General features: G+C 57.1%; 207 protein-coding genes, 4 tRNA genes, 1 other RNA gene, 5 pseudogenes and 1 CRISPR repeat array. Of the genes and pseudogenes, 89 read left to right on the top strand and 128 right to left on the bottom strand.

Features of this window, described 5'->3' with window-relative positions:
• Window positions 1-174 precede the first annotated feature (174 nt).
• Together GJV78_RS03870 and GJV78_RS03865 are read right to left on the bottom strand one after the other, a co-directional pair.
• Window positions 175-1,494 carry a PBSX family phage terminase large subunit gene (locus GJV78_RS03870; protein ID WP_155107079.1) on the bottom strand — a complete coding sequence of 440 codons (1,320 nt, stop codon included), beginning with the start codon at window positions 1,492-1,494 and terminating at the stop codon, window positions 175-177.
• Window positions 1,478-1,909, bottom strand: a complete 432-nt coding sequence (locus tag GJV78_RS03865) for a terminase small subunit (RefSeq protein ID WP_155107078.1) — start codon at window positions 1,907-1,909, stop codon at window positions 1,478-1,480. The genes GJV78_RS03870 and GJV78_RS03865 overlap by 17 nt, the downstream gene beginning before the upstream one ends.
• 398 nt (window positions 1,910-2,307) lie before the next feature.
• Here GJV78_RS03865 and GJV78_RS03860 point away from each other — a divergent pair, with 398 nt between their 5' ends.
• Genes GJV78_RS03860 through GJV78_RS03845 form a run of 4 tightly spaced genes read left to right on the top strand, consistent with a single transcriptional unit; the run spans window position 2,308 to window position 3,654 of the window.
• Complete coding sequence (locus GJV78_RS03860; RefSeq protein WP_155107077.1) at window positions 2,308-2,679, top strand: hypothetical protein; 372 nt, start codon at window positions 2,308-2,310, stop codon at window positions 2,677-2,679.
• 12 nt (window positions 2,680-2,691) lie between these two features.
• A complete protein-coding gene (locus tag GJV78_RS03855; RefSeq protein ID WP_155107076.1) occupies window positions 2,692-3,102 on the top strand; it encodes a helix-turn-helix domain-containing protein in 411 nt (136 codons plus the stop codon).
• A gap of 25 nt (window positions 3,103-3,127) precedes the next feature.
• Entirely contained in the window at window positions 3,128-3,352 is a 225-nt protein-coding gene (locus GJV78_RS03850; RefSeq protein ID WP_155107075.1) for a hypothetical protein, read from the top strand.
• Between the two features lie 26 nt (window positions 3,353-3,378).
• Complete coding sequence (locus GJV78_RS03845; protein WP_155107074.1) at window positions 3,379-3,654, top strand: DUF1456 family protein; 276 nt, start codon at window positions 3,379-3,381, stop codon at window positions 3,652-3,654.
• A gap of 165 nt (window positions 3,655-3,819) precedes the next feature.
• Here GJV78_RS03845 and GJV78_RS03840 read toward each other — a convergent pair whose 3' ends face one another.
• Window positions 3,820-4,359, bottom strand: a complete 540-nt coding sequence (locus GJV78_RS03840; protein ID WP_155107073.1) for a Rha family transcriptional regulator — start codon at window positions 4,357-4,359, stop codon at window positions 3,820-3,822.
• Between the two features lie 225 nt (window positions 4,360-4,584).
• Between GJV78_RS03840 and GJV78_RS03835 the strand changes: the two genes are divergently transcribed.
• Window positions 4,585-4,794 carry a hypothetical protein gene (locus tag GJV78_RS03835; RefSeq protein WP_155107072.1) on the top strand — a complete coding sequence of 70 codons (210 nt, stop codon included), beginning with the start codon at window positions 4,585-4,587 and terminating at the stop codon, window positions 4,792-4,794.
• Between the two features lie 156 nt (window positions 4,795-4,950).
• Here GJV78_RS03835 and GJV78_RS03830 read toward each other — a convergent pair whose 3' ends face one another.
• The 16 genes from GJV78_RS03830 to GJV78_RS03765 all read right to left on the bottom strand — a co-directional run bounded on the left by GJV78_RS03830 (window position 4,951) and on the right by GJV78_RS03765 (window position 13,757).
• The gene (locus GJV78_RS03830) at window positions 4,951-5,418 is read right to left on the bottom strand and encodes a lysis protein (RefSeq protein ID WP_155107071.1); all 468 of its coding nucleotides are present in this window, start codon (window positions 5,416-5,418) and stop codon (window positions 4,951-4,953) included.
• The gene (locus tag GJV78_RS03825; RefSeq protein WP_155107070.1) at window positions 5,415-5,891 is read right to left on the bottom strand and encodes a glycoside hydrolase family 24 protein; all 477 of its coding nucleotides are present in this window, start codon (window positions 5,889-5,891) and stop codon (window positions 5,415-5,417) included. Before GJV78_RS03825 ends, GJV78_RS03830 begins: the two co-directional genes overlap by 4 nt.
• Complete coding sequence (locus GJV78_RS03820) at window positions 5,878-6,198, bottom strand: phage holin, lambda family (protein WP_155107069.1); 321 nt, start codon at window positions 6,196-6,198, stop codon at window positions 5,878-5,880. The genes GJV78_RS03825 and GJV78_RS03820 overlap by 14 nt, the downstream gene beginning before the upstream one ends.
• 429 nt (window positions 6,199-6,627) lie before the next feature.
• Window positions 6,628-7,242, bottom strand: coding sequence for a hypothetical protein (locus GJV78_RS03815; protein WP_155107068.1), 615 nt, complete (start codon window positions 7,240-7,242; stop codon window positions 6,628-6,630).
• A 301-nt stretch (window positions 7,243-7,543) separates the two neighbouring features.
• Window positions 7,544-7,726: a hypothetical protein gene (locus GJV78_RS03810; RefSeq protein WP_155107067.1), complete on the bottom strand. Its 183-nt coding sequence runs from the start codon at window positions 7,724-7,726 to the stop codon at window positions 7,544-7,546.
• Window positions 7,723-8,085: a RusA family crossover junction endodeoxyribonuclease gene (locus GJV78_RS03805; RefSeq protein WP_155107066.1), complete on the bottom strand. Its 363-nt coding sequence runs from the start codon at window positions 8,083-8,085 to the stop codon at window positions 7,723-7,725. Before GJV78_RS03805 ends, GJV78_RS03810 begins: the two co-directional genes overlap by 4 nt.
• A complete protein-coding gene (locus GJV78_RS23455; protein ID WP_230979053.1) occupies window positions 8,082-8,363 on the bottom strand; it encodes a hypothetical protein in 282 nt (93 codons plus the stop codon). The genes GJV78_RS03805 and GJV78_RS23455 overlap by 4 nt, the downstream gene beginning before the upstream one ends.
• Window positions 8,341-8,541, bottom strand: a complete 201-nt coding sequence (gene ninD / locus GJV78_RS22905) for a protein NinD (RefSeq protein WP_167519359.1) — start codon at window positions 8,539-8,541, stop codon at window positions 8,341-8,343. Before ninD ends, GJV78_RS23455 begins: the two co-directional genes overlap by 23 nt.
• Window positions 8,538-8,984 (bottom strand): recombination protein NinB, encoded by a 447-nt coding sequence (locus tag GJV78_RS03800; protein WP_155107065.1) that lies wholly within the window; start codon window positions 8,982-8,984, stop codon window positions 8,538-8,540. The genes ninD and GJV78_RS03800 overlap by 4 nt, the downstream gene beginning before the upstream one ends.
• Window positions 8,941-9,177, bottom strand: coding sequence for a Lar family restriction alleviation protein (locus GJV78_RS03795; protein WP_001281772.1), 237 nt, complete (start codon window positions 9,175-9,177; stop codon window positions 8,941-8,943). The genes GJV78_RS03800 and GJV78_RS03795 overlap by 44 nt, the downstream gene beginning before the upstream one ends.
• Before the next feature lie 239 nt (window positions 9,178-9,416).
• Window positions 9,417-9,692 carry a hypothetical protein gene (locus GJV78_RS03790; RefSeq protein ID WP_155107064.1) on the bottom strand — a complete coding sequence of 92 codons (276 nt, stop codon included), beginning with the start codon at window positions 9,690-9,692 and terminating at the stop codon, window positions 9,417-9,419.
• On the bottom strand, window positions 9,689-10,144 hold the full coding sequence (locus GJV78_RS03785; RefSeq protein ID WP_155107063.1) for a helix-turn-helix domain-containing protein: 456 nt from the start codon (window positions 10,142-10,144) through the stop codon (window positions 9,689-9,691). The genes GJV78_RS03790 and GJV78_RS03785 overlap by 4 nt, the downstream gene beginning before the upstream one ends.
• Complete coding sequence (locus tag GJV78_RS03780) at window positions 10,145-12,025, bottom strand: toprim domain-containing protein (protein WP_155107062.1); 1,881 nt, start codon at window positions 12,023-12,025, stop codon at window positions 10,145-10,147.
• Between the two features lie 111 nt (window positions 12,026-12,136).
• Window positions 12,137-12,988 (bottom strand): replication protein, encoded by an 852-nt coding sequence (locus tag GJV78_RS03775; protein WP_155107061.1) that lies wholly within the window; start codon window positions 12,986-12,988, stop codon window positions 12,137-12,139.
• 178 nt (window positions 12,989-13,166) lie between these two features.
• Window positions 13,167-13,445, bottom strand: a complete 279-nt coding sequence (locus GJV78_RS03770; protein WP_155107060.1) for a lambda phage CII family protein — start codon at window positions 13,443-13,445, stop codon at window positions 13,167-13,169.
• A 111-nt stretch (window positions 13,446-13,556) separates the two neighbouring features.
• Entirely contained in the window at window positions 13,557-13,757 is a 201-nt protein-coding gene (locus GJV78_RS03765; RefSeq protein ID WP_155107059.1) for a Cro/CI family transcriptional regulator, read from the bottom strand.
• A gap of 100 nt (window positions 13,758-13,857) precedes the next feature.
• Between GJV78_RS03765 and GJV78_RS03760 the strand changes: the two genes are divergently transcribed.
• Together GJV78_RS03760 and GJV78_RS03755 are read left to right on the top strand one after the other, a co-directional pair.
• Window positions 13,858-14,568 (top strand): LexA family protein, encoded by a 711-nt coding sequence (locus GJV78_RS03760; RefSeq protein WP_155107058.1) that lies wholly within the window; start codon window positions 13,858-13,860, stop codon window positions 14,566-14,568.
• Window positions 14,569-14,631: 63 nt separating this feature from the next.
• Window positions 14,632-15,327: a BRO-N domain-containing protein gene (locus GJV78_RS03755; protein WP_155107057.1), complete on the top strand. Its 696-nt coding sequence runs from the start codon at window positions 14,632-14,634 to the stop codon at window positions 15,325-15,327.
• Between the two features lie 41 nt (window positions 15,328-15,368).
• On the opposite strand, the gene fumD is transcribed toward GJV78_RS03755, so the two are convergent.
• Window positions 15,369-15,578, bottom strand: coding sequence for a fumarate hydratase FumD (gene fumD / locus GJV78_RS03750; RefSeq protein ID WP_155107095.1), 210 nt, complete (start codon window positions 15,576-15,578; stop codon window positions 15,369-15,371).
• 447 nt (window positions 15,579-16,025) lie between these two features.
• Here fumD and GJV78_RS03745 point away from each other — a divergent pair, with 447 nt between their 5' ends.
• The 25 genes and pseudogenes from GJV78_RS03745 to GJV78_RS03635 all read left to right on the top strand — a co-directional run bounded on the left by GJV78_RS03745 (window position 16,026) and on the right by GJV78_RS03635 (window position 25,796).
• A complete protein-coding gene (locus GJV78_RS03745) occupies window positions 16,026-16,304 on the top strand; it encodes a hypothetical protein (RefSeq protein WP_155107056.1) in 279 nt (92 codons plus the stop codon).
• A gap of 7 nt (window positions 16,305-16,311) precedes the next feature.
• Entirely contained in the window at window positions 16,312-16,899 is a 588-nt protein-coding gene (locus GJV78_RS03740) for a hypothetical protein (protein ID WP_155107055.1), read from the top strand.
• A 76-nt stretch (window positions 16,900-16,975) separates the two neighbouring features.
• Window positions 16,976-18,130, top strand: a complete 1,155-nt coding sequence (locus GJV78_RS03735) for a pentapeptide repeat-containing protein (protein ID WP_155107054.1) — start codon at window positions 16,976-16,978, stop codon at window positions 18,128-18,130.
• 73 nt (window positions 18,131-18,203) lie between these two features.
• The gene (locus GJV78_RS03730) at window positions 18,204-18,380 is read left to right on the top strand and encodes a hypothetical protein (RefSeq protein ID WP_155107053.1); all 177 of its coding nucleotides are present in this window, start codon (window positions 18,204-18,206) and stop codon (window positions 18,378-18,380) included.
• A gap of 46 nt (window positions 18,381-18,426) precedes the next feature.
• Window positions 18,427-18,708: a hypothetical protein gene (locus GJV78_RS03725; RefSeq protein WP_155107094.1), complete on the top strand. Its 282-nt coding sequence runs from the start codon at window positions 18,427-18,429 to the stop codon at window positions 18,706-18,708.
• Window positions 18,708-18,881 carry a DUF7167 family protein gene (locus GJV78_RS22900; RefSeq protein WP_167519358.1) on the top strand — a complete coding sequence of 58 codons (174 nt, stop codon included), beginning with the start codon at window positions 18,708-18,710 and terminating at the stop codon, window positions 18,879-18,881. The genes GJV78_RS03725 and GJV78_RS22900 overlap by 1 nt, the downstream gene beginning before the upstream one ends.
• A gap of 145 nt (window positions 18,882-19,026) precedes the next feature.
• Entirely contained in the window at window positions 19,027-19,254 is a 228-nt protein-coding gene (locus tag GJV78_RS03720) for a hypothetical protein (RefSeq protein WP_155107052.1), read from the top strand.
• Between the two features lie 76 nt (window positions 19,255-19,330).
• Complete coding sequence (locus tag GJV78_RS03715) at window positions 19,331-19,486, top strand: protease FtsH-inhibitory lysogeny factor CIII (protein WP_155107051.1); 156 nt, start codon at window positions 19,331-19,333, stop codon at window positions 19,484-19,486.
• Window positions 19,467-19,655: a DUF5444 family protein gene (locus GJV78_RS03710; RefSeq protein ID WP_155107050.1), complete on the top strand. Its 189-nt coding sequence runs from the start codon at window positions 19,467-19,469 to the stop codon at window positions 19,653-19,655. Before GJV78_RS03715 ends, GJV78_RS03710 begins: the two co-directional genes overlap by 20 nt.
• Entirely contained in the window at window positions 19,645-19,782 is a 138-nt protein-coding gene (locus GJV78_RS22895) for a hypothetical protein (protein ID WP_167519357.1), read from the top strand. The genes GJV78_RS03710 and GJV78_RS22895 overlap by 11 nt, the downstream gene beginning before the upstream one ends.
• The gene (locus GJV78_RS03705) at window positions 19,779-20,396 is read left to right on the top strand and encodes an ERF family protein (RefSeq protein WP_155107049.1); all 618 of its coding nucleotides are present in this window, start codon (window positions 19,779-19,781) and stop codon (window positions 20,394-20,396) included. Before GJV78_RS22895 ends, GJV78_RS03705 begins: the two co-directional genes overlap by 4 nt.
• Window positions 20,396-20,773, top strand: coding sequence for a hypothetical protein (locus GJV78_RS03700; protein ID WP_155107048.1), 378 nt, complete (start codon window positions 20,396-20,398; stop codon window positions 20,771-20,773). Before GJV78_RS03705 ends, GJV78_RS03700 begins: the two co-directional genes overlap by 1 nt.
• Before the next feature lie 23 nt (window positions 20,774-20,796).
• Window positions 20,797-21,093, top strand: a complete 297-nt coding sequence (locus tag GJV78_RS03695; protein WP_155107047.1) for a phage anti-RecBCD protein — start codon at window positions 20,797-20,799, stop codon at window positions 21,091-21,093.
• 10 nt (window positions 21,094-21,103) lie between these two features.
• Complete coding sequence (locus GJV78_RS03690; protein WP_155107046.1) at window positions 21,104-21,280, top strand: DUF2737 family protein; 177 nt, start codon at window positions 21,104-21,106, stop codon at window positions 21,278-21,280.
• Window positions 21,277-21,471 carry a hypothetical protein gene (locus GJV78_RS03685; protein WP_155107045.1) on the top strand — a complete coding sequence of 65 codons (195 nt, stop codon included), beginning with the start codon at window positions 21,277-21,279 and terminating at the stop codon, window positions 21,469-21,471. Before GJV78_RS03690 ends, GJV78_RS03685 begins: the two co-directional genes overlap by 4 nt.
• A complete protein-coding gene (locus tag GJV78_RS03680) occupies window positions 21,468-21,929 on the top strand; it encodes a hypothetical protein (protein ID WP_155107044.1) in 462 nt (153 codons plus the stop codon). Before GJV78_RS03685 ends, GJV78_RS03680 begins: the two co-directional genes overlap by 4 nt.
• The gene (locus tag GJV78_RS03675; protein WP_155107043.1) at window positions 21,926-22,114 is read left to right on the top strand and encodes a hypothetical protein; all 189 of its coding nucleotides are present in this window, start codon (window positions 21,926-21,928) and stop codon (window positions 22,112-22,114) included. The genes GJV78_RS03680 and GJV78_RS03675 overlap by 4 nt, the downstream gene beginning before the upstream one ends.
• On the top strand, window positions 22,111-22,734 hold the full coding sequence (locus GJV78_RS03670; protein ID WP_155107042.1) for an ead/Ea22-like family protein: 624 nt from the start codon (window positions 22,111-22,113) through the stop codon (window positions 22,732-22,734). Before GJV78_RS03675 ends, GJV78_RS03670 begins: the two co-directional genes overlap by 4 nt.
• Window positions 22,734-23,198, top strand: a complete 465-nt coding sequence (locus GJV78_RS03665) for an XF1762 family protein (protein ID WP_155107041.1) — start codon at window positions 22,734-22,736, stop codon at window positions 23,196-23,198. The genes GJV78_RS03670 and GJV78_RS03665 overlap by 1 nt, the downstream gene beginning before the upstream one ends.
• Window positions 23,195-23,515, top strand: a complete 321-nt coding sequence (locus GJV78_RS23450) for a hypothetical protein (RefSeq protein ID WP_230979051.1) — start codon at window positions 23,195-23,197, stop codon at window positions 23,513-23,515. The genes GJV78_RS03665 and GJV78_RS23450 overlap by 4 nt, the downstream gene beginning before the upstream one ends.
• Window positions 23,512-23,826, top strand: coding sequence for a hypothetical protein (locus tag GJV78_RS03655; RefSeq protein ID WP_155107040.1), 315 nt, complete (start codon window positions 23,512-23,514; stop codon window positions 23,824-23,826). Before GJV78_RS23450 ends, GJV78_RS03655 begins: the two co-directional genes overlap by 4 nt.
• Window positions 23,819-24,616: a DUF550 domain-containing protein gene (locus GJV78_RS23445; RefSeq protein WP_230979050.1), complete on the top strand. Its 798-nt coding sequence runs from the start codon at window positions 23,819-23,821 to the stop codon at window positions 24,614-24,616. Before GJV78_RS03655 ends, GJV78_RS23445 begins: the two co-directional genes overlap by 8 nt.
• Before the next feature lie 103 nt (window positions 24,617-24,719).
• Window positions 24,720-24,989, top strand: a pseudogene (locus GJV78_RS03645) (hypothetical protein); the annotation flags it as partial.
• On the top strand, window positions 24,986-25,573 hold the full coding sequence (locus GJV78_RS03640; RefSeq protein ID WP_155107039.1) for a hypothetical protein: 588 nt from the start codon (window positions 24,986-24,988) through the stop codon (window positions 25,571-25,573). The pseudogene GJV78_RS03645 and the gene GJV78_RS03640, both read left to right, overlap by 4 nt.
• Window positions 25,574-25,610: 37 nt before the next feature.
• Window positions 25,611-25,796: a helix-turn-helix transcriptional regulator gene (locus GJV78_RS03635; protein ID WP_155107038.1), complete on the top strand. Its 186-nt coding sequence runs from the start codon at window positions 25,611-25,613 to the stop codon at window positions 25,794-25,796.
• Here GJV78_RS03635 and GJV78_RS23990 read toward each other — a convergent pair.
• The 9 genes from GJV78_RS23990 to cysD all read right to left on the bottom strand — a co-directional run bounded on the left by GJV78_RS23990 (window position 25,765) and on the right by cysD (window position 33,298).
• The gene (locus tag GJV78_RS23990; RefSeq protein ID WP_167519356.1) at window positions 25,765-26,967 is read right to left on the bottom strand and encodes a tyrosine-type recombinase/integrase; all 1,203 of its coding nucleotides are present in this window, start codon (window positions 26,965-26,967) and stop codon (window positions 25,765-25,767) included. The two genes, GJV78_RS03635 and GJV78_RS23990, sit on opposite strands and share 32 nt — an antisense overlap.
• A gap of 164 nt (window positions 26,968-27,131) precedes the next feature.
• Window positions 27,132-28,181 carry a tRNA pseudouridine(13) synthase TruD gene (gene truD, locus GJV78_RS03625; protein WP_167519355.1) on the bottom strand — a complete coding sequence of 350 codons (1,050 nt, stop codon included), beginning with the start codon at window positions 28,179-28,181 and terminating at the stop codon, window positions 27,132-27,134.
• On the bottom strand, window positions 28,178-28,657 hold the full coding sequence (gene ispF / locus GJV78_RS03620) for a 2-C-methyl-D-erythritol 2,4-cyclodiphosphate synthase (protein ID WP_155107037.1): 480 nt from the start codon (window positions 28,655-28,657) through the stop codon (window positions 28,178-28,180). Before ispF ends, truD begins: the two co-directional genes overlap by 4 nt.
• The gene (gene ispD, locus GJV78_RS03615; protein ID WP_155107036.1) at window positions 28,657-29,367 is read right to left on the bottom strand and encodes a 2-C-methyl-D-erythritol 4-phosphate cytidylyltransferase; all 711 of its coding nucleotides are present in this window, start codon (window positions 29,365-29,367) and stop codon (window positions 28,657-28,659) included. Before ispD ends, ispF begins: the two co-directional genes overlap by 1 nt.
• Before the next feature lie 23 nt (window positions 29,368-29,390).
• Complete coding sequence (gene ftsB / locus GJV78_RS03610) at window positions 29,391-29,702, bottom strand: cell division protein FtsB (RefSeq protein WP_155107035.1); 312 nt, start codon at window positions 29,700-29,702, stop codon at window positions 29,391-29,393.
• Between the two features lie 275 nt (window positions 29,703-29,977).
• Window positions 29,978-30,301 carry a DUF3561 family protein gene (locus GJV78_RS03605; RefSeq protein WP_155107034.1) on the bottom strand — a complete coding sequence of 108 codons (324 nt, stop codon included), beginning with the start codon at window positions 30,299-30,301 and terminating at the stop codon, window positions 29,978-29,980.
• A 49-nt stretch (window positions 30,302-30,350) separates the two neighbouring features.
• Window positions 30,351-30,956, bottom strand: a complete 606-nt coding sequence (cysC, locus tag GJV78_RS03600; RefSeq protein WP_155107033.1) for an adenylyl-sulfate kinase — start codon at window positions 30,954-30,956, stop codon at window positions 30,351-30,353.
• On the bottom strand, window positions 30,956-32,380 hold the full coding sequence (gene cysN / locus GJV78_RS03595) for a sulfate adenylyltransferase subunit CysN (protein ID WP_155107032.1): 1,425 nt from the start codon (window positions 32,378-32,380) through the stop codon (window positions 30,956-30,958). The genes cysC and cysN overlap by 1 nt, the downstream gene beginning before the upstream one ends.
• Before the next feature lie 9 nt (window positions 32,381-32,389).
• Window positions 32,390-33,298 (bottom strand): sulfate adenylyltransferase subunit CysD, encoded by a 909-nt coding sequence (cysD, locus tag GJV78_RS03590; protein ID WP_155107031.1) that lies wholly within the window; start codon window positions 33,296-33,298, stop codon window positions 32,390-32,392.
• Between the two features lie 472 nt (window positions 33,299-33,770).
• Between cysD and GJV78_RS03585 the strand changes: the two genes are divergently transcribed.
• A complete protein-coding gene (locus tag GJV78_RS03585) occupies window positions 33,771-34,808 on the top strand; it encodes an aminopeptidase (protein ID WP_155107030.1) in 1,038 nt (345 codons plus the stop codon).
• Window positions 34,809-35,650: 842 nt separating this feature from the next.
• On the opposite strand, the gene GJV78_RS03580 is transcribed toward GJV78_RS03585, so the two are convergent.
• The 12 genes from GJV78_RS03580 to cysJ all read right to left on the bottom strand — a co-directional run bounded on the left by GJV78_RS03580 (window position 35,651) and on the right by cysJ (window position 50,007).
• Complete coding sequence (locus GJV78_RS03580; protein WP_155107029.1) at window positions 35,651-35,932, bottom strand: DUF5339 domain-containing protein; 282 nt, start codon at window positions 35,930-35,932, stop codon at window positions 35,651-35,653.
• A gap of 311 nt (window positions 35,933-36,243) precedes the next feature.
• Window positions 36,244-36,577: a CRISPR direct-repeat array (repeat unit 29 nt; unit sequence CGGTTCATCCCCGCTGGCGCGGGGAACAC).
• 96 nt (window positions 36,578-36,673) lie between these two features.
• Entirely contained in the window at window positions 36,674-36,967 is a 294-nt protein-coding gene (cas2e, locus tag GJV78_RS03575; protein ID WP_155107028.1) for a type I-E CRISPR-associated endoribonuclease Cas2e, read from the bottom strand.
• Window positions 36,964-37,887, bottom strand: a complete 924-nt coding sequence (cas1e, locus tag GJV78_RS03570) for a type I-E CRISPR-associated endonuclease Cas1e (protein WP_167519354.1) — start codon at window positions 37,885-37,887, stop codon at window positions 36,964-36,966. Before cas1e ends, cas2e begins: the two co-directional genes overlap by 4 nt.
• The gene (gene cas6e / locus GJV78_RS03565) at window positions 37,884-38,534 is read right to left on the bottom strand and encodes a type I-E CRISPR-associated protein Cas6/Cse3/CasE (RefSeq protein ID WP_167519353.1); all 651 of its coding nucleotides are present in this window, start codon (window positions 38,532-38,534) and stop codon (window positions 37,884-37,886) included. Before cas6e ends, cas1e begins: the two co-directional genes overlap by 4 nt.
• On the bottom strand, window positions 38,516-39,262 hold the full coding sequence (cas5e, locus tag GJV78_RS03560; protein ID WP_155107027.1) for a type I-E CRISPR-associated protein Cas5/CasD: 747 nt from the start codon (window positions 39,260-39,262) through the stop codon (window positions 38,516-38,518). Before cas5e ends, cas6e begins: the two co-directional genes overlap by 19 nt.
• Window positions 39,263-39,271: 9 nt before the next feature.
• Window positions 39,272-40,327, bottom strand: a complete 1,056-nt coding sequence (gene cas7e, locus GJV78_RS03555) for a type I-E CRISPR-associated protein Cas7/Cse4/CasC (RefSeq protein ID WP_155107026.1) — start codon at window positions 40,325-40,327, stop codon at window positions 39,272-39,274.
• Between the two features lie 13 nt (window positions 40,328-40,340).
• Window positions 40,341-40,895 (bottom strand): type I-E CRISPR-associated protein Cse2/CasB, encoded by a 555-nt coding sequence (gene casB / locus GJV78_RS03550; RefSeq protein ID WP_155107025.1) that lies wholly within the window; start codon window positions 40,893-40,895, stop codon window positions 40,341-40,343.
• A complete protein-coding gene (gene casA, locus GJV78_RS03545) occupies window positions 40,892-42,445 on the bottom strand; it encodes a type I-E CRISPR-associated protein Cse1/CasA (protein WP_155107024.1) in 1,554 nt (517 codons plus the stop codon). Before casA ends, casB begins: the two co-directional genes overlap by 4 nt.
• A 176-nt stretch (window positions 42,446-42,621) precedes the next feature.
• Window positions 42,622-45,282: a CRISPR-associated helicase Cas3' gene (gene cas3, locus GJV78_RS03540; RefSeq protein ID WP_167519352.1), complete on the bottom strand. Its 2,661-nt coding sequence runs from the start codon at window positions 45,280-45,282 to the stop codon at window positions 42,622-42,624.
• 380 nt (window positions 45,283-45,662) lie between these two features.
• The gene (cysH, locus tag GJV78_RS03535) at window positions 45,663-46,397 is read right to left on the bottom strand and encodes a phosphoadenosine phosphosulfate reductase (protein ID WP_155107023.1); all 735 of its coding nucleotides are present in this window, start codon (window positions 46,395-46,397) and stop codon (window positions 45,663-45,665) included.
• 101 nt (window positions 46,398-46,498) lie between these two features.
• Window positions 46,499-48,211, bottom strand: coding sequence for an assimilatory sulfite reductase (NADPH) hemoprotein subunit (gene cysI / locus GJV78_RS03530; RefSeq protein ID WP_155107022.1), 1,713 nt, complete (start codon window positions 48,209-48,211; stop codon window positions 46,499-46,501).
• Entirely contained in the window at window positions 48,211-50,007 is a 1,797-nt protein-coding gene (gene cysJ / locus GJV78_RS03525; RefSeq protein ID WP_155107021.1) for an NADPH-dependent assimilatory sulfite reductase flavoprotein subunit, read from the bottom strand. The genes cysI and cysJ overlap by 1 nt, the downstream gene beginning before the upstream one ends.
• A 481-nt stretch (window positions 50,008-50,488) precedes the next feature.
• On the opposite strand from cysJ, the gene queD reads away from it, so the two are divergent.
• Window positions 50,489-50,851 (top strand): 6-carboxytetrahydropterin synthase QueD, encoded by a 363-nt coding sequence (queD, locus tag GJV78_RS03520; protein WP_155107020.1) that lies wholly within the window; start codon window positions 50,489-50,491, stop codon window positions 50,849-50,851.
• 59 nt (window positions 50,852-50,910) lie between these two features.
• On the opposite strand, the gene queE is transcribed toward queD, so the two are convergent.
• The gene (gene queE / locus GJV78_RS03515; RefSeq protein ID WP_155107019.1) at window positions 50,911-51,582 is read right to left on the bottom strand and encodes a 7-carboxy-7-deazaguanine synthase QueE; all 672 of its coding nucleotides are present in this window, start codon (window positions 51,580-51,582) and stop codon (window positions 50,911-50,913) included.
• A gap of 316 nt (window positions 51,583-51,898) precedes the next feature.
• Here queE and GJV78_RS03510 point away from each other — a divergent pair, with 316 nt between their 5' ends.
• Window positions 51,899-53,227 (top strand): gluconate:H+ symporter, encoded by a 1,329-nt coding sequence (locus GJV78_RS03510; RefSeq protein ID WP_330998778.1) that lies wholly within the window; start codon window positions 51,899-51,901, stop codon window positions 53,225-53,227.
• A 227-nt stretch (window positions 53,228-53,454) separates the two neighbouring features.
• On the opposite strand, the gene eno is transcribed toward GJV78_RS03510, so the two are convergent.
• From eno to rlmD, 5 genes are all read right to left on the bottom strand, one after another.
• Entirely contained in the window at window positions 53,455-54,753 is a 1,299-nt protein-coding gene (eno, locus tag GJV78_RS03505; RefSeq protein WP_155107017.1) for a phosphopyruvate hydratase, read from the bottom strand.
• A 262-nt stretch (window positions 54,754-55,015) separates the two neighbouring features.
• Window positions 55,016-56,653: a glutamine hydrolyzing CTP synthase gene (gene pyrG, locus GJV78_RS03500; RefSeq protein ID WP_155107016.1), complete on the bottom strand. Its 1,638-nt coding sequence runs from the start codon at window positions 56,651-56,653 to the stop codon at window positions 55,016-55,018.
• Window positions 56,654-56,879: 226 nt separating this feature from the next.
• On the bottom strand, window positions 56,880-57,671 hold the full coding sequence (gene mazG, locus GJV78_RS03495) for a nucleoside triphosphate pyrophosphohydrolase (protein WP_155107015.1): 792 nt from the start codon (window positions 57,669-57,671) through the stop codon (window positions 56,880-56,882).
• Between the two features lie 292 nt (window positions 57,672-57,963).
• Complete coding sequence (relA, locus tag GJV78_RS03490) at window positions 57,964-60,198, bottom strand: GTP diphosphokinase (protein WP_155107014.1); 2,235 nt, start codon at window positions 60,196-60,198, stop codon at window positions 57,964-57,966.
• Between the two features lie 49 nt (window positions 60,199-60,247).
• Window positions 60,248-61,549, bottom strand: a complete 1,302-nt coding sequence (gene rlmD / locus GJV78_RS03485; protein ID WP_155107013.1) for a 23S rRNA (uracil(1939)-C(5))-methyltransferase RlmD — start codon at window positions 61,547-61,549, stop codon at window positions 60,248-60,250.
• A 57-nt stretch (window positions 61,550-61,606) separates the two neighbouring features.
• Here rlmD and barA point away from each other — a divergent pair, with 57 nt between their 5' ends.
• Complete coding sequence (gene barA / locus GJV78_RS03480; protein WP_155107012.1) at window positions 61,607-64,363, top strand: two-component sensor histidine kinase BarA; 2,757 nt, start codon at window positions 61,607-61,609, stop codon at window positions 64,361-64,363.
• 433 nt (window positions 64,364-64,796) lie between these two features.
• On the opposite strand, the gene GJV78_RS03475 is transcribed toward barA, so the two are convergent.
• The 9 genes from GJV78_RS03475 to syd form a co-directional block, all read right to left on the bottom strand.
• A complete protein-coding gene (locus tag GJV78_RS03475) occupies window positions 64,797-65,534 on the bottom strand; it encodes an ETEC_3214 family protein (RefSeq protein WP_167519360.1) in 738 nt (245 codons plus the stop codon).
• A 476-nt stretch (window positions 65,535-66,010) separates the two neighbouring features.
• On the bottom strand, window positions 66,011-67,351 hold the full coding sequence (gudD, locus tag GJV78_RS03470; protein WP_155107011.1) for a glucarate dehydratase: 1,341 nt from the start codon (window positions 67,349-67,351) through the stop codon (window positions 66,011-66,013).
• 21 nt (window positions 67,352-67,372) lie between these two features.
• A complete protein-coding gene (locus tag GJV78_RS03465; RefSeq protein ID WP_155107010.1) occupies window positions 67,373-68,713 on the bottom strand; it encodes an enolase C-terminal domain-like protein in 1,341 nt (446 codons plus the stop codon).
• Between the two features lie 2 nt (window positions 68,714-68,715).
• Window positions 68,716-70,068 (bottom strand): galactarate/glucarate/glycerate transporter GudP, encoded by a 1,353-nt coding sequence (gudP, locus tag GJV78_RS03460; protein WP_155107009.1) that lies wholly within the window; start codon window positions 70,066-70,068, stop codon window positions 68,716-68,718.
• 583 nt (window positions 70,069-70,651) lie between these two features.
• The gene (locus GJV78_RS03455; protein WP_155107008.1) at window positions 70,652-71,098 is read right to left on the bottom strand and encodes a flavodoxin; all 447 of its coding nucleotides are present in this window, start codon (window positions 71,096-71,098) and stop codon (window positions 70,652-70,654) included.
• Between the two features lie 45 nt (window positions 71,099-71,143).
• Window positions 71,144-71,278: a hypothetical protein gene (locus GJV78_RS23910; protein ID WP_269140439.1), complete on the bottom strand. Its 135-nt coding sequence runs from the start codon at window positions 71,276-71,278 to the stop codon at window positions 71,144-71,146.
• A gap of 118 nt (window positions 71,279-71,396) precedes the next feature.
• On the bottom strand, window positions 71,397-72,164 hold the full coding sequence (truC, locus tag GJV78_RS03450) for a tRNA pseudouridine(65) synthase TruC (RefSeq protein WP_155107007.1): 768 nt from the start codon (window positions 72,162-72,164) through the stop codon (window positions 71,397-71,399).
• Window positions 72,164-72,493 carry a YqcC family protein gene (locus GJV78_RS03445; RefSeq protein ID WP_155107006.1) on the bottom strand — a complete coding sequence of 110 codons (330 nt, stop codon included), beginning with the start codon at window positions 72,491-72,493 and terminating at the stop codon, window positions 72,164-72,166. The genes truC and GJV78_RS03445 overlap by 1 nt, the downstream gene beginning before the upstream one ends.
• 618 nt (window positions 72,494-73,111) lie before the next feature.
• The gene (gene syd, locus GJV78_RS03440; RefSeq protein WP_167519351.1) at window positions 73,112-73,657 is read right to left on the bottom strand and encodes a SecY-interacting protein; all 546 of its coding nucleotides are present in this window, start codon (window positions 73,655-73,657) and stop codon (window positions 73,112-73,114) included.
• A gap of 67 nt (window positions 73,658-73,724) precedes the next feature.
• On the opposite strand from syd, the gene queF reads away from it, so the two are divergent.
• From queF to xni, 5 genes and pseudogenes are all read left to right on the top strand, one after another.
• Window positions 73,725-74,573 (top strand): NADPH-dependent 7-cyano-7-deazaguanine reductase QueF, encoded by an 849-nt coding sequence (queF, locus tag GJV78_RS03435; protein WP_155107005.1) that lies wholly within the window; start codon window positions 73,725-73,727, stop codon window positions 74,571-74,573.
• A 164-nt stretch (window positions 74,574-74,737) separates the two neighbouring features.
• Window positions 74,738-76,102 (top strand): nucleotide 5'-monophosphate nucleosidase PpnN, encoded by a 1,365-nt coding sequence (ppnN, locus tag GJV78_RS03430; RefSeq protein ID WP_155107004.1) that lies wholly within the window; start codon window positions 74,738-74,740, stop codon window positions 76,100-76,102.
• 482 nt (window positions 76,103-76,584) lie between these two features.
• The gene (locus GJV78_RS03425) at window positions 76,585-77,874 is read left to right on the top strand and encodes an HAAAP family serine/threonine permease (RefSeq protein ID WP_155107003.1); all 1,290 of its coding nucleotides are present in this window, start codon (window positions 76,585-76,587) and stop codon (window positions 77,872-77,874) included.
• Between the two features lie 172 nt (window positions 77,875-78,046).
• Complete coding sequence (locus GJV78_RS03420; RefSeq protein WP_155107002.1) at window positions 78,047-79,414, top strand: L-serine ammonia-lyase; 1,368 nt, start codon at window positions 78,047-78,049, stop codon at window positions 79,412-79,414.
• Between the two features lie 115 nt (window positions 79,415-79,529).
• A pseudogene (gene xni, locus GJV78_RS03415) lies at window positions 79,530-80,291 on the top strand (flap endonuclease Xni).
• Between the two features lie 141 nt (window positions 80,292-80,432).
• Here the strand turns inward: xni and rlmM are convergent.
• The 4 genes from rlmM to GJV78_RS03395 all read right to left on the bottom strand — a co-directional run bounded on the left by rlmM (window position 80,433) and on the right by GJV78_RS03395 (window position 83,434).
• Window positions 80,433-81,533 carry a 23S rRNA (cytidine(2498)-2'-O)-methyltransferase RlmM gene (rlmM, locus tag GJV78_RS03410; protein ID WP_155107001.1) on the bottom strand — a complete coding sequence of 367 codons (1,101 nt, stop codon included), beginning with the start codon at window positions 81,531-81,533 and terminating at the stop codon, window positions 80,433-80,435.
• The gene (locus GJV78_RS03405) at window positions 81,526-81,921 is read right to left on the bottom strand and encodes a DUF423 domain-containing protein (RefSeq protein WP_155107000.1); all 396 of its coding nucleotides are present in this window, start codon (window positions 81,919-81,921) and stop codon (window positions 81,526-81,528) included. The genes rlmM and GJV78_RS03405 overlap by 8 nt, the downstream gene beginning before the upstream one ends.
• 9 nt (window positions 81,922-81,930) lie before the next feature.
• Window positions 81,931-82,857: a glycine cleavage system transcriptional regulator GcvA gene (gcvA, locus tag GJV78_RS03400; protein ID WP_155106999.1), complete on the bottom strand. Its 927-nt coding sequence runs from the start codon at window positions 82,855-82,857 to the stop codon at window positions 81,931-81,933.
• A gap of 349 nt (window positions 82,858-83,206) precedes the next feature.
• Window positions 83,207-83,434: a YgdI/YgdR family lipoprotein gene (locus GJV78_RS03395; RefSeq protein WP_155106998.1), complete on the bottom strand. Its 228-nt coding sequence runs from the start codon at window positions 83,432-83,434 to the stop codon at window positions 83,207-83,209.
• A 191-nt stretch (window positions 83,435-83,625) separates the two neighbouring features.
• Here GJV78_RS03395 and csdA point away from each other — a divergent pair, with 191 nt between their 5' ends.
• Both csdA and csdE read left to right on the top strand, forming a co-directional pair.
• Window positions 83,626-84,831 carry a cysteine desulfurase CsdA gene (csdA, locus tag GJV78_RS03390; protein WP_155106997.1) on the top strand — a complete coding sequence of 402 codons (1,206 nt, stop codon included), beginning with the start codon at window positions 83,626-83,628 and terminating at the stop codon, window positions 84,829-84,831.
• Window positions 84,831-85,274, top strand: coding sequence for a cysteine desulfurase sulfur acceptor subunit CsdE (gene csdE, locus GJV78_RS03385; RefSeq protein WP_155106996.1), 444 nt, complete (start codon window positions 84,831-84,833; stop codon window positions 85,272-85,274). The genes csdA and csdE overlap by 1 nt, the downstream gene beginning before the upstream one ends.
• A 37-nt stretch (window positions 85,275-85,311) precedes the next feature.
• Here the strand turns inward: csdE and tcdA are convergent, their stop codons facing one another.
• Window positions 85,312-86,115 carry a tRNA cyclic N6-threonylcarbamoyladenosine(37) synthase TcdA gene (gene tcdA, locus GJV78_RS03380; RefSeq protein WP_155106995.1) on the bottom strand — a complete coding sequence of 268 codons (804 nt, stop codon included), beginning with the start codon at window positions 86,113-86,115 and terminating at the stop codon, window positions 85,312-85,314.
• Between the two features lie 209 nt (window positions 86,116-86,324).
• Window positions 86,325-87,422 carry a murein transglycosylase A gene (mltA, locus tag GJV78_RS03375; protein WP_155106994.1) on the bottom strand — a complete coding sequence of 366 codons (1,098 nt, stop codon included), beginning with the start codon at window positions 87,420-87,422 and terminating at the stop codon, window positions 86,325-86,327.
• 209 nt (window positions 87,423-87,631) lie between these two features.
• On the opposite strand from mltA, the gene GJV78_RS03370 reads away from it, so the two are divergent.
• The 3 genes from GJV78_RS03370 to GJV78_RS03360 all read left to right on the top strand — a co-directional run bounded on the left by GJV78_RS03370 (window position 87,632) and on the right by GJV78_RS03360 (window position 87,953).
• Window positions 87,632-87,708: transfer RNA gene (locus tag GJV78_RS03370), tRNA-Met, on the top strand.
• A 45-nt stretch (window positions 87,709-87,753) separates the two neighbouring features.
• Window positions 87,754-87,830 (top strand) — tRNA-Met (locus GJV78_RS03365).
• Window positions 87,831-87,876: 46 nt separating this feature from the next.
• Window positions 87,877-87,953, top strand: a tRNA-Met gene (locus tag GJV78_RS03360).
• Between the two features lie 832 nt (window positions 87,954-88,785).
• Here the strand turns inward: GJV78_RS03360 and GJV78_RS03355 are convergent.
• Window positions 88,786-89,025 (bottom strand): annotated as a pseudogene (locus GJV78_RS03355) (transposase); the annotation flags it as partial.
• Between GJV78_RS03355 and GJV78_RS23905 the strand changes: the two are divergent.
• From GJV78_RS23905 to GJV78_RS03345, 3 genes are all read left to right on the top strand, one after another.
• Window positions 88,996-89,124 carry a hypothetical protein gene (locus GJV78_RS23905; protein ID WP_269140441.1) on the top strand — a complete coding sequence of 43 codons (129 nt, stop codon included), beginning with the start codon at window positions 88,996-88,998 and terminating at the stop codon, window positions 89,122-89,124. The pseudogene GJV78_RS03355 and the gene GJV78_RS23905 sit on opposite strands and share 30 nt — an antisense overlap.
• A gap of 541 nt (window positions 89,125-89,665) precedes the next feature.
• A complete protein-coding gene (locus GJV78_RS03350) occupies window positions 89,666-90,523 on the top strand; it encodes a hypothetical protein (RefSeq protein ID WP_209439227.1) in 858 nt (285 codons plus the stop codon).
• Window positions 90,520-91,740 (top strand): DNA adenine methylase, encoded by a 1,221-nt coding sequence (locus GJV78_RS03345; RefSeq protein WP_155106993.1) that lies wholly within the window; start codon window positions 90,520-90,522, stop codon window positions 91,738-91,740. The genes GJV78_RS03350 and GJV78_RS03345 overlap by 4 nt, the downstream gene beginning before the upstream one ends.
• 258 nt (window positions 91,741-91,998) lie before the next feature.
• Here the strand turns inward: GJV78_RS03345 and amiC are convergent, their stop codons facing one another.
• Window positions 91,999-93,252 carry an N-acetylmuramoyl-L-alanine amidase AmiC gene (gene amiC, locus GJV78_RS03340; protein WP_155106992.1) on the bottom strand — a complete coding sequence of 418 codons (1,254 nt, stop codon included), beginning with the start codon at window positions 93,250-93,252 and terminating at the stop codon, window positions 91,999-92,001.
• Between the two features lie 228 nt (window positions 93,253-93,480).
• On the opposite strand from amiC, the gene argA reads away from it, so the two are divergent.
• Window positions 93,481-94,812 (top strand): amino-acid N-acetyltransferase, encoded by a 1,332-nt coding sequence (gene argA / locus GJV78_RS03335; protein WP_155106991.1) that lies wholly within the window; start codon window positions 93,481-93,483, stop codon window positions 94,810-94,812.
• A 137-nt stretch (window positions 94,813-94,949) separates the two neighbouring features.
• Here the strand turns inward: argA and recD are convergent, their stop codons facing one another.
• The 12 genes from recD to rppH all read right to left on the bottom strand — a co-directional run bounded on the left by recD (window position 94,950) and on the right by rppH (window position 113,870).
• Entirely contained in the window at window positions 94,950-96,776 is a 1,827-nt protein-coding gene (recD, locus tag GJV78_RS03330; RefSeq protein ID WP_155106990.1) for an exodeoxyribonuclease V subunit alpha, read from the bottom strand.
• On the bottom strand, window positions 96,773-100,318 hold the full coding sequence (recB, locus tag GJV78_RS03325; RefSeq protein ID WP_155106989.1) for an exodeoxyribonuclease V subunit beta: 3,546 nt from the start codon (window positions 100,316-100,318) through the stop codon (window positions 96,773-96,775). Before recB ends, recD begins: the two co-directional genes overlap by 4 nt.
• A gap of 413 nt (window positions 100,319-100,731) precedes the next feature.
• Window positions 100,732-103,632, bottom strand: a complete 2,901-nt coding sequence (gene ptrA, locus GJV78_RS03320; protein ID WP_155106988.1) for a pitrilysin — start codon at window positions 103,630-103,632, stop codon at window positions 100,732-100,734.
• A gap of 160 nt (window positions 103,633-103,792) precedes the next feature.
• Complete coding sequence (gene recC, locus GJV78_RS03315) at window positions 103,793-107,161, bottom strand: exodeoxyribonuclease V subunit gamma (protein WP_155106987.1); 3,369 nt, start codon at window positions 107,159-107,161, stop codon at window positions 103,793-103,795.
• A gap of 15 nt (window positions 107,162-107,176) precedes the next feature.
• Window positions 107,177-107,497 (bottom strand): prepilin-type N-terminal cleavage/methylation domain-containing protein, encoded by a 321-nt coding sequence (locus GJV78_RS03310; RefSeq protein ID WP_155106986.1) that lies wholly within the window; start codon window positions 107,495-107,497, stop codon window positions 107,177-107,179.
• The gene (locus GJV78_RS03305; RefSeq protein WP_167519350.1) at window positions 107,482-107,889 is read right to left on the bottom strand and encodes a DUF2509 family protein; all 408 of its coding nucleotides are present in this window, start codon (window positions 107,887-107,889) and stop codon (window positions 107,482-107,484) included. The genes GJV78_RS03310 and GJV78_RS03305 overlap by 16 nt, the downstream gene beginning before the upstream one ends.
• A complete protein-coding gene (locus GJV78_RS03300; RefSeq protein ID WP_155107087.1) occupies window positions 107,886-108,407 on the bottom strand; it encodes a prepilin peptidase-dependent protein in 522 nt (173 codons plus the stop codon). Before GJV78_RS03300 ends, GJV78_RS03305 begins: the two co-directional genes overlap by 4 nt.
• Window positions 108,398-108,868: a prepilin peptidase-dependent protein gene (locus GJV78_RS03295; protein WP_155106985.1), complete on the bottom strand. Its 471-nt coding sequence runs from the start codon at window positions 108,866-108,868 to the stop codon at window positions 108,398-108,400. Before GJV78_RS03295 ends, GJV78_RS03300 begins: the two co-directional genes overlap by 10 nt.
• 185 nt (window positions 108,869-109,053) lie before the next feature.
• On the bottom strand, window positions 109,054-109,848 hold the full coding sequence (gene thyA, locus GJV78_RS03290) for a thymidylate synthase (RefSeq protein ID WP_155106984.1): 795 nt from the start codon (window positions 109,846-109,848) through the stop codon (window positions 109,054-109,056).
• Window positions 109,849-109,854: 6 nt separating this feature from the next.
• A complete protein-coding gene (gene lgt, locus GJV78_RS03285; RefSeq protein ID WP_155106983.1) occupies window positions 109,855-110,730 on the bottom strand; it encodes a prolipoprotein diacylglyceryl transferase in 876 nt (291 codons plus the stop codon).
• 350 nt (window positions 110,731-111,080) lie between these two features.
• Window positions 111,081-113,327 (bottom strand): phosphoenolpyruvate--protein phosphotransferase, encoded by a 2,247-nt coding sequence (gene ptsP, locus GJV78_RS03280; RefSeq protein ID WP_155106982.1) that lies wholly within the window; start codon window positions 113,325-113,327, stop codon window positions 111,081-111,083.
• A gap of 12 nt (window positions 113,328-113,339) precedes the next feature.
• A complete protein-coding gene (gene rppH, locus GJV78_RS03275) occupies window positions 113,340-113,870 on the bottom strand; it encodes an RNA pyrophosphohydrolase (RefSeq protein WP_167519349.1) in 531 nt (176 codons plus the stop codon).
• Window positions 113,871-114,678: 808 nt separating this feature from the next.
• Here rppH and mutH point away from each other — a divergent pair.
• The 4 genes from mutH (at window position 114,679) to GJV78_RS03255 (ending at window position 118,045) form a co-directional block, all read left to right on the top strand.
• On the top strand, window positions 114,679-115,371 hold the full coding sequence (gene mutH, locus GJV78_RS03270) for a DNA mismatch repair endonuclease MutH (RefSeq protein WP_155106981.1): 693 nt from the start codon (window positions 114,679-114,681) through the stop codon (window positions 115,369-115,371).
• Window positions 115,372-115,483: 112 nt separating this feature from the next.
• Window positions 115,484-116,197, top strand: a complete 714-nt coding sequence (locus GJV78_RS03265) for a TerC family protein (RefSeq protein WP_155106980.1) — start codon at window positions 115,484-115,486, stop codon at window positions 116,195-116,197.
• A 221-nt stretch (window positions 116,198-116,418) separates the two neighbouring features.
• Window positions 116,419-116,637, top strand: a complete 219-nt coding sequence (locus GJV78_RS03260; protein ID WP_155106979.1) for a YgdI/YgdR family lipoprotein — start codon at window positions 116,419-116,421, stop codon at window positions 116,635-116,637.
• Between the two features lie 367 nt (window positions 116,638-117,004).
• Window positions 117,005-118,045, top strand: a complete 1,041-nt coding sequence (locus tag GJV78_RS03255) for an NADP(H)-dependent aldo-keto reductase (protein ID WP_155106978.1) — start codon at window positions 117,005-117,007, stop codon at window positions 118,043-118,045.
• Between the two features lie 33 nt (window positions 118,046-118,078).
• Here the strand turns inward: GJV78_RS03255 and lplT are convergent, their stop codons facing one another.
• Window positions 118,079-119,272, bottom strand: a complete 1,194-nt coding sequence (lplT, locus tag GJV78_RS03250; protein ID WP_155106977.1) for a lysophospholipid transporter LplT — start codon at window positions 119,270-119,272, stop codon at window positions 118,079-118,081.
• Window positions 119,265-121,424, bottom strand: coding sequence for a bifunctional acyl-ACP--phospholipid O-acyltransferase/long-chain-fatty-acid--ACP ligase (gene aas / locus GJV78_RS03245; protein ID WP_155106976.1), 2,160 nt, complete (start codon window positions 121,422-121,424; stop codon window positions 119,265-119,267). The genes lplT and aas overlap by 8 nt, the downstream gene beginning before the upstream one ends.
• Before the next feature lie 516 nt (window positions 121,425-121,940).
• On the opposite strand from aas, the gene galR reads away from it, so the two are divergent.
• Window positions 121,941-122,978, top strand: coding sequence for an HTH-type transcriptional regulator GalR (gene galR, locus GJV78_RS03240; protein WP_155106975.1), 1,038 nt, complete (start codon window positions 121,941-121,943; stop codon window positions 122,976-122,978).
• A gap of 28 nt (window positions 122,979-123,006) precedes the next feature.
• Here the strand turns inward: galR and lysA are convergent, their stop codons facing one another.
• Entirely contained in the window at window positions 123,007-124,269 is a 1,263-nt protein-coding gene (lysA, locus tag GJV78_RS03235) for a diaminopimelate decarboxylase (protein ID WP_155106974.1), read from the bottom strand.
• A gap of 176 nt (window positions 124,270-124,445) precedes the next feature.
• Here lysA and GJV78_RS03230 point away from each other — a divergent pair, with 176 nt between their 5' ends.
• Window positions 124,446-125,393 (top strand): LysR family transcriptional regulator, encoded by a 948-nt coding sequence (locus tag GJV78_RS03230; protein WP_155106973.1) that lies wholly within the window; start codon window positions 124,446-124,448, stop codon window positions 125,391-125,393.
• Between the two features lie 235 nt (window positions 125,394-125,628).
• Here the strand turns inward: GJV78_RS03230 and GJV78_RS03225 are convergent, their stop codons facing one another.
• The gene (locus tag GJV78_RS03225; protein ID WP_167519348.1) at window positions 125,629-126,330 is read right to left on the bottom strand and encodes an aspartate/glutamate racemase; all 702 of its coding nucleotides are present in this window, start codon (window positions 126,328-126,330) and stop codon (window positions 125,629-125,631) included.
• Window positions 126,331-126,476: 146 nt separating this feature from the next.
• On the opposite strand from GJV78_RS03225, the gene GJV78_RS03220 reads away from it, so the two are divergent.
• The 6 genes from GJV78_RS03220 to GJV78_RS03195 all read left to right on the top strand — a co-directional run bounded on the left by GJV78_RS03220 (window position 126,477) and on the right by GJV78_RS03195 (window position 131,938).
• Complete coding sequence (locus GJV78_RS03220; protein WP_155106971.1) at window positions 126,477-126,803, top strand: cupin domain-containing protein; 327 nt, start codon at window positions 126,477-126,479, stop codon at window positions 126,801-126,803.
• Window positions 126,804-127,286: 483 nt separating this feature from the next.
• Complete coding sequence (locus tag GJV78_RS03215) at window positions 127,287-127,601, top strand: hypothetical protein (RefSeq protein ID WP_155106970.1); 315 nt, start codon at window positions 127,287-127,289, stop codon at window positions 127,599-127,601.
• 111 nt (window positions 127,602-127,712) lie between these two features.
• Window positions 127,713-128,603 carry a carbohydrate ABC transporter permease gene (locus GJV78_RS03210; RefSeq protein ID WP_155106969.1) on the top strand — a complete coding sequence of 297 codons (891 nt, stop codon included), beginning with the start codon at window positions 127,713-127,715 and terminating at the stop codon, window positions 128,601-128,603.
• Window positions 128,596-129,498, top strand: a complete 903-nt coding sequence (locus GJV78_RS03205) for a carbohydrate ABC transporter permease (protein ID WP_155106968.1) — start codon at window positions 128,596-128,598, stop codon at window positions 129,496-129,498. The genes GJV78_RS03210 and GJV78_RS03205 overlap by 8 nt, the downstream gene beginning before the upstream one ends.
• Before the next feature lie 12 nt (window positions 129,499-129,510).
• Window positions 129,511-130,638 carry an ABC transporter ATP-binding protein gene (locus GJV78_RS03200; RefSeq protein WP_155106967.1) on the top strand — a complete coding sequence of 376 codons (1,128 nt, stop codon included), beginning with the start codon at window positions 129,511-129,513 and terminating at the stop codon, window positions 130,636-130,638.
• Between the two features lie 13 nt (window positions 130,639-130,651).
• Window positions 130,652-131,938 (top strand): ABC transporter substrate-binding protein, encoded by a 1,287-nt coding sequence (locus GJV78_RS03195; protein WP_155106966.1) that lies wholly within the window; start codon window positions 130,652-130,654, stop codon window positions 131,936-131,938.
• A gap of 470 nt (window positions 131,939-132,408) precedes the next feature.
• Here GJV78_RS03195 and kduD read toward each other — a convergent pair whose 3' ends face one another.
• Window positions 132,409-133,170, bottom strand: coding sequence for a 2-dehydro-3-deoxy-D-gluconate 5-dehydrogenase KduD (gene kduD / locus GJV78_RS03190; protein ID WP_155106965.1), 762 nt, complete (start codon window positions 133,168-133,170; stop codon window positions 132,409-132,411).
• Window positions 133,171-133,223: 53 nt separating this feature from the next.
• A complete protein-coding gene (gene kduI / locus GJV78_RS03185; protein WP_167519347.1) occupies window positions 133,224-134,060 on the bottom strand; it encodes a 5-dehydro-4-deoxy-D-glucuronate isomerase in 837 nt (278 codons plus the stop codon).
• 439 nt (window positions 134,061-134,499) lie between these two features.
• Here kduI and GJV78_RS03180 point away from each other — a divergent pair, with 439 nt between their 5' ends.
• The gene (locus tag GJV78_RS03180; protein WP_155106964.1) at window positions 134,500-135,675 is read left to right on the top strand and encodes an oligogalacturonate lyase family protein; all 1,176 of its coding nucleotides are present in this window, start codon (window positions 134,500-134,502) and stop codon (window positions 135,673-135,675) included.
• Window positions 135,676-135,926: 251 nt separating this feature from the next.
• Here the strand turns inward: GJV78_RS03180 and GJV78_RS03175 are convergent, their stop codons facing one another.
• Complete coding sequence (locus GJV78_RS03175) at window positions 135,927-136,610, bottom strand: carbohydrate porin (RefSeq protein ID WP_155106963.1); 684 nt, start codon at window positions 136,608-136,610, stop codon at window positions 135,927-135,929.
• A 548-nt stretch (window positions 136,611-137,158) separates the two neighbouring features.
• Window positions 137,159-138,325, bottom strand: coding sequence for an acetyl-CoA C-acetyltransferase (locus GJV78_RS03170; protein WP_155106962.1), 1,167 nt, complete (start codon window positions 138,323-138,325; stop codon window positions 137,159-137,161).
• A gap of 326 nt (window positions 138,326-138,651) precedes the next feature.
• On the opposite strand from GJV78_RS03170, the gene GJV78_RS03165 reads away from it, so the two are divergent.
• The gene (locus tag GJV78_RS03165; RefSeq protein ID WP_155106961.1) at window positions 138,652-139,881 is read left to right on the top strand and encodes an amino acid permease; all 1,230 of its coding nucleotides are present in this window, start codon (window positions 138,652-138,654) and stop codon (window positions 139,879-139,881) included.
• A gap of 34 nt (window positions 139,882-139,915) precedes the next feature.
• On the opposite strand, the gene rcnR is transcribed toward GJV78_RS03165, so the two are convergent.
• Window positions 139,916-140,188 carry a Ni(II)/Co(II)-binding transcriptional repressor RcnR gene (gene rcnR, locus GJV78_RS03160; RefSeq protein WP_167519346.1) on the bottom strand — a complete coding sequence of 91 codons (273 nt, stop codon included), beginning with the start codon at window positions 140,186-140,188 and terminating at the stop codon, window positions 139,916-139,918.
• A 121-nt stretch (window positions 140,189-140,309) separates the two neighbouring features.
• Between rcnR and GJV78_RS03155 the strand changes: the two genes are divergently transcribed.
• Window positions 140,310-141,140 (top strand): nickel/cobalt efflux protein RcnA, encoded by an 831-nt coding sequence (locus GJV78_RS03155; RefSeq protein WP_155106960.1) that lies wholly within the window; start codon window positions 140,310-140,312, stop codon window positions 141,138-141,140.
• A 55-nt stretch (window positions 141,141-141,195) separates the two neighbouring features.
• Here GJV78_RS03155 and GJV78_RS03150 read toward each other — a convergent pair whose 3' ends face one another.
• From GJV78_RS03150 to GJV78_RS03140, 3 genes are read right to left on the bottom strand one after another with little or no spacing between them, the layout of a single operon-like run.
• A complete protein-coding gene (locus GJV78_RS03150) occupies window positions 141,196-141,534 on the bottom strand; it encodes a GNAT family N-acetyltransferase (protein WP_330998777.1) in 339 nt (112 codons plus the stop codon).
• Between the two features lie 40 nt (window positions 141,535-141,574).
• Window positions 141,575-142,537: a YhfZ family protein gene (locus GJV78_RS03145; protein WP_155106958.1), complete on the bottom strand. Its 963-nt coding sequence runs from the start codon at window positions 142,535-142,537 to the stop codon at window positions 141,575-141,577.
• A gap of 15 nt (window positions 142,538-142,552) precedes the next feature.
• Window positions 142,553-143,404: a class I fructose-bisphosphate aldolase gene (locus GJV78_RS03140; protein WP_155106957.1), complete on the bottom strand. Its 852-nt coding sequence runs from the start codon at window positions 143,402-143,404 to the stop codon at window positions 142,553-142,555.
• A 170-nt stretch (window positions 143,405-143,574) separates the two neighbouring features.
• On the opposite strand from GJV78_RS03140, the gene GJV78_RS03135 reads away from it, so the two are divergent.
• From GJV78_RS03135 to GJV78_RS03110, 6 genes are all read left to right on the top strand, one after another.
• Window positions 143,575-144,972, top strand: a complete 1,398-nt coding sequence (locus GJV78_RS03135) for an FAD-binding oxidoreductase (RefSeq protein ID WP_155106956.1) — start codon at window positions 143,575-143,577, stop codon at window positions 144,970-144,972.
• A 24-nt stretch (window positions 144,973-144,996) separates the two neighbouring features.
• On the top strand, window positions 144,997-146,340 hold the full coding sequence (locus tag GJV78_RS03130; protein ID WP_155106955.1) for an FGGY-family carbohydrate kinase: 1,344 nt from the start codon (window positions 144,997-144,999) through the stop codon (window positions 146,338-146,340).
• Window positions 146,337-147,296 carry a 1-phosphofructokinase family hexose kinase gene (locus GJV78_RS03125; protein WP_167519345.1) on the top strand — a complete coding sequence of 320 codons (960 nt, stop codon included), beginning with the start codon at window positions 146,337-146,339 and terminating at the stop codon, window positions 147,294-147,296. Before GJV78_RS03130 ends, GJV78_RS03125 begins: the two co-directional genes overlap by 4 nt.
• A gap of 11 nt (window positions 147,297-147,307) precedes the next feature.
• Entirely contained in the window at window positions 147,308-148,690 is a 1,383-nt protein-coding gene (locus GJV78_RS03120) for a sugar porter family MFS transporter (protein WP_155106953.1), read from the top strand.
• A gap of 87 nt (window positions 148,691-148,777) precedes the next feature.
• Entirely contained in the window at window positions 148,778-149,278 is a 501-nt protein-coding gene (locus tag GJV78_RS03115; RefSeq protein ID WP_155106952.1) for an RbsD/FucU domain-containing protein, read from the top strand.
• 12 nt (window positions 149,279-149,290) lie between these two features.
• Window positions 149,291-150,670 carry a sugar porter family MFS transporter gene (locus GJV78_RS03110; protein WP_155106951.1) on the top strand — a complete coding sequence of 460 codons (1,380 nt, stop codon included), beginning with the start codon at window positions 149,291-149,293 and terminating at the stop codon, window positions 150,668-150,670.
• Between the two features lie 37 nt (window positions 150,671-150,707).
• Here GJV78_RS03110 and GJV78_RS03105 read toward each other — a convergent pair whose 3' ends face one another.
• Window positions 150,708-151,913, bottom strand: a complete 1,206-nt coding sequence (locus GJV78_RS03105; RefSeq protein ID WP_155106950.1) for an ROK family protein — start codon at window positions 151,911-151,913, stop codon at window positions 150,708-150,710.
• A gap of 111 nt (window positions 151,914-152,024) precedes the next feature.
• On the opposite strand from GJV78_RS03105, the gene GJV78_RS03100 reads away from it, so the two are divergent.
• From GJV78_RS03100 to GJV78_RS03090, 3 genes are all read left to right on the top strand, one after another.
• Window positions 152,025-155,300 carry a tetratricopeptide repeat protein gene (locus GJV78_RS03100; RefSeq protein WP_155106949.1) on the top strand — a complete coding sequence of 1,092 codons (3,276 nt, stop codon included), beginning with the start codon at window positions 152,025-152,027 and terminating at the stop codon, window positions 155,298-155,300.
• Window positions 155,301-155,362: 62 nt separating this feature from the next.
• Window positions 155,363-156,811, top strand: coding sequence for a sugar porter family MFS transporter (locus tag GJV78_RS03095; RefSeq protein WP_155106948.1), 1,449 nt, complete (start codon window positions 155,363-155,365; stop codon window positions 156,809-156,811).
• Window positions 156,812-156,822: 11 nt separating this feature from the next.
• A complete protein-coding gene (locus GJV78_RS03090) occupies window positions 156,823-157,695 on the top strand; it encodes an aldose 1-epimerase (RefSeq protein ID WP_155106947.1) in 873 nt (290 codons plus the stop codon).
• Window positions 157,696-157,704: 9 nt separating this feature from the next.
• On the opposite strand, the gene GJV78_RS03085 is transcribed toward GJV78_RS03090, so the two are convergent.
• From GJV78_RS03085 to GJV78_RS03065, 5 genes are all read right to left on the bottom strand, one after another.
• The gene (locus GJV78_RS03085; protein ID WP_155106946.1) at window positions 157,705-158,595 is read right to left on the bottom strand and encodes an ROK family protein; all 891 of its coding nucleotides are present in this window, start codon (window positions 158,593-158,595) and stop codon (window positions 157,705-157,707) included.
• Window positions 158,596-158,620: 25 nt separating this feature from the next.
• A complete protein-coding gene (locus GJV78_RS03080) occupies window positions 158,621-160,000 on the bottom strand; it encodes a 6-phospho-beta-glucosidase (protein ID WP_330998776.1) in 1,380 nt (459 codons plus the stop codon).
• A gap of 136 nt (window positions 160,001-160,136) precedes the next feature.
• Window positions 160,137-160,433, bottom strand: coding sequence for a PTS sugar transporter subunit IIB (locus GJV78_RS03075; RefSeq protein ID WP_155106944.1), 297 nt, complete (start codon window positions 160,431-160,433; stop codon window positions 160,137-160,139).
• Between the two features lie 27 nt (window positions 160,434-160,460).
• Window positions 160,461-161,768 carry a PTS sugar transporter subunit IIC gene (locus GJV78_RS03070; RefSeq protein ID WP_155106943.1) on the bottom strand — a complete coding sequence of 436 codons (1,308 nt, stop codon included), beginning with the start codon at window positions 161,766-161,768 and terminating at the stop codon, window positions 160,461-160,463.
• 893 nt (window positions 161,769-162,661) lie between these two features.
• Window positions 162,662-163,396: a GntR family transcriptional regulator gene (locus tag GJV78_RS03065; protein WP_155106942.1), complete on the bottom strand. Its 735-nt coding sequence runs from the start codon at window positions 163,394-163,396 to the stop codon at window positions 162,662-162,664.
• A 113-nt stretch (window positions 163,397-163,509) separates the two neighbouring features.
• Between GJV78_RS03065 and GJV78_RS03060 the strand changes: the two genes are divergently transcribed.
• From GJV78_RS03060 to GJV78_RS03050, 3 genes are all read left to right on the top strand, one after another.
• A complete protein-coding gene (locus tag GJV78_RS03060; RefSeq protein WP_155106941.1) occupies window positions 163,510-164,307 on the top strand; it encodes an amidohydrolase family protein in 798 nt (265 codons plus the stop codon).
• 31 nt (window positions 164,308-164,338) lie between these two features.
• Window positions 164,339-165,688 (top strand): MFS transporter, encoded by a 1,350-nt coding sequence (locus GJV78_RS03055; protein WP_155106940.1) that lies wholly within the window; start codon window positions 164,339-164,341, stop codon window positions 165,686-165,688.
• A 468-nt stretch (window positions 165,689-166,156) separates the two neighbouring features.
• Window positions 166,157-166,849 (top strand): helix-turn-helix transcriptional regulator, encoded by a 693-nt coding sequence (locus GJV78_RS03050; protein ID WP_167519344.1) that lies wholly within the window; start codon window positions 166,157-166,159, stop codon window positions 166,847-166,849.
• A gap of 18 nt (window positions 166,850-166,867) precedes the next feature.
• Here the strand turns inward: GJV78_RS03050 and GJV78_RS03045 are convergent, their stop codons facing one another.
• Together GJV78_RS03045 and GJV78_RS03040 are read right to left on the bottom strand one after the other, a co-directional pair.
• Complete coding sequence (locus GJV78_RS03045) at window positions 166,868-167,503, bottom strand: acyl-homoserine-lactone synthase (protein ID WP_155106939.1); 636 nt, start codon at window positions 167,501-167,503, stop codon at window positions 166,868-166,870.
• Window positions 167,504-168,141: 638 nt separating this feature from the next.
• Complete coding sequence (locus tag GJV78_RS03040; protein ID WP_155107084.1) at window positions 168,142-169,305, bottom strand: mandelate racemase/muconate lactonizing enzyme family protein; 1,164 nt, start codon at window positions 169,303-169,305, stop codon at window positions 168,142-168,144.
• A gap of 315 nt (window positions 169,306-169,620) precedes the next feature.
• On the opposite strand from GJV78_RS03040, the gene GJV78_RS03035 reads away from it, so the two are divergent.
• Window positions 169,621-170,571: a LysR family transcriptional regulator gene (locus GJV78_RS03035; RefSeq protein WP_155106938.1), complete on the top strand. Its 951-nt coding sequence runs from the start codon at window positions 169,621-169,623 to the stop codon at window positions 170,569-170,571.
• A gap of 280 nt (window positions 170,572-170,851) precedes the next feature.
• On the opposite strand, the gene GJV78_RS03030 is transcribed toward GJV78_RS03035, so the two are convergent.
• A complete protein-coding gene (locus GJV78_RS03030; RefSeq protein WP_155106937.1) occupies window positions 170,852-171,637 on the bottom strand; it encodes a tyrosine-protein phosphatase in 786 nt (261 codons plus the stop codon).
• A 415-nt stretch (window positions 171,638-172,052) separates the two neighbouring features.
• Complete coding sequence (locus GJV78_RS03025) at window positions 172,053-172,949, bottom strand: LysR family transcriptional regulator (protein WP_155106936.1); 897 nt, start codon at window positions 172,947-172,949, stop codon at window positions 172,053-172,055.
• A 185-nt stretch (window positions 172,950-173,134) separates the two neighbouring features.
• On the opposite strand from GJV78_RS03025, the gene GJV78_RS03020 reads away from it, so the two are divergent.
• Entirely contained in the window at window positions 173,135-174,112 is a 978-nt protein-coding gene (locus GJV78_RS03020; protein WP_155106935.1) for an NAD(P)H-dependent flavin oxidoreductase, read from the top strand.
• Here the strand turns inward: GJV78_RS03020 and GJV78_RS03015 are convergent.
• The 4 genes and pseudogenes from GJV78_RS03015 to actS all read right to left on the bottom strand — a co-directional run.
• A pseudogene (locus GJV78_RS03015) lies at window positions 174,097-174,513 on the bottom strand (hypothetical protein); the annotation flags it as partial. The gene GJV78_RS03020 and the pseudogene GJV78_RS03015 overlap by 16 nt on opposite strands.
• A 174-nt stretch (window positions 174,514-174,687) precedes the next feature.
• The gene (locus tag GJV78_RS03010; protein WP_155106934.1) at window positions 174,688-178,083 is read right to left on the bottom strand and encodes an AIDA repeat-containing protein; all 3,396 of its coding nucleotides are present in this window, start codon (window positions 178,081-178,083) and stop codon (window positions 174,688-174,690) included.
• Window positions 178,084-178,869: 786 nt separating this feature from the next.
• Window positions 178,870-178,943, bottom strand: a tRNA-Gly gene (locus GJV78_RS03005).
• Between the two features lie 79 nt (window positions 178,944-179,022).
• Window positions 179,023-179,811, bottom strand: coding sequence for an amidase activator ActS (actS, locus tag GJV78_RS03000; protein ID WP_155106933.1), 789 nt, complete (start codon window positions 179,809-179,811; stop codon window positions 179,023-179,025).
• Between the two features lie 229 nt (window positions 179,812-180,040).
• On the opposite strand from actS, the gene idi reads away from it, so the two are divergent.
• Entirely contained in the window at window positions 180,041-180,586 is a 546-nt protein-coding gene (gene idi / locus GJV78_RS02995) for an isopentenyl-diphosphate Delta-isomerase (protein ID WP_155106932.1), read from the top strand.
• Window positions 180,587-180,627: 41 nt separating this feature from the next.
• On the opposite strand, the gene lysS is transcribed toward idi, so the two are convergent.
• The 5 genes from lysS to xerD all read right to left on the bottom strand — a co-directional run bounded on the left by lysS (window position 180,628) and on the right by xerD (window position 186,759).
• Window positions 180,628-182,145 carry a lysine--tRNA ligase gene (gene lysS, locus GJV78_RS02990; RefSeq protein ID WP_155106931.1) on the bottom strand — a complete coding sequence of 506 codons (1,518 nt, stop codon included), beginning with the start codon at window positions 182,143-182,145 and terminating at the stop codon, window positions 180,628-180,630.
• 9 nt (window positions 182,146-182,154) lie between these two features.
• Window positions 182,155-183,253, bottom strand: a protein-coding gene (gene prfB, locus GJV78_RS02985) for a peptide chain release factor 2 (protein ID WP_155106930.1) whose coding sequence is annotated in 2 segments (ribosomal slippage) — window positions 182,155-183,177 and window positions 183,179-183,253 — 1,098 coding nt in all. Because the reading frame shifts where the segments join, the coding sequence is not laid out codon by codon here.
• 133 nt (window positions 183,254-183,386) lie between these two features.
• Window positions 183,387-185,120 (bottom strand): single-stranded-DNA-specific exonuclease RecJ, encoded by a 1,734-nt coding sequence (gene recJ, locus GJV78_RS02980; protein ID WP_167519343.1) that lies wholly within the window; start codon window positions 185,118-185,120, stop codon window positions 183,387-183,389.
• 5 nt (window positions 185,121-185,125) lie between these two features.
• Window positions 185,126-185,839 carry a bifunctional protein-disulfide isomerase/oxidoreductase DsbC gene (dsbC, locus tag GJV78_RS02975; protein WP_155106929.1) on the bottom strand — a complete coding sequence of 238 codons (714 nt, stop codon included), beginning with the start codon at window positions 185,837-185,839 and terminating at the stop codon, window positions 185,126-185,128.
• Between the two features lie 23 nt (window positions 185,840-185,862).
• The gene (xerD, locus tag GJV78_RS02970) at window positions 185,863-186,759 is read right to left on the bottom strand and encodes a site-specific tyrosine recombinase XerD (RefSeq protein ID WP_167519342.1); all 897 of its coding nucleotides are present in this window, start codon (window positions 186,757-186,759) and stop codon (window positions 185,863-185,865) included.
• A gap of 549 nt (window positions 186,760-187,308) precedes the next feature.
• On the opposite strand from xerD, the gene fldB reads away from it, so the two are divergent.
• Window positions 187,309-187,830 (top strand): flavodoxin FldB, encoded by a 522-nt coding sequence (gene fldB / locus GJV78_RS02965; RefSeq protein WP_155106928.1) that lies wholly within the window; start codon window positions 187,309-187,311, stop codon window positions 187,828-187,830.
• A 29-nt stretch (window positions 187,831-187,859) separates the two neighbouring features.
• On the opposite strand, the gene GJV78_RS02960 is transcribed toward fldB, so the two are convergent.
• Both GJV78_RS02960 and sdhE read right to left on the bottom strand, forming a co-directional pair.
• The gene (locus GJV78_RS02960) at window positions 187,860-188,267 is read right to left on the bottom strand and encodes a protein YgfX (RefSeq protein WP_167519341.1); all 408 of its coding nucleotides are present in this window, start codon (window positions 188,265-188,267) and stop codon (window positions 187,860-187,862) included.
• Window positions 188,248-188,514 carry an FAD assembly factor SdhE gene (sdhE, locus tag GJV78_RS02955; RefSeq protein ID WP_155106926.1) on the bottom strand — a complete coding sequence of 89 codons (267 nt, stop codon included), beginning with the start codon at window positions 188,512-188,514 and terminating at the stop codon, window positions 188,248-188,250. The genes GJV78_RS02960 and sdhE overlap by 20 nt, the downstream gene beginning before the upstream one ends.
• 253 nt (window positions 188,515-188,767) lie before the next feature.
• On the opposite strand from sdhE, the gene ygfZ reads away from it, so the two are divergent.
• Complete coding sequence (gene ygfZ / locus GJV78_RS02950) at window positions 188,768-189,748, top strand: tRNA-modifying protein YgfZ (RefSeq protein ID WP_155106925.1); 981 nt, start codon at window positions 188,768-188,770, stop codon at window positions 189,746-189,748.
• 86 nt (window positions 189,749-189,834) lie between these two features.
• Here ygfZ and trhA read toward each other — a convergent pair whose 3' ends face one another.
• Both trhA and yqfB read right to left on the bottom strand, forming a co-directional pair.
• Window positions 189,835-190,494: a PAQR family membrane homeostasis protein TrhA gene (gene trhA, locus GJV78_RS02945; RefSeq protein WP_155106924.1), complete on the bottom strand. Its 660-nt coding sequence runs from the start codon at window positions 190,492-190,494 to the stop codon at window positions 189,835-189,837.
• Between the two features lie 149 nt (window positions 190,495-190,643).
• Window positions 190,644-190,955 (bottom strand): N(4)-acetylcytidine aminohydrolase, encoded by a 312-nt coding sequence (yqfB, locus tag GJV78_RS02940; protein WP_155106923.1) that lies wholly within the window; start codon window positions 190,953-190,955, stop codon window positions 190,644-190,646.
• 167 nt (window positions 190,956-191,122) lie between these two features.
• On the opposite strand from yqfB, the pseudogene GJV78_RS02935 reads away from it, so the two are divergent.
• Together GJV78_RS02935 and GJV78_RS02930 are read left to right on the top strand one after the other, a co-directional pair.
• Window positions 191,123-191,212, top strand: a pseudogene (locus GJV78_RS02935) (MurR/RpiR family transcriptional regulator); the annotation flags it as partial.
• 403 nt (window positions 191,213-191,615) lie between these two features.
• Entirely contained in the window at window positions 191,616-193,049 is a 1,434-nt protein-coding gene (locus GJV78_RS02930) for a 6-phospho-beta-glucosidase (protein ID WP_155106922.1), read from the top strand.
• 172 nt (window positions 193,050-193,221) lie between these two features.
• On the opposite strand, the gene GJV78_RS02925 is transcribed toward GJV78_RS02930, so the two are convergent.
• From GJV78_RS02925 to GJV78_RS02890, 8 genes are all read right to left on the bottom strand, one after another.
• Window positions 193,222-193,761, bottom strand: coding sequence for a DUF2058 domain-containing protein (locus tag GJV78_RS02925; RefSeq protein WP_155106921.1), 540 nt, complete (start codon window positions 193,759-193,761; stop codon window positions 193,222-193,224).
• Between the two features lie 370 nt (window positions 193,762-194,131).
• Entirely contained in the window at window positions 194,132-197,005 is a 2,874-nt protein-coding gene (gcvP, locus tag GJV78_RS02920) for an aminomethyl-transferring glycine dehydrogenase (protein WP_155106920.1), read from the bottom strand.
• Window positions 197,006-197,131: 126 nt separating this feature from the next.
• Complete coding sequence (gene gcvH, locus GJV78_RS02915) at window positions 197,132-197,521, bottom strand: glycine cleavage system protein GcvH (RefSeq protein ID WP_155106919.1); 390 nt, start codon at window positions 197,519-197,521, stop codon at window positions 197,132-197,134.
• A gap of 25 nt (window positions 197,522-197,546) precedes the next feature.
• Complete coding sequence (gene gcvT, locus GJV78_RS02910) at window positions 197,547-198,641, bottom strand: glycine cleavage system aminomethyltransferase GcvT (protein ID WP_155106918.1); 1,095 nt, start codon at window positions 198,639-198,641, stop codon at window positions 197,547-197,549.
• Between the two features lie 539 nt (window positions 198,642-199,180).
• Window positions 199,181-200,383, bottom strand: a complete 1,203-nt coding sequence (gene ubiI, locus GJV78_RS02905; protein WP_167519340.1) for an FAD-dependent 2-octaprenylphenol hydroxylase — start codon at window positions 200,381-200,383, stop codon at window positions 199,181-199,183.
• A gap of 54 nt (window positions 200,384-200,437) precedes the next feature.
• Complete coding sequence (ubiH, locus tag GJV78_RS02900; protein ID WP_155106917.1) at window positions 200,438-201,616, bottom strand: 2-octaprenyl-6-methoxyphenyl hydroxylase; 1,179 nt, start codon at window positions 201,614-201,616, stop codon at window positions 200,438-200,440.
• The gene (pepP, locus tag GJV78_RS02895; protein ID WP_155106916.1) at window positions 201,613-202,929 is read right to left on the bottom strand and encodes a Xaa-Pro aminopeptidase; all 1,317 of its coding nucleotides are present in this window, start codon (window positions 202,927-202,929) and stop codon (window positions 201,613-201,615) included. The genes ubiH and pepP overlap by 4 nt, the downstream gene beginning before the upstream one ends.
• A gap of 28 nt (window positions 202,930-202,957) precedes the next feature.
• Window positions 202,958-203,536, bottom strand: coding sequence for a YecA/YgfB family protein (locus GJV78_RS02890; protein WP_155106915.1), 579 nt, complete (start codon window positions 203,534-203,536; stop codon window positions 202,958-202,960).
• A 167-nt stretch (window positions 203,537-203,703) separates the two neighbouring features.
• On the opposite strand from GJV78_RS02890, the gene zapA reads away from it, so the two are divergent.
• The 4 genes from zapA (at window position 203,704) to GJV78_RS02870 (ending at window position 205,635) form a co-directional block, all read left to right on the top strand.
• On the top strand, window positions 203,704-204,033 hold the full coding sequence (zapA, locus tag GJV78_RS02885) for a cell division protein ZapA (RefSeq protein ID WP_155106914.1): 330 nt from the start codon (window positions 203,704-203,706) through the stop codon (window positions 204,031-204,033).
• A gap of 41 nt (window positions 204,034-204,074) precedes the next feature.
• A non-coding RNA gene (gene ssrS / locus GJV78_RS02880) (6S RNA) lies at window positions 204,075-204,258 on the top strand.
• Between the two features lie 105 nt (window positions 204,259-204,363).
• On the top strand, window positions 204,364-204,954 hold the full coding sequence (locus GJV78_RS02875) for a 5-formyltetrahydrofolate cyclo-ligase (protein ID WP_155106913.1): 591 nt from the start codon (window positions 204,364-204,366) through the stop codon (window positions 204,952-204,954).
• Between the two features lie 246 nt (window positions 204,955-205,200).
• Entirely contained in the window at window positions 205,201-205,635 is a 435-nt protein-coding gene (locus tag GJV78_RS02870) for a hypothetical protein (RefSeq protein WP_155106912.1), read from the top strand.
• A gap of 32 nt (window positions 205,636-205,667) precedes the next feature.
• Here GJV78_RS02870 and serA read toward each other — a convergent pair whose 3' ends face one another.
• Window positions 205,668-206,900, bottom strand: coding sequence for a phosphoglycerate dehydrogenase (gene serA / locus GJV78_RS02865; RefSeq protein ID WP_155106911.1), 1,233 nt, complete (start codon window positions 206,898-206,900; stop codon window positions 205,668-205,670).
• A gap of 262 nt (window positions 206,901-207,162) precedes the next feature.
• Window positions 207,163-207,822: a ribose-5-phosphate isomerase RpiA gene (gene rpiA / locus GJV78_RS02860; RefSeq protein WP_155106910.1), complete on the bottom strand. Its 660-nt coding sequence runs from the start codon at window positions 207,820-207,822 to the stop codon at window positions 207,163-207,165.
• 451 nt (window positions 207,823-208,273) lie between these two features.
• Between rpiA and argP the strand changes: the two genes are divergently transcribed.
• Window positions 208,274-209,167 (top strand): DNA-binding transcriptional regulator ArgP, encoded by an 894-nt coding sequence (gene argP / locus GJV78_RS02855; protein ID WP_155106909.1) that lies wholly within the window; start codon window positions 208,274-208,276, stop codon window positions 209,165-209,167.
• 62 nt (window positions 209,168-209,229) lie between these two features.
• Here the strand turns inward: argP and GJV78_RS02850 are convergent, their stop codons facing one another.
• The 7 genes from GJV78_RS02850 to GJV78_RS02820 form a co-directional block, all read right to left on the bottom strand.
• Window positions 209,230-209,982 (bottom strand): oxidative stress defense protein, encoded by a 753-nt coding sequence (locus GJV78_RS02850; protein WP_167519339.1) that lies wholly within the window; start codon window positions 209,980-209,982, stop codon window positions 209,230-209,232.
• An 87-nt stretch (window positions 209,983-210,069) separates the two neighbouring features.
• Window positions 210,070-210,711 (bottom strand): arginine exporter ArgO, encoded by a 642-nt coding sequence (gene argO, locus GJV78_RS02845; RefSeq protein WP_167519338.1) that lies wholly within the window; start codon window positions 210,709-210,711, stop codon window positions 210,070-210,072.
• Between the two features lie 155 nt (window positions 210,712-210,866).
• Window positions 210,867-211,724 carry a small-conductance mechanosensitive channel MscS gene (locus GJV78_RS02840; RefSeq protein ID WP_155106908.1) on the bottom strand — a complete coding sequence of 286 codons (858 nt, stop codon included), beginning with the start codon at window positions 211,722-211,724 and terminating at the stop codon, window positions 210,867-210,869.
• Window positions 211,725-212,129: 405 nt separating this feature from the next.
• Window positions 212,130-213,209, bottom strand: a complete 1,080-nt coding sequence (gene fbaA, locus GJV78_RS02835) for a class II fructose-bisphosphate aldolase (protein WP_155106907.1) — start codon at window positions 213,207-213,209, stop codon at window positions 212,130-212,132.
• A gap of 241 nt (window positions 213,210-213,450) precedes the next feature.
• The gene (pgk, locus tag GJV78_RS02830; RefSeq protein WP_155106906.1) at window positions 213,451-214,614 is read right to left on the bottom strand and encodes a phosphoglycerate kinase; all 1,164 of its coding nucleotides are present in this window, start codon (window positions 214,612-214,614) and stop codon (window positions 213,451-213,453) included.
• A gap of 48 nt (window positions 214,615-214,662) precedes the next feature.
• A complete protein-coding gene (gene epd, locus GJV78_RS02825; RefSeq protein WP_155106905.1) occupies window positions 214,663-215,682 on the bottom strand; it encodes an erythrose-4-phosphate dehydrogenase in 1,020 nt (339 codons plus the stop codon).
• Window positions 215,683-215,988: 306 nt separating this feature from the next.
• On the bottom strand, window positions 215,989-216,405 hold a 417-nt coding region (locus tag GJV78_RS02820; protein ID WP_330998775.1), incomplete at its 5' end, for a transketolase-like TK C-terminal-containing protein.

Genomic DNA, 216,405 nt, shown 5'->3' with positions numbered 1-216,405 from the left:
GCTTCACTTCGTCAATACGGTTCTCGCTGTACGCTTACGGTCCTTTTGCCGGAGTGAATGATTCAATCCTTCTGAGCATCAGAGTGCGGCAGTGCCTTGGGATGTAATTAAGAGGCTTAACACCATCGAACTTTATGACTTTTCCGCATGCCGGACACCAGTATTCAGTCATTTCTATCTCCCTTGCAGTCGCTTAGGAATCATCATCCCCATCGACTGAGGCTTGCGTTTGATATACCCGTCCAGACCGTACCGAACACCATCCCAACAGTGGTTATTTTTGTCTTCAATAACTGGCAAGACTTCACCAGTAATCCGGTCTGTTTTGTATGAGTAGAGACGCGCCTCTTTCGCTGTTTCTTTGCAGCGAGGATGGATGATGATCTTCTTAAACCCACGCAGACAGGTGATGCCGTCCTCTACGCTACCATGCCACTTCTGAGCGGCGGAGATATTGAATCCCTGCCCTTTGATATGGCTGATAGTCTCAGGACGGGAGTTGTCGGCTTTGATAGGCCATTTACGCGCTTCAGGGATGCCAGGGAATTTAGCCTCGTCGGTAACCTTCCAGTCGACAAGTTGCTTCGGCGTAGCACCATCTTTCCCGGCGTAGAATTTCCACATATCGTCAAGCTCTACGCCATTGCCGTAAGCCTCATACTCGATGTAGAGATTGCTTTCGAGAATGAACATCCTGATAAGCGTGTTCGGGTCTTTAGCGAAGCCGAAGTCGGCACCAAACAGCAGGCGATCAGCCTTCTGCCAGAGATCGTCTTCAAAGCTCTGCACGACGTACTTATTCGCCAGCACCTGCTTATCAGAGTTTTCGAGATAAGCGCCTTCCCAGATCCACGCATAGTCTGCGTAATCGAGATTTGCCAGGTCTTCCTGACGCTCCTCCTCAAGAACCGTCGGGAACCATGGGTTATCCACATAGTTCATCTCGACAATCATCGAGCTTTTTGGCGGGTTCTTTCTGAAGAGCTTGTCGGTGGCGCTGCCGTCTTTCTCTGGGTTCCACGTGACCCAAATTTCTGATCCTTCTTCTCGAACCGTCGGGCGAAGCTTTTTCCAAGCTGTAGCGGATACCGACTCAGCCTCATCAACCCAGGCCACAAGAATTCGCGCTTTGGATTTGATGCTGTCCAGGTTATGGCGAAGGCCACAGAATACATAGCTGACTCTGCGGTTCTTTGTCCGGATGTATTTCTCGCCAATGTCGAAGTAATCATCAAGCCATGACACAGAGCGGATAGCCTGCTTCACTTCCTCCATGGAGGACTCTTCAAGCGAATTCATGTATTCGCGAGCGCACAGGATCACGCCGCTGATATTGGCCTCTGCAGCCTGGTACGCTTTAACTGCGGTCATTAGTGCAAACGTGCGCGTCTTTGCGGATCCGCGCCCGCCATGAGCACCACGATAGCGGATGCCTTCTGTCGCGAATACGGGTACTAACTTGGCCGGTATCTGGAGGTCAACTTGGCTTTCCATTGGCTGGGTCAACTCCTACCAGGCGAATAGTGGTTGGCTTCGTTGCCATAGTTCCATCAGATGAGGTGTGATCGATAATCTGTTTATCCAAGCCAACTAATTTTGCCTTACCCATGGTCGCGGCCACAGCTGCTGATGATTGTGGCGTTTCTGCACTTAAGGCTTTCTGCCTGGCCTCTTCCAGTTCAGCAAGGAGAGAATCGACGGTGACATTATGGCGTTGCTTAATCTCGCCCCTCAATTCTTTTACCCTTAGGGCTATCTTAGGGTTATCCTGCAACTTACATGCTTGAACATGCACCGCCTCCGGCTTCATCTTGTCAGCAGCATACGCCGTCCGATAAGCCTCTGAAGCATTACCCGTTTCGATGTATGCCTGACAGAAAGCCTCTTGCTTAATAGTCAGACCTGCCATATTGGAATATTCCACTGGTTAGTAAGTATCTCGCCCGTGGGCACACATAAAACACATTCTGCTTTATCGAGATTTCACGATAGAAAACTCTGTAAAACATTCTCGATTTCTTCTACCCCCGCATCGAGACGGCGAGCAATGAGGGACAAATCAGCGCCGTCTGGTGCTGCAAACCCGGTATGCATCGTTATTGATTATCCGAACACACTCGCGCAAGGAGAAGACTGTGAGGCGGCGGTCATAGTTAATGTAGGGATACTGCGACGATACAGCGCATGGTCATTATCGAAGCCCCTCGCAAGGAGCTGCTGTAATGAGGCGCAAAAATAACGAAAAAATGCTTTCCTAGTTATTAGGAATTTGATATAGTGTTTTTACGGAAAGGGGACCGGCACCTAATGAATGATGAGGGCTTTAAAATGACTAACTTCATTTACGACACTAAAGAAATCATGACTCTGGCGTGGAAGCGCGCTCGCGAGAGTTTCGCTGATTATGAAGGTGAGCGTACTTTACGTCAGTGCTTTAAAACATCCCTCCGCATTATCTGGTCCCGCGCTCGCGCTGATATGGAAAAAGCGATCGAGCTTGCAAAATGCAGGGCAAAGGCTGTTCAGCAAAAACGCTATAAAGAGCTTCTGTCCGTTGCAACTGAAAACGGCCTGAACCACGGGAAATCCTGGACCTGCACATCAAACGATGCCCTCGTTCGTAACGGAATTCCTGCTGAGTGGATTGGTCTGGAGATTTGCTACGTCTACAACGATTAATCAGGAGTAAAAATGAGTGATTTTGAAATATTCAGCAATCTGGAAAAAATGAAGTCAGTCGGAAAATTGCTTTACGGAGACAACTGGCAATCACCTCTGTCGCGCGACCTGGGGGTATCCGACAGGACGATACGGAATTATGTTTCTGGAGAAACGAGGGTTCCGAAAAAAATATCCGAGAGACTGCTGTCGATACTCTCTCAAAAAATTGACGTTATAAACGCTGCTACGGCTATCGTTGTTACCGACAGGATTGATAACGTCAACACCGTCAATCTGCAACAGATATATAAAATCGTAGACAGCTACGCATATGAAGACGAACAATACCGCACGGCTGCTATTGACGCAGTAAATAACGCGGTTTCTGAAGGTGTATTTCTCTCAGATCTTCATGATACAGCAAGCAATTTCTCAATTTAAAACTAAAGCTAACAGGAGCTTCAAAATGACTTCAGAAATTGAAAGTTTTATCAAGCGCGACAACGCCAGGTTCATTGCCGGCTTTATTGAAAGCGGAAAAATAAACAAAGAGAGCTTCTATCAACGGGCACATCTTATCGCGCAATGGCGCAGAAGCGAAAGCGACGCAAGCTATGACGATCTCTATGCCGCCGCTTATAACGAACTCCATGCCGAAATCAAATCGGCGAACCTGGAAATAACTCAATAACCGTTTTTTATGCTGAGGCTGCTCAAATGCAAGCTCAAACAGTTCAACTCAAACTACTCGCCGCCGCTCTTGAGTTAACGCGCGCCGACATAGCAGAGATAATCGCTCTCGGCGGCGTAGCTGTATCAAAAAGCCGCGTTGACAGCTGGCTACGCAGTCGTGGCGCGACGAAAAACGCGACCGGCAACTCAGAATTGCGCGGGACGAGAATCAATCGATCTGGCGAGATAAACAGCGACGAATTTCACGCTTTTTGCGTCGGACTCAAGCCCTGGCTTGCTGCGCTGGATAAAAACGAGTAATTTTACACAGGTTCCCTGCGCAAGCCGGGATGAACCGTTTGCAATGGCCGCTTGCAGGCCAAGTTCTGATAGTTCCCCGCGTCAGCGGGGTTGAACCGTTTATCAGGAAAGTTTGAAAGCAAGGTTCTGTTCCGTTCCCCGCTCCGGCGGGGATTTTCATGGCGCTTACCCAGCACGGACATATCCGCTCAGCAAATCAGGTTGAGTGACCTTCATGATTCGCTCATGCTCGACCGCAAGAACGTGCTTCTCTTTCTTTCGCTCATTCATCAACCGGCTACCAATCGTGCCTTTCAGCTTTGAGCGTGTTTCTTTGATGGCGTAGCGGTGCTGCATTTCTTCGCCAATGGCCATGCGTCTGCTAAGCTGTTCTGCCATCCAGTTAAATGCAGAAATGTAGCTTTCTTTGATTGCCGCAGCCGCTTTACCAGTAAAGCCCATCACAACCATGATCCAGCCATCTTTAGTAAGGCTATACATTGGGCGAAGCTTACCTTGCTCATCGATATAATCAGCCGACGCAAAATTGCGTTGGCTAAATTCGTTGGAGCAATCAGCTTTCACCTGTTCTATTTTCCTGAGAACGTCCCCATGTCTCTTGCCAAAGTATTCAGCAACTTTTCTGGACGTTGTTACGACCTCTCCGTTTTTGGATTGCACCATTTCTCGGAAATCGAAGGCCGGAATAACTGACGGATTATTCATAGCGTTTTTTACCTTTTAGAAAGATGAGCCTGTTCGCACAGAAAAGCCGCCCCGAGATGGTCGCCACCATATACGGCAGTTCTCAGGCTCAGCTTTCTGAAAGACTCGGGATTGTCATGCGCTGCGATGCGCGGTGAAATTTGTGAGCATAGTCACTTTACATGTAATCATTTTTTGATTACATTAATCACATCGAAAGCGACTTAACCGAAAAGAGAATTGACTATGACTACTATCACTATTGCTAATGAAGTGCCCGCTCAGACTGTTGCCAAAATTCAGGCAGTACTTGATGACACAGCTTTAAGAGACGCCAGTTGGAACGGCGTGAACTTCCAGATAGAACGCGGTGATTTTACCTGCATTGAAAATGACGAAAGCGCAGAAGCAGTTAGGCTTCTTCACAAAATTAACGACATCATCGCGGGGTACTAATGCCTCTTAAAGAATTTATAGATACTCATTTCGGCGGCAATCAGGCCGCCTTTGCTCGCCTTATGGAAGTAAACAGGCAACAGGTTACCAAATGGCTGGCTGATGGGTGGGTGGTTGTAGGAGATATCCTGTACAGCCCTAAGCGTGAAATACCCGCTAACGGCGATAACATTGCGTCCTGATATATTCCTGCAGGCCACGAATCATTTTGTCGGCAGTGGCGATTCCGTCCCTGTGACGGTAATAATCCCGTTGAGCGTCTGGAGTAAGTTCGGCGGCTCCTGCATCATCCACGCCGGAGGAGGTGGAGGATTCACGCACGGGCGGGCATTTTGCGTTGAGCTGCAGCCGGCGCTTGCCAGCAGTAACATCGTTACGCAGGCGCTCAATAATGTTTTTCGCATCTGCTAATTCCTGAGTATATCTGACGTCCAGTTCAGCAATGGCCTGCTGGCGGACCTGCATATCGTCGATAATGCCATTCGCCAGCGCCAGCGCCTGTGTTTTTTCATCACGCTGCCGTTTGTACTCAATAGCGTTGTCGCGGTAGTGATTAACAGCCCAACCCAGAGAGCTGATTGCGACAATGATGATGGCGCAGGTTATGCCTGTTAATCTGCTCATGACTTCGGCTCGTTTACCTTTCCGCCAGCCGCTTTGAACTTGGCAATAAGGCTATCTGCTTTGTGCTCAAACTGACCGTAACCAGCGCCTGGGAGTGACGCCCAGATGTTGCTGCAACGGTCGATTGCTTGCCTGATGTTTCCCTCATCAATGAGGGAGAGAGCGCCGCGCTCTTTAATCTGCTGCAATGCAACAGCATCCTGGCTGGAAGGTGAGAAGTCTTTCAGTCCAAGCTGTTTACGGTAGGCATCCCACCAACGAGACAGAACTTGATAGCGCCCGGCGGCAGTGGATTTCAGATTCGGATTCAGCGTTACCAGTTTTCGCGGGTGATCTGAGTAATCAGTGAAAAGCGATCCACCAACAATCACGTCATAGCCATGATTCTTTGTAGGCTGACCAGGCTTATCTGTTCCCTCTGACCATGCCAGCATGTCGAGGAATGCCTTACGCTGAGGATTAATTGCCTGCATCGTCCACCCCCGCTTTTCTTGCGGCAAACCGCTTAATCAGGTTGCCGATCGAATCCGTGCCAATGTAGCCAATAAACACGCTGGCAATGTAAGCCAGGTTGCTGCTCAACCCGGTGAAATCGAGCAGGTCACGAACGAACCATGCGATCATCGCGCACATTAGCGCGTCGATTAATGTTTTCGTCATCGCGCCGCCGTTATAGCGCCCACGGAGGTAGGCCATCACGAACGCCAACAGCGCACCAATCCCCTGCTCTTTTGCAGCGAGTAGTGATGCGATGAAATCGTGTTTGTAGGGCATTTTCATAATCTCTCACCTCGCAATAGCGGGTGCTGTATTGTGTAGGGTGCGCCTAGCCCAGCTCGTCATGAGAGGGTATTGTGCAGGTGATTGGGCGGGCGCAATTCGGGAATAAAAAAGCCCGCAGGGCGGGCAAGAGGGTTAGGTTGTGACGGCAGGAGATTGACTCTGCGCGGCAGATTGAAGGCTGCAACCCTATCCAAATAATCAAGATGGCTTATCACAACGGAAAGAACATTGACTCGGTAACTATATCGCGTTGCGATTCGATACTCGTCGATGCAAGGCCCTTACCTGTTGTGCAAACGCAAAAAGCCCCGAGCTATTAACTCAGGGCTTGTTTGTTTGGCTGCTCTGTTCGCTTTTGCTCCGAGCATACACAAAACATACTACTTTCATTTCTTTTGGTCAATGAATTTACAAAATTATTTCATACTATGCCGCAATTGATGGGAATTCTTTCTCCAATTCTCGTTTCATAGCATAAAAAATTTCTGACTCCAGTACTTTCTCGCACCAAACCACTCGCTTGCGGCAATACTGAATATCAACTCTCGTTACCTGCGAAATCAGTCTGGCGATATCTTGCGTGCAATTGCGATAGCAATATCGCCTAATAGCTACATCGCGGACGGGGCTTTCACGGTGAAACGTCTTGACCATCACACGTTCAACGAAAGCAGCATCATCGGATTCTTTGGCGAGAGCGATGATGTTGCTGAACGTTGATTGAGGGATTACCAGTTCGCGAGCTTTCTGATAGAGCGCATCTCCTCGCAGCCCATCCTCTTCGTAAAGACGCATGACTACAGACTCAATCTGTTTGGCCTTGTCATCACTCCACTGGCTACGAATCATCAGGCGACCGATAACGTTGATTGCACCACCCGGAGAGTCATCACCGGCGTTAACCTTGCCCCATACCTGAAGCATGTAGTTAACCCATGCCTTCTGGCGAGAGTTGATGGTTTTCTTTGGGTGCTTCCATACGCGGCGAAAATGAGCGTCGTCGGTGAAGTTGACCATGCTGAACACTGGAGTTAATCGCATTAGATTTCACCTCCCTTGCAATGACACCATATTTCAAACATGCGCTTTACCACTTCCCGGCAATATAGCCCATCTGTATCTTTCGTCAGGTCATAGCGATTGCCATGCTTCAGCCGCATATAGCATTCGAATGCTTTGTTCATGCCTTCCCCTTATCTGCCAGGGTTAAATACCTGTCAGCCTGAATAAGTGCGTTGCATTCCCTTGCCAGAAGAGAACGGCGCTTAAATCTGATTGGAGGGAAGAAGAATTTTGCTGAGAGGATGTTTATTGCTTCACGGTTATGGATTGGCTTTATCATCTACGCCACCTCCGGACCATTGCCGGGCTTATTGACGCCCAGCCTGTTAATAATCTCCCTCTCCGCTTCGTAAAGTCCCGCGAGTGCGTGGTGGTATTCGTTGATTATTTCCCTGACGCGAGCTAATTTTTTTCTGTCTTTGTCGTCCTGCTTTTGTTTATCCGGAATATTAAGAACGCTCACACTGCCTCCAGTTCTGTAATTTTAATGCCCACCCTACCGCCTGGTATTTTCACCCCACGAATTACCCGAATATCGTCGAATTGCTCGTCGTCTTCCGCAAATCCTGCGTGGATAATGGAATCGAGCAGCCCCTTTAAAATATTATCGAGGTCTCGACGCCGGGCATCTGGCATATCGGCGATAACTTTTATTCGGAGGCGGGATTTTGTGAAAATATCTAATTTGAGGTGGTGAATGATTTGCTGGACGTCTTTTCGATACTGCTGGCCTTTATTGCTGATGAAATACTGACTCCCTTTTCGTCTCCAGTAACTATTAACGCTGGGTGGGTACGGGAGCACAAATTGATATTCGTTCATCGTACTGATAGCCTCCCTCCATTCGCCAACTGTCTCAGCGTCAGGACAATAGCCCTGTCCATTTCAGCCCGCCTCTCTTCCCGTGTCATATCCTTGCCGTTGTCTATTCTGGCGTGACATTCGACGCAAAGAGCGGCGGTAAGACAATCATCAACTTTAATCCCGATCCCCTTCCCTTCGTTTCTGTGCGCAGCCTGAACCCCGTAGCCACCACACAGAACGCAGCAATCTATCTCCCTGACTGCCTGCAGCCATTTATGACTTCGATATATTGCCATTATTCATATCTCCATTTATTTCGACGCTGTCGTGCCATACGTCCTCCTTGGTCTCTGGCAGCGGTAAATTACCAACAGGCGACCGCTCGCACCGGATGCACCATCTGCACCAGTACTGTTGATCGGGCCGGAATCGGTAATCGTCTTTGCGTTCTCCGCAGCGGTAGCAGTGTTTCATGCGGCGCTCCCTGTTCGTTGCGACCATTCATACTCTCGCCGGGAATCATCACTCCACCGCACGTTACGTTCTGAGCCGAACCAGAACATGATTTCGATTAGCTCTGTCATGTTGGCTTTTCGCATTTTGCTGGTACGCACCCCGAGCAGAACAACGCCGCCGTCGATGCCGGGTACGCTACGTTGCTCCAGTTTTTTGGTCTTAAGCCACAGAGCGGTGAAGATGTCTTTCCAGTCTGCTGGCTCCAGCCGTTGACCATGCCATAGCACCTGCCGCGATACGTCCTGCAATAGCGCCCACATAAGGCGGTTTTGAGGATTACTGCGCTTGGGTTCTTTAACGTGGACTTCGTGGGGTGACTTGTCGTCGATTGGTAGTGATAGAATGGCGTCTATGGCGTTATTTCTGATTGCTTCGTTGCGAAGCAGAAAGGTTTGCTTCATCTCCTGCTCTCCGGTTCCATTTTTCAGCAGCCGCAGCAACTGATGGTGCCCATGCACCCCTAGCTTCACAGAGGTCACATTCTGCATAGCCCCACACATCAATATTTATTCCGGCCTCAACCCACAGACGAGCATTACCGCCGCAAAACGGACATTCTTTTAGCTTTGGCTGGGTTAATGATAGGTCGCTCATGCTCACCTCAGAATGTATATGGCTACCACAATGTTTAAGGCCGCTATCTGATATTTAATAAACGTCCGCAGGTTCCATTTCTCATCCCACAGAATTGCAGCCACGGCTGAGCCTACGCACATCCCAGCTGCTAGGCCGGTAATTATTCCACTCACACCCTCACCTCACTCTGTTTCTGATGCAAATAAAAAAGGCCACCGTTACCGATAGCCCTGTTAGTGTTTCTGCGATGTAGGCAATCATTGCCTAATTTCCTTTTCCATTGCTTCGATATCCAATTCATCCGGCAGGCTTTGGCAGTATGCGTAAATGCCAGCGTGGGTGATTTGATAGCCTTTGATAGTTACCGGGATGCTACCGGTAAGATTTATCTCCTGCCACTCAAGATAACCATCTTCGGCTAGTTGCGCGGCTATTTTCGATTTCGTTTGGATTAATGGTATTTTGTCGCTGTAGGCTCTATCGATTTCAGCGGCAAATGCTTTTTCAAGAATAGCCAATTGTTTTTTATTCATTGCGCTCTCACCTCACGTAACGCCTGATTGATAAACGCAGTTAGCGGGTTTCCCATGCCGAAAATAAATGATGGGCTTTTGCTATAAAACCACATTTTACTCCTGCCATTCCATTCACGATACAGAGTTCCCTGTTTTGCCAGAGACATTAAAATCTGAGTGACGGTGTTCCTGTCCAGCCCAATGGCATCAGCTATTTCTCCGGCAGAGGAATTTCTTGCTTCACCCAAATAGTTAATAACCGCTGAGACGCGCTGCCAGTGCAATTCAGTTAACCGATAATATTTTATTTTGCCATTCATGCTGTGTAACTCTAACTGGCCTGATACCGTTAAATCACAAATTACCCTGGCTATACGATTAATGGGTAAATTAGTGGCGATGTGGAGTTCTTTTTTTGATGCGTGCTTATGTGTTTCGAGGTAGTTAATTATTTTGTCTCTTGCGTTCATTTAATACTCCGTAACGTTCTCCTGTCGCCAGACCTCGTCATACTCAGAAAGTGGCATGTTGGCGATGTAGTTGAATGGGGATGCTGTTTCGGTGGGTAAGAACTGGTGGGAGTTGATTTCGAGGTACAGTGGGATTCCACCCTCCCATCCCTCACCATTACGCTGCTTCTCAAGCATCAGAACAGATGCAGGAGCTGCCAGCGCCTTGCGCTCCTTATCGTCAAGTTCTTCGCCCTGCTGATCTTTATGAATGGCCTTCTCACGAACTTTGTTGCGCCAGATGATGAACAGGTTATCGGCGAGGTCGGTGATCGAACCTGAACCTTTAACATCCATCTTGCCAGTAGGCTTCTCCTCACTCTCTCCCTTGCGACTATGGGTAACGAGCAGGATGTGAGTATTGGTTTTATTCTTGAAGTCACACAGAGCGTCTACGAAGGCTTTCTGGCCGTTGTAATCGTCATCACCTATTCCGCATTTCATCAGGCTATCGATGATGAAAAGCTCGATGCCGTATCGTTTCCAGGCGTAGGTAAATATTTCGATCAGCCGGTCAGCCTTTGCGGTTCCCGTCAGTCCAAATAGCCATAGTCGGTCATCGTAAAACTTGAATGCAGATTCGATTTCAAGCTGCGGAGGAAGTTTAAGGCATGTTGATTGCCGGGTCAGTCGTTTCAGCAGGATTCCAGGCTTAATCTCTAGCGAGGCGATGCATGTCTTAACCCCCTGTCGCATGGCTTCCAGCGCCATATGCCCCACCACTTCGGTCTTGCCGTGGCCGTTAACGCCGTTAACCAGCGACAACTCAGCCTGACGGAAAGCGAAGTTCTTATTCAGACATTCCCACGGGCTGTAGAACAGGCTCTGCTCTTTTCCATAGAAAGCGTTAATGGTGTCCTGATAAAACTCCCTTGCGCTGTAAAGCTCCTCCGGATCGAAAAATGATGCCCGCTCCAGATATCCCACAATGTCATCCGAAGAAATGCCAGCCATCAGGCATTCGTTGATGTCTTTGTGAGGAAGTTTTACCAATCGGCAACGGTGCTCACCGAGTCGTGTTGCGATCTCTCTGGCGGCGGCCTGTCCCACTTCATCGCTGTCCATGCTGATCCAGATTTCGTCGAACCGGTCGAGGTTATGATACTCAAACTCAATCCACTGCTGCTTGGCCCCCTTTCCCCCACCGAACGGCACGGACAACGCCGGGAAACCGTACTGGTAGTAACTCATGCAGTCGATTTCACCTTCGCAGAGGATGACGATCCGCATGTTCTTAGGGATAGCCTGCCAGCCATACAGACACGGCTCGCAATCCCCCTCAGCCATGATGACCTTCTTCCCGTCAGGACGTTCGGTGCTGATGCGCTTGACCTGCAACAGCTCTCCATCACGCTTGTAAGGGAATGCCAGCGCGTCCAGCTCTCGCTCCCCGTTCCAGACCTTTGCCGCGGCAACCTCGTACAGCTTCGCCGTCTCTGCGGAGATCCCACGAGTGGCAAGATATTCGATGTGCTTTTCGGTTTTAGTGAGGTAACGAGCTACTTTCTTGCGGTCTGGGCGGGAGAATTTCTTTTGCTGCTTGGCTGCGAAGTGGTGATCGTCGTCCTTGATGCCCAGAAATTCTTTAGCTTCGGTCATTGCCTGGTGTAATCCGCAATCCCTTACGGCTACCCAGAGGTCAAGCAGATCGCCAGTGGTTCCCTCAGCAAAGTCAGACCAAACTTTCTTCCCCGCTAGGTTAACTTTGAGGCTTTTCCCCGCCTCACCGTTGATACTGCCAGCTACCCATTCGTGACTTTCTCGCTTACCGTTTGGCAGTAGATATTTCGCTACTCTTTCGACCTGATTCCAGAGCAGGTCACTCAATTCTCCTGGAGTCATGATGCCCTCAAATCAAACTTATTGAACCAGTACCGGACAAAGCCATCGCTTAGTAAGCCGTGGTTGTACCCGGCAATCAGAAATGCCTTGATCCGTGATTTCATCGTCACCTCAGAAGTAAACGTATCCGCTCTTACTGACGGTCACGGCTGGCTTCTTGCCGGATGATTCAGGATCTGCAGTTGGCTTCTCGTCTTCCCACCGTTTGCAGTTCAGGTAGGTTGCTGGATAGAGTTTCTCGAATCCGAATTGCTTACCCATCCGGGAGGAGATATCTCCTGCAAGGAACGAAGCAAACTGGTCAGCGGTGCCACCGTTAGCGCGACGCCATTCCTGGTACTGAGTTCTGAATGCTGACTTGGCATTTTTCTTTCCGGTCTTACACATCCCTGCAAGCCAGAAAATATTCTCGAATGCCTCGTCAGTTGCCTGGTGTTTGTTTGAAGGCTGAGATGGTTTTTCCTCCATCGTCTGAACTTGTTCGGGCAATGTTTTTTTATCTTGTATTTCTTTATTTTGAATAGTGTCTTTTGTGTCCCCCTGTTTTGAGGGATATGAATCCCTCAGTTTGAGGGATGTTTTATCCCCTATTTTGAGGGGGATTCCCTCGTTTTGAGGGATGCGCCATTCTGTGATGTTTTTGTTGGGGCCAAACATACCGCCCTGCTGCTTGATAAGACCCATTCTGACCAGTTGCAATTTAGTTTCGTTGCAACGCTTTACAGGCAACTTTGCAATCTCAGATATCTGAGAATCGCTAATCCTGTCCATGGCCTTATTCCAGCCATAGGTCTTTCTCAGAATAGCCAGGAGGACTTTGAACTGTCTTTTAGTCAGGTCGGCTCCGGCGTAGGCTTCAAGAAGCATGTTGGACAGCTTGGCATAGCCATCTTCCAGCTCTGCCACTTTTCTCTCCACCGGGGCTTTTACCGCCCCGAACTCTGCGTAGGCTACGTTGCTCATTCGGGTCTCTCCAGTTTGCGTTTGCTTAGTTCAAGCGCCTGTTTCAACTTCTCAGCAGCCTTACGGCTAAACGTTCGAATGAACCTTTCACGAGCAACATTTTTGTGTATTTCGTCCTGGATAAATCTTTGCTTAACCATTAAAATATCTCCTGTGTGGTTGACATAACACAGTGTTCTCAAGCGTCCAGACTGCTACCAACAGCTGGACGTTTTTCTTTTGTGAGTATCGATGCAACCTGCCGCGCTAAATGCGCCATCTCATCGTCTACAACTCCCCACTCCAGCACCGCCAACAGCATTGAGAATTTCGGTATCCAGTCGCGCTTCCATCGGCTAATCTGAGCTTTATCGACGCCTACAGCTGCAGCCGTTTTCTCTGTGCCAATCAGGGCGATCTTGTTGAGTAAGGCGCTCTCAATTCGCAACGCCTCGTTGCGTTTATTTGCGTTTTCCATTTCGTATTATTTCCGTAGTTGATTAGTGATACGTGCGCATACCGTGTGGTATGCGCTGTGATTGGCTCCCTGCATCAGGTAGCCGGCCAGACTGTTAAAGAGCGGTACTGCTTAAGCGGCTGCTTTTTTATTGCTAGGGAAGGGCTTCACTTCCTCTGCATCAATGCTGCCATCAGGCTTAACTGTTAAAAAAATCTTTCTACCAGAGCGAATAGCCTTGTTAATTGCGCTTTGGTAAACACCTAGATCTTGTGCGGTCTTGGTTTGACCAAAGCGCATGGCATAATCTTTCAGGGTTATGCGCTGTTCCATACAACCTCCTTAGTACATGGGTTTATTATCACCGCCAGAGGTAAAATAGTCAACGCGCACGGTGTTAGATATTTATCCCCTGCGGTGATAAATTTGATATATGAGCACAAAAAAGAAACCACTAACCAAAGAGCAGCTTGATGACGCAGCGCGTTTAAAAGCCATTTATGAGAGAAAGAAAGTCGCACTAGGGCTTTCTCAGGAAGGCATTGCTTTTGTTATGGGGGTTGGGCAGTCGGCTGTTGGAGCTATATTGAATGGAGTAAACGCATTAAACGCAACTAATGCGGCGTTGTTGGCAAACATTCTCCAGGTTGGTATAGAGGAATTCAGCCCATCAATAGCAAAAGAAATTTCAGAAATGTACAGAGCAGTAGGATCTGACGTACAGAAAAGGAATGAGTACGAATATCCTGTTTTTTCGCATGTTCAAGCCGGTATGTTTACCCCTGAGTTTCGCTCTTTCACCCAAAGGGATGCAGAACGATGGATGAGCACGACTAAGAAGGCCAGCGAGGCCGCATTCTGGCTGGAGGTTGACGGCCATTCTATGACAGCCCCTGCTGGTTCGCGCCCAAGCTTCCCGGAGGGCATGTTGATACTCGTTGATCCGGAAGAACCAGTAGATCCGGGGGACTTCTGTATTGCTCGCCTCGGTGATGAGTTCACGTTTAAGCGGCTAATTAAAGACAGCGGGCAGGTGTTTTTACAGCCACTCAACCCTCAGTTCCCGATGATTCCGTGTAATGAGCGATGCAGGGCTGTGGGGAAAGTGATCGCCAGCCAGTGGCCTGATGAGACGTTTGGGTAGAGACGAAGCTGCGGCTAGGATGTTCAGTAGAATGCTTCAGTTAAAATTAATTTAGGAGAAAAAATGAATCATCCTGTTGCTTTGAATGAATTTGATTTTAACGGTAATGCCGTCAGGACTATGACTGACGATGATTCGGAAGTTTGGTTCGTAGCCAAAGATGTTGCAGATATTCTTGGCTATGCAAAGACAAACAATATGACAGAACGCCTTGATGAAGATGAAAAGCGGACGCTGTATATTGCAGCATCCCAGAATAATCAAACACTTATAAATGAATCTGGGCTGTACAACGCTGTCATGGGTTCTCAAAAGGATGAGGCCAAACATTTCAAAAAATGGGTTACCTCCGAGGTGCTCCCATCTATCCGTAAAACAGGCGGATATAAGATGGCTCCAAAAACCTACGCTGATGCTCTTCGCCAGCTGGCTGATCAGGCAGAAGCGGTAGAACGCACTCAGATGCTGCTGGAAAAGAAAGATGGTCAGTTTAAATCCGTACGCGGCGCTTTCGGCAACCACGTCATGCAGCATAACAAATACGTTCACAGTAAAGGTGAAGGCTTTAGGCATGCTACGATTGCGCACGTGAAAAGCGTGATTCCTGGGAAGTATAGCTGGCAGATGCTGGCGAACTACTGTAGCTACCACAAGCTACCAGTTGAGATCCTGACTCCACACTACCAATCAGTCCCGCTAAATTCCTATCCCGCAGAGGCATGGATGGCGATCTACAACATCGACATCTCAAAATTCTAATCTCAATTCATACCCGGCCACCGCGCCGGGTTTTATTTGCCCTACTCTTCCAGTAATTTCACAGCAAGCTCCATGCACTGTAGCTGGTCTTCATCCCACTTCTCCAGCCCCTTCGCTAGCTCCGTTCGTATCACGTCAGCTATAGCCACTCGCTTTGTCTCATGACCCTCAGCAACCATAGCAAAAACGACATCGCCCACAATCCTGCACATTTCCTGATAGCGCATCTGCGCCATTTCTTCGTAATCCATACCCTGAACCCGCTCATTTTTTCGCTCAATAAAGTATCGCATAGTTATTTTAAAAAAATAAATCTTCTGATTAAACATGAAGATAACCATTTGCGGTGATAAAATATCTCTGGCGGTGTTGACTTCAATACCACTAGCGGTGATACTAAGCCCATCAGCAGGAAGCTGGTAGCGACAAGGAACAAAGTCGCAGGCTCTTTAACAATAAGATTCCTACCTGATGCAGGTAGGCCGGAGTAAGTGCTTCGGGGTGTGGTGAATCCGTAGGTCGATACGGTAAGCGTAAGTGTGACGGGGTTCCTAGGCCCGGTGTAGCAAACGTGACGGTAAAGACGATCTGGTGAAGTCATCCTTAAAGTGGACGTAGGTGGGTTCGATTCTCACTACCGATGGTCGCATTTTCGGCGCGACCCACCACACCACCAAAGCACTTAACTGGAGATGAACATGAACGCTAAACAGCGCTACAACGCTCGTCGTGCAACTGAACATCGTGAAATGAAGCAGTACACCAAAAAGATTAATCGCGCTTTCTTGCGCTTATCTGAGGGCTGTAGTGAGAAAGTAGCCCGCGCAACATCGTTTGACAGCCTGCGCGATAAGAAAGAGCAACCAGTTGAACGCAAGCAGAACCGCATTTACTACCGGGACGCTAACCCGCTGGGGAACAAAATCCATGCCGTACAGAAGCAGCGCGGAAAATCAATTCCGGCTTATTTTGATTGAGGTGAGCATGACGCCAGCAACTATCCCGTCGAAATTGTACAGACCACTCGCAGAAGTAAAAAGCTATGTCGAAAAGATGCCGGATGGCGTCACACTGACAAAATTGAGCAATAAAGTTGGCGTGTTTGGCTCTCTCACCAAGAAAGAGAAAACAACACTCATTGATTTTCTGGAGCAGCGGGAAAGCATACTTGTTATTCAGGCAAAGCCGCTCAACGGAAAGAATCTGATGACATTTCTGCGTCATAAAAAATTTGGCTATCCAAACACAATCCCCGGCTATGTATATCCGGTAAAAAAACAGCAGGCAGCAACAATACCTGAACCGATAGAGCGACAGGAGAAAATAATGGAAACTCTGTCTATACCCACCTCTCCTGAAGCGCTCAGGAAGCAGGCCGAGAGATTATTAAAAGCGGCCGAGGAAGCCGAGAAAAAAAGAAACGAAACTGATTTCATGAATAAACAACTCGCGCCGATAAAACTGGAAATTTGTCAGGCAGCAGGAAAGATGCAGCGCAAACTAGACGAATTTATTGATTGCATGGACGAAATGAATAAGGCGATACAGAAATTTAAAGACCTCAGCGCATGAAGCTGAGCAGTAAGCCACTCATCTAATCAGGTCGCAATGTGGCCTTTTTTATTATCTAAATTTAAGGAATAACAAAATGAATTCAGCAGAATTATCAAAAATTCTTGAAGAGCATAAATTGTGGATTACATCGATGCGTGAAAACGGATCGAGAGCCGACCTGCTCGGTGCCAACCTGCTCGGTGCCAACCTGCGCGGTGCCGACCTGCGCGATGCCAACCTGCGCGGTGCCAACCTGCTCGATGCCAACCTGCTCGATGCCAACCTGCGCGGTGCCAAGCTGCTCGGTGCCGACCTGCGCGGTGCCGACCTGCGCGATGCCAACCTGCGCGGTGCCAACCTGCTCGATGCCAACCTGCTCGATGCCAACCTGCGCGGTGCCGACCTGCTCGGTGCCAACCTGCTCGATGCCAACCTGCTCGGTGCCGACCTGCTCGGTGCCGACCTGCTCGATGCCGACCTGCGCGGTGCCGACCTGCGCGATGCCAACCTGCGCGGTGCCGACCTGCTCGGTGCCGACCTGCTCGATGCCAACCTGCGCGGTGCCGACCTGCGCGATGCCGACCTGCTCGATGCCAACCTGCGCGGTGCCGACCTGCGCGATGCCAACCTGCTCGGTGCCGACCTGCTCGGTGCCGACCTGCTCGATGCCGACCTGCGCGGTGCCGACCTGCGCGATGCCAACCTGCGCGGTGCCGACCTGCTCGGTGCCGACCTGCTCGATGCCAACCTGCGCGGTGCCGACCTGCGCGATGCCGACCTGCTCGATGCCAACCTGCGCGGTGCCGACCTGCGCGATGCCAACCTGCTCGGTGCCGACCTGCTCGGTGCCGACCTGCTCGATGCCGACCTGCGCGGTGCCGACCTGCGCGATGCCAACCTGCGCGGTGCCGACCTGCGCGATGCCAACCTGCTCGGTGCCGACCTGCTCGGTGCCGACCTGCTCGGTGCCGACCTGCGCGGTGCCGACCTGCCTGATCAAACTTTCGTAATCATGGGAGAGAAATATTTTATCAGCATCACTAACGGCGAATATGTTCGTGCGGGCTGCCAGAATCACACTGTCGAAGAATGGAGGAAATATAGTAAACAGGAAATAGCAGAAATGGATGGCCGCACAGCTCTGAGATTCTACCCTCGACTGCTGGATATTATCGATTTCTATGTTGGTAAAGGCGAACGTCCGGATTGGTTAACAAGTAAAGAATATGCAGATGAAGTAACTGAGTAAGCGTATTTTTAGCAGCGAGACATGACAATTTTTGGGTGATAAAATGGCATAAAAACATGCACTGGAGAGAAAAATGAACGAAGAAGAATTATCTAATGTGATTGAGTTAATCACCTCTGACTACGGTGTAGAGGATGCTGATGAATGTGATCACGGTTACTATGCATATGTAGATGGCGGATATCTTCCCGACGTATACCAGTCACGCGGATCTGCTTTACAAGCCATATACGAAACACTGACACAATGACCCGCTGCGGCGGGTTTTCTTTTTGCAGCAAGGACCAGAGGTGAATATGAAAACTTTCAAAGGAACTCCCGGGCCATGGTCGCTGGATGAGTTTGATAGTGTGGTGCATGAGAATTCAAATGTGTTGGGACGCAAGGAGTTAGTGCGAGTAAGTGGCGTTTCTCTGCCGAGAAGAGTTACAGAAGAGTATACAGCTAATACCAGACTTGTTTCAGCCGCCCCTGAGTTGCTCGAAGCTCTGCAACTGTTTCTCGATGCTCAGATTCTTCCTGAGTATCACCAAGGCGTAGCTAGAGCAGCAATCAGCAAGGCTCTGGGGGAGGAGTGATGAAAACAGTACGAGTGACAATTGAAACGTCATGGGTTGGTGCTAATGAGGTTGTAGACATCGAAGTCGATGATGATGCAACGGAAGAGGAAATTGCAGACGCAGCTCACGAAGAGTTTCTAAATTATTGCGGGTATGGATATTACGTGGTTGGCGAGGAAGAAAGCGAATAATCACTGTGTATTCATTCTAGTGAGTGAATACACGGAGCAATATCGCTCACATCAACCAAAGGAGACGATGGATTGATGTTCTGATTAAATCCCTTGTTGTCTGTTGGCCCGGCTTTTGTCGGGCTTCTTTTTGCCTGGAGGAAATATGAGTATTGCTGAGATGCAGATTGATTGTCGTGAGGTTCGAATTGAAGGTGTTCGTTACGACCTTATTCGAGTCATTGCTGATGGGGTTGATACTGAAGATGTAATGAATGCCATTAAACGCAACGGAGATATTGATGAAGCCCTTGATTGCTTATCAGCATCAGACGTAATCGACTGGCTGGAAAAGCAAGGATACACAGTTACCGAAGATACTACAGCCGCCTGAGTGAGGCTTTCCAGCATATCCACAGCGCTTCATTCGAGGCGTTTTCGATATGAAATCAAATAAAAGGAGTCCTGCCATGCAACAGTTCGTTTTTGCAGGGTGGCCTGTTGCTGGCTGCCCTTCTGAATCACTTCTCGACAGAATCACAAAAAAACTACGCGCAGGATGGAAACGTCTGATTGATATTTTGAATCAACCGGGAGTGCCAACTTATGACCATTACGCCAATTAACGGGGCAATCCTGATAAAGCAGGGGAATCGTGAATTCAACAAACTCTATGAGAAGGTATTCCCTGATACAAAACAGGGATTATCTGATGCGTATACGTGGGCGGCTGTAATAGCGCTTGGCTGGGACAATTTTCAAGACGACGACTGGAATAAAAAATATGCATCCTGATGATGAAGATTTTATAGCTCTTGTTTCCACTGAAATCGAGGAAGAGGTAGAGCAGCAAATTAACTTAGCCGCAGAACGGCAGAATCCGATTATTAGCTGGGATGAATTTGCGGGGTATTACTCATGAGCAAAGAGTTTTACGCAAGACTGGCTGAAATTCAGGAGCACCTGAACGCGCCGAAGAATCAGTACAACTCGTTTGGCAAATACAAATACAGAAGCTGTGAGGACATCCTGGAGGGTGTTAAGCCACTGCTGAAAGGCATGTTCCTGTCTATCAGTGATGAAATTGTGCTGATTGGCGACCGTTATTACGTCAAAGCCACGGCGACTATTACGGATGGCGAAAATAGCCATTCAGCAAGCGCTATGGCGCGAGAAGAAGAAAATAAGAAGGGAATGGATTCAGCTCAGGTAACGGGCGCTACAAGCTCTTACGCTCGCAAATATTGCCTTAACGGTTTGTTTGGTATCGACGACGCCAAAGACGCTGATACTGACGAGCACAAACAGCAGCAGAATGCAGCGCCTACAAAGCAAACGAAATCATCGCATTCCTCCCATGCTCCTGAACAGGTTCTTAAAGCATTCACTGATGCAGCAATGCAGAAAAACACGGTGGAAGAGCTTAAACACGCTTTCGCCAAAGCGTGGAAGATGCTGGAGGGTACAGAAGAACAAGCGAAGGTTAAGGATATTTACAACATCAGACGAGACGAATTAGAAGGGGCAACTGCTTAATGGCACATTCGATTACTGTAAGACTAAACAAGCCTGCAAGAGAGTTTCAGGCCGGGGAAAATATCGGATTCAACATCCGTGCTGGCGTTCAGTATTACGACCGCCAGACAAAAAATAAAGAATGGACAAACTACAGCGCCGTTGTATTTGCCAAGCCGGGGGCGCAAGAGGATTACTACCGTAGTGTTCTTGTTGAAGGTGGCATCGTGGAAATTACCGGAGAAAACATCAAGGTTGATGTTTATCAGGGGCAAAATGGTCAATCAATCACTCTTGAATTTCTAAATGCAAAGATTGGGTTTGCAACTTCAGGAAACAGCCAACAAAGCAGCAATCATCAAAATCATCCTGAGTACGACGATTCAATTCCCTTTTAAATTAACAAAATAAGGATTCCATTATGCCAGCGCCTCTGTATGGTGCGGATAACCCGTGCCGCTGTTCCGGCAATTCCGTATCGGAGGTGCTGGATAAATTCAGAAAAAACTACGACCTGATAATGTCGCTACCGCAGGAAACGAAAGAGGAAAAGGAATTTCGTCACTGTATATGGCTTGCAGAGAAAGAAGAACGCGAGAGAATTTACCAGACGTCAATCCGACCATTCCGCAAAGCCACATATATCAACTTCCCTGAATATATCGACCCGCGCCTGCGTAATTACCGTTCACGATATGGTGCTATTAGTAATAACTGAGGAATTCACAATGAGAGGTTTATCTTACGACCCCGGCATCCTTCCATCTGAAATGATTATTCGTCACCGCTTCAAACCCATCAACGACATCCCCCGCGAAGAGATGATAAAAAGAAACTCGTTTCCAAGCGTGAATAACAATCGATATCTTACAGCGCGGTTAAACCAGATGAGGTCGAATAAATGAAAAAATATCCAAAAATAGGAGGTGTTTTAAAGAAAACTAAAAACACCTCTGCAAAATGTAAGTGCGGCGCTGTAGCGAAATATAAAACCACTGTTCAGGTAAATATATTCAGGGGAGACGACGAGGTTTTCTGGGCCTGCGCCGAACACAAAAATAACTGCGATTTTTTAATTAATGGAGCAGCCCAATGAACGATATCACCGCACTGGAGCAGGAAATTCATGAATTAAAATTGCTGTGTGCCGACGCGCGACAGCGCAAGTTATACAAATTGATTATCAGCGCCTCTGTCACAGAGGCGCTGATAAAGGCGCTGGAGACGCTGGCTGCTGAGAATACTGCTCTGAAGGTCGCCGCGAAAGCAGCTTTCGATGAAATGAGTGATCATCATGATCATGACGATGATCGGCTTTTTACATATGACGCCGACGGGGTGGCGATGGACGCTCTAATCAGGCTCTATGATGCTGAGTTTACCGTTGAACAACTGTTGCTCAATATGAAAACCCCGGCCACCGACGTTTTTCTTGATGAAGCGCGGGCGCAGGGTGTGGAGATGTTGCGCGAACATCCGGCGATAAAAATTTGCTCTTTAACTCACGTATGTGATGAGTTCGCCGCCCAGCTTCGCAAAGGAGTGCAGTCATGAGCAAATTAACCCGTGAATTAGTAGCAAATGCCATGCTCGGCAGCATTGAAAACTACCTATTTGAGATTCTTGATTCTGTTCAGACTGACGCAGGAGAGCTTACGCCAGAGGAATGCTACAGCCTCAACGTGTGGGTAAGAAACGCCGTGGAAAAAGCCGCAGCAGAAGTGGAGACCGCCCAATGAGCAACATCGTCAAACAGGCGCTGCGTGAAGCGGCGACAGAAGCCACTCAGGGTAGATGGTACGTTGATTACGATTTTGATGTATGCCACGAAAGCGGCGCGTTTATCGCGGAGACACACGGCGACAATCTGGTGCAAAACGCAAAATTCATCGCCGCCGCTAACCCCGCCACCGTGCTGGCGCTACTGGATGAGCTGGAGCATTACAAATCACGCGAAAAGCGAGTTACAAAGCTGGTTTTGGATAACTCGACAAGCCGGGATGCTCTCTACAAGAAGCTGGAAGCCGCAGAACGCCGCGTAGCAGAACTGGAGGCGGAAAACGAATACATTCGCAATCGTTACAAAGAATTGGATTTGTTAATCGGAAAAAACATTCTGGTCATGCAGTCTGCAATTATCGAATGGCAGGCAACTAGCGACGCTAAGAAAGGACTCGCCTGGATTTATAACACGCTATTTGGCCCTGGCGAATTGCCTGACGAAGCAGAGAAAGACGCTCAGGCTTACTTTGACAGAAAATATGCTCCGCTTGACGAAGAAATCATGAAGCTTCACCAGTGGTTTTGGGAACGGAGCGAAGCCGAACGCGCTGCCGCTGGCATCGGTAAGGGAGAGTGATGGTCATATCGCCAATTACGCTTAAAACTGCACAGGCATTCATCGCCCAGCACCACAGGCACAACAAACCGCCGCGTGGACACAAATTCAGTATCGGGCTGAAAAACGCCGCGGGCGAACTGATTGGCGTTGCGACAGCTGGCAGGCCAATCGCCCGCCACTTTGACGACGGCCTCACACTGGAGATTAACCGCACCTGCACCACCGGTGAGAGAAACGCCAATAGCGCGCTGTACGGTGCGGTATGGCGCGCGGCTCGGGCAATGGGTTACCAACGATGCATTACCTATACGCAAGCCGACGAGTCAGGCGCATCACTGCGTGCTGCCGGTTTCGTTCGTGTGCGTGAGTTGCCACCGCGCCCGGGCTGGGCGGCGTCCAGCGTTGCGCTTAAAGACAAGCGTGACCCGATAGGCAATGGTGGTGTTTCTCGCGTTCTCTGGGAAATCAGGAGAGTTGTATGAATAAGATTACCAATGAGCAGTTGGATGGGCTGATTAAGTCAGCGGTAAATTCTTCTGGCCCCTTGCCTCCTGACGAGAAATTTTCACAGATAATTTCCGCCTTACGTGAGTTGCGTGATTTGAGAGCCGCCATGCCTCAGGGGGTAGATGGTGCCCTCACTAATGAGGATACCAAACGGGTGGGCGAGTTGGTCATGTGGGTTAAGCGTTTAGCCCACTCAGTCAAAAAAGACAACCCTGATAGCAAGTTACAAAGAGATGCAATGGACTATTTGGGCCGCAAAGGGTTAATCAGTGTGGAGGATGTATTAAGATGACCACTATTACAAGAGAACAGCAAAAACAAATTCTAATCGATACAGCGACCATCATAATTAATCGAGAGAACACGTCCGAATATAGTGAAAACCTGCGAGAGCTGGCGCGTATCGCGCTGGCATCGCTGACGGCAAAACATCCGGAATTGAAGCCAGCTAATCTAATCAACAAATTTTACGAACGTTACCCGCTCGACACATTCAAGAGCGATACCCAACGTGCTGAGGCGCTGGGGTATTTCATGGCTGGAGCAGAATTACAGTGTTTTGGCGAGTTCGTTAGATATGAGGATCTATGCGGTGATGAATAACAAACTAACAGACGAGCAGTTATCAGAGATGGTTTCTACGTTTGACTCTGAGCCTGCAAATATTACAACGAAAGTTATAGCGGCGATGGCTGTTGAGTTACAGGAACGCCGCAAAGCCGCCGCTGAGCCGGTGCGCTATCTGAATAAATTTTCTGGTGTCTGTGTGACGCTAGAACAGCAACCGAACGCTGCTGCAGATGTCGCTGTGTATATTCCGCTCTACGCCGCCGCGCCAGCGCCGGTAGCGCCAGAGGAAATGCCAAAAGGCCTGGCTGGTCAGATAGTCAGCCTGTTGGCGCATAATATAGGCGATAAGTTTTTGGCACAGAAAATCTGGAACGCCTGCCGCGCCGCCATGCTTCAGTGTGCCGAACCTGTAAGTAATCGTGATGAGTTGCGCGAAAAGGTTCGCTGTGAGCACGCTGAATGGTCTGATGCCACGTTTGGCGATGTCGGCCCCGTCGGTCCACTGAAACACCTCTCGAAAGAAGCGCTGGAAGCTGCTGCCAACCCGGAAGATCCGCTTGAGTGGGCTGATATGCAGTTTTTGCTGTGGGATGCTCAGCGGCGCATGGGTATCTCTGACGAGTTTATTACCAGGGCGATGGTCGAAAAACTGGAAATAAACAAATCTCGCCGGTGGCCTGAGCCGAAAGACGGTGAACCGCGATTGCACATTAAGGAGGGGCCAGAATCGGCGCTTCCTGAAATTGAATGTGATATCTGCAGGCATGTATCTACTGACCCGGAGGGGAGGCACTACTGCTGTGAGGATAACAGCAATGATTGATAAATATCGTTTAGATGATTTACGGCTTGAATCCGGCGAAAAAGGTGATCTCGCCCGCTGGGTTATTCATTTGCAAACAGAACTCGATAGCGAGCGCCGCAAAGCTGGCAACTCTCCGGTAATTCCGGATGGTTATGTAGTGGTGCCGAAGCGCATGACCGCCGAGAATGGCGCAAAGAGAGCATTATCAGGTGAATTTACAGAAACAAGGTTCATAACTTGTACAGAGTGTTTTGGTGATGACGAGTGCGAAAACTGCGACGGGAGCGGGAGAATTGAAATCACCGTTCCTGTCACATGGACGACCATCAAAGCTATTTGGGCTAAAGGTGTTGAGCATTTCTCATCAGCGCCGCGGCAGGAGTCTAAATGATGAAGCTGATTGATGTTTTAGTGCGAGATTTACACAAATTTGGTGGCTGGCCTGATGGAGCGGTTGTGTGTCATCGGTTTGTGGATGAAGCAACAATTGATTTCTATGACGACGACGACAACTGGCCGTCCGACTGCTCAACTGAATACGGCGCAATCGCTCTTGAGTGTGTTAAGCCGAGAGTTATAGGGCAAGGAATTAGTAGCGAGACCGTCACCCGCGAGCAATACGAAGCCGCACTTGCATCCAGCAAGCCAGAATGGGATGGCGAGGGATTACCTCCGGTCGGGTGTGAGTGCATGGTTCGTGGCGAGATTGGAGATAATGGTTGGTATAAGTGCAAGGTTATCGCACATACGTTTTTTGATGGTTACAACTGCGCGGTTTTCCAGACTGAATCAACAGTATCCTGTTCATCAGATGGTAATTTCCGCCCTATCCGCTCAGAAGAAGATAAGAAGCGATATGCGGCTATTGAGGCGTTATTTGAGGTTCTTGATGCTGGCGTTTCGACATCGCAAGACTCTATTGACATTTACGACGCTATAGCAGCAGGAAAGATTCCACACATCCGCATCGACTAGACCGCCGCTGGGCGGTTTATTTTTATCTGGAGTAAAAATGATAAAACAAGCTGAGCAATTTTATAAAGCGCCTGAGATTTGCCGCATTCTGAAAATGTCCCGCGCAACGCTTTACCGAAAAGTGAGCCGAAAGGAGATCGACCCACCGCTGAAAAATGGCGCGATGGCGCGATGGCCTGAGTCCGCTATTGTTAGATATCAGGAGCGACTGAAGCAAGAATAAACCCCGTCAACCATCCCTCATAAAACGACATCATTTCTCTCCGTTCTGGCAAATACTCAGCGTGGTTGTAAGCTGCGACCACGCGATTACTCTCCGCATGAGCCAACTGCTTTTCAATAACCTCCCTCCTGAATCCTGCCTCATAAAGTGTTGTTGACGCCGTTGCCCGAAAATCGTGGCTCGTTATCTGCTTTGACGGAAAACCGAGATACTCAATGGCCCGGTTAACGGTAGAATCAGAAAGCGGCTCAAGCGGCTTTTTAATGCCCGGGAACATCAGTTCCCTGGCTCCCGTTAGCGCGTGCAGCTTCTCAAAGAGCTTCCGGGTTATAGGGGTTAACGGCACTGAGTGGGGCCGCTTCATCTTCATGCGCTCAGCCGGTATCGTCCACAGATTATTATCCCAATCCATTTCCTGCCACCTACCACGCCTCAACTCCCCTTGCCTCACGAAAACGAACGGCAACAGCATCAGGCAGATCTTCGTCTGCGGGTGACCCGTGTAAGCGCCAGCAGCCGCAAAATATTTGCGTAGCTCGTCATGGGTTAAGCATCGTGAGTTTTCAGCTTTGCGCGGAATTATAGCCCCTTTCAATGCAGCAGCCGGATCTGATTCAGCACGCAACGTGGATACGGCGTAGCAGAATATTGCGCTGCACCACTGCCGGACCTTAAGAGCCGACGACACCGAACCACGCCGCTCCATCTCGCGCAGCACAGCAAGTATTTCATGTGCCGTTACATCACGGATCGGCTTATCACCGAACGCCGGATAACAATTTATAGCAAGGAAGCTTTCTACCTGCTGAGTGGTCCCCGGCGTCCAGTTTTCCCTCTTCTTCTCTATCCACTCTACCGCCACAGTTTTAAAGGTGTTTGCTGCCTCAGCTTGTGCCTGCTCATTATCCAGTCGGCGGGCTGCAGTCGGGTTTATGCCCCTGCGTACCAGCGCGCGCACTCTGTCACGTTCGGCGCGGGCGTCGGATAAAGATACAGCGGGATATTCGCCAATTGTATATCGGCTGTCTTTCCCGCCCGGAAGATAGAAACGATAGCGCCAGATTTTCGCGCCAGTCGTGCGCACTTCAAGATAGAGGCCGTCGCTATCGCTGAGTTTGATGGTTTTGCCGGATGGCCTGGCGTTTCGCACTTTTACGTCAGTGAGGCTCACAGGACAAGATCCCCCGTTGTCCTAAATCTTGTCCTGAATCTTGTCCTGTTTTGGGTGAGATGGCAAGAGTCTCATTGAGACAGCGGGAGACTGCATATCAGAATTCACGCGGGCTGAGATGTTATTGTGAGACTTGTTGAGACAATATGAAACAGCTATTGAGATTACTCAGCAATATGCGCATAATCACCCGTTGTGTTGATAAGTTCCCTGACCACGCTGGTGGCGAAACTGCCCGCCGGCAGCCAGAAGCGCAGCGTTACCGTGGCGTCATCCAGCCACTCCCAGCTCAGGCGCTGCGGATAGAGCAGCATCGCTCTGCGCGCCGCCTCGACTTTTTCACGCAGCAGCAGCGCCTGCAGCGACGTTTCATCGGCCACGGCGGCCTCTTCAAGGGCCAGCGCGTCGCCCCGGGTTCCCCATTCGCCGCTGCCGGGCAGCGCTGCGGTAATCATCAGCGCTTTTTCGTCGACGCGACGCTGCAGTTCGGCCAGCTCTTCAGCCGCGGCGACGAACCAGCTGCCGCGCCCGGCTATTTGTAGCGCGTCGCCGTCAACAACCTGATTAAAGACCATTTTTTGCAATCGCACGTGGACAATCTGATTAAACAACGCGCTGCGGGCCGCCGACAACCAAAAACTTCGCTTATTGCGATCGCGCACCGGTGCGCCGCTCTGCGCCCAGCGCAGCGCCCCCTGCAGATTGCTGCCGCCGATGCCGAAACGCTGGGCACCGAAGTAGTTTGGCACCCCACGCGCGCCGATCGCCTGCAGCCGGGACTCGACGTCATCGCGATGGTCAATTTCACGCAGCACCAGCGTGAAGCTGTTGCCCTTTAGCGCGCCCAGGCGCAGTTTGCGCTTGTGGCGGGCATACTCCAGCACCTGACACCCCTCCGGCCGGAAGGCGCTCAGATCGGGCGTCTCTTTGCCCGGCACCCTTGCGCACAGCCACTGTTCGGTGACGGCATGTTTATCTTTCTGCCCGGCGAAACTCACCTCGCGGGCGGCAATTTTCAAAAATTTCGCCAGCGCGTCGGCGACAAATCGGGTATTACAGCCCTTTTTGCGCACCCGTACGAGAATATGCTCGCCTTCGCCGTCAGGCTCAAAGCCGAGATCTTCCACCACCACAAAGTCTTCCGGACTGGCCTTCAGCACGCCGACGCCCTGCGGCCTGCCGTGAAGATAAGTGAGATTATCGAACGCCGTCACTGTGCCGCCTTAGTGAGCAGCGCCACCGCTTCGCAGGCGATCCCCTCTCCCCGACCGGTAAACCCCAGTTTTTCGGTGGTGGTCGCCTTCACGTTAACATCATCCATATGGCAGCCGAGATCTTCGGCAATAAACACGCGCATCTGCGGAATATGCGGCAGCATCTTCGGTGCCTGGGCGATAATGGTCACGTCCACGTTGCCGAGGGCATAGCCCTTGTCCTGTACCCGACGCCAGGCTTCGCGCAGCAGCGCGCGGCTGTCCGCGCCTTTAAAGGCCGGATCGGTGTCGGGAAAAAGCTTGCCGATGTCGCCCAGCGCCGCGGCACCGAGCAGCGCATCGGTTAACGCATGTAGCGCCACATCGCCGTCGGAATGCGCCAGCAGCCCCTTTTCATACGGGATGCGCACGCCGCCGATAATTACCGGGCCTTCTCCACCGAAAGCGTGTACGTCAAAACCGTGTCCAATTCGCATTATGCCTTCTCCTGAGGATGTCGCCGGGTCAGATAAAATTCAGCGAGCGCCAGATCTTCCGGACGGGTTACTTTGATATTATCCGCTCTTCCCTCAACGAGCAGCGGATGGAAACCACAATGCTCCAGCGCCGAGGCTTCGTCGGTGATCGTGGCCCCTTCGTTCAGCGCGCGCCGCAGGCAGTCATGCAGCAGCTCGCGCGGGAAAAACTGCGGCGTCAGCGCGTGCCATAAGTCGCTGCGCGCCACGGTATGGGCGATCTCCGCCCTGCCCGGCTCGCCACGCTTCATGGTGTCACGCACCGGCGCGGCGAGGATCCCGCCGGTGCGGCTGGTTTCGCTGATGGCAAGCAGGCGGGTCAGGTCATCCAGATGCAGGCAGGGCCTGGCGGCGTCGTGCACCAGCACCCACGGTGCCTCCCCGGCCAGCTTCAGCCCGGCCAGCACCGAATCCGCACGCTCGCTGCCGCCGTCAACGACGGCGATCTGCGGATGCTGTGCGAGAGGAAGGCGGGCGAAGCGGCCGTCGCCGGGGCTGATGGCGATAACAACGCGGGTAACCCGGGGATGCGCCAGCAGCGCATACACCGAGTGTTCAAGAATGGTTTTATTACCGATCGAAAGATATTGCTTAGGACATTCCGTTTGCATACGGCGGCCGAAGCCGGCAGCCGGCACCACGGCGCAAACGTCCAAATCAATGGCTGCCATGTTAAATCCCTGGATGGTCTGGTTTATCGATTATGTTGCCCCGCAGACTGAGCACGTTTCGATGCGTCAGGCACCAGGCGATAAAAGGTTTCGCCCGGTCTGGTCATGCTGAGTTCATTGCGCGCGCGCTCTTCGAGCGCTTCCTGACCGCCGTTGAGGTCGTCGATTTCAGCAAACAGCTGATCGTTACGCGCCTTTAATTTGGCGTTAGACGCCTGCTGCGCCACCACGTCGTCGTTGACGCGGCTGTAGTCGTGAAGACCGTTCTTACCGAACCACAGCGAATACTGCAGCCAGACCAGTAAAGCCAGCAGCAGCAGCGTTAATTTCCCCATCCTGCCCCCTGAAAAACGGCCCCATCATCCCATACCTTCCGCGCGGACTCTGCGCCTGCGGGCGGGGATGCCGCGACAACGCGGGCAAATGTACCACATTTGTTCCTTGTTATGTATGTCCGAAGCCAGCCGAATATCATCACATTGTCAGGTGGTGCCCCTTAACCATTCGCGAACGCCGCTGGCGGTCATCCAGGCCCGGGGCAGGGCGCGAGCCGTAAGGTCAGGTTATTCCAGATGCGCGGAATGTCCCCAATCCTGCGGCTAAAACTGCGCTATCCCAGCAGCCACATAAACAGTGCGCCAAACATTGCACCGACCGTCAGCAGAGTGAATACCACACTATAGCCCAGCCGGCCGGCGAGCAGCGAATGCAGGGCAATTCCGATCACCACCGCGACCGGCATCAGCGCCAGAAAGAAGGGCCAGGTATAGAGAAAGAAAAACAGCGAGTTAGGGCCATAAATCAGGAAGGGCAGCCCGAGGGCCAGCAGCCACGATGCGAAACCAATGACGGCCCCTGGCAGGGACCAGGTGGCTTCGTCATCGGCGGGAAAGGCGTCTGGCCCGGTGAAAGTCATGTTCTGGCTATTGCGCATATTGGATCCTGTCACTCTGACTCGCCGGACGAACTGGCCCGGCGGGGTCTCAGGATCTGATAATATCCTTCCCCTTCAGCAGATCTAATAGTTGATCCACCAAATTTGTTACCAATTGTTCGCCCTCAAGGCGAATTTCCGGCCTTTCCGGCGCTTCATATACCGAATCGATGCCGGTGAAGTTGCGCAGCTCTCCGGCCCGTGCCTTCTTGTATAAGCCCTTAGGATCGCGCGCCTCGCAGGTGGCCAGCGGGGTATCGACAAACACCTCGATAAAGCGTCCTTCTCCCAGCCGTTCACGCACCGCCCGACGCTCCGCGCGATGGGGTGAAATAAAAGCGGTCAGTACCACCAGCCCCGCCTCCACCATCAGCCGCACCACTTCACCGACCCGCCGGATATTCTCCTGGCGATCGGCGTCGCTGAAGCCCAGGTCGCTGCACAGGCCGTGGCGGACGTTATCGCCGTCAAGCAGCCAGGTGCTGACGCCCCGCAGGTGCAGCGCCTCTTCCAGCGCGCCGGCAACCGTTGATTTACCGGAGCCGGAAAGCCCGGTAAACCAGATAACGGCCCCTTTATGCCCGTGCAGCGCCTCGCGGGCTTCGCGCGTTATCGCATGGTTATGCCAGACGATGTTTTCGTCATGCTGCGCCATTATTTACCGCCCAGCAGATCGCGAACGCCCCAGTGGGGGAAGTGGCGACGCACCAGCGCGTTCAGCTCCAGCTCAAAGGCGCTGAATTCGGCCGGCGCGGCAGCCCCAACCATCGGCTCGCGCACCATGCCCGCGCCAACGGTAACGTTGCTCAGTCGATCGATAAAAATCAGCCCGCCGGTCACCGGATTCTGCTGATAGGTGTCCAGCGCCAGCGGCTCATCAAAGGTTACATTCACCAGGCCGATACCGTTCAGCGGCAGCTCCCCGGCCTCCCGGCGGGCCAGGGTATTCACATCAACCTGATACTGTACGCCGTCGACCCGCGCCCGGGTCTTTTTGCCGGCGATTTTAATGTCGTAGCTGCGACCCGGCGACAGCGGCTGCTCCGCCATCCAGACCACGTCAACGGCGGCGCTTTGCGCTACCGACAGCGTCTCGTCAGCATCCAGCAGCAGATCGCCGCGGCTGACGTCGATCTCATCCTTCAGCACCAGCGAGATCGCCTCTCCCGCCCTCGCCTCGTCCAGATCGCCGTCAAAGGTGACGATACGCGCCACGCTCGACTTTACGCCCGAAGGCAGCACCTTCACCCGCTGCCCGACCTTCACGCTGCCGGAAGCCAGCGTGCCGGCATAGGCGCGGAAGTCCAGGTCCGGGCGATTCACGTACTGCACCGGGAAGCGCATCGGCTGCTGCTCCACCCCGCGCTGTATTTCAACGGTTTCCAGCATCTCCAGCAGCGTGGGGCCGCTGTACCACGGCATACTGGCGCTAAGCGAGGCCACGTTGTCGCCTTCCAGCGCCGACAGCGGCACAAAGCGGATGTCCAGATTACCCGGCAGCTGTCCGGCGAAGGTCAGGTAGTCCTCACGAATACCGCTGAAGGTCTCTTCGCTAAAGTTCACCAGATCCATTTTGTTAACCGCCACCACCAGATGCCGAATCCCCAGCAGCGTGGCGATAAAGCTGTGACGGCGGGTCTGATCGAGCACCCCTTTGCGGGCGTCTATCAGCAGGATCGCCAGATCGCAGGTGGAGGCACCGGTAGCCATGTTGCGGGTGTACTGCTCGTGCCCCGGCGTGTCGGCGATAATAAATTTACGCTTTTCGGTGGAGAAGTAACGATACGCCACGTCGATGGTGATGCCCTGCTCGCGTTCGGCCTGCAGGCCGTCCACCAGCAGCGCCAGGTCGAGCTTTTCGCCCTGGGTGCCGTGACGCCGGCTGTCGTTATGCAGCGATGAAAGCTGATCTTCATAGATCTGTCGGGTATCGTGCAGCAGGCGGCCAATCAACGTACTTTTGCCGTCATCCACGCTGCCGCAGGTCAGAAAACGTAGCAGGCTCTTATGTTGTTGGGCGATCATCCAGGCTTCGACGCCGCCCTCATTGGCAATTTGTTGTGCAAGAGTGGTGTTCATGACGGCTCCTCAGAAGTACCCCTGTCGTTTCTTCAGCTCCATGGAGCCGGCCTGGTCGCGGTCAATCACCCGCCCCTGACGTTCGCTGGTGGTGGAGACCAGCATCTCTTCGATAATTTCCGGCAGCGTCTGCGCGTCTGACTCCACCGCGCCGGTCAGCGGCCAGCAGCCGAGGGTACGAAAGCGCACCATCCGCTTTTTAATAACTTCGCCGGGCTGCAGATCGATACGGTCATCGTCAACCATCATCAGCATCCCGTCGCGCTCCAGCACCGGGCGTTCTGCGGCCAGGTAGAGCGGCACAATCACGATATTCTCCAGCCAGATGTACTGCCAGATATCCTGTTCGGTCCAGTTGGAGAGCGGAAAGACGCGAATGCTTTCGCCTTTGTTGATCTGCCCGTTGTAGTTGTGCCACAGCTCCGGACGCTGGTTTTTCGGGTCCCAGCGGTGAAAACGGTCGCGGAAGGAATAGATGCGCTCCTTAGCACGGGATTTCTCCTCATCGCGCCGCGCGCCGCCGAAGGCGGCGTCGAAGCCGTATTTGTTCAGCGCCTGCTTCAGCCCTTCGGTCTTCATGATATCGGTATGCCTGGCGCTGCCGTGGACGAACGGATTAATGCCCATCGCCACCCCTTCCGGATTTTTATGTACCAGCAGCTCACAGCCGTAAGCTTTGGCGGTACGATCGCGGAATTCGTACATCTCGCGGAATTTCCAGCCGGTATCGACGTGCAGCAGCGGGAACGGCAGCGTGCCGGGATAAAACGCTTTGCGCGCCAGATGCAGCATTACGCTGGAATCTTTGCCGATCGAGTAGAGCATGACCGGACTGGCAAATTCAGCCGCCACTTCGCGAATAATGTGGATGCTTTCCGCCTCCAACTGCCGCAGGTGGGTAAGTCGTTTTTGGTCCATAACCATTCCTTCACAATACCGCTATGTTTCTGACATTCAGATAACCCGACTATAGGGAGCGCGGAAGTGCGAATGAAATTACGAATTGGAATGAGTAGTTCCACAAAGGAATAACGGTTCGGAAATATTAAGCTCATAAAACGCCCGCAACAGCGCTGTAGCGGCGATTCAGAGTAAATGAAATTGTGTTATCTGCCTCACAGTTTCATACTACGCGGGCTAAATTTTCGCGGCATTTGTCGTTTCGGTCTCCGGCAGGCAGACGCCGCGGCGACGGCGGCGTTCAGTGCCATCAGGCGTTGGTTAACGCAGCCGCTTCGCATCAAGCGCGCGACAAAACCAGAGCCTGCAACCGGTAAGGTTTTGAGCGCGGCCCCGACCTTCCGGAATGGCAAAATAGCCTGATAGTTCAGGTGCTTAGTCAGAATAACAAACAAAACAGCCTGTCAGGACAGGCTGTTAAGGACGCATTATGTTTTCCGCAGCATGCCGCTTTGCCGCGGCCCTGGCGCTGGGTACAGGCTTTATCTTTTCCGCCCAGGCGGCCGCTTCGCAACCCGGCGAAATGGCCAGCGCCCAGGCCAGACACATTGCGATCGTCTTTCCGGGACGGATGACCGGCTCCCCCGCTGAGATGCTGGCTGCCGACTATCTGCGTCAGCAGTTCAGGCAGATGGGCTATCACAGCGATATCCGCACCTTTACCGGTCGCTATATCTATTCCACCGCCGGCAATCGCCAGAACTGGCACAACGTTACCGGCAGCACGGCGATCGCCGCTCACGAGGGTAAACGCCCGCAGCAAATCATCATTATGGCGCATCTCGACACCTATGCTCCCCGGAGCGACGCTGAAGCCGACGCCAACCTTGGCGGGCTGAGCCTGCAGGGTATTGATGATAACGCGGCGGCAGCGGGCGTGATGCTTGAACTTGCCGAACGGCTTAAGGGGACGTCGACTCAATACGGCATTCGCTTTATCGCTACCAGCGGCGAGGAGGAAGGCAAACTTGGCGCTGAGAGCCTGCTGATGCGGATGAGCGCGGCGGAGAAGAAAAATACCCTGCTGGTGATCAATCTGGATAACCTGATCGTCGGCGATAAGCTCTACTTTAACAGCGGAAGAAAGACGCCGGAAGCGGTACGGAAGCTGACGCGCGATCGGGCGCTGGCTATCGCCCACAGCCGCGGCATTGCCGCCAGCATGAATCCGGGGCTTAACCCGAATTACCCGAAGGGCACCAGCTGCTGTAACGATGCAGAAGTCTTTGATAGGGCGGGGATCCCGGTGCTTTCCGTCGAGGCGACCAACTGGAACCTGGGTAAAAAAGATGGCTATCAGCAGCGCGTCAGAAGCGCTGCCTTTCCGGACGGGAGCAGCTGGCATAACGTGCGCCTGGATAATCTGCAGCATATTGACAACGTATTGCCCGGGCGCATTGAGCGCCGCTGTCGCGACGTAGTGCAGATTCTGCTGCCGTTGGTAAAGGAGCTGGCAAAGGCGAATTGATCTTTGCCTGCTAAATATTAGCCTTGCTGGCAGGGATATTCAGAATACGAATAACGCTTCGCTGACGAAGCGGATAAAAGGCGAATGAATATTCGCCTGAGACTGATGACACCCCCAGGCCGAACTCGTTCGGCCATAATCACCACAAAAATAAACAAGGAAAATCAATTCATTGATTTTCGGCTGCTAACTACAAAGAGGGAAAAACCACGTTTTCCCTCTTTGTCATCAATCTGAGGCGAATGAATATTCGCCTGCAAATTTATTAACCGCGGCCGGGAGACTGGCCACGGAGAACATTTGAACGCGGATAGCACTTCGCTGCCGAAGCGTTGTTACCGTACGCGAGGATTGTCTCGCGCCCTCTGTGACGAGCGTTCAAAATACCGACGTGCTTTGTTGCTCTCTGACCGGGGACAAAACAGCCAGCAAATGGTTCCGCCAGGCCAGTCACTTAAAACCAGAGTGCCGTCTATACCCTAAATAATTCGAGTTGCAGGACTAAACGCAGCGCGTTTTGAACAGCCCCAGGGCTGGCCCCGAAGGGGTGAGGCCCTCAGGCCGAATCACGCGGCGACGCAGTGACAAATTCGTCAGGAACGAATTTGAACAGCCGCAGGCTGCCTCTGGTGAAAGACAGGAATGTCTCTCATTAGTCCCCGGGAGCTTACCGGAGTAAGTGACCGGGGTGAGCGACAAATCTGCCCGGAGCAGCTTTGAACGCCGCGCAGCGGCGGCCCGTCAGGGCGAGTCTCATGGATGAGGCTAGTAACCCGAAGCCAACGCACATGCAACCTGAAGTATGACGGGTATATCCATTACGCTCTTAACGACCGCATTAATTATTTGACGCCCAGCATCTGCTTCATTTGCGCCAGCGCTGCAGAGCCCTGCTTGCAGCCTGCATCCTGGCTTTCGGCCGGTAATTCAGCTAACTGTTTTTTTGACTGTTCGAGCTGCGGCTTCATCGCATCCATCTGTTGTTTAGCCTGATCGCTGGTTTTTGAAGCCTGCTCGATCAGGGCATCGACATCATTGAAATACTGCTGACAGGTTTCGGTAATTGCTGCAAAAGAAGATCCGGACATCATTGTCAACGCAGCAAACAATACGATTTTTTTCATCAAGTTATTCCCTCAGTTATTTATTTACGCTACTGCCTCCGGCAATAGTTCGCTAAGGGTAAAACATAGAGATAAATAAAACAGCACAAAGGTCTGTTTTCGGATAGTTCACTGGCAGCATTATTGGCAACTTTTCTCCATTCCGCCTGATTATCCAGGATAATTCCCTAAGCCAGGCGAGCAATAAAAGTCCGAATCCGGACCTCACTCGCAAATTTATTTTAGCCACCGAAAAAGCGACCGGTTTACTGAGCAAAATTTACAAAGCTATTGCGTCACGGTTCCCCAAAAAATATGTTCCTGTTTTAATTTGGTTTATCCCCGCTGGCGCGGGGAACACCAAGAATCGTCACGCGGGTTGATTGACTGGGGCGGTTCATCCCCGCTGGCGCGGGGAACACAAGCTGCGCGCCGTTCTGACCAGCACCTGGCCCGGTTCATCCCCGCTGGCGCGGGGAACACGCGACTGTCACGGGTACCATCGACATCGACGACGGTTCATCCCCGCTGGCGCGGGGAACACAGTAGAATTGCACCGCGCCTGATCACAGGGGGCGGTTCATCCCCGCTGGCGCGGGGAACACTTGCTCCTCTGTATCGTTTTTCGGGGTCAGTGCGGTTCATCCCCGCTGGCGCGGGGAACACACTAAGCGTACATCTTTGTTTCTTCTTACTTTTTTATTCATTAAACAATCTACCAACTTTAATACAACAATTACGCATTGTTAAAGAGCGATTAATCTATTGATTCTGAACAGGAAAAAAAGAAACCAGGCGAAGACCGTCAAGATCCACCGGCATTCGCCGATTTTCTCCCCACGTTTGAAAGTCAAAACCTGATTCAGTATTCGTCGCCCAGGCCATTACAACGTTTCCACACCCGCCAAGCTGCGTAACCTGTTGCCAGATCATTTCACGAATACGTTTTGAAACGTCGCCGACATAGACACCGGCCCGTATTTCCAGAAGCCAGATCGCAAGGCGTCCACGTAAGCGCGGTGGAACATTTTCCGTAACGACAACAACCAGGCTCATCCACCACGTCCCCGATGCCCGCAATCTCCTATGGCTTTCGCTTCCGGAATTGCTGGCGGCAGCATGTCCGGAGCAGCCTGCGGAGGTTCTATTTCACCAGCCGCCAATACCTCTTCTATTAATGGTATAAGCTTGCCGGTAAGCTTTGTGCTACGAAATATATCCCGACAGGCTAAACGAACTTCGCGATCGGGTTCTGACGGACTACGGGCAGCAATCTCAAATGCCTTTGGCACGACCGAGGTAAACTTAATGATATCGGCTATGTCATAAACAAAAGAGAGCGGCTTACCGCTATGAATAAAACCAATTGCCGGCGCATAGCCCGCGGCCAATACTGCCGCTTCGGTAATACCATACAGGCAAGAGGTCGCCGCGCTGATGCACCGATTTACAACATCGCCCTTTTCCCAATCTTTCGGATCGTAACTGCGGCCATGCCATTTCACGCCATACTGCTTCGCCAGCAATGCATACGTCTGACGAACACGAGAACCTTCAATTCCACGTAGCTGTTCAACCGAACGACGGGCCGGAGGGGGTTCACGAAAACGCAGTTCATACATTTTCCGTACCACTTTCAGACGCAAATCATCATCCAGCGCCAGCTTTGCCTGATAAAGCAGTTTATCCGCCCGCGCTCCGCCGGGCTGCCCTGAAGCATAAAGACGCACCCCGGCTTCCCCCACCCAAACCAACAGCGTGCCTGTCGTTGATGCCAGACGCACAGCGGCGTGAGAAACCCGCGTTCCCGGCTCCAGCATGATACAGGCTACCGATCCAACCGGAATGTGCGTGCGGATCCCGGTCTTGTCGATCAGCACGAACGCGCCGTCCAGCACGTCAATCTGACCGTACTGAAGAAAAATCATCGATGTGCGATCTTTCAGCGGGATCGGGCTTAGCGGAACAAAGGTCACTCGCTCTCTCCGGGCTTAATCAACATCATTCCGCAGCCAAAAGCGCGGCTTTTGCCATATCCTAAAGCCAGCCGCTGCCGAAACAGTTCAGGATCGTTAACCACCAACACACCGGTATAATCCACGCTGCTGAACTGAATCATCTGCCGGGATTTTTCCCGCCGTAGCCGCTGCTGACGATATGCCTCAACGTTCGCTTCCAGCAGAGAAAAACCATTTTTTTCTCCCTGATTTACCAGCCACGCCAGCGCAGCCTGTTGTTGATATGCCCAAAGTTCGCCTCCGGCAAGCTCTCCTTTTACCTGGCGCTTCGCTTCCATAAGCAGATCGTGGCGTTTACCTGCTTTGCAAATCGTTGGGTTGGCGCGCAGACTAAATCCCAGCCGTTGACCCACCCTTAACGCAGGAGAAAACGGGCGACATTGCACGTCGAAGATATCGCTCTGCGCCGGAGGCGTCGCTGAAAAAACATAAAAGCGAAACGCCCCCTGCAGCTCTTCACGTCGATACAGAAACTGCCTCTCTTTCCCTGCGGGAAACAGTTCCCATAACCACTGGTGCATCACGTATTCGCCGCGCTCCACCAGATGCAGTAGCTGCGAGGGAGAAAGCTGGCCGGTATATAACGTTATTCTTGAGAGATACACTCTGCCTCCTCGATAAGCCACGGTCCCTGATTAACGATACGTTCGCCAAATAACCACTGCCGGCGGCTCAACGGCCTGTCGCGACGACGCAGTATCTTGTTCGCCGTCAGGCCGTCATGTTCACCTTCCCACCAGCACTCAGGCTGGAGTTTCGCCAGAGGGATAGTGATTTCTTTAAACTTCTCGCGATACTGACGATACGCCTCGCTCAATACTTTCGGCGCGGCACCTTTCAGCAACAGCGGCGCGAGCGGTAAAGCCAGAGGGTGGCTTTTTCGCCCCAGATAGAGAGGAAATATTGGATGTTGTAGCGCATCCCGCAGTTGCTCCAGCGAATAAGGCGCATCGGGCGTTATTGCTACGCCAATCATCCACCAGGCATCAGTGTAATAATCGCGCCGGGAGATAAGCGCGCTGAGCAGTTCAGGATCGCTCAACTCTTCACGACGGCTGAAATAACGCGCCTTTCGCACCTCTTTCGGCATTTGGACCGTATGATAATCCCGCGCCCAGCGCGGATTTTTGCTGGCGCACAGGAGAAACGAGTAGTGCTGATTGAAATTATTCAACCGCTCTTCTTCGTCGCGCCGGATGCCGAGCGCCGCCGCCAGCAGCCCCAGCAGGGCTGAACGTGAAGGAAGCTCGTGGCTGTGACGCACTTCGCCTGGCGCTTCCACACCCCAGGAAGCCATCGGCCCATGTAGCTGAAAAACCAGATATTGGCTCATAGCCGCCCCTTACGCGCAGATAAAGTCCAGCACGCTCTTCATGCTTCCCTTCCCGCTCACGGCATCAAAATCAACGGACTGCGTTTGCTGTTCATAAACCTTATTCATATTTTCACGCAGTTCGGTGATACGCTTTACGGCAACTTCCAGCTGATTCGTGCCGTTGATCGGATTGTAAAACGCGGCGGCCAGCGATCGCGGCTGCTCGGTGCCTTTTTCCGCCAGCGCCCAGGACGCATAGGCGCGGCTGGCGAAGCTGTTTTGTTTACCGGTCGGCGAGACTTTCAGCGCCGCTTCGGTAAAGGCACGCAGCGTTTTATTCGCCAGTTCTACGTCGCCGTTGAGGTTTTTTACCAGCAGATCCTTATTGATGCAGATATAGGTATAAAACAGCGCCGAACCAAATCCGGCTTCACCAAGATGTCCGGCGCCGGCGTCTTCTGGCGCTTTGGGCAGATCGTCCACGGCGGTGAAGAAATCATCTTCTACGATTGTTTCACTGACGCCGAAGGCGTGCGCCACCTGGCAGGCGGCTTCAATGTTGAAATTAGTTTTCTTTGCCAGCATACGACCAAACATGGCGATATCCACCGCCATACGATCCTTGCGTAATAGCGCCAGCTCATCTTCCTTCGGCGCGCGTTTTTCTTCAGCCAGCGTGTGCGCCAGCGCTTTAACCGCCTCAAATTCAGCCGGGCTGATATGCACCAGTTGTTCGGTCTCCGCGTTAGTCAGCGCATCCTTTGGCTTCTTATCTTCTTTGGCTTTACCCAGATAATCTGCAATTTTTTTTACCCATTCGACGGCTTTTTTTTCATCAATGCCTTTTTTAACCAGAATATCGGCGGCCTCACGCGCAATGCGCCCGCTGCGGATACCGATATGCCCGGCCAGCGCCTGTTCAAACAATTCAGAAGTTCGCCAGGCGCGCTTCAGACTTTGTGAAGAGACGCGCAGGCGCGTTGCGCCGCCAATCACCACCGTTTTGGGGGAACCGGTATCGTCACGGTTCAGGTTAGCGGCAGGATAAGCGGTCAGTAAGTGGAGTTGAATAAACGTTGTCATTTGAGTGTCCCTGTTAATTTTGTTCGTTATCGGCGTCGCCGGCCTGGTAATATTCCAGCGCCCAGCGGATACGGATAAATTCAGTCGGCCGCAGCGGACGGCGGTGATGGTTCTGTAAATCATCGTTTTCCCGGCACCAGTGGAAAATGTCATCCGCCAGGGAAGGAAGGTTTACCGCGCCGTTAAGTAACCGAACGGCGCGCAGTAGCTGACGCAGCAGTTCATCAGGCGTTTTTACCGCAGACAGTCGGGAAAAGCGCAGTTCCGACATGACCGGATTATTACCCGTCATCTGACCTAGCTGTGCAGCAAACTTCAGCCGCTCATCAATAGATTTAACGTGTGCGGCCAGTGCCGCCGTGAGAGCAAGGGCGGTAAAACGCCACTCTTGTCCTTCGATTTTCCATAAGGTGTGGGTCTGCATCAGCAGGGAACGAAATCCTTCCGACAGGCAGGCTTCGTTCACCGTTTTGCTGCGCCGCAGGCTGGCGCGCAGACCGCGTTTTTCCTGTAACTCGTCATACCATCGGCGCAGCGTGGCCTTATGGTCGTCCTTCACAATGCTCATTCAGCAGCCTCCTGCTTTTTGGCTTTGGCGGCTTTCGCGCTCTGCTTCTCCGCCGATTTGGTGAAATATTTTTTACGTGCCTGCATGATGCGTTTGAGATTGCTGGCCTCGTAGGGGTTGGTAAAAACGTGGTCATCAAAGTAGCGGCGGGTAAACAGCCAGACGTTCGTTTGCCACTGGCTAAGCCTTTCGTCTGCGTTCTGGCCGTTTTCAAGATCGCGAATAAGCGCAAGAAAGTAATCCTGCGTAAGATGCCAGAAGTCGATATCAATAAAGCTGAAATCGCCGCGCGCGCCTTTGGCATCGGCAAACCAGGCCTCTTTTAACGCGCTTCGTAGCAAATTAAGATTGCGCGATGCAGTGAGTGCCGCCTTGCGTAGATCGGGGATGATATTTTCAGTTAACAGCAGCGGGAAGTGGTGCTCATACCAGCAGCGAATTTTCATATTGTCGAAATCCGCGCCAAATCCCCATAGCCCAACCTTAACGTCAGTCGGCGGGTGGGCATTAAAGACTTTAACGACCTGCGCCGGATACTCGGTATTATTTTCCGACTGGTTATCCTGGCTTAATCCCAGCCAGTCCCGCCAGATAAGGCCGCCGGGCTGCGGTTTAACAGAGAAGAAGCCATCCTCCCCTTTCAACGGCAGGCGGTAGGGCGTCAACGGATGCTGCCAGCCCTCATAGTTAACGCCATAGTTCTTGACGGTCATAGCGCTAAGCAGCGCATCGCTCTCCGCGCTGCAAATATCGCAGACGCCCGCCTGGGTAGCAGAAAAATCAAGGCGAACACGACGCGGCATTCCCCAGTACACCTGCAACCGATTCACCTGCTCTGGCGTTGTGACCCTGTTCGCCGGCGGTTCGCTGGTTCGCGTTGCGGCCAGCCACGGAAAGATCGACGCATCATATGAGGCGGGCAGCGGCATTTGCGCGGCGTCCTGCGGCATCACGTTCAGCCACAGCTTACGCCACAGTGGCGTCTGCCTCTTTCCCTGATACTCCTGTAATTCGATAAGCGTGGTCATCGGCCCGCCGCCGCGCAGCCCGGTACGATAACCTTTGCCACCCGCTGGCGCATTAAGCTGCAGTGAGAATAACGCCAGCGCCGCGCAGTGCGGGCAAAAGCGCTCCGTGACGCCCCGCTTAATAAAATGATCTTTATTAAACTTAGTGGTTTGCGCACCGGGAATTTCCGGCAGTAGCGCGGCAATGGAAACTTTTTCACCGGTTAACGGCGCAAAGTCCTGCATAAATGAAGGCGAATCCGCGCCGAACTGGAAGGCAGGCTCTAACGGTGCCAGCGCTTTGCGGAGCGTTTCTTTATCCAGCCCATCTTCCCATACATCTTCCCAACGGGACCGATTCTTCGGTGCCATGCTGCACTGCAGCAATCCCAGCAAAAACTGCCAGGCAGCCCCATGTAAGTCCGCTCGCGTCGCGACAATATCCACCACGTTTCCATCGGCCAGATCGACCGGTGCCAGCTTCCCGACAGAGCCGTCTTTAAAACGGGCGGGAAGCCAGCATGTAGTTAAAAGTGAAACCATATTGCAAATCCTCTCGCAAAAACTTCCGTCCCTGGACAGTTATCCATCAAGATACGCTCATGTATATACGAACCAGAATTTCCAGATTACCGCCTGGCAAAGCTGAATATTCGCAATTCAATCGCGCTGTAATTCCTTACAGGTTGTGTATAAAAACGGAGCCGTCGCCGGGCAATCTACCCCGCTTTGCCAATCAGCCCTTCACACGCTGAATAGCCGCAGCTGACCGTATCAGACACATCAATCACCACGGCAAACTCCGGGTTCTGATGCTGTTCAACGCACCATTGCTGCAGCGGCTTACCTTCTACGCAAACAAACTCGCTTTTATGCTTTTCCCACCAGCTTTGACGTACCCGCACCATGCTCATTTCCCAGGGATGTTCACCGGACGCATAGGGAACAACGCTCCCATCAACTATTTTTGCCAGCCAAAGCGTAATCGACTCTTCCGCAAGGCGTGTGGAAAGCTTCTCTGGTAAAAAATCGCAGCTCTCAGTGCTATAGCCCTGGGTAAAATTTAGTGACGCCTGGTCAGCAAAAGCGCGGTCACAGTAGTATTTCCCTTCCCGCGACGCCTCTGCCTTTGCAAAGCCGTCAGGCACATGCACCTCTTCACCGTAAACCGACTCGATCAGCAACCGGGCCGACTGCGGCATCCGAATTTCACCCTGCTCGCGCAGTACCCGCTGGGTCAGCCACAGGCGGCCATGATCGGGATAGACGTAGGCGCTATTGCGCATAGCGCCTGAAAACCAATCCTCTTGCGGTTCGTCGTCCCATTCCGGAGCGAAAATCAGCAGCTCCGGCGCAGCGCGTTCATCTTGTCCGGCAGTCTTCAATAAGCCGTTACGATCGCGGATATGACGCTGTAAACGCCCGGCTCGCTGGATCAGTAAATCCACCGGTGCCAGATCGGAGATCATCTCATCCATATCAATATCTAGTGATTGTTCAATGACTTGCGTTGAGATAAGTACCTTTCCTGTACGCTCCCCGCTGTGACCTTTACCAAACCACGACGAAGTTTTTGTCTCAATGCGCTGCCTGTCGTAAAAGGCGAAACGGCTATGGAATAGCAAGAGATCCTCCGCAGGAACGATCCCCCTGACGAGTAGCTGTCGGTAAATACGAATCGCGTCGTCAACGGAGTTGCGTATCCATGCAATGCATTTGCCCTGGCTTACGGCCTGCTCAATGCGCTCAATACACGCCTGCTCGCTGTGCATCCAGCCCACTTTGACGCTACGTTCCACCTCTTTACGGGTTTCCACATGCTGAGAAACTACCGCCGCTCCTGTGACCTGGGTTAGCCACGGATAGTCCTCATAGCCCAGCAGCGGCGCTTCCACCCGGCACTTCATACCCTTAGCAAAAGCGGCCACCAGCCTGTCTCTCTGCTGCTGCGATAGCGTGGCGGAAAGTAAAATAGTGGTGTTGCCATTACTGGCCTGTTTTTCAATCAGGCTTTCCAGAATTCGTGACATATAGGCGTCGTAGGCGTGGATCTCATCCGCCAGCAGGATTTTATCGCTCAGGCCCAGCAGTCGCAGGTTGTTATGTTTAAAGGGCATTACCGCCATCATCGCCTGATCGAGCGTGCCTACGCCCACGTCCGCCAGCAACGCTTTTTTATTACTGTCGGCAAACCACGCCGCGCAGCCCTGGCTGTAAGGCTGTTTTTCATCAGCCTCCTCGGAGCCAGACAGGTCCACGCTCCAGAGCGACTGATTGAAACGCTCCATCAGCCCGCGCGCGCTGTGCGCCAGCACCAGGCTGGGACGCGAGCCGGCCTGATACAGCGCCAGCCAGGATTTCGCCATGCGATCGAACATGGCATTCGCCGTGGCCATCGTCGGCAGACCAAAATAGAGCCCCTGCCCCTTTCCGGCGGCCATCAGCCGGTGGGTCAGAAGCAGCGCCGCTTCTGTTTTTCCGGCCCCGGTCACGTCTTCCAGAATGAATAAATGCGGCCCCTGCGCGCTAAGATCCAGCTCAAGCACCTTTTGCTGTAGCGGCGTGGGGTGTTGAATAAAGGGAAAAAGCGCCTCAATGCCCGAAAACGGCGCAACCGCCGCAGGCGGAGGGAACAGGGCTACGGCCTTTTCCGCCTGTGCACGCGCCCGCTGCCAGTAGGTTTTCAGCGGCATAGCATCGGCGACCCGCGGAAAAAAGCGCGTTGCGGAGCCGGTCCAGTCAGCCAGCACCACCGCGGCTGAAACAGGCCAGGAGAGGCGCTGGAACAGCTCAATGCCGTCGTCCTCATCCCAGCTCGCCGGGATCTCAACGAGCGGAAACAGCGGTTTGATACCAAGAAGAAAGTCGCGGGCGGCCTCTTTATCAGCGGGAAGAAAATTATCCAGCTCGCGCACGCCCTGCGGCGGCCGCCCGTGATGCCCGGTGGTCAGCGGCATCCACATGGCAATAACACGTTTTAACTTACGGGGAGAAAGCGAAGAGGCCGGAAGCAGTTCAGGACATTCGCTTAACCACGTATTCCACAGCCAGTAGCCAAGCGTTGTATGCGGTACATTCTCGTAATGCTGGCGACCGCCGGGAGGCACCTGAAGGCGGTCGTTGGTGTACAATCGTTGAAAAGAGCGGGCAAACTTACCCGTGTCATGCCAGCACAATAGCCAGCCGAAAAATTGCGCCGCCTGTTCAGTATTAGTGAAGCCTAATTGTCGAAAATAAGTAGCCAGGTTATAAATATTCTGTTTCACCATCAGATAGCCTATTGCGGCAACGTCCAGTGAATGCCAGCACAGGAGATGATAGTCATCTCCGCCGTTCTTTTCCCGCAGACGGGTTTTTCCCCAGTAATTAAATATCGACACGCCACTACCATTAAATTGATAACAGGCGAAATATATTTACATATTTAGTAAAATTAATTTGTGAGCCATCTCAATATACACGCCATTGTGCAGCCTGCCCGCGGGCTGGCTACGCCAGTGAGCCAGTGCCAGATGGCATACGATCGGGTTCCTGCAGCTTTACCCTCATCCCGCCGCAGGATTATAATTTTTTGAGAAGGAATACAAATGGCCTGCCGATGATTTTTGTCATCTTGCACAAATTTATTGTTGCTGGAGGGTTACTCTGTTTTGAAAATAGGCACTAAAAAATTATTTTCTGTTCAACTCCAGGATAATTGCATATCCACATATAAAAATCCCGGTATTACCGGGATCAATAAACTTACACCAAAAATTGCTCACCCCTCATGCAAACCGCATTCCCGCTTCAGGCCGAAGAAGCGCGTCTCTTCCTCCGCCATTCCCGGCTCCCATTTACGGGTGGTGTGGGTGTCGCCAACCGAGAGATAGCCCTGCTCCCACAGCGGGTGGTAGCTCAGGCCATGCTTTTGCAGATACTGATAAACCGTCCGGTTATCCCAGTCGATGATGGGCAGCACCTTAAAAACCCCGCGCTGAATCGCCAGCACCGGCAGGTGCGCGCGGCTGCCGGACTGCTCGCGGCGCAGGCCGGCAAACCAGGTTTGCGCCTTTAGTTCACACAGCGCCCGGTTCATCGGCTCGACCTTGTTGATCTCATTGTATTTCTCAATCCCCTCCACGCCCTGCTCCCACAGCCTGCCGTAGCGAGCCTCCTGCCAGGCGGCGCTCTGCGTCGCCCGGTAAACCTGCAGGTTCAGGCCAAGTTTATCGGTCAGCTCGTCGATAAACCGGTACGTCTCCGGGAACAGATAACCGGTATCGGTGAGGATCACCGGAATGTCCGGGCGCAGCCGATTCACCAGGTGCAGGCTAACCGCCGCCTGAATACCAAAGCTGGATGAAAGCACGTACTCCCCAGGCAGATGCTCCAGCGCCCAGGCGACACGCTCTTCCGCGCTCAGCTTTTCCAGTTGGCCGTTGGTCTCCGCCAGTTGTAAAACGCGATCGTCCTTCGGTAATTCGTTAAGCACGTTCAGATTGAGTACGGACATACAGACCTCGTTTGTTTGTTCCCCTCTCCCCAAAGGGTGAGGGAGAAAACCGATCGCTTCCCTCTCCCCGGCGGGGAGAGGGTTAGGGTGAGAGGAAAGGATTATTCCCAGAAATCCCGCGCCGGATCGCACACCGGGCGAATAATACCCGCCCGCACCGTAAAGTCGCCAAAGCCTTCCCCCGCCTCGCGCTCTTTCGCCCAGCGCCCAACCAGCTCATCCAGCAACGCCAGAATCTCCGGCTCGGTGATATTTTCCCGGTACATTCGCGGAATGCGCGTGCCGACGCGGTCGCCGCCCAGGTGCAGGTTATAACGCCCCGGTGCCTTGCCCACCAGCCCGACCTCCGCCAGCATAGCCCGCCCGCAGCCGTTCGGGCAGCCGGTGACGCGCAGCACAATGTGCTCATCGCTGAGATGATGCTTCGCCATCATCGCGTCAATTTTATCAATAAACGCGGGCAGGAAACGTTCGGCTTCCGCCATCGCCAGCGGGCAGGTGGGGAACGACACGCAGGCCATGGAGTTTTCACGCTGGGGGGTGACGGCGTTCATCAGACCATGATCGAGAGCCAGCTTTTCGATCTTCGCTTTTTCGCTTTCAGGCACGCCGGCCACGATCAGATTCTGATTGGCGGTAATACGAAATTCACCTTTATGGATCTTCGCAATCTCCAGCAGGCCGGTCTTCAGCGGCCGCCCCGGATAGTCCAGGATACGGCCGTTTTCAATAAACAGCGTCAGGTGCCAGTTATTGTCGATCCCCTTTACCCAGCCGATGCGATCGCCGCGGCCGGTGAACGCATAGGGGCGGATCGGCTCAAACCTCATCCCCGCCCGGCGCTCCACTTCCGCCTTAAAGGTCTCCACGCCGACGCGCTCAAGGGTGTACTTGGTTTTGGCGTTTTTACGATCGGTACGGTTGCCCCAGTCGCGCTGGGTGGTGACCACCGCTTCGGCCACCGCCAGGGTGTGCTCCAGCGGCAGATAACCAAACTCGCTGGCGGTGCGGGCGTAGGTTTTTTTATTGCCGTGCTCAATGGACAGGCCGCCGCCCACCAGCAGGTTAAAGCCCACCAGTCTGCCGTTCTCCGCCACGGCGACAAAGTTCATGTCGTTGGCGTGCAGATCGATGTCGTTCTGCGGCGGGATCACCACCGTCGTTTTAAACTTACGCGGCAGATAGGTCTGGCCGAGGATCGGCTCCTCGTCGGTGGTGGCGACCTTTTCCCGATCGAGCCAGATCTCCGCATAGGCGCGGGTGCGCGGCAGCAGATGCTCAGAAATTTTCTTCGCCCACGCCCAGGCCTCGGCGTGCAGCTCCGACTCATACGGATTCGAGGTGCACAGCACGTTGCGGTTCATGTCGTTGGCGGTGGCCAGCGAGTCCAGCCCCACCGAATGCAGCATCTGGTGCGCCGGCTTGACGTGCTTCTTCAGAATGCCGTGAAACTGAAAGGTCTGGCGGTTGGTCAGGCGGATGCTGCCGTAAATCGTGTTTTCGCCCGCGAACTTGTCTATCGCCTGCCACTGTTGCGTGGTGATCACCCCGCCCGGCAGGCGGCAGCGCAGCAGCATTGCGTGACGCGGCTCCAGCTTCTGAGCGGCGCGCTCGGCGCGAATATCACGATCGTCCTGCTGATACATGCCGTGAAAGCGGATCAGCAAAAAATTGTCCCCCCTGAAGCCGCCGGTCAGGCCGTCATTCAGATCTTCGGCAATGGTGCCGCGCAGGTAGTTACTCTCCCGCTTCATGCGTTCGGCGTCGGACAGTTTACCTTCAACTACCAAGGGTCCTGGATGTTTTTCGCTCATTAGTAGACATCTCGCTGATAACGGCGCTCAACGCGCAGCTCACTTAAAAATTCGTCCGCCGCTTCGGCATCCATTGCGCCGAATTCGGCAATCACGTCCAGTAACGCCAGTTCAACATCTTTCGCCATGCGGCTGGCGTCGCCGCAGACGTAAATATGCGCGCCGTCGTTAATCCAGCGCCACAGCTCTGCGCCCCGTTCACGCAGTTTGTCCTGAACATAGACTTTTTCTTTTTGATCCCGGGACCAGGCAAGATCGATACGGCTCAGCACGCCCTCTTTCACGTAGCGCTGCCACTCCACCTGATAGAGAAAATCTTCGGTAAAGTGCGGGTTGCCAAAAAAGAGCCAGTTTTTTCCCGCCGCCCCCTCCGCCGCACGCTGCTGCATAAAGGCACGAAACGGCGCGATGCCGGTGCCGGGGCCGATCATAATCACCGGCGTCTGCGGGTTTTCCGGCAGGCGGAAGTTGTCGTTGTGCTCGATGAAAATGCGGACTTCCCCCTCCTCTTCCAGCCGATCGGCCAGGAAGCTGGAGGCACCGCCCGCCCTGGGCCGTCCCTCAACTTCATAACGCACCGCCCCGACGGTGATATGCACTTCATCGCCAACCTCCGCCTGCGAAGAGGCGATGGAGTACAGGCGCGGGGTCAGCGGCCGCAGCAGGCCGATCAGCGCTTCGGCGTCCAGCTGCGCCGGGGAGAAGCGCAGCATATCGACGATGGGCGTGGTGGCCGCATAGTGCTGCAGCTGCGCCCGGTCGCCCACCAGCGGCAGCAGGGATTCGCTGCGGGTCAGGGTGGCGTAATTTTCCACAATCGCGGCGGTGTTCACCGTCAGCTCAAAATGCTGCTGCAGGGCCAGGGCCAGGGGCAGGCTTGTACCGCCCACCGTCACCGGCTCGTCGCCCTTCAGCCAGACCAGCTCCACCATCTCTTTTACCAGCGCCGGGTCGTTCTGATACCAGACGCCCAGCGCATCGCCGGGCTGATAGCGCAGACCGGCGTCGCCGAGATCGATTTCGATATGGCGCACATCCTTTTCTGAATGACGGCCGGTAATTTTTTGATTAACCGCCAGCGTGGCGACCAGCGGCGCTTCTTTGCTGTACGGGCTGCTGTGAACCTCATTCACCGCCCCGCTGGCGACGGCCTGCGCCAGTGTCGCGACCGGCGCGCGGGATTTCAGCGCTTCAACCACCCGCGCGCGCCATTCGGCGGCGGCGGCCTGATACTCCACGTCGGCGTCAACGCGATCCAGCAGGCGTTCGCCCCCCAGCTCCGCCAGCCGGCCGTCGAAATCTTTAGCAGACTGGCAGAAAAATTGATAAGAGGTGTCGCCAAGGCCAAAAACGGCAAAGGCGGTATGGTTAAGCGCCGGCGCTTTTTTCGAGAACAGAAACTTATGCAGCGCCACGGCCTCTTCCGGAGGCTCGCCCTCCCCCTGGGTCGAGGCCACCACCACCAGCAGTTTCTCATTGGCGATCTGTTTGAACTTATAGTCACCGGCGTTAACCAGCGTCACGTTCAGCTTCGCCGCCAGCAGATCGTCGCGCAGCGCCTCCGCCACGCGGCGCGCATTGCCGGTTTGCGAGGCGGAAATAAGCGTAATGCCCGGCGTTTCCGCCGCAGGCACCGGGGGCGCGGCCGCCGCAGGCTGCTGATTCAGCACGCCCCAGAAATAACCGGAAACCCAGGCAAGCTGCGCGGGCGAAAGATCGTTGGTGGCCGCCTGGAGGCGCGCCAGTTGCTCCGGGTTTAGCGGAAGCAACGCGGAAGATGGGGCCTGTGTCGTCATGCGTTGTTATGTTCCAGTAAGTAAAGCGCTTTTTGCCTCTGAGCGCGCCAAAACCAAAAGGGTAAAATGGGCTAAATCATCCAGGCTGCGGCTCAAACAGGCGATCAATGGCCGCCTTCGTTGAAGGACGCAGGCTACCGCGTTTATTTCACAGTCCGCAGCAGAGCAGGCGGCCGGAGCACGATCTCGCGTAAGGGCGAAGGCTGGTCATTCACAGCCCATGCAGCTCAGCCTAGGGTAACGGCGGCGGGGATCACGCTTAAATAAAGGTTGGAAATATCAAATAACCAAATGAACTAACCTGTTTTAGTTATAGTTATTAACAACAAAAATGGTTATTTAATTAACTGAAATATAAAACTATTTTTTAAATCCTCCGCCGATTTTCTTCCTCCTGCGCTCCAGGGGTGCTTTAGTTAATGATAAAAAATAACCTTTCCGGTACTCTACGGCGGTTTTTTTGCCTGACTGAGAGTTCAACATGACCACCACCCTGTTTAAAGATTTTACCTTTGAAGCCGCTCATCGCCTTCCCCATGTGCCGGAGGGGCATAAGTGCGGTCGCCTGCACGGCCACTCCTTTATGGTGCGCCTTGAGATCGCCGGTGAAGTCGATCCGTATACGGGCTGGGTTATGGATTTCGCCGAACTGAAGGCCGCCTTTAAGCCAACCCTGGAGCGTCTGGATCACTTCTATCTGAACGATATTCCGGGACTGGAGAACCCCACCAGCGAAGTGCTGGCAAAGTGGATCTGGCAGCAGGTAAAGCCCGTCGTACCGCTGCTGAGCGCGGTAACGATCAAGGAGACCTGCACCGCAGGCTGCACCTGGCGGGGAGAGTAGCGCCGCCGCGCTACAGAACGATAAAAACCCCGGACCGCCTCGCGCCTCCGGGTTTTTTATCAGGCAATGTTCAGATACTTGTGCGTTTGCATGGAGAGCCGCCAGTTGCGGGCGATGCAGGTGTCAATGCACAGGCGCGTGGCCTCCTCTTTCTGGCTGATGGGCTGCAGGGCGATCACCCGCGGCTTGCTGTCGCTTAGCGTCATCAGCAGCTCGTCCAGCGCTTCAATATCGCGCACCCTTCCTACGGGATGCTTAATTTCATCCGCCCGTTCCAGCGCCTGCGACAGCACGCTATATCCACCGCGCATATTAACCTTCGGCGACACCGTTACCCAGGTATTGGGCGTGCAGCGCACCTCGTGGGTGCCGCTGGTCTCAATCTGGCAGCTGAAGCCGCTCTTTTCCAGCAGCGCGGTGAGCGGCATCAAATCGTGAATGCACGGCTCGCCGCCGGTAATCACCACGTGGCGGGCGGTATAGCCCTGGCGGCCGATGACCGCCAGCAGATCTTCGCTGCTTGCCGCCCCCCACTTATCGCTCTCTTTGGTTTTCGCCAGCACGCTGTATAAGGAAATTTCCCGATCGCTGAGCTTCTCCCAGGTATGTTTGGTATCACACCAGGCGCAGCCAACCGGACATCCCTGCAGACGAATAAAAACGGCGGGAACGCCGGTAAAGTAACCCTCGCCCTGCAGGGTCTGAAACATCTCATTAATCGGGTACTGCATGGTCATCTCTTTCAGGGAAATAATCGCTAATTATGGCATAACCTGCGGCATAAACGTGGCCAAAATCGCCCCCGGCATCCTCCGGTTTTCGCCCTGCCGCGTAATCTGATCCCCTTTTAAGCCCTGCTGAACGTGATCTTTTACCGAAAAATGTTGCAATTTAAAGCAAACATTCCTTTTGAATATGCGCTGGATCACTAAAAAGCAAGCTACCAGTTTAACCAATTGGTATAATATATTTCGTTAAAGTAATATTCTTCCCTGGGAATTTATCATACCAATTACAGTTTATACAGGGAGAGAAATGGACGCTTTAATTGAAGCACTGCCGATTATCTGGGTCGCCTTAGGCGTGGTGTTGCTGCTGATTCTGAATATGAAATTCAAAATCAACGGTATGCTGGCGCTGTTATTGACGGCCATATTCGTCGGCGTTTGTGAAGGATTACCCCTGGAAGCCGTCGGCAAGTCTATTGAAGCCGGGGTAGGCAGTACCTTAGGCCATCTGGCGCTGATCATTCTTTTCGGTGCCATTCTGGGTAAGCTGATGGTCGACTCCGGCGCGGCGCAGCGCGTCTCTTCCACCCTGCTGCGGCGCTTCGGGCCGCAGAAGGTGCAGTGGGCGATCATGATCATCGGCCTGATTTTCGGCCTGGCGATGTTCTACGAAGTCGCCTTCCTGATCCTTGCGCCGCTGGTTATCAGTATCGCCAGGGAGGCCAAAATTCCCTTCCTGAAGCTCGGCATCACGATGGTCGCAGCGGCGACGACGGCGCACAGCCTGTTCCCGCCTCAGCCCGGCCCGACCGCGCTGGTCGCCGCGTTTCATGCCGATATGGGAATGGTTTATATCTATGGCATTATCGTTGCCGTTCCCACGGTTATCTGCTCCGGCATCATCCTGCCGAAGCTGCTCGGTAATCTGGACCGCCCGGTGCCGCAGCTGCTGGAAACCCAGCAGGTTTTCCGCGATGACGAAATGCCGTCGTTTACCGTCAGCCTGCTGGTTCCCCTTATTCCGGCGATCGTTATTACCGGCGTTACGGTAATTAAGCTGTTTATTTCCGCCAACGCTTCCGTCATGCCGCTGCTCAACTTTATTGGCAGCGCGCAGATCAGTATGCTGATCGCCGTACTGGTTGCTCTGTACGCCTTTGGCACCGCGCGCGGTAAGTCGATGACGGAAGTGATGGGCTCGTACACGACGGCTATTGAAAAGGTGGCGATGGTGGTCTTTATCATCGGTGCCGGCGGGGCGTTTAAGCAGATCATTATGGATACCGGGGTTGGCGATTATATTGCCGATATGATGCGGACATCCTCTATTTCGCCGCTGATTATGGCCTGGTTTATTACCGTTCTGCTGCGCCTGGCCACCGGCGCGGGCACCGTATCGGCAATTACCGCGGCAGGCATCGTCGGCCCGATGATTACCACGTTCAACGTCGACCCCGCGCTGATGGTGCTGGCAACGGCGTCGGGAAGCAACACCATCACCCACGTCAACGACGCCGCCTTCTGGCTCTTTAAAGAGTATTTTGGCCTGTCGATTAAAGATACCTTTAAAACCTGGGGCCTGCTGGAGCTAACAAACTCGGTGGTCGGTCTGCTGATCGTACTGCTGCTGAACGCCATTATTTCTTAACAGGCGCGCGGCTCTCCCCGGCCGGGGGGAGCCGCTATCTGCCCCTCTCACCCGCTCCCGAACGCTTCCCCCTCTTTTCCCTGCGGCAGAACGCCCTTAACCCCTTAACGCACGGTAACCACCGGGTTACTTTCAGGATTCCCCCCGCCAGGCGTCGTCCGGTTTGGGCGGGCTGCGGGCGTAAAAAAGCCGGGCAGCGCCCGGCTTGTCTGGCAGATCGAACCGGCTTACGCCTGGCCCTTGATCTCTTTACGACCGTTGTACGGCGCTTTTTCGCCCAGCGCTTCTTCGATACGAATCAGCTGGTTGTACTTAGCAACGCGGTCTGAACGGCTCATGGAGCCGGTTTTGATCTGGCCCGCTGCAGTACCTACCGCCAGGTCAGCGATAGTTGCATCTTCGGTTTCGCCAGAGCGGTGAGAGATAACGGCGGTGTAGCCGGCGTCTTTCGCCATCTTGATGGCGGCCAGGGTTTCGCTCAGGGAACCGATCTGGTTGAATTTAATCAGGATGGAGTTAGCGATGCCTTTCTCGATGCCTTCCTTCAGGATTTTGGTGTTGGTCACGAACAGGTCGTCGCCCACCAGCTGGATTTTGTCGCCCAGCACTTTGGTCTGATAGGCAAAGCCGTCCCAGTCAGATTCGTTCAGGCCATCTTCGATGGAAACGATCGGATACTGTTTGGTCAGATCTTCCAGGAAGTGGGTGAACTCTTCGGAGGTGAACGCCTTGTTACCTTCGCCAGCCAGCACGTATTTGCCGTCTTTGTAGAATTCAGACGCCGCGCAGTCCATCGCCAGGGTGATGTCTTTGCCCAGCTCATAGCCCGCAGCTTTAACCGCTTCAGCAATCACCGCCAGCGCTTCGGCGTTAGAGCCGAGGTTCGGCGCGTAGCCGCCTTCGTCGCCCACCGCGGTGTTCATGCCTTTGGCTTTCAGCACTTTCGCCAGGTGATGGAACACTTCAGAACCCATGCGGATGGCTTCTTTAACGCTGGAAGCGCCAACCGGCTGGATCATGAATTCCTGGATATCAACGTTGTTGTCAGCGTGCTCGCCGCCGTTGATGATGTTCATCATCGGAACCGGCATGGAGTATTTGCCGGGGGTGCCGTTCAGCTCGGCGATGTGCTCATACAGCGGCATCCCCTTAGCGGCAGCGGCGGCTTTGGCGTTCGCCAGAGAGACGGCCAGAATGGCGTTCGCACCGAAGTTAGATTTGTTCTCAGTTCCGTCCAGGTCGATCATGATCTTATCGATGCCGGCCTGGTCTTTAGCGTCTTTGCCAAGGATGGCCTGAGCAATCGGGCCGTTAACCGCGCCAACGGCTTTGGTTACGCCTTTACCCAGGAAACGGGATTTGTCGCCATCGCGCAGCTCCAGCGCTTCACGGGAACCTGTAGAAGCACCTGACGGAGCGGCCGCCATGCCGACAAAACCACCTTCCAGGTGTACTTCGGCTTCAACGGTCGGGTTACCACGGGAGTCGATGATTTCACGACCGATGACTTTAACGATTTTGGACATTAGGTTTTCCTCAGTGCAAGTTAAACTAAAACTCCAGACAAACGATGCACCCCTGAGGGTGCATCGCCGTTCTATACCCGTCATACTTCAAGTTGCATGTGCGTTGGCTTTATTCGGCCCGGGGGCCTCACCCTGAAGGGCCGCCACCAGCGGCGTTCAAATCGGCTAAGCCGATTTGTCCTCGCTCACCCCAGTCGGGGACTCACTGCGACGCCGCCTTCCTGCAACCCGCATTATTTAGGGTATAACTCTCTTACTTCACCTACTTCGCCTGGCGTTTCTGATACTCGCTGGCGGCTTTAACAAAGCCTGAGAACAGCGGATGTCCATCACGCGGCGTGGAAGTAAATTCCGGATGGAACTGGCAGGCCACGAACCACGGATGGTTCGGCACCTCAACGATCTCAACCAGCTGATCGTCGCCGGAGCGGCCCGCAACGCGCAGGCCGGCGGCTTCAATTTGCTTCAGCAGCATATTGTTGACTTCATAACGGTGACGATGGCGCTCGACAATGGTCGGTGCGCCGTACAGCTGGCGAACCAGGCTGTCGTCACTCAGTTGGCACTGCTGCGCGCCAAGGCGCATGGTGCCGCCGAGATCGCTCTTTTCAGTACGGACTTCAACGTTGCCGTCTTCGTCACGCCATTCGGTAATCAGCGCCACAACCGGGTATTTACAGTCTGGCACAAATTCCGTTGAGTTGGCGTTGTCCATGCCTGCGACGTTACGCGCAAACTCAATCAGCGCGACCTGCATACCCAGGCAAATGCCCAGATAAGGAATATTGTTTTCACGGGCATAGCGCGCGGTGGCAATTTTGCCCTCTACCCCGCGATAGCCAAAGCCGCCGGGGATCAGAATAGCGTCCAGATTTTTCAGGATCTCAACGCCGCGCGTTTCCACATCCTGCGAATCGATAAGCTTGATGTTGACGGTAACGCGGTTCTTCAGGCCGCCGTGCTTTAACGCTTCAATGACCGACTTATAGGCGTCCGGCAGTTCAATATATTTGCCGATCATGCCGATGGTCACTTCGCCCGCCGGGTTGGCCTCTTCATAGATGACCTGCTCCCATTCGGCGAGATTCGCTTCCGGACAGTCTAAGCTGAATCGTTTACAAATATAATCGTCAAGGCCCTGTGATTTCAACATGCCTGGAATTTTATAGATGGAATCGACGTCTTTCAGAGAAATCACCGCTTTTTCCGGAACGTTGCAGAATAAAGCAATTTTAGCCCGCTCGTTGGCCGGTACGGCGCGGTCGGAGCGGCAGATGAGGATGTCGGGCTGAATGCCGATAGAGAGCAGCTCTTTTACGGAGTGCTGGGTCGGCTTGGTTTTCACCTCGCCCGCCGCCGCCATGTACGGCACCAGCGTCAGGTGCATAAACAGAGTGTGCTCGCGGCCAATCTCAACCGCCATCTGCCGAATCGCTTCAAGGAACGGCAGGGATTCAATATCACCGACGGTGCCGCCGATTTCGACCAGCACCACGTCATGCCCTTCGCCGCCTTCCAGCACGCGCTCTTTAATGGCGTTGGTAATGTGCGGGATCACCTGAACGGTGGCCCCCAGATAGTCGCCACGGCGCTCTTTGCGCAGAACGTCGGAGTAGATACGGCCGGTGGTGAAGTTGTTGCGGCGGCTCATTTTAGTGCGAATGAAACGCTCGTAGTGCCCCAGGTCCAGGTCGGTTTCGGCACCATCTTCGGTAACGAACACTTCCCCGTGCTGGATTGGGCTCATAGTGCCTGGATCGACGTTGATATAGGGATCCAGTTTCATGATGGTCACGTTGAGGCCACGGGCTTCAAGAATGGCTGCGAGGGAGGCTGCGGCAATGCCTTTTCCCAGAGAGGATACGACCCCGCCGGTCACAAAAATATAGTTCGTTGTCATGCTGAACCTGAGAAGTTAGGTTTAAAAGACGATGGAATAACCAGGACGGGAAAGCAGTATACCCGAACATGACCTGTGCCACAAACTTTCATTATTCCTCCTCTTCGCAAGGCCGCCATCCGCTCAGGAAGCGAGAAAACAGCCCCGTTTCGTCAAATATTTTTGACGCAAATCAATAGTTTATTAATAAAAAATCACACAAATCGCCCTTGATCTGCTGAAACGCTTATAAATCAATTTCCTGGCGCTTTACCTCCTGCCAGACGCCCTCCATGGTTTCCAGATCGACGCCGGTCATCTGCAGGCCGCGCGCCGCAATAATGCGCTCCACTTCGCGAAAACGACGCTCGAACTTTTCGTTTGCTTTTTGCAGGGCGATTTCCGCTTTGGTGCCCAAATGGCGGGCCATATTTACCGTGGCGAACAACAGATCGCCCATCTCCTCCTCCAGCCTGGCCCGATCCACCACCGCCTGCCGCGCCTCGAACATCACCTCGTCGATCTCTTCATAGACCTTGTCAACCACCGGCCCCAGCGTCGTCCAGTCGAAGCCAACGTTGGCGCAGCGTTTCTGAATTTTCTGCGCGCGCATCAGGGCAGGCAGGCTGCGGGGAATGTCGTCCAGCGCCGAAAGCTGCGACTTCTGCGCCCGCTCTGCGGTTTTGATCTGCTCCCAGCGGATCGGCGCTTCCGCGCTGTTATCGGCGGACCCGTCGGCGAACACATGGGGGTGGCGGCGCTCCAGCTTGTCGCTAATGGCGGCGCAAATATCGCTGAAGTCGAAGCGCCCCGCCTCCTGGGCCATCTGCGCATAAAACACCACCTGAAACAGCAGATCGCCCAGCTCGCCGCGCAGATCGTCAAAATCTTCTCGCTGAATCGCGTCAAGCACTTCATAAGTCTCTTCGAGCGTATAGGGCGCGATGCTGGTGAAGGTCTGCTCTTTATCCCACGGGCAGCCGCTTTCCGGGTCGCGCAGGCGCTGCATAATGCCGAGTAGCCGATCGATTTGCGTCATAACATAGTCCTGAAAAAAGCGCCGGACGGCCGCTGCGCCGCCGGCTGATAGATAAAGTAACCAGGCTGTGTCCCGTAACCGTTCGTAAGCGCCGCTGGCGGTCATTCAGGTCCGGGGCAAGGCGCGAGCCGTAAGGTCTGGTTATTCCAGATGCCCGGCGAGTAACGCGGCAACGGAGCTGAATGGCTCCAGCCCTGCGGGACGCGAACCACAAGCGCGTACTCTGTGTTGTCGGGCTTGATTACGCACTTGTGGCTCAGCGTCGACGCCACGCCCGGTTACGGGATACAGCCTAACCGCCGTGCAGACGCCGCGCGTCGATGACGTCCGGCACCTGATTCAGCTTACCGAGTACCCGCCCCAGCACCTGCAGATTGTAGATTTCGATGGTCATATCGATGGTTGCCAGCTGCTGCTTCGTGTCGCTGCGGCTGGCGACGCCCAGCACGTTCACCTTCTCATTGGCCAGAATGGTGGTGATATCGCGCAGCAGGCCGCTGCGATCGTTGGCGGTGACGCGCACCACCAGCGAGTAGCCCGCCGAATAGCTCTCTCCCCACACCGCGTCGACAATTCGCTCCGGGGCGTGGGCGCGCAGTTCCACCAGCTGTTCACAGTCCGCCCGGTGTACGGAGATGCCCCGCCCCTGGGTGATAAAGCCGACGATCGCATCGCCCGGTATCGGCTGGCAGCAGCGGGCAATATGGTGCATCAGGTTGCCAACCCCCTCCACCACCACCCGACCGTCGTCTTTGCGTCGGTGCTGCGGGGCGTAGCTCTTCTGCTGCAGCTGCTTCAGCGCGGCGGCGTCCTGCTCGGCGGCGCTCGGCTTGTTAAACTGCGCCTGCAGGAAGTTCACCATCTGGTTCAGGCGGATATCGCCGCCGCCGATGGCCGCCAGCAGCTCCTCCAGCTCGTTAACGTTGTAGCGCGGCAGCAGCAGCTTCTCGGCCTCCTTCAGGCTGATGCCCAGGTGCGCCAGCTCGTCGTCGAGGATTTGCCGCCCGGCAAGGATATTCTTGTCGCGATCCTGCTTGCGGAACCAGGCGTGGATCTTCGAACGCCCGCGGCTGGTGGTGACGTAACCAAGGTTCGGGTTCAGCCAGTCGCGGCTGGGGTTGGGCTGCTTCTGGGTGATGATTTCCACCTGATCGCCCATCTGCAGCTGATAGGTAAAGGGAACGATGCGCCCGCCGATCTTCGCCCCAATGCAGCGGTGCCCGACGTCACTGTGAATGTGGTAGGCAAAGTCGAGGGGCGTGGAGCCGGCGGGCAGATCGACCACGTCGCCCTTTGGCGTAAAGACGTAGACCCGATCGTCAAACACCTGGCTGCGCACTTCGTCGAGCATTTCGCCGGAGTCCGCCATCTCCTCCTGCCAGGCAATAAGCTTACGCAGCCAGGCAATACGATCCTCATAGCCGGAGCGCCCGCCGCCCGCCGCCGGGCCCTCTTTGTACTTCCAGTGCGCGGCAACGCCCAGCTCGGCCTCTTCATGCATCTGCCTGGTGCGGATCTGAATCTCAACGGTCTTGCCGCCCGGCCCCAGCACCACGGTATGGATAGACTGGTAGCCGTTCGGCTTTGGATTGGCGACATAGTCGTCGAACTCGTCCGGCAGATGCCGGTAGTGGGTATGAACAATCCCCAGCGCGGCATAGCAATCCTGCAGGCGCTCGGCGACGATCCGCACGGCGCGCACGTCAAACAGCTCATCGAAGGCCAGATGCTTTTTCTGCATTTTGCGCCAGATGCTGTAGATATGTTTCGGGCGGCCGTACACCTCCGCCTTCACGCCTTCGTTTTTCATTTCGCCGCGCAGGTGCCCGACGAACTCTTCAATATAGCGCTCGCGGTCGATACGCCGCTCGTGCAGCAGCGTGGCGATGCGCTTGTACTCCGCCGGATGCAGGTAGCGGAAGCAGTAATCCTCCAGCTCCCATTTCAGCTGGCCGATACCGAGCCGGTTCGCCAGCGGCGCGTAGATATTGGTGCACTCTTTCGCCGCCAGCACGCGCTCGTCTTCCGGCGCGTCCTTCACTTCACGCAGGTGAGCGATACGCTCGGCAAGCTTGATCACCACGCAGCGGAAATCATCCACCATCGCCAGCAGCATCCGGCGCACGTTATCCACCTGCTCCGGCGAGACGGCGTCGGTATGGGTTGCCTTAAGCTGGCGGATTGCCGCCATATCGCGCACGCCGTGAATCAGCGTGACGATGGATTTACCCACGCTGTCGGCCAGCACCTCTTCGCTGACCACGCTGGCGTCCGCCAGCGGGAAAAGCATGGCCGCCCGCAGGGTGTCGCTATCCATACTTAGCATGGAGAGAATTTCCACCATCTCCACGCCGCGCCACAGCAGCAGCTCCGCGTTGGGGTGTCCCTGTGTCTGTTGCAGGCAGTACGCCCAGGTTTCGGCTAAGCGCTCACACGACTGCGGGCTGGCGATCCCTAAACGGGCAATCCATTTTTGTGGGTCAAACTCACCGGCCTTATTAAGATGTGCACTTCTTACCGCAACCATTTATCCTCTCCTTAAAGAATCTTGCCCGCCGGAGCCGGCAGGCCGCGATTCATGACCTACGTTCAAATAACGCCATCGACTCCAGATGCCCGGTATGCGGAAACATGTCCAGCATCACCAGCCGCGAAAGCTGGTATCCCGCGCCGGTTAACGCTTCGCTGTCCCTGGCCAGGGTGGCGGGATTGCAGGAGACATAAACCACGCGCCCTGGCCGCAGCTTACCGATCTGCGCCATCGCCCCCGCCGCCCCCGCGCGCGCCGGATCGAGCAGCACCTTGCTGAACCCCTGCTTCGCCCACGGCTGGGCCGTTACATCCTCTGCAAGATTCTCATGAAAGAATGTCACATTGTGTAAGGCATTCCGCCGCGCGTTTTCCCGGCCCTTTTCCACCAGCGCGGGCACCCCTTCGACGCCGACGACCTCCGCCGCCAGCCGCGCCAGCGGCAGGGTGAAGTTACCCATCCCGCAAAAGAGATCCAGCACGCGGTCGTCAGGCTGTACGTCAAGCCATTCCAGCGCCCGGGCCACCATCAGCTGATTGACGCCGTCGTTAACCTGAATAAAGTCGCGCGGGCTGAAGCCTAAGCGTAGCCCGTTGGACTCATACCAGGGAGCCTCGCCGGAGACGGTCTCCAGTATCTCGCTAAACGGTGCCAGAAAAAGCGATAGTTCCTCTGATTGCGAAAAGCGTTCCAGTTTTTCTCTGTCCCGGGCGCTGAGCGGCGCGGTATGGCGCAGGATCATCAGCGGGCCGCCGCCCGCCAGCACCAGCTCTGCGTGGCCCAGATGGCGCACGCCCTGCAGATCGCTCAGACATTCCCGAAGCCGGGGAAGCAGTGCCTCAAGGCGGGGCGTCAGAATGGGGCACCGATCCACATCGACGATATCGTTCGAGGCGGTCTTGCGAAAACCCATCTGCAGCCGCTGCGTTTTCGGCTGGTAGCGGAGGCTCAGACGGGCGCGCCGCCGGTAGCCCCACGGCCTGTCGGCGATAACCCCGCTGACCTCGTGCTTCATCAGATGCGACAGCGCCGCGCTTTTGCTGCGCTGCTGCAGCTCAACGCTGGCGTGCTGCTGCTGGCAGCCGCCGCAGACGCCAAAGTAGGGGCAGCGCGGCGTTTCCCGCTGGGGGCTTGAAGTCAGACGGCGCGTCACCCGACCGCGGGCGTACTGCTTTTTGTCTTCGACAATCGTCACCTCCGCGCTTTCCTGCGGCAGCAGGTCCGGAATAAACAGCGCCTTTCCGTTATGGCGGGCGACGCCCTGCCCAAAAGAGTCGAGGTCGTTGACCGTAACGGTTATAATCTGGCGCGTCGTCACGCGCCGTTTTGCAGAGTAGAATTGCGCCATCGACGAGATTTTTCTCAATTTAACAGGGTGACCCTGATTGTCCCATAACGGAACTGCATGACCAACTACAGCCTGCGCGCTCGCATGATGATTCTGATCCTGGCCCCGACCGTGCTGATAGGTCTACTGCTCAGTATTTTTTTCGTGGTGCATCGCTATAACGACCTCCAGCGTCAGCTGGAAGACGCCGGAGCCAGCATTATTGAACCTCTCGCCGTCTCCACCGAGTATGGCATGACGCTGCAGAATAAAGAGTCTATCGGCCAGCTAGTCAGCGTACTGCACCGCCGTCACTCCAACATTGTGCGGGCGATCTCAGTTTATGACGAACATAACCGTCTTTTTGTGACCTCTAATTTTCTTCTCGATCCGTCAAACCTGCAGCTACCGCCCGATACCCCGTTTCCCCGCCAGCTGAGCGTCTCCCGGCAGGGCGACACGCTGATTCTGCGCACCCCCATTATTTCGGAACGCTATTCGCCGGACGAGTCCGTGCTGACCAACGCTAAGATCGACAAAAATACGCTGGGCTACGTGGCGCTTGAGCTGGATCTCAAATCGGTACGGCTACAGCAGTATAAAGAGATTTTTATCTCCTGCGTCATGATGCTGTTCTGTACCGGCATCGCCTTAATTTTCGGCTGGCGTCTGATGCGCGACGTCACCGGCCCGATCCGCAACATGGTCAATACCGTGGACCGCATTCGTCGCGGCCAGCTCGACAGTCGAGTCGAGGGCTTTATGCTGGGCGAGCTGGATATGCTGAAAAACGGCATTAACTCGATGGCGATGTCGCTGGCGGCCTACCATGAGGAGATGCAGCATAATATCGACCAGGCCACCTCCGACCTGCGCGAAACGCTGGAGCAGATGGAGATTCAGAACGTCGAGCTGGATCTGGCGAAAAAGCGCGCCCAGGAAGCGGCGCGCATTAAGTCCGAGTTTCTCGCCAATATGTCGCACGAACTGCGCACCCCGCTCAACGGAGTGATCGGCTTTACCCGCCTGGCGCTCAAAACCGAGCTGAACCCCACCCAGCGCGACCACCTGAACACCATCGAACGTTCGGCGAATAATCTGCTGACGATCATCAACGACGTGCTCGACTTCTCCAAGCTGGAGGCGGGCAAGCTGATCCTGGAAAGCATTCCCTTCCCGCTGCGCAACACGCTTGACGAGGTGGTGACGCTGCTGGCCCACTCCTCCCACGATAAGGGGCTGGAGCTGACGCTGAGCATCAAGAACGACGTGCCGGACAACGTTATTGGCGACCCGCTGCGCCTGCAGCAGGTGATCACCAATCTGGTGGGCAACGCCATCAAGTTTACTGAGAACGGCAATATCGACATTCTGGTGGAGAAGCGCGCGCTCAGCACCACCAAGGTGCAGATCGAAGTGCAGATCCGCGACACCGGCATCGGCATTCCCGAGCGCGATCAGTCGCGCCTGTTCCAGGCCTTCCGCCAGGCGGACGCCAGCATTTCACGGCGTCATGGCGGAACCGGGCTGGGGCTGGTGATCACCCAGAAGTTGGTTAACGAGATGGGCGGAAATATCTCCTTCCACAGCCAGCCCGGCCGCGGTTCAACCTTCTGGTTCCATATTAATCTCGATCTGAATCCGGGCGTGATCGTCGACGGTCCGCCGACCCACTGCCTGAGCGGAAAGCGTATCGCCTACGTGGAGCCGAACACCGCCGCCGCCCAGTGTACGCTGGATATTCTGTACGACACGCCGCTGGAGGTGATCTACAGCCCGACCTTCTCCAGCCTGCCGGTGGAACGCTACGACATGATGCTGCTCGGCGTGGCGGTCACCTTCCGCGAGCCGCTCACCGTGCAGCATGAGTGGCTGGAAAAGGCGGTGACCATGACGGACCATCTGCTCCTCGCCCTGCCCTGCCACGGCCAGGTGAACGCGGAACAGCTCAAACGGGACGGCATCACGGCCTGCCTGCTGAAGCCGCTCACCTCCACGCGCCTGCTGCCGGCGCTGACGAAGTTCTGTCCGGGCAGCCCGCTCCACGAGATCCAGTCGCCCAGCGAAAGCAAAATCAACATGACCGTTATGGCGGTGGATGATAATCCCGCCAACCTGAAGCTTATCGGCACTCTGCTGGAGGATATGGTTCAGCAGGTGGAGCTGTGCGACAGCGGGCAGCAGGCGGTAGACCGCGCCCGGCAGATGCAGTTCGATCTGATCCTGATGGATATCCAGATGCCGGACATGGACGGCATTCGGGCGTGCGAGCTGATCCACCAGCTTCCTCACCAGCAGCAAACGCCGGTTATCGCCGTGACGGCTCATGCGATGGCCGGGCAAAAAGAGAAGCTGCTGAGCGCCGGGATGAACGACTACCTGGCGAAGCCCATCGAAGAAGAGAAGCTGCACAACCTGCTGCTGCGCTACCAGCCCGGCTCCGGCGTCTGTACCCGGGTGATCCCGCCGGAGCCGGTGGAGCTGCTCATAAATCAGAACGAGACGCTCGACTGGCAGCTGGCGCTGCGCCAGGCCGCCGGGAAAACCAACCTGGCGCGGGATATGCTGCGAATGCTCATCGATTTCCTGCCGGAGGTGCGCAACAGGATTGAGGAGCAGTTGGTGGGAGAACATAGCGGCGGGCTGGTGGATTTGATTCACAAGCTGCACGGCAGCTGCGGCTATAGCGGCGTGCCGCGGCTGAAAAACCTTTGCCATCTGATTGAAAGCCAGCTGCGCAGCGGCGTCCGGGAGAGCGAGCTGGAGCCTGAGCTGCTGGAGCTGCTGGACGAGATGGACAACGTGGCGCGCGAAGCGAAGAAAATGCTGGGTTAAGAGGTTAAGAACGTAGCCAAACGTTTAAGTGAGTAGCTCAACCTTGCGCTGACAGGTTTCGGCGGCAGAACGCCGAAATCTTTCAGGCGGGTTTGAGCAAGGAACGGATATATCTGTTCTGACGTAGCCTAAATAGCTGCGTCTAATACCGCTACACCTGCCGGTTACTGACATATGGCTGGTTGCGTACGGGCAACGCATTTCAGACCCGATTCAGCCCAGTCAGGCAGAGAACCACAATGCCTTGCCCTGCAAGCGCCAGATGAAAGTGGAGCACTATATCCGCGCAGCTATTTAGTGTTTACTCCTGGCACGAAGCGGAAGAACTTACTGAGTTGAAGGTCCGCTGTAAGCGAAAAGCGGACATCAGTGCTGATTAGATTAGCTAGTCTAATTGTAACTGCCTAATTTGAAACGAAAATGGTATGATCTACTAATCTTTATCTGGAATGTCTCTCGCATCGTAATAACCAATCCCAAGCCCAAAGCTTAACTCAAGCCCCTCAGGACTTCCGAGGATATCACCTACCCCAAATGTATTTGGAGCATTATTACTTCTGAATTTCACAAGATCTTTTTTATTTGGAGGTGATTTACTGTCATTAGAAAAATCAGGAAGGGGATGCAATTCAAAATAATCAACTCCAGCAGGATTATAGGCAAGGTAAAAATTCCTATAGTTACCAGGATTTCCTAAATAATGCCCTTCCTCATATTGATAGAATTTCGATGAATAGCTCGACTGCAAATAATCAATATTGTTTCCAAAATCTTTGAACTTATGTCCAAGAGTTTTTCTTAGATATGGTACTTCAGGATGAAAATTCTTATCCCTGCTGGTTACGGAATAAAGTATCACTGTGTTATTATTATCATAAACCAGTTGCAGATAGAACTTTTTGAAGGAGTAAATATATTCATGAACCCTGCCATCCTCAGAATGTTCTTCCTTTACGGGGGGGCCAAAAATTGATTCAATGTACTTTACCGACGCCCCGGTATAAATTACATGAAGATTATCTTCCGCTTTTTTTTGCAAAAATTTATCTGCGATATTTTGATATAAATCAAACACTCCATTCAGTGCTCCAAAATATCCCAAAAGAGCCAGAATACCACTCAAAAAAACAGTAATTAATGATTTTTTAAATTTTTTAGGGGGATGTGACACAATTCTTCTCTTATTGCTTTTTTTAAGCTTTTTTTTGGAGTGTGACATGATTTCTCTCTTATCTATTTTTCAAAATCCCATTTGTTTCTGAATGTAAATTAAAACACTGGCATGTAAAAAAGTCATTCTTATTTAAGATTAAGTCAAAAATTTATCGAACGACATGGTATTAACCTTTCATACTTAAAGCAATGTCCGCCTCTGGCACAGAGCGGACAAGCTCAATGCTTGTAGATTCCGCTAAGCGCTGTCAGTCAGGTTTGGCTCTGTATCATCGCTGCATAATGTCAAATCTGAGCGCATACACGCGAAAGCCTTCATCCATCAAGGGCGAAAGTTTGTAAGATCAATATTGCCTGTTGATGTTCGCCTGCCGGGCGCAAGAAGGGAAACATGCTTTGCTCAAAAAGCTAAAGGTCCGGCGGGAGCCGGACCTTTGCGAACGGAACGCCGGCGGGCAGCCGGCGTCCGGGGCGCTAGCGCACCATGCACGGGCGCTTGTTGTCGAAGGTCCAGTTCGGGATCAGGTACTGCATTCCCATCGCATCGTCGCGGGCGCCGAGGCCGTACTTCTGATACAGCTCGTTGGCCTTCATCACCTGATCCATATCCAGCTCCACGCCGAGGCCCGGCTTCGTCGGCACCTGCACCATTCCGCCTTTGATTTCGAACGGCTCCCTGGTCAGGCGCTGGTTGCCCTCCTGCCAGATCCAGTGGGTGTCGATGGCGGTGATATTGCCCGGCGCGGCAGCGGCCACGTGGGTGAACATCGCCAGCGAAATATCGAAGTGGTTGTTGGAGTGCGAGCCCCAGGTCAGGCCGAACTCGTGGCACATCTGCGCCACGCGCACCGAGCCTTGCATGGTCCAGAAGTGCGGGTCGGCCAGCGGAATATCCACCGACTGCAGCGACAGCGTATGGCCCATCTGCCGCCAGTCGGTGGCAATCATGTTGGTGGCGGTGGGCAGGCCGGTGGCGCGACGGAATTCGGCCATCACCTCGCGCCCGGAGAAGCCCTGCTCCGCACCGCACGGATCTTCCGCATAGGCCAGCGTCCCCTTCAGGTATTTACCGATTTTAATCGCCTCATTCAGCGACCAGGCACCGTTTGGATCCAGGGTCACCCGCGCATCCGGGAAGCGTTTTGCCAGCGCCACGATGGACTCCGCCTCTTCTTCACCCGCCAGTACCCCACCCTTCAGTTTGAAATCGTTGAAACCATACTTCTCATATGCCGCTTCCGCCAGGCGCACCACCGCGTCCGGCGTCATCGCCTCTTCGTGGCGCAGGCGATACCAGTCGCATTTCTCATCCGGCTGGCTCTGGTACGGCAGCGGAGTCGCCCTGCGGTTGCCGACGAAGAACAGATAGCCGAGCATTTCCACTTCGCTGCGCTGCTGGCCGTCGCCCAGCAGCGAGGCCACGTTGACGCCCAGATGCTGCCCCAGCAGATCGAGCATTGCGGATTCGATGCCGGTGACCACATGAATAGTGGTGCGCAGATCGAAGGTCTGCAGGCCGCGGCCGCCCGCATCGCGATCGGCAAAGGCGCTGCGCACGGCGGTCAGCACGTTTTTGTATTCGCCCAGCGTTTTGCCCACCACCAGCGGGATCGCATCCTCCAGCGTCTTACGGATCTTCTCGCCACCCGGAATTTCCCCTGTGCCGGTATGTCCGGAATTGTCCTTAATAATAACGATATTACGGGTGAAGAACGGGGCATGGGCACCGCTCAGGTTCATCAGCATACTGTCGTAGCCCGCAACCGGGATAACCTGCATGGAAGTAACAACGGGAGAGGTAAATTGTGTGCTCATTATTTAATCCTTATTGCAAAATCAGTGACGTCCAAAAACGGGACGTTTGCGATCGAAGGTCCAGCCGGGGATCAGATACTGCATGGGACCTGCGTCATTACGCGCGCCGCCGGGCAGCGATTTATAGGCTTCATGCGCCTTCTCTACCTGCACCCAGTCCAGCTCCACGCCCAGCCCCGGCGCGTCCGGCACGGCGATCTTTCCCTGCTGGATCTGCAGCGGATTTTTGGTCAGGCGGCAGTCGCCCTCCTGCCAGATCCAGTGGGTGTCGATAGCCGTCGGATTACCCGGCGCGGCGGCCCCCACGTGGGTGAACATCGCCAGCGAAATATCAAAATGGTTATTGGAATGGCAGCCCCAGGTCAGCCCCCAGTCGTCACACAGTTGCGCTACCCGCACCGCCCCGGAAAGGGTCCAGAAGTGCGGATCGGCCAGCGGAATATCCACCGCGTTGAGCATCACCGCGTGGCCCATTTCACGCCAGTTGGTGGCGATCATATTGGTGGCTACCGGCAGCCCCGTCGCGCGGCGGAACTCGGCCATCACCTCGCGCCCGGAGAAGCCCTGCTCCGCGCCGCACGGATCTTCGGCGTAGGTCAGAACGTCGTTCAGCCCTTTGCACAGGGCGATAGCCTCATCGAGCAGCCATGCGCCGTTCGGTTCGACGGCGATCCGCGCATCGGGAAAACGCCGCTTCAGCGCCCGGGCGGTTTCGATCTCCTGCTCGCCGGGCAGCACACCCCCCTTCAGCTTGAAATCCTTAAAGCCGTAGCGATCCTGCGATGCCTCCGCCAGCCGCACCACCGCCTCGCTGCTGAGCGCCTCCTGATGGCGCAGGTGATACCACTCATGGCCGCCGGGAGTGCTCTCCAGGTAGGGCAGATCGCTCCTGGTGCGATCGCCCACGTAGAACAGATAGCCCAGCACGGTTACCGCGTCGCGCTGTTTGCCCGGCCCCAGCAGCTCGCACACCGGTACGTTAAGGGCCTTGCCCAGCAGATCGAGCAGCGCCGCTTCCAGCGCCGCCACCGCGTTAACCCGCAGCTCAAAGGTCCAGGCTCCCCTGCCGAAGGTATCAAAATCGGCGGCCTGGTTGCCCTTATGCACCTGCCCTACCACCCTGTTCAGGCGGGCGATTTCCTGGCCGAGCACCATTGGCGCGGCGTCGATCAGGGTCTGATAAATCACCTCTCCGCCCGGCGCTTCGCCGACGCCGGTATTTCCGGCGCTGTCGGTCAGCACCACGATGTTGCGGGTGAAGTATGCGCTGTGCGCGCCGCCGATATTGAGCAACATGCTGTCATGACCGGCGACCGGGATCACCTTCATGTCGGTAATAACCGGACTTGATTGCGCCGTCATCTTCATTGCCCCGCGACAGGTTTCAGTTCAATACGTTTAATATCGCCCACCAGCACCAGGTAGCTCAGTACCGCGATCAGCGCATGAACGCCCACGTAGATCAGCGCGCCGTTAAAGGAGCCGGTGGTGCCGACGATATAGCCGATGGCAATAGGGGTAACAATACCGGAGATGTTACCGAACATGTTAAACAGGCCGCCGCTCAGGCCGCTAATTTCTTTCGGCGCGGTATCCGCCATCACCGCCCAGCCCAGCGCGCCAATGCCCTTACCGAAGAAGGCCAGCGCCATAAAGCCGATGATCATCCACTCCACGTCGACGTAGTTACAGAACACCATCACCATCGACAGCAGCATCCCCATCACAATCGGCGTTTTTCGGGCGATGTTCAGGGAGCCGGTGCGCCGCATCAGCCAGTCGGAAATAATCCCGCCGAGCACGCCGCCCGCGAAGCCGCAGATGGCCGGCACGGAGGCGACAAAACCGGCTTTCAGAATCGACATACCGCGCGCCTGCACCAGATAGACCGGAAACCAGGTGATAAAGAAGTAGGTCAGGGCGTTAATGCAGTACTGGCCGATATAAACCCCGATCATCATACGCGAGCCAAGCAGCTGCTTCACCTGCTGCCATTTGACGCTCAGGGGCACTTTCGCTTTGGTGTTTTTCTGATCCATGTTGATCAGCGCGCCACCCTCGGCGATATAGTCCAGCTCTTTTTGGTTGACGCCCGGATGCTGGTTCGGCTCGTGGATCACCTTCAGCCAGATAAAGCTGATAACGATCCCCAATCCTCCCATAAAGAAGAAGACGTGCGACCAGCCCACCTGGTGGGTCAACCAGCCCATGATCGGGGCGAAAATAACGGTGGCAAAATATTGCGCGGAGTTGAAGATAGCCACCGCCGTGCCTCTCTCCTGCGCCGGGAACCAGGCCGCGACGATACGGCTGTTGCCGGGGAAGGAGGGCGCTTCGGCCAGCCCGACCAGGAAACGCAGGGTAAACAGCGCCACGATAATCCCGAAGCCGCTAAAGATATCCACAAAGCCCTGCAGCAGGGTAAACATGGACCAGATGAAAATAGACCAGAAGTAAACACGTTTTGAACCAAAGCGGTCCAGCAGCCAGCCGCCCGGGATCTGCCCGATAACGTAGGCCCATGAGAAAGCGGAGAAGACATAGCCCATCCCGACCGGATCGAGACCAATATCCCTGGCCATCTCCGAGCCGGCGATGGATAGCGTGGCGCGGTCGCCGTAGTTGAAGGACGTAACGATAAACAGCATCACCACGATCCAGTAGCGGGCGTTAGTGCGTTTTTCCGCACTACCCGCCGCGTGACTTAATGAACTCATTGTTGCACTCCTGAATTTTCGCGTTTGTTACGCTCACTCTGCACGGCACAACCGCAAGGGAAACAGAGATGGCGCAAGAGGTATTTACCGTTCTGTTCCAGACCTCTAAGGGCGCAGCCCGCGAGCGCTGACGCGATACAAAACGCCCGTGGCGTTTATCGGTTAGCTGGAATAGTCGGGATATATGCAGCTTCTTTAACAGGTCGTTAGCCGTGCCTGCCGCATTTTTTTATCGCTGTCAGAAGCAGTATAAAAAGCACTTTGCGCGGCCTCACCGTGCAACAACACAACATTTGCGTTATTTATCACGTATGTTTCTGGCAAAAGCACAGGGAAGTGGAAGCCGCTTCACGGAAATGAAAAACGGGCCGCTAAACGGCGTTGCGCCGAAGGCAGGAAGTAAGGAGTGTGAAACAGGTCGCTTGACCCTATGAAAACGCCCGTAAAAATCCGCTGACAGCGCGCTTTTTTACGGGCATATGCCTGAAGCTAACTCGATTCAGTCAGGTTTTTGATCGCGCCACGCTGGTTTTAGCGGCTCCCGCGCCGTCGCACAGGGGCCGCCGGCGCGCGGGCCTGTCGCCTACAGCAGCCTCCCCCAGCGTTCCACCCAGGGGCTGGATTCGCTTTCAGGTTCCGGATGTTCGCTGGCGTCAATCAGCAGCACCTCACCCACGCGCCGCGCGCCCTGCTCCTGCAGCAGCGCGTCGAACCGCAGGCCGCCGTTGCAAAAGTTCGCGTAGGTGCTGTCACCCAGCGCAATCACCCCGTAGCGCAGGTCGGGCTGAAAGCCGAGCCGCTCGCGGATCTCCCCGAACAGCGGCGCGATGCCAGGGGGCAGATCGCCCTGTCCGGTGGTTGAGGTGACCACCAGCGCGACCTTATCCAGATAGCGCTGCCAGTCCGCCAGCCGCGGATCTTCATAAACGGTCGCCTGATGCCCCTGGGCCGTCAGGATTGCCGCGGCCTCCTCGGCCACCAGCAGCGCATTCCCGTACAGCGTGCCGACAAAAATACCGATTTCCGCCATTTACTTCTCTCCCGAATTAAAAGCCGTTCTCTTAGGCTGTGTCCCTTAACCGGGCGTGGCGTCGACGCTGAGCCAGAAGCGCGTAATCAAGGCGGAGGGCGCAGGACGTAGTGAACTACGTTCAAGCCCGACAACGCCGAGTACGCACTTCTGGCTCGCGTCCCGCAGGGCTGGGGCCATTCAGGCCCGCTGCTGCGTTGCTCGCCGCGCATCTGGAATAACCAGACCTTACGGCTCGCGCCTTGCCCCAGGCCTGAATGACCTCCAGCGACGCTCACGAACGGTTAAGGGACATAGCCTAATCCTGGACCGGCGGCTCCCTTAACTCAACCCTTTCATTCTCAGGGAGAAGCCCGCGCCAGCCGAACTGCGTCAGCGCCTGCATCCATACGTCGTCCAGCCCGGCGCAGATCGTCAGCGGTTCGCCGGTGAAGGGATGATCCAGGGTCAGCCGGCTGGCGTGCAGCATCAGCCTGGCGCAGCCGAAGTGCTCCGCCGCGCTGCGGTTCTGTCGCAGATCCCCATGCTTGCTGTCGCCGACGATCGGGTGGCGCAGGTGCGCCAGATGGCGTCTGAGCTGATGCTTACGCCCGGTTTGCGGCTCCAGCTCCACCAGGCCGTAGCGCGTGGTGGGATAGCGTCCCGTCGCCACAGGCATTTCGACCGTCGCCAGCCCCCGGTAGCGCGTTACCGCAGGCTGCGGCGCTTTATCCCGGCGGGTGAATTTATCGGCGATCTTGTCCAGCTCCTCCACCAGCGGGTAGTCCAGCACCGCCTCCTCCTGCAGCCAACCGCGCACGATGGCGTGGTAGCGCTTGTGAATTTGATGCTGTTCAAACTGCCGGGACAGAAGACGTCCGGCCTCGCTGGACAGCCCCATCAGCAGAACGCCGGAGGTAGGCCGGTCCAGGCGGTGGGCGGTAAAGACGTGCTGGCCTATCAGATCGCGGACGGTTTGCATCACCACCACTTTTTCATCGCGATCGAGCCAGCTGCGATGCACCAGCCAGCCGGAGGGCTTGTTGACCGCAACCAGCCACTCATCCTGATAGAGGATCTCCAGCATCAGCAGGCATCACCCGCCAACAGGGCGTCCAGCGCCTGCAGGCTCTCCAGCAGCCGCTCCCGCAGCGGATGGTCCGCCGCCAGCGCCATTTCATAATAGGGTGCCACCGCGAAGGCCTCCGGCAGCGGCCGGGCGGCGTCCAGCAGAGCGTGCATACGGGGGAGCAGCACCCACTGCAGCCATTCGAGCGGCTCCATGGTGTCCATATAAAAAGGCTGGTTACTGGTGAACAGCTGCGCCTGCGGCTCGTCCGTTCGCCAGTACTGATGTTCACGCAGCAGCGCTTCAAGCGCGTGCAGCTGTTGCCGCACCCGATCGTGAGTCGTCATGGCCTTAACCTCTGTGAGAAAACTGGCGCGAAGAATAGCAAATAAAAAAAGGGAGCACTGTAAAAAACAGTGCTCCCGGTTCGTTTCGCAGCATTCCAGCTACTTTTAGTGCTCCCTGCTCATCCGTGACAACTTTTTCCTGTGGTCTTACGACCTGTTTGTTCTTCCTGAACGTTTGCTTCCTGCCCACACCATCCGATGTGTTAGCTTCATCCTGAAGCGTCCTGGCCTTCCTGACCCGCCTGTCATCCTGACCGGCTCTCGTTCTCCATCCTGGAGGTGTCCCTTAACGCATCCTGCGTTATCCTTTTGCTTCATCCTGAAGCCTTTCCCTGTATCGCCATCCCGGCGGGTTCCTGTGAGGCGTCACCATCCTGATGTTCACCTCGTGTGCGACTCCCTGTCGACGTAGACAGAATCCCTTTTTTTACCTACCCTTACAAGACGCTTACAGATAATTCCTTAAGAATACTTTCACTTGAAGTCTGATTTCTTTAGTTTAATTAGCTGTTTTATAAAATTTTATTTTTAAATTAAGCGGTTAAGACTGAGAAAAAATCCTGGCGATCTCCTACAGGGCATGTAAGAGATGTCTCACAGACTTATGGGCAAAATGGATTACAGACAAGGATTAATTTGACTCAGAAAATCCGCAAGTGACGCCGCCAGCACGGTGCGCTTAGGAGTACCCAGCGTTTCCTTAACCACCTCACCGGAGAGATTACACAGCGAAATGACCTCCAGCTCCGCCTCCTGCGTGGCGATAAACAGCGTCGGCGATAGCTTAAGCCGTTTCTGAGTGACCAGGTGGCCAATCAGGTTTTCCTGAACGCGCCTGAAGTCATCTGCGCTCCACGTTTGCAGCAGCGTCAGCGTTTCATCGGCGAACCGCGCCTGCATATCGCCAGCGTACTGAGTGGTATAAAACGCATGGAGCGCGGGTTGTATCACAATATCTAACGCCCGTTCAACCCCGCCGAGGTTCTTTACCCCGGCAAACGGCTGCGGCTGCCAGTAAACGGCGTCGCGAGTGGTCGAAATAACGCAGGGAGAAGGCACGCCGTACAGCTCCGCGCTCAGCGGCCAGCTGCTGTTTTTCTCGTGCCATGCGTCGCAGTAACGCCCGGTAAAGGCCTCCAGGGCCTGCGCGGTCAGGTGGTCCACTGATTTCTCTCTTTATAAAAGCAGGATACACTGGCCGCATAGTGTAACTGGTTTAGGATAGTGAAACATGTCTTCTTATGAAAACCATCAGGCCCTCGACGGCCTGACGCTCGGAAAATCAACCGATTACCGGGATATTTACGATCCCGGCCTGCTGCAGGGCGTGCCGCGCAGCCTGAACCGCGACCCGCTGGGGCTAAAGGCGGACCGCCTGCCGTTTCACGGCGCAGATATCTGGACCCTCTACGAGCTGTCCTGGCTGAACGCCAGAGGGCTGCCGCAGGTGGCCGTCGGCCACGTCGAGCTGGACTACCGCAGCGTTAACCTGGTGGAGTCAAAAAGCTTTAAGCTCTATCTGAACAGCTTTAACCAGACCCGCTTTGACTCCCCGGAGGCGGTGCGCCAGACGCTGGAAACGGATCTCCGCGCCTGCGCCGGGGGCGAGGTGCGCGTCGCGCTTTACCGCCTCGACGAGCTTGAGGGCCAGCCTGTCGCCCGTCTCCACGGCGTCTGCATCGACGATCGGGATATCGCCATCGACGACTACCGCTTCAGCGCCGACTACCTGACAAACGCCGCCGGCGGTGAAAAGGTCGTGGAAGAGACCCTGGTCAGCCATCTGCTGAAGTCAAACTGCCTCATCACCCACCAGCCGGACTGGGGCTCCGTCCAGATCCAGTATCGCGGCCGCCGGATCGATCGTGAAAAGCTGCTGCGCTATCTGGTCTCATTCCGCAACCATAACGAGTTTCACGAACAGTGCGTGGAGCGTATTTTCAACGACATCCTGCGCTTTTGTCAGCCGGAGAAGCTGAGCGTCTACGCCCGCTACACGCGCCGCGGCGGCCTCGACATCAACCCCTGGCGCAGCAACGCCGATTTCACACCGGCCATCGGCAGGCTGGCGCGTCAGTAACCTTTTTCACCGCGTTACGCGACGGAAGGCGCGCGCAAGGTTGTGAAATATCCGCCGCCGGGGCTATGGTAAATCATTCGGGCGGTATACCAACGCCAGCGCGCGGCCCGAACCATGATGGGTATCATAAGGGAACGACGTCTGGCGTCCCGTAAGGAGTTTACTTGATTACACATATTAGTCCTCTTGGCTCAATGGATATGCTGTCGCAGCTGGAAGTGGATATGCTGAAGCGCACCGCCAGCAGCGATCTGTATCAACTGTTCCGCAACTGCTCGCTCGCCGTCCTGAACTCCGGCAGCCTGACCGACAACAGCAAAGAGCTGCTCTCCCGCTTTGAGAGCTTCGATATTAACGTGCTGCGCCGCGAACGCGGCGTGAAGCTGGAGCTGATCAACCCACCAGAAGACGCCTTCGTCGACGGCCGTATTATACGCGCGCTACAGGCCAACCTGTTCGCCGTGCTGCGCGACATCCTGTTCGTTAACGGGCAGATCCACAGCGCGGGCCGTTTTCAGCATCTGGATCTTGAAAGCTCCGTTCACATCACCAACCTGGTGTTCTCTATTCTGCGCAACGCCCGGGCGCTGCACGTTGGCGAAGCGCCAAACATGGTGGTCTGCTGGGGCGGGCACTCGATCAACGAAAAAGAGTACCTTTACGCCCGCCGGGTGGGCACCCAGTTGGGGCTGCGCGAGCTGAACATCTGCACCGGCTGCGGGCCGGGCGCAATGGAGGCACCGATGAAGGGAGCGGCGGTCGGCCACGCCCAGCAGCGCTATAAAGACAGCCGCTTTATCGGTATGACCGAGCCGTCGATCATCGCCGCCGAGCCGCCAAATCCGCTGGTCAACGAGCTGATTATCATGCCGGACATTGAAAAACGCCTCGAGGCGTTTGTGCGCATCGCTCACGGCATCATCATTTTCCCCGGCGGGGTGGGAACGGCGGAAGAGCTGCTTTATCTGCTGGGGATCCTGATGAACCCGGCGAACAAAGAGCAGGTGTTGCCGCTGATCCTCACCGGGCCGCAGGAGAGCGCCGACTATTTTCGCGTGCTGGACGAGTTTATTGCGCACACCCTGGGAGAGACGGCACGTCGGCACTACCGCATTATCATTGACGATGCGGCGGAAGTGGCGCGGCAGATGAAAAACGCCATGCCGCTGGTGAAAGAGCACCGGCGCGATACCGGCGACGCCTACAGCTTTAACTGGTCCATTCGCATTGCCCCGGATCTGCAGCTGCCGTTCGATCCCTCCCATGAAAATATGGCTAACCTTAAGCTCTATCCGGAAAGGCCGGTGGAAGCGCTGGCGGCGGATCTGCGCCGGGCCTTCTCGGGCATCGTGGCGGGTAACGTGAAGGAGGTGGGTATTCGCGCCATTGAGGCATACGGGCCGTACAAAATCCACGGCGACAGCAAGATGATGCGCCATATGGACGATCTGCTGCAGGGCTTCGTCGCCCAGCACCGCATGAAGCTGCCCGGCTCGGCCTATATCCCCTGCTACGAGATCTGCGCGTAGCGCCAGCGCCCGGCCTTCGTTTCGCGCCGGGCACCGTTCTAATAAATAATATAAATGATTTACCTCTGCCGGCCGCGCGCGCCGGCATTCCCATTTCTCATATTATCGCCACCATCGGCAAAAAACCGCAATCATCCACTACCAAAAGCCAAATTAACAGGCATTAACCCCGCAATCGTTCGGCACAGCGCAGAAGCACACCAGGTTAAATATCGCAAATATCAGAAATTTTACGCCCAAATCTACATTGATGCATTTTTGGCAGTTTAATGAGCTAACTTTATCCATCAGATAAGTGGATTATTGCAATTGAGATCGCGATCACTGATGCATTCATTAGTAAAATGTATCTTTCCGCCCGAAAACTATTACGGCGAAAAATTATATTAAAATCGCCCATTACAAAATTTCATTTTACCGTCAGCCGTTTTTTACCGGATTCGTCCAGAAAACTGACATTTTGCTTCCTCCAGGAGAAACCGATGGAAACCACTCAAACCCGCCCCATTACGTCAACTGAGTCGCCAGGCGCATGGCGTAAAACGGACACCATGTGGATGCTGGGCCTCTACGGCACGGCTATCGGCGCGGGCGTACTGTTCCTGCCCATTAACGCCGGCGTCGGCGGGATGATTCCGCTGATCATTATGGCGATTCTTGCTTTTCCGATGACCTTCTTTGCCCACCGCGGCCTGACCCGCTTCGTACTCTCCGGTAAAAATCCGGGCGAAGATATCACCGAAGTGGTGGAAGAGCATTTCGGCATTGGCGCGGGCAAGCTCATCACCCTGCTCTACTTCTTTGCTATCTACCCGATCCTGCTGGTTTACAGCGTGGCGATCACCAATACCGTGGAGAGCTTCCTGAGCCACCAGCTGGCCATCACCCCGCCGCCGCGCGCTATCCTGTCGCTGATTCTGATCGTCGGTATGATGACCATTGTGCGCTTTGGCGAGCAGATGATCGTGAAGGCGATGAGCATTCTGGTGTTTCCGTTTGTGGCGGCGCTGATGCTGCTGGCCCTGTACCTGATCCCGCAGTGGAACGGGGCGGCGCTGGAAACCCTCTCCTTTGATTCCGCCGCCTCCACCGGCAACGGCCTGTGGATGACCCTGTGGCTGGCGATCCCGGTGATGGTTTTCTCCTTTAACCACTCGCCGATCATCTCCTCCTTCGCGGTGGCGAAGCGTGAAGAGTACGGCGACGCGGCGGAGAAAAAATGTTCTAAGATCCTCGGTTTCGCCCACGTAATGATGGTGCTGACCGTTATGTTCTTTGTCTTCAGCTGCGTGCTGAGCCTGACCCCGGCGGACCTGGCGGCGGCAAAGGCGCAGAACATTTCGATTCTCTCCTATCTGGCAAACCACTTTAACGCGCCGATCATCGCCTGGATGGCACCGATCATCGCGATGATCGCTATCACCAAATCCTTCCTCGGCCACTACCTCGGCGCGCGTGAAGGCTTCAACGGCATGGTGATCAAATCGCTGCGTGGTAAAGGCAAAACTATTGAAATTAATAAGCTGAACCGCATTACCGCCCTGTTCATGCTGGTGACCACCTGGCTTGTCGCCACCCTGAACCCGAGCATCCTGGGGATGATTGAAACCCTCGGCGGCCCGATTATCGCGATGATTCTGTTCCTGATGCCGATGTACGCTATCCAGAAAGTACCGGCAATGCGTAAGTACAGCGGTCACATCAGCAACGTTTTCGTTGTCATCATAGGCCTGATTGCCATCTCCGCAATTTTCTACTCGCTGTTCAGCTAAGAACACCAGGCGCTGCCCGCGGGCGGCGCTTCTTCCTGACTTCGCCTCTGAACCACTCGGGTTACGGGACAAAACGCCAGGGGCGATTTTGTCCGGCACCTGCGCTGGCCCCAAAGACCAGCCCCGCCAGCGTAACCCGACGTATGACGAGGTTAACCGTAATGGATGCCTTATGATTAGCGTATTCGATATCTTCAAAATCGGCATTGGCCCTTCCAGTTCCCACACCGTCGGCCCGATGAAAGCGGGTAAACAGTTTACGGACGACTTAATCGACCGTGGTTTACTGACCGACGTCACGCAGGTGGTGGTGGATGTCTATGGCTCTCTGTCGTTGACCGGCAAAGGCCATCACACCGACATCGCGATTATTATGGGACTGGCGGGCAACCTGCCGGATACCGTCGATATTGACGCCATCCCCGCCTTTATTCAGGATGTGAACACCCACGGACGCCTGCTGCTCGCCAACGGCCAGCACGAGGTGGCGTTTCCTGTCGACAAAAGCATGAACTTCCATGCCGATAACCTCTCCCTGCATGAAAACGGTATGCGCATTACCGCGCTGGCAGGGGAAACCGTGCTGTACAGCCAGACGTATTACTCCATCGGCGGCGGCTTTATCGTCGATGAGGCGCACTTCGGGCTGGCCGACAGCGAGCCGCTCAACGTGCCCTATCCCTACAAAACCGCCGCCGATCTGCAGAAGCACTGCCAGGCGACCGGCCTGTCGCTCTCCGGCCTGATGATGCAAAACGAGCTGGCGCTGCACGACAAGGCGGCGCTGGAGCAACACTTCGCCAGCGTCTGGGAGGTTATGCGCAGCGGCATTGAGCGCGGCATTACCACCGAAGGCGTGCTGCCGGGCAGGCTGCGCGTACCGCGCCGCGCCGCGGCCCTGCGCCGGATGCTGGTCAGCCAGGACAAAACCACCACCGATCCGATGGCGGTGGTGGACTGGATCAACATGTTCGCGCTGGCGGTAAATGAAGAGAACGCCGCGGGCGGCCGCGTGGTGACCGCCCCGACCAACGGTGCCTGCGGCATTATTCCGGCGGTGCTGGCCTACTATGACAAGTTTATCCGCCAGGTGAACGCCAATTCGCTGGCCCGCTATATGCTGGTTGCCAGCGCCATCGGCTCGCTGTACAAGATGAACGCCTCGATCTCCGGCGCGGAGGTGGGCTGCCAGGGCGAAGTGGGCGTGGCCTGCTCGATGGCCGCCGCCGGCCTCGCGGAGCTGCTGGGCGGCAGCCCCGCACAGGTCTGCATCGCCGCCGAGATCGGCATGGAGCATAACCTGGGGCTGACCTGCGACCCGGTTGCCGGACAGGTGCAGGTGCCCTGCATCGAGCGTAACGCCATTGCCGCCGTGAAGGCGGTGAACGCCGCGCGCATGGCGCTGCGCCGCACCAGCGAGCCGCGCGTATGCCTCGATAAGGTGATCGAAACCATGTACGAAACCGGCAAAGATATGAACGCCAAGTACCGCGAAACCTCCCGGGGCGGCCTGGCGATGAAAATCGTCGCCTGCGACTAACCGCCCGCAAATGAGGCCCCGTTTTGCGAGGCCTCTTCCCGTTTTCACTTCCGCCAATAGCCTCAGTCCGCCGCGAATGTTACCCTTAGCGCCAGCTCTTAAAGGGGGAATTATTGTGGCTGTTCATCTGCTTATCGTCGACGCGCTCAATCTTATCCGCCGCATTCACGCCGTTGCAGGCTCCCCCTGCGGGGAGAGCTGCCTGCACGCTCTCGACCAGCTGATTATCCACAGCCAGCCGACCCATGCCGTGGCGGTGTTTGACGACGAGGCGCGCAGCACGGGCTGGCGTCATCAGCGGCTGCCGGACTACAAGGCCGGGCGTCCGCCGATGCCAGAGGAGTTACAGCGTGAGATGCCCGCCCTGCGCGCCGCCTTTACCCGGCGCGGCGTGCCCTGCTGAGCCTCCGTGGGCAACGAGGCGGACGATCTGGCCGCCACCCTGGCGGTGAAGGTCGTTCAGGCCGGCCATCAGGCCACCATCGTCTCCACCGACAAGGGCTACTGCCAGCTGCTTTCGCCCGCGCTGCGCATTCGCGACTATTTTCAGAAACGCTGGCTGGATGCGCCATTCGTGGAAAAAGAGTTTGGCGTATCGCCCCGGCAATTGCCGGACTACTGGGGCCTGGCCGGAATCAGCAGTTCGAAGGTGCCCGGCGTGGCGGGAATCGGCCCCAGGAGCGCGACCCGGCTGCTGACGCTGTTTCAGGATCTGGAAGAACTTTACGCCCGCCTGGACGAGGTGGAGGAGAAGTGGCGCAAGAAGCTCGCCGCCCATAAAGAGATGGCGTTTCTGTGTCGCGATATTGCACGCCTGCAAACCGATCTGCATATCGACGGCAATTTGCAGCAGCTGCGGCTGACGCCCCAGGGCTAAAGGCGGCAGGCCACAGGCCGCCGCCGGGAGCCAGCCGCTGCCAGAACCGGAGCCGGACGTGCGCCAGCCATCCGGGCGGCGAACGTCCACGCTGACAGAAATCCACCAGCCTACGGCCCCGACGTCGCCGGGTGCGGAAACCTACCGCTCGTCGCGACGACCGCCGACGGCCGCCCACAGGCGGCGCACGTGTACGGTGACCTCTTCCCGGTCATGATAGAGCTGACGCGCCTGCATCTGAGCGTTAACGCCGTGCTCGTCAAGCCGGGCCTGAATCCATGCCAGGTTGTGCGACACCTCTTCGTAGCGCTTTTTCATCGGCAGCTTAAGGTTGAAAATGGTTTCCCGGCACCAGCCGTTGACCAGCCACTGGGCCATCAGCGCCGCCACTTTTGCCGGCTTCTCCACCATGTCACAGACCATCCACGAGATATTGTTGCGGTTCGGCCGGTATTTAAAGCCGTCTTCCCGCAGCCAGGTCACCTGCCCGGTATCCATCAGGCTTTGGGCCATCGGCCCGTTATCCACTGAATAAACCCACATGTTGCGTTTCACCAGCTGGTACGTCCAGCCGCCGGGGCAGGCCCCCAGATCCACCGCATACATGCCGTTCGCTAACCGCTCCTCCCACTCATCGGCCGGGATAAACACATGCAGCGCCTCCTCCAGCTTCAGCGTGGAGCGGCTTGGCGCTTCAGCGGGAAACTTCAGCCGCGGAATGCCCATATAGTAAGGCGAGTTATTATGGCTTAAGGAGTAGCCGGTATAGCAGCAGCCCGGTGCGATAAAGAACACGTGTACCACCGGACGTTTCGGCGTCTCATGGCGGGCCAGCACGCCCGCCTCGCGCAGCGCGGCGCGCAGCGGCACCGTAAACTTACGGCAGAACTTCATCAGTTCTTTACTTTCGTTAGTGTCCGCCACCTCAACCCGCAGATCGCCGCCCTTCTCCACCACGCCCTGCAGCATGCCGACGATGGGGGTAATGCGATCCTCCTGCGGCAGATGCTGGAGCAGCTCGCCCACCACAAACCACTGGCGGGCGAAAATCAGCGAACTGAACGGCAGTTCGCGAATCAACCTGTCGCCCTCCTCCGGCTGGTAGCATTCATAAATGACGTAGCCCGCGCTCTCTTTCACCCGCGCAAAGCCGAAGATTTCAAGACGTCCGGCTTTATCGGTAATTTCTGCGGCGCACTCTTTTTCAAAGCCGGGGCGGCACAGCAGGACAACTTTATTCATGACCAGGCACCTTACGCTTCAGTCGAATGGCACCGATCAGCATCAGCACCCAGCCCGCGAGGAAGCTGACGCCGCCGACGGGAGTCACAAACGCCCACAGGCGCAAATGCGAGAGCGCCAGGCAGTAGAGGCTGCCGCTGAACAGCACCGTCCCCAGCGCCAGAAGTACGCTGCTCCAGTAAAACCAGATGCTGATACGGCGCTGCATGGCCACCGCCAGCCCGAAGATCGCCAGGGTATGAAAGGCCTGATACTGAAGGCCGGTCTGGATCCAGCGCATTTCAACCGTGCCAAGAGAGTTGCTCAATACATGCGCACCGAAAGCACCCAGGGCAACGAAGATAAAGCCGCTGATGGCGGCAAAAATCAGCATAAATCGGCTGGTCATGGTAATACCCTAAATAAATGATTGTTCGTAACGAAAGCGGAATTTTTCTTGTTCGGCCGCCGCTTTCGTCAGGATCCACTGACGGAAGGCGGCTATTTTACCCAGTTCTGCCTGGCTGTCATGGCAAACCAGATAAAATGCGTTTTTGCTGACCAGAACGTCGTTAAACGGGCAGACCAGCCGCCCGGACTCGATTTCAGACTGCGCCATAACGTTGTTCGCCAGCGCCACGCCCTGACCGTGAATAGCGGCCTGCAGCACCATCGCGCTGTGGCTGAAGATCGGCCCCTGCTGGACGTTAATGTGCGTCAACCCGAGCTGCCGCGTCCAGGCCTGCCAGTCTCGCCGCGAAGCGTCATGCAGCAGCGTATGCTGCGTCAGATCTGCCGGCCTCTTCAGCGGCCTGTCGCCGGCCAACAGCTGCGGCGAGCAGACCGGCAACAGATATTCGGCGTACAGTTTTTCTACGCGCAACCCCGGCCAGTTGCCGCGACCATAGAAAATGGCGACGTCCACGTCGTCGGCCAGCTTCTCCTCCTGGCGGTCAACGGCCTGGATACGCACGTCGATCCCCGGATAAGCTGAATTAAAGCTGGAGAGCCTTGGCACCAGCCATTGAATGGCAAAACTGGGCAATAAACTGACCGTTAACGCCCCCTTGGCGCTGCGGGCCTGCAGTTTACGTGTCGCTTCGGTTAATTGCGAAAAAATTTCTTTGATGTCGAGGAAGTAGCTCTGGCCTTCTTCGGTTAACAGGAGGGAGCGGTTGCGTCGACGAAACAGCTTCAGCCCTAAGAAATCTTCAAGAGACTTGATTTGATGGCTGACTGCGGCCTGGGTCACAAAAAGTTCTTCTGCTGCGCGGGTAAAGCTCAAATGCCGGGCGGCGGCGTCAAAAACACGCAGGGCATTGAGCGGAGGTAGGCGTTTCGACATGAGTTTTCAGGCTTCAATGTTAATAAGATTTAACAACAAGGCAACGTTATGTCACCTATTAGTTTTTTTTATCTGAGCCATTATAATTTGTCCGTTGAGCTTCTACCAGCAAATACCTATAGTGGCGGCACTTCCTGAGCCGGAACGAAAAGTGTTATCGGAATGCGTGTTCTGGTGGGCTTTTGGCTTACGGTTGTGATGTTGTGTTGTTGTGTTTGCAATTGGTCTGCAATTCAGATCGCGGTAGCCAGGCTACCTTTTTTCACTTCCTGTACATTTACCCTGTCTGTCCATAGTGATTAATGTAGCACCGCAGCCTGCGGTGCTTTTTTTTGGTCGACGTCCGGTTTTATCTCTCCAGAGCCACCATCTCTTTCACGTCGGAACGGTTGATCTGCTGCTTGTTCCCGTTAGCATCTTTATAGGAAATCATCCCGGTATCGTTATCGGTCTGCGGCTTGCCGTCAGAAACGATGCTGCGTCCGTCGTTCGTGTGCATCACATAGTTTGGGCCGGAGCAGGCGCTCAGAGCAAAGGTCAGCATACAGGCGGAAATAATTGCGGCAGTCTTTTTCATCTTCTTCTCCTTACAGCGATTTATGCTATTAAAATCGTACTCAGTAACAGGCTGAAACCTTAGCCCAACACTATTCAGCATAAGACACTGGTCAGATTTCGCCAGGATAAACAGAGGATTCCGATGGCAGGAGAAACCTTGTATCGGCCGCCAATTTACGCCACGATCCGCCCACTGAACTGAGGAGTCCCATGAACGCTTTTAATCCCGCGCGGTTTCGCGCGCAGTTTCCCGCCGCCATCGACGCGGGCGTCTACCTCGACAGCGCCGCCACCGCCCTCAGGCCGCAGGCGGTGATTGAGGCCACCCGGCAGTTTTATAGCCTGAGCGCCGGCAGCGTCCATCGCAGCCAGTCTGCCGGGGCCAGGCGTCTGACCGCCCGCTATGAGGCGGCACGGGAGACGGTGGCGCGCCTGATCGACGCCCCGGCCCCCGAAACCATTGTCTGGACCCGCGGCGCGACGGAGGCGATTAACATGGTGGCCCAGTGCTACGCCCGGCCGCGCCTGCGCCCGGGGGATGAGATTATCGTCAGCGTCGCCGAACACCATGCCAACCTGGTGCCGTGGCTGATGGTGGCGCAGCAGACCGGTGCCAGGGTGGTGAAACTGCCCCTTAACGCCCACCGCCTGCCGGACGTTGAGCAACTGCCCGCGCTCATTACCCCACGCAGCCGTATTCTGGCGCTGGGGCAGATGTCAAACGTCACCGGCGGCTGCCCGGCGCTGGGGCGCGCCGTGGCGCTGGCCCATGCGGCGGAAATGGTGGTGATGGTCGACGGTGCCCAGGGCGCGGTGCATTTCCCCGCCGACGTACAGCGGCTCGATATTGATTTCTACGCCTTCTCCGGCCACAAGCTGTACGGTCCGACCGGCATCGGGGTGCTGTACGGCAAGCCCGACCTGCTGGCGGCCATGACGCCCTGGCTCGGCGGCGGCAAGATGGTAAGTGAAGTCACCTTTGACGGCTTCACTCCCCGCCCCGCCCCCTGGAAGCTGGAGGCGGGTACGCCCAACATCGCCGGCGTTATTGGCCTGAGCGCGGCGCTGGAGTGGCTGTCCGGCGAGGATATCGCCGGAGGCGAAAGCTGGAGCCGGGAGCTGGCGACGCTGGCGGAGGAGGCGCTGGCAAAGCGGCCGGGGTTTCGCACCTTCCGCTGCCAGGAGGCCAGCCTGCTGGCCTTCGAGTTCGCGGGCGTGCATCACGGCGATCTGGTGACGCTGCTGTCTGAGTACGGCATCACGCTGCGCGCCGGCCAGCACTGCGCCCAGCCACTGCTGGCGGAGCTTGGCCTGTCGGGCGTCCTGCGCGCCTCGTTTGCGCCCTATAATACAAAAAGCGATGTGGATGCGCTGGTCGACGCCGTTGACCGCGCGCTGGAACTCCTGGTGGAATAATGACAAATTCTCAGCTCGCCGGACATCCGTTCGGCACAACCGTCACCGAAGAGACGTTACGCCGCACCTTCCTGCCGCTGAGGCAGTGGGAAGAGAAATATCGTCAGCTCATTCTGCTCGGCAGGCAGCTGCCGCCCCTGCCCGGGGCGCTGAAGGCGCAGGCGAGAGAAATTGCCGGCTGCGAGAATCGCGTCTGGCTGGGCCACCGCCTGGCGGACGGGGGGACGCTGCACTTTTTCGGCGACAGCGAAGGCCGTATCGTGCGCGGGCTGCTGGCGGTGCTGCTGACCGCGGCGGAGGGGAAAACCGCCGCTGAACTGCTGGCCCGCTCTCCGCTGGCGCTGTTTGACGAGCTGGGGCTGCGCGCGCAGCTGAGCGCTTCACGCGGCCAGGGGCTAAATGCGCTCAGCGAAGCGATTATCGACGCCGCGCGTCAGGTTTGAGGCCCTTCCGGCTGACCAGACGGGCCGGATACCGCCATCAGCAACGCGCGGCTTTCGCCATCATCTTCTTCAGGGCGTGGGATACGGCAACAAACCCAAAGGTGGCGGTAACCATGGTTGCCGCACCAAACCCCGAGGCGCAGTCCATTCTTTTCGGCCCTTCCGCCGTTGCCTTCATCGCGCACACCGAGCCGTCCGCCTGCGGGTAGACCAGCGCCTCGGTTGAAAACACGCAGTCAACGCCCAGCTTGCCCTTGCTGTTTTTCACCACGCCGAAGTCGCTTTTCAGCCGCTCGCGCAGCTTTGCCGCCAGCGGGTCCTGAATCGTTTTCGCCAGATCCGCCACCTGAATCTGCGTCGGATCGATCTGCCCGCCCGCGCCGCCGGTGGTCACCAGCGGGATCTTATTGCGCCGACACCAGGCGATCAGCGCCGCCTTTGGCCGCACGCTGTCGATGGCGTCGATCACGTAGCTGTAGCCGCCGCCCAGATACTGCGCAACGTTGTCGGGCGTAACGAAGTCATCAATAACCTTCACCCGGCACTCCGGGTTGATCTGGCGAAGCCGCCCGGCCATCACCTCAGCCTTCGCCAGCCCGACGCTGTCGCACAGGGCGTGAATTTGGCGGTTGGTGTTAGTGACGCAGACGTCGTCCATATCAATCAGCGTAATGGTGCCAATGCCGGTGCGGGCCAGCGCTTCCGCCGCCCAGGAGCCGACGCCGCCGATGCCGACCACGCAAATATGCGCCCCGGCGAACAGCCGCAGCGCGCTTTCTCCATACAGACGCGCGGTGCCGCCAAAACGCTGGCGCCAGGCGTCGCTGATTACAACAGACATATCACCTCAGAATGAAAAAAGGGTGAGGCTATCCTCACCCTCATATTGCGGACAAAACGGGAGAAGCGTGGCTCCCGCTTTGTAATTAACAGCCAGAAATCAACAGGTTGATTTTCATGACTTTTATTTTAAAGCCCTTCCCCCCGGAAGCGGGGCCGAAGGTGTATCAACGCACTCAGGGAAGGCTTGCCGGCGCATTTAGCGCACGGTCAGCCGTTAAACACGCCGCCTGCGCCGGGGGCGGTCTTCAGCACCCAGACGCGACCATAGTGATTATACCAGCCCGCGCGGTGCCCGGCCTCCTGGCCAATGCCCTGGTAGATATCGAAATGCTGCCCTTTGATCGCGCCACCGACGTCCAGCGCCACCATCAGCCGCAGCTCGTACTGGCCGTTAAACTTGCCGTTGTTATCGAGCAGCGGCACTTCTGCCAGCAGGGCGGTGCCCGCCGGAACGATCGAGCGATCCGACGCCACCGAGGCGCGGCCGATCAGCGGCACCGCGCTGGCCCCTTTCACCGGCGCGAAGGACTGGGGTTTAAAGAAAACGAACGACGGATTCTGCTCCAGCAGCTCACGCACCTCCGCTTCGCTATGGGTTTCGCCCCAGCGGCGGATAGCCTGCATCGACATATCTTCCTTCTTTACCTCTCCGCGATCGATCAGCACCTTGCCGATGCTGCGGTAGGCGTGGCCGTTTTTACCGGCGTAGCTGAAGAAATTAAGCGGGCTGCCGTCACCAAAGTCGATATAACCGCTGCCCTGTACGCCCATGATAAAGTTATCCATCAGCGAATTACTGTAGGCGAGGATATAGCTGTCGCTCAGCGCGCCGGCATGGATTTGCGCGCGGGACGGCAGGCGGCCGCGCTTTGGCGGCATACGGTAGATGGGATACTGGAATTCGCCCTGCCGGACGCGACGCGCCTGAACGACCGGGGTGTAGTAGCCGGTAAACTGCACGTTGCCGTAGTTATCCACGCCTTCCATCTGCCAGGCGTCAAGGCCAAACTGGCGCATTGTCCGCGTATCGCCGCCGGCGCGCAGCCACTCCTGTACGGCGCTGTAGACGCTGCTCTGGCTGCTGTACAGGCGCGGCGAGGCGCGGCGAACCTGTCGCACCTGCTCGGCAAAATCACCGGCGTTAATCGGCGCGCCTACGGCGTCGGGCTGATTCACCAGGGAGAGAGGCTGCGTAAATTTGCCGTCCTTATACTGCTGCCCGCGATCGGTTGGTCTGGAACTACAGGCGGCCAGTATCGCCACAACCGCCCCCATCAGAAGGTATTTCGCCCAACGTCCTTTCATTATTCTCGTCTTTAAGTTGCCTGAATGCGTGATGGATGAAGATAACAAACCGCGAAACCTATTGAAATGGTGGCCGCGAGCCGGCGCAACATTTGTCTAAAAAACACGCCCGGCCGCTCTGTTTTTAGCCATCTCTGCGGTGATTTCCGGCTCCCTGTGAAAAAAGGGTTGCATGAAAACGTTAGCAGAGTATAGTGCGCATCCACGGACGCGGGGTGGAGCAGCCTGGTAGCTCGTCGGGCTCATAACCCGAAGGTCGTCGGTTCAAATCCGGCCCCCGCAACCAATACAATGTGATAAAAGGTTACTCGACCAAAGAGTAACAGACGGACGCGGGGTGGAGCAGCCTGGTAGCTCGTCGGGCTCATAACCCGAAGGTCGTCGGTTCAAATCCGGCCCCCGCAACCAGCACATTGTGACAGCAAGGCTACTCGACGGAAGAGTGGCAGACGGACGCGGGGTGGAGCAGCCTGGTAGCTCGTCGGGCTCATAACCCGAAGGTCGTCGGTTCAAATCCGGCCCCCGCAACCAACTTATTTACAGCGTCGTTTCAGATGGCGTTGCCGACAAAAAACCGCAGCCTCATCCAGAATGAACTGCGGTTTTTTTGTTTTTATCTTGCGCTATTCCCTGCCCCGCAAAAGAGATCTTTCACGCTCGCCGAGCCGCTGCCGATATTGAGCAGCGCTGAGGTAAAGATCCCCGCAGGATTCAGGTGATATACTGCGCCCCGGCTTTGTCCGTCAGCTCCGTCACCGCGCTGAGCGTTATTTTGCTCCCCGACTCTGCGGACAGCTCTTCACCGGTTTTAATCAGATAGCTCTTTCCGGTATTTAGGCTGTGTCCCTTAATCGGGCGTGGCGTCGACGCTGAGCCAGAAGCACGTAATCAAGGCGGAGGACGCAGGACGTAGTAAACTACGTTCAAGTCCGACAACACAGAGTACGCGCTTGTGGCTCGCGTCCCGCAGGGCTGGGGCCATTCAGCTCCGTTGCCGCGTTACTCGCCGCGCATTTGGAATAACCAAATATTACGGCTCGCGCCTTGCCCCGGACCTGAATGACCGCCAGCGACGCTCACGAACGATTAAGGGACACAGCCTACCATTGACGCAAAACAAACGGTTTCATGAGCTATCTTCTGTTATTCAGGCGTTTCATAAGAACAAAAAATAAGGGAACGATCAGCCACCCCCAAAAACCACAGAATGTTCTTATGAGATTCCCTAAGATTCTTAAAGAGTAAAAACCATTAAAATATATCATTCCCCACCGTGGAACGAAGGGAATAAATAAAATATTTGCAGCAACACTAAGTACTATTCCTACGATCACTCCTGTAAGAATTATATACCTAATAAACCTCAAGATGCAGGTGTGAGCACCTGGAAGCAATCGTTAATTCGGGATGCCAGTGAATCCACTCTATCCGGCAGCGTCTGTGCAAAAAATGTCGATATCGCGTTCCTGAACTCTCGCGTACTGCTGAAATAACAGTTATTTCGCGTATGTTCGTTCATTAACTTCCACATTCGTTCTATTGAATTCAGGTTCGGACTGTAAGGGGGAAGGTAATGCAGCCTGATATTGGCCAGAAGGATGGCTTTAATATGATCGCAAACAAGCTTGTCACGACTGGAGTCATGAAGACGCTCAAGTTCAGCTTTTTGTTGGTCAATGATGAAGATTTTAATGGTGGATAGCATGATCTCCTGTTGCTGAAAAATCAAGCATCTTCAATGAGCATGGGTATATACTCACGCAACCTGAAGATGCTTGAAGCGGGATGTAAATACATACTTTAAATCAATGGATTACATATGAACACATTATGCTTCTTGATGTTTATTGGGTATATACCCTAAATAATTCGAGTTGCATGAAGGTGGCGACGCAGAGAATCCCCGGGAGCTTACAGTAGTAAATGTCCGGGTGAACAAGGAAAACCAACGAACATGCAGTTTGAAGTATGACGAGTATATAAGAGTTTATTTTAAACTGGAAGTATAATGTTATGGAATCAAGACATATAAAAATTCTTTGTAATTCAAATTAATTTCATAAAAAATAATATTGGACATCTAAAGTTTTCATTAGGAGCGTATAATAACTTGATATTTTCTCCAAAAAATATTACATGACACATGGATGAATTGCTAATAATTTGATTAGCGAGCCGTCTAGAAAGCTTGTTGATCAAATGATATAATTATTTACCACTTTATCGGTAAAATGGAGTTTTTAATGAAAATTGTTGGCCTTAGCAAAGTTGTCGATGTAAACGATATGTTAGAAGAGGGTTCGAGCGGAAACGATAATGACTATTATGAACTTTTTATGGAACCAATAAGAAAGTGTAAAGATTATAAACCAAAATTAGGTGGAAATAATTCTGATGGGGTTGATCTTGATGGATTTAAATCGTTATATGGTAGCGACTCTTTCTACTCATGGATTGGATTAGATAGTGAGCTTATGTATTCTGCACATAAAGCTGCGGGTGGTATGACGTCAATTTACAGACAAATAGGGATTGGATGTGAAAGGCTTTTCAGGCAAATCATTATGGATACATGTCTTTATGATGATCCATTTTTTTCAAATTGGTCATATGAGTCAAAAACCAGCGGAGGAAAAGTCAAAACTTTATATCTTGATGGCCGTTTAGAATTAAATGAAATAAAAAATGAAAAGGTTTTATACGAAGTTAAATCCTGGATGCAGAAATATTGTGATCGATTAGATGTTCCTGTACCTCTTAATGGTGTAGTTTTTGAAGTTAGACAAGGTTATAAAAGTAAAGATAGTAAAAGACAAAATGGTGACATCGATAATGCTACTGTAGCCTGGGCTAATGGGTACCTTCCAATTTTTGCCATTTTTTCTGCTCAAATTGATAAAGATATTGTATACAGATATATAAATAATCGCTGTGGCATATTAACTGGAATTAATGAATCTGATGCAGGAGAGTTTTTATCATTATTCTCTTTTTTTAGAAAGGTTTTAGGCTATGATTTAGCTGGATTTTTCCAAAGAAATAGTGATAAAATGAAACTTGAAATTAATACTGTTTTAGCTAAATTATTGAGTCCACAATGAAAGTTACCTTAACTTCAAAAGGAAGTGATTATACATTCAAATACAACCGTGGGTTAGGGAGACATGGTTGGCTTCGTTTAACGCCTGCTTATTCAGTTAAGCTTGTTGAGGAGCTAATTTCAGAAACTCCAAAAGGGAAAAGGATTTTAGATCCTTTTTCTGGAACAGCAACTACTGGACTCAGTTCTTTAGAACAGGGCTATAATGCAGTTTTATGTGATATAAACCCTTTCCTAATATGGTTTGGTAACACTAAACTTGCCTATTTTTCTAACGAAGATCTTTTAGAAACAAAAAGGCTCTCTCTCGAATCAGCTAGTCTTTCATCTTATAAACTTATGGGAGATAACTGGGTTCCTGATATACATAATATTAATAGATGGTGGGATTGTGATACTCTTTTGAGTTTGGCAGCTTTACGATCTGCTATAGTCGAAAAAATTGGCGAGCCTTCTGATAATCCAATTTTCAATTTGATCTGGATTTCGTTTTCTAGACTAATCATCGAAACGTCTTCTGCAGCTTTTAACCATGTATCAATGTCTTTCAATGGTTCAACTGTAAAACATGAACATAACCAAATTATTGAACTTTTTTTATCAATAGTTGAAAGCATAACTTCAACTGCTTTTGTCGAAACATCTAACCATGCTCAGGTTTTGAATTGTGATTCAAGATTTATTAGTAATATAGATATAGAAAAAGTTGATCATGTAGTGACATCTCCTCCTTATCCTAACAGGATGAGTTATATCAGAGAGCTTAGACCATATATGTACTGGACTAAATTTCTAAATCATGCAACTGAAGCAGCAGATTTAGACTGGAAAGCAATCGGTGGGACTTGGGGAAGTGCTACTTCCAAATTAAAAACCTGGCATCCATCTGATATTGATTTGCCTGAGCTTTTAATCCAAAAGTGTACTGAAATAAAAATGAAAGACGACAAAAATGCTGATCTGATGGCTAGATATGTGCAAAAATATTTTTATGATATGCATCAGCATTTTTCCTCATTGAAAAACTTACTCAATGAAGGTGCTAAAATAGATTACATCGTTGGAAATTCAAGTTTCTATGGTGTAAAAGTTGAATCTGAAAAAATATTTGAGGATTCGCTTTTGACCTTAGGGTTCAAAAATGTTTCATCTAGAATTGTCAGGAAAAGAAATTCAAATAAAGAATTATTTGAGTTTTGTGTGACAGCTTACCTTTAAGATACTTTAGTACCCAAGAGATTGAATCAATAATACCTCCCTGGGTACTCAAGATTTATATATTCGTCATACTTCACGTTGCAGCTTGAAGTATGACGGGTATAAAAATAAACCCCGTAACGCTCATCAGCGATATTTAACGCATTTTTCCCGCGGGTAACCTTCGATCGCCGCGGTGGCTTTGGCGGTTTGCCCAAAGATAAAAAGCGCCGTGATAAAAACACCCACGACGCGCAGTGTAGTGCCAGCGCGCCTTTATTATCCTCTTCTCGCCAGCGTCGCCCCGTCGGCAAAATAGGCCTTAATTCCGGCGAGGATCGACGCGGCAACCTCCTGCTGAAACGCCGCCGTTTTCAGCTTGCGCTCCTCCTCAACGTTGCTGATAAACGCCGTTTCCACCAGAATCGACGGAATATCTGGTGCCTTCAGCACCGCAAAGCCCGCCTGCTCAACCTGGTTCTTATGCAGGGTATTGATCTGCCCCAGCTTCTTAAGCACCGCTTTGCCAAACTTCAGGCTGTCGGCAATGGTCAGAGATTGCACCATATCGAACATCGTATGGTCGACATAGCGATCGCCGCTCTTGCTCACGCCGCCGATCAGATCCGAGGCGTTCTGCGTCTGGGCCAGATACCTGGCCGCGGTACTGGTGGCCCCTTTGGTCGAGAGCGCAAACACCGACGAGCCGCGGGGCTGTCGGCTGGTAAAGGCGTCGGCGTGAATCGACACAAAAAGATCCGCCCGCTGCTTCTGCGCTTTCGCCACCCGCACCTTCAGCGGAATAAAAATATCCTCATTGCGGGTCATATAGACCTTCATGTTGCCCTCTTTCTCGATCAGCGCGCGCAGGCGGCGGGCGATCTGCAGCACGACGTCCTTCTCCCGTGTCTTGTATTTGCCCACGGCTCCGGAATCTTCGCCCCCGTGCCCCGGATCGAGCACGATGACGATAGGCCGATCGCGCCCGGCCCTGCCCGGCTGGGGGCCGCTCTGCGCGGAAGATACCTGCTTATCAAGATCGCCCTTGTTGTAATCCTCAAGCAGCGCCAGCAGAGGATCCTGCACATCCCTGGCGTTCGCCGGATAGAGATCCATCACCAGCCGCTCCCTGAAACCGGCCACCGGCGCAAGGGCGAACAGCTGCGGCTTCACGTTCTGCTTCAGCTCAAACACCATGCGCACGGTCTGCGGATCGAACTGCCCGACTCTCGCGGATTTAATGTAGGGATCGTCGCTGCGGATCTGCGCCCCCACCCCCTTCAGCACCGAGTTAAGGTTTACGCCCTCAATATCCACCACCACCCGCTCCGGGTTGCTCAGGGCGAACTGCCTGTATTTCAGCTGATGGTTAGATTCTACCGTCACGCGGGTGTAGCTGGAGGCGGGCCAGATGCGAACCGCTACGATCTGGCTGGCGGCGGCGAGGCTAAGCGGACTCACGCTCAGCAGCCACACGGCACCCGCACCCTGCAGTAAACGACGGCGGCTAATGGGTTGACTGGATCCCGACATGCTTCTCCCGAGCAAAATAAGACGTAACGTAGCGTTTAAAACGAACAAATTGACCGGAAACTTTAGCCAATGAGAAAAATTCTGTCATCTATAAAAGGGTAAACTTTCTGTCTCACCTCGCGCCACCCTACCGAAAAGCGTTACTGCGGATAAAATTCGCCCTTGCGCCCGCCCGAAAAACGGAATAAAAATACACTAATTTCGAATAAACATGCACTGAGGTAGACCATGGTGAAGGAACGTAAAACCGAGCTTGTCGAAGGGTTCCGCCATTCGGTTCCTTATATTAATACCCACCGGGGAAAAACATTCGTCATTATGCTTGGCGGCGAAGCCATTGGACACGAAAACTTCTCCGGCATCGTTAACGATATTGGCCTGCTGCACAGCCTCGGCATACGTCTGGTGGTGGTCTACGGCGCGCGACCGCAGATCGACGCCAACCTCGCCGTGCACCGGCATGAGCCGCTCTACCATAAGCATACCCGGGTGACGGACGCCAAAACCCTTGAGCTGGTCAAGCAGGCGGCGGGGACGCTACAGCTGGATATCACCGCCCGTCTGTCGATGAGCCTCAACAACACCCCGCTGCAGGGGGCGCATATTAACGTGGTGAGCGGTAACTTTATTATCGCCCAGCCGCTGGGGGTGGATGACGGCGTGGACTACTGCCACAGCGGCCGCATCCGCCGCATCGATGAAGAGGCGATCCACCGCCAGCTCGACGCCGGGGCCATCGTGCTGACGGGGCCAGTGGCGGTATCGGTTACCGGCGAAAGCTTTAATCTGACCTCGGAAGAGATTGCCACCCAGTTGGCCATTAAGCTGAAGGCGGAAAAGATGATTGGCTTCTGCTCGTCGCAGGGGGTAACCAACGACGACGGCGATATTATCTCTGAGCTGTTTCCTGACGAAGCCCAGGCCCGCGTCGAAGCGCTGGAAGCGAGGGGCGACTACGACTCCGGCACCGCGCGGTTTCTGCGCGGTGCCGTCAGGGCCTGCCGCAGCGGGGTCCGTCGCTGCCACCTGATAAGCTATCAGGAGGATGGCTCGCTGCTGCAGGAGCTGTTCTCCCGCGACGGCATCGGCACGCAAATTGTCATGGAGAGCGCCGAACAGATCCGCCGCGCCACCATTAACGATATCGGCGGCATTCTGGAGCTGATCCATCCCCTTGAACAGCAGGGCATTCTGGTGCGTCGCTCCAGGGAACAGCTGGAGATGGAGATCGACAAGTTCACCATTATTCAGCGCGATAATATGACCATCGCCTGTGCGGCGCTCTATCCGTTCCCGGAGGAGAAGATTGGCGAAATGGCCTGCGTGGCGGTACACCCGGACTACCGCAGCTCGTCGCGCGGCGAAGTGCTGCTGGAGCGCATCGCCGCCCAGGCAAAGCAGATGGGCCTGAGCAAGCTGTTCGTGCTGACCACCCGCAGTATTCACTGGTTCCAGGAGCGCGGCTTCTCCCCGGTGGATATCGATCTGCTGCCTGAAAGCAAAAAGGAGATGTACAACTACCAGCGGCGCTCCAAGGTGCTGATGGCGGAGCTGAGCTAAGGGGCGTAACGTCGGAGCTGAACTAAGCGCACAATCCGGGCGCAGAACTGAACGCTGTTCAGGCCCGACGACACAGAACACGCGCTTCCGGCCCGCGTCCCGCGCCGTCAACTCCCATTCTTGAGGGCGGAGAGCTATCAAAGCCCCTCATTAAACAGCGCCGACAGCCCGCTGCGGCGCTCGGTGCGCGTGGCCACCGCGGCGGACAGCACGGACTCGTCGGCGTACAGCGACAGGCGGCGGCGCGCCCGGGTGACGGCGGTATAGACCAGCTCCCTGGTCACCACCGGCGAGCGCTGGGTCGGCAGCACCAGCGCCGCGTGATCGAACTCTGAACCCTGCGACTTGTGCACCGTCATCGCCCAGGTGGTTTCATGTTCCGGCAGGCGGCTGGGCTGCACCGATTTGATGCTGCCGTCCGGCATCGCAAACCAGACCCTCAGCCCCTGACCGCGATCGAGCGCAATGCCGATATCGCCGTTAAACAGCCCCAGCGCGCTGTCGTTGCGGGCGATCATTACCGGTCGCCCTTCATACCAGCGGGAGTGCGGCTGGCGCTGAAGCCTGCGCCGCTGCTGCATCGCCTGCTCGATCCGCTCGTTAAGCCCGCTGACGCCAAACGGCCCTTCGCGCAGCGCGCACAGCAGCTGATAATCATTAAACGCCCGCAGCACCGCCTCCGGCTCCGCCCGCTCGTTCAAAAGCGTCAGATAGCGCCCGTAGCCGGCCAGCGCCTCATCCAGCATCGCCAGATAATCCTCACCGCTCTGCAGCGTACGCTTCTCAATATCGCTGAAGCGCCTGCGGAACACCGTTTTTATTGCCGCGCCGTCGCCGCCGTTAATCGCCGCAGCCAGCTGGCCGATGCCGGAGTCGCTGCCAAAACGGTAGCTTTTTTGCAGCAGGCAGAGGCTGTCGCGCAGGGAGGCGGCGGCGTCGCCGGTTCCCGCCGGCACCGGCGAGCCGGTCAGGCGGCTCAGTTGACGGGCGCGCGCCGGCGTATAGCCAGCGTTAACATACGTGCAGATATCCCCCAGCACCGCCCCCGCCTCCACCGAGGCGAGCTGATCGCGATCGCCGAGGAAAATCGCCCGACCGTGCGCGGGCAGGGCGTCGATCAGCCGCGACATCATCGGCAAATCGATCATCGAGGCCTCGTCCACCACCAGCACGTCAAGGTGCAGCGGGTTGCCGGAATGATAGCGCAGGCGCTGACTGCCGGGCTGTGCGCCAAGCAGCCGGTGCAGGGTGCTGGCGTCCTCCGGAATGCGCTTTTTTTGCTCGTCGGTCAGCGGCAGCTGGCGCAGCGCTTTTCCCAGCGATTCGCTCAGGCGCGCCGCCGCTTTCCCCGTCGGTGCCGCCAGCCGGATGCGGCAGCGCTCGCCGTCCGCCATCTGGATCAGCGCCGCCAGCAGCCTGGCGACCGTCGTCGTCTTACCGGTGCCCGGCCCGCCGGAGATCACCGAAATACGGCGGGTCAGCGCGACGGCTGCGGCAACCTTTTGCCAGTTGACGCCGTCGTCGGGCGGAAACAGGCCGTCCAGGGTTTTCGCCAGCAGGCTCTCATCGACCTCTACGGGCTGGTTCACCTCGCAGAAAAAGCGCGCCACCGTGCGCTCGTTGCACCACATCCGGTTCAGATAGAGACGATCGCCGTGGAGGATAAGCGGCGTTGGCCGCTCGCCGCCGCTGACCGCCGGAGAGGCCAGCAGGCATTCGATCCAGCGTTCAGGCCCGTTCATCTCCTGGCACCATACCTTCAGCAGCGGGTGCGCCTCGTCGCCGGGAGTCAGCCGCGACAGCGGCAGGCAGACGTGCCCGTCGCCGGCGTCGCGGCTGAGCAGCGCCGCCGCCAGGGCGACGGCAGGATGGTCATCCCCGGCGACGGTTAACGCGAACTGTGCGTCCAGCGGCCGCAGCAGCTTTTGCTCCACGGCCTCCAGCAGGCTTTTTTGTAAGGTCATTGCGCCTCCTCCATCGCGGTTCCGGCAAACATCTCATCCATCCGGGCGATCAGTTCGCCGTCCGGACGGGTGGCGTAAATCCCCTGCTGCGGGTGCTGCCGGTCAACGCCGCGCAGGAACAGATAGAGCACCCCGCCAAAATGGCGCTCGTAGTCATAGTCGGCGATGCGGTGACGCAGGTAGCGGTGGAGCGCCAGGGTATAGAGCTGATACTGCAGATCGTAGCGATGCGCCCGCATCGCGGCGGCCATCGCCTCCCGGGTATAGGCGGCCCCGTCCTCCCCCAGCCAGTTGGACTTATAGTCAAGCAGGTAATAACGCCCCTGGTGGCGAAAAACCAGGTCGATAAAGCCCTTCAGCATTCCGCGAACCTGCGCAAAATCCAGCGGCGCGCAGCCCGCCGAAAGCGGGTCATACCGGCGGATCAGTGCGTCAAGCCCCCCGGCGATGAGCGGCCGTTCGATGGGCAGATAAAACTCCATCTCCACCTGCTTTTCACGGGCGGAGAGCTGGCTCAGACTCAGCCCGGCGTCGTTGAGCGGAGCGTGCAGCACGGCGTCGATCCATTGGCTGAGCACCGGCTGCCAGTGCGGCTCATAGCCTCCCAGCTCCAGCTGTTGTCGCACCCACTGCTCGTCCACCGGACGGGTAAAATCCAGCGCCTCGAACAGACCGTGCAAAAAGGTTCCCGGCGACGCGCCGCGCGGAAACTGATGCGGCGTCAGCCCCGCTGCCGCAGGCACCTCGCCAACGCCCGCGGCGTCAACGTCAAGCCGCGGCAACAGATCCTGGGCTATGCCGTGCCCGCGCTGCTGCAGGCCGGTGTAGCTGGTCACCCGCCAGCTGTCGGACGGCAGGCGGCGCAGCCTGCGGGCGCTCAGCGCCTCCTGACGCTCCTGGGCAAGCTCCCAGCGCGCGCTGTCCGGCTCGTCGGGGGTCCGGCAGACGATATCCGCCCCGCAAAGCGCCTCAATCGCCGCGCGCAGCCCGGCGGCGTCCATCGGCTCGCCTTTTTGCAGCAGCCGCCCAAGCGCGCTCAGATGCACGTCGGTCTCGCCTTTTTTATCTCCCCGCCGGCGCACCAGCGGCGCGACGCCAAGGCTGCAGTGCCATACCGAACGGGTCAGCGCCACGTAGAGCAGGCGCAGATCCTCCGCCAGCCGCTCCGCCTCCGCCAGCTCAATACTCTCCTGCGCCTGGCTGAGATCGAGCACCGCCTCAAAAGAGCTGCGATCGTGATAGAACGCCCGATCCTGAACGCGAAAGTTAGTGATAAAGGGCAGCCAGACCAGCGGGTACTCCAGCCCTTTCGATTTATGGATAGTGACGATCTGCACCAGGTGCCTGTCGCTTTCCAGCCGCAGCTGCTGGCTGGCGGCGCTGCTGTCCGGCTCCAGAATATGCTGTGACAGCCAGCGCACCAGCGCATGTTCGCTCTCCAGGTGCGTTCCCGCCTCCTGCAGCAGCTCGCTGATGTGCAGAATATCGGTCAGCCGCCGCTCGCCCCCGGCGGTGGCCAGCAGGTTTTCGGCAATATTGCGCGCCGTCATCAGCGCCCGCAGCATCGGCATCACGCCGCGCTTCTGCCAGAGGCGGCGGTAGCCGTCAAACTCTTCAACCGCCGCGTCCCAGGCACTTTCATCATTATTGAGCGTTTCAATGTCGCGGGCGGTCAGGCCCATCAGTGAGGTCGCCAGGGCGCTGCGCAGCGCCTCCTCACGCTCCGGCGACATTACCGCCTGCAGGATCCACAGCATCTCCTGCGCCTCCAGCGTTTCAAACACGCTGTCGCGGTTGGAAAGATAGACCGAAGGGATCGCCAGCAGCGTCAGCGCATCGCGCACCTGAGCCGCCTCCTGGCGGCTGCGCACCAGCACGCTGATGTCGGAGGCGCGGACCGGGCGGGTGCTTTTGCCGTCGTCGAGCAGCGCCTCTCCGCGCAGCCCGGCGCTCAGCCAGTCGCGGATCTGCGCGGCGCACACCTGCGCCATATAGCTCTGATAGTCGCCGACACCGCAGCGCTCCCCTGCCATCAGCCACAGGTTCATCGCGGGCTGAACCTCGCCGTTGAGCACAAAGCGCAGCGCCTGGTTTTTTCCGGCGGACTTCACCGGCATAAACGGGATCTCGCGGAACATAAAGGCGTTGTCCATCCGGCTAAACAGCGTATTAACCCCGTTGACCATGCCGGGAGCGGAACGCCAGTTGGTATCGAGGGTGTAGTGAGCGCTCACCTCTCCCCGCGCCTTCATGTAGGTAAAGATATCCGCCCCGCGAAAGGCGTAGATCGCCTGTTTGGGATCGCCTATCAACAGCAGCGCGGTCTCCGGCTGGCGCTGCCAAATGCGGCGGAAGATGCGGTACTGCTGCGGATCGGTATCCTGAAATTCATCGATCATCGCCACCGGAAAACGTCCGCGAATAGCGGCGGCCAGCGCCTCGCCGCTCTCGCCGCGCAGGGCCGCGTCCAGGCGGCTGAGCATATCGTCGAAGCCCAGCTCGCCGCGGCGGCGCTTCTCCCTGGCCACGGTTTCGCGGATCTCCGCCAGCGCGCGGGTCAGCAGCAGATCTCTGATGGTCAGCGGCTCGGCGTATAGCTCATCGACGGCGGCAAACAGCGGGTGCCGCGGCGCGGTGCCGCCCGCTTTGGTACGCTGCTCTAAAAAGCGTTGGGAAAATTTCTCCAGCGCCTCGGGCAGCCGGTAGCTTCGGGTCTCTTCTTCAGCCCAGGCGGTGACCTTTTCGATCCACTTCGCCTGATTGCCGCGATTGAATTTGCGCCGATCGATATCCGACCCTTCGATCAGATCGTTCAGTTCGTTAACGCAGGAGAGCCACTGCTGCTTGAGCTTCGCGATCCGCGCGACGATTTTTTCATGCCGCGAGGCCAGCGTCTCCTCATCAGAGGGCGGCGATTTAATCACCGGCGCTTCGCCCTGCAGATAGACGTTAATCTCTTTGAGCAGCGCCTGCGGCCCGTTCCAGGTCTCAAAAACCACCTGCGCGATATCCCGCGGCAGCGGGTAGCAGTGGCGACGCCAGAAGTCGGCGCAGGCCTGATAGCGCAGCAGCGATTCATCTTCAATAAGCTGCTGCTCAAACAGCATCCCGGACTCAAAGGTGTTCAGGCTCAGCATCCGCTGGCAGAAGCCGTGAATGGTAAATACCGCCGCTTCGTCCATCTGTCTTTCCGCCAGCAGCAGCCACTGCGCCGCCTGCTTTTTATCGGCAATCTCCGCCAGCAGGCTGGCATAGAGCGGATTGTCGGTGGACTCGCGCAGGCAGGCGATGCGCAGCTCATGGATATTGCTGCGAATGCGTCCGCGCAGCTCTCCGGTGGCGGCCTCGGTAAAGGTCACCACCAGCAGCTCCTCCACGCTCAGCGGCCGGGGAAAGGCGGCCGAACCGCCCAGGCCAAGCAGCAGACGCAGATAGAGCGCGGCGATGGTAAAGGTTTTGCCCGTGCCCGCAGAGGCTTCAATCAGGCGCTCGCCCGTCAGCGGCAGGCGCAGAGGATCGAGAGGCTCGGCAACGTCATTCATCAAAATGTCCTCTGGAAACATCGCGCAGTCGGGCGGTGAGGAAAGGAGGCGCGGACCGCGCTTTTTTAACCACTAATCATGCCTCTCACATTTTCGCTTATATTGGATAAGCCCGATAAAACGCGCCAGGAAAGAGAGATTCTCGCCAACGCCCGTTTAAGGGCGGCCCGCCTCCGGGCGAAAGCAGCCGTTTGCCGGATGCCCTGCACAAGGTTTCCGCAGGCCGGTTAACGGGCCACCGGCCGTTTGCCTCGACGCTTCATCCGCCACCGGTCATGACCCGCAGCGCTCGCGGACGCCGGGGCGGGTTTGCGCGCCGGCTCCGGTACAGCGCCGCACGGGTCGGGCGAAGCGCGATCGCTATTGCACCGCTCTTCCCGTTCTTTAAGCACTAAAGAGAGAAGCCTTGCGCCTTAATGCCCGGAGCCGTCAGCCTTCTCACTCCACAGGGGCATAGTTTGCTGCAGCGCGCTGGCGTTCTCCCACGTTTTCCAGCCCGCCGGACGAGCGTATTCTGCCTTCCCGCTCTGGCTGCCGGAAATCTGCGACAAAATCGCCATTCCCTGCGGCTCCACCACCGCCTGATGGAAGAAGTCGGCAAGCTTTTGCGGCGTCAGCTCTTTAATTCGGGCGACGATTTTATCACGGGAGTCAAAGCGCATATTGCCGCGATCGAAATCTTTACTGAATTTCGCCGCCTCCTCGCCCAGCGTCTGCGGTGCCTGCAGCATCTGCGCGATAACCGCCTGCTGTATCTGCGCGAACGTTTCCGGCTTCATCGCCCGCAGCTTCGCCTCTACCGTCGGAAAAAACGCCTTATAGCGCTCCCAGAGAAAGGCCGGCTGCCTGTCGTTGCTCTGTAGCAGGAAGCCCAGCCCCCATTGACGCCCGATGCTCATCGGGAAGGCGAAGACGGCATAGCCCAGCTGCTCTTCGGTGCGCAGCTGGTTATAGAACCACGGCTGCACGATCTGCCCGGCCATCACGCTATAGGCCGAACCGAGGTATTCGTCATAGCCGGTGGGTACAAACACCGCCGCCAGCGCCGAGTCGCTGCTGTCGGCCGCTTTGGCAAAAATTACCGACTGTTTCTTATCGACCAGCACGTCTTTGCCCCGGCACCATTCGTCACCCTTCGCGCCGAGCTGCTGGCGAATCGTCCGGGCCATGGTTTTCACCTTCGCTTCGCTCATATTACCCACCACCAGGAACTCCGCGCGGGCACCGCTTTTTAAGGCGTCCCGCCAGGCGATTACCTCTTTCAGCGTAATGCCCGCCAGCAGCCTGCGCCGCTCGTCGCGCGGGTAGTAAGGCACCTGAGAGAGCATCTGCACCGGCTGCAGCGCCTGCTCATAGGCTTTGCCCTTATCGGCGGCGTCCAGCATCCGGGCGTACCATGATTTAGCCTGCGCCAGCTGCTCCTCGCTGGCGGTATAGCTGAAGTAGCCCTCCAGCAGGGCCTGGAGCAGCTGCGGCAGGCGCTGGGTATAGCCGTTGGCGTTGACCATCAGACCGCTGTTGGCGCTGGTGGAAAACCCAATGCCGCCCACCGCCGCCTGGCTGCTGAGCTGGTCGAGCGCCATCCCGGCCAGATAGTCGTTCAGGGCGAAGATCGCCTGGTTTCTGGCGCTGTCCATCGCCCGTGGATTACGCAGCACCAGGCTGACGTCGGCCTTCGGCTCGCTGGCAAAGTAGCGGCTCGGCGCATAGACCACCCGCAGATCCGGCTCGTTGACGATAAGCGCCGGCCGCGGCCAGGGCTTGTCCGGCGCGATCAGGGTAAAATCATCGGGAATATAGGGGTTCAGCTGCGGCAGCGACAGGTCAATCCCCTGCGCTTTTTTCCGCCAGTCGGCGAAGGTCTGCTCGCTGATTTTATTTACCTGATAGGGGGCTTCCACAAAATAGGCGGTCCGGTTGTGCGGCTCCTGAGGGCTGATATACCAGATGCGGGCGTTCTGGGGCGTCATCATCTCCAGCCGCGCCTTGATGGCCTGCGCATCATAGCGATCGGCAATATTGACCGCGTCCAGGGTATGGGCAACCGGTACGCGGATCATGGTATCCGCCAGCCACTCCACGTAGCTCATGTCGCGGGCGATCGACGGATAGCGGAAGTCGAGATCCAGCACGTGCGCCAGCTCGTCAAAATAGCGTTTATCCACGCCTTTTTCACGTAACACGTTGAGATAGCTGAAGATGGCCGCCACCACCTCATCCCGCTGCGCCAGCCCTTTATCGGTCAGGCTGGCGGAGATCGCCAGCACTCCGCCGTTGCCGCTGACCGCCGGATCGGCGTCGGCGCGAATGCCCTCAACCAGCCCCTGCTTTTGCAGCCAGTCTGAAAGCGTCCCCGGGCTGCGGTTGCCGATCAGGTAGCTTATCAGCTCGTCGGTTTTACTGCGAAACCGCGCGCTGTTGTCCTCGATACGAAACTCCACCCGCAGCGCCTTGCGCGGCTGCGCCGGGACGTAGTGAATGAGGATACCCTTCTGCGCGTCGGTGACCACCGGCGCGGAAATGGCCGGTTTTTTAATACGTTTATTCGCTACCCGCCCGTAGGTGTCGGCGGCGATTCGCGCCAGCTCCGGCAGCGGTTTATTGCTGTAGATCACCGCCTTCATCAGGTTGGCGGAGTAATAGCGATCGTAAAAATCCTGCAGCGCTTGCTGCACCGGCCTGCCGGGCTTGTCGCTCAACGTTTCCAGATTGCCGCCGGAGAAGCGGGAGCCGGGGTGCGCCGGGTTAATGGTTTCCGCGCTCACCTGGGCCATCCGCATACCGTCGCGGGTGCGGGCCATGGTCAGCTCGGCATTCACCGCGTTACGCTCGCGGTCGGCATATTTTTTGTTCAGCAGCGGCGCGGCGACCGCGTCGGCTAGCCGATCGACGGCACCGGCCAGCGCGTCGTTTTCCACTTCCAGATAGTAGGCCGTACGGTAAGGCGCGGTGCTGGCGTTGTGGCTGCCGCCGTGCATTTTCAGGTACTCGGCAAGGCCGTCCGCCTGTGGGTACTTTTTTGACCCCATCAGGCACATATGTTCAAGGTAGTGAGCCAGCCCCGGATGGGCGTCCGGATCTTCCAGTGAACCGACCGACACCACCAGCGCCGACAGCGATTTTACCGCCGCGGGGTCGGAAACCAGCAGCACCACCATCTCGTTGTCCAGGCGCACGGCCTGGTACTGGCGGGGATCGTTATCGCTTTTACGAATCGTCTCCGCCAGGGGCTGCCAGCCGCTCTCCGCCTGAGTCAAAGGTGCCCAGAGGACAATAAACAACAGTAATGCTTTACACCAGATGCTGCGGGGCATTCACCAACCTCATTATTAATTTGTCTTTCTATGCGGACGCGATGGCGATCCGCGCAGAATCAATCGCACGCTGAACGGGCCAGCCGCTCCCGTAATGGCAATCAGTCCGCGACGGAAAGCGCATCATAGAGAACCACCTTCCGCCGCGCAATTTCTGCGCTCACGACCGGGCAAAACGAAACAGCGGCAGCAGGTAGCGCTGAGAGTGGTCAATGATGGCTTCCATCGTCTGCGGCTCCAGCTGTCGCCACAGGCGCTGATACCAGATATCGTCGCCCTCGCCGCGCACCATCATGTTACCTTCCCAGGCCTGCAGGAATTTTGTCCGCGCCTTCTGCCGCGTCTCATCGTCGTCGGCGAGGGTGCCGGTTTCGGCGTTATAGCAGGTTTTCACCCACGCCCCGCCGCTCTCCGGCAGCACCAGCAGCGGCGACGACATGCCGAGGCGGTAGCCTTCGATCAGCTGCGCCAGCCAGTACCGCGCCTGCTCAGGGTCCAGCGGCCCGAAGCGCCACTCCCCCTCTTTACGCAGGAGCAGCCGGCTTTCGCCTTTACCGCCGCTGGCACAGTAGACAAGGTGTTCCAGCCAAAGTTGCACGCCCTGGGCGACGCTGATGAGCGAGGGTCGCCAGCGCAGCAGGCCATCCTCCTGCACCTGCGGCAGCCAGCCGGTCAGCTGAACGCCGTGGCAGTCGAGGTCGATCTCCACGCTCTGGCCCGGCTGGCGGCAGGCGATCACCCGCTCGGCAAGAGACTGCATCTCCTGATGCTGGGTGTCCCAGAGGATCTCGCCGAAGGCACCGTAGGGCAGATCGCCGGCGGCGCGGAAACGGCGGAACAGACGCTCCGTATCCTCCTGCTCCACCAGCGCGTTAAGCAGCTGCTGATTGAGCTGGTAGCGGGAGAGCCCCTCCAGAACAAACGGCTCGCAGTCCGGAATATCGTTCTCTTCGGTACGAAAATGCACCCGCAGCCGCATCTGAAAAAAGGCGCGTACCGGATGCGCCCAGAAACGCTGGAGGGTTTCAAGGGTCAGGGTTTCCGGCATATGAAAGCCCAGCGGCTGTACGAAGTCGGCGTGCGCCTCCCCCAGCCGGCTGGCCGCCGGCAGCCATTCGCTGGCATAGCTCTGCTGCTCGCCCGGCTGGAAGTTCTGTGCGTCAAACGGCATCCGGGTATGCAGCCGGGTAACGTGCGCCTTAACGCGGGCTTCGCTCTCGTCGCAGGTCAGCGCTTCATCGCCGGGCAGGTAATGGCTTTGCCCGATGTAGTCCAGCAGTTCCTGCACCAGCACCGAGGGAAAGCGCTCGCTGTTATCCTGAATGGAGCGGCCGATGTAGCTGATGTAAAGCGTCTGCTGCGCGGAAATCAGCGCCTCAAGGAACAGATAGCGGTCATCGTCGCGGCGGCTGCGGTCGCCGCGCAGCGGCTTCTGGCTCATCAGATCGAAGCCGAGCGGCGACATCTGGCGCGGATAGACGCCGTCGTTCATACCCAGCAGGCAGACCACCTTAAAGGGAATCGAGCGCATGGGCATCAGGGTACAGATATTCACCGGCCCGGCGAGAAAGCGCTGGCTGATGCGCTCCCGATCGAGGCGCTGCGCCAGCTCGTCGCGCAGCAGTGAAATCGGGATCGTCCCGCCGTGCTGCGCGGCCAGCCCTTCGGCGATAATGGCCTGCCACTGCTGTTCAATCAGGGTCATGGCGGCTTCGGTTTCTGCGTCCGGCAGGAAGAAGTCGTTGAGCATGTCGCGGCATACCGGCAGCCACTCCTCCAGCGGACGCTCCTGCGCCAGCCCACGACGCCAGACGTTCAGCTGCATCAGCAGCGACGCCAGATGCCCCACCAGCCCGGCGATCAGGCCGCTGGACTCGTCGTAGGGCAGCACCGACTGCCACTCGCCCTGGGCGCTCTCCATGGCATAGCCCAGCAGCATACGGGTCAGGCCAAAACGCCAGGTGTGCTGGCCGGTGGTCGGCAGCTCCAGCTCCCGGACGTTGTCGTCGTCTATTCCCCAGCGAATGCCCGATTCGTTCACCCACAGGCGCAGATAGCGCAGCCCCTCTTCGCTGATGCCAAAGCGCGCCGCCAGCACCGGCACGTCGAGCAGCGCCAGCACATCTTCCGACACAAAGCGGCTGTCCGGCAGCGACAGCAGGCTGATGAACGCCTGCAGCGCCGGGTGAGACTGACGCGCCCGGCGATCCGAGATGGCGTAGGGCAGATAGCGCTCCGGGGGGGCGCTGCCGAAAACCGCCTGAATAAACGGGCTGTAGCTGTCGATATCCGCCACCATCACGATGATGTCGCGCGGGGTCAGCGTCGGGTCCGCCTCCAGCATCGCCAGCAGGCGATCGTGCAGGATCTCCACCTCGCGCTGGGGGCTGTGACAGACGTGAAACGTCACGCTGCTATCGGCGGGATCCAGCAGACGCTTGGCGTCGCTGCGGGAGTATTCGTCCAGGCTGACGCCCGCCACCGCGCGGTTCTCCAGCTCCAGAATATCCGCCTGAATAGCGTGCAGCAGGCTATCCGGCGTCACGTCGACAAAGGCGTCCAGCTCCTGGCTGTTTTCCAGCTCTGAAAGCAGAAAGATATAGTCGCGCCCCAGCTTGCCCCATGAGGCCAGCATCGGGTTGCCCACCTCCTGCTCACCGTCGCCGTTGAACAGCCCCTCCGCATTCTGCTCGTCGCGAAACAGCGGCAGGTGGCGATCTTCAACGCTGTGCCGACGTCGGCGGGCCAGCAGCTTCGCCAGCCAGGCGGGATCTTTGATATCCCCCCAGTAGTAGCGGCAGGGGTTGGTGAACAGCAGATGAATATCAATATGTTTACCCAGCGCCTGCAGCGCCTGCAGATAGACCGGCGGCAGCGCGGAGATGCCGCAGATAAAGACCCGCGACGGCAGACCCGCCGGACGCGCGTCGGCGGCGTTCAGGGTCTGAATAAAGCGCTGATACAGATTGGCACGGTGCCAGCGCGGCTGGCCCAGCTCGGCGGTATACTCCACCAGCGCCTTCCACAGCGGTGCCTGCCAGGCCTGCGCGTCGCCCAGACCGTCCACCAGCCGCCCCGCTTCCCAGTGGGACAGCCAGTCGGGGCGGTAGACCAGATACTGATCGAAAAGATCCGCTGCGCGCGACGAGAGCTGGAACAGCTTGCGCTTGTCGCCGTCGTCCGTCAGATAGTGGCGCAGCAGGGCGAAGTCGTCCCGCTCCAGCAGGCGCGGCAGCAGCGTCATCAGCTTCCAGCTCATGCCCTGCTTGCTGAATGCGCTCTCCGGCGGAATGTCCGGCAGTACGCGGACAAACATCTCCCAGATAAAGCTGGCGGGCAGCGGAAATTCAATATTGGCGGCAATGCCGAACTTCTGTGAAAGGGTCATCTGCAGCCACTGCGCCATGCCGGTGCTCTGTACCAGGATCATCTCCGGCTCAAAGGGATCGTCCAGCCGATCGCGCTCGACGATAAACTCCATCAGCGCTTCCAGCACGTCCAGACGATTGGAGTGGTAGACCCTTAACATAGCAACTCCTGACGACTAACGATTTGGGCAGTGCAGGCGCGTCATGTTTCCTTGCCTGCCCCGGGGGGAAGATAGCGTAACGCTGATGCTGACACATCCGGCCTGCGTTGTCTGCATTCGCTTCGCCTGCCAGTTCGCAGGTGGCGAAAATGAAGCCAGCTGCGTCTGCTGCCAGGCCTGCCGCCAGAGCTGTCGGTACTCCGCGCTGGCCGCAAGGCTGGTTATCAGGGCCCGCTGATAGCCCGACAGCGCGGTAACGATCGTCACCATCAGCATCATCGCCAGCAGCGTCTCAGCCAGGCTGAAGCCGCGCCGGTACTTTACGGCATCAGGCATAGCGCGACCTCCCTCAGCGGGCAAAAATCGCTCCAGCCGCGCGGAGAAAAGAGGATGCGACCGGCATCGACGCGGCCCAGCCGCCACAGCGCCGCCGTTTCATAACGGGCCATCAGCAGCGCTTCGCCCCCGGCAAGCAGACGCAGACAGACCCGCGCCCGGGAAGTGGGGGCCTCCCGGCAGCGCACGGCGTCCGACGTCGACCAGCGCTGCGTCCGGCCCCACTCCAGCGCCGACTGGACCGCCGCCTGGCGCTGCAGACCGCGGCTTTCCGCCGCCGCGCGCGAAGCGTAGCTGGCGGCCTGCTGGCTGGTTCCCTGCAGCAGCAGCGCGCCGAGCGCCAGCAGCAGCAACACCATCGCCAGCGATGAGGCTCCCCGCTGGCGCGTCACAGGTTAAACCCCGTGACGCTGTATTCCGCCGCGGCCCGCTCCCGGCTGTCGCTCCGGCTGAAGCCGCGCAGGCGGACGGTAAGGAGCGGGGCGAAACCGACGAGGTTATGGCGCTGAACCTGAAACTGTTCGATGACGATCGCCTGCGGATCGGTCATTCTCTCCCACCCCTTCCCTTCACAGCGCGTCGCACCGCGCAGCGTCTCCAGCGCCAGCTCCTGCAGGCGAAACCCGGTGCGTTCAGCGCCCCACCGCACCAGAACGCACGCCCCCTGCCTGCCGATGGTCAGCCCTTCGCCGCCGCAGCTTTCCCGACAATAGCCCGCGCGCTGCAGGTGCTTCGCCACGGTAAACGCCCGCTGCCAGATCTCCTCCTCCAGCGTAATCTTCTGCGCCCCGCGCAGCGCCTCGCGCTGGAGCGCGGGCAGAAACCGCGCAGCCCCCAGCAGCAGCACGCTGCTGATTGCCAGCGCAATCAGGATCTCTGGCAGGGAAAAGCCCGCCGCGCTTACCGGCAGGGGCGGCTCTCGTCGCGCTCGCACAGCCGGATCCGCCCCCAGACGGAGACCACCAGCCGCCGCTCCCCTGCGGCGTTTTTCAGGCGGATATGCCCGGCCCAGGCGGTATTGAACAGGCCGAAGAAGGCCAGCGACGGCGTGACCTCCGCCAGCTCGACGTCGTTCCACGGCGGGGTAAAGACCAGCGGCGAGGCTGGCGCGCAGGCGCGCTGCCCGGCGGCTGAACTGATAAGGCACCATTTTCCTCTCTCCCTGACGGCGATAATTTCATGGTCGCGGCTGGACCAGCTGGCGTCCTCGCGCAGCTGTAGCAAAAAATCCCGCGCCTGAACCGCGGTTTGCCACAGGCGCTGGTGCTGCTGCCAGCGCTGCCAGCCATACAGGCCGACGGCGCTGAGGCTGACAATCAGCAGCATCGCGACCATAAGTTCGATAAGCGTATAGCCCTGCTGTTTTTTCATGGCGGCAGTATCGCGCCGGCAGAATAAAAATCGAGCCGGGAATTGCGCTTATCCGGGGCGCAACGAAAAAAATATTTATTTTTTGCAGGACGTTGCCGTTTTACGGGAATCGCTGCCGCAAAAGAGAACAAAGGATAAAAAAAACCGACGCGGGGAAGCGTCGGCTGTGGCAGAGTGGCGCTGGGTCAGACGGCGACCGGCGCTTTGATGCCGGGATGCGGATCGTAGCCTTCGATCTCGAAATCTTCGAAGCGATAGTCGAACAGCGAGTCCGGCCTGCGCACGATCTTCAACGTCGGCAGCGCGCGCGGCTCGCGGCTGAGCTGCAGGCGCGTCTGCTCCAGGTGGTTGCTGTAAAGATGGGTGTCGCCGCCGGTCCAGACGAATTCGCCAGGCTCCAGGTCGCACTGCTGAGCCACCATATGTACCAACAGCGCATAGCTGGCGATATTGAACGGCAGGCCGAGAAACACGTCGCAGGAGCGCTGATAGAGCTGGCAGGAGAGCCTGCCGTCCGCCACGTAAAACTGGAAGAACGCATGGCACGGGGCCAGCGCCATTTTATCCAGCTCGCCGACGTTCCACGCCGAAACGATAATGCGCCGCGAGTCGGGGTCGTTCTTCAGCTGGTCAAGCACCGTGGCGATCTGGTCAATATAGCGGCCGTCGGGAGCCGGCCATGCGCGCCACTGCTTGCCGTAAACCGGGCCTAAATCGCCGTTTTCATCGGCCCACTCGTCCCAGATGGTGACGTTGTTTTCATGCAGGTAAGCAACGTTGGTGTCGCCCTGCAAAAACCACAGCAGCTCGTGGATGATAGAGCGCAGGTGGCAGCGCTTGGTGGTAACCAGCGGAAAGCCCTCCTGCAGATTAAAGCGCATCTGATGGCCAAAAATAGAGAGCGTTCCGGTGCCGGTACGATCGTTTTTTTGCGTGCCTTCATTAAGCACTTTGTGCATCAGTTCTAAATACTGTTTCATGGTTCCTCAGGAAACGTGTTGCTGCGGACGGCGGCGATATGCCCATACCATCATAATGACGCCGGCGACGATCATCGGAATGGAGAGGATCTGCCCCATGCTGATGTACTGCACCCATGCGCCGGTAAACTGCGCGTCCGGCTGGCGAAAGAATTCAACGATGATCCGAAACGCGCCGTAGCCTATCAGGAACAGACCGGAAACGGCCCCCATCGGGCGCGGCTTGCGGATAAAGAGGTTCAGAATAATAAACAGCACCACGCCTTCCAGCGCCAGCTCATACAGCTGCGACGGATGGCGCGGCAGCACGCCCCAGGTATCGAAGATGGGCTGCCACTGCGGGTGCGACGGCAGCAGCGCGACGTCTTCCGCGCGCGAGCCGGGAAACAGCATGGCGAACGGGAAGCCAGGGTCCACGCGGCCCCACAGCTCGCCGTTAATAAAGTTGCCCAGACGCCCGGCTCCGAGGCCGAACGGGATCAGCGGGGCGATAAAGTCCGAGACCTGAAAGAAGCTGCGCCGGGTGCGCCTGGCGAAAATAATCATCACCAGGATCACGCCGATCAGGCCGCCGTGGAAGGACATGCCGCCGTCCCAGACGCGGAACAGATAGAGCGGGTTATCAAGAAACAGCGGGAAGTTATAAAACAGCACATAGCCAATACGCCCGCCGAGGAAGACTCCGAGGAAGCCGGCGTAGAGTAAGTTTTCAACTTCGTTTTTGGTCCAGCCGCTGCCGGGGCGGCCGGCGCGGCGCGTCGCCAGCCACATGGCGAAAACAAACCCCACCAGATACATCAGGCCGTACCAGTGAAGGGCGACGGGCCCTATTGAGAAAATGACCGGATCGAACTCCGGAAAATGCAGATAGCTACTGGTCATCTGTCACCACAGGTTATTGTTATTCCGCTGAAACGGGCAGCGATAAGATACGCGCCCGCTGGGGCAGACGCTCCAAAGGTGCGAATAATAGCACAAGGGGGTCGGCAGTTTGCCGGGAAGAAGTAAAAGATATGTATACCCGTCATACCTTCCGGCTGCATGGGCGCTGGCCCTGGGGGACTCGTCTCATCCAGGAGCCCCCCCCTGTGACGGACCGTCGCCGCGCGGCCGGCGAGAGCCTCCCCGGCGCGGCTGGTGGAATAGTCCGTAAACGGACGCCCTGCGGCTGTGTCACCCTGAATCAGCGCCCCAGCCCCCGCAATACCGCCCGCCGCCCTGCGGAACCGATGTTATAACCCCCCGCGAATCAGCCCGCCCAGGCTACGGCGCTCCATAAACGCCGCCACCTGATGGCGCACCTCCGCGGCCATCTGCGCCTCCAGGCTGCGCCGGGCCAGGGTTTGCGCCTCGGCAAAGTCGATATTTCGCAGCAGGTATTTCACCCGCGCCACGGAGCGGCCGTTCATCGACAGATGGCGAAAGCCAAGGCCTATCAGGATCGCCACGCACATCGGATCGCCCGCCATCTCGCCGCACAGCCGCAGATCGAGGCCACACTTTTCCGCCTCCTGGACGATGGTCGCCAGCGCCCGCAGCATTCCCGGATGGAGGCTGTCGTAAAGCCCGGCCACGCGGGTGTTATTACGATCGACCGCCAGAATATATTGCGTCAGATCGTTAGTGCCAACCGAGATAAAATCGACGCGCTTCGCCAGGTGCGGCAGCATAAACACCATCGACGGCACCTCCAGCATGATGCCGATGCGCGGCCTCGGGATCGCATAGCCGATCATCTCTTCCACTTCTCGCCCGGCGCGTTCAATCAGACGCCGCGCCTCATCCACTTCGTCAATGCTGGACACCATCGGCAGCAGGATGTTCAGGTTACCGGTGGCGGCGTTGGCGCGCAGCATGGCGCGCACCTGGATCAGGAAGATCTCCGGCTGATCGAGGGTGATGCGGATGCCGCGCCAGCCGAGGCAGGGGTTCTCCTCGCTGATCGGCATATAGGGCAGCTGCTTGTCCGCGCCGACGTCCAGCGTGCGCAGGGTCACCGGCTTGTCGTTGAACATCTGCAACATGCCCTGGTACTGAGCAACCTGCTCCTCCTCCGGGGGGAAGCCGCTTTGCAGCATAAAGGGCAGCTCCGTGCGGTACAGGCCGATGCCGTCAATCCGGCTGCCGAGCTTCTCTTCATGCTCCGGGCTGAGGCCGGCGTTGAGCATCACCTTTATCCGCTCGCCGCTTTTTAGCTGCGCGGGCCGGTTGACGTCATCTTCCGCCAGGCGGCTCAGCTCGTGCTCCTCGCTGATCAGCCGCTGGTACTCCTGAATCAGCACCGGGCCGGGATCGACCAGCAGCTCTCCGCGATAGCCGTCCACCACCAGGATGCGGCGGTGGAGAACCGAAGGCTGAATATCCGCCCCCATCACCGTCGGGATGCCCAGCGCGCGCACCATGATCGCCGCGTGGGAGTTGGCCGCGCCGTCGCGAACCACCACGCCCGCCAGCCGATCCTGCGGCAGCTCGGCGAGCGTGGTGGCGGAAAGTTCATCCGCCACCAGAATAAAGCGCTCGGGCCAGGCGTTGGCCCCCTGGTTGGCGTCATTGAGGTAGAAGAGCAGGCGCTGGCCCAGCACGCGCAGATCGCCGGCGCGCTCTTTGAGGTAGCTGTCGGTCAGGGCGGCAAACTGCTCGACGAATTTTTCAATGATCGTTTTTACCGCCCATTCGGCGACCGAACCTTTATCGACCTCGGCAAACAGCTCCCGCCGCAGCCGGGCGTCGGAGAGCAGATGCGAATAGAGATCGAAAATCGCCGCCGTCTCTTTTTGCGCCCCGGCAGCGTAGCGCTTGCTGTAGCGACGAAACTCATTTGCCGCCTCCTCCAGCGCGCCGGTCAGGCGCTCGCGCTCAAACGCCGTGTCCAGCGTGGAGGCTTGGTAAACCTGCTCCATCAGCGGCAGGGTGGCGTCCTGCCAGCCTTCCGCAATGGCCACGCCGGGGGCCGCCGGCAGGGCGCGAATGCGCGTCTGACGATATTGCCCGAATAGGGCGGTCAGCTGTGACTGGGAGAGGATCGCCGCCATCTGAGTGGCGAGGGTAACAAGGAAGGACTCTTCGCTTTCATCATACTGACGCAGCTCGCGCTGCTGTACCACCAGCACGCCGAGCAGCTGACGGCGCTGAATAATGGGTACGCCGAGGAAAGCGCGGAAGCGTTCCTCTTTTACCGAAGGAATATATTTGAAACTGGGGTGTTTTTGCGCATCGGCAAGGTTAATGGGTTCCGCCAGCCTGCCAACCAGGCCGACAATCCCTTCATCAAACGCCAGGGCGACGGTGCGGCCGCGCGGTTTTTTCAGCCCCCGGGTCGCCATCAGGTAATAACAGCGGCGGTCATGATCGGCCAGATAGACCGAACAGACCTCCGTGTCCATCGCCAGACAAATGTCGGTGACCAGAATATTCAGCGCTTCGTTAAGACGCGGCGCGCTGGCTACCTTTTCAACTATTTCACGCAGGCGGGTGAGCATAATTTATGTAGCTTAGCCTCTTTTACGTCGCCAGGCAGGCGCGCTCTGCGGCTTAGGAGAACTCTCCTGAAGCGCCATCACGGCACCTGCAAACTCTTTCATCACCCTGCGGTAGACGTCGCGCTTAAACGACACCACCTGGCGGACCGGATACCAGTAGCTTACCCAGCGCCAGCCGTCGAACTCTGGCGTGCTACTGGCCTGCATGTTGATTTCCGCATCGGCGCTCATCAGCTGCAGCAGGAACCATTTTTGTTTCTGGCCGATACATACCGGCTTTGTGTCCCAACGCACCAAACGTTTTGGTAACTTGTAACGCAACCAGCTGCGGGTCGAGGCCAGGATTCGCACATCCTTTCGGCTCAGGCCGACCTCTTCAAACAGTTCCCGGTACATCGCCTGCTCTGCTGACTCTCCCGGATTAATTCCGCCCTGCGGAAACTGCCAGGAGTGCTGACCAAATCGCCTGGCCCACATAACCTGCCCCTGACGATTACAAATTACGATACCTACGTTCGGGCGGTAGCCATCGTCATCAATCACCGGACTACCTCAATATAAACCTGATTTGCGAACGATTGTTTCACACTCCAGAGAGGCGGTAAACCACTCTGTTATCGGCCTGCGCTCCCGGTCTTTATCACGCCGCCGCGCACGGCGTCAAAGCGGGTGCGGAAACATGATTTCAGGCCGCCTGAAGCGCGGGTCGGGGCGAAAAAGCCCCGCCAGGGCAGCACGTCGGAAAGGGGTTACAGCCTAATAACAAATGAATAACTCACAGTTAAGTCCGGAGTTATAAACAGAAGCCGCCCGTGAACGGCAATTTTATTCACCTTTTCTGTGGATAGAGTTGTGCAGAAGTGCGGAATTACCCAGGGAAAACCCGGTAGAGATAAAATAGCCGCCCCGGGAAGCTAAAAAAAATAGTATTTATATTCAATTCATTAAGTAGCATTTATTCAAACGTGCGCTTCAGATAGTGACAGGGGTCACGCTAAAGATCCCGATACTGTCCAAAGATCGACCACCGTCGTTTTTATCCACAGATTATGCCAGTAAGTTAAACACAAATTGCCGGAGGTTGGCTTTCTCTGCCGCCGTCAAGGCTGTAAATAGAAACAGTGGTGGCAGTTTTTCACAGTTATCCCGTCTTTCTGTGGATAACAGGGTGTAAGATCCTGTTTATTGTCAGTGACCAGAATGGGAAAACCCCCTTTTTCGTGGCGAAAAAACGCCGGCGTCTGTCTAAAAATATCGACAAATCATTGAATTGCATCCGGGGGGTGGAAAACGCTAAACTCTGCCCCAGCGTTACGAAAATAGCGTTCATTTTTTAACCAGGATAACCGTTATGCCGATCCCTGCCCCCTTACCCTGCGCGCCGGAAACCGAAGCTCTGCTGCTGGCCCAGGCGCAGCGTCTCTCCGGCTACACGCTGGGCGAGCTGGCGTCGCTCGCCGGAATAGCGACGCCTGAGGATCTTAAACGCGATAAGGGCTGGATCGGCATCCTGCTGGAGATCTGGCTCGGTGCCAGCGCCGGCAGCCGCCCGGAGCAGGACTTTGCCGCCCTGGGCGTAGAGCTGAAGACCATCCCGGTGGACGGCCAGGGGCGGCCGCTGGAGACCACCTTCGTCTGCGTGGCACCACTGACCGGCAACAGCGGCGTCACCTGGGAGACCAGCCATGTGCGCCACAAGCTGAAGCGGGTACTGTGGGTTCCGGTCGAGGGCGAGCGCAGCATTCCGCTGGCCCGGCGGCGCGTTGGCTCGCCGCTGCTGTGGAGTCCGGACGAAGAAGAAGATCGCCAGCTGCGCCTCGACTGGGAGGAGCTGATGGACATGATCGTGCTGGGCCAGGTCGAGCGGATCACCGCCCGCCATGGCGAATTTTTACAACTGCGGCCAAAGGCCGCCAACGCCCGCGCCCTCACCGAGGCCATCGGCGCTCAGGGCCAGCCAATCCTGACGCTGCCGCGCGGCTTCTACCTGAAAAAGAACTTTACCCGCGCCCTGCTGGAGCGCCATTTTTTGCTATGCCGCTAGCCGGCGTGGCATCGACGCTCATAAACGGTCAAAAGACACCGCCTAATAGACTTTCGCCCGCCCCCGGCCCGGCCTATAATTAGCGCTTTCTTTTTTGGCTGGACTTTGCTTAATGCTATTTGTGTGGATAACCGATCCTAACGCCTGGCTGGCGCTTGGCACGCTGACGCTGCTGGAGATTGTGCTGGGGATCGACAATATTATTTTTCTCTCGCTGGTGGTGGCGAAGCTGCCCACCGCCCAGCGCAATCACGCCCGCCGCCTCGGCCTGGCCGGCGCGATGATCGTACGCCTGGCGCTGCTGGCCTCCATCGCCTGGATAACGCGCCTGACCCAACCGCTGTTTACGATCCTTGGCGAGGCGATCTCGGCGCGCGATCTGATCCTGCTGCTCGGCGGCCTGTTCCTGATCTGGAAAGCCTGTAAGGAGGTTCATGAGTCGATCGAAGGCGAAGGCGAGGGGCTGAAAACCCGCGTCACCTCATTTATGGGGGCGATCGTGCAGATTATGCTGCTGGACATTATCTTCAGCCTTGACTCAGTGATCACGGCGGTTGGCCTGTCCGACCATCTGTTCATCATGATGGCGGCGGTGGTTATCGCGGTGGGCGTAATGATGTTTGCCGCCCGGCCGATAGGCGAGTTCGTCGACCGCCATCCGTCGGTCAAAATGCTGGCGCTCTCTTTTCTGATCCTGGTGGGCTTCACCCTGATTCTGGAAAGTTTCGACATCCATGTTCCGAAAGGTTATATCTATTTCGCGATGTTCTTCTCCATCGCCGTGGAAAGCCTGAACCTGCTGCGCAATAAAAAGAATCCCCTCTGACCCCTTTCCGCCCCCTCGGGGAGCGGATCGCACTATTTTAACCCTTATTTTAAGACTTTCCTGCTTTCAACAAGCGTGACGTCAGGTTATTACTAGTCTATACCCTAAGTAATTTAGATTGCATGAAGACGGCAAGTGTCCGGGGTGGAGCTCAGGCAGGAGACGCCACGCCCGCTTCAGGGACACAATCTGTCAGACGCACATCACCTGAGGATAATTTGATGAAAAAATGGGCAGTAGTGATTTCCGCTGTAGGCCTGGCTTTTGCGGTTTCCGGATGTAGCAGCGATTACGTGATGGCAACCAAGGATGGGCGGATGATTCTGACCGACGGGAAACCTGAGGTCGATGATGATACCGGTCTGGTGAGCTATCACGATCTGCAGGGAAATGCGATGCAGATTAACCGTGATGAAGTGTCGCAAATTATTGAGCGCTGATGGCCTGGGCCGGGCATGATTCTTAGCCGCTTGCTGACCCCCGCGCCGACCGGCCGCCGGCTTCAGGCCCGCTGCCGGGCACATGGTCCCATAAGGAGCACGCCGCCGGAATCCCCTGCGCCGGGTTGCCGGTTTTCGCCCCGTCGTCGGGGCGGCACGCTATTTTTACTTCCCCTTTTCCTCTCCCTCTGCCATTTTTATATACCTTAAATAATTCGAGTTGCAGAACAACACGCGGCGCGTTTCGAACAGCCCCGAAGGGGTGAGACCACCGGGCCGAATAAAGCCAACGCATATGCAACCTGAAGTATGACGGGCATACTCTCCTGTCAGAACCGTCTGGCACCATAATAAGAAGGAAACGGCTATGCACTATCACCGTATACCCCACAGCTCGCTGGAAGTCAGCACCCTGGGGTTGGGCACAATGACGTTTGGTGAACAAAACAGCGAAGCCGAGGCCCACGCACAGCTCGACTATGCCGTCGCGAATGGCATTAACCTGATTGACGTTGCCGAAATGTACCCGGTGCCGCCGCGCCCGGAGACGCAGGGGCTGACCGAAACCTACGTCGGCAACTGGCTGGCCCGGCACGGCAGCCGTGAAAAGCTGGTGATCGCCTCCAAAGTGAGCGGCCCGGCGCGCGCCGGCGACAGCGCGATCCGCCCCGGCCAGGCGCTGGATCGGAAAAATATTCGCGAGGCGCTGCACGACAGCCTGAAGCGCCTGCAAACCGACTACCTTGATTTATACCAGGTGCACTGGCCCCAGCGTCCCACCAACTGCTTTGGCAAACTGGGCTACAGCTGGAACGACGCCGCGCCGACGGTGTCCCTGCTGGATACCCTCGACGCGCTGGCTGAATTTCAGCGGGCGGGCAAAATCCGCTACATCGGCGTCTCCAACGAAACCGCCTTTGGGGTGATGCGCTACCTGCACCTGGCGGATAAACATGACCTGCCGCGCATCGTCAGCGTACAGAATCCGTACAGCCTGCTGAACCGCAGCTTTGAGGTGGGCCTGGCGGAGGTCAGCCAGTATGAGGGCGTCGAGCTGCTGGCCTACTCCTGCCTGGCGTTCGGCACGCTGACCGGCAAATACCTCAACGGCGCGAAGCCCGCCGGGGCGCGTAATACGCTGTTCAGCCGCTTTACCCGCTACGGCGGCGAGCAGGCGCAGAAAGCCGTGGCGGCCTATGTGGATATTGCCCACCGCCACGGCCTCGATCCGGCGCAGATGGCGCTGGCGTTTGTCCGCCGCCAGCCGTTCGTCGCCAGCACGCTGCTGGGTGCCACCACCCTCGAGCAGCTAAAGAGCAACGTGGAGAGCCTGCATCTGGATCTTAACGACGAGGTGCTGGCGGAGATTGAAGCGGTGCATCAGATCTATACCTATCCGGCACCGTAATAAAAACGTGCCGGATCGCTCCGGCACGCCTCTTTACCGACGGCGCTGCCAGATCCACAGCGCCGCAATGGCCAGCGCAAACAGCACGCCAAAGCCGAGGCCGATGGCCACGGGCGGCGCGCCGACCAGCACCGCCAGCGAGTAGATCCCCAGCATCAGCAGCATGGCGCTGTTCTCGCCGAGGTTCTGCACCGCAATGGCGTTGCCCGCCCCGACGCTCCGCTTACCGCGCTCCTGCAGCAGGGCGTTGAGCGGCACCACGAAAAAGCCCCCCAGCACGCCGATCAGCAGCAGCAGCGCACAGGCCGGCAGCAGCGCGTGCTGCAGGGAAAAGATCGCCACCGCCACGCCAACCAGGATCCCGGCGGGCATACAGCGCGCCACCGTCTCCAGGGTGACCAGCTTCGAGGCGGCCCCGGCACCCACCACGATGCCGACGGCAACCATCGCATTCAGCCAGGTCGGGGTGGCGTTATCGCTGATACCCAGCGCCACCGGCACCCACAGCACCAGCAGGAAACGCAGGGTGACGCCCGCCCCCCAGAACAGGCCGGTGCCCACCAGTGAAAAGCGCGTCTCGCCGTCACGCCACAGCGAGGCGCAGGCGCGGTAGAAGCTGCGTACCATCTGCGTCAGCTGCCAGGACTGCCCCGGCCGGGCGGCGGCAAGCCGTGGGATCTGCAGGTTCGCCGCCACCGCGCCGGCGTAGGCCAGCGCGCAGAGGCCCAGCGCGGCAAGCACGTGCCAGTCGGCCAGCACGCCGCCCGCCACCGAGCCGAGCAGAATCGCGGCGATGGTGGAGGCCTCCATCAGGCCGTTGGCCTTCACCAGCCGGTCGCCGGTGGTCAGCTCACCGAGAATACCGTACTTCGCCGGCGAGTAGGCGGCCGCGCCAATCCCGACGAGGGTATAGCCGACAAAGGGGTTAACGCCGAAGCAGATGCTGGCCGCGCCGAACAGCTTCAGGGCGTTGGCGAACATCATCACCCGGCCCTTGGCAAAGCTGTCGGCTATCTGACCCACAAAGGGGGCAAAAAGAATGTAAGCACCCACAAACACCATCTGCAGAACCGGCTGGCTCCAGGTCGGGTACGCCTGCGATTTCAGCAGGGCCAGGGTGGCGAAAAGCAGCGCGTTATCGCCAAAGGCCGAGAAGAACTGCGCGGCGATAACCGCCATCATTCCCTTTGACCAGACGGAATTGTGAGTATGCGCTGACTTACCCATCCTGTTTCTCCGGCTCATCCACCCAGCTTTTCAGGGTGACAAAATCCGGCTTGCCGCTGCCAAGCAGCGGCAGCTGCTTCAGATGGCGTATATCGCGCGGCACCGCCAGCTCCGGCACCCCGTGGGCGCGGGCGTACTGCAGCAGGACTTCGCGGGTCAGCCCGGCGTCGGTGGTGAACAGCACCAGCGCCTCGCCTTTGCTGGCGTCGCTCCTGAGGGTGGTCGCGTGCATACTGTCCGCCGAAACCGCCTGCGCCAGCTGCTCTACCACCTCCAGCGAGACCATCTCGCCGGCAATTTTTGCAAAGCGCTTCGCGCGGCCCTGAATCTGCACAAAGCCCTCTTCGTCAAAGCGCACGATGTCGCCGGTGTCATACCAGCCGGTCTCCGTTTCTCCCTGCGCGTTCTCCGCCGCGGGAGCCTCCAGCACGCCCGGCCGCTCCACGCGCAGATAGCCGTTCATGATATTGGGTCCTTTCAGCTGCAGACGGCCGCCCTCTTCAATGCCGGGCACCGCCAGCAGGCGGGCGTCCATGCCGGGCAGAAGACGCCCGACGGTGCCGGGCTTCGCCGCCATCGGCACGTTAATTGATACCACCGGCGCGCACTCGGTCACGCCGTAGCCTTCAAGAATGCGCAGGCCGAACTTATCCTGCCACAGCTGCTTCGTGCTCTCCTGCAGCTTCTCCGCTCCCGCCACCACATAGCGCAGGCGGTAAAAATCGTACGGATTGGCGAAGCGCGCGTAGTTGCCAAGGAAGGTCGAGGTGCCGAACAGCACCGTGCAGTTCCGGTCATACACCAGCTCCGGCACAATGCGGTAGTGCAGCGGGCTGGGATAGAGGAATACTTCGGCACCGGTCATCAGCGGCGTAAACAGTCCGACGGTCAGGCCAAAGGAGTGAAACAGCGGCAGCGCCGACATAAAGCGGTCGTTGGCGGTAAAGTCAGCGATGGTTTTGATCTGCTCGACGTTGGCCAGCAGGCTCTTGTGGCTGTGCACCACCCCCTTCGGGTGTCCCTCGGAGCCGGAGGTAAAGAGGATCAGCGCCGCATCCTCCGGCCGCTGTTTCACCTGCGCCAGCCGCGGCATCAGCAGGTGAGCGAAGATCCACAGCCTGTCGGCGGCCGTAACGTCGGCCTTAATATCTTCCAGGTAGACCCAGCGCACCTGGGCAAGCTGTTCCGGCAGATGCCAGAGCTTGCCTTTGTCGAGGAACTGGCGGGAGGTAAAAATCGTCTTGATCTCCGCGGCGGCAACGGCGCTGTTCAGCCCCTTCACGCCCGCCGTGTAGTTCATCATCGCCGGAATTCGGCGGCGGGAGACCGCGCCGAAAATGACCGCCGCGCTGATGGCCGCATTCGGCAGCATCAGGCCGATCTTCTCCCCTTCGGCGCTGTATTTTTCCAGAATACGCCCGACGAACAGCGACTTAAGCAGTAGCTTGCGGTAGCTGTCCGGGGCGAAGTTAATATCCTCAATGCAGCGTTTGCCCGCGCCGTAGCGGTACTGGGCGGTAAGCAGCGCCTCGAACAGCGTTTCCCGCGGGCGCGCCGCCATCCGCGCCTCCATCATAATCTGGTGCAGCCTCTCTCCCGCCAGCCTGCGCCGGTCGCGGGCGCGCGGGGCCTCCGGCATCGGCAGGCGGGTCGGCGGCAGGATATGCAGCTGAATACGCGGGAAAAAGCGCCGCTTCACCAGCCCCTTCAGGCGGCTGAAGTGGGTCAGCTCTGCCCCTTCAATCCGTACCGGCACCACCGTCGCTCCCGATTTCGCCGCCACGAAGCCGGCACCGTCGTAAATTTTCATCAGCGAGCCGCTTACCGAAATGCGCCCTTCCGGGAAGATCACCACCGGCCGCCCCTGCTCAAGCAGGCGCACCAGGTGCTTAATCGACATCGGTTTGGTTGGATCGAGCGGAACAAAATCGATAAGCGACTTCAGCCAGCGCATATACCACTGCTGGCTGATGGAGGTATAGACCGCGAAGACCGGACGAACCGGTAAAAACAGCGCCAGCAGGATGCCATCGATAAAAGAGACATGGTTTGGCGTAATGAGGACGCGCTCGCCGCTCAGGACGCGGGTATCGCCCGTCACCCGGACGCCGTACAGCACACGGCACAGACCGCGAAAAAATCCGAACAGCATTTCAACTCCCTTTGACAGTATCAGGTAAAAACGTAATGGTGGCAGATTACACGAGATGAACAATGGGGCGATAGCTAAAGTTGAGGAAAATCCGCGCAGTTGCCAGCCGCAGGCAGGGAGGGGAAAGCGTGGCGATGCTGAACTTGCGCTTCTCCCAGGGAGGGATTCAGGAGACGCAACGCCGGCGGAAGCAAAGCTTTAGGCCCTGGGGCGAACGGTAGCGCCGGCAGAGGGGCAAAAAAAAACCTGCGCATCTGCGCAGGCTGGTGTAATGAATACGATCGGCCCGAAAGCTGATTCCACCTATCAATACCTCTGGGATTTCAACTTTATCAATCCGCCAGCAGCGGCCACTAGCGAACAATCGCAACAGCCCTTCGCAAAGTGTAACGAAGGTTTGCATCCCTCCACCCCGGCGCACAATTGCGCGCGCCGACCGGGCGGCCCCCCTTGAACAGACCGCCATTTTCCGTAACACTGAGGCAATGTAAACGTTTACCCTCAGCAGGTGTCACTATGGCGACCATAAAGGATGTAGCCCGACTGGCCGGCGTATCAGTCGCCACCGTTTCCCGCGTGATCAATCACTCACCGAAGGCCAGCGAGGCCTCGCGGCTGGCGGTGCACAAGGCGATGGCATCCCTCAGCTATCACCCTAACGCCAACGCCCGCGCGCTGGCCCAGCAGTCTACCGAAACCATCGGCCTGGTGGTGGGCGATGTCTCCGACCCCTTCTTCGGCGCGATGGTGAAGGCCGTTGAGCAGGTCGCCTACCGCACCGGTAATTTTCTACTGATCGGCAACGGCTACCATAACGAGCAGAAAGAACGTCAGGCCATTGAGCAGTTGATCCGCCACCGCTGCGCCGCGCTGGTGGTGCACGTTAAATCCATTCCCGATGCCGATCTGGCCGCGTTGATGGAGCAGATCCCCGGCATGGTGCTGATTAACCGGATCCTGCCGGGCTTTGAGCGGCGCTGCGTGGCGCTGGACGATCGCTACGGCGGCTGGCTGGCGACCCGCCACCTGATCCAGCAGGGGCATACGCGCATCGGCTATATCTGCTCCAACCATACCATTTCCGACGCCGAAGACCGGCTGCAGGGCTATTACGACGCGCTGGCGGAGAGCCATATTCCGGTGAACGACCGGCTGGTGACCTTCGGTGAACCGGATGAAAGCGGCGGGGAGCAGGCGATGACCGAGCTGCTGGGCCGCGGCAGAAACTTTACCGCGGTGGCCTGCTATAACGACTCGATGGCCGCCGGGGCGATGGGAGTGCTGAATGATAACGGAGTCGACGTGCCGGGGGAGATTTCGCTGATCGGCTTTGATGATGTGCTGGTCTCGCGCTACGTTCGCCCGCGCCTGACCACCGTCCGCTACCCGATAGTCACTATGGCGACCCAGGCCGCCGGGCTGGCGCTGGCGCTGGCGGAGAAGCGGCCGCTGCCGGAAATTACCCACGTCTTCAGCCCGACGCTGGTGCGCCGCCACTCGGTGGCCGGGCCGTCGGAACCGGACCACCCGGCCTCCGGCGAGCCGCCGGAGTAGCATTGCGCCGACGGGCGGGGGTCGGGCCTCAGAGCTGCTCCAGCGCCAGCAGCTCGTTAATGGTCTGTCGGCGACGAATCAGCCGCGCCCTACCGCCGTCGAACAGCACCTCCGGCAGCAGCGGGCGGCTGTTATAGTTTGACGACATCGACGCGCCGTAGGCCCCGGTGTCGTGCAGCACCAGATAATCCCCCGGAGCCACTTCAGGCAGCGCCCGGGTTTCCACCTGGCCGCCCTCCTGCTGGGTAAAAACGTCGCCGGATTCGCACAGCGGCCCGGCCACCACGCTCTCCAGCCGCGGCGCGCCCTCAAGCGAGCGGCCGTCCGCCGCCAGCGCGGAGATATGGTGATAGCTGCCGTACATCACCGGGCGCATCAGGTCGTTAAACCCGGCGTCCACCAGCACAAACCGACGGCGACCCATCTGCTTCACGCTGCGCACCTGGGTTATCAGCACCCCGGCCTGCGCCGCCAGGAAGCGCCCAGGCTCAATCTCCAGCGTCACGGAGTGGCCGAGGTGGCGGGCGATCTGCTCACGCGCCGCGTTCCACAGGCCATAGTAGTGCGAGGTATCAACCGTCGCCTCCCCCTCACGGTAGGGGATCGACAGCCCGCCGCCGGCGGAGATGGCCTGCAGATCCTGGCCAAATTCGATGGTCTGGCGCACCATTGCCCCGCACACCTGCTCCAGGTGACCGTAATCAACCCCGGAACCGATATGCATATGCAGCCCGACCAGCTGCAGGCGGTGGCGCTGCATCACCGCCAGCGCGGCGGGCAGATCGCTGTGCCAGATGCCGTGCTTGCTGTTCTCGCCGCCGGTGTTGGTTTTCTGGCTGTGGCCGTGGCCGAACCCCGGATTCACCCGCAGCCAGACGCGATGCCCCGGCGAGGCCTGGCCCAGCTGGTCGAGCATATCAACCGATCCGGCGTTGACCGGAATGCGCAGTTCCTTCACACGGGCCAGGGTAGCGGCGTCGATCGCGTCGGCGGTAAAGACAATGTCGTCGGGGCGGGCCAGCGGATCGTAGCCTGCCGCCAATGCGCGCTCGATTTCGCCCAGGGATACGGCGTCCACCTTCACCCCCTGCTCGCGCATCAGGCGCAGAATATGAATATTTGAGCAGGCTTTCTGCGCAAAGCGCACCACGTCAAACTGCCGCAGGGCGGCGATCTGGCGGCGTACGATCTGCGCGTCATAGGCCCAGACCGGGCAGCCGAAACTGGCCGGTAATTTGAGCAGGTTTTCAGCGTTGAGATCGGTGCTGGCGTTATAGAGCGAATGTGGCATAGCGGTCTCCGTACGGGCTATTTTTTTATGATTACGCCACAGGACGAAGCCAATAAAAAATATCGTTTTATGGCGAGTCTATGCAAAATTGATATACTCAGCCAGATGCACGGAACCCGCCCCGTTGCTCAGGTGAAAGCCGGGCGGCAGCGCGCTTCATTCAGAAGGAGATCCCAATGGCCGCCGTTAACTTACGTCACGTAGAGATTTTTCACGCGGTGATGACCGCCGGGAATTTAACGGAGGCGGCGCGGCTGCTGCATACCTCGCAGCCCACCGTCAGCCGCGAGCTGGCACGCTTTGAAAAGCTGCTGGGGCTGACGCTGTTTGAGCGCGCCAGGGGCCGTCTGCATCCGACGGTACAGGGGCTGCGCCTGTTTGAGGAGGTACAGCGCTCATGGTACGGGCTGGATCGCATCGTCAGCGCCGCACAGAGCCTGCGCGCTTTCCGCCAGGGCGAGCTTTCCGTCGCCTGCCTGCCGGTCTTCTCCCAGTCGCTGCTGCCGCCGCTGATCCAGCCGTTTCTGGCCCGCTATCCGGAGGTCAGCCTGAGCATCGTGCCGCAGGAGTCGCCGCTGCTGGAGGAGTGGCTCTCCGCCCAGCGCCACGATCTGGGGCTGACCGAAACCCTGCACACCCCCGCCGGCACCGAACGCACGGAGCTGCTGGCGCTCGACGAGGTCTGTGTGCTGCCGCCCGGCCATCCGCTGGCCCGGAAGCCGACGCTCACCCCGGAGGATTTTCACGGCGAAAACTACATCAGCCTGTCGCGCTCCGACAGCTATCGCCAGCTGCTGGACGCCCTGTTCAGCGAGCGCCAGGTCGCCCGGCGCATGGTGGTGGAAACCCACAGCGCGGCCTCGATCTGCGCGCTGGTGCGCGCGGGAGCGGGCGTCTCCGTGGTCAACCCGCTCACCGCCCTGGACTACGCGGCCAGCGGCGTCGTGGTGCGCCGCTTTAGCGTCGCCGTGCCCTTTACCGTCAGCCTGATCCGCCCGCTGCACCGCCCCGCCTCCGCGCTGGTGGACGCTTTCTGCGCGCACCTGCAGAGCAGCCACCGCCGGCTGGAGCAGGCGCTGGCGGATATTCTCGGGCCGGTTAAGGGACAAGGCTGTGTCCCTTAACCGGGCGTGGCGTCGACGCTGAGCCAGAAGCACGTAATCAAGGCGGAGGGCGCAGGACAGAGTGAACTCTGTTCAAGCCCGACAACGCAGAGTACGCACTTGTGGTTCGCGTCCCGCAGGGCTGGGGCCATTCAGGTCCGCTGCTGTGTTGCTCGCCGTGCATCTGGAATAACCAGACATTACGGCTCGCTCCTTGCCCCGGACCTGACTGACCGCCAGCGACGCTCACGCACGGTTAAGGGACACAGCCTAACATAAAGGTTACCGCGTCGGCGGCGTGGAGGGCAGTGGTGTCAAATACCGGCAGCGCGCTCTGGCCGGCGGGCACCAGCAGGCCGATCTCGGTGCAGCCAAAGATGACGCCCTGCGCCCCCTGCGCCGCCAGCCGCTCGATGGCCGCCAGAAAGTAGCGGCGCGAGGCGTCGGTAAACCGGCCAAGGCACAGCTCCTCAAAAATAATGCGGTTGATGCCGGCCCGCGTCTCCGCTTCCGGCACCAGGCAGTCAACGGCGAACCGCTGCGCCAGCCGTCCGCGGTAAAAATCCTGCTCCATGGTGTAGCGTGTACCGAGCAGCGCCACCCGACGCATCCCCTGCGCGGCAATGGCCCGACCGGTGGCGTCGGCAATATGCAAAAACGGCAGCGGGCAGCGGCTTTCAATGGCGTCGGCCACTTTATGCATCGTGTTGGTGCACAGGACAATGCCTTCCGCTCCGGCCCGCCGCAGGCCCAGGGCGGCATTGGCAAGGATTTCGCCCGCATGATCCCACTCGCCGCGCTGCTGGCAGGACTCTATGTGATGGAAATCCACGCTGTGCAGCAGCAGGCTGGCGGAGTGCAGGCCCCCCAGCCGCGCCCTGACGCCTTCATTAATTAAGCGATAATAGGGGATCGTTGATTCCCAACTCATCCCCCCCAGCAACCCGATAGTTTTCACTTTCCTTCTCCTTTTTCTGTGCATCCCGCGCCCAGTAAAACAAACTTGTGATCGGGTTTCCAGTTCATCCGGCAAACCGTTTTCTTTTCCTGCCGCCTGCGCTAATTTATTTAAAACATTGTTTCATTCAGTTACAGGAACCGCTCATGTTTGTTTTTCATAAAGAGACAACCCCTGAAGATCTGGGCAACGGCGTCACCCGCCGCATTCTGGCGCATGGCGGCAAAATGATGGCCGTGGAGGTCAGCTTTGAGCAGGGGGCGATTGGCGCGATGCATAACCACCCCCACGAGCAGCTGACTTACGTGCTCTCCGGCGAGTTTGAGTTCACTATCGGCGATGAAAAGCACATCGTCAGCGCGGGGGACACGCTGTACAAAAAGCCGGAAATTATGCACGGCTGCGTCTGCCTGAAGGCCGGCACGCTGCTGGATACCTTTACGCCGGTCCGCGAAGATTTCCTGAAGAAATAAGCGTTCTGGCCCTGTTTTGCCATCGCTCCGCCCGCTTTCTGCCCGCAAGGCGCGTCGACCCGCAGGGCGTTTTTTAGCCGGGGCCGCCGGGCGGGCGTGACGGCCAAAGCCTGCCCCATCAGGAGAGGCTGACCTGTCGTTCCGTCCCCGGGCGGCGCCCGACAAAAGGGGCTGCGTTTTAAACGGCGGCCCTGAAAGGTCACGGCACGAGTCAATTTCTCTACACGCGATATATGCTCCGTTTTCCGGGAGGCGTTCACGGACAAAATATTTGCGCCGGTGGGCCTGGCTTTAAACGGAAAAGAAAATATTCATCAGATTTGTCGGGTGTCTCAACAATTTGAAACACTGTTTCGACTTCGATCACATTTCCACCATTCTGTGAATGACGCAGAAACAAAACGCAATAGAATAAAATAAAACGACGTTTTACTAAACGAGAACGGCGGTTCATTAAGTTTAAAAGGAGGAGAAAAGCAGCGGATGCTCCAGAAAAAATCCTTTTATAACCGTCATACTTCAAGTTGCATGTGCGTTGGCTTCGGGTTACTCGTCTCATCCATGAGCCTCGCCCTGACGGGCCGCCGCCAGCGGCGTTCAAATCTGTTCCAGGCAGATTTGTCGCTCACCAGAGGCAGCCTGCGGCTGTTCAAATTCGTTCCTGACGAATTTGACACTGTGTCGCCGCGTGATTCGGCCTGTCGGCCTCACCCCTTCGGGGCCAGCCCTGGGGCTGTTCAAAACGCGCTGCGTTTTGTGCTGCAACTCGAATTATTTAGGGTATATATCAATATATAAAAATGATACCGGTTTTGCCGATGCCCAAAAACATAACGCCGCGCGCGACGACTTTGTGCGCCCGGTGACAGCTGAATCCGTATTAAACCCTTACTTGTCAGGTAGGCCGCTATGAATGAAAACAGGATGTTGGGACTGGCGTGGATATCACCCTATATAATCGGGCTGATCATTTTCACCGCCTTCCCGTTCGTTTCATCTTTCTTTCTCAGTTTTACTGAGTACGATTTGATGAGCCCTCCCGTATTTAACGGGGTGGAAAATTATCGCTATATGTTTACCGAAGATGCACTCTTCTGGAAATCAATGGGCGTGACCTTCGCCTATGTCTTTTTAACGATTCCGCTAAAGCTGGCGTTCGCGCTGGGCATTGCCTTCGTGCTTAATTTTAAATTACGCGGCATCGGCTTCTTTCGTACCGCCTATTATATTCCGTCTATTCTCGGCAGCTCCGTCGCCATCGCCGTTCTCTGGCGCGCGCTGTTCGCCATTGACGGCCTGCTGAACAGCTTTATCGGCGTATTTGGCCTCGATCCGGTGAACTGGCTGGGCGAACCCTCGCTGGCGCTGATGTCCGTTACCCTGCTGCGCGTCTGGCAGTTCGGCTCGGCGATGGTGATTTTCCTCGCCGCCCTGCAGAACGTGCCGCAGTCGCAGTATGAAGCGGCGATGATCGACGGCGCGTCGAAGTGGCAGATGTTTATCAAGGTGACCGTACCGCTGATTACCCCGGTGATCTTCTTTAACTTTATTATGCAGACCACCCAGGCGTTCCAGGAATTTACCGGACCGTACGTTATCACCGGCGGCGGCCCGACCTACTCCACCTATCTTTTCTCGCTCTATATCTACGACACCGCGTTTAAGTATTTTGACATGGGCTACGGCGCGGCGCTGGCCTGGGTACTCTTCCTGGTGGTGGCGGTCTTTGCGGCAATCGCCTTTAAGTCTTCAAAATACTGGGTGTTTTACTCTGCCGATAAGGGAGGCAAAAATGGCTGATATTCAGGAAATTTCAGCGGCCAGAGGCGTCGCCGAACGTGAAGTGGCCCGTACCCTGCGTCGGGAGAAGATTAACGCGACCGTCCGTTACGTGATTCTGCTGTTCGTCGGCCTGCTGATGCTCTATCCGCTGGTGTGGATGTTCTCGGCGTCCTTCAAGCCGAACCACGAGATCTTCACCACCCTTAGCCTGTGGCCCTCCCACGCCACCTGGGACGGCTTTGTGAACGGCTGGAAAACCGGCACCGAGTACACCTTCGGCCACTATATGCTGAACACCTTTAAGTATGTGATCCCGAAGGTGATCCTGACCATTATCTCCTCCACCATCGTGGCCTACGGCTTCGCCCGCTTCGAGATCCCGTGGAAGAAGTTCTGGTTCGCCACGCTTATCGCCACCATGCTGCTGCCGAGCACCGTGCTGCTGATCCCGCAGTATCTGATGTTCCGCGAAATGGGCATGTTGAACAGCTATATGCCGCTGTATCTGCCGCTGGCGTTCGCCACCCAGGGGTTCTTCGTCTTTATGCTGATTCAGTTCCTGCGCGGCGTCCCGCGCGATATGGAAGAGGCGGCGCAGATCGACGGCTGCAACTCCATTCAGGTGCTGTGGTACGTGGTCGTACCGATCCTGAAGCCGGCGATTATCTCCGTGGCGCTGTTCCAGTTTATGTGGTCAATGAACGACTTTATCGGGCCGCTGATTTATGTCTACAGCGTCGATAAGTACCCCATCGCACTGGCGCTGAAAATGTCCATCGACGTTACCGAAGGAGCGCCGTGGAACGAAATTCTGGCAATGGCGAGCATCTCCATTTTGCCATCCATCATTGTCTTCTTCCTGGCACAGCGCTACTTCGTACAGGGCGTGACCAGCAGCGGAATTAAAGGTTAAGAGGGAAATATCATGGCTGAAGTGATTTTCAACAAACTGGAAAAAGTGTACTCCAACGGCTTCAAAGCGGTACATGGTATCGACCTTAAAATCGCTGAAGGTGAGTTTATGGTGATCGTCGGCCCCTCCGGCTGCGCCAAGTCCACCACCCTGCGTATGCTGGCCGGCCTGGAAACCATCAGCGGCGGCGAAGTGCGCATCGGCGAGAAGATCGTCAATAACCTCGCGCCGAAGGAGCGCGGGATCGCCATGGTGTTCCAGAACTACGCGCTCTATCCGCACATGACGGTGCGGGAGAACCTCGCCTTCGGCCTGAAGCTGAGCAAAATGCCGAAGGAGCAGATTGAGCAGCAGGTGAACGAAGCGGCAAAAATCCTTGAGCTGGAAGAGCTACTGGACTGGCTGCCGCGCCAGCTCTCCGGCGGCCAGGCCCAGCGCGTGGCGGTTGGCCGCGCAATTGTGAAAAAACCTGACGTGTTCCTCTTCGATGAACCGCTCTCTAACCTCGACGCCAAGCTGCGCGCCTCCATGCGCATCCGGATTTCCGATCTGCACAAACAGCTGAAGCAGTCCGGCAAGCCGGCCACCACCGTCTACGTGACCCACGACCAGACCGAGGCGATGACCATGGGCGATCGCATCTGCGTGATGAAGCTGGGCCATATTATGCAGGTGGATACCCCGGACAACCTCTACCACAAACCGAAAAATATGTTCGTCGCGGGCTTTATCGGCGCGCCGGAGATGAATATACGCGCCAGCCGGCTGGTTGATAAGGCGGGCCAGCTCTGCCTGAGCATCGGCGATGAAGCCATGCCCCTCAACGACAGATTACGCGACAAAGCCTTTGCCCATCTGGGCCAGGAGGTGTTTTACGGCATTCGTCCGGAATTTGTCGAACTCTCCGATGAGCCTTTCGCCGGGGGCTGCTGCAGCGGCGAAATGGTGCGCGTGGAGAATATGGGCCACGAGTACTTCATCTATCTGCGGGTGGCCGACTATGAGCTCACCGCCCGCATCCCATCAGACAAAGCGAAGCCGATGATTGAAAAGGGACTTCATCGCAAGGTCTGGTTTACGTTTGACATGAGCAAGTGTCATCTCTTTGATGCCAAAACTGAACAGAACATCTCTCTCTGACTGGAGTATAAAAATGAAAAAAGTGCTGTTAAGCGCCGCTATCTCCGCCACCCTTGGTCTGACCGCGCTGCCGTCCGCGGCGCAGAACGTTGATTTGCGCATGTCCTGGTGGGGCGGCAACGGCCGTCACCAGGTCACCCTGAAAGCGCTCGAAGCGTTCCATCAGCAGAATCCGGACATCAGCGTCAAAGCGGAATACACCGGCTGGGACGGGCACCTCTCCCGCCTGACCACCCAGATCGCCGGCGGCACCGAGCCGGACGTGATGCAGACCAACTGGAACTGGCTGCCGATCTTTTCGAAAAATGGCGAAGGCTTCTACGATCTGAACAAGATGAAGGACGTGCTCGACCTCAGCCAGTTCGACGCCAAAGAGCTGCAGAGCACCACCGTTAACGGCAAGCTGAACGGTATTCCCGTCTCCGTTACCGCCCGCGTCTTCTACTTCAACAACGAAACCTGGAAGAAAGCGGGGGTTGAATACCCGAAAACCTGGGACGAGCTGATGGCGGCGGGGAAAGCCTTTGAGAGCAAGCTGGGCAAGCAGTACTATCCGGTGGTGCTGGAGCATCAGGACACCCTGGCGCTGCTCAACTCCTACATGATTCAGAAGTACAATATCCCGGCGGTGGACGAGAAGACGAAGAAATTCAGCTACAGCAAAGAGCAGTGGGTGGAGCTCTTCCAGACCTACAAACGGCTGATCGACAGCCACGTCATGCCGGACACCAAATACTATGCGTCGTTTGGTAAGAGCAACATGTATGAGATGAAGCCGTGGATCCAGGGCGAATGGGGCGGCACCTATATGTGGAACTCCACCATCACCAAATATTCCGACAACCTGAAGCCGCCGGCGAAGCTGGAGCTGGGCAACTACCCGATGCTGCCGGGGGCTACCGACGCGGGCCTGTTCTTTAAGCCCGCGCAGATGCTCTCCATCGGCAAGTCGACGAAAAACCCGGAGGCGGCGGCGAAGCTAATCAACTTCCTGCTGAACAGCAAAGAGGGGGTGGAAATCCTCGGTCTGGAGCGCGGGGTTCCGCTGAGCAAGGCGGCGGTCACCCTCCTCACCGGGGAGGGCACCATCAGGGAAAACGATCCGGCGGTCGCCGGCCTGCGCCTGGCCCAGTCGCTGCCCGCTAAACTCTCTGTTTCGCCGTACTTTGACGATCCGCAGATCGTAGCGCAGTTCGGCACCGCTCTGCAGTATATCGACTACGGCCAGAAGAGCGTGGAAGAGACCGCCGCTGACTTCCAGCGCCAGGCCGAGCGTATTCTGAAACGCGCCATGCGTTAAGCCCGTCGGCCGGACCGCGACGCGCAGGCGTCCTGTCCGGCCTGCGCTTTTCTTTATGCCGGGCGGTAAACGCCCGGCACTGTCGCTCTCTTCTCCCCCACCTTCCCTGCCCGCGCTCCGCTGAACGCTCATCGCCCCGCAGAGCGCCCGTTGGCCGGCCAACGCCGTTACGCCCTAACCCGAAAGACCGCCCCGGTAAGCGGAAGATAAACGGTCGCCACCATCCACACCCCGCTGCCTGCGGGTCGGTTCAGCGCCGGGCGGTTGGATGCAGGCTGGCCGCCAGCGCTGGCGCAGAAGGACGCCGGGGATACTGAAGCCAGGAAGCGACGTAAAAAAACGGCTCCCGGTTGAGGGGAGCCGTCAGAGTGATAACAAAGCGGGAAAAACGCAGTTTCTCCCGCTTTGCGTTTGGTTAAACGTGTCGGGGCGGTTAACCGCCCCCTTTCCGGTCACGATAACGGGAGCCGTTAACGCGCCAGCCAGCCGCCGTCTACGGCCACGGTGTAACCGTTGATGTAGTCAGAGGCGCTGGAGGCCAGGAAAACCACCGGCCCCATCAGATCGCTCGGCAGACCCCAGCGACCCGCCGGAATGCGGTCGAGGATCTCCGCGCTGCGCTGCTCGTCGGCACGCAGCTGCTGGGTGTTGTTGGTCGCCATGTAGCCCGGAGCGATAGCGTTCACGTTAATGTTATGCTTCGCCCATTCGTTAGCCATCAGACGGGTGATGCCCATCACGCCGCTTTTTGACGCGGTGTAGGACGGCACGCGGATGCCGCCCTGGAAGGAGAGCATCGAGGCAATGTTAATGATTTTGCCGCCGTTGCCCTGGGCGATGAAGTGCTTCGCCGCCGCCTGGGACATAAAGAAGACGCTCTTAATGTTCAGGTTCATCACGTCGTCCCAGTCTTTTTCGCTAAAGTCGATAGCGTCTTCACGACGGATCAGACCGGCGTTATTGACCAGGATATCAATATGACCAAACTCGGAGACCGCACGCTCCAGCAGCGCCGGAATACCGTCGATCTGACGCAGATCCGCCGTCAGGCTTAAGAAGCGGCGGCCCAGCGCGGTGACGCGCTCGATGGTTTCGGTCGGCTCGACGATGTTGATGCCGACAATATCACAGCCCGCTTCCGCCAGGCCCAGCGCCATACCCTGGCCCAGGCCGGTATCACAGCCGGTGACTACCGCAACTTTACCGGTGAGAGAGAATGCATTTAAGATCATTGTAATTCCTTATATTTATGCCTGTCCCGGACAGGCGTTATCACCGCCCGCGACTAGCGCAGATCTTTTACCGCCACGTGGTCCATATCATCAAAGACCTGGTTTTCACCAACCATGCCCCAGATGAAGGTATAGGCTTTAGTACCGACGCCGGAGTGGATGGACCAGCTCGGAGAGATCACCGCCTGCTCGTTATGCATCACGATATGGCGCGTTTCCTGCGGCTGCCCCATCATATGAAAGACGCAGGCGTCCTCTTCCATATTGAAGTAGAAGTAGACCTCCATGCGGCGCTCATGGGTATGGCACGGCATGGTGTTCCAGAGGTTACCCGGTGCCAGCTCGGTCAGCCCCATGCTCAACTGGCAGGTTTCCAGAACGTCCGGTACGAAATATTTGTTGATAGTGCGGCGGTTGCTGGTGACGTTGTCGCCCAGGGTCACCGGCGCTACGTCTGCCGGAGTGACCTTTTTGGTCGGGTAAGCGGTATGCGCAGGCGCGCAGTTGTAGTAGAACTTCGCCGGTTTCGCGCTATCGACGCTGGCGAAGACCACCTCTTTCGCCCCTTTGCCGACGTACAGCGCGTCGCGGTGGCCGATTTCATAGCACTGGCCGTCAACGGTAATGGTGCCCGCGCCGCCGATGTTGATCACGCCCAGCTCGCGGCGCTCAAGGAAATAGGTTACGCCCAGCTGTTTGCCGACTTCGCCACCCACGGAGACCGATTTAGCCACCGGCATGATGCCGCCGACGATAATACGATCAATGTGGCTGTAAACCATAGTGTATTCGTCAGCGACGAACACCTTTTCCACTAAAAATTCTTTGCGCAGCCCCTGGGTGTCCAGCGTTTTGGCGTGCTCGCTGTGAATGCTTTGTCTGACGTCCACATTAACCTCCGGTGATCGAACGATCGTGAATGACTTAACGAATAGCGAAACGCTGTTCCGTTTTACTCAATGCGCTAATGATATCCCGCCGGAAGAGAGTTTTCAATTACAAATAAAACAACGTTTCATTTTTTCTGCGTGTAATTATTAAAACTGTAATTACGATCACGAACGCGCCGCCGGACGGCGGGAATGAAAAAATAAATTTCTTTATAAAAAAATAAGTTACCTCACATTGACGCGCAGACTCCCGGCACACCCAACGCCGGGCCTGCATAACGTACTATCGCCTCTGCGCCCCTTTTCTTATAAATTGCGCAGTCAGTCACACACAATGAAACATCGTTTTGATAATTTAACACTCTCTTTTTAATCTTATCATAAATCTGGGTACTGTCGCGGATCGCTGGCATCCAACGTGCAGTAAAAGGAGAGCATTATGGCTAAAGGCATGCGGGTTAAGCTGAACTATGAGGTCAGCCGCGATCCCGACACGGGCGTGGAAGTCACTCGCCTGACCCCACCGGACGTAATCTGTCACCGCAACTATTTTTATCAGAAGTGTTTCTTTAACGACGGCAGCCATCTGCTTTTCGCCGGGGAGTTTGACGGCCACTGGAACTACTATCTGCTGGATATCGCCAACGCCGAGGCGGTACAGCTGACGGAAGGAGCCGGTGACAACACCTTCGGCGGCTTTCTCTCTCCCGACGACAGCGCCCTCTTCTACGTGAAAAACGATCGCACCCTGCGGGAAGTCAACCTGAAAACCCTGGACGAGCGCGAAGTATACCGCGTGCCGGACGACTGGGTGGGCTACGGCACCTGGGTCGCCAACAGCGACTGCACAAAGCTGGTGGGCATCGAAATCGCCAAAAGCGACTGGACGCCGCTGAACGACTGGAAAATCTTCCACGACTTTTTTCACAAAGGCCCTCGCTGCCGGCTGCTGCGCGTGGATTTAAAAACCGGCGACAGCGTGACGATCCACGAGGAAAAACTGTGGCTCGGCCACCCTATCTATCGCCCGTTTGACGATAATACCGTCGCCTTCTGCCATGAAGGCCCGCACGATCTGATCGACGCGCGCATGTGGCTGGTCAATGAAGACGGCAGCAATATCCGCAAGGTAAAAGATCATGCGGAAGGCGAGAGCTGCACCCATGAATTCTGGGTGCCGGACGGCTCCGCGCTGCTCTATGTCTCCTATCTGAAAGGGCAGCAGGGGCGCACCATCGCCCGCTACAACCCGGACACCGGCGTGAACGAAGAGATTATGCAGATGCCCGCCTGCTCGCACCTAATGAGCAACGTCGACGGCTCGCTGCTGGTGGGCGACGGCTCCGGCACGCCGGTGGACGTGAAGGATACCGGCGGCTACACCATTGATAACGATCCCTACCTCTACGGCTTTGACGTGGCGAAAAAAAGCTATTTCCGCATTGCCCGCCACGACACCTCCTGGGCCACCGTGGCGAACAGCCGTCAGGTCACCCATCCGCATCCCTCCTTTACGCCTGACGATCGCGCGGTGCTGTTCAGCTCCGATAAAGACGGCAAGCCCGCGCTTTATATCGCGAAGCTTCCCGGACAGCCGGAGCTGATGCGGCTGTAAATTTCCATTTTGCGTCCATGTTTCTGTAACTGGCCTTGCCCTCCCTGACGGAGGGCTTTTTTGGGTTCACGCTAATCTGCGATGAACCTTTTTTGCGGTTGGCCGCAGGGCAGGCAGAGCCGCGTCAACGGGGCGGAAATAAAGAAAAAAAGCCCCGGCCAGGAACCGGGGCAAACCATGAAACAGGGCAATCTCAGTTTCTTAACTGTGCGGCTCGCCGCGTATCGGGGCCAGCTCGCGTCTTATCGGTATCAGAAGGAATAGGCGACGCCTACGCGAAAACGGGTCTGCCGCTCGTCGGAGGTTTTTACCCCCACGTTGCCGATTTCCGCATACGGTGCCCAGTTTTTATCCCATTTATAGGCCAGCCTGGCGTTATATTCCGTAGACCAGGTTTTATTATTATTGCGCGGTTGTCCTTCGCTGCTTTTTGCATAAACATAGTTCAGCTCGGTGCGCCAGTCGCCAAGCACCCAGCCCACCCAGGCATCGCCACGGTTAACTTTATCATCGTCTTTATTATCACTTGACGGATAGCGGGTATATTCATAGCGATAGCGCGCCGCCGCGTACAGGCCGTTATCAAAGCTGTACTGCAGGTGAATATTTGGCTTGTAAATCGTCCGGCTGTCGTTGCTCTCCAGGGTAAACGCAGGCGTAATTGCTATATTTTCCGTGGCCTTCCAGCGCCAGCTCAGTGAATCTTCGTGACCATTGCCCACCGTGTCGGAAAAAGGCCGATCGGCCTTATCGCCGCCGGATTTCCATTTTGCCTCAACGGAGAAACCAACGCCGTTGGCAAAACGGTGAGAGACTGACACGCGGTCGGCATTAGCCCCGCTGTCGATATATTCGTGACGTAAATCAACGGTAACCGCCTGAGCGACGAACGACGCGCCAATTAAAGCCGCCACTCCCAGAGCTTTTTTAAACATACACCACCCTCAAATTAAAATAGCGTTTCTTTTTTATGGAATGTTATTTTATTTTTTTAGATGGCATCATTTTAGTGATCGCGATCGTAAATATTTGTTTCAAAAAAAACGGACCCCCACGGCGTGATACGCATCAAATAAACAAGCGTCACGGGATAAAAAATAACGGGTTCGATCACATTTTATTTTTAATATAACAGAGCCTCCTGTAATCAGGCTTTCATTAAGAAAGAGCTTATAAAGATTTCGGGAAAAACCGATGCCTCCACACCGGGATTTTATGGCGGATAATACCCACGGTAATTATTGCTTAGGATATTATCTGTCCACCGGCAGGACGAATGAATCTCATCTGCTCCCCAACGCAGAAATGTCGCGCACGGGCAGCGCGGAACGCCGCAGCCAGGCGTGATTGCGGACTAAGCGCCTGGCCCACCAGGCGCTTAGTAACGGACAGGAGGGCTGAGATTATCGCCAGGAACAGGCGGTAAGCCTGCTCCCGGCACAGCGGGCCGGGGAAATAACGGCGCAGCGCGCCGGAAAGTGTGTTAATCGCGATCGATGGCCAGAGCCACGCCCTGCCCGCCGCCAATGCACAGGGTCGCCAGCCCTTTTCGCGCATTGCGTTTGACCATTTCATGCACCAGCGAGACCAGTATCCGGCAGCCGGAGGCACCCACCGGATGACCAAGGGCGATGGCCCCGCCGTTGACGTTGACCCGCTGCTCGTCCCACTCAAGCATCTTACCAACCGAAAGCGCCTGGGCGGCGAAGGCTTCGTTAGCCTCGATAAGATCGACCTCCGCCAGCTGCCAGCCCGCCCGCTCAAGGCAGCGTCGGGTGGCGTAGACCGGCGCAATCCCCATCAGCGCCGGATCGACGCCAACGCTTGCGAAGGCGCGAATGCGCGCCAGCGTCGGCAGACCCAGCGCCTGCGCCTTTGCCTCGCTCATCATCATTACCGCCGCCGCCCCGTCGTTGATCGTCGAGGCGTTGCCTGCGGTCACCGAACCCAGCGCGTCGTAGGCGGGGGAGAGGCGGGCCAGCCCTTCGGCGCTGGCGTCGGCGCGCGGCTGCTCATCGGTATCCACCAGCAGCGTCTCCCCGTCCCGGCGGATGGCTACCGGCACAATCTCATCGCGGAAGCGCCCGGCCTCTATCGCCGCCCGCGCCTTTTGCCAGGAGCGAAGCGCATACGAATCCTGCAGCTCACGGCTGATGTCATACTCGCGGGCCAGATTTTCGGCCGTCACCCCGATGTGATAGTCATTAAAGGCGTCCCACAGCCCGTCGTGCACCAGGCTGTCAATCAGCTGGCCGCCGCCGGACCGGGCGTCGGCTAAAACGTGCGGTGCCCGGCTCATGTTTTCCTGGCCGCCGGCGATTACGATGTCCGCCTCGCCGCACTGGATGGCCTGGGTCGCCAGATGCAGCGCCTTCAGCCCGGACCCGCAGACGTCGTTAATGGTGATAGCAGAAACCGTATTGGGCAAACCACCCCGGATGGCCGACTGACGCGCCGGATTCTGCCCGGCACCGGCGGTCAGCACCTGGCCGAGGATCACTTCATCAACGGCGCGGGCGTCCACCCCGGTGCGCGCCATCAGCGCACCGATCACCAGGCTACCCAGCTCAACGGCGGAGTGACGGGACAGCGTGCCCTGAAAGCAACCGATAGGCGTTCGCAGCGCCCCCACTATTACCACCTCTTTCATTACGACCTCTGTGCAAAAAGACAGCGCAATAGTAAAGCATCGGTAAATATTGTTAGCGTGAATGTTTTAAAAAGGGTGATTGTTATCACAAAGGATGTCCACCGCCGGCGCGGGCGGGTCCGGCTTAACCGGCACGGCGTTGAGGGTGAGCCAGAAAGGCGTTATCAGGACGGGGCGAACCCGGCACCAGCCCGGCAGGGCGACGCCTTGCGCGTTATCCTGCCCGATCTGCCGCCTCTGTCAGCGGTTTAATACTCCCAGAAAAAGGCTAATTTATGATAAATTGCACTTCTTTTTGTTTATTTTATAGTTGATACATTCAAATAATGTCGAAAATTTGGTCAAAAGAAGAAACTCTATGGAGCTTCGCGTTGTATGGGACGGCCGTTGGCGCGGGAACCCTTTTTCTCCCCGTCCAGCTCGGTTCGGCGGGGCCGATCGTGCTGTTTATCACCGCGCTGGTCGCCTGGCCGCTCACCTGGTGGCCGCACCGGGCCCTGTGCCAGTTTATCCTCTCCGCAAAAACCTCGGCGGGCGAAGGGATCACCGGCGCGGTGACTTACTATTACGGTAAAAAAATCGGTAGCCTGATCACCGCCCTCTACTTCCTCGCCTTCTTCGTGGTGGTGCTTATCTATGCGGTAGCCATCACTAACTCGCTGACGGAGCAGCTGGCCCGGCATATGCAGGTCGATCTCCGGCTGCGGATGCTGGTAAGCCTCGGGGTGGTGCTGACCCTCAACCTGATCTTCCTGATGGGTCGCCATGCGACAATCCGCGTGATGGGCTTTCTGGTCTTCCCGCTTATCGCCTATTTTCTGTTTCTTTCGCTCTGGCTGATCGGCAGCTGGCAGCCAGAGCTACTGACCGGGCAGATGGTCGTTAACTCACATACCCTTCATCAGGTCTGGATCTCCATTCCGGTGATGGTTTTTGCTTTTAGCCATACGCCTATCATCTCCACGTTCGCCATCGATCGGCGCGAGAAGTACGGCGAACAGGCTATGGATAAATGCAAAAAAATCATGAGGGTGGCCTACCTGATCATCTGCCTGAGCGTGCTGTTCTTTGTGTTCAGCTGCCTGCTCTCTATTCCGCCCGTCTTCATTGAGGCGGCGAAGCGCGAGGGGGTGACCATTCTCTCCGCGCTGTCGATGATGCCCAACGCGCCCGGGTGGCTCTCGGTTTCGGGGATTATCGTGGCGGTGATCGCCATGTCGAAGTCATTTCTCGGCACCTGGTTTGGCGTGATTGAGGGGGCAACCGAGATGGTCAAAACCGGGCTGGCGCAGGCCGGGGTGAAAAAAAGCCGCGCCTTTAACCGGGCGCTGGCGATCGCGCTGGTTTCCACGATCGCCTTTATCATCTGCTGCATCAACCCGAACGCCATCTCGATGATTTACGCCATCAGCGGGCCGCTTATCGCCATGATCCTGTTTATTATGCCGACGCTGTCGACCTGGATCATTCCCGCACTGAAGCCGTACCGCTCGGCAGGTAACCTGATCACCCTGATCGTGGGCCTGCTGTGCGTCTCGGTGATGTTTTCCGGCTAACCGGCCCCGGCGGGCCGTTTAGCCCGCCGGGTGGCTATTTAATGTAGGAGTCCAGCACCTTCAGCACCACGTCCAGATCCTCTTCGCGCTTCTCCTCGTCGTTCTGATGAACGATATGTTCGGTCAGATGCCCCTTAATCACCTCGCGCATCAGGCCGTTTACCGCCCCGCGGATCGCCGCGATCTGCTGCAGCACCGCCGCGCATTCATGCGGCTCGTCGAGCATTTTCTTCAGCGCCGTCACCTGCCCCTGAATCTTGCTGGCGCGCGCCTTAAGCTTTTGCTTATCCCGAATCGTATGCGGCACGGCAATACCTCATTAACAAAAAATTGTGGAGAATTATAGCACTGCGATTCTACTGGGGGGTAGTATTCGGTACTAGGGGGGAGTAGAATCCGGACAAACAACTTAACGAAGCATCATTATCATGGGTGAATTCACAACGCTGCTTCAACAGGGCAACGCCTGGTTTTTTATTCCCGGCGCAATTTTACTGGGCGTGCTGCACGGGCTGGAGCCGGGCCACTCCAAGACCATGATGGCGGCGTTCATTATCGCCATTAAGGGCACCGTCCGGCAGGCCGTTATGCTGGGGCTGGCGGCGACCCTCTCCCACACGGCGGTGGTCTGGCTGATCGCGCTGGGCGGGATGTCCCTTAGTCGGGCCTTCACGGCGGAGTCGGTGGAGCCGTGGCTGCAGCTCGTTTCCGCGCTTATTATTCTCGCTACCGCCGGGTGGATGTTCCGGCAGACCCGGCGCGGCGAGCGGGGCTGGCTGGCGGAGATGCACCATCATGACCACCACGATCGTCATGAGCATGACGATCATCATCACGACCACCCTCACCAGGGCCAGGGGGCGGAAGGGGGACGGGAGTATCAGGATGCCCACGAGCGGGCGCACGCCGACGAGATCCAGCGCCGCTTTCACGGCGGAACAGCCACGAACGGGCAGATTTTACTCTTCGGCCTGACCGGCGGGCTGATCCCCTGCCCGGCCGCCATCACCGTTCTGCTGATCTGCCTCCAGCTGAAGGCGTTCACCCTGGGGGCCACCCTGGTGCTCTGCTTTAGTCTCGGGCTGGCCATCACCCTGGTGGCGGTGGGGGTCGGCGCGGCGATTGGCGTTCGCCAGGCGGCGAAGCGCTGGGACGGCCTTAACGCGCTGGCGCGCAGAGCGCCCTACGCCTCCAGCCTGCTGATCGCCTGCGTGGGCCTGTATATGGGGATTCATGGCTGGCTGGGGATTGTGCGCTGAGGAGCGCCCGGGGCGCGCGTCTCCCCCGCTTTTATCGCCCCGGTTCTGCCGGGCCTCAGGCGCGAACGTCGTCATAGTCGCGGGTTTTGTCGAACTCATGCTTCGCAAACGGGCAGAGCGGAATAATTTTCCGCCGCTCGCGGCGCATTTTCTCTACCACCTTCGCCACCAGCAGCTTACCCACGCCCTGCCCCTTCAGGCTGGCGTCCACCCCGGTGTGCTCAATAACGATCAGATTGTCGCCCGTCGGCACATAGACAATCTCGGCCACCGGGCTGCCCGCCGCATCGTTAACGTAGAACTTGTTATGCCCTTCACGTATTTCCATTTTGTCCCTCGCTTGATCGGTAGACGGCTTCAGCACGCTGTCGCCACGCGCCACCTCTTTTAGCATAACGCACGGCCCGGACGGAGCGAAAAACGCCGCGCCCGGCTCAGCGAAAGCGCAGGGTATCGGGGACGCAGGCAAGCGTGGCGTCCGGGGCGTTCAACGGCAGCGCGGCCTGTTTTTTCACTTCATCGAAATCAATCAGCTGCAGGAGCCGGGCCACCGGGGATGCCGTATGCGCCACCAGCACGGCGCTGGAGATGGATTCCGCCATTCTCAGGGCGTCGGGGTTGTCTAACGGGCGGATCCGCAGGCCGATCTTCTCCAGCGGGATCAGTGAAGGCTCCTGATGCCAGACGCCGGTGTCGATCTCGCCGAGAAACACCGCCCTCGGCAGGAGGGTAAAATCGATTTCAACGTACTCGTACCGGGATTCAGGAAACTGCGCGTGGGTCAGCCGCTGATGATCGCTGGAGTGAAAGTCGATGCCGACGCGCGGCCGCGCCCTGGCGAGCGCTTCGGTTTTTTCCACTACCACCAGGCTGTCAGGGCGATAGTAGCTGCCGTGGCCCACCTCAAACAGCGCATAGCCCTCTTCCATCGCGTGCGCCATCAGCATCTGCGCGGAGCCGGAGGAGAGCAGGACAATATCCGCTTCGTCCCTGGCGAACGCCGCCAGCCGGGAGCGCGCGCCGCGCAGATAGCCGACGGTGGCGATCGCGCCCCAGCGGCCGCACTGTTCGACCAGCGCCGAGGCGACCTGCGTCGCTTCAAGGGAGCCTCTGGGGGGCAGCAGCATATGAACCGGGGGGATACGCGCGGCGCTCCACAGCAGCGCAAAGTTCCAGGCCACCACAAAGGTTCCCTGATGGCCCCGGGAGACAAGCGTGACCGCGCCGGACTTTTTCAGCTCCTGCAGCGCTTTCTGGACCGTACCGGAGCCGATCTCCAGCACCTCCTGGAACCAGGAGGTGGTAGGAAGACGCCCGGACAGGCCGAGCGTAATAATCGTGCGGGCAATAAATGCTACCGGAGAAAGCTGCTTCGCATCACGCGCAATAACCGTCATGGTTTCCGCCGACTCTTACCGTTCCAGAAACTGCAACGCCCGTTCGACGCTCCGATCCTCATGCACGACGGCATGGAGGGCGCGAAGCACCGCGGCAGGCTGCTGCGCCCGGAAAATACGTCGACCAAACATTACCCCTTTAGCCCCCGCCCGCATGGCGTCCGCCGCCAGCTGCAGCGTAGATTGCGGATCCTCACCGCCGGCACCGCCCGCGAGCAGCACCGGAGTATAACAGGTGCTTGTTACGGCAGCAAAATCCTCCACCGAGCCGGGCCACAGGGCCTTCACCAGGTCCGCCCCGATATCCGCCGCGATGCGGCAGTACATGCTCATTACCTTTGCGCTGAGGGCGTCGGGATCGACGCCTTCCAGCGCCGAGCGCGGCTCAATAATCACCGCGATCCCGTGCCGCTCGCATTCGCGGACGATATGGGTATTGCGGGCGATTTCCGCCTGCTCCAGGGCGGTGTCCTTCTGGCCGAGGTACATGTAGGTCATCACGGCGTCGATGCCACAGGCGGCCACGTCGCTGATTTCCGCCAACTGCGCCAGTACGCCCTCACCCCGGCCATCTTTCCCCGGCGTGTAAATGCCCCGCGCGTGGTTTTTCCAGTCAAGATGCAGCACGAAGCCGGGGCGATCACGGCCGATAAAGGTCTTCTCCACCAGCGGGATCATGCCAGGGGAGACCATCACGCCGTCCGCGGCGCGCAGCTGCGCAAATACGCTTTCAATCTCATCGCGGGTTTTCAGCCCTGAGGGCGGGCCAGCCATGACGCCGTGGGAGGCGGCAACCACCACCGCGCGTCCCGTTTCCGGGCGTAAGAGGCGTCCTAAGCGAACGGCTTTACCGGTTCGGGTATCCATCTTGCTCTCCTTCACAAAGTTGAGAAAAACCAAAAAATGCAATTTGCAGCTTTCTGCAAATTGATCGTATATTAGCCGCAAATGCGCTGTCAATGACTTATCCCACGGGCCTTTTGAAGCCGATCACAGCGCCAGAATATTCCATTACCTTCGTCAATGCAGGAGTTTGTATGTCTGACATTTCTCACCTGATCGCCGCCCTGAAAGCCGCCCTACCCGAATCGCAGGTTCTTACCGATCGCGACACGCTGCGGGACTCCAGCCATGATACCTGGCCGCTCTCCACCAAGCTCCGGCGTCTGGGCTGCCATGACTACCAGGCCGACGTGGTGGTGAAGGTCACTGAGGAACAGCAGATTCAGCAGGTGCTGGCGCTGGCGACGGCGCACGACGTGCCGGTCACTCCCAGGGCGCTGGCCTCCTCGGTGACCGGCCAGCCGCTGCCCACCCGCGGCGGTATCGTACTGGACCTGACCGCCATGACCCAATATCGCGATATCAATACCACGAACCTGACCGTCGAGGTTTCCGCCGGCTATAACGGCGGCCAGCTGGAGGACGAGCTGCAGCAGATGGGCTGGACCCTCGGCCATTCGCCGCAGTCGCTGTATCAGTCCAGCGTCGGCGGCTGGCTCTCGACGCTGGCGACCGGGCAGTTCTCCTCTTATTACGGCGGCATTGAGGATCTGATCACCGCCTATACGGCGATCCTCGCCACCGGCGAAAAAATCCGCCTGAAGGCGTCGCCGCGCGCGGCGATGGGGCCGGATCTCCGCCAGCTGTTTATCGGCGCGGAGGGCACGCTGGGCATCGTCACCTCGGTGCAGCTGAAGATCTTCCCGCTGCCCCAGACCCGCCTTTTTGATTCCCTGGAGCTGCCCTCGGTGGAGGCGGGGCTGGCCATTATGCGCGAACAGGCGATGGCCGGGCTGCGCCCGTTCCTGCTGCGCCTGTACGACGCCAACGAAGCCCGCCACGCGATGCTCAATCCGCAGCAGGAGCGGCCGGTGATGTTCCTCGGCACCCAGGGCGTCGACGCCGTCGCGCGGGCGGAAATGGACGCTTTTATGGCCATCGTTCACCGCCACGGCGGGAAGTCCGTCGGCAGCGAAGGGGTGCTGAAATGGATGGATCGCCGCTTTGACTTCTCCACCGTCGAGAACCTGCTCGACTCCCCCGGCGGGTTTGCCGAAACCATCGAAATCGCCCACACCTGGGACGGCATCGCCGGCCTCTATCACGCCCTGCATAACGCGCTGACGCCGCTGGCGGGCGAGGTGCTGTCGCACTTTTCGCACGTCTACCCGCAGGGCACCTCGATGTACATGATCCTGCTCGGCCGGGAGGCGACCGACGCCGAAGCGGTGGAGAAACTGCGCACCATCTGGCGCGAGACGATGCGCATCTGCCTTGAGCATAACGCCGAGCTGTCGCACCACCACGGCGGCGGCCTGGTACGCTCGCCCTATGCCCGGCAGTCGCTTGGCTCCGCGCATCTGCTGCTGCGCAGATTAAAGCAGGCGCTCGATCCGAACGGCGTACTCAATCCTGGCAAGCTGGGGTTATAACCTGCACATCGGGGGGCAATCGCTATGTGGTTTCTCGGTATCGATATCGGCACCACGCACCTTAAAGTTATCGGCATGGGCGAGGACGGCACGCTTTTGCCGGTGAGGAAGCGCCGGACGCCGGTTTTGCAGCGCAACGGGCTGACCTTCCACGACGCGCTGGCGGTCTGGCGGGATCTCTCGGCGCTGATCCAGGCCTACTCGGGCGACGAAGCGCGGCGCTGGGGCCCGCTGGCCGCCGTCTCGGTAGGCACCTTCGGCCAGGAGGAGTCGGTGGCGGTCGACCGCAGCGGGAAGGTGCTGTGGCCCTCCCTGGCCTGGTGGGAGAACTACCCGGACCCGGCGCTGGACGCCAGCCTGCACCGGTGGCTGGACGGCGAGGCACACTACGCCGTTTCCGGGATGCGCTCGCGCCCCAACCAAAGCCCTGAGCGGCTGAGCTGGATACGCCGCCACGATCCGGCCCTCTGGCGGCAGATCGATCTGTGGGTGGACTTCGGCAGCTACGTGATGTGGCAGATGACCGGCGAGTGGCGCGCGGCTACCTCGCAGATCACCCACTCCCAGTGCGTCGACCTCAGGTCAATGCGGCTGCATGAGCCGACGCTGGCGCGGCTGGACTTCCCGCCGACGCTTTTTCCGACAATGGCGGATACCGGCGAGCGCTGCGGGGAGATCCGCCCCGACGCGCTGCCGGGCGTGCCCCTCGCTCCCGGAGCCAGCGTCTTCGTCGGCGGACACGATCAGATCGTCGGCGCGTGGGCGGTGCAAAATTATCAGCCCACCAGCGTCTTTGACTCAATAGGCACCTCTGAGTACCTGATGGTGCTCACGCCGCACTTCCCGGACGCCGCCGCCGCGTGGCGGCTGGAGGTGGATATCGAGCGCACCTGGAAAGCGGGCGAGTTTGTGATGGGCTGCGCCACGCCCTCCGGCAAAATTATCCAGACGCTGGCGGAGCTGCTGTATCAGGGCGACTACGACCTGCTGTTCCGGGATCTGCTCGCCGACGCCCCCCCTTCCGCCGTCTCGGTTTCGGTTAACGAGGCGGAGGCGCGGGGGCTGTTCTCCCTGCACCATCTGAACGCCGGCGTCCGCCCCGCCGGCATTGTCCAGGCCACCCTGAATCATATCGCCGACCGCGCGTTTCGCCTGCTCTCGCAGATGGGCGAAACCGGCGGGATCCTGCCCCAGGACGCCGTGCTGATGGGCTCGCTGTTTCAGCGTCCGGAGATGCTGGAGCACCGTCGGCGGCGCTGGAACATGCCGCTGTTCGTCAGCGATCTGGACGAACCCGTCGCCACGGGGGCCGCCATGATCGCCCGCGAAAGCTGGTTTATTGCAACCCACCGGGAGGATCGGCTGTGAACGTTATTATCGCCTCACTCAATACGGCTATCGAACGCCTGCTGCTGGTTGACAGACAGCAGCCTGGCGAAGTGCACCGGCTGCTGGATGACAAAACCCTGGCGGGCGGCAAAGGCGTCAACGTCGCCCGCGTCATACGCCAGCTCCATTCCCATCTGCCCGACTGCCCGACGCCGCTGCTGCTGGGATTTCTCGGCGGTGCCACCGGGCGGCTGTGTCGCGAGCTGCTGGCGCAGGAGGCGCTGGAGGGCCGCTGGTGCGAGATCGCAGGCAGCACGCGGATTTGCGAAGTGGTAACCGAGGTGCAGGCACCGGAGAAGGCCAGCGTCTACAACACCGCCGGGCCTGCCGTCACGCCGCCTGAACATCAGCGCCTGCACGCCCTGCTGGCCCAGGTACTGCCGCAGGCCGACGCGCTTATCTGCACCGGATCGCTGGCGAAAAGCCTGCCCCCCGACGAGTACGGGCGCTGGATAACCCTCGCCCGCACGACCGGCGCGCTGACGCTGCTGGATACCCACGGCCCCGCCCTGCTGCACTCCGCCGGGGCGCTGCCGGACATCATTAAAATCAACCGCGACGAGCTGCGCCAGGCAAGCGCCGCGTCAGAGGAGAACCTGCCGCAGGCCTGGCTGGCGCAGGGGGTGCGCTGCGTCATTATCACCGACGGCCAGCGCCCCACCCTGGCGCTGACGCCCGACGGCGATTACGAGATCGCCTCACCGCAGGTAGCGACCGCCAGCCCGGTCGGTTCGGGGGACGCCTACTGCGGCGGGCTGATCGCCAGTCTGCTGGCCCGTCCCCGGGCCGGGTGGCGGGAGCATCTTACCCTGGCCGCGGCCTGCGGGGCGGCCAACGCCGCCAGCCCGACGGCCGGACTGGCCGCCGATATGAATCTTGCTGACCTGCAACAGCGCTGCGCGGTACGCGCCCTGCCGCGCTCACCCGCCCGATAACGGAGAGAACTATGGTTAGTCATACGCCGATCCTGGCCGGCAACGCCTGGATGCGAAACGTTCTGTTAATTGCCTTCGTGACCGCCGTCGGGGGATTTCTCTTCGGCTTTGACAACGGCAGCATCTCCGGGTCGATCGGCTTTTTACACAGCCGCTTCAGCCTGGATGCCGACGGCATCGGCTGGGTTACGTCATCCATTATCGTCGGCTGTATTATCGGCGTGGCGCTGGCCGGCCCGCTTTCCGACGCGGTGGGCAGAAAAAAGGTGCTGCTGCTGACGGCGCTGATCTTCATCTTTGGCGTGCTGGGGGAGGCGCTCGCCGCTTCGCCGGAGATGCTGGTGTGGTTCCGCATTATTGTTGGCGTCGGCATCGGCATTGAGACCACCGTCGCGCCCCTCTATATCGCCGAGGTGTCCCCGGCGCACATTCGCGGGCGGCTGGTCTCGCTGAACCAGCTGTTCAACTGCATCGGCAATCTGGCGATCTTCTCTATTTCCGCCGTTATCGCCCGCTACGCCAGCGAAGCGTGGAACGTTGAATACGGCTGGCGGGTGATTTTCGCCACCGGCATCGCCCCGGCCGGGGTTTTTCTGCTGCTGTTGCTGCTGGTGCCGGAAAGCCCCCGCTGGCTGGCGCGCAAGGGGCGCATGGACCAGGCCCTCGACATCCTGCGCAAAATTAACCCGGACGAGGCCGCCGCCAGGGGGCAGCTGGAAGCCATTCAGCGCGCCCTGCAAAGCGAAAGCGCCCCCCGCCTGCGCGAGCTGTTCACCCCTCGCCTGCGGCGGGCGCTGGCGGTTGGCTTCTGCGTCGCCCTTTTCCAGCAGATCGCCGGCATCAACGCCATTTTTTACTACGCGCCGGAGATTTTTAAAATGGCCGGGGCCAACGTCAGCGGCGCAATGTCCTTTACCGTGCTTATCGGCATCACGCTGGTTGTCGCCACGCTGGTTTCCATGTGGATCATCGACAGGGTCGGGCGGCGCTCGCTGCTTATTTTTGGCTCGGCGGGGATGGCCGTTTCCCTCGTCTGCACCGGGTTGCTGTTCCGCGCCAGCGAAGCGCAGACCACGCTGCTGCTGATTTGCATCCTCGCCTACGTGGCGATTTTCGCCGTCTCTTACGGCACCGTGGCCTATGTGATTATTTCCGAGATCTTTCCCGTCCGCGTGCGCGGCATTGCGGTGTCAATTGCCACTTTCGCCCTGTGGGGCGGCAACTTTTTCGTTTCCCGTTTTTTTCCGCTGCTGGTGGAAAATATCAGCGCGGCAAACACCTTCTTTATTTTTGCCGCTATTTCCCTGGTCGCCTTAATTTTCGTGCTGGCAATGGTGCCGGAAACCAAAGGAAAAACGCTGGAGCAAATTGAAGCGGAGCTGCACGGAAAATAGTTTTGTCGCCGCCGCTTATTATTTTCTGGCGGCGTTGGTATATAGAAAAAAAATAACCTCACCTCTGTAACCTATCAGGAGAATCCAATGAGACCTGACAAAATTCTGCACCCCCAGGTCGCCGAAGCGTTAGCCAGCTTAGGCCACGGCGATATTATTTTAGTGACCGACGCCGGTGCCCCTATTCCGCCGGGCAACCACAGAATCGACCTGGCCTTTTGCGCCGGTAGCGTCGATCTGCTGGTTATTCTGCGCGCCCTGCGGCGGGAGCTGTTTATTGAGAACGTGATTTTCGCTGAGGAGATCCCGAAAAATAACCCCAACCTGCTGCGGCAGGTAACGGAAATATTTACCGGCTCCGGCGCAGACTTTACGTCTATCCCGCACCAGAAGCTGGTAGCCGATATTTATCCCCGCGCCAGGGTGACCCTCCGCTCCGGCTCGCTGATGCCGTGGGGAAATTTCGCCCTGGTCGCCAGCACCGATCCGGACGCCTGGTTTGATGACTCGATGATAATGCTGCCGGAATACGCGGCGCGTTCGGCAAAGATTAAAAACGGGGCCGTACCGCAACTTAAAAAAGAGTGACGGGTGAATAAAATGAATACAACCTACGGTATGAGTTATAAGCTGTCGCTCATTGCATCGGTAGCCGGATTATTATATGGCTTTGACTCGGCGGTCATTGCCGGTGCCATAACGCATCTGAGCCACTATTTCGCCCTCGACGCCATGGGCACCGGCTGGGCGGTGTCGTCAGTGGTATTGGGGTTTATGATGGGTGCCTTTAGCGGCCAGTTTATTACTAACGCTTTGGGGCGCAAGAAAGCGCTGATTATTACCGGCGTACTGGTTTTTCTCGCCGGGATTTTCACCGCTTTCCCCTATAACTTTACGATGTTTATTCTTTTCAGGATCGTTGGCGGCATCGGCGTGGGGCTGGGTTCCGCGACGGCCCCGGTCTATATTGGCGAAGTCGCAGCGCAAAAAATACGCGGCAAAGCGCTGGGCTTTTACCAGATGATGATCGCCTTCGGCATCCTCGCGGTGTATCTGGTCAACGCGCTGGTCGCCAACCAGGCCAGCGATCCGCAGTGGGCCACAGAGTACGGCTGGCGCTTTATGCTGGGCGCGATGTCCGTTCCCGGCTGCCTGTTTATGCTGCTGGCCTTCTGGCTCCCCGAATCGCCGCGCTGGCTGATTAAAAACCATCGCGAAGAGCAGGCCGGGGCCATTCTTCGCACCCTTTACGGCGAGGATTACGACAGCCAGGGGGCGATTAACGAGATAAAAAGCACGTTTCGTCAGCCCGACGCTGGCCGCGCTGACGCCAGCATTCTGGCAAAAAAGTATCGCCGGGTGTCGCTGACCATCCTGGGCATGGCGCTGCTGGCGAACTTATGCGGCATTAACGCCGTGCTCTATTACGGCAACGTCCTGTTTGAAAATATCGGCATTGCCAGCGAAAAAACGGCCTACTATCAGCAGATAGTTATCGGCATCGCCTTCTTTGTCGCCGCCGTCTGGGCCGTCTACCGGGTGGAAAAGTACGGCCGCCGCAGGCTGCTGATCGTCGGCTCCTTCGTCTGCTTTCTTTCCATTACCCTGCTGGGAATTCTTATCTGGATGGGGGTCACCAGCCTGTTTATGCTGGCGATCATGATTGTCTATATTCTGTTCTTCGGCGGCACCGTGGGGCCGATATTATGGATAATCATTCCCGAACTGGCCCCCAATATGATCCGCGATAAGCTGATGTCCTGGGCGACGCTGCTAATCTGGACCGGCAGCTTTATCGTCTCGCAAACCTTCCCGATGCTGACCAACAGCGAAATGCTCAACCGGCTGTTCAACGGCAGCTTCCCCTTCTTCCTCTACGGCCTGTGCTGCCTGCTGTGGTTTTTGCTGAACGTCTTTTGCGTGCCGGAGACCCGCAACCGATCGCTGGAGGAGATCGGCGCGGAAATGAGCCGGGCCTGAGCCGGCATTCCGGTCATCGCCCCGGCGGTGACCGGCGTCAGCCGGCGCGCAGCGCGCTAAGGCTCTCCTCCACGTACAGCCAGGCGATGCCCACCACCTGCTGCTGGCGGGTTAGCTGACCAAACTCAATGCGGGTGGCGTTCTTTTTAAGGGTATCGGCGGGATCGAAGGGGCCGCCGACCACGTGCCGGACGATGGTTTCCAGCCACGCTTCGCCGAACCGGCAGCTGCGGCCATAGAGCCAGATCTGGTTGATATTGAGGATATTAAGAAAATTATACAGGCTGAGGCCGATGGCGTTCGCCCCGTCCTCCACCAGCCGCTGCACCATTGGCACCTTCTGCCGCCAGAGCGCGATCAGCAGGTCGGTATCAAGCTGCTCAATCTCTTCAGCGGTAATTCCGGCGTTCAACTTCAGGCCCGTCCGCACCTGTTTCTTGATGGCGCTCAGGGAGGCGACGGTTTCCAGGCAGCCGTATCTGCCGCAGCTGCAGGCCTTGCCGTCGGGGTCCACGATGGTATGGCCAATCTGGCCGCTTCCGTACAGGCTTCCCCGGTAGATGGCGTTATTGATGATAAACGACGAGCCGATGCCGTAGTCGACGTTGATCACGCAGAAATCTTTTCGCGGGTTATCGCCCTGCCACTTCTCCGCCAGCGCCAGCATGATGCAGTCATTATCCACAATAACCGGGCATTTTAAGCGCTCTTCGAGAATATACTTCACCTCCACCGGCTCCCTCCACGGTGCCTGCGGCATATATTGCGATACCCCGGTTTCCGCATCGACCTGGCCGTGCATGGCGATCGCAAGGCGGAGCTTTTTATCGGGGAACGCTTTCTGGCAGCGAATGTAGCGCCGGGAGATTGCCTCCAGCAGCGCCGTCGGCGTCGGCGCGTCGACGGCCTCGTTCGTCAGGTCGCCAACCACGGAAAGCTGATGATCCACCAGCTGGCTTTCGAGGGTGGTCGGGGTCACGTTCAGGCACAGGGTCAGGGGCGTATGGGTCGGCAGCAGCCAGCTGCCGCTGCCGACGCCGCGGTGGCTTAAATTCGTCTCTGAATGGCAGACCTGCCCCTCCGCCAGCAGCTCCTCCAGAATGTTGCTGACCGCAGGAATCGAGAGTTCAATGGCTCTGGCAACCTGCGATTTTGTCACCCTTTTTTCCCGCCAGAGAAGCGACATAATCAGCTCTTTATTGAGCTGACGCATCCGGCTGTTGTTCAGGCCCACGTCAAACATCAGTTAACTCTCTTTAGTGTAATCCGTGATCGTTCTGGATTACGCCCCAGAAATTAGCGTTCAGAATGCCATTATACGGTGGTTAACTTACATTTTTTAGTGGAGAGACGCATGTACAGTAAAGTCGCTGTCAGACGCGAGAGCGTGACATTACCGACCTGGACGACGGATAAAGAAGATCCCAATCCGATGTTTCTGGAAAAGCGGGTGTATCAGGGTTCGTCAGGTGCCGTCTATCCCTACGGAGTGATCGATACGCTCACCGGAAAATGTGAGGACAAAGAGTACCAGGCCATCTGGATCGAGAACGACTTTATTCGCGTGATGCTGCTGCCGGAGCTGGGCGGGCGCATCCACCGGGCCTGGGACAAGGTGATGCAGCGCGACTTCGTTTACTACAACGAGGTGGTAAAACCGGCGCTGGTCGGCCTGGTCGGCCCGTGGATTTCCGGCGGCATCGAGTTTAACTGGCCCCAGCACCACCGCCCGACCACCTTTATGCCGGTGGATGTGACCGTTCAGGAGCACGACGACGGAGCGTGCACCGTCTGGCTCGGCGAGCTGGAGCCCATGCGCGGCCTGCAGGTGATGACCGGCTTCACCCTCTATCCCCACAGGGCGCTTATCGAAATCACCGGGAAGGTGTTTAACCCCAACGCCACCCCGCGCCACTTCCTGTGGTGGGCCAATCCGGCGGTCAAGGGCGGCGACGACCATCAGAGTGTCTTCCCGCCGGACGTCACCGCGGTGTTTGACCACGGCCGCCGGGCGGTTTCTGCTTTCCCCATCGCCCACGGCGAATACTATAAGGTCGATTACTCCGCCGGCGTGGATATCTCCCGCTACAAAAATATCCCGGTGCCCACCTCCTATATGGCGGACAAATCGGACTACGATTTTGTCGGTGCCTGGCACCACGGCGAGAACGGCGGCCTGCTGCACGTGGCCGATCACCACGTCTCGCCGGGCAAAAAGCAGTGGACCTGGGGATACGGCGACTTCGGCCAGGCCTGGGATCGTAACCTGACCGATAAAAACGGCCCCTATATCGAGCTGATGACCGGCGTCTTTACCGACAACCAGCCGGACTTCACCTGGCTTGCCCCCTTTGAAGAGAAGGTTTTCGTACAGAACTTCCTTCCCTACAGCCAGCTGGGCACGCTGCAGAACGCCAATACCACCGCCGCCATTAAGCTGGAGCGGGAAGAGGGCGGCCTGCGCCTCGGGGTCTACGCCATCGAACCGCTCAGCGGCGTGACGCTGGCGCTGCGGGACGGCGAGCAGGTGCTGTGGAGCAGCGACCTGTCGCTGGAGCCGGCGCAGGCGTGGCTGCACAGCCTCAGCGGCGAGTACGGCCAGCGCCTCAGCCTGACGCTGATGGACAGCGAAGGCCGGGAGATCCTCTCTTACCTGGAGCATATCGCCCAGGAGACGCCGCTGCCGTCCCCCGCCAAAGCGCCGGCTCTGCCCGCCGAGCTGACCAACTGCGAGGAGCTGTACTTTATCGGCCAGCACCTGGAGCAGTACCTCAGCGCCAGCCGCTCCCCGTACGACTACTATCTGCGGGCGCTGGAGATCGATCCCTTTGACTACCGCTGCAACGTGGCGCTGGCCACCCTGGAGTACAACCGCGCCAACTGGCCGCAGGCGGAAAAATATGCTGAAAACGCGCTGAAGCGGGCGCATCAGCTGAATAAGAACCCGAAATCGGGCGAAGCCAGCCATCTGCTCGCCTCGGCGCAGGAGAAGCAGGGAAAACTGAAAGAGGCTTACGACAACTACTTCAAGTCCAGCTGGAGCGGCGACTGCCGGGACACCGCGTTCTATCACCTGGCGCGCCTGGCATTAATGGCGGGCGATACGGCTAAGGCCCTCGGCTTCTGTCAGCAGAGCCTGCGCTTCAATGGCTGTAATAACCTGGCGATGGCACTGTACGGCCTCCTGCTGGCGAAAAGAGGTAATCCGGCGGCGGCGCTGGCGTATATCGACGCGCGGCTGGTCGAGTATCCGCTCAGCTACGCCCTGCACTACGCCCGCTACGCCGTTGCCGACGACGAGCGCGCCCTGGAGGCGCTGATCGACATAACCAATAACCGGGGCATCAACTCATCGGTACTCGCCGCCTGGCTGACCACGCTCGGCATGAAGGCCGAGGCGCTGACCCTCCTGACGCGGCTGGACAATCAGGAGGCCATGCCGCTGCTGTGGCGCGCCGCCCTGACCCCGGATACCAGGGAGAAGAGCAGGCTGGTGGCCGAAGCGCAGCGTAACTTTGCGCTGCGGGTGCGCTTTCCGAACCTGGTTGAGGAGGTGGACATGCTGCGCAGCCTCGGCGATGACGGCTTCGCCCGCTATCTGCTCGGCTGCTTCTGCTACAGCAAAAAAAGTTACGGCGACGCGGTGGCCTGCTGGTCCTTCACCCTGCAGCAGATGCCGGACTTCGCGCCCGCGCACCGTCTGATGGGCATCTGGGCGTGGAACAAGCGGGGCGACTTCGCTCAGGCTGAAAAATCCCTGCAGCGCGCCATCGCGCTGGAGCCGGGCAACGCCCGCCTACTGTTTGAACGCGACTACCTCTATAAGATCAACGGCAAATCGCCGGCGTTCCGTCTGGCGGCTCTCGCGGACAAGGTTGACGTCGCGCTGATGCGTGACGATCTCACCGCCGAGCTGCTGAACCTGTGGAACATTACCGGGCAGACCGGGCTGGCGGCGCAAATCCTGGCCGGGCGCACCTTCCACCCCTGGGAGGGCGGCGAAGGCAAGGTGACCGGTCAATATCTGATCAACCAGCAGCGCCGGGCCATCGCGGCCATCGACCAGGGCCAGCTGGAGGAGGCCCGGGAGCTGCTCCGCGCGGCGTTGACCTACCCGCTGAACCTGGGGGAAGGCCGCCTGGCGGGCCAGAGCGACAACGATATCTGGTATCTGCTGGGCCTGTGCGCGGAGCGCCAGGGGGAGAGCGAACAGGCCCAGGCCGCGTACCGGGAGGCCGCGAAGGGCGGCTCCAGTCTTGACGCCGGTCGCTACTACAACGACCAGCCCGTGGATTACCTCTTCTACCAGGCCCTGGCCTTTAACAGGACGGGCCAGGCTGAGAAGGCCGCGGAGATGTTCAAAGGCTTTATCGCGTGGGCCAGCGCCCATCGCGATGACCCGGTGCAGAGCGATTTCTTCGCCGTCTCCCTGCCCGACCTGGTGGCGCTGGAGGGCGACGCCCGGTCGGCGCACCTCCAGCACTGCCTGTTCGTCAGCGCCCTGGGCCATCTGGGGCTGGGAGAGGTCGATAAATTTAAGCAGATCGTGAGCGAGCTGCTGGACATTAACCCCTCGCACGACAAGGCGCACTTAATCCACCTGGCCTGCGAGGCCGGACTTTATCACTAAGAAAATAAAAAAAGGGGGGCTTCCCCCCTTCCCTACAACATGCGAAACACAGAGGAATGGATATGAAAAACGATCCACATCAGCTGCATATGGGCTACGTCTGGATGATATGTCTGGTGGCGGCCTGCGGCGGCTTATTGTTTGGTTTTGACTGGGTGGTGGTTGGCGGCGCTAAGCCGTTCTACGAGGCTTACTTTAACATTACCGATCCGGCGACCTCCGGCTGGGCGATGAGCTCGGCGCTGGTGGGCTGCATTTTCGGGGCCATGAGCGCCGGCTGGCTGGCCGACCGGTTTGGCCGCAGGCTGCCGCTGATCCTCTCCGCCCTGTTATTTACCGCCTCCGCGCTGGGGATCGCACTCTCCACCCATTTCGACGTGTTTATTACTTTTCGTATCGTCGGGGGGGCAGGCATCGGTATCGCCTCGGCCATCAGCCCGCTGTACATCGCTGAAATCAGCCCGTCGGCCAAACGGGGCCGCTTCGTCGCCGTTAACCAACTGACCATTGTTATCGGCGTTCTCGCCGCGCAGATCGTCAACCTGCTGATTGCCCGCCCCGTGGCGTCGGACGCCACGCTGCTCGACATCCAGCAGAGCTGGAACGGCCAACTGGGCTGGCGCTGGATGTTCGGAGCCGGCGTCGTACCGGCGGTCGCTTTCCTGGTGCTGATGTTCCTGGTGCCGGAATCTCCCCGCTGGCTGGTGCGCGCGGGCAAAGCGCAGCGCGCTAAAGCAATGCTCGCCAGAATTGGCAACGACCGCTACGCGGAAGAGACCTTTAGCGAGATCGAGGCCGCCGTCGCCACAACCGGGGCGGATGCGCAAAAGGTGCGCCTGAGCGCCCTGCTGGAAAAAAACGTCCGCCCGATCCTCATCGTCGGCATGGTTATCGCCGTGTTCCAGCAGTGGTGCGGGATTAACGTCATCTTCAACTACGCGCAGGAAATTTTTGCCTCCGCCGGGTTTGATATCAACAGCACCCTGAAGTCCATCGTGGCGACCGGGCTTATTAACCTGATCTTCACCATTATTGCCCTGCCGCTGGTGGATAAGGTCGGTCGCCGGAAGCTGATGCTGATTGGTGCCGGCGGGCTGACGCTGATCTATGCCGCCATCGCCGCCGCCTACGCCACGGGGATGATGGGCCTGCCCGTCCTGCTGCTGGTGCTGGCGGCCATCGCGGTCTACGCCCTTACGCTTGCCCCGGTCACCTGGGTGCTGCTGTCGGAAATCTTCCCGGCGCGGGTTCGCGGCCTGGCGATGTCCCTCGGCACCCTGGCCCTGTGGATCGCCTGCTTTGTGCTGACCTACACCTTCCCGCTGCTTAACGCCGGCCTCGGCGCGGCCGGCAGCTTCCTGCTGTACGGTATCATCTGCGCCCTTGGGTTTATCTTTATCTTGCGCAAAATTCCGGAAACCAAAGGCGTCTCCCTGGAGGCCCTGGAGCAGACGATGCTGAATCCGGCGCGGCGCTCCGCCCTGGCCTCCGCCAGCGGGCAGGCGCGCTGACCGGAGAACAGATGAACATCTTTACCCTTGAAAATCCGCGTCTGCGGGCGCGGATCGCCGACAGCGGCGCGTGCCTGCTGAGCCTGGAGGACGCGGACCGCGGCGGCCATCTCCTGCGGCCGTGGGCGGAAAACCCGGCGTGGCATCCGGGGGAATCGGCGATGTTTCCGATGCTGCCCTTCGCCAACCGGATCGCCGGCAACCGTTTCACCGTAGGCGACAGGCGCTGCTCCCTGCCGCCGCAGCCGTTCGGCGATCCGTTCTATCTTCACGGCAACGGCTGGCTGACCCGCTGGCAGGTGGTTAAGCAAACCGCGCACGCCCTGACCCTGGGCTGCGCGCCGGAAGAGCTGGCGGGCTACCGCTACGCCGCGCAGATCGCCTGGACGCTGGCGGATAATCGCTTTGAGACGACGTTAACCCTGACCCACCTCGGCGAGGAGTCGATGCCCTACGGCGCGGGGCTGCACCCGTTTTTCCTGCTGACGCCGGAGGACCGGGTGCAGTTTTCCGCCACCGGCATGTGGAGCGAGGAAGAAAACCATCTGCCCGGCGCGTGGCGTGAAGCGATCCCGGCAGACAGAGATTTTTCGCGGCCCCGGGCCGCGCCCGGCGTGTGGATCAATAACTGCTACTCCGGCTGGAGCGGCGCGGCGGCGATAAGCAACCGCTTCAGGCGCATCGAAATAAAAAGCGATACGCCCTGGCTGATGGTTTACCAGAACGGTAAAGACGATTTTATTTGCCTGGAGCCGCAGACGCATCCGGTCAACGCGCATCATCTCCCCGGCAGGCCGGGGCTGCGGATGCTGAGAAAAGGCGAGTCGCTGGCGCTGAAAATGACGCTGCGCGTGGCCGATCCCCGCCCGGAAGCGGGGGATTAGCGCGCGGGCTCACGCCGGGCAAAGAGCGTCCCTGGCGTGCAGCACGGCCCCCAGCACGTTCGCATGTCGGGCGTACTTACAGCCCACTATCCGGGTGGTAATCAGCTTGTCGAACCGCGAGTGCACCGCATAATAGCCCTCGTGCAGCTTCTGGATCAGCCAGCCCTGCTGGCTGATCGCCCCGCCGATGCATATCACCTCCGGGTTATAGATCAGGGTGAGCATATACAACCCCATCACGTTGTGCTGGCACCACGCCTCCATCACCGCCCGCGCCTGCGGCTCGCCGTCGAGGTATCTTTCGCAGACGATCCTGCCGCTCTGCGTTTTTTGCGCCTCCGGCACGGCGGCGTTATAGGCCTCAAGCAGGGCTTTGGCGGAGGCGACGCTGCCGATCCCGCGCAGCCTGCCGCTCTCAATGGCCAGGGGCAGATGGGAAAATTCCCCGGCGATGCCGTCTTCACCGGAAACGATCCGCTCGCCCTGGCAGAGGCAGCCGCCGATGCCGGTGCCGATGATCCAGTAGGCGCTGGAGCGGGTCTGCCTGCCATTGCCTAACCTCAGCTCGCAGTACGCGGCGGCCCTGCCGTCATTGAGCGTTCTGACCGGCAGGTTGAGCCTTTTACCGATCTCCGCATCCACGCAGGTTCCGCACATCACCTCGACGCTGGCGGCGGCCCGGGAGAGCACCCTCCCCGCGCGGTCGATGACGCCGGGCGCGCTGACCCCCGCCAGGCGAAAAGCGGAACGCTCAATATCCTGGCAGAGGTAGTCATAAAAGGATGACGCGGCGCTGAAGCGGAGCGTCGGCTTCCGCCAGGCCCGGAGGATCCTGTTGCTGTCGTCAATCACGGCGTACTTGATAAAGCTGCCGCCGATATCTATGCCTAAACAGTGCATACCCGGCTCCCCGCCCTGCGCCCGGTTATTCACTCAGACCGCGGGCGATGGGGTCTTTGATCTCAACGTCCTGCAGCCTGTCGATAGCCGCCTTAAAGCGCGGCAGGAAGCGCCGGTGCGCGATAAACAGCTCGTCCATGACCCGCTTAGCGGTGGCACCGCCCGGTATCAGCGGATTCATCAGGAAGGCCTGCAGAACCAGCCCGTAGTTGCCGGTGACCGCCGCCTCGCAGACGCACAGCTCCATGTTTTTCATCAGCTGCAGCCAGCCGCGCTCGGCGGGGGCCAGCCGGCCGAAGGCGATGGGGAGCGCCCCCGCCGATCCGATAAAGCAGGATACCTCCACCGCGCAGTCGTCATCCAGATCCGGCACGGCACCGTCATTGCGGGTGGAAACGACGATATGGGTGTTTTTATTGTTATACAGCGCGGAGATGGCCTCGCAGGCGGCGTCGGAATAGTATCCCCCGCCCCGCTTTAGCAGAAGCTCGGGTTTGGTCTGGAGCGTCGGGTCCTGGTAAAGCTGCAGAAGCGCGGTTTCCATCTCTTTCACCTGCTCCGCCCGGGTGCCCACGGTCTGATACTCTTCAATACCGCGCTGTAGCATCTCCTCCTGGCGATAGTAGTAGCGATGATAGCCGCAGGGCAGCAGGTTCATCTGCTCCAGCTGCTCCTGCATAAAGGGAACCTTATGGATATTCGCCGGAATGCCCGTATCTTCATTACGGAACATGGCGCTGATGATGTCCGCAGTAACGTCCTGGCCCTGATTATCAAGAACGCGATGCCAGTGGAAATGGTTTAACCCGGCGAATTTGTAGGTAAGCTCCGCCAGGGCGGCGTTGATGGTTGCCGGCTCTTTCATCATCGCGTTGACCGGCACGTTGCACAGGCCGATAACCCGCCGCCAGCTGCTGTAGCGAAGGATAGCCTCGGTGACCATGCCGCTGGGATTGGTAAAGTTGATAAGCCAGGCGTTCGGGCACAGCGCGGCCATTTCGTTGACGATCTCGAGGATAAGCGGAATGGTTCTTAACGCCTTGAAAATCCCGCCGGCACCGTTGGTTTCCTGGCCCAGCAGCCCGTAGGAAAAGGGGATTCTTTCGTCTTTTATCCGCGCTTCCAGCAGCCCGACGCGAAACTGCGTGGTTACAAAGTCGGCGTCCTTTAAGGCCTGCTGGCGATCCAGCGTTAAATGCACCTTAACCTTCCAGGGCGTCGCGTCCCACATTCTCTGGGCCAGCCTGCCGACAATTTCCAGCTTCTCTTGCCCTTCCTCGACGTCTACCAGCCACATTTCGCTCACCGGCAGCTCGTCATAGCGCTTGATAAACCCCTCAATCAGCTCCGGCGTATAGGTGCTGCCGCCGCCGATGGTGACGATTTTTAATTTTTTTTGTTCCACTGCTTCCCCCATTTCACTCTCTGCGCTTCTGTAAGCCGCGCGCGTCGCTGACGGCTATTCTGACTGGTCTGCTCAGGCAGGCGCGGCGGCGGGTCGGAATCTCCCGGCTCTGCGTCAACGCCCCTGGTTAAGCGACTCAGCCGACGATTTTCATGACGTTTTGCAGAATGTTATTGGCATTCAGCGTGCCGTAGTCGGCCATATTAATCACCTCCACCGGGCAGGGGACCTTTTGCTGGATCTCTTTTAACTGGAATCGTATTTGCGGCCCCAGCAGAATAATGCTGGCGTCCTTACCCCGCAGGGTCGCTTCGCTGGAGGCATAGGCGTTTATTTCGCACGCATAGCCTTTTTCCGCCGCAACCTGGCGCATTTTGCTGACCAGCATGCTGGTTGACATCCCGGAACTGCACAGTAATACAATATTTTTCATAAACTCACCTTTTACTGAAAACGAGGGTTACCCCGCGAGCGGCTGCGCCTTTTCTTTCGCCAGATAGAGCCGGTCCTGCATGACCATAAACGGATAATAGATAACCGTTGAAACAACAATGATTAGCAGCTGTATCATCACGCCCCTGCCGCCCTGCAGAATAAAGCCCGAAAGAATGGGCGGCATCGTCCAGGGAACCTGAACCGCGGTAAACGGCGGTAAAAAACCGCTGGCTATCGCAAAATAAATAATGGTTAACGTAATAACCGGCACACATAAGAAAGGAATGAGCATAATAAAGTTATAAACAATCGGCAGGCCGAAAATTACCGGCTCGTTAATATTAAACAGGCCGGGCAGCAGCGCCAGCCGGGAAATATCCTTCATCTGCTTCGACCTGGCGCGCAGGATCGCCGCGATCAGCAGGCCGAGGGTAACGCCGGTGCCGCCGGTCTTCACAAAGTAATCAAGGACCTGCGGGGTCATGATGTAGGCACCGGCTGAGATGGAGAGCGCCCCCTTAGCGGCCAGCTCCGCGTTCACCAGCGAGTTGGCCGTCAGCACCGGAAGAATCGGCCCCATCACGATATTCGGCCCGTGCAGCCCCATCCAGAACAGCAGCGCGCACAAAAAGACCATGATCAGCGCGCCGATATAGGTATCGGTCAGCATCTGCATCGGCGTCTGCAGAACGTTAAAGATGAACTCCGTCAGCGTCGTGTTCAGCGAGCGGAAGAAGATAAAGGCCAGCATCGACAGCAGCATAATAACCACGCCGGGGATCACCGCAATGAAGGCGTTGGCCACCCCTTCCGGCACGCCGGAGGGCATTTTTATGGTTATTTTCCGCTTCACAAAAAAACAGAAGATGAGCGAGGAAAGCAGGCTGATAATAATGGCGGTAATCACGCCCTGCCCGCCGGTCCACAGCTTCGGAATAATGGCGTCAATCTCTTTACCGTCGGCGGTAACCGATGAGGAGGTGACGATTAAAAAGGCAATCAGCGCCGTAATCGCATTGGAGATACCGTCGACATTTTCATTTTTTGCATAGTGATAAGAGATACCTAACACCGAGATGATGGCGATAATATCAAAGGTGGAGCTGACGACCTTATTGATACCCACATCCCAGCCGGCACCAAAAAGAGAGACCATAAAATCCTGATAGCCTTCAATGGGAATATTGGCCACCAGTAAAAAAAGCGAGCCAATCAGCGTGGCGGGCATGGTTAATACAAAGCCATCTTTTAACGCCACCAGCATTTTTGTATTGGCGATCCGCGCCAGCACGTTAAAAAAAGCCTCACCCCTGCTTAACATTTCACTATTCATAAAGATCCTCTTATCATCATGGGATGTTTTATTTAACAGAATGCATCATCTCAATTCCCTTTTTGGCTATACCTGTCATACTTCAGGCTGTATATGCGTTGGCTTTATTCGGCCCGGAGGCCTCACCCTGAAAGGCCGCCGCCAGCGGCGTTCAAATCGGCTAAGCCGATCTGTCCTCGCTCACCCCAGTCACCCATTTATGCACGCTCCAGGGGATTAATGAGAGACATCCCTGCCTCTCACCAGAGGCAGCCTGCGGCTGTTCAAATTCGTTCCTGACGAATTTGTCACTGCGTCGCCGCGTGATTCGGCCTGTGGCCTCACTCCTTCGGGGCCAGCGCTACGGCTGTTCAAAACACGCTGCGTTTTGTCCTGCAGCTCGAATTATTTAGGGCATAAAACCGCGCCCGCGCGGTATGTCTCTGTAATATTTGCGCCATGGATTTTACGCCCGATAAAAGCAATATCAACGTTATCAACCCCAATTGCGGGAAAGTTTATCCGCGCCAACGCCGTCAGGCCGCGCGGTCCGGAACCGGAACGCGCTTTCGCCGAGGGTCGATATTGTAAATCTGCAGCAAAGGGCGGAGCGGGTGGGCGAGGTACAGCATGCAGACAAAACGCCCGCGGGCGTTAGATGAAACGAGTAGCGTAGAGCCATTAACCGGGGCTGGGGCGGCGGCTAATTTACCAGGCTGCGTCCCTTAACCGGACGTCGACGCAGGGCCGGGGCCATTCAGGCTCGTTGCCCCGTGACTCGCCGCGCATCCGGAACAGGCTCGCGCCCGGCCCCGGCGCTGCTTGGCCTCCAGGGACACACGTTAAGCCGCCGTTATAGCCATGGGCTTCAGGAGTACGGCCCCCCGGGAAATAGCGCAAAAAGCGGAGCGGCGCTATTCTGCGTCTGCCTGCCGATGAGACGTATAGTGAATTTCATACTCTTCCCGATAGAGCGTTTCTCCCCATAACATCGGTTTGTTGTCCGATGTGAAACAGGTATGTTGCCGTACGAGGATCGGACGGGAGCGTTTTATTTTAAGCCGCCGGGCGGCCTCCTGGCCGGGAAGGGCTACCCGTACCTGATTAGCGATGGTTTGTATGTCGATTCCCAGCAGGTGTTGAAATATATTTTGCAGCGCGTCCGCTTCCAGCGCTTTCTTATCAATTTGCAGGGCGATGATGGAGGGCATATAGCGAATTTCAAGGGCGATGGGCTGCTGATTAATCAGGCGAAGCCTTAAAAGTCGGTGAATACTTTCCTTTCTGGAAAGCATCAGCTTTGTCTGCAACAGCGCTGATGTTGCAACAGGGCCAAACTCTACAAGCTGATACTCCAGATGTTTATCAACGCCAATCAGATCTTTTTCAAAATAACCAAGCGTTTGCGTATTCATAACCGTGACAACAGCGGGACTTTTGACAAAGGTTCCCCGCCCTCTTACACGTTCAATCAACCCATCCGTAAGTAAGCCCTGCATCGCATGAACAACCGTTGCCCGCGTAGTATTAAATTGTCCAGCGAGTTCATTTTCAGAGGGTAAGCGCTCGCCTTGTTTATATACATTTTGTGCGATCCCCTTGCGTAATGTTTCTCGGATCTGCACGTAGACAGGCAAATTGCGATGCATCTCAAACTAATCCTTCGCACCAGGTTGCATAGTCAACTATGCAACATTGAGAATGATGATACGGCATTCTAGCAGATTTCCTCTCCGCTTGTGGTCGGGCATACACAGATAAAATGATTTTTGATACACATGCACATGTTTTTGTTCGTGGGCTGCCGCTGGCGCAGCACTGTCGTTATGTACCTGATTACGACGCCACGCCAGAGGACTACATTGCCCATTTAGACCGGTTTGGTATCGATATGGGTATATTGGTCCAACCCAGCTTCCTCGGCACGGATAATCACTATATGCTGGAAGCTCTGCGCCGTTATCCAACGCGATTCCGCGGCGTCGCAGTGGTAGAGCCAGGCATTGCACACGCAGAACTGGATGCAATGGCGGAGTCAGGGGTTATTGGTATTCGTCTGAATCTGATAGGAACGGCTTTGCCCGATCTTACGCTACCAGCATGGCAAAAACTCTTTGGCCATATAAAAGCGCTTGGCTGGCACGTTGAGCTGCATCGGGAGGCAAGAGATTTACCCGATTTAATTCGTCCTTTACTTAAGGCAGAAGTAAAAATCGTTGTTGATCACTTTGGCTTACCGTCTCAGGAATATCAACAAGACGATCCTGGGTTTCAGTTTTTACTTAAACATGCTGCCACGCATAAAATCTGGCTAAAATTATCTGGTGCCTATCGCAATGGTAACCCGGCAACTGCCGATAAGAATGTAGCACCTTTAATTCCCCTTCTGCTTCAGGAATTTGGCACCTCGCATTTATTGTGGGGAAGCGACTGGCCGCATACCCGATTTGAAAACGCCTTCAACTATCAGAAAGCTTTCGATCTATTTAAACATCAAATACCTGAAGAAAAAATAAGACAGGAAATCCTCTCGATCGGTGCGAGGTTACTGATCGATTAATTAAAGTACAGAAAAAATCGAAAGGGATACTATGACCATTTTTTATAAGAAAAGTTGGTACAAATGGATTGTATTAGTTATGTGTATACTTGCCTATTCATCGGGAAATCTGGTGCGCTGGAATTATACCGGTATTTCTCAGTACCTGGTTGGTGAGTGGCATATAGGTAAAGAAGAGCTGGGGATTCTGGGGTCCGCATTTTTCTACGCTTACGCTATTGGTCAAAGCCCCTGGGGAACCCTTACCGATATCTGGGGTGGCAGAAGAGTTATCTCTGTAGGTATTCTGCTCACTGCCGTGATGTTCTCTCTCTTCGCCTATGCGGGGGGATATCATACCGCTATTATTATCAGAGCCTTAATGGGGTTTGTTGGCGCAGCAACCTTTGTTCCTTGCATGGCGGTACTCTCACGGTGGTTCACGAAAAAAGAGCGAGGTATGGTTTTAAATATCTTCTCGGGTACGGGCGGTGGCATAGGTGAGCTTTGGTCATTTTTATTAATGCCCCTGATCTCATTATTTATGGTTGGCGGAGCCACGTTTTTTGGCCTTAGCTCCTGGCGCGCTTCCACGCTAATCATGACCTTCGTGACTCTGGTAATCATGCTGTTATGCTTTATTGGTATGCGCTCAGATCCAGCGGATTTAGGGCTGCCATCCGTTGTCGAGCAGGAGACACGTAAACAGGTAAAAGATCGCAGCTATAAAGCCGCCCTGCTCAGCGCGTTACGCGACCCGTGGTTCTGGATAATTACGTTTGCCTGGCAGGGCTTTACGGTCTCTTTACGCCTCCTTCCCGCCTGGCTCCCCATTTATGCCGCTGCTTATTACAAACAGACTCAGGGTTTATCAAACGTCGAAGCGATGGTAGCCGGCGGCATGATGGCATCGGTATATATTGCGGGGCGTATTCTGGGAACGCCGTTATTTGGCAAATTATCTGATGTCCTGCTGGTGCGTTATAACGTGCCAAGAACGCTTATTATCGCCTGTTTTCATATCTTCATTACGCTATCGATGTTTATATTAAGTCATCAGATGCCATCCACCCTGATGTTTGCAGTGCTGGTTTTCGTCATCGGCGCAGCCATTAATATGTTCCCTCTGGTTAATGCGGCCGTCGCCGAAATTTGGCCAGTCAAAACCGGTGGCGCGTTAATGGGGATGGTGAATACGGTCGGTCAGTTAATTGGCGCTTCAGCGTTAGCTTATAGTGGATTTATGGCAAATAAGTTCTCTGTTGCTGATGCCGGGTACAATTTTGAATATCGCGGAATCTGGTATCTGGCCATGATTTTCAGCTCCATATCTATTGTTGCTTCCCTACTGGCGATACGTCGTGAGAAACAAAGTATTCGGGAAAATACTTTGTGCCAATAATATATATTTCAATGCTATTTGGGATAGGGTTAAGCACGCAAAACTATAAAGGTGAAACGATCGCATAATTTACCTGCCCCGGGGCGTATACGTCGCTTATCCGACACCGCGCGGCGGGTGGGATAAAGCGAGGGGGGAAAATACAGAAATTTTATCGCTCCCCTGAAACCCACCGCCGCCTGCGGCCCGGTGAGTTAGTTCAGCTTCTGCAGCCGCGTTTCGCCTTCATCCATCGACAGCTGATACATTGACATCCTCCCCGCCCTAAAGGACGGGGCTTTACGGCGCACTGGGTAAAACAGCGTAGACAAAACGCTGGCAGAGCTATGGCCAGGGCAAACTGTGATCTGTTGCCGCTATTGCGCAATAACGCAGATATTACTTTTACATTATTGATGTACTCTCTATCTTTTTAAAAGATAAAGAGGCACGCTATACTTCCCCCCTACTCCAGAGGCAGCCACCGACGTGAAGGATACCTATTACAACGATAAAAAGATCAATGCGTTAATCCAGAATGATCTGCATGATTTTTTTAAGGATTATAAATGCATAACCTACGCCTATGCAATTATGAACAAGAAAGATCCCTCACAAATGCGTATCTTTAATAACAATCCGACATGGTTCAACATCTATCTTGAAAGAAAATATCAATTTATTGATCCGGTAATTATTAGGGCGTTAAGCAGTGTTGAAGATTTTTTCTGGGAGAATAAGGTATCGCTGACAAGCGGTTACAATCTTACCCGCATCTTTAACGAAAGTTATGAACATAACGTGTACCAGGGGCGAACGTTCCCGCTGCATGACTATATGAACAATCTTGTGGTACTGTCGATTATCAGCCAGAAAGATTCCGGTATTGAGATGAATTTATGCCGCTCACATATTATGCTTTTTCTTGTTCAGCTACATCAGAAAACCCTCAACCTTTACAGCAAAGTTAACCAGAAGAAGAACGTCTTTTTATCGCCTCGCGAACAGCAGATCCTGAAATGGGTCAGTTCGGGGAAAACTTACGCTGAAGTTGCCGTGATTTTGTCGATTACGGAGCGAACCGTAAAATTTCATATGAGTAATGCGATGAAGAAGCTTGGAGTCAACAACGCCCGGCACGCGGTAAAACTGGGGATGGAGCTCAGATTGCTGGATAACTGAGCTCCCGCCAACCGCTATTTACAGACGGCTTAGCTGTTGACACATCTCGCGAAGCCAGCCGCTGGCCCGGTCTTTGCTGATAATGTCTTCGATCGCGCTTTCACTGGCAGGCATGAAAATATAGTAAATAGCTTCTCCTTTCTCAGAAAGCCCTTCCTGAATAACGTCTATTTTCCAGTTAGCACGGCGAAATATGGCATACATGCCGCGGCTGGCAACGGCATACATTCCCCGATAGCCTTTCTTCATGCAATAAAATATCATCGCCAGAAACAGCGCCTTGCTGGCAGGCAACCCCCGGAGGTTTCCGGAATCTCGCCGGTCCTTATCTAAAAAGAGGCGGCTGACTTCACAGCAGGGAATATCCGTGGGGAGGGTGATATTATGAAAATATTCATGAAATATTTCGCCGATCATCGTAGGCTGCGTCGCTTCGATAAATCGCGCTCCGCACAGTAAGTGCCCTTCATTTATCCCCAAAAGATAAGTCGTATTTTCATTGTCAAACCGATCTTTTTCCAGGCCATTTATGCAATCAACTTTCCAGTCAAGCCGCTCACAAAATGTTTTTTTGCGCAGCTGGTAAAGTTCACGGGCAAATCCTGAGGGCAACTCATCATAATCAAGCAACAAAAATTCAACAAAAGAGCTCATTCATCATTCCTGATAATAACATGCTGAAATTATTATCCCCTGTCTTTTAGGACAGCTTTTTTTTATGTCTGGCCTTCTTTATACTCAAAAAGTGCCTGGTTAATAGCACTCAGGTGGGCAAAGACCAGTACCAGGGATAAATCCACCAGTGATTATCTACCATTAAAGGTGCCGGGTACAGAATGTAAGAAGCACTTAAAATATAAAAAATTACTAAAGCACGACGGATATCAAATAATTATAAGTAATATCTTGCCCCCTGTTTTTTCAGGGGGTAGCATTTTTGGTCGCTTATACCAGGACGGAAAATACTCTCTCCTCTTGCCGTTACCGCCGCGCTATTTGACAAGCTGCGCCGTTTCCGCGCCCGGCTGTAATGAAAGCTCCCCTCGGTCAGGCCCCGCGGCGTCATAAGCTTCAGCTAAACAGAACGGGCCGCCTGACGACGCTGACGCGGCCCCGATCCTGCGTCAGCAAAACGTCCCGCGTCACGCCGGGCATAATTTTTATCGCGCGACGGATAGCTATTCAGGTGCCCAAACCGGCACCCTGAAGTATGACGGGTATAAATCTGCTCCCTTCCTGCTTTATCAGAAAGAAGGGAATCCGGAAATATTATTACTTTTTAACAGCCTGTTTTATTCAGCCAACGCCCGCATTTCTTTGATGAGATCGAATTTACCTTCAAAGCCGATCCCCGGCAGTTCCGGCATGATGATATGACCGTCTTCAACGTTAACGGAGTCCGGAAAACCGCCATAAGGCTGGAATAAGTCAGGATAGCTTTCATTACTGCCAAGGCCCAGCCCCGCAGCGATGTTCAGGGACATCTGGTGCCCGCCGTGGGGTATACAGCGGGATGGCGACCAGCCATACTGCTTAAGCACATCCAGGGTGCGTAAATATTCCACCAGACCGTAGGAAAGCGCGCAGTCGAACTGCAGATAATCTCGATCGGGACGCATACCGCCATAACGTAACAGATTACGTGCATCCTGATGAGAAAACAGGTTTTCACCGGTTGCCATTGAACCCGGATAGAATTCAGAGAGCGTGGCCTGCAGCGAATAATCCAGCGGATCGCCCGCTTCCTCATACCAGAACAGCGGATACTCACGCAACATTTTTGCATAAGCGATAGCCGTTTCCAGATCAAAGCGGCCATTTGCATCCACTGCCAGGCGCGCTTCACTACCGATTTCTTGCAGAACAGCCTCAATGCGACGGCGATCTTCTTCGATAGCGGCTCCCCCGATTTTCATTTTAACCACGGTATAACCACGGTTCAGATACCCACGCATCTCCTGCCGCAGGGCGATCAAATCTTTCCCCGGATAATAGTAGCCGCCGGCAGCATAAACAAACACGCGGGGATTAGCCTCAACGCCTTTCATTTCGGCCAGAAGGCGAAACAGAGGTTTTCCTGCAATTTTTGCGGTGGCGTCCCAAATAGCCATATCCAGCGTACCAACCGCGACGGAGCGTTCGCCGTAACCGCCGGGCTTTTCGTTACTCATCATGACATCCCAGAGACAATGCGGATCAAGGTTATCACCTTTATCATTTAGCAGGCTGTCCGGGGCCGCATTCAGAATACGATCGCGAAAACGCTCGCGAATAAGGCCGCCCTGACCATAACGGCCATTGGAATTAAACCCATACCCCACCACACGACGACCGTCCACTTCGACATCAGTCACGACTGCGACAAGGCTGGTCGTCATTTTACTGAAGTCGATATAAGCGTTGCGGATGGGGGAAGCAATAGGCCTGGTGACTTCTACTACGTCCAGGATACGCATATGTCCTCCGAATAATACGTTAATCAAAAAAAGAATTTTCATTGCCGGCGGCCTGACATAATGTGTCATGCCATTATGTAGGCAATAAAGGTTGCGGAGCTTTTTAAGCAGGCCATAATGACCGGCTTTCGAATATATCCCCGTCATACTTCAAGTTGCATGTGCATTGGCTTTATTCGACCCGGGGGCCTCACCCCTTCGGGGCCAGCCCTGGGGCTGTTCAAAACGCGCTGCGTTTTGTCCTGCAACTCGAATTATTTAAGGTATATTATGGCCATAAATCGGCTATTTCTAATGCAGATAAGGATCCCTGTAATGCAAAACCAGCATCATCTGGAGCTAACATGGCTTGAAGACTGTATCGCGCTGGCCGATACTTTAAATTTCTCGCGAGCAGCAGCTTTGCGATATGTGACACAGCCAGCATTTAGCCGGCGGATACAGTCGCTTGAAGAATGGCTGGGAACAACGCTGTTTGAAAGAAACCGACGCGGCGTCACGCTAACCCGGGCAGGAGAAATATTCGTTAAGCAGGCCCCGGATCTGATCAGAAGCTTATATATGCTACGCGATGAGACGCTGGAGGCTGCCGGTAATGCAAAGCCGGATATTATTTTTTCAGCTACGCATTCACTTTCTTTTTCCTTTTTTCCGAATCTTCTCAGGAATAACAAAACGTTTGCCCGCTTCTGCTCTTTCCGGTTGATGTCAGACTCCCTCACCGCCTGTGAGCGTATGCTTATTCAGGGAGATGCCCATTTTTTGCTATGTTATTATCACCCTCATATGCACATCAATCTGGAACAGGAAAAGTTTTTAAGCATCAGGCTGGGACAGGATATTCTGCGGCCTTATACCGGCATCGATCCCCACTCCGGGCAACCCGTGTGGATGCCAGGAAACAAAAGAAAGTTTTCATACCTTTCCTTTTCTGCCGAGTCAGGACTTGGAAGAATTATTTCAAATAGCGCAGCAGTGAACAAAATAAAGAGGGGAATGAAAATTGAATTTGTGGCCGATCTGGCGGCGACGCTTCTGGCAATGATAAAAGATGGTGATGGCGTCGCCTGGCTTCCGCAGAAGCTGGCAGAGGCAGATGTGCAAAACGGGAGTATTTGCCCGGCCGCCCCGGAACACAATGATTTAAATATTCCTGTGGAGATACGGCTCTATCGCCCCGCGACCAAAATGACCGGCGTTGCGGAGGAATTATGGGAACAGCTTGTTTCCGAACAGAACCGGGCTGTGCTCCTTAACCGTTCGTGAGCGTCGCGGGCAGTCAATCAGGCCCGGAGCACAGCGCGGGCCATAAGGCCTGACACTCCCGGATGCCCGGCGAGCCACGCAGTACCTGAGCTGAACGGCCCAGCCGAGCCCGGCTAAAGGTCACAGCATAATCACCGGCGCTGGCCCCGCCAGGGCGAGTCCTATAGATGAGACGAGTCCCCTGGGCCAACGCACATGCAGCCTGAAGTATGGCGGGTAGATATGAAAAACCCAGGAAAGCAGCTACAGCGTAGGCACCCTGATTCTGTGATGCGCTACGTTAGCCTTCAAGCAGCCTTTCCTGCATCAGGGCGCAGGCCTGGGGCGTCAGCTGAAATTCCGCGCTTAGCCAGGCGGCAACGCTGCCATAACGGTCGTGGATGGCTGAGAGCGCGGCCATAAGGTATGACTCTTTCACGGTCAGGATATCCGCCAGATTCTGTCGCCCCTGTTTACTGAGGCTCTGGCCCAGCGTGCTGACGATCTCGTTTTCCACCTGGGTGAGCATTCCCTGGGTGAGCAGGTACTCTTCCATCACCGTGTGGCTATCGCAGCCGAGAGCGAACAGCGTCAGCGCGCAGCCCACGCCGGTACGATCTTTACCGACCGCGCAGTGCTGTAACAGCGCACCGTCGAATGGCTCCATCAGCCATCCGGCAAGCTGGCGATAGGCGGCGTTATTGAACGGCAGCTGGCGATAAAGCTCCAGCATAAATTGTTCGCCGTTAAGGGCGTTAAGCGTCCCGGCGTCAAAATCGGTCACTTTCGCATTGACGTCGTGAACATAGGGGTTGGCGGGAACGTTATGATAGTGGGCCAGTTCATTAAGCTTATCGGGGCTGCGATTCGCTTCATCCGGGTCGCGATAATCAATCACATGCCGCAGCGGAATCGCGTTCAGATGATTCAGATCGTCCGTTGTCATCCTGTGCAGCGAGCCGGAACGGAGTAATTTCCCCGAGCGTACACGGCGTCCGTCGACGGTACGCTGCCCCCCCAGATCGCGAAAATTGATACCGCCCTGCAGGGTTAAAAAAGCCGGATGGCGCGGCTGGCTGTTTGTCATACTCTTCTCCCTTATAAACATTTCGATCCTGATCTTTCGCAGTATCACTCACTGCGACGACGCTCACGATGTGGACATCATTGACCGGAGAATATCATGTTTTTTCAGCTTTCTCTGCTGATGCCCATGGCCTGACCGGGAAAGACATAATCAGGGTAGCCATCTGATTAAAGGGTATATATTCATCTCAATATATGTATACCCGTCATACTTCAGGCTGCATGTGCGTTGGCTTTATTCGGCGCTGGGGCCTCACCCTGAAGGGCCGCCGCCAGCGGCGTTCAAATCGGCTAAGCCGATTTGTCCTCGTTCACCCCGGTCACTTACTCCAGTAAGCTCCCGGGGATTCTCTGCGTTGCCGCCTTCATGCAACTCGAATTATTTAGGGTATATAACCCGGTGATAACCGCCGGTGTCAGCCCCTGTTGCAATCGCCCAGCAGACCTTCCAGCCACTGCGCAAATACCCGCACCTTGTGCGATAAATGTCGATGTGGATAGAGCAGCGACAGTTTGCGCGACGGGCACGGAAAATTCGGCAGGACCTCAATAAGCTGGCCGCTATCAATATAGGGCTGTAAAAAGAAATTCATCCCCTGCAGCAGCCCCAGCCCCTCAAGGCCAGCCGTAATATAAACCTCAGAATTATCGAGGACCAGCCTGCCGGGGAGCGTCATTTCTTTTACCCCCTGCGCGGTCACAAAGTGCCAGGGCATGACTTTCCGGTTATTGCTGACAATCCAGTTTACCGCCTGATGATGGTGCAGATCGTCAAGGGTCTCCGGCGTCCCGTAGCGCGCAAGGTAGCCCGGGCTGGCGCAGGTGACGCGCCTGACGCTGCCCAGCGGACGGGCCACATAGTCTCCGTCAAAGAGTTCGCCCACCCGCAGCATACAGTCGAGACCGTCACGCAGCATATCCCGGCGGACGTCGGAGCTGCTGAGGATAATAGTGAGATTTGGATGAGCGTCGTAAAACGCCTGTAGTTTTGGCACCACGACCAGGCGGGCGAAAGCTACCGGCATGTCAACACGCAGCTGGCCGTGCAGCGCCCGATCTGACGCAAAGGACGCCAGCAAATCGTCGGCCTGTAAAAGCAAAGGCTTACTGCGCTGGTAAAACTCTTCGCCTTCCGGCGTCAGGTAGATACGGCGCGTGGTGCGCTGGAGCAGCCGCACGCCGCTCTCCAGCTCAAGCTGCTGCACGGCTTTGGTCACCGCGGGGCGATGGATCTGCAGGTTTTCCGCCGCCTTTGTGAAGCTGCCTGAGTCGACAATTTCGATAAAAATCTTAATATTTTCAAAAAGATTCATGCTGCTGATGCGTATCACTACGCCCTAAAGAAGGCATTGTTATTTATTTAATAACAGTGAATTACTTTTTTCACTATTTTTCTGAACAATAAGGCTATATACACTGCCTGCACTCAGCAAGTTCGATCTATACCCGCCAAACTTCAGGCTGCATGTGCGACGGGTATGTACAAGGAAATAAAATCATGAAAACTAACCGAATCTGTCAGATCCTGGGCATTGAAAAACCGGTGATTCAGGGGCCGCTTTCCTGGCTGACCGACGCACGCCTGGTCGCCGCGGTCAGTAACGCCGGAGGCCTTGGCGTACTGGGGCCAAACGCGGGCCTCACCGCGGAAACCGCCGTATCGACGCCGGAAGAAACGGCGGAAAAAATGCGTGAAGAGATTCGTAAAACCAAACGGTTAACCGAAAAGCCCTTCGCCGTAAATCTTATTCCGACGCCGCAAAATGATATCTGGACGCCCGGCATCCTGAAGGTAATTAAGGAAGAAGCGGTTAAAGCCGTGGTCTATACCGGCTATGGCGAAGGTGCCATTATCCCGGCGCTTTTCGCCGAACTGAAGGCCGCCGGCGTCGCAATTATCTATCGCGATATCAATCCAACGCCTGAAAACAGCCGCGAAGCGGAGCGCGCCGGTGCCGATATTATTGTGGCGACCGGTTTTGACGAAGGCGGCACTCTGCCAGGTACTGTACTCGGTACGTTTTCTATCGTTCCGATGATTGTCGATGCCGTTGAGCATGTCCCGGTGCTGGCCGCCGGTGGGATCGTCGATAAGCGCACGGCCAGGGCGGCCCATGCCCTGGGCGCAGAGGGCGTGTTCGCCGGTTCCGTATTTATCAGCACCGAGGAAAGCCGCGTCCCGCAGTCGGTAAAAGAGAAAATTGTCGCCGCTAACGGGCTGGATTTAAGCCTGTTCCGTACTCTGCCGGACTACTACCGCTCTTTACCAGGCAAGCTGGCCAAAAAGCTGGTGGAGATGGATAGCGCGGGTGCCAGCAAAGAGGAGATAGGCCGGGTAATGGGCGGCCTGCGCGGGCTGCGGCTGGGTATGCTGGAAGGTAATACCGATGAAGGCTATATCTCACTGGGCACCGGAATCGGCGGTATTAAAGCGATTACCCGCGTGGCCGAAGTGGTTGAACAGCTCACGGCATAACGAAGACGGGCAGCCGGGCGCTGCCCGGTTTGGTTAACGGAGCATGACCACAGGTCGGTGACCATCGCCAGGTACAGCCAGCCTTCACCGGTGCGCTGGTATGTAATGTCACCGGCCCACTTACGGTTCGGACCGCCGGTGCGGAAGTCCTGCTTCAGCAGGTTCTCTGGCACCGGCAGGCCGTGTTCGCGATAGCTGTACCCGGCACATCGCCTGTTCGCGTTCAGAATAAGAGAGCTGATTTTGCTATTTATTGCGCCAGCTGTTGAGCTGTGATTCATACAGGCTGAGCGGGTGGCGGCGGTAACACCAATGCGCCCAGCCAGTTTAAGGGCTTCCTCACAGAATTCAGGCGAGTGCTGTTTGCGGATCTCTTTGCTGGTTGATACTGGTTTTGTCATGTGAGCTACCTCTGGGTAAGAGTTTACTCACTTAGTTATTGCTGGGTAAGATCAGTTTCTCCAAAATAAAAAACCAGCGACTGAGCGCTGGCATAACGTTAATTACATAACGTAAAAAACAAAAAGCCCCTGCGGCATCAGCAGCAGGGGCCGGATGTTAAAAAGACCCGATTATCAGAATGCGACTTTCAGTGTTGCCTGCCCATTATAACCGTCGGCACTGCTACCACTAACGCTACGGGTGTAACCGCCCTGAATACCCAGCGTGACGTTCTGGCGGATGAGCGCATCAATACCCGCCTGGAAATCAACGGATGTGCCATCCTGAGATGGGGTAAAGGTAACATTGCTGCCCGCAGCGGCCGTTCCCATGCTCAAATCACCATCTGAGCTGAAAGTGCGAATAACCGACGGGCGCACCCACCAGTTAACCGGCAGTTCGCTTACGCTGTGCTTCATGCTGTCGCTAAAAGCGGCCTGCGTGGAGGTAGCGTTACCGAAGGTCAGCTCCGACTGGCTGCCGAAGCGAAGACCGGCGCGGAGGTGCTGTGCGCTGCCGTCGCCGAAGTTCACATAACCGCCATTATCATGACCGTTATTCAGGGACAGACCCTGCCAGATATACTGAAGCTGTGGCTCCAGTACCAGGCTATCCGTTACACTCAACGGCAGGCCGGTTTCCAGCGAGGCCAGCCAGCCCCAGCCATGAGTGTCAACGCTGTCGGCATCTGAGTTCGCTTGCAGATTATGACGGGAGCCCTGCGCCACCACGTCCGCCCACAGCCCGCTGTTCGCATGTACCGCCGTCAGATATCCCCCCAGGCTGTACACATCATCACGGACCGTTCCGGCACGGGAGCGATCATCATCTTTCACGTCAACTGAAGAGTGCCCCGCCGCGCCATACACGCCGGCGTTCAGCGACGGCGTACTCAGCAGGTCGCCGCCCAGTTGCACAAAACCATAGCTGCCGCTGCTTTCCGGTGTCGCACCCTGCGCAATGCCGCCGTTATTATCATGCCCCATGTGGCCGCCCTGAATACGCCCCCAGACGCCGCTGTCGCCTTTGACGGCGCTGCGCTGGCTGTAGCTGCCCGCCAGCGCCCGATCGTAATCCATACTCTGCGCAAACAGCGAAGCATAAAGCGCAACTTCAGCACGATAGCCAGCTTCGCTGGACAGATACCAGTTTTCATCCGCAGTACCGTGGTTCAGCACGTAGTTATACGCGCCAGCCTGCAGCTTTTTGCCCAGCGCAAAAGCCCCGGCATCCGTCGTGGCACCGTTGATGGCCTCCACCACTTTGATACCGTCACCCGTGGTGGCGAAACCCAGCCCGGCATCCCCTGCGTTGGTGAAATTCAGCCAGGTTTTTCCCGTTGCCCGCCCGCCATCGATGACCAGCCTGTCAGCCGGGAAATCAGGGTTCGCCAGGTTGATATTCATATTAATGGTGCCGCCCTGCCCGACAAGATTTGTCGTGGTGAGCGTACGGGGAGTAAAGGCGTTAGCAGGCAGACGCACCATGGCTTTGCCGCTCTGCTCCGGGGCGAAGGTTATTGAACCGGCATTTTCAATGGTGCCCGTGCTGACAACATCCCCCGTAACCGTCAGGTTTGCATTCGCGGTCAGGCTGGTGGTGCCGCTCAGGCCGCCGCCAGTTCCCACGCTCAGCTCGCCGCCGCTGCCCACAATGGTGTTTTCCGCGACGGCGTCCGCTTTAACGCTGAAGCGCCCGCCGTTTTCCAGCCAGAGTCCACGGGCGTTGCCGGAAGCAGCATCAATGCTGAATTCACCACGCGCGTTAGTCCCGCTGACCGTTGAACCGCTGTCGGCAATCAACGCGCCACCTTCTTTCATGGTAACGTCTGTCGCCGTTCCGCCATTGTTAACCGCGAGGATGCCGCCCTTATCAACCGTCGTGGCATCTGCAACACCACCAGACAGCACTTCCAGACGACCACCATTCTCAAGGAGGACATTTGAAGCCTGCCGTGTTGCGCCATCAATATCAAAAGCGCCAAGGCTGTTGGAACCTTTAACGGTGGAATCCGTGGTGGCCCACAGAGCGCTTCCTTTTTTCATCACCACATCCGTGACAGAGGCACCGGAATCAACAGAAAGCCAGCCGCCCGCTTCAACGGTGACGTTCCGGGCAGTACCGGCTGCGGGCGTTTGCTGGCCTGAAGCAGGTTCTTCGTCCCATACGGAAATTTCCAGACGGCCCCCACGATTAACAACCGAGTTTACTGCCGTGCCGCCTTCATATACCGACTGCACCCCGCCATTATTAATCACAGTCCCTTCGGCCATCCCGCCCGCGCTGACGTTCTGATATGCCAGATCGGAAAGCAACTCAGTGGAACCTGCATTTCCCAGCGTCGTGTCAATCGCGTAACCGTTGTTCTGGACGCTTTGCCAGGCGTGTTCTTTTATGATGGTATTGGTAGCAGTCCCACCTTCAACGATTTGACGACCGTCGGCATTAATGGTGGTGGCGTCTGAACGCCCACCAGCGGCGATCAGCTGGCTGCCGCCGGCATTAATGGTGGTTTCTGTCGCCACCCCACCGTCACGTACTTCCTGCGTGGCAAAATCGTAGTGGTTGATACAGTCAAACCCGCATTCGCCCCCGGCATTTAACGCGCCATTCAGGGTGGTACTATTAGCATTTCCTGACACGCTTTGTCGGCCGTTGGCATTGATGACGGTATTGTTTGCGGTCCCTTCGGCTTTAACTACCTGCCAGCCGCCGTTGTTAACCACGGTATCCGTCGCCAGCGCACCGGAATGCACATACTGATAACCGCCGTTCAGGACCGTATTCTTCGCCTGCCCGTGTACGCTCTGATCGCCGCCGGACTTAATCGTCGTGGCGACGGCAGTTCCCTGTCCGAAAACGACCTGGCGGCCATTCTCGTTAATGGTTGTATTTGTTGCCGTACCGGAAACAAACATCCCGTCGCTGTTTTCCGCATCCGGCCCGCCCTGCGCCCCGGTATTCACCACCGTGCCAACGGCTTGTGCACCTTCTTTCACTATCAGGTAGCCGCCTTCATTAATGACGGTATCGCTGGCAACCCCGCCGGAATGAACCCATTGCTCGCCGCCGTTCAGAACCGTACCGGAAGACTGGCCGTGTACGCTCTGACCACCACCGGCATTGACCGTTGTATCGCTGGCGCTGCCCCCCTGGAGCACAGCCTGAAGACCATTACTGTTGATGGTGGTGTGGTTGACCACGCCGCCAACCTGCACGTACTGGCCGCCCTGGTTGTTATCTTCATCATCGCTGCCGTACTCAAGGCCCGTGTTAATAGTGGTGTTATTCGCCTGCCCGTAAACCAGCTGTGTGTCGTTATTGCTGATAACCACCCCGTCAGTCGTCTCCCCGACAGGTACAGAGATCTCTGCCGCCAGCGCTGCCCCCGAAGTTAGTCCGGCAACGGCCAGAGCAAGGACCGCGCCAGTACGTTTTCCTTTTGCTTTAGCCAGTTCTGAAACAACCACAAACGCGCCGAGAACTTCGTTCCAGACCAGTCGATAACTGGTATTCAGATTTCGCTTCATCGTATTAACCTTGTTGTGTGTAAATAGTAAAAAGGCCCGCATCCTTTCGGGATGCGGGCCAGTAAAAATTCAGGATAAGAACAGACCGTTCAGTGACCTCCGGACAGTACTAAAATGCGGCAGGGAACGGATGAAACTTAAATCCGCTGTCAGGTGGTAACGTCTCTCGTCACGTCTGAAACCTTCCGCTGAAGGCTGTGTCACATGACTTTCATTTAGCGTAAAAACCGTCGGATAAGCGTGGTACTCACCAATCAGATACCAGACGCCCTGCTGCACAGCCCTAATGATTGCCCGGCTTCGCGTCAACGTTCCGAAAAGCAGTACCTGACCATTTCAGCCAGGTATTTATAAGAACCATTATGTTAAATGGGCTGAGTTTGATCTTAAGTTCCTCTCTTTCAGGAAATTAGCGATGAATCATTTATCGAGGAACAACCAGAGAACTCCACTCCCGGTTGATAATGTGACTCCCCTACCGGTCATGTGCGCCGCAATTTATGGAATGAACTGAGCAAAAAACATCCGGGGACTCAGGAAAACATTCCGGGTGCAGTATTCGAATGGATAACCGGTCCCAGGTTTTCGTAAGTTCAACTTTTTCGAATTCGGGGCAGTCACTGCGCCCGTAAGTGTCCAGGCCGAGTAATTATCCCCCCATCCATACCCCCACATTGAGCCAGGCTCTGGGGGAGCACAATTGAGTTAAACAGACTAATAGAATGCTATAACTACTGATTTATCAAGGGAATAATTGAGTTTGCCAGACTTCAGGGGAGTTAAGACTGGAGCGGGCGAAGGGAATCGAACCCTCGTATAGAGCTTGGGAAGCTCTCGTTCTACCATTGAACTACGCCCGCTTCGGAGTGCGTAACGCATTATAAGCCTTATGCCGTTGTTAGCAAGGGCATAGGCGGCTGACTGGCGAATAATTCGCCGTCAGCACTTAGGTTTACTGCCCTGCGGCGGCAGGTAGCGCAGCGGATCGATGGCCGTCGCGCGATAGCGGATCTGAAAATGCAGCCGCACCGAGGCCGCGTCCGAGCTGCCCATCGTGGCAATCTTCTGCCCCGCCTTTACGCTCTGCCCGTTGTTCACCAGCAGCGTGTCATTATGCGCATAGGCGGTAATGTAATCTTCGTTGTGTTTGATCAGAATAAGGTTGCCATAGCCGCGCAGCTGGTTGCCGACGTAAACCACCTTCCCTGCCCCGGCGGCGTAAACAGGCGCGCCGCGCGCGGCGGCAATATCAATGCCCTTATTGCCCCCGACCGCCGTTGAATACGGCAGAACGATCTTACCGCTGGCGGGCCATCGCCAGCAGCGCTGCCCTGGCGACGGCCAGGCCGACTGCGGCACCGAGGACGAGGGCCTTGCGGCGGCGGTCTTCGCTGTTTTCGTCGTCTTCTTCGGCGTTTTTTTACTGGAATTCTGCGCGGTTTTCCGGGAGACGGTGGCGGACTTCGCTTTACCTGTCAGCCTCAGCTTTTGCCCCACCGCAATGGTGTAGGGGGGCGATATGCCGTTAAGCCGCGCCAGCTCTTTAACGCTGGTGCCGGTATTACGCGAAATACGATACAGCGTATCGCCCCGCTTTACGGTGTAAACGGAGCCAGAATAGGATCCGGCACTGGATGAGCGGCTTCCGGAACAGCCAGCCAGCAGCAGCGCCGCGCACAGCAGCATCGCAATACCTACGCTTTTTTTCTTCAGGCGTCCTGCGCTCAAAACTCCTCCTTACGGCCGTTAAGACGCTTTATCATAACAGCCGCGGACAGGATGCCAAATTTATTGCGCCCGGCAGAAAAATCCTGCCGGGAAGCGGCATCGTTTTCCACGGCTGGCCGTGACCGATAACTTCACCTAAATTGCCCGTTCTGGTAACGTCTTTCCCGCGTTTATAAGCTACGCTGGAGGGCGACAAGCTGGGCTGTTTTTCTACTTTTCAGGAGCTTTTATGAGCGGGGAACACGTTATATTGCTGGACGATAAGAATACCCCCACCGGCACGCTGGAAAAATACGCGGCGCACACCCGCCATACGCCGCTGCATCTCGCTTTCTCCTGCTGGTTATTCAACGACCGGGGGCAGTTTTTAATTACCCGCCGCTCGCTCGCCAAAAAAGCCTGGCCGGGCGTGTGGACCAACTCGGTCTGCGGGCACCCGCAGCAGGGAGAAAGCTCCGCCGCCGCCGTCGTTCGCCGCTGCCGCTTTGAGCTGGGCGTGGAGATCGCCGGATTAACGCCGGTATGGGCTGATTTTCGCTATCGCGCCGTCGATCCGAGCGGCATCGTTGAAAATGAGGTCTGCCCGGTATACGCCGCGCGCATGGTGGGCGATCTGCGGCCCAACGCCGAAGAGGTGATGGACAGCCGCTGGAGCGAGCTGGAGGAGGTACTGCGGGGGCTGGAGGCTACGCCCTGGGCGTTTAGCCCGTGGATGGTGGAGCAGGGTTCGAACGCGCTGGCGCGCTCGCGGCTGCGGGATTTTTGCAGCCGGTAACCGGCTTTCCGGGCGGCGGGTGATGCCGCCCGGAAAGGGGATTATTTCACCGGACGCATCGCCGGGAACAGGATCACATCGCGAATGGTGTGGCTGTTGGTAAACAACATCACCATCCGGTCAATACCAATTCCCAGACCCGCGGTCGGCGGCAGACCATGCTCCAGCGCGGTCACGTAGTCTTCATCGAAGAACATCGCTTCGTCATCGCCCGCGTCTTTCGCCGCAACCTGATCCTGAAAGCGCTGAGCCTGATCTTCCGCATCGTTCAGCTCGCTGAAGCCGTTGCCGATTTCACGGCCGCCGATAAAGAATTCAAAGCGGTCGGTGATTTCCGGGTTAACGTCGTTGCGGCGCGCCAGCGGGGAGACCTCCGCCGGATATTCGGTAATGAAGGTTGGCTGAATCAGATGCGCTTCCGCCACTTCCTCAAAGATCTCGGTCACAATACGGCCCAGACCCCAGCTCTTCTCAACCTTAATGCCGATAGATTCAGCAATCGCTTTTGCGGAGTCGAAGTTATCCAGTTCGGCCATATCCGTTTCCGGACGGTACTTCTTGATCGCTTCGCGCATGGTCAGTTTTTCGAACGGCTTGCCGAAGTCGAAAACTTCATCGCCGTAAGGAACCTGAGTTGTGCCGAGAACGTCCTGCGCCAGCGTACGGAACAGCGACTCGGTCAGCTCGATCAGATCGTTGTAGTCCGCATACGCCATGTAGAGTTCCATCATGGTGAACTCAGGGTTATGACGTACGGAGATCCCTTCGTTACGGAAGTTACGGTTGATTTCGAACACGCGCTCGAAGCCGCCCACCACCAGACGCTTGAGGTACAGCTCCGGGGCGATACGCAGGTACATATCCAGATCCAGCGCGTTGTGATGGGTAATAAACGGACGCGCGGAGGCCCCGCCCGGGATCACCTGCATCATCGGGGTTTCCACTTCCATAAAGCCGCGCCCGACCATGAACTGGCGGATGCCCGCCAGGATCTGTGAGCGGATCTTAAAGGTGTTGCGGGATTCATCGTTAGAGATGAGATCCAGGTAGCGCTGGCGGTAGCGCGCCTCCTGATCCTGCAGGCCGTGGAACTTGTCCGGCAGCGGGCGCAGCGCTTTGGTCAACAGGCGCAGCTCGGTGCAGTGGAGCGACAGCTCGCCGGTTTTGGTCTTAAACAGCCTGCCCTTCGCGCCGAGGATATCCCCGAGATCCCACTTTTTGAACTGCTCGTTATAGACGCCTTCCGGCAGGTCGTCGCGGGCGACGTACAGCTGAATGCGGCCGCCGACGTCCTGCAGCGTCACAAAGGAGGCTTTGCCCATAATACGACGGGTCATCATGCGGCCCGCAACGGACACTTCAACGTTCAGCGCTTCCAGCTCGTCGTTCTCTTTGGCGTCGAAGTCAGCGTGCAGTTGGTCTGAGGTGCGATCGCGACGGAAATCGTTCGGGAACGGGATGCCCTGCTCGCGCAGGCTCGCCAGCTTCTCGCGGCGCGTTTTCAGTTCGTTATTAAGATCGGTTATCGCCTCTGCGCCCTGTGCGTTTTGTTCAGACATGTTGGTTCCTCATAACCCTGCTTTCAAACTTGCTTCGATAAATTGATCCAGGCTGCCGTCCAGCACCGCCTGCGTATTGCGGGTCTCAACCCCGGTGCGCAGGTCTTTGATACGGGAGTCATCAAGGACGTAAGAACGAATCTGGCTACCCCAGCCGATATCAGACTTAGTGTCTTCCATCGCCTGCTTCTCGGCATTCTTCTTCTGCATCTCCAGTTCATAAAGCTTCGCTTTCATCTGCTTCATGGCCTGGTCTTTGTTCTTGTGCTGGGAGCGATCGTTCTGGCACTGCGTGACGATCCCGGTGGGAATATGGGTGATACGCACCGCCGATTCCGTACGGTTAACGTGCTGGCCGCCCGCGCCGGAGGCGCGGTAGACGTCGATGCGCAGATCCGCCGGGTTGATTTCGATATCGATATCATCGTCAACTTCCGGATAGACGAACGCCGAGCTGAAGGAGGTATGGCGGCGGCCGCCGGAGTCGAACGGGCTTTTGCGCACCAGGCGGTGGACGCCCGTTTCGGTACGCAGCCAGCCGTAGGCGTACTCGCCGGAAATTTTGATGGTAACGGATTTGATGCCCGCCACTTCGCCTTCGGACTCTTCGATGATTTCGGTTTTGAATCCCCGCGCTTCCGCCCAGCGCAGATACATACGCTCAAGCATACTGGCCCAGTCCTGCGCTTCCGTACCGCCGGAGCCGGCCTGGATATCCAGGTAGCAGTCCGCGCTGTCGTACTCGCCGGAGAACATGCGGCGGAATTCCAGCTGCGACAGCTTCTCTTCCAGCGCGTCCAGCTCGACGACGGCCTCGTTAAAGGTCTCTTCGTCGTCAGCTTCTACCGCCAGCTCCAGCAGACCGGAGACATCTTCCAGCCCCTGGCGCATCTGATCGAGCGTATCGACAATCGCCTCCAGGGAGGAACGCTCCTTGCCCAGCGCCTGGGCGCGTTCAGGGTCGTTCCAGACGTCCGGCTGTTCCAGCTCGGCGTTTACCTCTTCGAGGCGTTCTTTTCTGGCATCATAGTCAAAGATACCCCCTAAGAACGTCGGAGCGTTCCGTAAGGTCCTGGATGCGGTTATTTACCGGATTAATTTCAAACATGGTCTGTTTTCTTTTATTGGACGAGTCAAAATGCGGTGATAAGAGCGGGATTGTACCCAATCACCCGTTTTTTTTATACACAAAATCATGCGCTGGTCCCGCAGACGCGGCCCGAAGAGGGTCGCGTACGGGCTTATACCGGCCAGATGGCGTCAATAATTATCTGCAGGCTGCGGTTGCCGCGAAACTCGTTGATATCCAGCCGGTAGGCCAGCTCGACGTCGCGCACCCCGTTATCCGGCCAGCGGGCGGTATCGATGTTAAAGGCAATGCCGTCCAGCAGCGGACCGCCGCCCGCCGGTTCGACCATCACCTTCAGGTGACGCTCGCCGACGAGCCGCTGCTGCAGCAGACGAAAGCGCCCGTCAAACAGCGGCTCCGGGAACATCTGCCCCCAGGGGCCGGCGTCGCGTAGCATCTGCGCCACATCCATGGTCATCTCCGCCGCGCTCAGGGGGCCGTCCGACAGCACCTCGCCCTGCAGCTGCGCCGGGTCAAGCCATTCGGTCACCAGCTCGCCAAAGCAGCGCTGAAATTCGTCGAAGCGGGCCTCCTCCAGCGACAGGCCCGCAGCCATCGCGTGGCCGCCGAACTTGACGATCAGCCCCGGATACAGCGTATCCAGCCGCTCCAGCGCGTCGCGCATATGCAGACCCTGGACAGAACGGCCGGAGCCTTTCAGGGTGCCGTCTCCGGCGGGCGCAAAGGCGATCACCGGGCGATGAAAGCGCTCTTTAATGCGCGAGGCCAGAATGCCGACCACGCCCTGATGCCACTCGGGATGATACATCGCCAGCCCGCCGGGCAGCGCTTCGCGGCTGCGCTCCAGCTTTTCGCACAGCGTCAGCGCTTCCGCCTGCATCCCCTGCTCAATTTCTTTGCGCGTCTGGTTCAGGGCGTCCAGCTCGTTGGCCAGCACCCGCGCCTCGCCGATGTTGTCGCACAGCAGCAGCGCCACGCCGACGGACATATCATCCAGCCTGCCTGCGGCGTTCAGCCGCGGCCCCAGCGCAAATCCCAGATCGCTGGCGACCAGCCTCTGCGCATCGCGATTCGCCACCTCCAGCAGCGCCTTAATGCCCGGACGACACTTGCCGGCGCGGATGCGGCTTAGCCCCTGCCAGATCAGAATACGGTTGTTCGCGTCCAGCGGCACCACGTCCGCGACGGTGCCAAGCGCCACCAGATCCAGCAGCTCCGCCAGGTTCGGCGGCGCAATGGCGCGCTCGTCAAACCAGCCCTTGTCACGTAAAAAGGTGCGCAGCGCCAGCATCAGATAAAAGGCCACGCCGACCCCCGCCAGCGCTTTTGACGGGAAGCCGCAGTCGCGCAGATTGGGGTTGATAATCGCCTCGGCGTCCGGCAGCGTATCGCCGGGCAGATGGTGATCGGTCACCAGCACCGGGATGCCGAGCGACTTCGCATGCGCCACCCCCGCATGGGAGGAGATGCCGTTATCCACGGTGACGATCAGCTGCGCCCCGCGGGCGTGGGCCTGGTCCACCACTTCCGGACTCAGCCCGTAGCCGTCGTCAAAGCGGTTCGGCACCAGGTAGCTGATGTTATCGCAGCCGAGGGCGCGCATACCGAGCACGCTCAGGGCGGTGCTGGTCGCGCCGTCGGCGTCAAAGTCGCCGACCACCACAATCCGCGTCCCCTCGCGAAAGGCGCTCCAGAGGATTTCAACGGCCTTATCTATACCGCTCAGCTGCTGCCACGGCAACAGGCCTTTGACACCGCGCTCAAGCTCCCGGGCGCTACGCACACCGCGGCTGGCGTATAAACGACGCAGCAGCGGAGGTAAATCGGCGGGCAGCCGCGCCGTTTCGTCGACCTCGCGCCGACGAAGCTGTATTCCTGGTTTCACGGGAATTATTTACCGCCGGTCTGTTTCTGATGTTCGTCAAGGAAAGCCTTCATCTCTTTCGGCCCCTGGTAGCCCGGCACCACGTAGCCGTTATTCAGCACGATGGCCGGCGTGCCGTTGATACCAAACTGCACGCCCAGCGCATAGTGTCTGGCGATGTCCACGTTGCAGGTGGCCGCCTTCACGGCCTTACCCGCCATGGCGTCGTTAAAGGCTTTGTTGCGATCCTGGGCGCACCAGATGGACTTCATATCCTGCTCCGCCTGGCTCTCCAGCCCCTGGCGCGGGAAGGCCAGATAGCGCACGGTGATGCCCAGCGCGTTGTAATCTTTCATCTCTTCATGCAGCTTGTGGCAGTAGCCGCAGGTGGTGTCGGTAAAAACGGTGATGACGTGCTTTTCCTGCGCCGCCTTGTAGACGATCATCTCTTTTTCCAGCGCGTTCAACTGCGTCACCAGCAGCCGGTTGGTGACGTTCACCGGATGCCCGCCGCTGACGTCGTACATCGGCCCCTGAATAATATGCTTGCCGTCTTCGGTCACGTACAGCACGCCGCTGTCGCTGAGCACCGTTTTCATCCCCGTCACCGGCGAAGGCTGAACGGTCGCCCCCTGCACGCCCAGCTTGCTCAAGGTCTGACGAATGGCGTCGTCGTCCGCATGCGCCATCCCGGCGACGACTGCGGTCAGCAGGGTAAATAGCATAAAACCTTTTTTCATATCCTGTCCTTTTGTGTCAGCAATCACGCCCTGGGGTGATGCTGTTGATGAAGTTGACGCAAGCGTTCGGTCGCGACATGCGTATAAATTTGGGTAGTGGAGAGATCGCTGTGCCCAAGCAGCATCTGAACCACGCGGAGATCCGCACCATGATTAAGCAAATGGGTGGCGAAAGCGTGACGCAAAACGTGGGGCGACAGCTTTTCGCTGTCGATCCCCGCCAGCCGGGCATAGTGTTTAATGCGGTGCCAGAAGGTCTGTCGCGTCATCTGCCGACCGCGCTGGCTGGGAAACAGCACGTCAATCGACGCCCCGTCAAGCAGCCACGGTCGCCCGTGCTCCAGCCAGCTCTCCAGCCAGTACACCGCCTCTTCGCCCAGCGGCACCAGCCGCTCTTTATTGCCCTTGCCGATAACCCGCACCACGCCCTGGCGCAGGCTGACGTCGCTCATCGTCAGACCGACCAGCTCAGATACCCGCAGCCCTGTGGCATACAGCAGTTCGAGCATCGCCTTATCGCGCAGCTCAAGGGGCTGTTCGATCAGCGGAGCCTGCAGCAGGCGCTCCACCTGCGCCTCGCTGAGATCTTTCGGCAGGCGCTGGGGCAGCTTCGGCGAGGCGAGCGCTCCGCTCGGATCGTCCGGACGGAATTTCTCCCGATAAAGGTACTGAAAAAAGCGGCGCATGGCGCTCAACAGACGTGCGGAGCTGGTAGCTTTATATCCACCCTCTTTTCGCTCCGCCAACAGCGCCTGTAGATCGTTACCCTGCGCCGTCGCCAGCGCCAGCCCGCGATGATGCAACCACTCGACTACCATGGTCAGATCGCGACGGTACGCGCTCAGCGTGTTTTCCGCCAGGTTTCGCTCCAGCCACAGGGCATCAAGGAATTGCTCAATGCGCGCCAGATCCTGTTCCACTTTCGCCCCTTACCCCATCCTATTTTTTGATGCATTATGCCTTATTGCGCCCCGCAGTGTCGCGATTCTGTTCAGCCAACCAACAGCCGAAAGCACGGGCGGCAGCGCCGGAAATCGCCCCTGCGCGCGGCGTATGAGCTTACGCCCGACGAGCTTATCACGTCGCGACCGCCTTTCCACAGCGCCAATCCTTCACGACCGGCCCCGGCAACGCAAAAAACCTGCCCCCCAGCCAGCGCATATTCACTTTACGCCAGGATGGAGCCATAGGGCGTTCACGGCACCGGCCCATTTTGCCCGCTCAACGCAGCAGGCGACCTGCGGCCCTCTGAATCATGCGGACCGTAGAACAGAAACGGAATCAGCGAAGCATCGGCCGGGAATAAATTTGACGCGGCAAAGCCGCGGCCCCGGGGGGAAAGCGCGGCGAGACGCCGGGGCTTTCCATAGCCAGCACGCACAGGTCTTGCCGTATGACGGGTATAATGGACCGGGTTCCTGGAGTATACTGGCCGCTAAAATCACCGCAGAATTGAGTTGGTTGCCATCATGAAAATGGGTCTTTTTTACGGTTCCAGCACCTGCTACACCGAAATGGCGGCGGAGAAAATCCGCGATATTCTCGGCCCCGAGCTGATAACGTTGCACAATCTCAAAGATGACTCCCCGACGCTAATGGAGCAGTACGATGTGCTCATTCTGGGCATTCCCACCTGGGATTTTGGTGAAATCCAGGAAGACTGGGAGGCCGTCTGGGATCGGCTGGACGATCTTAACCTCGACGGAAAAATTGTCGCCCTCTACGGCATGGGTGACCAGCTGGGCTACGGCGAATGGTTCCTCGACGCGCTGGGTATGCTGCATGACAAGCTGGCAACCAAAGGAGTCAGGTTCGTTGGCTACTGGCCGACCGAAGGCTATGAATTTACCAGCACCAGGCCAGTCATTGCCGACGGACAGCTGTTCGTCGGCCTGGCGCTGGACGAAACCAACCAGTATGACCTCAGCGACGAGCGCATTCAGGCCTGGTGCGAGCAAATTCTTGGCGAGATGGCCGACCTCTACGCCTGATCTGGCCGCCCCGGGATTTGCACTCGCCGTTAGCCTGACGCAGGCGGCTGCTGCATAAGCCGACGCAGATCCCGCCACTCCGCTTCATCCATGCTGTCCGCCGCCAGCCACAGGTGCTGGCGTTTGCCGTCGTCGGCGCGCAGGCGCAGCATCATACCGCTTTTAAGCATCCACGGCGCGCTAATGACAGCCCACTCCCTTCCCTGCCAGCGCAGCCGCCTGTCTACCAGCAGCTTCACCTCACCCTGACGGGCGTTGATGCGCCGCTGGCTGCGCACGCTGTCAAACACCACCAGCGAAAGCAGTACCAGCCACAGGGGAGTAAAGCTCAGCGACCAGGGCATCAATAAAATCATCGCGGCGACCAGCCCGTGAATGAGCAACGAAAGCCACTGCGCGCGCCAGGAGACGCGGAGATCAGATTGCCACAGGACCACGTTCCCGATTCCGTGTCTGGATAAGCCGCACCATGTTTTCGAGTTCTGCATCCGCAGGTTTACCGTGATTCATCAACCAGTTAAACAGATCCGGTTCGTCACACTCCAGCAGGCGAATAAAAACGCGCTTTTGCTCATCGCTCAGGCCGTCATACTCATGTTCGAAAAACGGCATGATGGAAATATCGAGCTCACGCATGCCGCGACGGCATGCCCACTGAATACGGGCCTTATTGGTAATATCCATGTTCTTTTCCTGTCTCACGAAAACAACGTACCCGGCTATTGTAACGTGTTTTCAACGCCCATTTACGGGAATATCGGTAAACGGAAGGCCGATCGCTAAATAAAGCCCGCGCAAAACGCCGCATTCATTATTCTGGATGCCGCCTCGCAGAACGTTCGATAAGGCACGAATGGCCTGTTTAAAGCGCTTGCAATGGGCTATAGCTCTTTTACCATTAGAGATTATCACTGGGTTATCAAATCAGGACGTTACTATGGCTTTTCACCCTTTTCCTCCTCGTCAGCCCTCGGCGTCAGCGCGCCTGCCCCTGACGCTGATGACGCTTGATGACTGGGCGCTGGCCACCATTACCGGCGCAGACAGCGAAAAATATATGCAAGGCCAGCTTACCGCCGACGTTAGCCAGTTGGGCGACAGCCAGCACGTGCTGGCCGCCCACTGCGACGCGAAGGGCAAAATGTGGAGCACCCTGCGCCTGTTCCGCGACGGCGAAGGCTTTGCCTGGATCGAGCGCCGTAGCCTGCGGGAAAGCCAGCTTACCGAGCTGAAAAAATATGCCGTCTTTTCCAAAGTTACGATCGCCGCCGATGACCAGCGCGTGCTGCTCGGCGTGGCGGGTTTTCAGGCGCGGGCGGCGCTGGCGAACCTGTTCAGCCAACTGCCGGATCGCGAAACGCCGGCCGTGCGCGAAGGGGCTGCCACCCTGCTATGGTTTGAGCATCCGGCGGAGCGTTTCCTGCTGATCGTTGACGCCGCCGCCGCACAAAGCGTCACCGACGCCCTGCGCGGTGAAGCGGCGCTGAACAACAGCCAGCAGTGGCTGGCGCTGGATATTGAAGCGGGCATACCGGTAATCGACGCCGCCAACAGCGGGCAGTTTATTCCACAGGCCACCAACCTGCAGGCGCTGGGCGGCATCAGCTTTAAAAAGGGTTGCTATACCGGCCAGGAAATGGTGGCGCGGGCCAGGTTTCGCGGTGCCAACAAACGCGCGCTCTGGTTGCTGGCCGGCCAGGCCAGCCGGACGCCGCAAGCCGGAGACGATCTGGAGATGCAGATGGGCGACAACTGGCGACGAACCGGCACCGTGCTGGCGGCGCTGTCGCTGGACGATGGTCAACTGCTGGTACAGGTTGTGATGAATAACGATATTGAAGCCGACAGCGCGTTCCGCGTGCGCGATGACGCAGGTACGCTGCGCATTATGCCGCTGCCCTACTCGCTGGCAGAATAGCGCCGGCCCGCCGGACGAAACGGTCACGCCGGAGCGGAATTCGTCCGCATCCGGCGTGGTTTTATAACACCCGCCGGGGTACAAAATTACGCCTGAGCGACGTACAGGTAAATCGCCAGGAAGTGGCAGACGCTACCGCCCAACACAAATCCGTGCCAGATAGCGTGGTTATAGGGTATGCGCTTGCAGACGTAAAAAATCACCCCCAGCGAATAGATCACGCCACCCGCCGCCAGCAGCGCGACGCCTCCCGGCTCCAGCTTGACCGCCAGCTCATAAATGACCACCAGCGACAGCCAGCCCATCATCAGGTAAGTGACCAGCGACAGAACCTTAAAGCGGTGGGAGATGGTCAGCTTAAAGACAATACCGAGCAACGCCAGGCCCCAGATTACAATCATCAGCGCGCGCGCCAGCGGTGAATCCAGGCCAATCAGCAAAAACGGCGTATAGGTTCCGGCAATCAACAGATAGATAGCGCAGTGATCGAATTTCTTCAGCCACGCCTTTGCCCGCCGATGCGGAATGGCGTGGTAAAGGGTTGAGGCAAGAAACAGCAGGATCATACTGCCGCCATAGAGGCTGTAGCTGGTAATGGCCGTTGCGCTGGCGTTCATATCCGTCGCCTGCACTAACAGCAGCGCCAGACCGGCAATGCCGAACAGCAACCCAATGCCATGACTGATACTGTTGGCGATCTCCTCAGCCAGCGTATATCCCTGCCCAATGAAGGACTTTTGCTCCATAAAACGTACCTCTGCGTGATTGTTGCCCTGGCGTAAGTGAGAGCAATTTCAGTGAACAGCTGTTAGCTAACATAAAACAACAGATAAAACCATCAACTAAAATATCAATACCTTAAATAGACAATTTCAACTAACAGCCGTTCATTATTTTAAAGACACTGAAAATCAATCACATAAAACTGCGTTTGCCCCGGGTAGATCGCCGCAATAATTTGCTTCAGCGCTTCCAGGGACATATTCTCCTGCCGCGCGTGCTTTTCCGTTAGCGTATCCAGCGTGACGGTGGCGAGCGCCGTCACCTCAATGGTGCAAAAATAGCCGTCATCCTCATAGCGCCCCACGCGCAGGATATCTCCTGGCTTAAAGTGTGATTCGGCCTCATCACGAATGGTGATGGTTTTACGTCCGGCCAGGATGTCCTCCTGAAAGCGCTGAAAAAAAGTGATATCGTTAGGCTGCATGTCAGGCTATGTCCTTTAATTGATGGTAAACGTTGCTGGCGATCATTCTGCTTCAGGTCAGGGCGTGAACCGCCGGGCGTTGCGGCAACGGAGTACCGCGCAATGAAGGGCGCAGCTTATGATTCCCTGAAGATAGCGTCTGATGAGTGAGCATCGCCACTGTGAGTATGTTCTCCCACGCCGCCATCGCCAGTCTTAACAATCTGGAGATGCAGGTCTACAACTATGTCATTAAGAACCGCGACGCCGTAATGTATACCCTGAATAATTCGAGCTGCAGGACAAAATGCAGCACATTTTGAACAGCCTCAGGGCTGGCCCCGAAGGGGTGAGGCCGCAGGCCGAATCATGCGGCAAGCGAGCAACAAATTCGTCAGGAACGAATTTGCCCGACCGCAGGTTGCCTTCGGTGAGGGGCAGGGATGTCTCTCATTCATCCCCGGGAGCATAGCGAACACAGTGACCGGGGTGAGTGACAAATCTGTCGGGAGCAGATTTGAACGCCGCGCAGCGGCGGCCCGTCAGGGCGAGTCTCATGGATGAGACGAGTAACCAGAAGCCAACGCATATGCCGCCTGAAGTATAACGGGTATATCATGACATTTATTTTTCATTTGTTAGACTCAAAAACAATTAATAAATCACCTGGAGCCAACGCAAATGAAAAAACTCACCTTAGCGGACAATTTTTTATGGGGCGGCGCGGTGGCCGCCCACCAGGTTGAAGGCGGCTGGAACCGGGGCGGCAAAGGGCCAAGTATTTGCGACGTACTGACCGGCGGCGCGCACGGCGTCCCGCGTGAAATTACCCGGCAGGTTGAGCCGGGTAAATACTACCCGAATCATGAGGCCGTGGATTTTTATAGCCGCTATAAAGAAGACATTAAGCTGTTTGCCGAAATGGGCTTCAGGTGCTTCCGTACCTCCATTGCCTGGACGCGCATCTTTCCCCAGGGCGACGAAACCCAGCCTAACGAAGAGGGGCTGAAGTTCTACGACGAGATGTTCGACGAGCTGCTGAAATATAACATCGAGCCGGTCATCACCCTTTCTCACTTTGAAATGCCGCTGCATCTGGTGCAGCAGTACGGCGGCTGGACCAGCCGTAAAGTGGTCGATTTCTTTGTGCGCTTTGCGGAGGTGGTGTTCGAGCGCTACAAGCACAAGGTCAAATACTGGATGACCTTCAACGAGATCAACAACCAGCGCAACTGGCGCGCGCCGCTGTTTGGTTACTGCTGCTCCGGAGTGGTCTATACCAGGCATGACAATCCGGAGCAAACCATGTACCAGGTGCTGCACCACCAGTTTGTCGCCAGCGCGCTGGCGGTGCAGGCGGCGCGGCGCATCAATCCAGAGATGAAGGTTGGCTGTATGCTGGCGATGGTCGCCCTCTATCCCTACTCCTGTAAGCCGGAAGATGTGATGTTCGCCCAGGAATCGATGCGCGAACGCTATGTTTTTACCGACGTGCAGCTGCGCGGCTACTACCCGTCCTACGTGCTAAGTGAATGGCAGCGCCGCGGCTTCACCATCCGGATGGAGGATGGCGATGAGCAGATCCTGCGCGACGGCACCTGCGATTATCTCGGCTTCAGCTACTACATGACCAACGCGGTGAAGGCCGAAGGCGGCAGCGGCGATGCGATTTCCGGCTTTGAGGGCAGCGTGCCGAATCCGCACGTCAGCGCCTCCGACTGGGGCTGGCAGATCGATCCGGTGGGCCTGCGGTACTCGCTGTGCGAACTATATGAACGCTATCAGAAGCCGCTGTTTATCGTGGAGAACGGCTTCGGCGCGTATGACAAGGTGGAGGAGGACGGCAGCATCAATGACGACTACCGCATCGACTATCTGCGCGCGCATATTGCGGAAATGATAAAAGCGGTGACCTACGACGGCGTGGAATTGATGGGCTATACCCCCTGGGGCTGCATCGACTGCGTCTCCTTTACTACCGGGCAGTACAGCAAGCGTTACGGCTTTATTTACGTCAACCGTCACGATGACGGCTCCGGCGATATGTCGCGCTCGCGTAAGAAAAGCTTTCACTGGTACAAGGCGGTTATCGCCAGCAACGGCGAAACGCTTTAAGCGAGCGTCCGGCGCTTCTCCCTGTAACGGCCGGGCGCAGGGCAGACCACCATACGCCGCCCGGCGAACGCTTCGGGCAAGCGGTTTGTTGAACCCACCGGCGGTGGCATCCGCCCTGCCCTCGTTCGGCAAAAACAGAAGCGCCGGGGCTCCCAACGCCCGTGCCCGCTGATTACCACATCAGATCGTCAGGGACCTTGAAATCAGCGTAGGGATCGTCTTCATCCTCTTCTTCCTGACTCAGCGCGCTATTCAACACAATGCTGCTTGCATCCCGCTGCGCAATTTTATCGGCGACGCTCGCCGGGATAACGGCATACTCTTTCTCACTGCCGCCATCAGCCATCAGGCAGGCAATGGCGAGACGGCCGCTAATAAGCTGCGCGTGGGTTAGCTTATCTACGTTTAGCTTCTTAATGACGTTGCCATCGGTAAAATTAAAGCCAATGTCGCCTCGTGAAATATCAATTCTGTTCATTTCAATCAGTTGCTTGACCTGGGCCTTGTACTCTTTAGATAACGCCGCCTGTTTTTGCTGTTCGCTAAGCAGCTTATCCCGCTCCAGCTGCGCCTTTTTGTTTTCCTCCACGGCCTCTCTTGCCTCACGGGCCTGAACCCGCGATTTCCTGGCCGTTCTCTGAACCTTGTCCATCTTTTTGCTGGACACTAACCCAGCCTTCAGCAATTGCTCTTGTAAGGTAAGTTTTGCCATCTTCGTTTCCGAAACCGATAAATGATGCGGGGAGTATACCTGCAATTTTAAGGCCGTACCCGCCCCGGGTAAGAAACCGTCCCGGAAACCGGCAATGGGGAGTGCATCCGACGCCGCGGCTTCCGCCCGTAGTCAGCGCTATGACCATAGTTCTACGCCCAAAAGTAAAGACGCCGAAGCGCCTTTCAGGTTGATGACAAAGAGGGAAAAAACATGGTTTTCCCCTCTTTGTGGTTAGCAGCCGAAAATCAATGGATTGATTTTCCTTGTTTATTTTTGTAGTGATTATGGCCGAACGAGTTCGGCCTGGGGTCTGTCATCAGTCTCAAAGGTGCCGAAGCGCCTTTATAAAGATAGCGGTGTCTGCCGGCTACGAATAGTCGCTCATCGGCACGCAGGAGCAGAACAGGTTACGATCGCCGTAGACATCATCAAGGCGCTTCACCGTCGGCCAGTATTTATTCGCCGCCCCCGCCGGGAACACCGCAACGTCACGGCTGTAGGCGTGGTTCCACTCGGCCACCAGCTCGCTCTGGGTGTGCGGAGCGTTAACCAGCGGATTATCCTCCAGCGGCCACTCGCCCGCCTTCACGCGGTCGATTTCCGCGCGGATCGCCAGCATTGCATCGATAAAGCGATCCAGCTCCGCCTTACCTTCCGACTCCGTGGGTTCCACCATCAGAGTGCCCGCCACCGGGAACGACATGGTCGGCGCATGGAAACCATAATCAATCAGGCGCTTGGCGATATCCAGCTCGCTGATGCCGCTCTCCTCCTTCAGCGGACGGATATCGAGGATGCACTCGTGCGCCACCCGGCCGTCGCGGCCGGTATAAAGCACCGGATATGCCCCTTTCAGGCGGCTGGCAATATAGTTGGCGTTAAGAATCGCTATCTGGCTGGCCTGCTTCAGCCCCTGCGCGCCCATCATGCGGATGTACATCCAGCTGATAGGCAGAATCGACGCGCTGCCGAACGGCGCGGCGGATACCGCTCCCTGGCGGGTCAGCATCCCCTCGATTTGCACCACGCTATGGCCCGGCACGAACGGCGCAAGGTGCGCCTTCACGCCGATGGGTCCCATGCCTGGGCCGCCGCCGCCGTGCGGAATGCAGAAGGTTTTATGCAGGTTAAGGTGCGACACGTCCGCGCCGATAAAGCCCGGCGAGGTGATGCCAACCTGGGCGTTCATATTCGCGCCGTCGAGATAGACCTGGCCGCCGAAGCGGTGAACAATCTCGCACACTTCACGGATGGTCTCTTCATATACGCCGTGGGTGGAGGGATAGGTCACCATAATGCAGGAGAGCTGATTTCCCGCCTGTTCGGCTTTCATACCCAGGTCCGCAAGATCTATATTGCCGTTTTTATCGCAGGCCACCACCACCACCTGCATTCCCGCCATCTGGGCGGAAGCCGGGTTGGTGCCGTGGGCGGAGGCCGGGATCAGGCAGATATCACGATGCCCTTCGTTACGGCTTTCATGGTAGCGACGGATCGCCAGCAGCCCCGCATATTCGCCCTGCGCGCCGGAGTTCGGCTGCATACAGACGGCGTCGTAGCCGGTCAGCTTCACCAGCCAGTCGGCAAGCTGGTTAATCATCTGCTGGTAGCCTTCCGCCTGCTCCGGCGGACAGAACGGATGTAGCCCGGCAAATTCCGGCCAGGTGATGGGGATCATCTCAGCGGCCGCGTTCAGCTTCATGGTGCAGGAGCCGAGCGGGATCATCGCCTGGTTGAGGGCCAGATCCTTGCGTTCCAGAGCGTGCATGTAGCGCATCATCTCGGTTTCGCTGTGATAGAGGTTAAATACCGGATGGCTGAGAATGGCGTCGTCGCGCAGCATAGGCTGCTGAATGGTGCGGCTGTCGTGCGCCACCTCTTTATCCAGCGCGTCAATATCCAGGCCGTGTCCCTCTCCCAGCAGCACGCTGAACAGCTGCAGCACGTTTTCCCGGGTGGTGGTCTCATCAAGCGTGATGCCCACCGCGTTATAAAGGTCGCTGCGCAGGTTAATCTCCGCCGCTTCCGCGCGCGCCAGCACGGCGGCCTTGTCAGTCACCTCCACGCACAGGGTATCGAAGAAGTACGCATGGCGCAGCTTCATCCCCTTCTGCCGCAGCCCGGCGGCCAGAATATCAGTCAGGCGATGAATGCGGCTGGCGATACGCTTCAGGCCGACCGGGCCGTGGTATACCGCATACAGGCTGGCAATATTGGCCAACAGCACCTGAGAAGTACAGATATTAGAGTTCGCTTTCTCACGGCGGATATGCTGCTCGCGGGTCTGCATCGCCATGCGCAGCGCGGTATTGCCCGCCGCATCCTTCGAAACGCCGATAATGCGCCCCGGCATAGAGCGTTTGAACTCATCTTTTGCGGCAAAGAACGCCGCGTGCGGGCCGCCGTAGCCCATCGGCACGCCGAAGCGCTGGGCGGAGCCGAACACGATATCCGCCCCCTGTTTACCCGGCGCTGTCAGCAGCACCAGCGCCATAAAATCGGCGGCGACGCTGACAATAATTTTGCGCGCCTTCAGCTCGCTAATCAGCGTGCCGTAGTCGTGTATCTCGCCGGTGGTGCCGACCTGCTGAAGCAGTACGCCGAACAGATCCTGATGCTCCAGCGCCTTTGCGGCCTCATCGACAATGACCTCAAAGCCGAAGGTCTCCGCACGGGTGCGCACCACGTCCAGGGTTTGCGGATGGACGTCAGAAGCCACAAAAAAGCGGCCGGCGTTTTTTAGCTTGCTCACACGTTTTGCCATCGCCATCGCCTCGGCGGCGGCGGTGGCCTCATCAAGCAGCGAAGCGGAGGCGATATCCAGCCCGGTCAGATCCAGCGTCACCTGCTGGAAGTTCAGCAGCGCTTCCAGCCGCCCCTGGGAAACCTCCGGCTGATAGGGCGTATAGGCGGTGTACCAGCCCGGGTTTTCCAGCATGTTGCGCAGGATCACCGGCGGCAGCTGCGCCGCCGCGTAGCCCATGCCAATGTATGACGTGAAGCAGCGGTTGCGGCCGGCGATGGCCTTTAGCTCCGCCAGCGCGGCGTACTCGCTGGCCGCCTCGCCCACCTGCGGCGGGGCTGGCAGATGAATATCCGGTGGTACGATCTGGCCGATCAGCGCGTTTAACGACTCGGCCCCCACCGCCTTCAGCATCTCTTGCTGCTGCGCGGGGTCCGGTCCGATATGGCGTTCAATGAATGCGCCGCTGTTTTCCAGCTGGCTTAGCGTCTGTGTCATGGCGATGGTTCCTGAAAGGTGCGGTGAAACGTCGATGTCCTGGATAATCTGAATACGTCGGATGATTCACGTTGCGGCCGGAGAGCGGAAAAGCCCTCGTCCGCAACGTGAAGTCAGGAAGCGTGTTTATTCATCTTCCAGCAGGGCTTCGTATGCGTCGGCATCCAGCAGCGAACCCAGCTCGCTTTCATCGCTGGCTTTGATTTTAAAGATCCAGCCGCCGGCGTAGGGCTCGCTGTTGATCAGCTCCGGAGAGTCGTTCAGCGCTTCGTTAATCGCCACGATCTCGCCGCCGATCGGCGCATAAATATCGGACGCCGCCTTTACGGACTCGGCAACCGCGCAGTCGTCACCCGCGCTGACGCGCTTCCCCACCTCCGGCAGGTCAACAAAAACCATATCGCCCAACAACTCCTGGGCATGCTCGGTAATGCCGACGGTGTAAGACCCATCCGCCTCTTTGCGCAGCCATTCATGCTCTTTGCTGTATTTCAGTTCTGCTGGTACGTTGCTCATCACTCAATCTCCCGAAAAGGATGGATCACGCAACGGCCTTGCCGTTACGCACAAAAACAGGTTTGGTTACTTTTACCGGCATTTCGCGGTTGCGGATCTGCACAATGGCCGTCTCGCCGATGCCCTCCGGCACCCGCGCCAGCGCAATGCTGTAGCCCAGCGTAGGTGAGAACGAGCCGCTGGTGATAACGCCCTCCCGCAGGTTGCCCTGAGCGTCGGTGAAGCGCACCGGCAGCTCGCCGCGCAGAACGCCCTTCTCGGTCATCACCAGACCAACCAGCCGTTCAGTCCCCTTCTCACGCTGCTGCTCCAGCGCTTCCCGGCCGATGAAGTCGCGGTCCGCCGGCTCCCAGGCGATAGTCCAGCCCATATTGGCCGCCAGCGGCGAAACGCTCTCATCCATCTCCTGCCCGTAGAGGTTCATCCCCGCTTCCAGCCGCAGGGTATCACGCGCCCCGAGTCCGCACGGCTTAACGCCCGCCTCCACCAGCGCCCGCCAGAAGTCCGCCGCCTTCTCGTTGGGCAGGGCGATTTCATAGCCCGCTTCCCCGGTATAGCCGGTGGTGGCAATAAACAGCTCCCCCGCCTGAACGCCGAAGAACGGTTTCATCCCCTCAACCGCCCGACGCTGCTCGTCGTTGAACAGAGAGCCAGCTTTCGCCCGGGCCTCAGGCCCCTGCACCGCAATCAGCGACAGATCGTCACGCACGGTGATATCGATGGCGTAAGGTTCTGCGTGCTGGACGATCCAGGCGAGGTCTTTTTCGCGGGTGGCGGAATTAACAACGAGGCGGAAAAAATCCTCAGTGAAGTAATACACGATCAGGTCGTCAATCACCCCGCCCGAGGCGTTAAGCATACCGGTATAAAGGGCTTTACCGGGCGAGGTGAGCTTCGCCACGTCGTTCGCCAGCAGGTAACGTAAAAACGCCCGGCAGCGGTCGCCGCGCAGATCGACGATGGTCATATGCGACACGTCAAACATGCCGGCATCGGTGCGCACGGCGTGGTGCTCGTCAAGCTGCGAACCATAATGCAGCGGCATCATCCAGCCGTGAAAATCAACCATACGCGCGCCGCAGAGCGTATGTTGTTCATATAAGGGAGTCTGTTGTGCCATCTTGTCCTCTTTGCATAAGTGGGGCTGATAGCCCTTTATTTTCAGGTAAAAACGTCACTACGAAGCCCGGCATCACGGCCGGTTCCGGACCGCGACGCAAACGCTCTCTTTTTTCTGAACTTACCACCGAAACTGACGCTAAACCATAAGGAGGGAATCATCATCAAATTATTTTATCGCTAAAAATCCCTGACTTAGGGCCAGCATAAAACGTTGTGCAAAACCGCTTCAATGACGTTAAAAAACAGGTAAAACGTGAAAGCAAAGCTGGACAACCGCAGATAATGTGGAAAAAACGTTAAATTTAACGCAACGAAAAAATCACAACATAAGAAAAATTAATGCAAAAATGAGCGTGAAATTAGATTTTTTCAGTTGAGGGATACCCCGTTGAACGCCGGGCGAAGGGAAAAAACGTGACCAAATTCAAAGTCTCAAACACCACATCGACCGCTTCCGCAGAGCGGGAAACGTCGCCCGGCTCCGGCCAGGCGATCCTGACCAGAGACCGCGCGAAAGCACACCCGGCACGGCGAAGATCAGCGAAGCCACTCCGGCAGATCGCTCAACCCCATCGCCTGACGAATAAGCCGTGGCTTGACGCCGGGAAGCGTGTCGGCCAGCTTCAGGCCGATATCGCGCAGCAGCTTTTTCGCCGGATTCGCACCGGCAAACAGATCGTGAAAGCCCTGCATCCCCGCCAGCATCAGCGCGGCGCTGTGCTTACGGCTGCGCTCGTAGCGGCGCAGATAGAGATACTGCCCGATATCTTTACCCTGCCGCTGCAGCCGCCGCAGCTCGCCGACCAGACCGGCGGCATCCATAAAGCCGAGGTTAACCCCCTGCCCCGCCAGCGGATGGATGGTATGGGCGGCGTCGCCCACCAGCGCCAGACGAGAGGCGGCAAACCGTCGGGCGTAGCGCCCGGTCAGCGGGAACGTCTGCCGCTCGCCCTCAACCCGGCACAGACCCAGCCGATTATCAAAGGCGATGTTCAGCGCCCTGTTGAACGTCTCGTCGTCCGCCTGCTGCATCCGCTCTGCCTCCTGGGGGGCAAGGGACCAGACGATAGAGCAGCAGTGGGGATCGGCGAGGGGCAGAAACGCGAGAATGCCATCGCCGTGAAAGGCCTGGCGGGCGACGGCACCGTGCGCCTCTTCGGTGCGTACCGTTGCCACCAGCGCGTGGTGGCGGTAATCCCAGAAGGTTAGCGGGATATCCGCCTTGTCGCGCAGCCAGGAGTTGGCACCGTCGGCACCGACCACCAGGCGCGCGGTCAGCATCGCACCCTCTTTTAAGCTAAGGAAAACCTCGTTTTCCCCCCAGGCTACCTGCTGCAGCTCCGCCGGAGCCAGCAGCGTGATATCAGGGTCGCGCTGCGCCTTTTGCCACAGCGCCGAGTGGATCGCCGCGTTTTCAATGATGTATCCAAGGTGGCTGTAGCCCAGGCTTCGACCGTCAAAGGTGATGCGGCCAAAGCTGTCTCTATCCCATACCTCCATCCCATGATAGCAGCTGGCGCGGCCGGCAATAACATCAGACCAGACGCCCAGCCGGGTAAGCAACGCCTCGCTGGCGGCGTTGATCGCCGAAACGCGCAGGGCCGGCGGAGCGTCGGCCGCCAGCGGCTCCGGCACGCGCTGTTCGAGAACGGCCACGCGCAGCCCGCTGCCCTGCAGGCCGCAGGCTACCGCCAGCCCCACCATGCCTCCGCCAATAATGGCTACATCAACACTTTGCACAATCAGCTCCTGATGCCTGGCTCTGCAGGCGTAAAGGGGTTTGCGGCGACGAACTTAGCGCGCCACCCAGCCAAGGGTTTGCCGGCCCAGCCGATCGCGCGCCGGCGTAAACAGCTCCATTGCCATCAGCCCCAGGTTGCGCCCGGCCACCAGCGGCATCCAGCGGTTAGCGAACAGATGCACCAGCCCGTCCGTTACGCCAATGGTGGCCTCCCGGTCTGCCTGACGACGCTGCTGATAGCGCGCCAGCACCGCGTACTCGCCGACGTTTTCCCCGGCGCGCTGCGCCCCGACCAGCGTTTCGGCCAGGCTCATCACGTCGCGCAGGCCGAGGTTAAAGCCCTGCCCGGCGATGGGATGCAGGGTCTGCGCCGCGTTGCCAACCAGCACGGTGCGGTGGGTCACGGTCCCGACGGCGGAAGTTAACGACAGCGGATAGGCGCTGCGCCTGCCCGCCTGGGTAATCTGCCCCAGCCGCCAGCCGAACGCCGCCTGCAGTTCGCGGCAAAAGCGTTCATCGGACCAGGCGAGAAGCGCCTCCCGCCGCTCAAGGGGATGACACCACACCAGCGAGCTGCGCCCTTTTGACATCGGCAGCATCGCCAGCGGCCCCGAGGCGGTAAAGCGTTCAAAGGCCCGCCCGCGGTGGGGGACGGAGGTGGCGACGTTGGCAATAATCGCCAGCTGATTATAAGGCTCCTGCCGCCACGCAATGCCGCAGGCGGAGGCCAGCGCGGAGCGCGTGCCGTCGGCGGCCACCAGCACGTCGCCGGTAAGGGCCTCGCCGCTCTCCAGGGTGACCGTCACCGACGCCGCCGTGCGCGTCACGCCCGCCACGCGCTGCGGACAGTGCAACGTGACACCCGGTACCTTGCGCAGCCGCGCAAACAGGCGCAGGCCGACGTCGTGCAGCTCGACCACCTGACCCAGGGCCGGTATGCGATACGCCTGCGCATCCAGGGTGACAAATCCGGCGTGGCCGCTATCGCTGACGTGTACGCTGCCGATGGCGGTCGCCCCGTCGGCAATCGCCTGCCATACGCCGATACGCGCCAGCTGGCGGCAGGTGCCCGCCGCCAGCGCAATCGCCCGGCCGTCAAAACCGGGATGGCCCTCCGCCTCCGGGGACGTCGCTTCAATCAGGTGAACCGGCAGCGTTCCGCGGCTCAATTGCGAAATGGCCAGCGCCAGCGTCGCGCCCACCATGCCGCCGCCAACGATGATAACGCTCATTGTCGACGCGCCGCCGCCATCAGGGCTTCGATATCGTCCGCCCTCCTGGCAACGCTGGCGGTCAGATTTTCATTGCCGTTTTCGGTAATCACGATGTCGTCTTCAATACGAATGCCGATACCGCGATACGCTTCCGGCACTTCGGCGTCCGGCGCAATGTACAGGCCCGGTTCCACGGTCAGCACCATTCCCGGTGCCAGCGGCCGGGATCGATCCTTGCCGTAGGCTCCCACGTCGTGTACATCCAGCCCCAGCCAGTGGCTCAGCCCATGCATAAAAAAGCGACGGTGGGCACCCTCGGCAAACAGCTGTTCGACTTCGCCCTGCAGGATGCCGAGCTTTAGCAGCCCGCGGATCATAACGTGCGCCACCTCATCGGTCACCGCCTGAATGGAGGTGCCGGGGCGGTAGAGCGTGAGGGCGGTCTCCAGCGACGCCAGGACAATCTCGTAAACCTCGCGCTGGGCCGGGGTAAAGCGGCCGTTAACCGGGAAGGTGCGGGTAATGTCGCCCGCGTATCCCTGATATTCGCACCCGGCGTCGATCAGCACCAGTTCGCCGTCGCGCATTTCGCTTTCGTTTTCGGTGTAGTGCAGAATGCAGCCATTCGCGCCGCTGCCGACGATGGTGTTATAGGAGGGATAGCGCGCGCCGTGGCGGTTAAACTCGTGATGAATTTCACCTTCCAGCTGATATTCAAACATGCCCGGACGACACGCTTTCATCGCCCGCGAATGCGCGAGGGCGCTAATCTCTCCCGCCCGACGCAGAACGGCGATCTCTTCCACCGACTTGAACAGGCGCATTTCATGCACCAGCGGACGCCAGTCGACCATCGCCGCCGGTGCCGTCAGGTTCTGGCGCGCGCCTTTGCGCAGTCGGTCCAGCGCGGCAAAGACGATGTCGTCAGCCCAGGCGTATTCGCCCTGGGCGTGGTAAAGGGTGTCCAGGCCGTTCAGCAACTGGTACAGCTGCTCGTTGATTTCGCTAAAGGCCAGCGCCCGGTCTACCCCCAGCTTTTTCGGCGCGGCCTCCTGCCCCAGCCGACGGCCAAACCAGGTTTCCGCCGTCAGGTCGCGAACGCGGTTGAATAACACGCTGTGATTATGGGTGGCGTCGCTTTTTATCAGCACCAGCACGGCTTCCGGTTCGTTAAAACCCGTGAAATACCAGAAATCGCTGCTCTGACGGTATGGATATTCACTGTCCGCGCTGCGCGTGGCTTCCGGGGCGGCGAAAATCAGCGCCGCGCTGCCGGGCGGCATCTGTGCCAGCAGCGCCTGACGGCGGCCCTGGTACTCCTGCGGTGTCATGGCGTGGCCTCCATTACGTTTGATTTTTTTAGTGTAGCGTAGGTTTACGCACTTCCGGCGCGGTCGGCTGCTGGCGCGTAAAGGTGTCGTGACAGAGCAGCGCCGCGACGCGCACGTATTCGACGATCTCTTCGAGCGACATCTCCAGCTCTTCCTGATCTTCGTCTTCGTCGTAGCCCAGTTGCGCAATATTGCGCAGGTCGTCAATCGCTTCCCCGGTTTCACCGGTCACTTTATCCAGCTTTGGCTGCGTAACGCCCAGCCCCAGCAGGAAGTGGTTGACCCAGCCCGCCAGCGCGTCAGCGCGATCGAAAACGCTCACCGCGTCGCCTTCGGGCAGATAAAGCTGAAAAAGAAAGCCGTCGTCTTCCAGCGCATCGCTGATGGCGGCGTGCATTTTGCGCAACGCCTGAGCAAGCTCATGGCCAAAAGCCATACCTTCATTTGTGAGGTCGTGAAGCAGCGGCTGCCAGGAGCTGTCGTTGTTGCCGCCGCAAACCATCCCGCTGATTAAACCGTGTATTTCGGCCGGAGTCAGTCCTGCTCCCTGTTGGTTCAAATACTGGTTCATTTCGCTGTAACCAGGCATTTCGTTCTGTATAGACATGCGCATTCGTCATCGTTGGGAGGAATATTCATGATATGCTACCACTTTGGACCCTGGTGAACCAGAAAAGGGCTTGTATCTCCGCGCCAGGGTAGCTATAGTGTCGCCCCTTCGCGGACCCTGGGTCTGGAGACGAAGGCAGCGCAGTCAATCAGCAGGAAGGTGGCATGTCTGCACAACCCGTCGATATCCAAATTTTTGGCCGTTCACTTCGCGTGAATTGCCCGCCCGATCAAAGGGATGCGTTGAATCAGGCTGCGGACGATCTGAATCAGCGGTTGCAGGATCTGAAAGTTCGCACTAGAGTCACAAATACTGAGCAGCTGGTGTTCATTGCCGCACTGAATATCAGCTATGAACTGACTCAGGAAAAAGCGAAGACCCGCGACTATGCGGCGAGCATGGAGCAGCGTATTCGGATGCTGCAACAGACCATTGAACAGGCGTTGCTTGATCAGGGTCGCACATCTGAAAAGCCGGTCCAGAATTTTGAATAACACTTTTCGGCCTACTATGGTAGAGTGGCCGGGAAGTTAAAAATTCTCTGAGATGTTTGCAAGCGGGCCAGTCCCCTGAGCCGATATTTCATACCACAAGAATGTGGCGCTCCGCGGTTGGTGAGCATGCCCGGTCAGTCCGGGAAGCCTTAAAACTGCGACGACACATTCACCTTGAACCAAGGGTTCAAGGGTTACAGCCTGCGGCGGCATCTCGGAGATTCCCTTCTTTTTATTGTTTTACCTTTGCTCAACGTTCAGTTTTTACCCTCCCCTGTATTACACTTGCCTCCTCGTACTCTTACTTCCTTAGCGACCCGGCAGGCAGATATGACGCACATTTCCGCGACCTCGCGACAGCAAATTCGCCAGCAGATCCGTCAGCGTCGGCGCGCGTTAACGCCGGAACAGCAGCGGCAGTACGCCCTTCAGGCCGCCGGACGAATGATGAAATATCCGCCGATCCTGCAGGCGCAAACGGTGGCGATCTTTCTTTCGTTTGATGGCGAGCTGGATACCCGCCCCCTTATTGACCGGCTCTGGCAAGCGGGCAAGCGCGTCTGTCTGCCAAGGCTGCACCCGTTCAGCCCCGGCAACCTGTTATTTTTACGCTATCGCCCGCACAGCCAGCTGCTGGAGAATCGGCTGAAGATCCGCGAGCCAAAGCTGGACGTGCGCGACGTGCTGCCGCTCCCGCAGCTGGATGTGCTGGTGACGCCGCTGGTGGCCTTTGACGAAACGGGGCAACGGCTGGGGATGGGCGGTGGATTTTACGACCGGACGCTGCAGAACTGGCGGCAGTATCGTCTGCAGCCGGTCGGCTACGCCCACGATTGTCAGCAGGTGGACACGCTGCCCCTGCAGCCGTGGGATGTCCCACTGCCGGCGGTCATTACGCCAACAAAAACCTGGCAATGGTAGCGCGCCCAAACGGCCGATACGGCTGTTTTTCACCCAAACGCTTACCGCTTTCAGCATCCGCCCGATGAATCCACCGGGCAACGGCGCGCCGGTTCAGCTCCGCGGCTCGCCGAAAGCCTTCTCCTGCGGACACAACGGCATCTATTGGCTTTAGCCGCCGTTTGCGGCAAGCTAAGTACAGGATAATTGCCCTCGGCTAAGCCACGGCGCGAAAGACAGCGCCATGACCCATAACGGAATGTAAGCATGAAAAGGATGTTAAGTATCATCAGCGCACTTTGGGAGGTGGTTCGCCCGGTATGCCTTTTGCTGGCTGCAGCGACCTATTTGCTGTGCGTCCTGCTGATACTGTCCGTTATTTTTATCATTACCCTGCCCTTCACGTTCTACCAGGTGACAAAGGAACGGGCGCAGCGCGAGCCGGAAAAGCGGACAATGCCGCCGTTAGGGACGTTGGACGCCAATGATTTCCTCGGGCTGTCGGAAGGCGATATCCAACAAAAATTTGGCATCCAATCGCAACAGAGCGGCATGCTGGATCATGGCCAAAGCCTCGCTCAGTGGCTTAGCGAGGACGGGACGATCGAGTGCTGGTTTCAGTCAGAAATATGCTACGACTGCACTTTTTTACAGAACGGCCGTGAGATAGCTCGCGCCCACCGCCCCCGGAAACGGTGGTGAGCAGGCCGTAGCCTACTCAACCGGCATCGCCATCAGTACAGCAGGCGGGCACGAATGGTGCCGGGGATAGACTTCATCGCCTGCAGCGCTTTTTCCGCCACATCCTCTTCCGCTTCGATATCAATAACCACGTAGCCCATCTGCGCAGAGGTTTGCAGATACTGCGCGGCAATATTGACGCCCTGTTCGGCGAAAATCTGGTTCAGCGACGTCAGCACGCCGGGACGGTTTTCGTGGATATGCATCAGGCGGCGACCGCCGTGCAGCGGCAGCGACGCCTCCGGGAAGTTAACGGCGGAGAGCGTGGAGCCGTTATCAGAATATTTAATCAGCTTGCCTGCCACCTCCAGACCGATATTCTCCTGTGCTTCCTGGGTGGAGCCGCCGATATGCGGCGTCAGGATGACGTTATCGAACTCGCACAGCGGTGAGGTAAAGGGATCGCTGTTGGTGGCCGGCTCGGTCGGGAAGACGTCAATGGCCGCTCCCGCAAGATGCCTGCTGGCCAGCGCGTCGCACAGCGCCGGAATATCAACCACCGTGCCGCGGGCGGCGTTGATCAGCAGCGAACCCGGCTTCATCAGCGCAATCTCTTTCGCCCCCATCATATTTTTAGTGGAGGCGTTTTCCGGAACGTGGAGGCTCACCACGTCGCTCATATTCAGCAGATCGGAGAGATGCTGCACCTGGGTGGCGTTACCGAGCGGTAGCTTGCTCTCAATATCGTAGAAGTAGACGTGCATCCCCAGCGACTCCGCCAGAATACCCAACTGGGTGCCGATATGGCCGTAGCCGATGATTCCCAGCTTTTTGCCGCGCGCTTCAAAAGAGCCCGCCGCCACCTTGTTCCACACCCCGCGATGCGCTTTGGCGTTGGCCTCAGGCACGCCGCGCAGCAACAGCAGCAGCTCGCCAATCACCAGCTCGGCCACCGAGCGAGTGTTAGAGAACGGGGCGTTGAATACCGGAATGCCGCGCTTTGCCGCCGCGTTCAGGTCCACCTGGTTGGTGCCGATGCAGAAACAGCCGATAGCCACCAGCTTTTCCGCCGCATTGATAATCTCTTCGGTCAGATGGGTACGGGAGCGCAGGCCAATAAAGTGGGCGTCGCGGATCGACGCTTTCAGCTGCGCGGCGTCCAGCGCGCCCTTATGATATTCGATGTTGGTATAACCTGCGGCACGCAGGCTTTCCAGCGCCTTTTGGTGCACGCCCTCAACCAGCAGAAATTTTATTTTGTCTTTCTCCAGCGATACCTTTGCCATTTCCTGACCCTGTATTTTGTTGTTTTGTTATGTTGTGTATGGATTCGCGTCCGCCTTTCAACATATCAAAAAAAATGATTGCGGCAATATGAACCCTGCCACCCCCGGCCAGGGCCGGGCGATTCCGCAGCAAGTAGCAGAGTAAAATACTGGAGATAACTTTTTATCTGAATGGATCGACAGGGCAGAGGCACAAATGTGATACATATCACTAAATATGCCCGGTAAAAAAATTTACAGGGGAGACGCGCTCCCCTGCGGATTATTTTTTGATGGTTTTCACGCCTTCCGGGGTACCGATCAGCGCCACATCCGCGCCACGGTTGGCAAACAGGCCGACGGTGACGACGCCCGGAATGGCGTTGATGGCATTTTCCATCGCTACCGGATCGAGAATCTCCATTCCATGCACGTCCAGGATCGCGTTGCCATTATCGGTAATCACCCCCTGACGATACTCCGGACGACCGCCCAGCTTCACCAGCTGGCGCGCCACCGCGCTGCGCGCCATCGGGATCACCTCCACCGGCAGCGGGAAACCGCCGAGGATAGCCACCTCTTTAGAGGCATCGGCGATACAGACAAAGGTCTTCGCGACGGAGGCGATAATCTTCTCGCGGGTCAGCGCCGCGCCGCCGCCCTTGATCATCTGCATCTGGCCGTTGATTTCATCCGCGCCGTCCACATAAACGCCGAGGCTGTCCACGTCGTTAAGATCAAACACAGGGATGCCGAGGCGGGTAAGTTTTGCCGTCGAAGCCTCCGAGCTGGAAACCGCGCCTTCAATCCGATCTTTTATTGTGCCCAGCGCGTCAATAAAGTGTGCGGCCGTTGAGCCGGTGCCCACGCCCACAATGGTTCCGGGCTGTACATACTGGAGTGCCGCCCAGCCAACCGCTTTTTTCAGTTCATCCTGCGTCATGATCGTTTCGCCTGTAATGATGTAAAATTCCGGCGCATTATACCCTAAATAATTCGAGTTGCAGGAAGGCGGCAAGCGAGGGACAGGGATGTCCCTCATTTATCCCCGGGAGCATAGCGAACACGGTGACCGGGGCGAATGACAAATCTGTCGGGAGCAGATTTGAACGCCGCGCAGCGGCGGCCCGTCTCATGGATGAGACGAGTAACCCGTAGCCAACACACATGCAGCCTGAAGTATGACGGGTATATATACCCGCCATCCGTCGGGTTGCACAGGCATTGGCCGCCGCTCATTCGCGAATTTAACCCGGACGCCGCAGAACCCGCGTCGTCGTCGTCGGTAAAAAGCGCGTCGCCCCCGCCTGCAGACGATGGATTGGGTCTGTACCTCGCGTAAATTTATGTCATAGTGCAGAACAGGAAAAAAATATCAGGAGCAGGTCAGAGTAATGAAACGTCCGGACTACAGAACGCTGCAGGCGCTGGATGCGGTTATCCGTGAACGAGGATTTGAGCGCGCCGCGCAGAAGCTATGCATCACGCAATCCGCCGTCTCACAGCGCATTAAACAGCTTGAAAACATGTTCGGACAGCCGCTGCTGGTGCGCACCGTGCCGCCGCGCCCCACCGAGCAGGGACAGAAGCTGCTGGCGCTGCTGCGCCAGGTGGAGCTGCTGGAGGAGGAGTGGCTGGGCGATGAACAGACTGGCTCCACTCCGCTGCTGCTGTCGCTGGCGGTTAACGCCGACAGCCTGGCGACCTGGCTGCTCCCAGCCCTTGCCCCGGTGCTGGCCGACTCCCCTATCCGCCTCAATCTGCAGGTGGAAGATGAGACCCGCACCCAGGAGCGTCTGCGCCGCGGCGAGGTGGTTGGCGCGGTCAGCATTCAGCATCAGGCGCTGCCGAGCTGCCTGGTGGACAAGCTCGGTGCGCTCGACTATCTGTTCGTCGGCTCGAAAGCCTTTGCCGGGCGCTACTTTCCCAATGGCGTTACCCGCTCCGCGCTGTTGAAGGCCCCCGCAGTGGCCTTTGATCATCTGGACGATATGCACCAGGCTTTCCTGCAGCAGAACTTCGACCTGCCGCCGGGTAGCGTCCCCTGCCATATCGTTAACTCTTCAGAAGCCTTTGTGCAGCTGGCGCGCCAGGGCACCACCTGCTGTATGATCCCGCATCTGCAGATTGAGAAAGAACTGAAAAGCGGCGAGCTGATCGATTTGACCCCCGGCCTGTTCCAGCGCCGGATGCTCTACTGGCACCGCTTCGCTCCGGAGAGCCGCATGATGCGCAGCGTCACCGACGCGCTGCTGGCGTTTGGGCACCGGGTTTTACGGCAGGATTAATCCCGGCCTTCCCGGCGGGGATGCATTAAAAAAGCCGGAACGCTGTCCGGCTTTTTAACAGGTCACTGCGCCTTGTCGGCCGCGGGCTGTTGCCCCTGGCTCGTCTTCGGCTCCAGCTGGAACACCACGTCCACCTGATCGTCAAACTGAATGGTCGACTGCTCGTAGGTCTCCTCGGCGGAGGCCGCCGACGCCGGCGCAGGGCTTTTCAGCATACGGATCATTGGGCTCGGCTGGTAGTTTGAAACGTGGTAGCGCACGCTGTAAACCGGACCAAGCCGGCTGTTAAAGCCTGCCGCCAGCTGTTCAGCCTGATGAATGGCGTCGTTAATGGCCGCCTTGCGCGCCTTGTCCTTATAGGCATCCGGCTGCGCTACGCCCAGCGTCACCGCGCGGATCTCATTTAACCCGGCCTTCAGCGCGCCGTCCAGCAGCGAGTTAAGCTTGTCGAGCTGATGCAGCGTCACCTCGACGGTGCGCAGCGCCCGGTAGCCTTTCAGAACGCTTTTGCCATTCTGGTAGTCGTAGTCCGGCTGGGTGCGCAGATTGGCGGAGCTGATATCCTTTTTCGCTATCTGGTTTTGCTCAAGGAAGGAGAGGTATTGCGCAACGCGCTCGTCGGCCTGCTTCTTGGCGGTCACCGCATCCTTCGCCGCCACGTTAACCTCAATTGCCAGGGTGGCCATATCTGGGGTTGCATCCACGCTTGCCGTACCGGAAGTCACGATGTGCGGTCCGTCAGGCAGTTCGCTTGCCTGGACCGACATTGCGCTGAATCCCACTAATGCCGCCAGGGCCATCACTTTGAACTTCACTGCTGTTCCTCCATGTTGCGTTCATCGCCCGCACCGTCGGGGCACCTGCAGGCAATCTTAACGCTTATTGGCGCAAAGTCTATCGGACTACGCCTGATTAAACAGGGCGTGAACGTGACCGATCCCTTCTTTTGCCAGCCCAATCGCGATAAACCACATCACCGCGCCAACCAGCAGATTAATGGTTCTCTGAGCCTTTACCGTCCGCAGACGCGGTGCCAGCCAGGCGGCCAGCAGCGCCAGGCCGAAGAACCAGATAAATGAGGCGCTGATGGTGCCCAGCGCAAACCAGCGCTTTGGATCCGGGGCAAGCTGCCCTCCGATGCTGCCCAGCACCACAAAGGTATCCAGATAGACGTGCGGATTCAGCCAGGTGACCGCCAGCATAGTGACGATAATTTTCCAGCGCCCCTGCCTTACCTCTCCGGCGCTGACCAGCGCCAGGCTGCTGCTCATTGCCGTTTTAAACGCGCCGAAGCCGTACCATAACAAAAATGCCACTCCGCCCCAGGTTACCAGCGCCAGCAGACACGACGACTGCATTAACAGCGCGCTCCCACCAAAAACCCCCCCGCAAATCAGCAGCAGATCGCTGATGGCGCAGAGCAGCGCGACGGTAAGATGATATTGACGACGTATCCCCTGATTCATCACAAACGCATTTTGCGGGCCGAGAGGAAGAATTAAGGCCGCACCAAACACAAGGCCCTGAAAATAATAGGCTAACACGCTGTTTATCCCGAAAATTTTTTGAGCGCTGACTATAGCGCGGGGTAGTTATTAGCGGAAATGGATAATATTAATCACCAATAAGGAAAATTAATACAGCGGTTCGCCAGGCGGCGGTGCCGGCCCGCCGCGTCGCGGGCCGGGCTTCGGGCGGGTTATTCGGTCTGTTCGGGCAGGCGACGGAGGTTCACGTCCATCTGCGGGTACGGGAAGCTGATGCCCGCGGCGTCAAATTCACGTTTAATGCGTTCCAGCACATCCCAGTAGACGTTTTGCAAGTCGCCGCTGTTGCTCCAGACGCGCACCACGAAGTTGATTGATGAGGCCCCCAGCTCGTTCAGGCGAACCGTCATTTCGCGGTCTTTCAGAATACGCTCGTCGGACTGGATAATCCCGGTCAGAATCGCTTTCACCCGATCGATATCAGAATCATAGGCGACCCCGATAACGAACTCATTGCGGCGTACCGGCTCGCGGGAAAAGTTAATAATATTGCCGCCGATAATTTTACCGTTCGGGATCACAACGATTTTACCGTCCGCGCTGCGCAGGGTGGTGGAGAAAATCTGCACGTTCAGCACCGTGCCCGCCACTCCCCCAAGATCGACATACTCCCCCGCGCGGAACGGACGGAACACCACCAGCAGCACGCCGGCCGCCAGGTTGGACAGAGAGCCCTGCAGCGCCAGCCCCACCGCCAGACCGGCTGCCCCGAGTACGGCGATCACCGAGGCGGTCTGCACGCCCACGCGGCCTAGCGCAGCAATCAGCGTAAAGGCGATAACCGCATAGCGCACCAGCGCGGCGAGAAAGTCAGCGACGGTGGCGTCGATGTGCCGCGCCCGCATCACCCGGTGAATACCGTTGGAAACAATACGCGCCGCAATCACCCCACCAATGACAATGGCAATAGCCGCGACGATGTTGACGGCGTAACTTAGCAGCAGCGCCTGATTATGCACCAGCCAGGAGCCTGCTCCATTAATGCTGCCGACAACGTTTAACTCATTCATTCTTCATCCTCTGGTTATACCCGTCATACTTCAGGTTGCATGTGCGTTGGCTTTATTCGGCCCTGGGGCCTCACCCTGAAGGGCCGCCGCCAGCGGCGTTCAAATCTGCTCCAGGCAGGTTTGTCGCCCACCCCGGTCACTTACCTCAGTAAGCTCCCGGGGACTAATGAGAGACAGCCTGCGGCTGTTCAAAACGCGCTGCGTTTTGTCATGCAACTCGAATTATTTAGGGTAGATAACAAAATACAAAAGCGAACCCCGTTAAAGGTAAACAACAAGCGGGAAATGCGCCATTTTCCCCCGCTTCCGACCGCGGTTCAACGGCGGCAGGGCGGGCCGCCGCGCCGTTCCGCGCTGAAAAAAAGGCTTCCCGCAGGAAGCCTTTTTTCACAGCCATCGCCCCGATTACAGAACGTCAATAGCGTTCAGTTCGGTAAAGGCTTTTTCCAGGCGGGCAATCATCGTTACCTGGCCTGCACGCAGCCATACGCGCGGATCGTAATATTTCTTGTTCGGCTGATCTTCCCCTTTCGGGTTGCCCAGCTGGCCCTGCAGATACGCTTCATTATCTTTGTAGTATTTCAGCACGCCTTCCCAGGTCGCCCACTGGGTGTCGGTGTCGATGTTCATTTTTACTACGCCGTAGCTAACGGAGTCCTTGATCTCCTGAGCCGTCGAGCCGGAGCCGCCATGGAAGACGAAGTTCAGGCTGTTGTGCGGCAGGTTATGTTTCTTAGAAACATACTCCTGGGAATCGCGCAGGATGGTCGGGGTCAGCACCACGTTACCCGGCTTGTAAACGCCGTGTACGTTGCCGAAGGAGGCCGCGATGGTAAAACGCGGGCTGATTTTGCTCAGCTCGGTATAGGCGTAATCCACGTCCTCCGGCTGGGTATACAGTGCGGAAGCGTCCATGTGGCTGTTGTCGACGCCGTCCTCTTCACCGCCGGTGCAGCCCAGCTCAATCTCCAGGGTCATGTCGATTTTGGCCATCCGGGCCAGGTACTTCGAGCAGATCTCAATATTTTCGTGCAGGGGCTCTTCGGACAGGTCAATCATGTGGGAAGAGAACAGCGGCTTGCCGGTGGCGGCAAAGTGTTTTTCACCCGCGTCCAGCAGGCCATCGATCCACGGCAGCAGCTTCTTCGCGCAGTGGTCGGTGTGCAGGATCACCGGAACACCGTAGTGTTCGGCCATCTGATGCACGTGGTGCGCGCCGGAGATCGCGCCGAGGATCGCCGCGCCCTGCGGCACATCGCTTTTCACGCCTTTACCGGCGATGAAGGAGGCCCCACCGTTGGAAAACTGAATAATGACCGGCGCTTTCACTTTTGCAGCGGTTTCCAGAACGGCGTTGATGGAATCAGTGCCGACGCAGTTAACCGCAGGCAGTGCAAAGTTGTTTTCTTTTGCTACCTGAAACACTTTCTGAACGTCATCACCAGTGATTACGCCAGGTTTTACGAAATCAAAAATTTTAGACATGTTACGTAGTCCTGTATCTTCGGCCGTTATACGCCTCATCATCCAGCCCGCCTCTGCGCCGGCAGCTGAAATACCCGTCTCATCCATGAGATTTGCCCTTGCGGGCGGCTGCCCCGGTCGCTGACGGAGGTCAGGTACGGGACTCGCTCAGCTGCCAACCTGCCGCAGCCTGAAGGATGATGCGCGGAGAGTTGAAGTTCGCATACAAAGCAACGGGCAGGTTACCCTGCCCGATTAAAGCTTACTGCTTAGCGCGCTCTTCGAGCATCGCGACTGCGGGCAGCACTTTGCCTTCTACAAATTCGAGGAATGCGCCGCCGCCAGTGGAAATGTAGGAAATTTTATCAGCAATGCCAAACAGATCGATTGCCGCCAGGGTATCGCCGCCGCCGGCGATGGAGAACGCTTCGCTGTCGGCAATGGCGTTCGCCACGATTTCGGTGCCTTTACGGAAGTTCGGGAACTCAAACACGCCCACCGGGCCGTTCCACAGAATGGTTTTGGCATTTTTCAGAATGTCAGCCAGCTTCTCAGCGGAAACATCGCCGATATCGAGGATCTGCTCGTCGCTTTTCACGTCGTTAACGGACTTCAGCGTCGCTGCGGCGGTTTCCGAAAACTCGGTTGCCACGCGAACGTCGGTCGGGACCGGAATATCGCAGGTGGTCAGCAGGCGTTTGGCCTCGTCGACCAGATCCGCTTCGTACAGGGATTTGCCCACGTCGTGGCCCTGTGCGGCGATGAAGGTGTTGGCGATGCCGCCGCCGACGATCAGCTGATCGGCAATTTTGGACAGAGAGTCCAGCACGGTCAGCTTGGTGGAAACTTTAGAGCCGCCGACAATAGCGACCATCGGGCGAGCAGGCTCCTTCAGCGCTTTACCCAGCGCGTCCAGCTCGGCGGCCAGCAGCGGGCCTGCGCAGGCGACGTCGGCAAACTTGCCGATACCATGGGTGGAGGCCTGCGCGCGATGCGCGGTGCCGAAGGCGTCCATAACGAAGACGTCGCACAGCGCGGCGTATTTTTTGGACAGCATCTCGTCGTCTTTCTTCTCGCCTTTATTAAAACGAACGTTTTCCAGCACCACCAGCTCGCCGTCGGCGACTTCCACGCCGTCCAGGTAATCTTTCACCAGGCGAACCGGGTTAGACAGTTTGTCTTTCAGGTAATTAACAACCGGCTGCAGAGAGAATTCTTCGTTGTATTCGCCTTCGGTCGGACGCCCCAGGTGGGAGGTGACCATCACTTTCGCACCCTGCTTCAGGGCCAGTTCGATGGTCGGCAGAGAGGCGCGGATACGCGCGTCGCTGGTTACTTTCCCCTCTTTAACAGGCACGTTCAGATCCGCCCGGATGAAAACACGTTTCCCGGCAAGATCCAGATCGGTCATCTTAATTACAGACATGGTGAATCCTCTCAATGATTCTTAATATTTTGCAGGCACATATGCGCCCTACCTGAAACCAATTGCGGCCATTGCTAACGTCGTGTCGAGCATTCGGTTAGCAAAGCCCCATTCATTATCACACCAGACCAGAGTCTTGATCAGATGCGCGCCGCTGACCCGGGTTTGGGTACCATCAACAATAGCGCTGTGCGGATCGTGGTTAAAATCTATCGAGACCAACGGTAATTCCGTATAGTCAACTATACCATGAAATGTATCTTGTGCCGCCTTTTGGAGCAAGTCGTTGACTTCATGGGCTTTTACGGGTTTCATCACCGTCACGCTCAGGTCGATCGCCGTCACATTTATGGTAGGTACGCGCACCGCAATGGCCTCAAAGCAATCGCTGAACTGCGGGAAAACCCGGGCGATCCCCGCCGCCAGCCGGGTATCCACCGGAATGATCGACTGGCTGGCCGCCCGCGTGCGCCGCAGATCCGGATGATAAGCATCGATCACCTGCTGATCGTGCATCGCGGAATGGATCGTCGTCACGGTGCCCGACTCAATGCCGTAGGCATCATCTAACAATTTGATGACGGGGATGATGCAGTTTGTCGTACATGAGGCGTTGGAAACGATGCGATCTTCCGGGCGCAGCCGATGCTGGTTGACGCCGAACACCACGGTGGCATCGAGATCGCTGTCGCCGGGATGGGAAAAAAGCACTTTCTTCGCCCCGGCGGCGATATGCGCCTCGCCGTGCTGGCGGCTGCCGTAAACGCCGGTACAGTCCAGCACCACGTCAACGCCAAGCTCGCGCCACGGCAGCGCTTCCAGGGTCGGCTCGTGCAGAAGGCGAATCGCATCGTCGCCGACGAGGAGCCGTTCACGCTGCTGGCTAACGTCCCATGCAAAACGGCCGTGGCTGGTGTCATATTTCAATAGGTGAGCCATACCTGCGGCATCCGCCAGCTCGTTGATCGCCACCACGGCGATCTCCGCCCGGCGTCCGGATTCATAGAGCGCGCGAACCACGTTACGCCCGATACGCCCAAAGCCATTAATCGCTACACGTACGGTCATAAATCTCCTGCAAGGCTTTCCCAACTCCGATAATGGCTGACAGAGTAATCCAGCGTCCGGTTCAGGAAAACCTCGCCTGTCGCAAACTGCGACTGTTTGTTGAATTGTCGAGCATTCAATCAACTGAAACGGTTCAGCCAGAATAAGCGAAACGCGGTATAAAAGGAATAATTGTCCAGACCATGAGCGTGATTATCTGATGTGGATCACATTTTTTTGGCGGTTCTTCGGACGGATTATTCTATTGAGCCTGGTTAACAAATTAAAAAGGGCCGCCTGAGCGACCCTGTGTTTTCCCGCTGGCGGTTACAGCAGCGCTCTGGCTTTTGCCACCACATTTTCCACGGTGAAGCCAAACTCCTTAAACAGCAGCTCCGCCGGGGCGGATTCGCCGAAGGTGTGCATTCCCACCACCGCGCCGTTCAGCCCCACGTACCTGTACCAGTAGTCCGCGATACCGGCCTCCACCGCCACCCGCGCGGAAACCGCTTTCGGCAGCACGGATTCACGGTACGCCGCATCCTGCCTGTCGAACACATCGGTGGACGGCATCGACACCACCCGCGCCTTCACCCCTTCGGCAGACAGTTTTTCCCAGGCGGCTACCGCCAGCTCAACCTCGGAGCCGGTGGCGATGAAGATCAGCTCCGGCTGCCCCGCGCAATCTTTCAGCACGTAGCCACCGCGGGCGACGTTCGCCAGCTGCTCTGCGCTGCGCTCCTG

Origin of the sequence: Intestinirhabdus alba (assembly GCF_009711095.1) — a bacterium.
Lineage (GTDB): Bacteria > Pseudomonadota > Gammaproteobacteria > Enterobacterales > Enterobacteriaceae > Intestinirhabdus > Intestinirhabdus alba.
The sequence above is the reverse complement of the archived record's forward strand: the minus strand, read 5'-3'. Positions and strand labels throughout refer to the sequence as shown.

What these genes read in the sequence shown, in the direction of transcription:
- GJV78_RS03870 (WP_155107079.1), bottom strand. Translation starts at nt 1,494, where the DNA reads ATGGAAAGCCAAGTTGACCTCCAGATACCGGCCAAGTTAGTACCCGTA.
- GJV78_RS03865 (WP_155107078.1), bottom strand. Translation starts at nt 1,909, where the DNA reads ATGGCAGGTCTGACTATTAAGCAAGAGGCTTTCTGTCAGGCATACATC.
- GJV78_RS03860 (WP_155107077.1), top strand. Translation starts at nt 2,308, where the DNA reads ATGAATGATGAGGGCTTTAAAATGACTAACTTCATTTACGACACTAAA.
- GJV78_RS03855 (WP_155107076.1), top strand. Translation starts at nt 2,692, where the DNA reads ATGAGTGATTTTGAAATATTCAGCAATCTGGAAAAAATGAAGTCAGTC.
- GJV78_RS03850 (WP_155107075.1), top strand. Translation starts at nt 3,128, where the DNA reads ATGACTTCAGAAATTGAAAGTTTTATCAAGCGCGACAACGCCAGGTTC.
- GJV78_RS03845 (WP_155107074.1), top strand. Translation starts at nt 3,379, where the DNA reads ATGCAAGCTCAAACAGTTCAACTCAAACTACTCGCCGCCGCTCTTGAG.
- GJV78_RS03840 (WP_155107073.1), bottom strand. Translation starts at nt 4,359, where the DNA reads ATGAATAATCCGTCAGTTATTCCGGCCTTCGATTTCCGAGAAATGGTG.
- GJV78_RS03835 (WP_155107072.1), top strand. Translation starts at nt 4,585, where the DNA reads ATGACTACTATCACTATTGCTAATGAAGTGCCCGCTCAGACTGTTGCC.
- GJV78_RS03830 (WP_155107071.1), bottom strand. Translation starts at nt 5,418, where the DNA reads ATGAGCAGATTAACAGGCATAACCTGCGCCATCATCATTGTCGCAATC.
- GJV78_RS03825 (WP_155107070.1), bottom strand. Translation starts at nt 5,891, where the DNA reads ATGCAGGCAATTAATCCTCAGCGTAAGGCATTCCTCGACATGCTGGCA.
- GJV78_RS03820 (WP_155107069.1), bottom strand. Translation starts at nt 6,198, where the DNA reads ATGAAAATGCCCTACAAACACGATTTCATCGCATCACTACTCGCTGCA.
- GJV78_RS03815 (WP_155107068.1), bottom strand. Translation starts at nt 7,242, where the DNA reads ATGCGATTAACTCCAGTGTTCAGCATGGTCAACTTCACCGACGACGCT.
- GJV78_RS03805 (WP_155107066.1), bottom strand. Translation starts at nt 8,085, where the DNA reads ATGAACGAATATCAATTTGTGCTCCCGTACCCACCCAGCGTTAATAGT.
- GJV78_RS23455 (WP_230979053.1), bottom strand. Translation starts at nt 8,363, where the DNA reads ATGGCAATATATCGAAGTCATAAATGGCTGCAGGCAGTCAGGGAGATA.
- ninD (WP_167519359.1), bottom strand. Translation starts at nt 8,541, where the DNA reads ATGAAACACTGCTACCGCTGCGGAGAACGCAAAGACGATTACCGATTC.
- GJV78_RS03800 (WP_155107065.1), bottom strand. Translation starts at nt 8,984, where the DNA reads ATGAAGCAAACCTTTCTGCTTCGCAACGAAGCAATCAGAAATAACGCC.
- GJV78_RS03795 (WP_001281772.1), bottom strand. Translation starts at nt 9,177, where the DNA reads ATGAGCGACCTATCATTAACCCAGCCAAAGCTAAAAGAATGTCCGTTT.
- GJV78_RS03790 (WP_155107064.1), bottom strand. Translation starts at nt 9,692, where the DNA reads ATGAATAAAAAACAATTGGCTATTCTTGAAAAAGCATTTGCCGCTGAA.
- GJV78_RS03785 (WP_155107063.1), bottom strand. Translation starts at nt 10,144, where the DNA reads ATGAACGCAAGAGACAAAATAATTAACTACCTCGAAACACATAAGCAC.
- GJV78_RS03780 (WP_155107062.1), bottom strand. Translation starts at nt 12,025, where the DNA reads ATGACTCCAGGAGAATTGAGTGACCTGCTCTGGAATCAGGTCGAAAGA.
- GJV78_RS03775 (WP_155107061.1), bottom strand. Translation starts at nt 12,988, where the DNA reads ATGAGCAACGTAGCCTACGCAGAGTTCGGGGCGGTAAAAGCCCCGGTG.
- GJV78_RS03770 (WP_155107060.1), bottom strand. Translation starts at nt 13,445, where the DNA reads ATGGAAAACGCAAATAAACGCAACGAGGCGTTGCGAATTGAGAGCGCC.
- GJV78_RS03765 (WP_155107059.1), bottom strand. Translation starts at nt 13,757, where the DNA reads ATGGAACAGCGCATAACCCTGAAAGATTATGCCATGCGCTTTGGTCAA.
- GJV78_RS03760 (WP_155107058.1), top strand. Translation starts at nt 13,858, where the DNA reads ATGAGCACAAAAAAGAAACCACTAACCAAAGAGCAGCTTGATGACGCA.
- GJV78_RS03755 (WP_155107057.1), top strand. Translation starts at nt 14,632, where the DNA reads ATGAATCATCCTGTTGCTTTGAATGAATTTGATTTTAACGGTAATGCC.
- fumD (WP_155107095.1), bottom strand. Translation starts at nt 15,578, where the DNA reads ATGGATTACGAAGAAATGGCGCAGATGCGCTATCAGGAAATGTGCAGG.
- GJV78_RS03745 (WP_155107056.1), top strand. Translation starts at nt 16,026, where the DNA reads ATGAACGCTAAACAGCGCTACAACGCTCGTCGTGCAACTGAACATCGT.
- GJV78_RS03740 (WP_155107055.1), top strand. Translation starts at nt 16,312, where the DNA reads ATGACGCCAGCAACTATCCCGTCGAAATTGTACAGACCACTCGCAGAA.
- GJV78_RS03735 (WP_155107054.1), top strand. Translation starts at nt 16,976, where the DNA reads ATGAATTCAGCAGAATTATCAAAAATTCTTGAAGAGCATAAATTGTGG.
- GJV78_RS03730 (WP_155107053.1), top strand. Translation starts at nt 18,204, where the DNA reads ATGAACGAAGAAGAATTATCTAATGTGATTGAGTTAATCACCTCTGAC.
- GJV78_RS03725 (WP_155107094.1), top strand. Translation starts at nt 18,427, where the DNA reads ATGAAAACTTTCAAAGGAACTCCCGGGCCATGGTCGCTGGATGAGTTT.
- GJV78_RS22900 (WP_167519358.1), top strand. Translation starts at nt 18,708, where the DNA reads ATGAAAACAGTACGAGTGACAATTGAAACGTCATGGGTTGGTGCTAAT.
- GJV78_RS03720 (WP_155107052.1), top strand. Translation starts at nt 19,027, where the DNA reads ATGAGTATTGCTGAGATGCAGATTGATTGTCGTGAGGTTCGAATTGAA.
- GJV78_RS03715 (WP_155107051.1), top strand. Translation starts at nt 19,331, where the DNA reads ATGCAACAGTTCGTTTTTGCAGGGTGGCCTGTTGCTGGCTGCCCTTCT.
- GJV78_RS03710 (WP_155107050.1), top strand. Translation starts at nt 19,467, where the DNA reads ATGACCATTACGCCAATTAACGGGGCAATCCTGATAAAGCAGGGGAAT.
- GJV78_RS22895 (WP_167519357.1), top strand. Translation starts at nt 19,645, where the DNA reads ATGCATCCTGATGATGAAGATTTTATAGCTCTTGTTTCCACTGAAATC.
- GJV78_RS03705 (WP_155107049.1), top strand. Translation starts at nt 19,779, where the DNA reads ATGAGCAAAGAGTTTTACGCAAGACTGGCTGAAATTCAGGAGCACCTG.
- GJV78_RS03700 (WP_155107048.1), top strand. Translation starts at nt 20,396, where the DNA reads ATGGCACATTCGATTACTGTAAGACTAAACAAGCCTGCAAGAGAGTTT.
- GJV78_RS03695 (WP_155107047.1), top strand. Translation starts at nt 20,797, where the DNA reads ATGCCAGCGCCTCTGTATGGTGCGGATAACCCGTGCCGCTGTTCCGGC.
- GJV78_RS03690 (WP_155107046.1), top strand. Translation starts at nt 21,104, where the DNA reads ATGAGAGGTTTATCTTACGACCCCGGCATCCTTCCATCTGAAATGATT.
- GJV78_RS03685 (WP_155107045.1), top strand. Translation starts at nt 21,277, where the DNA reads ATGAAAAAATATCCAAAAATAGGAGGTGTTTTAAAGAAAACTAAAAAC.
- GJV78_RS03680 (WP_155107044.1), top strand. Translation starts at nt 21,468, where the DNA reads ATGAACGATATCACCGCACTGGAGCAGGAAATTCATGAATTAAAATTG.
- GJV78_RS03675 (WP_155107043.1), top strand. Translation starts at nt 21,926, where the DNA reads ATGAGCAAATTAACCCGTGAATTAGTAGCAAATGCCATGCTCGGCAGC.
- GJV78_RS03670 (WP_155107042.1), top strand. Translation starts at nt 22,111, where the DNA reads ATGAGCAACATCGTCAAACAGGCGCTGCGTGAAGCGGCGACAGAAGCC.
- GJV78_RS03665 (WP_155107041.1), top strand. Translation starts at nt 22,734, where the DNA reads ATGGTCATATCGCCAATTACGCTTAAAACTGCACAGGCATTCATCGCC.
- GJV78_RS23450 (WP_230979051.1), top strand. Translation starts at nt 23,195, where the DNA reads ATGAATAAGATTACCAATGAGCAGTTGGATGGGCTGATTAAGTCAGCG.
- GJV78_RS03655 (WP_155107040.1), top strand. Translation starts at nt 23,512, where the DNA reads ATGACCACTATTACAAGAGAACAGCAAAAACAAATTCTAATCGATACA.
- GJV78_RS23445 (WP_230979050.1), top strand. Translation starts at nt 23,819, where the DNA reads ATGAATAACAAACTAACAGACGAGCAGTTATCAGAGATGGTTTCTACG.
- GJV78_RS03640 (WP_155107039.1), top strand. Translation starts at nt 24,986, where the DNA reads ATGATGAAGCTGATTGATGTTTTAGTGCGAGATTTACACAAATTTGGT.
- GJV78_RS03635 (WP_155107038.1), top strand. Translation starts at nt 25,611, where the DNA reads ATGATAAAACAAGCTGAGCAATTTTATAAAGCGCCTGAGATTTGCCGC.
- ispF (WP_155107037.1), bottom strand. Translation starts at nt 28,657, where the DNA reads ATGCGAATTGGACACGGTTTTGACGTACACGCTTTCGGTGGAGAAGGC.
- ispD (WP_155107036.1), bottom strand. Translation starts at nt 29,367, where the DNA reads ATGGCAGCCATTGATTTGGACGTTTGCGCCGTGGTGCCGGCTGCCGGC.
- ftsB (WP_155107035.1), bottom strand. Translation starts at nt 29,702, where the DNA reads ATGGGGAAATTAACGCTGCTGCTGCTGGCTTTACTGGTCTGGCTGCAG.
- GJV78_RS03605 (WP_155107034.1), bottom strand. Translation starts at nt 30,301, where the DNA reads ATGCGCAATAGCCAGAACATGACTTTCACCGGGCCAGACGCCTTTCCC.
- cysC (WP_155107033.1), bottom strand. Translation starts at nt 30,956, where the DNA reads ATGGCGCAGCATGACGAAAACATCGTCTGGCATAACCATGCGATAACG.
- cysN (WP_155107032.1), bottom strand. Translation starts at nt 32,380, where the DNA reads ATGAACACCACTCTTGCACAACAAATTGCCAATGAGGGCGGCGTCGAA.
- cysD (WP_155107031.1), bottom strand. Translation starts at nt 33,298, where the DNA reads ATGGACCAAAAACGACTTACCCACCTGCGGCAGTTGGAGGCGGAAAGC.
- GJV78_RS03585 (WP_155107030.1), top strand. Translation starts at nt 33,771, where the DNA reads ATGTTTTCCGCAGCATGCCGCTTTGCCGCGGCCCTGGCGCTGGGTACA.
- GJV78_RS03580 (WP_155107029.1), bottom strand. Translation starts at nt 35,932, where the DNA reads ATGAAAAAAATCGTATTGTTTGCTGCGTTGACAATGATGTCCGGATCT.
- cas2e (WP_155107028.1), bottom strand. Translation starts at nt 36,967, where the DNA reads ATGAGCCTGGTTGTTGTCGTTACGGAAAATGTTCCACCGCGCTTACGT.
- cas5e (WP_155107027.1), bottom strand. Translation starts at nt 39,262, where the DNA reads ATGAGCCAATATCTGGTTTTTCAGCTACATGGGCCGATGGCTTCCTGG.
- cas7e (WP_155107026.1), bottom strand. Translation starts at nt 40,327, where the DNA reads ATGACAACGTTTATTCAACTCCACTTACTGACCGCTTATCCTGCCGCT.
- casB (WP_155107025.1), bottom strand. Translation starts at nt 40,895, where the DNA reads ATGAGCATTGTGAAGGACGACCATAAGGCCACGCTGCGCCGATGGTAT.
- casA (WP_155107024.1), bottom strand. Translation starts at nt 42,445, where the DNA reads ATGGTTTCACTTTTAACTACATGCTGGCTTCCCGCCCGTTTTAAAGAC.
- cysH (WP_155107023.1), bottom strand. Translation starts at nt 46,397, where the DNA reads ATGTCCGTACTCAATCTGAACGTGCTTAACGAATTACCGAAGGACGAT.
- cysI (WP_155107022.1), bottom strand. Translation starts at nt 48,211, where the DNA reads ATGAGCGAAAAACATCCAGGACCCTTGGTAGTTGAAGGTAAACTGTCC.
- cysJ (WP_155107021.1), bottom strand. Translation starts at nt 50,007, where the DNA reads ATGACGACACAGGCCCCATCTTCCGCGTTGCTTCCGCTAAACCCGGAG.
- queD (WP_155107020.1), top strand. Translation starts at nt 50,489, where the DNA reads ATGACCACCACCCTGTTTAAAGATTTTACCTTTGAAGCCGCTCATCGC.
- queE (WP_155107019.1), bottom strand. Translation starts at nt 51,582, where the DNA reads ATGCAGTACCCGATTAATGAGATGTTTCAGACCCTGCAGGGCGAGGGT.
- eno (WP_155107017.1), bottom strand. Translation starts at nt 54,753, where the DNA reads ATGTCCAAAATCGTTAAAGTCATCGGTCGTGAAATCATCGACTCCCGT.
- pyrG (WP_155107016.1), bottom strand. Translation starts at nt 56,653, where the DNA reads ATGACAACGAACTATATTTTTGTGACCGGCGGGGTCGTATCCTCTCTG.
- mazG (WP_155107015.1), bottom strand. Translation starts at nt 57,671, where the DNA reads ATGACGCAAATCGATCGGCTACTCGGCATTATGCAGCGCCTGCGCGAC.
- relA (WP_155107014.1), bottom strand. Translation starts at nt 60,198, where the DNA reads ATGGTTGCGGTAAGAAGTGCACATCTTAATAAGGCCGGTGAGTTTGAC.
- rlmD (WP_155107013.1), bottom strand. Translation starts at nt 61,549, where the DNA reads ATGGCGCAATTCTACTCTGCAAAACGGCGCGTGACGACGCGCCAGATT.
- barA (WP_155107012.1), top strand. Translation starts at nt 61,607, where the DNA reads ATGACCAACTACAGCCTGCGCGCTCGCATGATGATTCTGATCCTGGCC.
- gudD (WP_155107011.1), bottom strand. Translation starts at nt 67,351, where the DNA reads ATGAGCACACAATTTACCTCTCCCGTTGTTACTTCCATGCAGGTTATC.
- GJV78_RS03465 (WP_155107010.1), bottom strand. Translation starts at nt 68,713, where the DNA reads ATGACGGCGCAATCAAGTCCGGTTATTACCGACATGAAGGTGATCCCG.
- gudP (WP_155107009.1), bottom strand. Translation starts at nt 70,068, where the DNA reads ATGAGTTCATTAAGTCACGCGGCGGGTAGTGCGGAAAAACGCACTAAC.
- GJV78_RS03455 (WP_155107008.1), bottom strand. Translation starts at nt 71,098, where the DNA reads ATGGCGGAAATCGGTATTTTTGTCGGCACGCTGTACGGGAATGCGCTG.
- GJV78_RS23910 (WP_269140439.1), bottom strand. Translation starts at nt 71,278, where the DNA reads ATGGCCCCAGCCCTGCGGGACGCGAGCCAGAAGTGCGTACTCGGCGTT.
- truC (WP_155107007.1), bottom strand. Translation starts at nt 72,164, where the DNA reads ATGCTGGAGATCCTCTATCAGGATGAGTGGCTGGTTGCGGTCAACAAG.
- GJV78_RS03445 (WP_155107006.1), bottom strand. Translation starts at nt 72,493, where the DNA reads ATGACGACTCACGATCGGGTGCGGCAACAGCTGCACGCGCTTGAAGCG.
- queF (WP_155107005.1), top strand. Translation starts at nt 73,725, where the DNA reads ATGTCTTCTTATGAAAACCATCAGGCCCTCGACGGCCTGACGCTCGGA.
- GJV78_RS03425 (WP_155107003.1), top strand. Translation starts at nt 76,585, where the DNA reads ATGGAAACCACTCAAACCCGCCCCATTACGTCAACTGAGTCGCCAGGC.
- GJV78_RS03420 (WP_155107002.1), top strand. Translation starts at nt 78,047, where the DNA reads ATGATTAGCGTATTCGATATCTTCAAAATCGGCATTGGCCCTTCCAGT.
- rlmM (WP_155107001.1), bottom strand. Translation starts at nt 81,533, where the DNA reads ATGAATAAAGTTGTCCTGCTGTGCCGCCCCGGCTTTGAAAAAGAGTGC.
- GJV78_RS03405 (WP_155107000.1), bottom strand. Translation starts at nt 81,921, where the DNA reads ATGACCAGCCGATTTATGCTGATTTTTGCCGCCATCAGCGGCTTTATC.
- gcvA (WP_155106999.1), bottom strand. Translation starts at nt 82,857, where the DNA reads ATGTCGAAACGCCTACCTCCGCTCAATGCCCTGCGTGTTTTTGACGCC.
- GJV78_RS03395 (WP_155106998.1), bottom strand. Translation starts at nt 83,434, where the DNA reads ATGAAAAAGACTGCCGCAATTATTTCCGCCTGTATGCTGACCTTTGCT.
- csdA (WP_155106997.1), top strand. Translation starts at nt 83,626, where the DNA reads ATGAACGCTTTTAATCCCGCGCGGTTTCGCGCGCAGTTTCCCGCCGCC.
- csdE (WP_155106996.1), top strand. Translation starts at nt 84,831, where the DNA reads ATGACAAATTCTCAGCTCGCCGGACATCCGTTCGGCACAACCGTCACC.
- tcdA (WP_155106995.1), bottom strand. Translation starts at nt 86,115, where the DNA reads ATGTCTGTTGTAATCAGCGACGCCTGGCGCCAGCGTTTTGGCGGCACC.
- mltA (WP_155106994.1), bottom strand. Translation starts at nt 87,422, where the DNA reads ATGAAAGGACGTTGGGCGAAATACCTTCTGATGGGGGCGGTTGTGGCG.
- GJV78_RS23905 (WP_269140441.1), top strand. Translation starts at nt 88,996, where the DNA reads ATGCAGCCTGATATTGGCCAGAAGGATGGCTTTAATATGATCGCAAAC.
- GJV78_RS03350 (WP_209439227.1), top strand. Translation starts at nt 89,666, where the DNA reads ATGAAAATTGTTGGCCTTAGCAAAGTTGTCGATGTAAACGATATGTTA.
- GJV78_RS03345 (WP_155106993.1), top strand. Translation starts at nt 90,520, where the DNA reads ATGAAAGTTACCTTAACTTCAAAAGGAAGTGATTATACATTCAAATAC.
- amiC (WP_155106992.1), bottom strand. Translation starts at nt 93,252, where the DNA reads ATGTCGGGATCCAGTCAACCCATTAGCCGCCGTCGTTTACTGCAGGGT.
- argA (WP_155106991.1), top strand. Translation starts at nt 93,481, where the DNA reads ATGGTGAAGGAACGTAAAACCGAGCTTGTCGAAGGGTTCCGCCATTCG.
- recD (WP_155106990.1), bottom strand. Translation starts at nt 96,776, where the DNA reads ATGACCTTACAAAAAAGCCTGCTGGAGGCCGTGGAGCAAAAGCTGCTG.
- recB (WP_155106989.1), bottom strand. Translation starts at nt 100,318, where the DNA reads ATGAATGACGTTGCCGAGCCTCTCGATCCTCTGCGCCTGCCGCTGACG.
- ptrA (WP_155106988.1), bottom strand. Translation starts at nt 103,632, where the DNA reads ATGCCCCGCAGCATCTGGTGTAAAGCATTACTGTTGTTTATTGTCCTC.
- recC (WP_155106987.1), bottom strand. Translation starts at nt 107,161, where the DNA reads ATGTTAAGGGTCTACCACTCCAATCGTCTGGACGTGCTGGAAGCGCTG.
- GJV78_RS03310 (WP_155106986.1), bottom strand. Translation starts at nt 107,497, where the DNA reads ATGCCTGATGCCGTAAAGTACCGGCGCGGCTTCAGCCTGGCTGAGACG.
- GJV78_RS03295 (WP_155106985.1), bottom strand. Translation starts at nt 108,868, where the DNA reads ATGAAAAAACAGCAGGGCTATACGCTTATCGAACTTATGGTCGCGATG.
- thyA (WP_155106984.1), bottom strand. Translation starts at nt 109,848, where the DNA reads ATGAAACAGTATTTAGAACTGATGCACAAAGTGCTTAATGAAGGCACG.
- lgt (WP_155106983.1), bottom strand. Translation starts at nt 110,730, where the DNA reads ATGACCAGTAGCTATCTGCATTTTCCGGAGTTCGATCCGGTCATTTTC.
- ptsP (WP_155106982.1), bottom strand. Translation starts at nt 113,327, where the DNA reads ATGCTCACCCGCCTGCGTGAAATAGTTGAAAAGGTAGCCAGCGCGCCG.
- mutH (WP_155106981.1), top strand. Translation starts at nt 114,679, where the DNA reads ATGCCGATCCCTGCCCCCTTACCCTGCGCGCCGGAAACCGAAGCTCTG.
- GJV78_RS03265 (WP_155106980.1), top strand. Translation starts at nt 115,484, where the DNA reads ATGCTATTTGTGTGGATAACCGATCCTAACGCCTGGCTGGCGCTTGGC.
- GJV78_RS03260 (WP_155106979.1), top strand. Translation starts at nt 116,419, where the DNA reads ATGAAAAAATGGGCAGTAGTGATTTCCGCTGTAGGCCTGGCTTTTGCG.
- GJV78_RS03255 (WP_155106978.1), top strand. Translation starts at nt 117,005, where the DNA reads ATGCACTATCACCGTATACCCCACAGCTCGCTGGAAGTCAGCACCCTG.
- lplT (WP_155106977.1), bottom strand. Translation starts at nt 119,272, where the DNA reads ATGGGTAAGTCAGCGCATACTCACAATTCCGTCTGGTCAAAGGGAATG.
- aas (WP_155106976.1), bottom strand. Translation starts at nt 121,424, where the DNA reads ATGCTGTTCGGATTTTTTCGCGGTCTGTGCCGTGTGCTGTACGGCGTC.
- galR (WP_155106975.1), top strand. Translation starts at nt 121,941, where the DNA reads ATGGCGACCATAAAGGATGTAGCCCGACTGGCCGGCGTATCAGTCGCC.
- lysA (WP_155106974.1), bottom strand. Translation starts at nt 124,269, where the DNA reads ATGCCACATTCGCTCTATAACGCCAGCACCGATCTCAACGCTGAAAAC.
- GJV78_RS03230 (WP_155106973.1), top strand. Translation starts at nt 124,446, where the DNA reads ATGGCCGCCGTTAACTTACGTCACGTAGAGATTTTTCACGCGGTGATG.
- GJV78_RS03220 (WP_155106971.1), top strand. Translation starts at nt 126,477, where the DNA reads ATGTTTGTTTTTCATAAAGAGACAACCCCTGAAGATCTGGGCAACGGC.
- GJV78_RS03215 (WP_155106970.1), top strand. Translation starts at nt 127,287, where the DNA reads ATGCTCCAGAAAAAATCCTTTTATAACCGTCATACTTCAAGTTGCATG.
- GJV78_RS03210 (WP_155106969.1), top strand. Translation starts at nt 127,713, where the DNA reads ATGAATGAAAACAGGATGTTGGGACTGGCGTGGATATCACCCTATATA.
- GJV78_RS03205 (WP_155106968.1), top strand. Translation starts at nt 128,596, where the DNA reads ATGGCTGATATTCAGGAAATTTCAGCGGCCAGAGGCGTCGCCGAACGT.
- GJV78_RS03200 (WP_155106967.1), top strand. Translation starts at nt 129,511, where the DNA reads ATGGCTGAAGTGATTTTCAACAAACTGGAAAAAGTGTACTCCAACGGC.
- GJV78_RS03195 (WP_155106966.1), top strand. Translation starts at nt 130,652, where the DNA reads ATGAAAAAAGTGCTGTTAAGCGCCGCTATCTCCGCCACCCTTGGTCTG.
- kduD (WP_155106965.1), bottom strand. Translation starts at nt 133,170, where the DNA reads ATGATCTTAAATGCATTCTCTCTCACCGGTAAAGTTGCGGTAGTCACC.
- GJV78_RS03180 (WP_155106964.1), top strand. Translation starts at nt 134,500, where the DNA reads ATGGCTAAAGGCATGCGGGTTAAGCTGAACTATGAGGTCAGCCGCGAT.
- GJV78_RS03175 (WP_155106963.1), bottom strand. Translation starts at nt 136,610, where the DNA reads ATGTTTAAAAAAGCTCTGGGAGTGGCGGCTTTAATTGGCGCGTCGTTC.
- GJV78_RS03170 (WP_155106962.1), bottom strand. Translation starts at nt 138,325, where the DNA reads ATGAAAGAGGTGGTAATAGTGGGGGCGCTGCGAACGCCTATCGGTTGC.
- GJV78_RS03165 (WP_155106961.1), top strand. Translation starts at nt 138,652, where the DNA reads ATGTCGAAAATTTGGTCAAAAGAAGAAACTCTATGGAGCTTCGCGTTG.
- GJV78_RS03155 (WP_155106960.1), top strand. Translation starts at nt 140,310, where the DNA reads ATGGGTGAATTCACAACGCTGCTTCAACAGGGCAACGCCTGGTTTTTT.
- GJV78_RS03150 (WP_330998777.1), bottom strand. Translation starts at nt 141,534, where the DNA reads ATGCTAAAAGAGGTGGCGCGTGGCGACAGCGTGCTGAAGCCGTCTACC.
- GJV78_RS03145 (WP_155106958.1), bottom strand. Translation starts at nt 142,537, where the DNA reads ATGACGGTTATTGCGCGTGATGCGAAGCAGCTTTCTCCGGTAGCATTT.
- GJV78_RS03140 (WP_155106957.1), bottom strand. Translation starts at nt 143,404, where the DNA reads ATGGATACCCGAACCGGTAAAGCCGTTCGCTTAGGACGCCTCTTACGC.
- GJV78_RS03135 (WP_155106956.1), top strand. Translation starts at nt 143,575, where the DNA reads ATGTCTGACATTTCTCACCTGATCGCCGCCCTGAAAGCCGCCCTACCC.
- GJV78_RS03130 (WP_155106955.1), top strand. Translation starts at nt 144,997, where the DNA reads ATGTGGTTTCTCGGTATCGATATCGGCACCACGCACCTTAAAGTTATC.
- GJV78_RS03120 (WP_155106953.1), top strand. Translation starts at nt 147,308, where the DNA reads ATGGTTAGTCATACGCCGATCCTGGCCGGCAACGCCTGGATGCGAAAC.
- GJV78_RS03115 (WP_155106952.1), top strand. Translation starts at nt 148,778, where the DNA reads ATGAGACCTGACAAAATTCTGCACCCCCAGGTCGCCGAAGCGTTAGCC.
- GJV78_RS03110 (WP_155106951.1), top strand. Translation starts at nt 149,291, where the DNA reads ATGAATACAACCTACGGTATGAGTTATAAGCTGTCGCTCATTGCATCG.
- GJV78_RS03105 (WP_155106950.1), bottom strand. Translation starts at nt 151,913, where the DNA reads ATGTTTGACGTGGGCCTGAACAACAGCCGGATGCGTCAGCTCAATAAA.
- GJV78_RS03100 (WP_155106949.1), top strand. Translation starts at nt 152,025, where the DNA reads ATGTACAGTAAAGTCGCTGTCAGACGCGAGAGCGTGACATTACCGACC.
- GJV78_RS03095 (WP_155106948.1), top strand. Translation starts at nt 155,363, where the DNA reads ATGAAAAACGATCCACATCAGCTGCATATGGGCTACGTCTGGATGATA.
- GJV78_RS03090 (WP_155106947.1), top strand. Translation starts at nt 156,823, where the DNA reads ATGAACATCTTTACCCTTGAAAATCCGCGTCTGCGGGCGCGGATCGCC.
- GJV78_RS03085 (WP_155106946.1), bottom strand. Translation starts at nt 158,595, where the DNA reads ATGCACTGTTTAGGCATAGATATCGGCGGCAGCTTTATCAAGTACGCC.
- GJV78_RS03075 (WP_155106944.1), bottom strand. Translation starts at nt 160,433, where the DNA reads ATGAAAAATATTGTATTACTGTGCAGTTCCGGGATGTCAACCAGCATG.
- GJV78_RS03070 (WP_155106943.1), bottom strand. Translation starts at nt 161,768, where the DNA reads ATGAATAGTGAAATGTTAAGCAGGGGTGAGGCTTTTTTTAACGTGCTG.
- GJV78_RS03065 (WP_155106942.1), bottom strand. Translation starts at nt 163,396, where the DNA reads ATGCATCGCAATTTGCCTGTCTACGTGCAGATCCGAGAAACATTACGC.
- GJV78_RS03060 (WP_155106941.1), top strand. Translation starts at nt 163,510, where the DNA reads ATGATTTTTGATACACATGCACATGTTTTTGTTCGTGGGCTGCCGCTG.
- GJV78_RS03055 (WP_155106940.1), top strand. Translation starts at nt 164,339, where the DNA reads ATGACCATTTTTTATAAGAAAAGTTGGTACAAATGGATTGTATTAGTT.
- GJV78_RS03045 (WP_155106939.1), bottom strand. Translation starts at nt 167,503, where the DNA reads ATGAGCTCTTTTGTTGAATTTTTGTTGCTTGATTATGATGAGTTGCCC.
- GJV78_RS03040 (WP_155107084.1), bottom strand. Translation starts at nt 169,305, where the DNA reads ATGCGTATCCTGGACGTAGTAGAAGTCACCAGGCCTATTGCTTCCCCC.
- GJV78_RS03035 (WP_155106938.1), top strand. Translation starts at nt 169,621, where the DNA reads ATGCAAAACCAGCATCATCTGGAGCTAACATGGCTTGAAGACTGTATC.
- GJV78_RS03030 (WP_155106937.1), bottom strand. Translation starts at nt 171,637, where the DNA reads ATGACAAACAGCCAGCCGCGCCATCCGGCTTTTTTAACCCTGCAGGGC.
- GJV78_RS03025 (WP_155106936.1), bottom strand. Translation starts at nt 172,949, where the DNA reads ATGAATCTTTTTGAAAATATTAAGATTTTTATCGAAATTGTCGACTCA.
- GJV78_RS03020 (WP_155106935.1), top strand. Translation starts at nt 173,135, where the DNA reads ATGAAAACTAACCGAATCTGTCAGATCCTGGGCATTGAAAAACCGGTG.
- GJV78_RS03010 (WP_155106934.1), bottom strand. Translation starts at nt 178,083, where the DNA reads ATGAAGCGAAATCTGAATACCAGTTATCGACTGGTCTGGAACGAAGTT.
- idi (WP_155106932.1), top strand. Translation starts at nt 180,041, where the DNA reads ATGAGCGGGGAACACGTTATATTGCTGGACGATAAGAATACCCCCACC.
- lysS (WP_155106931.1), bottom strand. Translation starts at nt 182,145, where the DNA reads ATGTCTGAACAAAACGCACAGGGCGCAGAGGCGATAACCGATCTTAAT.
- dsbC (WP_155106929.1), bottom strand. Translation starts at nt 185,839, where the DNA reads ATGAAAAAAGGTTTTATGCTATTTACCCTGCTGACCGCAGTCGTCGCC.
- fldB (WP_155106928.1), top strand. Translation starts at nt 187,309, where the DNA reads ATGAAAATGGGTCTTTTTTACGGTTCCAGCACCTGCTACACCGAAATG.
- sdhE (WP_155106926.1), bottom strand. Translation starts at nt 188,514, where the DNA reads ATGGATATTACCAATAAGGCCCGTATTCAGTGGGCATGCCGTCGCGGC.
- ygfZ (WP_155106925.1), top strand. Translation starts at nt 188,768, where the DNA reads ATGGCTTTTCACCCTTTTCCTCCTCGTCAGCCCTCGGCGTCAGCGCGC.
- trhA (WP_155106924.1), bottom strand. Translation starts at nt 190,494, where the DNA reads ATGGAGCAAAAGTCCTTCATTGGGCAGGGATATACGCTGGCTGAGGAG.
- yqfB (WP_155106923.1), bottom strand. Translation starts at nt 190,955, where the DNA reads ATGCAGCCTAACGATATCACTTTTTTTCAGCGCTTTCAGGAGGACATC.
- GJV78_RS02930 (WP_155106922.1), top strand. Translation starts at nt 191,616, where the DNA reads ATGAAAAAACTCACCTTAGCGGACAATTTTTTATGGGGCGGCGCGGTG.
- GJV78_RS02925 (WP_155106921.1), bottom strand. Translation starts at nt 193,761, where the DNA reads ATGGCAAAACTTACCTTACAAGAGCAATTGCTGAAGGCTGGGTTAGTG.
- gcvP (WP_155106920.1), bottom strand. Translation starts at nt 197,005, where the DNA reads ATGACACAGACGCTAAGCCAGCTGGAAAACAGCGGCGCATTCATTGAA.
- gcvH (WP_155106919.1), bottom strand. Translation starts at nt 197,521, where the DNA reads ATGAGCAACGTACCAGCAGAACTGAAATACAGCAAAGAGCATGAATGG.
- gcvT (WP_155106918.1), bottom strand. Translation starts at nt 198,641, where the DNA reads ATGGCACAACAGACTCCCTTATATGAACAACATACGCTCTGCGGCGCG.
- ubiH (WP_155106917.1), bottom strand. Translation starts at nt 201,616, where the DNA reads ATGAGCGTTATCATCGTTGGCGGCGGCATGGTGGGCGCGACGCTGGCG.
- pepP (WP_155106916.1), bottom strand. Translation starts at nt 202,929, where the DNA reads ATGACACCGCAGGAGTACCAGGGCCGCCGTCAGGCGCTGCTGGCACAG.
- GJV78_RS02890 (WP_155106915.1), bottom strand. Translation starts at nt 203,536, where the DNA reads ATGTCTATACAGAACGAAATGCCTGGTTACAGCGAAATGAACCAGTAT.
- zapA (WP_155106914.1), top strand. Translation starts at nt 203,704, where the DNA reads ATGTCTGCACAACCCGTCGATATCCAAATTTTTGGCCGTTCACTTCGC.
- GJV78_RS02875 (WP_155106913.1), top strand. Translation starts at nt 204,364, where the DNA reads ATGACGCACATTTCCGCGACCTCGCGACAGCAAATTCGCCAGCAGATC.
- GJV78_RS02870 (WP_155106912.1), top strand. Translation starts at nt 205,201, where the DNA reads ATGAAAAGGATGTTAAGTATCATCAGCGCACTTTGGGAGGTGGTTCGC.
- serA (WP_155106911.1), bottom strand. Translation starts at nt 206,900, where the DNA reads ATGGCAAAGGTATCGCTGGAGAAAGACAAAATAAAATTTCTGCTGGTT.
- rpiA (WP_155106910.1), bottom strand. Translation starts at nt 207,822, where the DNA reads ATGACGCAGGATGAACTGAAAAAAGCGGTTGGCTGGGCGGCACTCCAG.
- argP (WP_155106909.1), top strand. Translation starts at nt 208,274, where the DNA reads ATGAAACGTCCGGACTACAGAACGCTGCAGGCGCTGGATGCGGTTATC.
- GJV78_RS02840 (WP_155106908.1), bottom strand. Translation starts at nt 211,724, where the DNA reads ATGAATGAGTTAAACGTTGTCGGCAGCATTAATGGAGCAGGCTCCTGG.
- fbaA (WP_155106907.1), bottom strand. Translation starts at nt 213,209, where the DNA reads ATGTCTAAAATTTTTGATTTCGTAAAACCTGGCGTAATCACTGGTGAT.
- pgk (WP_155106906.1), bottom strand. Translation starts at nt 214,614, where the DNA reads ATGTCTGTAATTAAGATGACCGATCTGGATCTTGCCGGGAAACGTGTT.
- epd (WP_155106905.1), bottom strand. Translation starts at nt 215,682, where the DNA reads ATGACCGTACGTGTAGCGATTAATGGCTTTGGGCGTATCGGGCGTAAC.